The 197,511-nt window shown below is 35.5% G+C and carries 153 protein-coding genes, 3 tRNA genes and 2 riboswitches; of the genes, 111 read left to right on the top strand and 45 right to left on the bottom strand.

Annotated elements, in window-relative coordinates:
• Positions 1–1,365: 1,365 nt before the first annotated feature.
• From BW936_RS15245 to BW936_RS15235, 3 genes are all read right to left on the bottom strand, one after another.
• Positions 1,366–2,832: a glutamate synthase subunit beta gene (locus BW936_RS15245; RefSeq protein WP_076549715.1), complete on the bottom strand. Its 1,467-nt coding sequence runs from the start codon at positions 2,830–2,832 to the stop codon at positions 1,366–1,368.
• 9 nt (positions 2,833–2,841) lie between these two features.
• A complete protein-coding gene (gene gltB / locus BW936_RS15240; RefSeq protein WP_076549714.1) occupies positions 2,842–7,350 on the bottom strand; it encodes a glutamate synthase large subunit in 4,509 nt (1,502 codons plus the stop codon).
• A gap of 314 nt (positions 7,351–7,664) precedes the next feature.
• Positions 7,665–8,810, bottom strand: coding sequence for an acyl-CoA dehydrogenase (locus tag BW936_RS15235; protein WP_076549712.1), 1,146 nt, complete (start codon positions 8,808–8,810; stop codon positions 7,665–7,667).
• Between the two features lie 336 nt (positions 8,811–9,146).
• On the opposite strand from BW936_RS15235, the gene nhaD reads away from it, so the two are divergent.
• The 6 genes from nhaD (at position 9,147) to BW936_RS15205 (ending at position 13,937) form a co-directional block, all read left to right on the top strand.
• Entirely contained in the window at positions 9,147–10,517 is a 1,371-nt protein-coding gene (gene nhaD / locus BW936_RS15230) for a sodium:proton antiporter NhaD (protein WP_076549710.1), read from the top strand.
• A gap of 52 nt (positions 10,518–10,569) precedes the next feature.
• Positions 10,570–11,259 (top strand): MotA/TolQ/ExbB proton channel family protein, encoded by a 690-nt coding sequence (locus BW936_RS15225; RefSeq protein WP_076549708.1) that lies wholly within the window; start codon positions 10,570–10,572, stop codon positions 11,257–11,259.
• A 9-nt stretch (positions 11,260–11,268) separates the two neighbouring features.
• A complete protein-coding gene (locus tag BW936_RS15220; protein ID WP_027068115.1) occupies positions 11,269–11,655 on the top strand; it encodes an ExbD/TolR family protein in 387 nt (128 codons plus the stop codon).
• Positions 11,656–12,594, top strand: a complete 939-nt coding sequence (locus BW936_RS15215; RefSeq protein ID WP_076549706.1) for an energy transducer TonB — start codon at positions 11,656–11,658, stop codon at positions 12,592–12,594. It abuts the gene before it with no gap.
• On the top strand, positions 12,591–13,802 hold the full coding sequence (locus tag BW936_RS15210; protein WP_076549704.1) for a bifunctional folylpolyglutamate synthase/dihydrofolate synthase: 1,212 nt from the start codon (positions 12,591–12,593) through the stop codon (positions 13,800–13,802). Before BW936_RS15215 ends, BW936_RS15210 begins: the two co-directional genes overlap by 4 nt.
• A gap of 60 nt (positions 13,803–13,862) precedes the next feature.
• Positions 13,863–13,937 (top strand) — tRNA-Val (locus tag BW936_RS15205).
• A gap of 1,651 nt (positions 13,938–15,588) precedes the next feature.
• Here the strand turns inward: BW936_RS15205 and BW936_RS15200 are convergent.
• From BW936_RS15200 to BW936_RS15185, 4 genes are read right to left on the bottom strand one after another with little or no spacing between them, the layout of a single operon-like run.
• The gene (locus BW936_RS15200) at positions 15,589–16,347 is read right to left on the bottom strand and encodes a DUF4998 domain-containing protein (RefSeq protein WP_076549702.1); all 759 of its coding nucleotides are present in this window, start codon (positions 16,345–16,347) and stop codon (positions 15,589–15,591) included.
• A 13-nt stretch (positions 16,348–16,360) separates the two neighbouring features.
• Complete coding sequence (locus BW936_RS15195) at positions 16,361–17,587, bottom strand: DUF5000 domain-containing lipoprotein (RefSeq protein ID WP_076549700.1); 1,227 nt, start codon at positions 17,585–17,587, stop codon at positions 16,361–16,363.
• A 30-nt stretch (positions 17,588–17,617) separates the two neighbouring features.
• Positions 17,618–19,501: a RagB/SusD family nutrient uptake outer membrane protein gene (locus BW936_RS15190; protein WP_076549698.1), complete on the bottom strand. Its 1,884-nt coding sequence runs from the start codon at positions 19,499–19,501 to the stop codon at positions 17,618–17,620.
• 16 nt (positions 19,502–19,517) lie between these two features.
• Positions 19,518–22,979 (bottom strand): SusC/RagA family TonB-linked outer membrane protein, encoded by a 3,462-nt coding sequence (locus tag BW936_RS15185; RefSeq protein WP_159439031.1) that lies wholly within the window; start codon positions 22,977–22,979, stop codon positions 19,518–19,520.
• Between the two features lie 1,396 nt (positions 22,980–24,375).
• Between BW936_RS15185 and BW936_RS15180 the strand changes: the two genes are divergently transcribed.
• The 3 genes from BW936_RS15180 to BW936_RS15170 all read left to right on the top strand — a co-directional run bounded on the left by BW936_RS15180 (position 24,376) and on the right by BW936_RS15170 (position 28,732).
• Entirely contained in the window at positions 24,376–25,464 is a 1,089-nt protein-coding gene (locus BW936_RS15180; protein WP_208611132.1) for a DUF6807 domain-containing protein, read from the top strand.
• A gap of 17 nt (positions 25,465–25,481) precedes the next feature.
• Positions 25,482–26,858, top strand: coding sequence for a Gfo/Idh/MocA family protein (locus BW936_RS15175; RefSeq protein WP_076549694.1), 1,377 nt, complete (start codon positions 25,482–25,484; stop codon positions 26,856–26,858).
• A 1,211-nt stretch (positions 26,859–28,069) separates the two neighbouring features.
• Complete coding sequence (locus BW936_RS15170; RefSeq protein ID WP_076549692.1) at positions 28,070–28,732, top strand: NUDIX hydrolase; 663 nt, start codon at positions 28,070–28,072, stop codon at positions 28,730–28,732.
• A 173-nt stretch (positions 28,733–28,905) separates the two neighbouring features.
• Here BW936_RS15170 and BW936_RS15165 read toward each other — a convergent pair whose 3' ends face one another.
• A complete protein-coding gene (locus BW936_RS15165; protein WP_244156241.1) occupies positions 28,906–31,569 on the bottom strand; it encodes a glycosyl hydrolase in 2,664 nt (887 codons plus the stop codon).
• Positions 31,570–32,174: 605 nt separating this feature from the next.
• Positions 32,175–32,720 carry an RNA polymerase sigma factor gene (locus tag BW936_RS15160; protein ID WP_076549688.1) on the bottom strand — a complete coding sequence of 182 codons (546 nt, stop codon included), beginning with the start codon at positions 32,718–32,720 and terminating at the stop codon, positions 32,175–32,177.
• A gap of 165 nt (positions 32,721–32,885) precedes the next feature.
• Here BW936_RS15160 and BW936_RS15155 point away from each other — a divergent pair, with 165 nt between their 5' ends.
• From BW936_RS15155 to BW936_RS15075, 17 genes are all read left to right on the top strand, one after another.
• Positions 32,886–34,043: a FecR family protein gene (locus tag BW936_RS15155; RefSeq protein WP_076549686.1), complete on the top strand. Its 1,158-nt coding sequence runs from the start codon at positions 32,886–32,888 to the stop codon at positions 34,041–34,043.
• Between the two features lie 124 nt (positions 34,044–34,167).
• Complete coding sequence (locus BW936_RS15150; protein WP_084182103.1) at positions 34,168–37,686, top strand: TonB-dependent receptor; 3,519 nt, start codon at positions 34,168–34,170, stop codon at positions 37,684–37,686.
• 16 nt (positions 37,687–37,702) lie between these two features.
• Positions 37,703–39,502, top strand: coding sequence for a RagB/SusD family nutrient uptake outer membrane protein (locus BW936_RS15145; protein WP_084182102.1), 1,800 nt, complete (start codon positions 37,703–37,705; stop codon positions 39,500–39,502).
• A gap of 328 nt (positions 39,503–39,830) precedes the next feature.
• Entirely contained in the window at positions 39,831–41,900 is a 2,070-nt protein-coding gene (locus BW936_RS15140; RefSeq protein ID WP_076549682.1) for an alpha-galactosidase, read from the top strand.
• 12 nt (positions 41,901–41,912) lie between these two features.
• Positions 41,913–44,000, top strand: coding sequence for a glycoside hydrolase family 172 protein (locus BW936_RS15135; RefSeq protein WP_084182101.1), 2,088 nt, complete (start codon positions 41,913–41,915; stop codon positions 43,998–44,000).
• A gap of 234 nt (positions 44,001–44,234) precedes the next feature.
• Complete coding sequence (locus BW936_RS15130; protein WP_076549678.1) at positions 44,235–45,614, top strand: DUF4838 domain-containing protein; 1,380 nt, start codon at positions 44,235–44,237, stop codon at positions 45,612–45,614.
• 328 nt (positions 45,615–45,942) lie between these two features.
• On the top strand, positions 45,943–47,541 hold the full coding sequence (locus BW936_RS15125) for a beta-N-acetylhexosaminidase (RefSeq protein WP_244156240.1): 1,599 nt from the start codon (positions 45,943–45,945) through the stop codon (positions 47,539–47,541).
• Positions 47,542–48,388: 847 nt separating this feature from the next.
• Positions 48,389–50,710 (top strand): glycoside hydrolase family 95 protein, encoded by a 2,322-nt coding sequence (locus tag BW936_RS15120; protein WP_159439030.1) that lies wholly within the window; start codon positions 48,389–48,391, stop codon positions 50,708–50,710.
• Between the two features lie 1,348 nt (positions 50,711–52,058).
• A complete protein-coding gene (locus BW936_RS15115; RefSeq protein WP_076549675.1) occupies positions 52,059–55,163 on the top strand; it encodes a SusC/RagA family TonB-linked outer membrane protein in 3,105 nt (1,034 codons plus the stop codon).
• Positions 55,164–55,180: 17 nt separating this feature from the next.
• Positions 55,181–56,623 carry a RagB/SusD family nutrient uptake outer membrane protein gene (locus BW936_RS15110; RefSeq protein ID WP_076549673.1) on the top strand — a complete coding sequence of 481 codons (1,443 nt, stop codon included), beginning with the start codon at positions 55,181–55,183 and terminating at the stop codon, positions 56,621–56,623.
• A 19-nt stretch (positions 56,624–56,642) separates the two neighbouring features.
• Positions 56,643–57,464 (top strand): PKD domain-containing protein, encoded by an 822-nt coding sequence (locus BW936_RS15105; RefSeq protein WP_076549671.1) that lies wholly within the window; start codon positions 56,643–56,645, stop codon positions 57,462–57,464.
• A 162-nt stretch (positions 57,465–57,626) separates the two neighbouring features.
• On the top strand, positions 57,627–59,069 hold the full coding sequence (locus tag BW936_RS15100) for a hypothetical protein (protein ID WP_143744176.1): 1,443 nt from the start codon (positions 57,627–57,629) through the stop codon (positions 59,067–59,069).
• 3 nt (positions 59,070–59,072) lie between these two features.
• A complete protein-coding gene (locus tag BW936_RS15095; RefSeq protein WP_076549667.1) occupies positions 59,073–59,984 on the top strand; it encodes a polysaccharide lyase family 7 protein in 912 nt (303 codons plus the stop codon).
• Positions 59,985–60,054: 70 nt separating this feature from the next.
• Entirely contained in the window at positions 60,055–60,972 is a 918-nt protein-coding gene (locus BW936_RS15090; protein ID WP_076549665.1) for a polysaccharide lyase family 7 protein, read from the top strand.
• A gap of 224 nt (positions 60,973–61,196) precedes the next feature.
• Positions 61,197–61,904: a FadR/GntR family transcriptional regulator gene (locus tag BW936_RS15085; protein ID WP_076549742.1), complete on the top strand. Its 708-nt coding sequence runs from the start codon at positions 61,197–61,199 to the stop codon at positions 61,902–61,904.
• 56 nt (positions 61,905–61,960) lie between these two features.
• Positions 61,961–63,232 carry an Nramp family divalent metal transporter gene (locus tag BW936_RS15080; protein ID WP_076549663.1) on the top strand — a complete coding sequence of 424 codons (1,272 nt, stop codon included), beginning with the start codon at positions 61,961–61,963 and terminating at the stop codon, positions 63,230–63,232.
• A 64-nt stretch (positions 63,233–63,296) separates the two neighbouring features.
• Positions 63,297–63,371, top strand: a tRNA-Val gene (locus BW936_RS15075).
• 2 nt (positions 63,372–63,373) lie between these two features.
• Here BW936_RS15075 and BW936_RS15070 read toward each other — a convergent pair.
• Together BW936_RS15070 and gldJ are read right to left on the bottom strand one after the other, a co-directional pair.
• Positions 63,374–64,651: a UDP-N-acetylmuramoyl-tripeptide--D-alanyl-D-alanine ligase gene (locus tag BW936_RS15070; RefSeq protein WP_076549661.1), complete on the bottom strand. Its 1,278-nt coding sequence runs from the start codon at positions 64,649–64,651 to the stop codon at positions 63,374–63,376.
• 62 nt (positions 64,652–64,713) lie between these two features.
• Positions 64,714–66,381 carry a gliding motility lipoprotein GldJ gene (gene gldJ, locus BW936_RS15065; protein ID WP_076549659.1) on the bottom strand — a complete coding sequence of 556 codons (1,668 nt, stop codon included), beginning with the start codon at positions 66,379–66,381 and terminating at the stop codon, positions 64,714–64,716.
• Positions 66,382–66,822: 441 nt separating this feature from the next.
• Between gldJ and porV the strand changes: the two genes are divergently transcribed.
• The 9 genes from porV (at position 66,823) to BW936_RS15020 (ending at position 76,383) form a co-directional block, all read left to right on the top strand.
• Complete coding sequence (porV, locus tag BW936_RS15060) at positions 66,823–67,971, top strand: type IX secretion system outer membrane channel protein PorV (RefSeq protein WP_076549657.1); 1,149 nt, start codon at positions 66,823–66,825, stop codon at positions 67,969–67,971.
• 121 nt (positions 67,972–68,092) lie between these two features.
• Entirely contained in the window at positions 68,093–68,584 is a 492-nt protein-coding gene (cdd, locus tag BW936_RS15055) for a cytidine deaminase (RefSeq protein WP_076549655.1), read from the top strand.
• Between the two features lie 185 nt (positions 68,585–68,769).
• The gene (gene pdhA, locus BW936_RS15050) at positions 68,770–69,768 is read left to right on the top strand and encodes a pyruvate dehydrogenase (acetyl-transferring) E1 component subunit alpha (RefSeq protein WP_076549653.1); all 999 of its coding nucleotides are present in this window, start codon (positions 68,770–68,772) and stop codon (positions 69,766–69,768) included.
• A gap of 4 nt (positions 69,769–69,772) precedes the next feature.
• Positions 69,773–71,410 carry a pyruvate dehydrogenase complex dihydrolipoamide acetyltransferase gene (locus BW936_RS15045; protein WP_076549651.1) on the top strand — a complete coding sequence of 546 codons (1,638 nt, stop codon included), beginning with the start codon at positions 69,773–69,775 and terminating at the stop codon, positions 71,408–71,410.
• Positions 71,411–71,495: 85 nt separating this feature from the next.
• Positions 71,496–72,545 (top strand): M28 family metallopeptidase, encoded by a 1,050-nt coding sequence (locus BW936_RS15040; protein ID WP_076549649.1) that lies wholly within the window; start codon positions 71,496–71,498, stop codon positions 72,543–72,545.
• Positions 72,545–73,225 carry an SDR family NAD(P)-dependent oxidoreductase gene (locus BW936_RS15035; RefSeq protein ID WP_076549647.1) on the top strand — a complete coding sequence of 227 codons (681 nt, stop codon included), beginning with the start codon at positions 72,545–72,547 and terminating at the stop codon, positions 73,223–73,225. The genes BW936_RS15040 and BW936_RS15035 overlap by 1 nt, the downstream gene beginning before the upstream one ends.
• A gap of 2 nt (positions 73,226–73,227) precedes the next feature.
• A complete protein-coding gene (locus BW936_RS15030; RefSeq protein WP_076549645.1) occupies positions 73,228–73,830 on the top strand; it encodes a SprT-like domain-containing protein in 603 nt (200 codons plus the stop codon).
• Between the two features lies 1 nt (position 73,831).
• Entirely contained in the window at positions 73,832–74,911 is a 1,080-nt protein-coding gene (locus BW936_RS15025) for a mannose-1-phosphate guanylyltransferase (RefSeq protein ID WP_076549642.1), read from the top strand.
• 2 nt (positions 74,912–74,913) lie between these two features.
• Positions 74,914–76,383 carry a DUF389 domain-containing protein gene (locus BW936_RS15020; protein ID WP_076549639.1) on the top strand — a complete coding sequence of 490 codons (1,470 nt, stop codon included), beginning with the start codon at positions 74,914–74,916 and terminating at the stop codon, positions 76,381–76,383.
• Here the strand turns inward: BW936_RS15020 and BW936_RS15015 are convergent.
• Both BW936_RS15015 and BW936_RS15010 read right to left on the bottom strand, forming a co-directional pair.
• Positions 76,380–77,147: an ABC transporter ATP-binding protein gene (locus tag BW936_RS15015; protein WP_076549636.1), complete on the bottom strand. Its 768-nt coding sequence runs from the start codon at positions 77,145–77,147 to the stop codon at positions 76,380–76,382. The two genes, BW936_RS15020 and BW936_RS15015, sit on opposite strands and share 4 nt — an antisense overlap.
• Positions 77,147–77,884 carry an MlaE family ABC transporter permease gene (locus BW936_RS15010; RefSeq protein WP_076549633.1) on the bottom strand — a complete coding sequence of 246 codons (738 nt, stop codon included), beginning with the start codon at positions 77,882–77,884 and terminating at the stop codon, positions 77,147–77,149. Before BW936_RS15010 ends, BW936_RS15015 begins: the two co-directional genes overlap by 1 nt.
• A 118-nt stretch (positions 77,885–78,002) precedes the next feature.
• Here BW936_RS15010 and pafA point away from each other — a divergent pair, with 118 nt between their 5' ends.
• Together pafA and murI are read left to right on the top strand one after the other, a co-directional pair.
• A complete protein-coding gene (pafA, locus tag BW936_RS15005; RefSeq protein WP_076549631.1) occupies positions 78,003–79,670 on the top strand; it encodes an alkaline phosphatase PafA in 1,668 nt (555 codons plus the stop codon).
• 1 nt (position 79,671) lies between these two features.
• Positions 79,672–80,460: a glutamate racemase gene (murI, locus tag BW936_RS15000; protein WP_076549628.1), complete on the top strand. Its 789-nt coding sequence runs from the start codon at positions 79,672–79,674 to the stop codon at positions 80,458–80,460.
• On the opposite strand, the gene BW936_RS14995 is transcribed toward murI, so the two are convergent.
• Both BW936_RS14995 and BW936_RS14990 read right to left on the bottom strand, forming a co-directional pair.
• A complete protein-coding gene (locus BW936_RS14995) occupies positions 80,447–80,947 on the bottom strand; it encodes a dihydrofolate reductase (protein ID WP_076549625.1) in 501 nt (166 codons plus the stop codon). The two genes, murI and BW936_RS14995, sit on opposite strands and share 14 nt — an antisense overlap.
• 11 nt (positions 80,948–80,958) lie before the next feature.
• Positions 80,959–81,360 carry a 2TM domain-containing protein gene (locus tag BW936_RS14990; RefSeq protein WP_076549622.1) on the bottom strand — a complete coding sequence of 134 codons (402 nt, stop codon included), beginning with the start codon at positions 81,358–81,360 and terminating at the stop codon, positions 80,959–80,961.
• A gap of 54 nt (positions 81,361–81,414) precedes the next feature.
• Between BW936_RS14990 and BW936_RS14985 the strand changes: the two genes are divergently transcribed.
• Both BW936_RS14985 and BW936_RS14980 read left to right on the top strand, forming a co-directional pair.
• Positions 81,415–82,500: an aminotransferase class V-fold PLP-dependent enzyme gene (locus BW936_RS14985; protein ID WP_076549619.1), complete on the top strand. Its 1,086-nt coding sequence runs from the start codon at positions 81,415–81,417 to the stop codon at positions 82,498–82,500.
• 148 nt (positions 82,501–82,648) lie between these two features.
• Positions 82,649–82,945: an isoamylase early set domain-containing protein gene (locus BW936_RS14980; protein ID WP_076549616.1), complete on the top strand. Its 297-nt coding sequence runs from the start codon at positions 82,649–82,651 to the stop codon at positions 82,943–82,945.
• A 72-nt stretch (positions 82,946–83,017) separates the two neighbouring features.
• Here BW936_RS14980 and egtD read toward each other — a convergent pair whose 3' ends face one another.
• The 7 genes from egtD to BW936_RS14945 all read right to left on the bottom strand — a co-directional run bounded on the left by egtD (position 83,018) and on the right by BW936_RS14945 (position 90,166).
• Entirely contained in the window at positions 83,018–83,986 is a 969-nt protein-coding gene (egtD, locus tag BW936_RS14975) for an L-histidine N(alpha)-methyltransferase (protein ID WP_076549613.1), read from the bottom strand.
• Positions 83,987–84,002: 16 nt separating this feature from the next.
• The gene (gene egtB, locus BW936_RS14970) at positions 84,003–85,163 is read right to left on the bottom strand and encodes an ergothioneine biosynthesis protein EgtB (protein ID WP_076549610.1); all 1,161 of its coding nucleotides are present in this window, start codon (positions 85,161–85,163) and stop codon (positions 84,003–84,005) included.
• Between the two features lie 71 nt (positions 85,164–85,234).
• The gene (locus BW936_RS14965; RefSeq protein ID WP_076549607.1) at positions 85,235–86,059 is read right to left on the bottom strand and encodes a thymidylate synthase; all 825 of its coding nucleotides are present in this window, start codon (positions 86,057–86,059) and stop codon (positions 85,235–85,237) included.
• Between the two features lie 166 nt (positions 86,060–86,225).
• Positions 86,226–87,548 carry a NupC/NupG family nucleoside CNT transporter gene (locus BW936_RS14960; RefSeq protein WP_244156243.1) on the bottom strand — a complete coding sequence of 441 codons (1,323 nt, stop codon included), beginning with the start codon at positions 87,546–87,548 and terminating at the stop codon, positions 86,226–86,228.
• 156 nt (positions 87,549–87,704) lie between these two features.
• Positions 87,705–88,334, bottom strand: a complete 630-nt coding sequence (locus BW936_RS14955) for a bifunctional nuclease family protein (protein ID WP_076549602.1) — start codon at positions 88,332–88,334, stop codon at positions 87,705–87,707.
• Between the two features lie 85 nt (positions 88,335–88,419).
• Positions 88,420–89,388, bottom strand: coding sequence for an electron transfer flavoprotein subunit alpha/FixB family protein (locus tag BW936_RS14950; protein WP_076549599.1), 969 nt, complete (start codon positions 89,386–89,388; stop codon positions 88,420–88,422).
• A 37-nt stretch (positions 89,389–89,425) separates the two neighbouring features.
• Positions 89,426–90,166 carry an electron transfer flavoprotein subunit beta/FixA family protein gene (locus BW936_RS14945; RefSeq protein ID WP_076549596.1) on the bottom strand — a complete coding sequence of 247 codons (741 nt, stop codon included), beginning with the start codon at positions 90,164–90,166 and terminating at the stop codon, positions 89,426–89,428.
• Positions 90,167–90,340: 174 nt separating this feature from the next.
• Here BW936_RS14945 and BW936_RS14940 point away from each other — a divergent pair, with 174 nt between their 5' ends.
• The 4 genes from BW936_RS14940 (at position 90,341) to BW936_RS14925 (ending at position 97,068) form a co-directional block, all read left to right on the top strand.
• Complete coding sequence (locus tag BW936_RS14940) at positions 90,341–91,318, top strand: pyruvate dehydrogenase complex E1 component subunit beta (protein WP_076549594.1); 978 nt, start codon at positions 90,341–90,343, stop codon at positions 91,316–91,318.
• 106 nt (positions 91,319–91,424) lie between these two features.
• Entirely contained in the window at positions 91,425–93,926 is a 2,502-nt protein-coding gene (locus tag BW936_RS14935; protein WP_076549592.1) for a DUF5686 family protein, read from the top strand.
• Positions 93,927–93,998: 72 nt separating this feature from the next.
• On the top strand, positions 93,999–94,526 hold the full coding sequence (locus BW936_RS14930; protein ID WP_076549590.1) for an inorganic diphosphatase: 528 nt from the start codon (positions 93,999–94,001) through the stop codon (positions 94,524–94,526).
• Between the two features lie 115 nt (positions 94,527–94,641).
• Entirely contained in the window at positions 94,642–97,068 is a 2,427-nt protein-coding gene (locus BW936_RS14925; protein ID WP_076549588.1) for a sodium-translocating pyrophosphatase, read from the top strand.
• A gap of 57 nt (positions 97,069–97,125) precedes the next feature.
• Here BW936_RS14925 and BW936_RS14920 read toward each other — a convergent pair whose 3' ends face one another.
• Complete coding sequence (locus BW936_RS14920) at positions 97,126–97,830, bottom strand: energy transducer TonB (RefSeq protein ID WP_076549585.1); 705 nt, start codon at positions 97,828–97,830, stop codon at positions 97,126–97,128.
• Positions 97,831–98,042: 212 nt separating this feature from the next.
• On the opposite strand from BW936_RS14920, the gene BW936_RS14915 reads away from it, so the two are divergent.
• Entirely contained in the window at positions 98,043–99,068 is a 1,026-nt protein-coding gene (locus tag BW936_RS14915) for an App1 family protein (protein WP_317042898.1), read from the top strand.
• Between the two features lie 3 nt (positions 99,069–99,071).
• Here BW936_RS14915 and BW936_RS14910 read toward each other — a convergent pair whose 3' ends face one another.
• Genes BW936_RS14910 through BW936_RS14900 form a run of 3 tightly spaced genes read right to left on the bottom strand, consistent with a single transcriptional unit; the run spans position 99,072 to position 101,273 of the window.
• On the bottom strand, positions 99,072–99,674 hold the full coding sequence (locus BW936_RS14910) for an aminotransferase class IV (protein WP_076549575.1): 603 nt from the start codon (positions 99,672–99,674) through the stop codon (positions 99,072–99,074).
• Positions 99,658–100,632 (bottom strand): aminodeoxychorismate synthase component I, encoded by a 975-nt coding sequence (locus BW936_RS14905; protein ID WP_076549574.1) that lies wholly within the window; start codon positions 100,630–100,632, stop codon positions 99,658–99,660. Before BW936_RS14905 ends, BW936_RS14910 begins: the two co-directional genes overlap by 17 nt.
• Before the next feature lie 26 nt (positions 100,633–100,658).
• The gene (locus BW936_RS14900; protein ID WP_076549572.1) at positions 100,659–101,273 is read right to left on the bottom strand and encodes a deoxynucleoside kinase; all 615 of its coding nucleotides are present in this window, start codon (positions 101,271–101,273) and stop codon (positions 100,659–100,661) included.
• 193 nt (positions 101,274–101,466) lie between these two features.
• Here BW936_RS14900 and BW936_RS14895 point away from each other — a divergent pair, with 193 nt between their 5' ends.
• The 33 genes from BW936_RS14895 to BW936_RS14730 all read left to right on the top strand — a co-directional run bounded on the left by BW936_RS14895 (position 101,467) and on the right by BW936_RS14730 (position 145,178).
• The gene (locus BW936_RS14895) at positions 101,467–102,321 is read left to right on the top strand and encodes a GLPGLI family protein (RefSeq protein WP_076549570.1); all 855 of its coding nucleotides are present in this window, start codon (positions 101,467–101,469) and stop codon (positions 102,319–102,321) included.
• A 41-nt stretch (positions 102,322–102,362) separates the two neighbouring features.
• On the top strand, positions 102,363–105,041 hold the full coding sequence (locus BW936_RS14890) for a TonB-dependent receptor (protein ID WP_076549569.1): 2,679 nt from the start codon (positions 102,363–102,365) through the stop codon (positions 105,039–105,041).
• Between the two features lie 257 nt (positions 105,042–105,298).
• Positions 105,299–106,555 (top strand): methionine adenosyltransferase, encoded by a 1,257-nt coding sequence (metK, locus tag BW936_RS14885; protein ID WP_076549567.1) that lies wholly within the window; start codon positions 105,299–105,301, stop codon positions 106,553–106,555.
• 537 nt (positions 106,556–107,092) lie between these two features.
• The gene (locus tag BW936_RS14880; protein WP_076549566.1) at positions 107,093–107,290 is read left to right on the top strand and encodes a hypothetical protein; all 198 of its coding nucleotides are present in this window, start codon (positions 107,093–107,095) and stop codon (positions 107,288–107,290) included.
• Positions 107,291–107,630: 340 nt separating this feature from the next.
• A complete protein-coding gene (locus BW936_RS14875; protein WP_208611131.1) occupies positions 107,631–109,574 on the top strand; it encodes a CocE/NonD family hydrolase in 1,944 nt (647 codons plus the stop codon).
• A 72-nt stretch (positions 109,575–109,646) separates the two neighbouring features.
• Positions 109,647–109,970: a DoxX-like family protein gene (locus BW936_RS14870; RefSeq protein ID WP_262494004.1), complete on the top strand. Its 324-nt coding sequence runs from the start codon at positions 109,647–109,649 to the stop codon at positions 109,968–109,970.
• A 14-nt stretch (positions 109,971–109,984) separates the two neighbouring features.
• Positions 109,985–110,719, top strand: coding sequence for a DUF2071 domain-containing protein (locus BW936_RS14865; protein WP_076549562.1), 735 nt, complete (start codon positions 109,985–109,987; stop codon positions 110,717–110,719).
• Entirely contained in the window at positions 110,710–111,465 is a 756-nt protein-coding gene (locus tag BW936_RS14860) for a methyltransferase domain-containing protein (RefSeq protein WP_076549561.1), read from the top strand. Before BW936_RS14865 ends, BW936_RS14860 begins: the two co-directional genes overlap by 10 nt.
• Before the next feature lie 463 nt (positions 111,466–111,928).
• On the top strand, positions 111,929–113,551 hold the full coding sequence (locus BW936_RS14850) for a sulfatase family protein (protein WP_076549557.1): 1,623 nt from the start codon (positions 111,929–111,931) through the stop codon (positions 113,549–113,551).
• A 479-nt stretch (positions 113,552–114,030) separates the two neighbouring features.
• Positions 114,031–114,134: riboswitch (SAM riboswitch) on the top strand.
• Between the two features lie 122 nt (positions 114,135–114,256).
• The gene (locus tag BW936_RS14845) at positions 114,257–115,531 is read left to right on the top strand and encodes an O-acetylhomoserine aminocarboxypropyltransferase/cysteine synthase family protein (protein ID WP_076549738.1); all 1,275 of its coding nucleotides are present in this window, start codon (positions 114,257–114,259) and stop codon (positions 115,529–115,531) included.
• 127 nt (positions 115,532–115,658) lie between these two features.
• A complete protein-coding gene (thrA, locus tag BW936_RS14840) occupies positions 115,659–119,045 on the top strand; it encodes a bifunctional aspartate kinase/homoserine dehydrogenase I (RefSeq protein ID WP_076549555.1) in 3,387 nt (1,128 codons plus the stop codon).
• 90 nt (positions 119,046–119,135) lie between these two features.
• Positions 119,136–119,447, top strand: a complete 312-nt coding sequence (locus BW936_RS14835) for a GIY-YIG nuclease family protein (RefSeq protein ID WP_076549736.1) — start codon at positions 119,136–119,138, stop codon at positions 119,445–119,447.
• A 164-nt stretch (positions 119,448–119,611) separates the two neighbouring features.
• Positions 119,612–120,787: a trans-sulfuration enzyme family protein gene (locus tag BW936_RS14830; protein WP_076549553.1), complete on the top strand. Its 1,176-nt coding sequence runs from the start codon at positions 119,612–119,614 to the stop codon at positions 120,785–120,787.
• Between the two features lie 653 nt (positions 120,788–121,440).
• Entirely contained in the window at positions 121,441–121,851 is a 411-nt protein-coding gene (locus tag BW936_RS14825; protein ID WP_076549551.1) for an RrF2 family transcriptional regulator, read from the top strand.
• 200 nt (positions 121,852–122,051) lie between these two features.
• Entirely contained in the window at positions 122,052–122,315 is a 264-nt protein-coding gene (locus BW936_RS14820) for a DUF2061 domain-containing protein (RefSeq protein WP_076549549.1), read from the top strand.
• Positions 122,316–122,329: 14 nt separating this feature from the next.
• Positions 122,330–122,953: a phosphoadenosine phosphosulfate reductase domain-containing protein gene (locus tag BW936_RS14815; protein WP_076549547.1), complete on the top strand. Its 624-nt coding sequence runs from the start codon at positions 122,330–122,332 to the stop codon at positions 122,951–122,953.
• A gap of 47 nt (positions 122,954–123,000) precedes the next feature.
• The gene (gene cysD, locus BW936_RS14810) at positions 123,001–123,951 is read left to right on the top strand and encodes a sulfate adenylyltransferase subunit CysD (RefSeq protein ID WP_076549545.1); all 951 of its coding nucleotides are present in this window, start codon (positions 123,001–123,003) and stop codon (positions 123,949–123,951) included.
• 102 nt (positions 123,952–124,053) lie between these two features.
• A complete protein-coding gene (locus BW936_RS14805) occupies positions 124,054–125,301 on the top strand; it encodes a sulfate adenylyltransferase subunit 1 (RefSeq protein WP_076549543.1) in 1,248 nt (415 codons plus the stop codon).
• 145 nt (positions 125,302–125,446) lie between these two features.
• Positions 125,447–127,537, top strand: a complete 2,091-nt coding sequence (locus BW936_RS14800) for a HEPN domain-containing protein (protein ID WP_076549541.1) — start codon at positions 125,447–125,449, stop codon at positions 127,535–127,537.
• Between the two features lies 1 nt (position 127,538).
• The gene (gene cobA, locus BW936_RS14795; protein WP_084182100.1) at positions 127,539–128,387 is read left to right on the top strand and encodes a uroporphyrinogen-III C-methyltransferase; all 849 of its coding nucleotides are present in this window, start codon (positions 127,539–127,541) and stop codon (positions 128,385–128,387) included.
• A 123-nt stretch (positions 128,388–128,510) separates the two neighbouring features.
• The gene (locus tag BW936_RS14790) at positions 128,511–129,572 is read left to right on the top strand and encodes an NAD(P)/FAD-dependent oxidoreductase (protein WP_076549539.1); all 1,062 of its coding nucleotides are present in this window, start codon (positions 128,511–128,513) and stop codon (positions 129,570–129,572) included.
• 156 nt (positions 129,573–129,728) lie between these two features.
• A riboswitch (SAM riboswitch) is annotated at positions 129,729–129,843 on the top strand.
• Between the two features lie 114 nt (positions 129,844–129,957).
• The gene (locus BW936_RS14785) at positions 129,958–130,947 is read left to right on the top strand and encodes a homocysteine S-methyltransferase family protein (RefSeq protein ID WP_076549537.1); all 990 of its coding nucleotides are present in this window, start codon (positions 129,958–129,960) and stop codon (positions 130,945–130,947) included.
• A gap of 46 nt (positions 130,948–130,993) precedes the next feature.
• A complete protein-coding gene (locus BW936_RS14780) occupies positions 130,994–131,347 on the top strand; it encodes a four helix bundle protein (RefSeq protein WP_076549535.1) in 354 nt (117 codons plus the stop codon).
• A gap of 10 nt (positions 131,348–131,357) precedes the next feature.
• On the top strand, positions 131,358–134,129 hold the full coding sequence (gene metH / locus BW936_RS14775) for a methionine synthase (protein WP_076549532.1): 2,772 nt from the start codon (positions 131,358–131,360) through the stop codon (positions 134,127–134,129).
• Positions 134,130–134,302: 173 nt separating this feature from the next.
• Complete coding sequence (metF, locus tag BW936_RS14770; protein ID WP_076549530.1) at positions 134,303–135,256, top strand: methylenetetrahydrofolate reductase [NAD(P)H]; 954 nt, start codon at positions 134,303–134,305, stop codon at positions 135,254–135,256.
• A gap of 227 nt (positions 135,257–135,483) precedes the next feature.
• Entirely contained in the window at positions 135,484–136,581 is a 1,098-nt protein-coding gene (locus BW936_RS14765) for an acyloxyacyl hydrolase (RefSeq protein ID WP_076549529.1), read from the top strand.
• A gap of 52 nt (positions 136,582–136,633) precedes the next feature.
• A complete protein-coding gene (locus BW936_RS14760; protein WP_076549732.1) occupies positions 136,634–137,401 on the top strand; it encodes a head GIN domain-containing protein in 768 nt (255 codons plus the stop codon).
• On the top strand, positions 137,398–138,516 hold the full coding sequence (locus BW936_RS14755; protein ID WP_076549527.1) for a serine hydrolase domain-containing protein: 1,119 nt from the start codon (positions 137,398–137,400) through the stop codon (positions 138,514–138,516). Before BW936_RS14760 ends, BW936_RS14755 begins: the two co-directional genes overlap by 4 nt.
• Before the next feature lie 416 nt (positions 138,517–138,932).
• Positions 138,933–139,760 (top strand): prephenate dehydratase, encoded by an 828-nt coding sequence (locus BW936_RS14750; protein ID WP_076549525.1) that lies wholly within the window; start codon positions 138,933–138,935, stop codon positions 139,758–139,760.
• Positions 139,757–140,905 carry a pyridoxal phosphate-dependent aminotransferase gene (locus BW936_RS14745; protein ID WP_076549522.1) on the top strand — a complete coding sequence of 383 codons (1,149 nt, stop codon included), beginning with the start codon at positions 139,757–139,759 and terminating at the stop codon, positions 140,903–140,905. The genes BW936_RS14750 and BW936_RS14745 overlap by 4 nt, the downstream gene beginning before the upstream one ends.
• Positions 140,906–140,976: 71 nt before the next feature.
• Positions 140,977–141,843 carry a prephenate dehydrogenase gene (locus BW936_RS14740; RefSeq protein ID WP_076549520.1) on the top strand — a complete coding sequence of 289 codons (867 nt, stop codon included), beginning with the start codon at positions 140,977–140,979 and terminating at the stop codon, positions 141,841–141,843.
• Between the two features lie 6 nt (positions 141,844–141,849).
• Entirely contained in the window at positions 141,850–142,932 is a 1,083-nt protein-coding gene (locus tag BW936_RS14735) for a bifunctional 3-deoxy-7-phosphoheptulonate synthase/chorismate mutase type II (RefSeq protein WP_076549518.1), read from the top strand.
• A 155-nt stretch (positions 142,933–143,087) separates the two neighbouring features.
• Positions 143,088–145,178: a DUF5723 family protein gene (locus BW936_RS14730; protein ID WP_076549516.1), complete on the top strand. Its 2,091-nt coding sequence runs from the start codon at positions 143,088–143,090 to the stop codon at positions 145,176–145,178.
• A gap of 61 nt (positions 145,179–145,239) precedes the next feature.
• Here the strand turns inward: BW936_RS14730 and BW936_RS14725 are convergent, their stop codons facing one another.
• Together BW936_RS14725 and BW936_RS14720 are read right to left on the bottom strand one after the other, a co-directional pair.
• Positions 145,240–145,680, bottom strand: a complete 441-nt coding sequence (locus BW936_RS14725; RefSeq protein WP_076549514.1) for a hypothetical protein — start codon at positions 145,678–145,680, stop codon at positions 145,240–145,242.
• A 181-nt stretch (positions 145,681–145,861) separates the two neighbouring features.
• Positions 145,862–146,674, bottom strand: coding sequence for a hypothetical protein (locus BW936_RS14720; RefSeq protein WP_076549512.1), 813 nt, complete (start codon positions 146,672–146,674; stop codon positions 145,862–145,864).
• Positions 146,675–146,782: 108 nt separating this feature from the next.
• Between BW936_RS14720 and rsgA the strand changes: the two genes are divergently transcribed.
• The 10 genes from rsgA to BW936_RS14670 all read left to right on the top strand — a co-directional run bounded on the left by rsgA (position 146,783) and on the right by BW936_RS14670 (position 156,005).
• Positions 146,783–147,736, top strand: a complete 954-nt coding sequence (gene rsgA / locus BW936_RS14715; RefSeq protein ID WP_076549510.1) for a ribosome small subunit-dependent GTPase A — start codon at positions 146,783–146,785, stop codon at positions 147,734–147,736.
• Complete coding sequence (dtd, locus tag BW936_RS14710; RefSeq protein WP_076549508.1) at positions 147,733–148,185, top strand: D-aminoacyl-tRNA deacylase; 453 nt, start codon at positions 147,733–147,735, stop codon at positions 148,183–148,185. Before rsgA ends, dtd begins: the two co-directional genes overlap by 4 nt.
• A complete protein-coding gene (locus BW936_RS14705) occupies positions 148,185–148,511 on the top strand; it encodes a nucleotide pyrophosphohydrolase (RefSeq protein ID WP_076549505.1) in 327 nt (108 codons plus the stop codon). The genes dtd and BW936_RS14705 overlap by 1 nt, the downstream gene beginning before the upstream one ends.
• Positions 148,512–148,548: 37 nt before the next feature.
• Positions 148,549–149,778 carry a 3-phosphoshikimate 1-carboxyvinyltransferase gene (locus BW936_RS14700; RefSeq protein WP_076549503.1) on the top strand — a complete coding sequence of 410 codons (1,230 nt, stop codon included), beginning with the start codon at positions 148,549–148,551 and terminating at the stop codon, positions 149,776–149,778.
• Between the two features lie 79 nt (positions 149,779–149,857).
• Positions 149,858–150,907 carry a tRNA preQ1(34) S-adenosylmethionine ribosyltransferase-isomerase QueA gene (gene queA, locus BW936_RS14695; RefSeq protein WP_076549500.1) on the top strand — a complete coding sequence of 350 codons (1,050 nt, stop codon included), beginning with the start codon at positions 149,858–149,860 and terminating at the stop codon, positions 150,905–150,907.
• 103 nt (positions 150,908–151,010) lie between these two features.
• Positions 151,011–152,054, top strand: coding sequence for a dual-specificity RNA methyltransferase RlmN (rlmN, locus tag BW936_RS14690; protein WP_076549730.1), 1,044 nt, complete (start codon positions 151,011–151,013; stop codon positions 152,052–152,054).
• A gap of 364 nt (positions 152,055–152,418) precedes the next feature.
• Positions 152,419–153,396 carry a polyprenyl synthetase family protein gene (locus BW936_RS14685; RefSeq protein ID WP_076549495.1) on the top strand — a complete coding sequence of 326 codons (978 nt, stop codon included), beginning with the start codon at positions 152,419–152,421 and terminating at the stop codon, positions 153,394–153,396.
• A 137-nt stretch (positions 153,397–153,533) separates the two neighbouring features.
• A complete protein-coding gene (locus tag BW936_RS14680) occupies positions 153,534–154,097 on the top strand; it encodes an RNA polymerase sigma factor (protein WP_076549728.1) in 564 nt (187 codons plus the stop codon).
• The gene (locus BW936_RS14675) at positions 154,084–154,833 is read left to right on the top strand and encodes a hypothetical protein (protein WP_076549489.1); all 750 of its coding nucleotides are present in this window, start codon (positions 154,084–154,086) and stop codon (positions 154,831–154,833) included. Before BW936_RS14680 ends, BW936_RS14675 begins: the two co-directional genes overlap by 14 nt.
• Before the next feature lie 89 nt (positions 154,834–154,922).
• Positions 154,923–156,005 (top strand): hypothetical protein, encoded by a 1,083-nt coding sequence (locus BW936_RS14670; protein WP_076549486.1) that lies wholly within the window; start codon positions 154,923–154,925, stop codon positions 156,003–156,005.
• A 59-nt stretch (positions 156,006–156,064) separates the two neighbouring features.
• Here BW936_RS14670 and BW936_RS14665 read toward each other — a convergent pair whose 3' ends face one another.
• Positions 156,065–156,316 (bottom strand): zinc-ribbon domain-containing protein, encoded by a 252-nt coding sequence (locus BW936_RS14665; protein ID WP_076549483.1) that lies wholly within the window; start codon positions 156,314–156,316, stop codon positions 156,065–156,067.
• A gap of 374 nt (positions 156,317–156,690) precedes the next feature.
• Between BW936_RS14665 and dnaG the strand changes: the two genes are divergently transcribed.
• Entirely contained in the window at positions 156,691–158,676 is a 1,986-nt protein-coding gene (gene dnaG / locus BW936_RS14660) for a DNA primase (RefSeq protein ID WP_076549479.1), read from the top strand.
• A 69-nt stretch (positions 158,677–158,745) separates the two neighbouring features.
• On the opposite strand, the gene BW936_RS14655 is transcribed toward dnaG, so the two are convergent.
• Entirely contained in the window at positions 158,746–159,375 is a 630-nt protein-coding gene (locus BW936_RS14655; RefSeq protein WP_076549726.1) for a response regulator, read from the bottom strand.
• A 153-nt stretch (positions 159,376–159,528) separates the two neighbouring features.
• Positions 159,529–160,329, bottom strand: a complete 801-nt coding sequence (gene nadE / locus BW936_RS14650; RefSeq protein ID WP_076549476.1) for an NAD(+) synthase — start codon at positions 160,327–160,329, stop codon at positions 159,529–159,531.
• Between the two features lie 70 nt (positions 160,330–160,399).
• Between nadE and gldB the strand changes: the two genes are divergently transcribed.
• Positions 160,400–161,377, top strand: a complete 978-nt coding sequence (gene gldB, locus BW936_RS14645) for a gliding motility lipoprotein GldB (protein ID WP_076549472.1) — start codon at positions 160,400–160,402, stop codon at positions 161,375–161,377.
• A complete protein-coding gene (gene gldC, locus BW936_RS14640; protein WP_076549469.1) occupies positions 161,378–161,725 on the top strand; it encodes a gliding motility protein GldC in 348 nt (115 codons plus the stop codon).
• A 419-nt stretch (positions 161,726–162,144) separates the two neighbouring features.
• Here gldC and BW936_RS14635 read toward each other — a convergent pair whose 3' ends face one another.
• From BW936_RS14635 to BW936_RS14610, 6 genes are all read right to left on the bottom strand, one after another.
• Positions 162,145–162,732, bottom strand: a complete 588-nt coding sequence (locus BW936_RS14635; RefSeq protein WP_143744172.1) for a hypothetical protein — start codon at positions 162,730–162,732, stop codon at positions 162,145–162,147.
• 86 nt (positions 162,733–162,818) lie between these two features.
• A complete protein-coding gene (locus BW936_RS20235) occupies positions 162,819–163,454 on the bottom strand; it encodes a transglutaminase-like domain-containing protein (RefSeq protein WP_076549465.1) in 636 nt (211 codons plus the stop codon).
• A gap of 438 nt (positions 163,455–163,892) precedes the next feature.
• Complete coding sequence (locus BW936_RS14625) at positions 163,893–164,294, bottom strand: group III truncated hemoglobin (RefSeq protein WP_076549463.1); 402 nt, start codon at positions 164,292–164,294, stop codon at positions 163,893–163,895.
• Positions 164,295–164,303: 9 nt separating this feature from the next.
• The gene (locus BW936_RS14620; protein ID WP_076549724.1) at positions 164,304–164,648 is read right to left on the bottom strand and encodes a cupin domain-containing protein; all 345 of its coding nucleotides are present in this window, start codon (positions 164,646–164,648) and stop codon (positions 164,304–164,306) included.
• 222 nt (positions 164,649–164,870) lie between these two features.
• Entirely contained in the window at positions 164,871–165,692 is an 822-nt protein-coding gene (locus BW936_RS14615; protein WP_084182099.1) for a zinc-dependent peptidase, read from the bottom strand.
• Positions 165,673–166,161, bottom strand: a complete 489-nt coding sequence (locus tag BW936_RS14610) for a P-loop nucleotide/nucleoside kinase family protein (protein ID WP_076549459.1) — start codon at positions 166,159–166,161, stop codon at positions 165,673–165,675. Before BW936_RS14610 ends, BW936_RS14615 begins: the two co-directional genes overlap by 20 nt.
• A gap of 200 nt (positions 166,162–166,361) precedes the next feature.
• On the opposite strand from BW936_RS14610, the gene BW936_RS14605 reads away from it, so the two are divergent.
• Positions 166,362–168,452 (top strand): lipocalin family protein, encoded by a 2,091-nt coding sequence (locus tag BW936_RS14605; RefSeq protein ID WP_076549456.1) that lies wholly within the window; start codon positions 166,362–166,364, stop codon positions 168,450–168,452.
• A gap of 135 nt (positions 168,453–168,587) precedes the next feature.
• Here the strand turns inward: BW936_RS14605 and BW936_RS14600 are convergent, their stop codons facing one another.
• Entirely contained in the window at positions 168,588–169,760 is a 1,173-nt protein-coding gene (locus tag BW936_RS14600) for a metallophosphoesterase (RefSeq protein WP_076549454.1), read from the bottom strand.
• Between the two features lie 223 nt (positions 169,761–169,983).
• Between BW936_RS14600 and BW936_RS14595 the strand changes: the two genes are divergently transcribed.
• Entirely contained in the window at positions 169,984–170,802 is an 819-nt protein-coding gene (locus BW936_RS14595; protein WP_076549452.1) for a sensor histidine kinase, read from the top strand.
• The gene (locus BW936_RS14590; protein WP_076549449.1) at positions 170,799–171,500 is read left to right on the top strand and encodes a LytR/AlgR family response regulator transcription factor; all 702 of its coding nucleotides are present in this window, start codon (positions 170,799–170,801) and stop codon (positions 171,498–171,500) included. The genes BW936_RS14595 and BW936_RS14590 overlap by 4 nt, the downstream gene beginning before the upstream one ends.
• 51 nt (positions 171,501–171,551) lie before the next feature.
• On the opposite strand, the gene BW936_RS14585 is transcribed toward BW936_RS14590, so the two are convergent.
• From BW936_RS14585 to BW936_RS14565, 5 genes are all read right to left on the bottom strand, one after another.
• Complete coding sequence (locus tag BW936_RS14585; protein WP_076549447.1) at positions 171,552–172,010, bottom strand: DUF2750 domain-containing protein; 459 nt, start codon at positions 172,008–172,010, stop codon at positions 171,552–171,554.
• Between the two features lie 32 nt (positions 172,011–172,042).
• Positions 172,043–173,092, bottom strand: a complete 1,050-nt coding sequence (locus BW936_RS14580) for a nuclease-related domain-containing protein (RefSeq protein WP_076549445.1) — start codon at positions 173,090–173,092, stop codon at positions 172,043–172,045.
• A 170-nt stretch (positions 173,093–173,262) separates the two neighbouring features.
• Positions 173,263–174,318, bottom strand: coding sequence for a YbjQ family protein (locus tag BW936_RS14575; protein WP_076549443.1), 1,056 nt, complete (start codon positions 174,316–174,318; stop codon positions 173,263–173,265).
• A 257-nt stretch (positions 174,319–174,575) separates the two neighbouring features.
• Positions 174,576–175,352, bottom strand: coding sequence for a hypothetical protein (locus tag BW936_RS14570; RefSeq protein ID WP_076549441.1), 777 nt, complete (start codon positions 175,350–175,352; stop codon positions 174,576–174,578).
• Positions 175,353–175,604: 252 nt separating this feature from the next.
• Positions 175,605–176,003 (bottom strand): hypothetical protein, encoded by a 399-nt coding sequence (locus tag BW936_RS14565; RefSeq protein ID WP_076549439.1) that lies wholly within the window; start codon positions 176,001–176,003, stop codon positions 175,605–175,607.
• Between the two features lie 209 nt (positions 176,004–176,212).
• Between BW936_RS14565 and BW936_RS14560 the strand changes: the two genes are divergently transcribed.
• From BW936_RS14560 to BW936_RS14550, 3 genes are all read left to right on the top strand, one after another.
• Positions 176,213–176,602, top strand: a complete 390-nt coding sequence (locus tag BW936_RS14560; protein ID WP_076549437.1) for a hypothetical protein — start codon at positions 176,213–176,215, stop codon at positions 176,600–176,602.
• Between the two features lie 236 nt (positions 176,603–176,838).
• The gene (locus BW936_RS14555; protein ID WP_076549435.1) at positions 176,839–177,078 is read left to right on the top strand and encodes a ribbon-helix-helix domain-containing protein; all 240 of its coding nucleotides are present in this window, start codon (positions 176,839–176,841) and stop codon (positions 177,076–177,078) included.
• Positions 177,071–177,358, top strand: a complete 288-nt coding sequence (locus BW936_RS14550) for a type II toxin-antitoxin system RelE/ParE family toxin (RefSeq protein WP_076549433.1) — start codon at positions 177,071–177,073, stop codon at positions 177,356–177,358. Before BW936_RS14555 ends, BW936_RS14550 begins: the two co-directional genes overlap by 8 nt.
• Before the next feature lie 678 nt (positions 177,359–178,036).
• Here the strand turns inward: BW936_RS14550 and yihA are convergent.
• Complete coding sequence (gene yihA, locus BW936_RS14545) at positions 178,037–178,651, bottom strand: ribosome biogenesis GTP-binding protein YihA/YsxC (RefSeq protein ID WP_076549431.1); 615 nt, start codon at positions 178,649–178,651, stop codon at positions 178,037–178,039.
• A gap of 11 nt (positions 178,652–178,662) precedes the next feature.
• A complete protein-coding gene (locus tag BW936_RS14540) occupies positions 178,663–179,427 on the bottom strand; it encodes an alpha/beta fold hydrolase (RefSeq protein ID WP_076549428.1) in 765 nt (254 codons plus the stop codon).
• Positions 179,428–179,690: 263 nt separating this feature from the next.
• Between BW936_RS14540 and BW936_RS14535 the strand changes: the two genes are divergently transcribed.
• From BW936_RS14535 to BW936_RS14465, 15 genes are all read left to right on the top strand, one after another.
• Positions 179,691–180,164, top strand: coding sequence for a division/cell wall cluster transcriptional repressor MraZ (locus BW936_RS14535; RefSeq protein WP_076549425.1), 474 nt, complete (start codon positions 179,691–179,693; stop codon positions 180,162–180,164).
• Positions 180,154–181,056 carry a 16S rRNA (cytosine(1402)-N(4))-methyltransferase RsmH gene (gene rsmH / locus BW936_RS14530; RefSeq protein ID WP_076549423.1) on the top strand — a complete coding sequence of 301 codons (903 nt, stop codon included), beginning with the start codon at positions 180,154–180,156 and terminating at the stop codon, positions 181,054–181,056. Before BW936_RS14535 ends, rsmH begins: the two co-directional genes overlap by 11 nt.
• 1 nt (position 181,057) lies before the next feature.
• Entirely contained in the window at positions 181,058–181,384 is a 327-nt protein-coding gene (locus BW936_RS14525; protein ID WP_076549722.1) for an FtsL-like putative cell division protein, read from the top strand.
• Entirely contained in the window at positions 181,384–183,390 is a 2,007-nt protein-coding gene (locus BW936_RS14520; protein ID WP_076549421.1) for a penicillin-binding protein, read from the top strand. Before BW936_RS14525 ends, BW936_RS14520 begins: the two co-directional genes overlap by 1 nt.
• Positions 183,387–184,850, top strand: coding sequence for a UDP-N-acetylmuramoyl-L-alanyl-D-glutamate--2,6-diaminopimelate ligase (locus BW936_RS14515; protein WP_076549419.1), 1,464 nt, complete (start codon positions 183,387–183,389; stop codon positions 184,848–184,850). The genes BW936_RS14520 and BW936_RS14515 overlap by 4 nt, the downstream gene beginning before the upstream one ends.
• A gap of 30 nt (positions 184,851–184,880) precedes the next feature.
• Positions 184,881–186,101 (top strand): phospho-N-acetylmuramoyl-pentapeptide-transferase, encoded by a 1,221-nt coding sequence (mraY, locus tag BW936_RS14510; protein ID WP_076549416.1) that lies wholly within the window; start codon positions 184,881–184,883, stop codon positions 186,099–186,101.
• A gap of 44 nt (positions 186,102–186,145) precedes the next feature.
• The gene (gene murD, locus BW936_RS14505) at positions 186,146–187,546 is read left to right on the top strand and encodes a UDP-N-acetylmuramoyl-L-alanine--D-glutamate ligase (RefSeq protein ID WP_244156238.1); all 1,401 of its coding nucleotides are present in this window, start codon (positions 186,146–186,148) and stop codon (positions 187,544–187,546) included.
• Position 187,547: 1 nt separating this feature from the next.
• Complete coding sequence (locus BW936_RS14500; RefSeq protein WP_076549414.1) at positions 187,548–188,756, top strand: FtsW/RodA/SpoVE family cell cycle protein; 1,209 nt, start codon at positions 187,548–187,550, stop codon at positions 188,754–188,756.
• The gene (murG, locus tag BW936_RS14495) at positions 188,743–189,831 is read left to right on the top strand and encodes an undecaprenyldiphospho-muramoylpentapeptide beta-N-acetylglucosaminyltransferase (protein WP_076549412.1); all 1,089 of its coding nucleotides are present in this window, start codon (positions 188,743–188,745) and stop codon (positions 189,829–189,831) included. Before BW936_RS14500 ends, murG begins: the two co-directional genes overlap by 14 nt.
• Positions 189,832–191,187, top strand: a complete 1,356-nt coding sequence (murC, locus tag BW936_RS14490; protein ID WP_076549410.1) for a UDP-N-acetylmuramate--L-alanine ligase — start codon at positions 189,832–189,834, stop codon at positions 191,185–191,187.
• Entirely contained in the window at positions 191,177–191,896 is a 720-nt protein-coding gene (locus tag BW936_RS14485; protein WP_076549408.1) for a cell division protein FtsQ/DivIB, read from the top strand. Before murC ends, BW936_RS14485 begins: the two co-directional genes overlap by 11 nt.
• A gap of 4 nt (positions 191,897–191,900) precedes the next feature.
• Positions 191,901–193,244 (top strand): cell division protein FtsA, encoded by a 1,344-nt coding sequence (gene ftsA / locus BW936_RS14480; RefSeq protein ID WP_076549407.1) that lies wholly within the window; start codon positions 191,901–191,903, stop codon positions 193,242–193,244.
• A 44-nt stretch (positions 193,245–193,288) separates the two neighbouring features.
• A complete protein-coding gene (ftsZ, locus tag BW936_RS14475) occupies positions 193,289–195,202 on the top strand; it encodes a cell division protein FtsZ (protein WP_076549405.1) in 1,914 nt (637 codons plus the stop codon).
• Between the two features lie 89 nt (positions 195,203–195,291).
• Positions 195,292–195,735 (top strand): GatB/YqeY domain-containing protein, encoded by a 444-nt coding sequence (locus tag BW936_RS14470; protein ID WP_076549403.1) that lies wholly within the window; start codon positions 195,292–195,294, stop codon positions 195,733–195,735.
• A 59-nt stretch (positions 195,736–195,794) separates the two neighbouring features.
• Positions 195,795–195,868, top strand: a tRNA-Arg gene (locus BW936_RS14465).
• Positions 195,869–197,511 lie beyond the last annotated feature (1,643 nt).

The raw sequence follows: 197,511 nt of genomic DNA, 5'->3' as shown, positions 1-197,511 counted from the left end.
CGTTTGCGCCGATGGTACTGCTATACCAAGTGGGAGAGTAGGTAGCCGCCTTTTTCGAAAGCCCTTTACTTAATTGTAAAGGGCTTTTTTTATACCTAATAGTTTGCTGTGCGTCGCATTTGTAAAAATGCCGTGACCGCTTAGAAAACAATACTACTACTACTACTACTACTACTACTACTTGTGTGGAATCATTGCAGAAGTTTTTAAACCGTTAGCCCTGAAATGCTATCGTTTTACTTATAGTTTATAATGGTTGGCCGTATACAGCCCTGTAACGGTGTTTTGTCAAGGGGTGAAGAACGACATCAATTAGGAGTATAATGTTGTTAGTCTAAACAAGAAAAGTTTAACATCTTTTTCGCTTCTAAACATCACGCTGAATTCTTTTGAGGCTAGTTTTTGTACATGAAATCTATCTCTTACGCTCTCTGTTTCAGTAAAAATCTTTTACCGGTCAAATTTATATTTCTAGCCATATCCACAGTAACCTCTATATCAAGATTTCTATTTTCCGAGGAAGTTTTATTACGTATACGCAAGACATTATTTGTTGTGGATCTAGAATAGTGACCATTATGCCGTCTTTCCTTTTTGTTAGTGCCTTTATAGATTATACCCCTTGTAGATTTCACTGTTGAAAAATGAGTTTTCATTTAAGCTTAAATAGTAGTTCAAATTCTTTTCAGAAAGTTATAGGTCCTGTGAATATTACTTTTAGAACCAATATTTTAATTCACTTAGATGCTTTTTTTTTAGAGGTAGTCTAGGTTTTCGCCATAAATTGTATCATAACTGCTTTTTCACCGTATTAGTTGTTACCTGGTAAAAAAGAAGCAACCTTGTAGGTTGGGAGAGTGGTATTAGTTATTTGATCTTATTCTCTTTTATGATTTTAACGGTGTTTATAAGGGCTCAGTGCCAGTACTGCATTAGGAATAATACGGGTATATCTCAATTTTATTTCGGGAAAGAAAGCTAGGGATTTAGCTATTTCCGGTTGGTTTTCATCTGGGAGTGCATTCTGTTATTCTAAGTAAAATTGAACGGTTGATAATTTTGGGCTTATACGTTACAAGTAATCGAACATGCCATCTAGGCACTAATACCGTACTAATTCTAAATGTAATTTGATTTTGTCAAAAGTGAACTTTTATCCCAAGTTTAAGTTTTGATCAACGTTTAGAGTTAAGAATATTCAATAGTAAAGTGTTACGTTTAGGATAAAAGATAATACTAAGATAGTAGATAAACTAAATTATGCTGGTAAGAAAAAGGGAGTTTAAACTACTATGCGATTTCCCATAAAAATTAGAAAGCCCCTACTAAGTATTAGTGGGACTTTCTAATATGGTTATAACAATGTTATACACGAGGTAAATCACCTTCGCCTTTAAGAGGTAGAGCAGTTTCACCCATAAGATATTTATCTACATGATGGGCAGCTTGCCTACCTTCAGATATAGCCCAGACAATAAGAGATTGACCTCTTCTTTGGTCACCAGCAGCAAATACACCTGGAACATTTGTTTTATAATCATTTTCAGATGCTTTAATGTTAGTTCTGGCATCCATTTCTAGACCCAACTGATTAGAAACGGTATTTTCAGAACCTGTGAAACCTAAAGCTAACAATGCTAGTTCACATTTCCATTCTTTTTCCGTTCCAGGAACTTCTTTAAGTTGTGGACGTTGTCCTGGAGTTTTAATCCATTCTACTTCTGAAGTTATTAATCCTTTTAAATTTCCGTCAGCATCACCTATAAATTTCTTTGTAGATATACTAAAGAAACGTTCAGCTCCTTCTTTATGAGAAGAACTAGTTCTTAATCTCATTGGCCAAAAGGGCCAAGGTTGACCTTCTGGTCTTTCGGTGGTGGCCATAGGCATAATTTCAAAATTTGAAACGGAAGTAGCACCATGACGAAAGGAAGTTCCTATGCAATCAGATCCTGTATCTCCACCACCAATAACAACAACGTCTTTGCCTGTAGCTTTAATTTCTTCACCTAAGTCTGTAATACCGTCTACGCGTCTATTATTTTGTCCAAGGAAGTCCATTGCTTGAACAACACCCTTTAGGTCAGAGCCCTCTATGGGTAGGTTTCTTCTGATAGTTGCGCCTCCAGTTAATATGATAGCGTCATATTCTTCTTTAAGGGCGTCAGCTTTAATATCGATACCTATATGTACTCCACATTTGAAGGTAATTCCTTCTTCTTTTAGAATTTCTAAACGTCTATCAATAATGTTTTTTTCCATTTTAAAATCAGGGATGCCATAACGTAATAATCCGCCTGGTTTTTCATCTCTTTCAAATACGGTAACATCATGTCCAGCTCTGTTCAATTGTTGAGCAGTGGCAAGACCTGCAGGGCCAGAACCTACTACAGCAACTTTTTTTCCCGTTTTATTTAAAGGTGGTTTTGCGGTAATCCATCCCTTTTTAAAAGCAGTTTCTACAATATTTTTTTCAATATTTTCAATAGTAACCGGGTCTTCATTGATACCAAGAACACATGCTTCTTCGCAAGGAGCTGGACACAATCTTCCTGTAAATTCAGGAAAATTGTTCGTGGAGTGTAAAATTTCACTTGCTTTTTCCCATTTAGCACGGTATACTGCATCATTGAAATCAGGGATTAAATTCCCTAAAGGGCAACCACTATGACAAAATGGAATACCACAGTCCATACAACGAGCACCTTGTTCTTTTAATTCCTTTTCAGGAAGTGGTATGGTAAATTCCTTGTAATCTTTTAAACGTTCCTCAACCGGTTCGTATGCCTCAATTTTTCTATCGAATTCCAAAAATCCTGTTATCTTTCCCATATTCCGATCTTAAATAGTTTGTAAGTTTTCTTCCTCTAGTCTAATTAAAGCCTGTCTATATTCTTCTGGTAATACCTTGATAAATTTAGGTAAATATGACTCCCAGTTTTCTAAAATACGTTGGGCTAATGGACTAGATGTAGAGTTATAGTGGCTTTCAATCAAATCTTTTAATTGTTTGATATCATTAGTGTCTGTAACCTTTAAAAGGTTAAGCCCTTCTGTACTACATCTACTATTAAAAGTATTGTTATTATCTAATACATATGCGATACCACCACTCATACCTGCCCCAAAATTTCTACCTACTTCACCGAGAATAACGGCAACTCCGCCGGTCATATATTCACAACCATGATCTCCAATTCCTTCAACAACAGCTTTGGCTCCAGAGTTACGTACACAAAAACGTTCTCCTGCTTTTCCGTTAATATATGCTCTACCTGCAGTAGCTCCATATAATGTTACGTTTCCGGTAATTACATTGTCTTCAGGTATTATCGTAGATTTCTCAGGTACTTTGATTACTAGTTTTGCTCCTGAAAGTCCTTTTCCTAAATAATCATTAGTATTTCCATTTACTACCATGGTAAGTCCTCTGGTTGCAAAAGCACCAAAACTTTGCCCAGCAGAACCTGTGAAATTAAGTCGTAGGGTATTTATAGGTAATCCTTCAGCTCCGTAAGTTTTTGAAATTTCATTACTGATGATTGCGCCAACGGCACGATCTGTATTGCAAATAGGATAATCTAAAGTTAGCTTCTCTTTTCTAAATAAAGAAGGATTAGCTTTCGCTATAATATCAAATTCTATAGACTTGGTAATATCGTGTTTTTGCTTTTCCGTATTATAAAATTTGGTCCCTTTAGATACGTCGACCTGATGTAAAATAGGGGTTAAATCTATGCCTGCAGCTTTATAATGATCAATGGCTTTTTTGCGATCTAGTTTTTGAACCTGACCTACCATTTCATTAATGGTCTTAAAGCCTAATTGTGCCATAATTTCACGTAACTCTTGTGCTACAAAGTACATATAGTTAACTACGTGCTCAGGTTTTCCTTTAAATTTCTTTCTTAATTCAGGGTTTTGGGTTGCAATCCCTACGGGACAAGTGTTTAAATGACAAACACGCATCATAATACAACCAGATGCTACCAAGGGAGCAGTTGCAAATCCAAATTCTTCGGCGCCTAATAGACAAGCTACGGCGACATCTCTACCTGTTTTCAATTGACCGTCACACTCAAGAACTATTCTGTTTCTTAAGTCGTTTAAAACAAGTGTTTGTTGAGCTTCGGCAATACCAAGCTCCCAGGGTAAACCACAATGTTTTAGAGATGTTAAAGGAGAAGCTCCCGTACCACCATCAAAACCAGAAACCAAAACAACGTCTGCTTTTGCTTTTGCAACACCGGCCGCAACAGTACCTACACCAACTTCTGAAACTAGTTTAACATTTATTCTAGCTTTTCTATTTGCAGATTTTAAGTCATAAATAAGTTGAGATAAATCTTCAATAGAATAAATATCATGATGTGGAGGAGGAGAAATTAAACCTACATAGGGCGTAGAATTTCTTGTTTTTGCAATTTCTGGATTTACTTTAGGACCAGGTAATTGACCACCTTCACCTGGCTTGGCACCCTGTGCCATTTTAATTTGAATTTCTTTAGCATTGGTCAAGTAATTAGAGGTGACACCAAATCTACCGGAGGCAACTTGTTTTATTGCACTGTTTCTCCAATCGCCAGTAGAATTTTTGTAAAATCTATTTTGATCTTCACCCCCTTCACCAGAGTTGCTCTTTCCACCAATACGGTTCATGGCAATTGCTAAATTCTCATGAGCTTCTTGACTAATAGAACCGTAAGACATTGCGCCGGTTTTAAACCTTTTTACAATTTCTGTCCAAGGTTCAACATCATCCAAAGGAATAGGATCATAATTAGAGAATTCAAATAGACCTCTAATAGTCATAAGGTTTTTTGATTGCTCATTAACCATATTTGAATATTCCTTGTAAGTGTCTGGTTCGTTATTGCGAACAGATTTTTGAAGTTTAGCTATAGATAACGGATTAAACATGTGTTTTTCACCATCTCTTCTCCATCTATATTCACCACCAATTTCTAAATCTAAATTAGCATCTATGTGTTGTTTGCTAAAAGTCTTATGGTGACGTAAAGCAATTTCTTTTTCAATTTGATAAAGACCAATACCTTGAATACGTGTTGGAGTATTTGGGAAATATTTTTCAACAACCTTTGTATTAATTCCGATACATTCAAAAAGTTGAGATCCACGGTAAGAGTTAAGTGTTGAAATACCAATTTTATTCATCACTTTTAATATTCCTTTCCCAACAGCCTTATTGTAATTTTTAATAGCGTCATCAAATGATATTTCTGTTATATCATGCTCTTCTATTTGCTCAGCAATAATTTCATTAACAAGGTATGGGTTAATAGCACTTGCTCCAAAGCCGAATAACAAAGCAAAATGATGTACTTCACGAGGCTCTGCAGACTCTATGATTACACTTAACTTAGAACGTTTGCCAAGTTTCTGTAATCCGCTATTTACAAATGAACAAGCTAATAATGCAGGAATTGGTGCCATCTCTTTCGTTACATTTCTATCAGAAAGAATGATAATGTTTGCACCTTCATCTACTGCATTGGATGCTTGGTTTAATAGCGATTGTAAGGCATCTTCTAGACCATTGTGTCCCTGTTTAATGGAATATAACATTGATATTGAAACCACCTTATAATCAGGACTTACATCATAATTTTTAATTTTATCCAAATCTTCTTTGGAAATCACAGGATTTTGGATTTTAAGTTTTCTACAGTGCAATTCAGAAAACTCAAATATATTATGGTCGCTACCTAAGGTTAAGCTGATATCTGTAATCAGTTCTTCACGAATACCATCTAAAGGAGGGTTCGTTACTTGTGCAAATAATTGTTTGAAGTAATTATAAATTAACTGAGGACGTTGAGATAAAATAGCAATAGGTGTATCTGAACCCATTGAGCCAATTGGTTCTTTACCTGCTTTCGCCATTGGAAGTACAATGGTATTTATATCTTCTATGGTATAGCCGAAAACAGATTTTCTATTCTCTAAGGTTTCCTCTCCTAAAAATAATGGACAATCATTATAGGGTATATCTTTTAAATGAACTAAGTTATCATTTAGCCATTTCTTGTAAGGGAATTTTTGAGCGATGTTCTCTTTAATTTCTTCATCGTTAACAATTCTACCTTCTTCCATGTTCACCAAAAACATTTTTCCTGGCTGTAACCTTCCGTGGAATTCTACATTGTCTGGAGTAATATCAACAACACCGGTTTCAGAAGACATAACTACGTAATCATCTTTGGTAACCGTGTATCTAGATGGCCTTAATCCGTTTCTATCTAATACCGCACCAATAAAGTTTCCGTCTGTAAAAGGAATAGAAGCTGGTCCGTCCCAAGGTTCCATCATACAGGAGTGATACTCATAAAATGACCTTTTAGCTTCAGACATTTCGGTATTTTTCTCCCATGCTTCAGGAACTAATATCATCATTACTTCTGGTAAAGATCTACCTGTCATCAATAAAAGTTCAACAACCATATCCATGGTAGCAGAATCAGACTTTCCAGGTAAAATGATGGGAAGAACATTCTTTATTTCATCTCCGAACATATCACTTTTCAGCAATTCTTCTCTGGAGAACATGCGTGTGACATTACCTCTTAAGGTATTTATTTCGCCATTATGGCACATGTATCTAAATGGCTGTGCCAAATCCCATGTAGGGAAAGTATTTGTTGAGAAACGTTGATGTACCAGTGCTAGTCTAGTAACTACTCTAGAATCCATCAAGTCTGAGTAATATAAACTAATATCTAAAGGCATCAATAGACCTTTAAATATAATAATCTTGGTTGACAAGCTTGGCACATAAAAAAACTTGCTCTCAGATAATTTAGACTTTATAATGGTGTGTTCTGTTACTTTTCTTGCAATAAAAAGCTTTAAGTTAAAATCAAAATAGTCTTGATCTTCGTTTTCTTTTGCTATGAATATTTGTTTTACAAAAGGTTCGGTTTCGGTAGCAATTCTACCAGGTATAGATCTATTGACGGGAACATCTCTCCACCCTAATAGTTTTAAACCTTGTTTCTTAATATTTTCTTCAAAAACCGAGATACAGAAATTTCGTTGATTTTCTTTACGTGGAAAGAAAATATTACCAACAGCATATTCACCGGCCTTAGGTAGGTCAAAGTTGCAAACTGCCTGAAAAAAATCATGAGGTACATCAATTAAGATACCCGCTCCATCTCCTGTTTTACCGTCGGCACTTACTGCCCCTCTGTGTTCTAAACGTTCAAGTATCTCTAACGCTTTATGAATAATGTCGTTAGATTTTTTTCCTTTAAGACTGCATATAAACCCAGCCCCACAGTTATCATGTTCAAATTCCGGTAGATATAATCCTTGCTTCTTCAGTGTCATTCTTTGTGGTATTTCTTCAAAAATATCAATTTAATTAAATTATATTCAATGATTGTTGCTAATTTGATTAAAAAATTCAACGAAATAAATAAAAGCTTTTAAAAACTATAATTATTGATTTTTGAAACCTTCAATTTATCAGATTGATAAATTTAAGCCAATTTTGTGGAAAATGATTAGTGAAGTAGGGGGTAAAGTCTATATAAGGAGTCTTTGTAACATATAGACCTAACTTTATTGGGTAGTTAACAAAGTTTTGCTTGTGTTTGCTGTAAGACACCCCTTTTAATGTTAGGGGTAACTTACAACTTGTATTAATTTTTCTTTAAAATACTTCTTGAAATGACGATTTTTTGTATTTCAGAAGTGCCTTCATATATCTGTGTAATTTTGGCATCTCTCATTAGTCGTTCAACATGATAATCTTTTACAAACCCGTTTCCACCGTGAATTTGTACGGCTTCAACCGTAGTATCCATTGCAACTTTAGATGCGTATAGTTTGGCCATTGCGCCAGAGAGGTCATAATTTCTATCTGTATCCTTATCAATGGCAGCTTGGTAAACTAGTAACCGAGCGGCCTGTATTTCAGTATGCATATCGGCAAGTTTAAAGGCTATAGCTTGGTGATTGCAAATTTCCGTACCAAAAGCCTTACGTTCTTTTGCGTATTTTAGGGCTAATTCATAGGCACCGGAAGCAATGCCCAGTGCTTGGGCGGCAATGCCAATACGGCCTCCTGCCAAAGTTTTCATGGCAAACTTAAAACCGAATCCATTTTCACCTATTCTATTTTCTTTTGGCACTTTTACGTCATTAAATATTAATGAGTGAGTATCACTACCTCTAATGCCTAATTTGTTTTCCTTTGGTCCTATCTCAAATCCGGGAGTACCTTTTTCAATGATTAAGGCGTTTATACCTTTATGTTTTTTGTCTTTATCGGTTTGGGCAATTACAATATAGGTACTTGCAGTTCCGCCATTTGTAATCCAGTTTTTTGTTCCATTTACAATATAATGGTCGCCCATGTCTATTGCTGTTGTTTTTTGGGAAGTAGCGTCACTGCCTGCTTCTGGTTCAGATAAACAGAAAGCACCTATGTGTTCTCCTGTAGATAGTTTGGTAAGGTATTTTTCTTTTTGAGCTTCAGTACCGAATTTTTCCAGTCCCCAACAGACCAAAGAATTATTTACGGACATGACCACCGAGATTGAAGCGTCAATTTTAGAAATTTCTTCCATGGCAATAACATAAGAAAGTGTGTCTAGTCCGCTTCCGCCATATTTGGGGTCTACCATCATTCCTAAAAACCCCAGTTCTCCTAGTTTTTTAATCTCTTCTTTAGGAAATCTTTGTGCGTCATCACGTTCAATTACTTCTGGTAATAATTCAGTTTGAGCAAAATCTCGTGCCGCTTCTTGTATAAGTTTTTGTTCTTCATTCAATGAAAAATTCATCTAAATATATATAAAGGTTAACTTCTCAAAGATAGAGATATAGCTGCAAAATATATTGCTTAAACATCTCTATTTGAGTGATTTTGTAAGAAATGTGATTAAGTGGTGACAGGTTATTTCATATTTAACATTTTTTTATGCGTTAAAATATGACCGCTAAGAACTTGTTAAAACTAAAATAGCGGTATTTTAAGTATTTGGGTGTCAGATATCTTGGGTATTATTGTAAATTCATTAGGATTTCACAGACAATTTTAAATATATTTGGAAGATTTATTTTCTAGAAATAGAGTCTATATTTACAGCTTATACTTTTTTACTTAAAAACCAACGAAAATGGAAACCATAATTGTTATTGTTTTTTTGGCAGGATATCTTGCCATTACCTTAGAGCACAACCTTAAAATAGATAAACTGATTCCGGCATTGGCCATGATGGCTATACTGTGGGCGCTGATTGCTCTTGGGATAGATGGTTATGAAAATTGGTTTGATTCTGCTCAACAAAGTCTTGTGAATGGTTTTGGTGGATTAGGGCATTTAGATAGAATGCACCTTATGGAGGAATCTCTTTTGCACCATTTGGGCAAAACCGCTGAAATTCTTTTCTTTCTGTTAGGGGCAATGACCATTGTGGAGATAATTGATTATTTCGATGGTTTTGCAACAATAAAAGGCTTTATTAAAACAAAGGAAAAAGGAAAGTTACTTTGGTTATTTTCAATATTAGCATTCGTTTTGTCTGCAATAATCGATAATCTAACAGCAACAATAGTTTTAATTACCATACTTCAAAAAGTAATTAAGGATAGAGAGACCAAATTATGGTTTGCGGGTATGATTGTTATTACTGCAAATGCCGGTGGTGCTTGGTCTCCAATTGGTGATGTTACTACGACAATGTTATGGATTGCGAATAGGGTAAGTGCTGGACAGTTGGTGCTTCATGTGTTATTGCCTTCTTTGGTTTGTATGATTGTCCCAGTAGTTATAGCAAGTAGGTTTAAGGTTTTTAAAGGTTTGATCGATGGTGAATTAGATGAGGAGAAGTCTAAATCAAAGTATAGTGGAATTATGTTGTATTTAGGTCTTGGGGCTATATTATTCGTCCCTATCTTTAAGACTGTTACTCATTTGCCTCCTTATGTAGGTATGATGTTGTCATTGGCCGTAGTAGCAACTTTTGCAGAAATATATAGTAATAAGAAGTTCAGTATTTCTTCTGTGGATCAGGAAGGACAAGATAACGAAGGTCATCATAGTCCTGTTCATCATTCCTTATCTAAAATTGAATTGCCAAGTATCTTGTTCTTTTTGGGCATATTGCTAGCAGTTGCTGCAATGGAGTCTTTGGGAATACTTTTTAACGCTGCAGGAGCTCTTAATGAAGCTATACCAAACACTGATATTGTGGTGTTGTTATTTGGAATTGGGTCCGCCGTGATCGACAATGTGCCTTTGGTTGCAGCAAGTATGGGTATGTTTAGTGAGCCTATAGATAATCCTCTATGGCACTTTATAGCATACTCTGCAGGTACTGGAGGTAGTATGTTGGTAATAGGTTCTGCAGCTGGGGTTGTGGCAATGGGTATGGAAAAAATTGATTTTTTCTGGTATCTTAAAAAAATTGCGTGGTTGGCATTCGTTGGTTTTATTAGCGGAGCGGTCGTTTTTATCTTGTTGAGAGATTTTGTGCTCAACGCATAATTTAATTCGCAATTCATCGTTATAAAGGCAAATTCAATACTTAAAGAATACTATGTTATTATTTCAGGATTTGGCTCAAGATAAGAGCGAAGAATTATTGTCTGAAGAGAAAACTCTTTCGGTAATAGATTTAATTTTCAATGGAGGCACGGGTAGTGTCATCATAATATCTGTTTTGTTCATAATGTTGGGCGTGGCTCTATATATTTATTTTGAGCGCTTATTAGCAGTAAATGCAGCCTCAAAAATAGATAAGAATTTTATGAATCAAATTCGTGATTATGTTACAACGGGAAAGTTGGATGCGGCAAAAATATTGTGTGCGCAAACAGATTCACCGGTAGCAAGATTGACTGAAAAAGGGGTATCACGGATTGGTAAGCCATTAGATGATATTAACACTGCAATAGAAAATGCCGGTACTCTTGAAGTGTATAAGTTAGAAAAGAATGTGAGTGTTTTAGCTACAGTGGCCGGTGCGGCTCCAATGATTGGCTTTTTGGGGACAGTTATTGGTATGATACTTGCATTTCATGAGATGGCCAGTAGTGGCGGTCAAGCAGAAATGGGTTCGTTGGCGTCTGGTATTTATACGGCAATGACAACGACAGTTGCGGGTCTAATCGTAGGTATAATTGCTTATGTTGGGTATAATCATTTAGTGAACAGAACTGATAAAGTGGTTCATAAAATGGAAGCCAATGCTGTAGAATTCTTAGATCTATTAAACGAACCTCTTTAATTTTATATTATGAAATTAAAAGGAAGAAATAAAGTCAGTCCAGACTTTAGTATGTCTTCAATGACAGATATTGTATTCTTGTTATTGGTGTTTTTCATGCTAACCGCAAATTCTCCTAACGCCTTAGATTTGTTATTGCCAAAGGCAAAGGGAAAATCAACAAATACGCAAAATGTATCTGTAAGTATAGATAAAAATCTACAGTACTTTGTTAATGATGAACGTATTAATGGCGAGTATATAGAAATTGAGTTGAAAAAAGCTTTAGCAGGTCAAGATAGTCCAACTATTATACTTAGAGCAGAAGAAAGTGTAGCGATAAAGGAAGCAGTGAATGTTATGGATATCGCAAATAGGAATAATTATAAAGTTATTTTGGCGGTACGCCCCAACTAAATGGCATTTTTAGATACGAAACATAAAAAGAAATCATTGACACTTACCACATTGTTGTTAAGTGCGTTGTTGTTGGTTTTATTTTACATCGGTCTAAATTACATGGATCCACCAGAAGAAAATGGAATCTCGGTTAATTTTGGAACCATGGAATTCGGCAGCGGAAAAGTGCAGCCAAAAGAAAAGATACAATCAGAACCTTTAGACACTCCGCCTATTGAACCTACAGAACAAGAAGTTGCAGAATCAATTGAGGAACCTGTGGAAGAAGTTGAGGAAGCTGTAGCCGAGAAAGAGGCGCCAGCGGAAAAGGTCTTAACGCAAGATAATGAGGAATCTGTAAAGATTGAACAGGCCAAAGAAGCGAAACGAAAAGCAGATAAAGCCGCTGCTGATGCAAAGAGAAAGGCAGAAGCTGCAGAGAATAAGAAAAAAGCGGAGGCTGCGAGAATAGCTAAGCAAAAGAAAGATGCCGAAGAAAAAGCTCTTCAAGAGCAAGAAGCAAAGAAGAAAGCCTTAGATGCTATGATGGGCGGTCTTAATAAATCTGACGGTACGGCATCGGGTAGTGAAGGAGATGATAATAAAGCAGGGGATAAGGGCCAACCAGACGGCGATCCATATGCTACTAGCTACTATGGTAGTCCAGGTAGCGGAAGTGGAACCGGTGGTTATGGCCTAAATGGACGCTCTCTGGTTAACAAAGGCAAAGTACAGCAAGAGTGTAATGAGTCTGGTAGGGTAGTGGTCAAGATTATTGTAGACCGCAATGGTAAAGTGATAAGTGCTGAACCAGGAGTGAAGGGTACAACCAATAATAATCCATGCTTACTTGAACCTGCGAAGAAAACTGCTTTTATGCACAAATGGAATTTAGATGGTAACGCCCCAAGCAAACAAGTTGGTTTCGTAGTAGTAAATTTCAAGTTAGGAGAGTGACCTATAAAGAAACATTAGATTGGATGTTTGCCCAGCTTCCAATGTATCAGAACAAAGGTAAGAGTGCCTTTAATTCAAAGCTAGATGGCATTACATCCTTTGCCCAACATCTAGGCGATCCCCATACTAAATTTAAGAGCATACATGTTGCTGGTACCAATGGAAAAGGATCCAGTAGTCATCTGTTGGCTTCAGTGCTTCAAGAAGCGGGATATACGGTTGGTTTATATACCTCGCCACACTTAAAAGATTTCAGGGAGCGTATTCGTATTAATGGAAAAAAGATAGAGAAGAACTGGGTAGTTGATTTTATAGCCGAGAACAAGTCATTCTTCACCGTTAATAAGCTTTCTTTTTTTGAAATGACGGTAGGTATGGCATTCTCTTATTTTGCCGATGAAGAGGTGGATATAGCTATTATAGAAGTGGGCTTGGGTGGGCGTTTAGATTCTACCAATATAATTACGCCAGAGGTTAGTTTAATAACAAATATTGGCTTGGACCATACTGATATGCTCGGTGATACTCTTGCTAAGATTGCAGGAGAGAAAGCAGGAATAATTAAAAATGAAGTGCCGGTAGTTATTAGTGAGTTTAATGAAGAAACGGCTCCTGTTTTTAAATCCGTAGCAAAAGAAAACAACTCTAAAATAATATTTGCTGAAGAATCTGAATATCCAGATTATGAGATTGGGTTATTAGGGTCTTATCAAAAGAAGAACATTAAAGGTGTTCTTGCCACTTTACATACTTTGTCAGGCTTTAAGGTAGTAGAAAGTAATGTAATAATAGGTTTAAGACAAGTAGTTGAAAATACACAATTAATGGGGCGTTGGCAGCAAATTGGTTCAAATCCAACTATTATTTGTGATACGGCACATAACAAAGAAGGCATTTCACTTGTACTGGAACAAGTCAAAAAACAAAAATTTGAAGAATTACATATTGTAATCGGCTTTGTAAAGGATAAAGAGATTAGTAATATTTCATCTCTTTTTCCAAAAAATGCAACATATTATTTCTGTAAGCCAAAAAATTTTAGAGGTCTCGGTGAAAAAGATTTAGAATCAGCTTTTTCAAAAGAAGGGTTAATGGGTAATGTATATGATTCTGTAAATAAGGCATTTATGGCTGCAAAAAAATGCGCTAAAAAGAATGATTTTATTTATATAGGCGGGAGCAATTTTGTGGTGGCAGAAGTTCTTTGATTTTTTTTTTGATTTTTCTTTTGTAGAATGTAAAAGTATTATATATTTGCACCCCCATTGGGGCTCTTAGCTCAGTTGGTTCAGAGCACCTGCCTTACAAGCAGGGGGTCACTGGTTCGAATCCAGTAGGGCCCACAGGATAAAAGGCTTTCATGAAAATGAAAGCCTTTTTTATTTTACCCTTCACTATTACCAAGGTTAGGAAGAATTGGGGATCAAGAAATATTCTTGGGGATTGACATATATTGGGTTTATAATTTTGTTAGTCTAATCAAGAAAAACTTAACATCTCTTTTGCCTTTTAAACATCGCTCTAAACTCTTTAATTTTTGCATTAAAGGATTCTAACGATGATTGGTGCTCCTATTGTTAAAGTAGTTCAAAATTGGTTGTGATGCATTTGCTTAGACCTTAAAATGGTGTTGAGCGACTTAAATTTGAGCTTTATACTTTCTATTGCCACCGTATTGATTTTAATCTTGCTGCATTCTTATTCGTATTGGTTTCATAAGAATAGCTGAATGCTTTACATTATTTATAGGCTTTTTCAATGGTAAGTTAAAGTGTAACAGTTTTGCGGTTATTCTGCTTGTTTTGTAATTCAATAGGTGCATATGGTAAATATCCACTCCTGGGTAGAAGCTGTCTATAGGTATCTCCTTTTAGCAAGAAGTACCGGTCTATTTCTTTTCTGTTTTCCGAGATGCTTCACAGGAATTGTTTTCTTTTTGTATTTAATTGGTGACATTCTTCTTGGACTGTTTCCTAGGTTCATTTTTGAACATTAAACTTATACGTCACAATCTTTACTCTTAGAAATCATTTTATAGTAATCCAGTTGATATTTTCAGGCATATGGATTAGGGCTTCTTGGACTATATTCTGTCTTTCCACAGGGATTTTATCAAGGACTTTTATTCCTTTGATAATGTTCTCTGCTTTTATCAATTATTTCAATAATCAATCTATGCTGTATAATATGAAGAAAAAACTTCATGTCTGGTTTAGGTAAATGTTGAGCTATAGCTTCTAGAAAGAAGCTTTTAGATAGTAGGTTGATATATCTTTAGATTTGGCGAAGTAAATGGCTTAGGGACGAGCTTGTGTGGCGTAGTAGAGAAATCATAATTAGTGTTTGAATGCAAGCGTTAGTGTATCTTAATCTTGTGTTATTATTGAAAAATAATGCTTGAAAGTACTTTGATAAGAAAAAAGCAGCAGCAAATTGTGTGTTGAAGGACATAAAATATTTAAGTCTAGAATTCCTCTCTTTCTTTTGTTATGCAATTTTTGTGTTGAGCCTCAGTCTATTTTTTCTCAGGAAATTGTTTAAACCTAAATTTCTCGTTCGGCTATACTTTTGGGATTGATACTCTAAAATGGTTTAGTGAAGAGATGTAATGGAAATTATAGTGTTTAAGGTATTTGAAATTGCCTATTCAAGGATATGGAAATATGTAAAGAACAAGCATAAATTTGGATGAAGAATTCTAACTTACATGATCTTGAAGATACTTTAGGTATAATGCCGCTCGTTAAATATGTAGAAAATAATTCTATTGGGGCTAGCCCCAATAGAATTAAAAATAACAACTTTAACGAAATCTAGAAAATTAAACCGCTCTGTTATTAGGTCGCTTATAACTTGATGTTCATTATAAGCTTTAGAAAAGGTGTTCATACGAGCGTTTCAAGTAATAAATACTTAAGTTCTGATCCTAAACCCGGCTATTTAGGGTTTTCCCAAGTAGCTTTAAAGGATGGTTTAGGTGTATATTTTTTATAATTATTTATTCAATACATTTTCAAATTCGTCAGGTAGTGTAAGTTCTTTCCAAGGGGAAGGGAAACTATCTATGGCTGTTTTATTTCCTTCGAAATCGTCTGCCGTAGGAACATAATAGGTTCTATACGTTAGTGCACTGTTTACATCGATACTATCTAAAGATATGGTATCTTCTTCTTCGCTGATAGTTTTAGAAACCTCTTCACCACTGGTATTGTAGTAGACAATATTTGTATGTCGAGTTAGCCTAGAATCATCTTGGCTTTTAAATGTTAAAACAACGAGGTCTTCGGTTTTAATTTCAATGCTTATAACATCTCTGGGGATTAAATTCTCCGCATAAATACTTCCATAAATCCTTTCAACAATAGTAGTTTTTAAAGAAGTATTGTTTTTTCCATCCATGGTAAACACCTGAAGCGTATATACGTTTTCTCCTAAATTGTCGACAATCAGGTTTAAGGTATCAATTTCTTCTTCACTGCGTACGTATTCATATGTTTGCTTTTCCTCTTCTAAAGCGCCCCAAGTAACGACTACCTTTTTAACATTAAAGGCGTTTTTTAGAGTGCCAACAATTTTAACTCTATTGTTACCGGTCAACGATTTAAGATTGTTGACTTTGGTAGGATATATAATCTCTCCATTTTCAATATATTCCAAATGCTGTTCGTATGAATCTTCGCAAGCAATAGATATCATACCTAATATCATTAAGCTACATATTCCTAGGATAATTTTCTTTCTATTATCTTTCATGTTTTACTGATTTTTAATTATATCTACCCCAAAAACTGATTTCTGAAAAACTCAAACTGGATGTTCCGCCCCAATTGTCCAGGAATAATATCTTCATGTATCTCAATTCTGGAGCATTGTCAAATTCAAACTCATCACCTTCAAGAACGTGTTGCTCATCTGCAGGAGTAAAAGCTCCGGACCCTGATGGTTTGATTGCCTCAAACCTGCCCAAATATGTCCAACCATCCAAACTACCATCGGTATTGGGAATTGTTGATGCTCCATATACCTCCATGGTACGAGGATTGTTATGTCCGTAAGAGCTGGAAAGGCTACCATAGTCATTTTTCCAAATTTTAAATCTACTAAGGATGACATCTGCACCTAAATCAATGGTCAGCTTAAAAGGGAAGGCATTATCTTCTGTATGGGTTACGTTGGAGGCATTGCTGCCAAGAACTCCGTCAAGAGCGTTTAAAAAGCTGGTACCCCACTGTGACCAGTTATTGTCATTTGGCTGTTTTGCTTCGGTAATCTTATCCTTATCCAAAAGTATTTCCTCCCATGGAATCAATTGCCCATTGGGAGTACTTGGATAGATGGTATCTGAGGTATTTCCATAAATATCTTTGACCAATGCGGCAAAGGTTGTAGGCACGGGGTCATAACCGCGTAAGACTGCAGTTATGGTATCTAGCTTTGTATATAAAGTTTTCAGTGCTTTGAATTTTCCATAACTTCTATTTCCAGTCTCTTCATTGATTTCTATTTCATTGGCGATTAGATCAATAATTAGTTCATCTTTCTCTGAATTAATAACCTGGTAGTTTAAACCTCCCCAACCTTCGGTCATGGTTATGGTTTTTGCTACTTTATTAACAACAGGCTCTAAGGGAACTCCTGTAACGGTAACAAATTCCGATCTGTTTTGAGAACGGTCTATTGTTTGTAGTTTTATTGTTTTTTCCTCTGTATCACCATAGCCAACAATTTCAACAGACTTTTTATAGGCAGAGCTCACCACAGTAGATTCCTCTCCTTTAGAATTGGTATAATATGCTTTCACATACAGTAAATCTTCATCTTTAGGTAAATTGTAAGTGATATTAAACCCACCGTTCAATGGTTCAACTTCTATATCGGTTATCACTTGGGGAGATACTCCGTCTTCACTTAAAGGAGTATGCTCCTCTTCGGTACATCCAAAAAGCATTAATGCTGCAAGTAGCATATTAATTAAATATATTGATTCTTTCATCTTTTTCTGTTTTTAAAAGTTATTAAGATCCTACCACCCTGGATTCTGAACCAAATCAGGGTTATTAATAATCTCCTGCTCCCTTATAGGCCATAAATAGTCTTTTTCAAAAAATAATGGAACAAAAAGAGAGGTCACGGTATAATAGTCGCTAGCAGATTCTCCTGCGGTATTCCAACCTCTTATTGGACGGTTTAAATACTCTTTGGATAATTTCCAACGTCGTAAATCCCAAAACCTAGCTCCTTCAAAAGCCAATTCTATCATTCTTTCCTGTTGAATAATTTGTCTCATCCCTTCTTGTGTAGTTATCTTTCCTGGATTGGTAGAATGATTGGTCCAACTATTTACCACCCCATCAAGTTTGGCTCGGTTTCTAATCCTATCAATGTATTCATAAACCTGCTGATCGGGAACCGCCTTCGTTTCATTTAATGTCTCGGCATAATACAGATATAGATCAGCCAGTCTAATAATGGGAAAAGCGTACTCTCTTGTAACGTAATTGGCGCCATTATTGACCAATGCGGAATTTTCTTTTACCAATTTCTTAGGGAAATAGCCGGTGGCGCTATAGTTGTTTCCACTTTTTCTCCCTGAAGTTTCAAAACTTCTAGCATTAATAATGAAAGGGTCGTTATCATCATCACCTTTTCCATTTCCGGACCAAATACTCCTGTCAAACCCCAAGTCGGCATAGAACCGTATTTCTCTATCAAAATTTAAGTATGCAGTCTCTTGACCATCCTGAATTTTATAGGATTCTTCCTCGCTTGCATTTTTTGTCTTATACCTGTTCTCAAAATCAAAACTCGGATCTTCGTCAATAGGCACGCCATTGTTGGTGTAGTACATTTCTGCGATACGTAGTGTTGGAGAGAGCCTAGAACCTATAATATTTGAGCCTAAGGTACCTGGGAGTTGTGGCGTAGCATTGAATTGAATATTATGCGTACCATCGTATCTTCCCCATAAGATTTCTTTGTTCCATTCATCCGTGAGCCTACTTCTCAAGGTCATTTTATCTATGGTTGTCTGAGAAGCATTTACGAATAAATTTTTGTACTCCGTTTCGTTATATAATTGGTAGCCATTGCTCTCTGCCATTTCAATAGCTTCTTTACATGCGTCTCTGGCTACTTCCCATTTTTTTGGGTCAAATGAAGTAGAAAACAATTCTTCTCCTTTTTTGTTGACAAAACCGCTGTAAAATATATTCCCATTGAACAAAGGGCTTGCCGCTGTGACCAAAACTCTGGCTTTAATGGCTGCGGCCACAGTTCCTGATATTCTTCCCAGCTCCGTAGATCGATTTATTAAGCCATCTGGAAGATCTACCATAGCCTCGTCTAAGGTTGTTACGATATAATCTACGACTTCATCTATAGGTCTTTGAGATAGGTCTTGTGATTCTGTGCTCTGTGAAACAGGAACCAAGTCGTCCGAAATAGTAATAGGGCCATATTGCCGCATTAAAATAAAATGGTAGTAAGCTTTAAGAGCTTTGGCTTCTGCTTTCCATATCTTCTTCTCGAACTCAGTCATGTCAGGAACATTGTCAATGTTTGCCAATAGTACATTGCAGTTTCTAATATGGCGGTACGTTACTTGCCATTTATCTAGCAGCGGAGTTGTGACAGATTGCAATCCTTGTGCAATTTGAATTCCAGAAAACTCATCTCCTGTTCCCGATACCCATACCTCATCTCCTGCCATTTTATCTGCACTATTAAAGATATCAGCAGGCTTCTCTATTCCAGAATAAATGGTGAATAAGAATGTTTCTGCACTGGTTCTATTAATAAATGCATCGTTTATGGTAGGGATATCGTTTGGTACAATATCCAGATAGTCTTGACAGGCCGAAAATAAAAATACGGCCAACAGTGGTAAAATTTTAATCTTCTTAGTCATAATTAAATTATTGGTTTTATAACGATATATTAATCCCTGCACTAATTACGCGTTGGTTGGGATAATTGAGTCCATTGCCCGCTAATTCTGGATCCCATAACTTGAATTTGCTCCATACGTATAGATTAGTTCCTGAAGCATAAAGTCGAACTTTCTTTAGGTTGATTTTATCTATTAGTTCAATAGGTAAACTATAACCAATCTCTAAACTTTTTAATCTTAAAAAAGAACCATTTCTCATGAACCAAGTACTAGTTTGGGTATTATTATCCACTACAAAATTGGATAGCCTTGGCCATTTAGCGTATACATCTCTATTTGTTTCCGACCAATGACTATCTGCCCAGGCTTTAAGAAGGGTTTGTCCATTGGCAAAAGGAGCTACATTTCTGGGGTTGATCCAAAAAGAAGAGTTACCGGCTCCTTGAAAAAATGTTGATAGATCAAAATTTTTATAATTTAAGGAGAAACCTATTCCATATACAATTTCAGGAACGGTTGGGTTTCCTATTGGTACTTGGTCTGCGTTCGTTATTCTGCCATCACCGTTAATGTCCCTATACTTAATATCGCCTCCAGAATATTGACCAAAAGTTTGTAAGGGGGAGTTTTCAACTTCCTCATCGTCTACAAAAAGTCTTTCTGCAATTAGCCCCCAAGTTTGCCCGATCGGATGGCCAATTCTAGAACTCCAAGGGGTTTCGGCAGCCTCATAATTGGGTTCTTCCATTTTGGTAATCTCACTTGTAGCATATGTTAAATTACCATTTACTTGTAGCCATAAGTCATTATCAAAACTTTTTGTGTAGGTTAGAGTGCCATCAATTCCTCCACTTTTTGCTTCCCCAAAATTAGCACGTACGGGGGCAGCTAGACCCAAATTATCAGGAACAATTCTGTTGACTAAAATATTCTCCCTCTTTTCAGAGAAGTAATTTCCAACGAACTTGAAGTCGTTCCAAAGATCTAATTCCATACCCAGATTAAACTTTTTGGCAATTTCCCAAGTAATATTATCATTGGCGTAACGGCTAAATGAAACCCCGTTATTTCTAACCTGTCCAATGTCTCCTGTTCTAAAAGCATACGCCCCATCGTTCAAATTAACCTCAGAGAGGTAAAAAAAGCGATCGTTAGCACTCCCGATCTGGTCATTACCTACAAGCCCATATGTAGCTCTGATTTTAAACTTCGTTATTGTTTTTGAAAATTTCTTAAAAAAAGTTTCGTCAGAAATTGACCAACCCAAACCTCCTGATGGGAAAAAACCGAACCTATTCTTAGCGGCAAACCTTTCTGAACCGTTATACCCAAAATCGAACTCAGCAAAGTACTTACTCTTAAAACCATAAGAAAATCTGCCGGAGAGTCCCACATTTCTAAAAGCTAAGGATTCTTGCAAGGTATTAGCGCTTGAAAACTGGCGGTTGTTCAAAGTCCCTACTAATAACCCGGTAACTCTATTGTCATCATCAACATCCTTTATGTAGTTTAGTCTAGTTTCTAGATATGTAGAATTAACGATATTCCTATCTCCTGGTTCATATTCTAAATATGCTCTTCCGGATTCAGGATTTAAACCTCTTAATTCTATTTGATTGTTTAATGGGTTTTTAAAAGCGCTATAATAAAAAGGAATAGTGGTTCTCCTTAAAGAATAAAAGGACTCTCTAGTATCGTTTATAATTACCTTAGCCTCCAATCCCTCAGTTAGAAAGTTAAGTTTTTGGTCGATTTCCAGTTGAGAAATCAATTTGGTAGTAGCATCTTCCTTGAACCCTTTTGCTAATTCTGCAAATGGATTATTCATGAGTTGACTATTTATAGGGTCTCTATAATTGCCAAATAAAACATGATCTATAAATTGGGTGCTTTCAGTTTTTTCATAGAAAGGTCTAAAAAGAACAGGATTACTTCTAACTACATTGTTGTAAACACCTGAGCCACCTTCTAGAGGTCCACGATAGCTGTCTACGGCCAAGTTAAAGTTTAATCTTAGTTTTGTGGAATTGGTTAAATTCACGCTTATGTTGGAGCGTAAATAATAATTCTTAAACTTCACATTTGAATTGAAGTCGTTAATGTCAGGGACGTTAAGTATTCCGTTGTCATTATTGACAACTGCTGAAAGGTAATATTGAGCTACTTCTCCCCCTCCATTTAGGTTGAAATTTAAGCTTTTATTCAATGAGTTTTCCTTAAAAAGGGCGTTATACCAGTCTACAGTTGGGTATAGAATTGGATCATCTCCTGAAATTGTATTGTTTATTCGTTCTAGATTGTATGGTGAAAAACCTAATGGGTCTCTAGTCAAGATAGATCTATTGGCAAGTTTCATGTATGTAATGGGATCTGCCAGTTCAATATTCTTTGTAGGTGACGAGGATCTAATTTCTGACCGTATTGAAATACGTACCTTACCCTTTACTCCTTTCTTTGTTTTTACCAAAACTATCCCATTTGCACCTCTAGCTCCGTAAATTGAGGTAGCAGTTGCATCTTTTAATATGGAAAATGAGTCAATATCATCCGGGTGTAAGCGCCTTAAGTCATCAATTCCTAACTGCACACCATCTATAAGGATAAGAGGATTTGCAGATGCCCCTTGAGCGAAGGTGGTAATACCTCTAACAAAAAAATTAGCATTATCCCTTCCTGGTTCGCCTCCCCTTTGAAAGGCGATTAAACCTGCAGCTCGGCCTGCCAAGGCCGTTGTTAGGTTACTTGATGGAATTTTTAAATCCTTGGTTTTTATGGAAGTAACCGAAGATATTAATTCTTTTTCTGTTTGAGATCCAAAGCCTACCACGACCACTTCATCCAAACCGGCAGCATCTTCCTTTAGGTTTATGGTGATGTTGGACCGGCCATTTAATGATATGTTTTGAGAAGCAAAACCAAGGTATGATACAATTAAAACGACATTCTCATCCGTTACATTAATTGTAAATTTCCCATCAAAATCTGCAATTACACCATTATCTGTTCCTTTTTCAATAATGGTGGCCCCTGCCAATGGATTTCCATCAATATCCTGAACCGTTCCTTCTATTGATAATTGCGAGGTAAGAGTAACTTTTTGCGCTTTTTCAAAATTAGTTAAGGCATTCGGTTTTTTTAATAAATAGATTCTTAAATCATTTTTGTTAAAAGTAGTAGTGGTGCTATCGAAGATAGAATTAAGGATATCGCTGATGTTAACATTGTTCATTTGAATAGAAACAGTACGCTCTAAATCCACATCTTCTATTCTAAAGAAAAATTGGTAATCTGTGGTTTTTTCAATCTCGTCAATGAGTTGTTTTACAGAGACATTTTGAAGGTTTATGGTGATTTTGTTTTGATGTGTATAGCCCTCATTAGCTTTAAGGGAAAAGAAGGTGAGCATTAATAACAGGACTCTAATATAATATGCAATATTTAGGTCGGGTTTAAATACACGGTTTCGCCTTCTTGTTAGATTAAGAAGTTTTTTCATACTTTTAATGTGTTTTTGGGTGGTTAATTTTTTAAATCGATCACTTTTCAATGTCGGGAAATGTTCGAGCATTTTCCGATATTGTATTTTTTGGCTTAGGTGATAAAATGATTACTAGTTTACTTAATCCATAGGTTTTGTTTTTAGAGTTAGCTTATTTGTTGATTCTTGTTGTATGTGTTTTTGAATAAATGAATAATCGGTATCATTTATGACAATATGATTTTTTAAGATTTGCTTTAATTAATTATTCTTAACAATACTCTTAATATTTTTATAAATTACTATCCTGTACTGTCATGCCTCTTGTATTATATATTTAACCCTTTCTCTCTAGTAATTACTATTATACCTTATATCTGAGTTAAACTGTTCAGCAAAAATTGTATGGTAAATCTATTCTTATAACGGCAGGGATAATATATTTTTAAATTAGAGAAACTATCTTAATTGTGTTATAGGTACACAAAATATTACAAGTGAAAGTTTGAAGTCAATCATCTAATTCAAAATTGGTTTTAATTTATAGAGATTACATTTCTACTTCAGAATACTCGTTACAACAATAGACGGTTTCATTATTGATAAAAAAGGACAAGCCATATATATATATGTTAGAAAAAGCAATTACCTGAGCAGATGTCATTCACTTTAAAAGTGCCTGTATTTACTAGTGAAAACTGCACTTATTACTACTTTATATTAAAAGCTTATTGGAGCTATTTATTAAAATTTTCTTATTTCATCTATTACTGCAACTTCATTTTGTATGCTATTATATAAGCCGTAGTATGTTAAGGTTATCATATTTGAGTATTAAAATCTAGAAAATGTTAAATGCAAGTTAAATTATTTGAAATGAATGTTTATAATCTATTTTTGTTTTTCGTGTAGAAATGACGCACTAAAAAAAGAAGGTGATACTGTGTTTTAATTAGCTACAATAATTAGTTGAAGTCAACTAGTTTAATTTAATAATAGAAGAATATTGAAAATTATCATTTAGGCATTATTAAATAAAAAGCAAAGTTGGAAACTTGAACAAATTTTTTGTTAATAGAATAATTTGCCTCAAATGAAATATCAAAAAGCAATTATTCCAATAGAAATTAAATAGCAGTTTATTTTTAAGATGATATAAGTAATGCATCAAAACCTTTTATGGGTATATATTTTACTCTGGATACTACTTTTAAGGGTATTCATAGATGCTTTAAATGCACTATAACTATGATTTTCAAAAATGGATAACTGTTAAACTAGTGAGGTCATGTTAGAAGATAAAATTCTGAAAATATAAGTTACGTCTATAGCTATTACGTGAGGTATGTTCTAAAGAAAAGTATAATTAGAAGTGAATACTATAATGATAACAACAACTAAAATTCATAGTACTATGTCAAGACTGATCCAACCGAATTTATTTATGGCGATGATAGCCTCAGGTTTCTTCCTGATATCATGCAAAAACGAGAATTCAAAAAAATACTTAAATGAAGCTCAGGATGTTCCAAAGCAAGAAAACATTCAAATAATAGATAACGGTAAAGAACAAAGGGTAGATATTCTTATAAAGGGTAAGTTGTTCACTTCATACCGGTATCCTAAAAATATAAAAAAGCCTGTTTTATATCCCTTGGTGACACCTCAAGGAACCAAAATCACAAGGAGATTTCCAATGGAACAATCTTCTGGAGAACGCGTTGATCATCCTCACCATGTAGGAGTATGGTTCAATTATGGTGATGTTAATGGCTTAGATTTTTGGAATAATTCAGACTCAATTGCCACTGATAAGAAGGAATTGTATGGTACTATAGTGCATAAGAAAATCAATAAAATTGTTGAAAATAAGAATACAGCCTTGTTAGAGGTAACTATGGAGTGGCTATCCCCTGAACAAAAAACTTTAATGGTAGAAAACACCACATTTATTGTAGAGAACAAAGGGGACATATATACACTGGATAGAATTACCAAACTAACGGCCAAAGAGGATGTTTTATTTAAGGACAATAAAGAAGGGCTTTTAGGCGTCCGGGTAAGGCGTGAACTAGAGCATCCCTCAAATAAACCAACCATTTTTACCGATGTAAACGGTATACCAACTGGTGTACCCGTTTTAAATAATGAAAAGGTTAAGGGCAAGTACGTAAATAGTGAAGGAGTAGAAGGGGAAGACACTTGGGGTAAAAGAGCGCGTTGGGTGAACTTAACATCTAACATTAATGGAGAGCATATATCATTGGCCATTGTAGATCATTCAGAGAACATAGGTTACCCAACTTATTGGCATACCAGAGGGTATGGCTTATTCGCGGCTAACCCATTAGGTCAATCAGTGTTTAGTAAAGGAAAGAACGTTCTTAATTTTAAACTGAACAAAGGAGAAAGTAAAACATTTAAGCATAGAATTGTTGTAGCTAGCAAATTACTGGACGAGGTAAGACTGAATAAAGAATTTAACGAGTTTTCAAATAAATAATCAAATACTATTTAATTATGAAGGATAGACGAAGTTTCATTAAAAAAACAACCTTGGGCGCAACAGGTGTTGCTTTGGGCTCATTTGCATTTCCAGCAAAATCTTACAGTAATATTTTAGGAGCAAATGACAGGGTAATTCTTGGTTCTGTTGGGATCCGAGGCCGAGGTAAGGGGCTTTTGGACAGTTTTACCAAAATGCATGACAAAGGGGTATTTGTAAAAACACTATGTGATGTAGATTCTTCTTTATTTAATGAGCGTGTTCAATTGGCGACCAACAATCAAGGAGGAAAAGCTCCAAAGACGGAAACTGATATGCGTAATGTTTTCGATGATAAAGATATAGATGCGGTAGTAATAGCTGCCCCAAACCATTGGCATGCCCTTTCTACAATTTGGGCAACCCAGGCCGGCAAACACGTTTATGTGGAAAAGCCCAGTTCACATAATGTTTGGGAAGGTAGAAAAATGGTAGAGGCGGCCAGAAAATATAATAGGGTAGTGCAAGTTGGCTTTCAGAACCGTTCTATAAGTAATGTGATGCAGGCAATGGATTTTTTACATAACGGCGGTATTGGTGAAGTATTTATGGCCAGAGGTACCTGTTTTAAGCCACGTAATTCTTTTGGAAGAGTTGCTGATAGTACCCCTCCTTCCTCTTTGGACTATGATAAGTGGCTAGGACCTGCCAATTATAGACCATATAATGAAAAAAAGGGACACTATAACTGGCACTGGCACTGGGATACAGGTAACGGAGATACCGGTAATCAAGGTCCACACCAATTTGATGTAGCACGTTGGGGATTGAACAAAAATGTTCACCCTGTTAAAGTACAATCCATGGGCGGCATTTTTGGAATAACCAAAGAAGAGTGTTCTCAAGAAACACCGAATACGCAAATCTCTACTTTTGAATATGAGGACGGTAAAATACTTGAATTTGAAACGCGTGGTAGATATACGAACGGAGAATCTAATGGCAATATTAAAATTGGAAATATGTTTTATGGTACTGAAGGTTGGTTAGAGATTAATGGTAGTACTTGGAAAGCATATAAAGGTTCTGAAAAAGAGCCATTTGCCGGATCGGGAATGGCTGATGGTGCAGCTGTTGGTGGTGATACTTCCTTTAGGACTGCTCCGGACAGTGATGGGCATTTTGCCAATTTTATTACGGGAGTGAAATCTGGAAACCGATTGGATATAAATTGTGATGTTGAAGTAGGTCATATGTCTACAGTGTTACCTTTAATTGCGAACATAGCCTACAAAACAGGTGAAACTTTAAGATTCAATGGAGAGTTTGAAAATTTTATTGATAATGAAGCGGCAGATTTAATGCTTACTAGAAGATATCGATACCCGTATATTGTTCCTGAAAATGTATAATTCAATAAAATCCTGCAAATAGGATAATATTGCCTGAATTATAGGGTTGTTATTAATGAATAAGAATCCTAATCATTTGAAGGTAAAGTAACGTAATATTTAAATTACTTGCCTCTGTTGTAATAGGATTGTTGATAAAGGGTTGACCTCTATAATGGGCTCAACCCTTTTTTGCATAAAATATGTATGGCATAGCACTTTAGAGAAAGCCCGAGGAGTATACCAAGAACTTCCTTGCTTTTAAGTAAGAAGTGATAGTATACTACTAACAACTATTCACGATGGAAAATTAAATTACTGCTAAAAAATTAAAATATAGAGTAATAAGAAGCACTTTAGCATTAATTTATGAATTAATTTTTTGATCCATTCTGGAACTATTACGGGATTAAAAAGCATGATTCATTTACTTTTTTTAAAGGGTATAAACATCATTGATCATCACTTTTTAAAAAATGGAATAGATGGATAAAGGTTATGAATGAAAACTAATTATGGATATTTTGTAGGCACCTTTTTAAATATAAAGATGGAGTAGTTAAGAACTAATTAAACTTAATTTGGTGTCACTATAGTATACTGTAAATTGTTCTTAAGGTATTTTTGTATAGATTTTTTAGTTGCCTTGAATTCTTGCATATTTTGGTGATATTTCAATTATCTAGTTCTTTGAGTTTTAACAATATATTAGATTATTTTAAGTCTTATATATTTTAATTTTAGGGGGTACGTAACACCTAGAGTGATGTTTACTGCTGTTCCGTTGTTTATCCTTGAGCTAATTTTTAACACCTTTCTAGCTTTCTTCAAAGCGTGAAATTACCATATGGAATACTTCTCATAACAACTCTTTTATTTATTGATCAACATTTAAATGCTCTTGTCCTTATGTCGAAATCTAAATTTCAATTAATTACTTTGTAGGATTGCCCTGAAGTTCTAAGCGTATTAACAAGTTATCATGTAGTCAATAAAGTTTAAAACCTGTTTAATAATAGGTTCTCCGCTGAAATATTTATTTTTGTTGGTATCGAATATTTTTGTGAGCATTAAAGGTTTAAGAATGCCAGATGTTTTATGCAAAATAAAATGTTTGTCGAAAACTAGAGATATTAAATTTTAGAATTGAATTTTATGTTTACATAGGAATAATATTTTAAGCGTTTAAAAAGAATTACATGTAAACTGAACAATGAATCATATTATACTAAATGACAGTTAGACCTATTTCTCCTACAATAAAAGAGTCTTCATACGAATGTTCAATGACGGTTGATTGTGCTGTGTTTGGATTTCATGAAAATCAGCTAAAAATTCTCTTGGTTAAAAGGTCCATTCAACCGTTTAAGAATAGATGGCTTCTTCCTGGAGGTATCATGGAAGAAGGGCAGACCTTGGTTGAATCTGTAGATTTTGTATTGCATCAATTAACAGGGATCACCAATCTTCATAAACAACAGGTTAAAACTTATAGTGATGTAAATAGACATCCAACAAAAAGAGTTGTGACCGTTTGTTATTACGCATTGGTAAAACCTGAAAACCATCCGGTAATACCAAAAAATCATATTTCAGAAGTAAAATGGCATGCAATAAACGAATCATTGCCGAAATTAGCTTTTGACCATTCCACTTTACTTAATGACGCACTTGATGCTCTGAAGTCAAATTTGAGAGACAAACTTATTTTTGGTGAGTTACTTCCAGAAATGTTTACCTTAAAAGAGCTGCAAGATCTGTATGAGAACATTTTGGGCGAAGAGTTGGACAGAAGGAATTTTAGAAGAAAAATACACCAAATGAACTTATTAGAGTTAACCGGAAACAAAAAAATTGGTGTACAAGGTGGACCAAGCTTATATAGGCTGAAATAGATTATCTATACCTAAAATCAATCTGAAAGTAGTTTTTTTTTCTCTCATATGAATAAAAATATCTTGTAAAATTAAATGTTAAGATTTAAGCATTGAAACATTAACGGTAGGGTCGCTGCTAACTGTCTACCGTAATATTTCATAATAAATAAAGGAAAATTTAATTCAGTGTTTTAATGTTTAAATGTGGTTTTATTGATTTTTATAGGAGTTAATGTTACAGGACCTAATAGACCAGAGGGCATAGGCTGCCACTTGGTAGCATCGAATTTTTTATAGTTCATGTTTACCATGTTTATTTCATAAAAAACTTTCCATTCCTCTCCCATTAATTCCTTTTTCCGTATTCTGTTGGCGGGGAGATTGGTTACCTCTAAGGTAATTGTGTTCTTCCCTCTCTTTAGTGGACCAACAGATATAGCAAATGGGTTGGCCCAGAGCGCTCCAACGTAGATGTCATTGATCCAGACTTTTGCACTTTCTCTGACATCGCCCAAATTCAACAACCAATGTTCTACCTCTAAATCCGGATTATCAAATGCTATTTCGTACTTGGCAGAACCAGAAAAACTTTCGGCCTTCTTACTTAATTCTGTCCAAGAACCAAGAACCGAAATTTTATTGTTCTGTGGTAATGTTGGGCCGCCTTTTAGAAAGGTTAGGTTCCAGTCTCCAAAAATTTCATATGGCTGCCCTATAACTTTGTAATATTCCCAATCTCTATTGGATACTCCTTTTTTAGTACTTAAAACGAGAGATTCACCAGGTTTCATTTGTACTTTTACCCATGTTAAGGATTTTTCCTTTTTTATCTTGGCTCTTCCATTAACTAAGGTATTGGGATCTATAATGTATACTTCTTGATAGCGACCATTAATAGGTACGAACTTATTTACTTCTGTTGACGTATGGTTAATTAAGTAATAGGTCTTATCACCGTCAATATCTCTTCTTATGTATTTAAGTCCGGTATTCATCAATTTTTCTGGAAATACGTTTGCTTTACTTAGATTAAGTTCTAATTTTTCTATAGGATTAATAAGGGCTTTATTCACTTCCATTAGTTGAGAAAAGCGGGCATTTTGGGTTTTATAATCGTTAAAACCGGGTACTGAAGTTGGTAGGTTTTTAAAAATTATAGAGGCACCTTCTTTTTTAAGCGCTATCAATTTCTCTAAAGTAACTAATGGCATATACTGACAGTCTGGGATGATGAGACTTTTGTAGCTCCCTCCGGGTAATACAATGGCGCCATTTTCAAATTTAGCTTCCTTTATAAAAGCGTCCGAAATAAAATCCAGTCCATATCCACTCTCCATCAAACTTTTTGCGCTCTTATAAAATGAGGTGTCATAAAGCCATTCTTTTAAAGAGTGTATCTTAAAGGGATAAGAGAGGCTTGCGCCTAAATGGCTATTCCATACATCATAAACGGGCCAATATAAAAGTATATCGTTGTCGGGCCGTCCAGCCTGTAAAAAGGATTGGCAGTTGGTTATATAAGATAATAATTCTTTATGGTCTCCTGTAGGTGCCAAGTTAGAGTTGAAATTTACCGAGGCATAAAATTTCCATCCAGGCCATTGAGCTCGCTGAGGAGAATAAGTAGTGCCGTGTAAAAATACGTGATTAACTCCGTTGATGAATAGGTCTTCTACTTCTGGTTTGCATTGAGATACTGCAGTTTTAAAGTGATCTCTTAACCAAGTAAAGGTTTCAGAAGAAGTTAAGGGCTTCCCAGAAATATGGGCAGCAGAAGAAGAGAATTTAATCATCACCGGATCGGCATCTCCCGGTCTACTATCCTCTTTTTCTCTGCGCAATCCGGGTATATCATAAGGCATGGCTCCGAAAGTTTCAGATTCTGGAATATCTGCTGAAGCATAGAGGTCTATTAAGTTACCGGGCGATCCATGTGCTTGCAAGCGTGATTTGTAACCTTTATCATGTGCCCAGGTGGTCCATGGTCTGTTAAAGTCAAATAATAGTAAATCTGAAATGGTTTCTCGGTAATCACTTTTTACTCTATTACTTATTTCATTGTATTCTTTACTTAGTAATAGTGGTAAATACATTTTTAGATCATAGCCTCTGTATTTCATGAAATTATCGAAAAAATCAGGGGTAAAATTACTTCCGTATACTTCAAAGCTATCATTAAAAACAGCTCGTATTTTCCCTTCGTATCCATTTAAAGCATTAGTAAATGGTTTTAGGTAAGTGTTTAATGCGTCTTTTGAAAAATGATCTAAGGTAAATCCATCTCCTCCAGGAGCTGCCCGTTTTACTTTTTGCCCGGTCTTACCTATAAAAATAGCATATATAGTAAAGTCTTCCCTTTTTGCTTTCCAGTTAATATAATTGTCTTTAAGTAAATGTGTTAAGTTAAGGTAAGTGCCTTTGTTGCCATATGCTAAAAGATATTTTAATTGCTCGGTACTGTTTTCTTCCCCTTCTTTAAGAAGTATATGTTTAGCTAAGGATTGCCCTTCGTTTATAGTATAAGTTTTTGTTTTTAGGGAGGTAGCGGCAAACTCAGTAGTTACCTGTGGACCTCCATAGGGCCAACCGGTTCCTAAGGTTAAATCTACCTGCATATTTAGACTATCTGCAATAAAAATGGTGTAATCCAACATTCGCAACCATTTTGGAGAAAGAAAATCAATAAAATTTTGCTCCTCTCCTTTAACTCCGTAAATAGGTGCGATTTCTACTCCTCCAAAACCTACTTTCTTTAAATCGATCAAATTTCGTTTTAGGTTTATAGAGTCTACGGCACTACCCATCCACCACCAGCGTGTCCAAGGTTGCGTTACATTATTTTTTTTAGACTTCAAATTATTGTCTTGCTGTGTGTATAAAAAATCTGTGGATAAAGAAAAAAGAAATATTGTAAGTGTAAATTTTATTATAGATCGATAAAGCATTTTGTTTCGTTTTTTGGGTAGACGGTTAGAGCATTGTTTTTCTTTGGTTAGTATATGGCGCGCAAGACTTACATACTATAAAAAAGGAAACTCTAAAAGAGTAAACAACCGCAGTTTTTGTATCAAAAATTATAGCTAAAAGTATAACTTGAAAACTGTATTTCTATCCTGTACCATCCTGTATTTTATTGATATAATTAAAATAACTGACACTCTTGGGTCAACAGTATTATAGGTTTAATGCCTGTAGTATATTTCGTCATTGAATTGTTCAGGCGTAGAATATTATTTAGAACAAAACATAGTAAATATTGCTAGGGTAAGCGCATATTTGTTTTAGATGTATTAAAAAAAGAGATCGCTATTTTATTAAAGAACTACTTTATGTTTTTTCCGTTCAACGTTTTTTAGATGATTCAATTATAGATATTATTTCTAGCTGTGGTAAAGAACCTATTATTGATATAAATTAAATTTTACGAGACAATTCTAGTTTTATATAGTGGGTATTAATATTAACCAAGATTAGTGGAAATTTTTCTAATAATAACGTAGAAAAGCTTTTGGTCTTTTTTAAATTCTTGTCTAATTTTTTTAAAGGCTATTCTCATTTGGCTTTCTACCGTTTTTTCAGAAATATTTAGTTTAAGTGCAATTTCTTTATATTTTAATCCGTTTTTTTTATTGAGCAGTAATATCTCTTTGCATTTTGGTGGTAATTGGTTGATCACCATATTTAATTTTTTAATTCTAGGTTCTATATAGTTTACGTCGTCATTTAGGCTCTCTTTCGCTGTTTTGTATTTAAGCTCATCAAAGATTTTATGGTTTCGTTTATCTTTTCGGTATAAATCAATAAAGTTGTTATAAGCTGTGGTATAAAGGAAATTCTTGACAGATTTATTTTCTACAAGATCAGGATGTTTTTGCCAGAGTTTAATAAAACAATTTTGAACTATATCCTTAGCTTGATCATGGTTATTGGTAAGAGTTTTAGTGTAAGCAAGCAATGGACCGTAAAGTTGCTTGAAAATTTGTTCGAAATCTTCTTCCTTCTGCATATTGATTCTAAAAGCCTTCTTCTATTATAAGGTAATTGTGAAAAATAGGTTTGATTTATGCAAATATGTACTTTTTTTTAATTTTTTTTAAGGGTTTTGTATTTTCTATTCGTTTACAGTTTGAATACTGTAATCTATGGTGTTGTTAATTGCTAAAATGTAAGGGTGAAAAAAGTAATAGATAAATATTTAAGTGATTCCATTAATGAACTGGAAATTGAACAATTAAAGGTTTGGTTGCAAAAAGAAAAAAACCGCTTAAAGTTTGAAGATATCGTAAAAAGCCACTATCAAATAAACTTAGGCTTGCAAGAGGTAGATTTGGATAAGGAATATTTAACATTGTTGAAAGCACTTGAAAATAGAACATATGCTAAAAAAAGAGTGTACAATACATGGTACAAAAGAGCAGCAATTTTTGTGGGACTTATAGGTTTAAGTTCTTTAATGTTTTTTATTTCCAGTAGGTTTAATGGAGTGGACATTGATGAGAATACTATCACCATAAGGCAGGATAATGGAGATATTCAAGTTATTGATGAACATAGTACAATTGATATTTTAGATGATAAAGGCAATGTAATAGGTCAGCAAAAAGGTGCTCAATTAAACTATACAGGGGTTGTTAGCGAAAGTGCTTACGCAGCTACGGATAAAAAACTTAAATACAATGAATTGATAGTTCCTTATGGCAAAAAAATGAAACTAGTTTTGTCAGATAGTACTGTAGTCCATATGAATTCAGGAACAACGTTTAAGTACCCGGTTAAATTCTTAAAAGATGGGGTAAGAAAGGTTTATTTGACGGGAGAGGCCTTTTTTGAAGTGAGTGAAAGTAAGAGTAACTCATTTATAGTGAGTACAAGCGAAATTGACATTCGTGTGCTAGGTACTAAATTTGATGTGAGTTCGTATACAGATGATAAAGCGGTAAGTGCGGTATTAGTTGAGGGTTCCGTTGAATTATATAAGTCCGGCTCCCAAAAAAAGGAAGTAGAAAATTATGTGCTGGAACCAGGGCAAATGGCCTCATGGAACAAATCTATAGCTAATATGAATATTACCGAGGTAGATATACATGAATATACGTCTTGGGTCAATGGTAAAATTATATTTCAGGTAAGGCCTTTTAAGGAAATTATAAAAGTACTGGAAAGGCATTATGATGTTGCTATTACTAACAACTATAAAGCTTTAGATAATCAACAGTTTTTTGCAAAGTTCGATACAGAAACTATAGAGCAGGTAATGACGTATTTTCAGAGTAGTATCCCGTTTTCTTATACTAGAAAAGGCGATGAAATTATAATTAACCAACCCTAAAACCAGATGCCTATGAGTATAATAATCTCTTAACCTCACCTCAAAAAAAAATCGGAATATGCTCCAACATATCCCGATAGTAAAAGGTGATTAATTAAATAACCACAAAAACGTATACAAAAGTATGAATAAAAATATTATTCGTTTGGGAATGATATGTTCAGTATTATTTCCCAATATCAGTTTAAAAATGAAGTTGACCACTCTTTTTTTAATATTAGTCCTTTTTAGAATTCAGGCTAATACTTATTCTCAAAATACCAAAATCACTTTGGATTTAGAATCGGTAGGGGTAATGAAGGTATTTAAGGAAATTGAAGCCAAAAGTGAATTTAAGTTTTTGGGGAACCAGGATGTCATAGATAAAGAAAGGCTAGTTTCTATACATGTCAAAAACCAGAGAATTGAAAAAATCTTGACCAATTTGTTCCAAGGTACCCATATCACTTTCAAAACTATTGATAGACAGATTATTCTAAAAAAAGAAAAACCAAAAATAGAATTAAAAGACCCTCCCATACATAATTCTGCTAAGCAAAAACAGCAGCATACTATTAGTGGAACCGTTGTAGATATTGATGGTACGCCTTTGCCAGGAGCCAATATTTTGGAAAAGGGCACTACCAATGGTACCCAAGCAGATTTTGATGGTAATTTTTCTTTAGCGGTTTCTAATGAAGAAGCCATTTTAACCATTTCCTATATTGGTTTTGCAGCTAAAGAAGTTGCAATAAAGAATCAAAAGAACCTTAACGTGGTTTTGCAAGAAAGCGCTGATGGGTTAGATGAGGTTGTAGTTGTAGGCTATGGCACGGAGATAAAAAGGAACTTAACAAGCGCTGTTGCTTCGGTAAGCACAGAAGAATTACAAGATATACCGGCAACATCGTTAAGTAATGCAATTGCAGGTAGATTGGCAGGTGTTTCCATTTCTAGTGCAGGGGGTAGACCCGGTACAACGGCGGGAATTAGTATTAGAGGGGCTACAACTGGTCCTCTACAGGGGTCGTCTGCGCCATTATACGTAATTGATAATGTGATAGCAACGAAAGAATTGTTTGATTTGTTAGGTGTTAACGAAGTAGAAAGTGTTTCTGTTTTAAAAGATGCCGCAGCATCAGCGGTCTATGGAGCCAGGGCGTCTAACGGTGTAATATTGGTTACTACTAAGCGTGGCCAACCAGGTAAGCCAGTATTGACCTTTAATACATCTATAGGTACATCTAAGGTCAGCCGTGATGTTCAGCATACCACTGCTTATGAACATTCATTACTAATTAACCAAGCGGTTAGAGCAGGGTCAGACCCATTAATACCTAACTCGCAACATGGTACAGTGCCCATTTCAGATGTAGAGCTTGAGTATTTAAAAAATAATCCATTTCCAAATTTTCTCAACGACGTAGAAATTGACCCGTTAGTGAAAAATTATACTGCCAATATTAGCGGAGCTAGCGATGTTGTAGATTATTTTATTGCAGGGTCTTATATCGATGAATCTGGATCACTTAAAAAATTAAATTACAATAAATCTAATTTAAGAGCGAATATAGGTGTTAAGCTGTCCGAGAATTTGAAAATTTCTTTGACTTCTTCGTTGGCTACAGATAATGATTATCAATATTATTGGCCATTTGACTCGAATAACGATAATTTATTCGATGGGTATAGACAGGCCGGTAGAAGAGGAAACTGGGCACCTACATATATTAATGGTCTACCAGTGGCCAACTTTAATGCATTTCATATAGGTGATTATATGGATCAAGCTGGCGCTGGGGATAGAACAAGAAAAACGAATCTTCTCAACTATACCGTAGATATAGATTATAAGGTGCCGTTTTTAAAAGGGCTTTCTGCCGGAATTACGTATAATAATCGTAAAAATATCAACACGAACACTACTTTTAGAAAGCCACATACATCATATTTCTTTGCTGCAGACCCTAATAATCAATTTCTGTTAACAGATGAAATTACCGGTACTAGAACTAGGCTAGAAGGTGGTTCTGACGGAAATTCTATTTATAAGGATAATAATACAGTTATATCATATCAGTTAAATGCACGTCTTAACTATGATTATACGGTTGGGGACCATAATATTAAAGCAGGGTTTATTTATGAACAGTGGGAGGCCGATAGCGATTTCTTTTGGGTAAGAAGACGAAACTTACTTACTACAGAAATTCAGCAACTTTTTGCTACATCAAATGACGCAGAAGATAGAAATGGTAACGGTTCTGAATTTGAAGAAGGCAGATTATCCTATATAGGTACACTAGGTTATACATTTAAAAATAAATACTTTATAAATGGATCCTTTAGATATGATGGGTCTGTAAGATTCGAAGAAGAAAATCGCTATGGTTTTTTTCCTTCGGTTTCTACAGCTTGGATAGTAAGTGAAGAAAGTTTTTTTAATGATAATTTAGATTTCATAGACTTTTTTAAGATAAGGGCGTCTTTAGGTCTAACAGGTAGTGATGCTGTAACTAGTACGTTTTCTTATCTTGAAGGATTTCAGGCCAGCGGTAGTACCGTGTTTGGAAATGGAAACAATTTAAATACAACTATTGTAAGTCGTGGTATAGCGTCTACTGGTTTAACTTGGGATAAAACAAAAAGTTTCAATATTGGGGCAGACTTTGAGTTTCTTCAGAATAGACTAAGTACCACGGTTGAAGTATTTAAGAATAAAAGATCAAATCTATTTGGACCAAGGCAATCTACCGTGCCCGTATTGATCGGTACAGGTTTGCCCCCGGAAAATTATGGAGCAGTAGATGTAGAAGGGTTTGAGGTCTTAACCAATTATAAAAATAAAATTGGTAATGTTTCCTATAATATAGGTGCCAATATCGGCTATTCAAAAAACAGAGTGACCACTTTTGATGAAAGTGATGCTTTAAGAGACTATGAGCGTCAGTTAGGTACTAATACCGGCAGAATTTTTGGATACAGAAATATAGGTATGGTCAGGACCCAATCTCAATTAGATGAGTTAATTGCAACGGGGTACACTTTTGAGAACCAAACACCATATATAGGTAGTTTAATTTATGAGGATATTAGAGGTAATTCTACAGAAGATCCCCAAGGAAATACACCAGATGGCGTCATAGATAGGAATGATAGAGATGTAATTGGACAGTATAGTTCTCCTCCAATTAATTATGGTATTACCTTAGGTTTTACGTATAAGGATTTTAGTTTTAACGCTTTCGTTCAAGGGTTTGAAGGGCATGAGAGAGTAGTTCCTGATAATGGTAGGTTTTATTTTGATGTAATAAGTGAAGGTGGTTGGGCGCATTGGAACGATGCTTTCGATCCTGTAGATAATCCAGATGGAAAATTCCCAAGATTTACTAGATGGGGAACTAATGGTAATCCCAACTTTCAAACTTCCAGTTTTTGGTTGCAAAAGGCAGGTTTTGCAAGGTTAAAGAATTTGAATATATCCTATAACCTACCGCAAACCGCATTGCAGACCGTTGGAGTAAAACAAGCTAAGCTCTATTTTAATGGGACCAATTTATTCTTTCTTTATAGTACTATTAAAGAATACGATCCTGAAATTTCTTCAGGTGCAGGCATTCCAATTAATAAAACGTATAGTTTGGGTCTACAAATAACTTTATAACGTAATAAAAGCTAAGATGAAAATATATATAAAGACATTAATTTTTACTTTGTTGGTTTTAGGGTCTCTTCTTTTTGTTCAATGTACAGAGGTTCTGGATAAGACAGATTTAGGGAACATTACAGAAGATTTAGTATGGAACGATCCGGTATTGGCAACTTTGAATGTGAATAGATTATACCAAACCGCAAATCCTGGTTGGTCTGCTGGTGCGTCAGCATTATCAGATGATGCTGCTGGTAGAAATAATACCATGTATGGTAGGCTAACAGAGAACTCCAATAGCAGTTATGTAGGTAGATATTCTAACATTAGAGATGCAAATATTATTTTGAATGGTCTTGATTCTGGAACAATTGATGAAGATGATAAAAAACCGCTTAAAGGGCAGGCATTATTTTTTAGGGCTCTTGCATATTGGCGTTTAGTTACCACTTACGGCGGGGTGCCTTTAGTATTGGATAATTTAGGGTTGAATGATGAACTAGAGCTTCCAAGAAGTTCTACTACAGAAACAGTGGCTCAAATTATTGCCGATCTAGATAATGCCGCTGATTTGTTGCCCGATTTTTATGCTAATGAAGATTATGGGCGAATTACAAAAGGTGCCGCTATGGCAATGAAAGGTAGGGTATTATTGCATTTTGCTAGTGAGCATTTTGATCCTGATCAATCAAAAGGTAGGTGGCAGGCCGCCTATGACGCGCTTATTGCGGCAAAAGCTAATTTAGATGCTAATGGAAAAGGACTGAATTCTAGTTATGCGGATTTATGGTTCGATGACAGTAATGGAAACCCAGAGGCCATCTGGACAAGGTTATATAATGGTGACGCTCAGCATTCAAGAGACAAACAGGTTAGGCCTTTTCAACCAGGTATAGGAGGAGGGCGTTCAGATAACGCTACGGTTAGTTTGTTAGATTCATACCCAATGCTAGACGGAAAGAAGATTTCAGATAATACATCGGCATATTCTTATGACCCGGTATTACTTTGGAAAAATAGAGATCCTAGGTTTAGCGCTACGCAAACATGGAACGGGGATCATTACCCCTTAGTGGTAGAATCTCCTTTTCAAACCAACGGGTTTATATGGATGTTCCAAAATGGTATAACTAATACCGAAGCAGATGCAGAAATAACCCTTACTGGTTTTTATAATAGAAAAGCAGTAGATCCAACCATACCTTATAATGAAAATAGTACTACGCAATGGATAGAAATGCGCTATGCGGAACTATTGTTGAATATAGCTGAAGCGGCCAATGAAATTGGTCAAGGTGGAGAAGCTTTAACAATTCTATATGCTATTCGTGACAGAGCAGGTATTGAAAACCTTGATGGACGTTTTGGACTAGATGTAGGCTTGGAAGGAAATACCGATGAAATGAGGGAAGCTATTTTATTGGAAAGACGTATAGAACTTGCTTTTGAAGGTAACCGTTCTAACGATTTAAGAAGACGAAGACTATATGGTACCCTTAATGGAACAGAAAGAATGGGGTATTATATTACAAAAACGAATGCTTTCGATTCATTAACTGGTGGGTCTATTTTAGAAAACCGTAAGTTTTTAGAAACTCAGACAATCACAGGAGATATTGATTTAAACGAACCTGATGTTTATGAAAACTATTTTACTACAGAGGTTTACAGTATTGAAGAAAACTCAGATGTACCTGGGCAAGATGGAACAGATATAAACTATAAAGAAAATTATTACTTTTTTGATATACCGGAAAGTATCCTTAATAGAAATCCAAATTTAGAGCAAACAAAAGGATGGCCTGGGGGAACTTTTGATCCTTTGAAATAAAAAATAATAATAGTAGCGTAGTTAGTTTTAAAAGAGGCTATGTAAAAGTAGCCTCTTTTTACCAATAAATTTATTTCCGTTTATCTGTGTGAAAACAATAATAATGTCATTTAAAATTTAGCTAACAATTGGTGTAATAGTATAGTATAATAGAAGAGTTTATAAAACAATAACTGAATAATATAGAGATACTTATGTTTTAGAATCTAGGGAATCAAATAGATTTAGCAGATTAGTGATATAGATTTATTTGCTGCAAGTAAGAAGATGAAGGTAGCCTAATGTTGCCTTCAAAATATCAATTTTATTTTTGAAACTTATCATAATTATGAACAAACATTTTTCTTTTACCGTAGGCCTCTTGATGATGGTTATCTCTACGGCCTTTTCAAATTCAACGAACTATACCATTGAGAATAATTTTATTAGTAGAAGTATTTCAACTGATGGAAATTTTAGGACAGTAGAAATTGCCAATAAATTAGCAGGAAAAGTTTTGAAACCTAATAATTCTATAGAATTTAAATTACGTATTTCTAAAGGCACTCATATAGAAGGCTCTGATGTAATACTGACGTCAAAAGATTTTTCTTTTAAAAAGGTCATAACTAACTCCTCTAATAAAATGGGTTTTTTATTGAATAATAAAACCCATGGCTTGTGGGTAGAAGTTTTTTATGAATTAGAGAAAGATGACTTTTATATAAAAAAATATCTGGTAATCAAATCAGATAAAGCCGTTACCATTGAAAGAATTGATTTGGAAGTTGTAGGGTTAGAAGATATTTACCAACCTTATAAGATGAAGCAGATTACATCTCAAGGACCTGCTAAATGGCGTCCTGGACTGGGGCAACCTTTATACACTACCAAATCTGCTACCTTTTGGGGTATTGAGTTTCCGGCAGCTTATAATTATGTAATTGAAGGAGAAGGGTATTGTGGTTACCAATGGGGTAAGGAATTAAAAAATGGAGATGCCTATACTACTTACAAAGCCGTTCTAGGTGTAGGTGATAATTCAGAATTTATTCAAGATTCGTTTTTTAATTATATAGATAGAATTAGAATTAGACCTTTAAGACTTCAGGTCCAGTACAATAGTTGGTTTGATTTTGGACAAGGGGTTACCAAGGAAAATTTTGGAAAAAGCGTAGCCAAAATCAATGATGAGTTAGTTGTTAAAAGGAAAGTTGATCCATTAAAGGCATATGTAATTGATGATGGTTGGCAAGATGTACATGCAGACTGGAAGGATAAAACTTGGAAAGTCAACAAGAAATTCAACCCAACGTTTTCTACTAGCATTTCAAATGTTACGGCTGCTAATTCCTCTTTAGGTCTATGGTTAAGTCCGGGATGTTTGTTTGGAGCGCAACCAGCAGCTAAAAATTACAAAGAACAAGGGTTAGAAACATTGGGTAACTGGATGTCAATGGCGGGTCCACAATACATGCAATTGTTAGAGGATAGAATGGTTGAATTTACAAAAGAGGGAATAACTTATTTTAAGCTAGACGGAATATTTGGACATTTAAATACCCGAGAATTTGAATTAAATGGCCAGCAGTATGGAATTCCTTATATGAGCCAATTAGATACAGAAGGATTTACCGCGAACGACATAAGACTGAACGATCCAATATATGATGAACTAAAGAGTTATTATTTAGTGGCAGGCACCGAGCGTTTGATGGAAATTTTTAAAAAACAACATGAAATAAATCCAGAGGTATATGTAGTAATTTCCAATGGTGCTTATTTAAGTCCTTGGTGGTTACAATATATAGATGCCATTTGGATGATTAATGCGGGAGATGCCGCGGGAGGCAGTAACAGAACCGAAGAATTGGTATACAGAGATGGTGTTTATTATGATACGTGGATCACTGAAAAAACGCAATTCCCTATAAATTCGGTATTTAATCATGAACCTAAAAAGACTTCTACAGGAGAAAGTAAAGAGGCTTTTAGCCAATATTTATGGATGAATTTATCTAGAGGGACCGGGTTTATAGAATTATATGTGAAAACAGAAAAATTATCTGATGATGATTGGGATGTATTGGCAGAAGGATTGAAATGGTCACAAGATGTTTTTCCTTATTTTAAAAAATCTCGCATGCATGGTGGTAACCCAAAATCAAATGAAGTATATGGTTATACGGGTTGGAATAAAAATGGAGGCTATATTTCATTTCATAATCCTTCTGAAAAAGTAAAAACATATCAAGTAAAATTGGATAGGACATTGGGTGTTACGTCAAACAAGAGGTATATCATATCTTCTCCGTTGAAGAATGCCAATGAGTGGGTGGAAAAGAAAATAGGTAAAGAAGATATATTGACTGTTGATCTAAAACCCGGTGAAGTTAAAGTTTTGAATTTTAAAAATTAAATAAGCTTAAGAATGAGATTAATATGTAAGTGTTTATGCACAGTGCTATTTTTTGTGATAGGTTGCACACCTGCTGTGGAAGATGAAGAAATATCTATAGGAAGCTTGTTAACAGAAATGGTGGACAGGGATAAGATTACTCAATTTCCGGATCCTTATTACCAATCTTTACAGGCAAGTAGTTATAATAGAACATCGGTCTCTAAAGATGCTCCTGGCTGGTTTGCAGATAGTGATGGTGAATATTTTATTCGTACAGAAGAAATCAATGGTAAAAAAGAATGGGTACTTATGGAAGATGAGGGACCTGGAGTTATTACCAAGATTTGGGCGGTTTGTTTTTATTATGGCTTGGACAATACGCTTGGTGCTAATATAAATATCTATTTAGATGGAAATACAACGCCCGTGATTTCAACAAATTTTTTTGATCTGGTAAAAGGTGAAGATTTTGTGAAAGCTCCTTTTGCAGATTATTCAACCAGGGCAGGTAACCTTTATTTACCCATCCCTTATGCTAAAAGTTGCAAAATTACCATGGATCAGAAAGCTTTCTATAATATTATCAATTATAGAAAATATGCGGAAGGAACCAAGGTAAAAACTTTTACCAAGGAAGATTTTGAACAGGCGAAGCCCATAAGAAAAAAAGTCGCAGAAGCCCTAAGCACTTACAAAGAGCTTAACGGTTTAAGAGATAAAAAAGAAGCTATCTTAAAAACGGGAACAGCTTTAGATTTCAACCTGCCCAAAGGCAATAACGCTATTAAAGAGGTTAGAATTAAGTTCCTGGACACTACCAATATTGCTCAAAAATTAAGGTCTACTATAATTGAAGCAAGTTTTGATGGAGAAAAAACAGTATGGGCCCCTATTGGAGATTTTTTTAATAATGTAGGTAAAATTCAAAGTTATAAGATGTGGGAACGTACTGTAGAAGAAGATGGCACCATGATTTGTCGTTGGGTAATGCCTTATGAAAATAAAGGGAAAATTGGAATAAAAAATTTAGGTAGTGAAGATGTGGCCATAGAAATGGCGTTAATAACAGATCAGCAAGCTTGGACTTCTAATTCTATGCACTTTTATGCTACTTGGCAAATGGATGAACCTACGCCTACTTTTCCATTGTTTGATTTTAATTTTTTGAGTGCTTCGGGAAAAGGAGTGATAGTTGGTGATGAGTGGACCGTGTTAAACCCTATTGAAGGCTGGTGGGGAGAAGGCGATGAAAAAATTTATATAGATGACGATATAGACAAAAAATTTCCATCGCACTTTGGTACCGGAACTGAAGATTATTATGGCTGGGCAGGCGGAAAAGTGCCTACACCGGCAGATGAATTTTCAAAACCTTTTTTAGGTAATATTATCGTGGGCGAGAAATCTAAGGGGTACAATGTTTGTACACGTACACGAGTTTTAGATGCCATACCATTTAAAGAAAGAATACAGTTTGATGTTGAATCATCTTGCGGTAGACGTAGTAAGTCTCACTTTTTGCAATATTCTCAAACTACTTTTTGGTATGCTGTACCCGGAGCAAAACACAATAAACCTCCTTTGCCAGAATATGCATCGTTAAAATTACCTACCGTTGCTGACATTGAAAAAGTGATATCAAAAGCTAAAGAATCTCAGTATAGTGTAGATGGTGCTCTAGAGGCAGAATTATTGCCGATCATCAAAAAGGGCAAAGGTGTTGTATCGGATTTTGCAAAAATTCCTATGTGGGGAGAAATCAGCGCAGGGGAATTAAATAATATTTGGTTTGAGCATACGGGTGATTTTGTAGAGTTAAAAATAACGGAGCAGTTTGAAAAAGCGTCTATCAAACTATGCAGCGCCATTGGCCCCTCCAGCGGTATTTTTGATATTTATATAAACGACATAAAAATAAAAGAACAAGATTTTTATAGCAAACATGAAGGAATTATAAATCCGTATTTGGATTTAGGGGAGTCAAACCCGGTGAACAATGCCTTTGTGATACGTTTTGTATTTAAAGGTACTAATGCTAAAGCAAGACATACCCAGAATAAATACGCTCTTGGATTAGATTTCTTTTTGATAGAGAATAATTTTTTAAATAGAGAATAGAACTAATTTATCGTTTAATATGAAAGATTAGTAGTTCTTGTTTTACTAATGACATCTTTTGGGGTAGTAACGCTAGAATAAGGCGCTAGTCTTTCTACAATAGATTTTTCGAAAATGAAACAATCTATATAGGAAGCAACCAGGAATATCTCTATGACAGGTTAGGATTTTGGATATAGGTGAGCTAAACTTCTTGAAAATATTTTAAACTAAATTTCAAACAATATTCATATAATGATGAAGGCTAAATGGATAATTTATAAAATAGCAGTTATTGTTATGGTACTAGGTTGGGTTCAAGCCTGGGGTCAGGAATATAAAAGTTTAGCAGGGACACATCATATTGTGATAAGCTCTCCCATTAATCAAATTAGTGTTGGAGAAACGATAACTATGAATGCCATATCCAATAAAAAATATACCGACTTTGTTTGGTCTTCGGAATATCCTGGAATTGCTTCAGTTGTAAATGGAAAAGTTATTGGTTTGGACAAAGGAAAGGTTTTAATTACAGCAAAGGCAAAAGGTGACTCTTTTGAAGCTGCTTACCTATTGACCATTACAGGACCGGAAGATCATGAATCATTACCTCTAACAACAGAAGAGTTGTATTACAACAATCCTCAATTTAACAGAGGGGAAAAATATACCAACAAAGGCATTCTTTTATTTCCGGCAGATGTCAATGAAGTACCTAATTGGCCGTCCATAGCCGCTAAATCTGGGTTAAATACCATTGGTATACACCCTGGAGGGGGACATCTTGAAGGGATAATGGAGGGAACCATAAATTGGCTTAAAAGTGATTATGGACAACTTTTTCTTAAAAATTGCAGGCGTTATGGAATAGAGGTCGAATATGAAATCCATGCAATTAAAGAGTTGCTGCCGCGTGAGATGTTCAATAAATACCCAACTATGTTTAGAATGGATAAAAATGGTTTACGACAGCAAGAAGATAACTTCTGTATCCATTCCAAGCAGGCGTTAGAACTTCTTGCCAAAAACGTAGTTGCCTTTGCTAAAATTGCAACTCCTACAACGGGAAGGTATTATTTTTGGATCGATGATGGGAGGCATATGTGCCATCCAGATATAGGCGATATCTATAGTGATAGCGATCAAGCCCTTATGATGGAGAATTACTTATTAAGGGAATTGAGGAAGTTCGATCCCAGGGCGACAATAGCACATTTGACCTATGCAAATACTAGTACTCCGCCTAAAAAAATTAAACCAGATAACGGGGTATTTCTTGAGTTTGTTCCCATTACGCGATCTTATGATATGAGTTATAGAAATCAGTCAGGGGATCGATCAACCCAAGATAATTCTGGCTGGGTATATCTGAAACAAAATTTGGAGATATTTCCGGCCAATACGGCTCAAATACTAGAGTATTGGACTGATGTTTCATTGTTTTCAAATTGGAAAAGACCCTTTAAGGAATTGCCCTGGAAGAAGATAAATAAGGTGTTAGAAGATGATGTTACGTTTTATAGGGAGTTTGGTATTCCAAATTTTACAAGTTTTGGCAATGGTCATGACGAAAATTACCTTAAAAATTATGGATTTAAACATATAGAGGAATACTCCAAAGCTTTACAAGATTAGTTTTTAAATTATTTCTAGACGTCAATTTAAAATCGCCTTTGAAATATTGCATTCAAATTGTTTGGTGATTTTTTGGTATAGAAGATATAAAAGAAGAAAACTATGGTATGGAACAATTGAAGGCGGAAGAAACGCCTAACACACCTTTTTTAGTTTTAAAGAAAAATATAAAGGCTAGTGATTTTCAATTCATTATAAAATTAAAAATAAGTTATGTTTGCAGAAGACACAATTTTATAATGTGAGCCAAATACAATAGAATTTTAATAGTTCAAAATTTTAGATCATGCGTATTCAGATGAAAAATTTAATGTTAAGTTTATTTTTAATGCTCCCTTTAATATTTATTGGGCAGTCTAGTAATGTTCAGGTGATACCACAGCCTAATAACGTGGTAATCAAGAAGGGACAGTATGAGATTGGAACAGATAATTTTACTATATCTGGTGCTTCAGAAGTACAGCCTATTATAGATTATGCCACGGTTGTACTAAAGGAGGATTTTGGCTTTAATGTGAAAAAGGCTGAAAAAGTAAGGAATGGAATTGATGTGGTATTCATCCTCAATAGAAAAAAGTATAATTTAGACGGTAGCTATAGCCTCAATGTGGACAAAAAAGGTGCAAGAATCTTTGCGGGGAGTGAACAAGGATTGTTTTATGGTTTGCAAACACTTAGGCAATCCATCAAAAAGATAGAAGGAAAATGGGTGTTGGACTATATGGAAATAGAAGATGCGCCTCGTTTTGGTTGGCGTGCCTATATGCTAGATGAAGGAAGATATTTTCAAGGAAAAAAGCAAGTCCTAAAACTGTTGGATGAAATGGCTAGATTGAAGATGAATATTTTTCATTGGCACTTGGTTGATGATCAAGGTTGGCGAATTGAAATTAAAAAATATCCTTTGTTAACAAGTATTGGGTCTAAAAGATTATCCACGCAAGTAGGACCCAGAAAATGGCAAAGCCCTATACAATCAGGTGTGCCTCATGAAGGTTACTACACTCATGAAGATATTAGGGAAATTGTTTCCTATGCAGAGGCACGCTTTATAACAGTGGTGCCAGAGATAGAGATGCCTGGTCATGCTTCCGCTGCCATTGCAGCATACCCTTGGTTGGGTTCCACTGGTGAACAAATATCGGTACCTATAAATTTTGGAGTAAGCGAAGACATCTTTAACGTGGCAAACCCAAAAGTTTTTAACTTTCTAACCGATGTTTTGGATGAGGTTATGTCATTGTTCCTTTCTAAAATTATTCACATTGGTGGTGATGAGGCTAAATATGATCATTGGGAAACCTCTGAGGATATTAAAAGATATATGAAAGAAAATGAGTTAAAAACTTTTGCGGATGTTCAAGTGGACTTCACCAATAAAATTTCAAGATATATTGAAGGTAAAGGAAGAAAAATGATGGGTTGGAATGAAATTTTGGGTCAAAATGTGCATGATTATCAATCAGAGAAGGATAATGGGGCTGAAGAGCAATTATCCAAGACTTCCGTTGTCCATTTTTGGAAAGGTGATATTAAACTTATGGAGCAAGCTGCGGCTGAGGGCTATGAAATTGTAAACTCCTTACATACCGAAACTTATTTGGACTATGCTTACAGGGATATTTCATTAAAAAGAGCGTATGATTTCGATCCAATACCAAAAAGCCTTGATAAACAATATCATAACCAAATTATAGGGTTGGGCTGTCAAATGTGGGGAGAATGGATTCCTACCAGTGGTTATATGGATTTTATGACTTTTCCAAGAATTGCCGCCTATGCAGAAGTAGGTTGGACAAATGTGAACCGAAGAGATTTTGAAGGCTTTTTAGCATCGTTATCTCCCTTGTATGATATCTGGAAGGAAAAAGGAATATACAGTGCGCCTATTAATGAAGCTTTACCTGATAGTTTTAAGAAAAAGTGATAATATACCAATGGTGTTACACAAGGTTTAAACCTTTTATGGTGTCTTAAACGAGTAGTTGTTTGATAATAAATAAACTGCCATTGGCTAAGTTCTTCCATAAAATTGCATCGGCTTGGTGATGATTACCAAGTAATTAGTCACTTACCTAAGTTGGTTTTCCTGTGAATTTAGTAATCTTAATAGAACAGAAGGAATAAGGTGTTATATTAAGAAGACGAATGTATGCAATGCATTAACTGTTGGTGCTCTTTTAGAAAATCAGATGTACCTAAGAAAAATGTAGCAGAAATAAACTAAGTTGAGATTATGAAGCCTAGTGGAGACAAAATTAGGGGTGAGATGTACAGAAAAGCTATGGTGGTACAATACTTTAGTACAAAGAAGAAACAAAACAAATGGTCCTAGAAAGGATTTCTCATTAGAAAAAGAACAGAGCGATCTTCAACGCAGATGTTATTCACTTGAAAAGACCAATGGGAAGTGAGTAGGATGGAATAAGGCATCCAATTTTATGGGATATGAAATCTTAACCACTGACAATTGCAGTTAAACCTATGAAATATCATTGACAACCACTTTTAGAATGATGTTTTCTGGCATTAGAATTAAGAAAAACTACTTACTTATTTAAAGAAATAAATGAAGCAAATTAAGTATTGAAAAATGTAAATAGGCTTGTAGGTTAAAAAGTTTGATGTTCTTAATTTGCTAATCCAATAACAAGTACTAATAGGGATAAATAGTTATCCCTTAATTTCTTTCTATGAATAAAAGATTTAGAGTTTTCTGTCAGATATGTTTAGCAGTTTTATTTATGAACTGTAAGTCTAATAAATCTTTATTAATGAATTCGAGTATTGCAAGCGAGAATGCCGATCTAAAACTATGGTATGATAAGGAAGCCAAATCATGGATGCGGGAGGCACTTCCTATTGGCAATGCTTTTATGGGCGCCATGGTATTTGGAGGAGTAGAAAGAGAACATATTCAGTTAAATGAGGAGTCTTTATGGGCAGGAGGTCCAGGGGAATGGGATCAGTATAATGGAGGAAATAGAGAAGGAGCTTATAAACATCTTAATGAGGTAAGAAACCTTTTATCAAAAAGAGAATTTGATAAAGCCCATGCGCTCGCTAGTAAAGAATTATCGGGAAAGATTAAAGGAAGTAAAAATCAGGACCTTTGGGAGGGTTTTGGAGCCTATCAAACTTTTGGTGATCTTTATATAGATGTAGAACACGCTGAAAAAATTAGTGAGTATCGTAGAGAATTGAACATATCAAAAGCCCTTGCGGGTGTGTCATATAAATCAGGTACGGTGAGTCATAAGCGTACTTATTTTGCAAGTTATCCACATAATGCCCTTGTGTTTCAATTTAAGAACAATTCAGAAGAAGGAATTGATTATACCATTAATTTTAAAAGTTTACATGAAAATGTGACCTATAGTAGAGACGGTAATGTTTTGGTTGTAGATGGCGCTGTAGAAAATAATGGTATGGGTTTTGGTGCTAAAATGCTTATAGAAAGTAAGAATGGAAATATAAGTTTTAATGGAAGCACCATCAATATTAAAAAGAGCAATAGCGTGGTGTTGAAATTGGTAATGGGTACTAGTTATTCATCATCCTATCCAGAATATACCGGTAATAATTACAAAGAAAAGAACACGTCTAAATTAGAAGCTATAAAAAATATTTCTTTTGAAAGTTTGAAAAAAGGACACATGGCAGATTATGCCAATCTTTTCAAAAGGGTACGTCTAAACCTTGATGGTGAAGATAAAAACTATTTGCCTACAGATAAAAGATTAAGGCTGTATGCAAGTGGTGAGCGTGATCCAAAGTTAGAATCATTATACTTTCAATATGGTCGTTATTTGTTGATAAGTAGCTCTAGACCAGGAAGTTTACCGGCGAACCTTCAAGGGAAATGGAATGATAAAAACGCGCCGCCTTGGGCTTCGGATTATCATATGAACATTAATTTAGAAATGATTTATTGGCCCGCAGAGGTAACAAATTTAAGTGACTGTCATGAACCGCTGATTAAATATGTAGAAACCTTGATAGCGCCAGGAAAAAAATCTGCATTAGATTTTTTTAATGCTGATGGTTGGGTAGTGAATACTATGAATAACCCTTTTGGCTACACCGCTCCGGGTTGGGGGTTTCCTTGGGGCTTTTTCCCTGGTGGTGCAGGTTGGCTTAGTCAACATGTATGGGCGCATTATGATTTTAATAAAGATGAACGTTACTTAAAAGAGCAAGGGTTTCCCATAATGAAAGAATCAGCGTTGTTCTGGCTCGATTATTTGGTGGAGGATGAAATGGGATATTTGGTTTCTTCGCCTTCCTATTCCCCTGAACATGGAGGAATTTCATCTGGGGCTTCAATGGACCTTCAGATTGTTTGGGATCTATTTACAAACTGCCTAAGAGCGTGTGAAATATTGGATATAAAAGACAATTTTTACAATGAAGTAAAAGAGGCTCGTAGCAAATTGCTACTACCTAAAATAGGAAAATGGGGGCAGCTTCAAGAATGGAAAGAAGATGTGGATGATCCTGAAAGTAAGCATAGGCATATTTCTCATTTATTTGCATTGTATCCTGGACACCAGATATCCTTAGAGAAAACACCGAATTTGGCCAAAGCGGCAAAAGTTTCTTTGGAGGCTAGAGGAGATGAAGGAACGGGATGGTCATTAGGTTGGAAAATTAATTTTTGGGCTAGATTGCACGATGGCAATAGAGCACATAAAATTTTGAAAAGACTGTTAAAACCTACTACTGACGAAGGTTTTGAAATGGTAGTTGGAGGAGGAACTTATGACAATTTGTTATGTGCACATCCACCTTTTCAACTTGATGGAAACATGGGTGGAACCGCCGGTATTGCAGAAATGCTATTGCAGTCTCAATCTGGCGAAATAAATATACTTCCTGCTCTTCCAGATGCATGGCCAACAGGAACGGTAAAAGGTCTGAAAGCTCGTGGAGGTTTTGAGGTCGATATAAACTGGACCCAAGGAAAACTAGAGAAGATCTTATTAAAATCACCCTTTAGCCAATCTGTCAAAATAAGATATAATAATAAAGTAATAGAGTTAGATATGGTGGCAGGTCAAGCTATACGTCTTAATGATAAGCTTGTTAAAAAGTAAGGAAGCTTTGATGCTTTTTAGATTTTGGAATCAGTGTTTTTAACACTTCTACTATATACAGATGTATCAACGATATTTATGCAAAAAATACAATAAAGTAGCGCTATAGTAGATTAGTGTTAGCCGTTTGTTTTGTAAGAATTATGATTTAATTTACCAAAAGAGTATAGGTTGGTTATTCTTAGCAATTAACTTGTAATTACTCAGTGCTTAGTTTTATACCGATCATTAATTGTGATTAAAAATTCTATGTAAATTAGAGAAGACACATAACCTGCATAACCATGCTTAGAAGTTAGTAAAAGGTTAACTATATGCACGTAATTAGTTCATAAAACAATTGGCAGTTAAGTGTTTGTTTACCAGGTATTAAAAAGAATAAAAGATACGTTCCCAATAAGGTTATAGGGTATTAGTATTCTTGGTTTATTGTATGTGTGATAGTTGGTTGTTTAAGATGGTGTTGACATACTGGTTAAAAGCATAATTCACTAACTCTAGTGATTGGGATATACTAAAAATACCATATTGTTTTTTACCAATGCATTTATTTTCTTCTAACTAAGTAGTTGATCATGATTGAAGTTCATTTTCGGCCATTAATAAAATTAGGAATTACCATCATAATTTTAAGAAATTCAGCATATTAAGTAGGACTGAAATAGCACTTATAAAATGATATAACACCTGTTGTTGCAGTAAATCTGCGAGCTAAACGTAAATGTTTTGAATTAATTTATGTTAAAAATTATAGGCTTGTACAAATTAGAGTTTAACATTATCTGCATTCATTGAATAACAAAAACTAAGTGCTCCCGACAGGTTAAAGCATAGTAATCATTACGGTTCTAAAGAGAATAAGGTTTTTTAAAACTTCAGATTAGGAGACTGTCAAATATGTAATTTTTAAGGAGTTAAATATATTTAATCGTAAAAAAGCACATTGCAAATGCACAATGTTATTTTTTTTAACAATATAATAACATATATTTGGTAAACCAGTTTGACGAACCAATTTGGTAAACCAGTTAGGATTTTAAAAAAAAGAACCTTTATAAATGATTAAAAAATGACGTGAAACCTTAAAAAAAATTGCTTAAAAAAAAGGACGGGTGCTCGCCCATCCTTTTATTAAAAAATTACTTCATTTCGAAGGGAAGTAATACACAAACATGTAAATATTACTATAAACACATTTCCTTGTAAAAATAGGAATTTTCATTGATTTAAAATGAAGATCTGTGTTTAAGTAATTTGAAGATTATAATGCGAGATATGTTATCGCATTTTAAGTAGATCAAAAAGATGGCAAAGGCCAATTCAATAGAACTAACTTAATATAACACAGATGAATTTTAAATTGAAATTTTTTATGATTGCAATGTTGCTGGTCAACATTCAATTATTTGCACAAGACACCTATGATCTATCAGGTACGGTAGTAGATGCAAACAATGTGCCAATACCTGGCGCAAATATCGTTGTAGCAAATACAACGAGAGGAACCCAAAGTGATTTTGACGGAAATTTTACCATTCAAGTAACCAGTGGTGACATTTTGCGTTTTTCTTATATAGGATATACTACTGAAACAGTGGCTATTGTTTCTCAGAAAATAGTTAGTGTTACCTTAATTGAAGATGCTAGTCAACTAGATGAGGTTGTGGTTGTAGGTTATGGTACTCAGAAAAAATCTACCATTACCGGTTCCATTTCTAAAGTAACTAATGAGACCTTAGATCAAATTGCAGTATCTAGAGTTGATGATGCATTAATTGGTCAGGTTTCAGGGGTTAACATTCAGGCTACCAATGCTGAGGCTGGTGGTGCACCCACGATTACTATTAGAGGTATTGGGTCTGTAACAGCGGATTCTGGTCCGGCATTAGTGATAGACGGGGTTGTGGTGAGTTCAGAGTTTCTTGGTAACCTTGATATGAATGATGTAGCATCTTTTGAAGTTTTAAAAGATGCTGCTTCTGCCGCTATATATGGTAGTGAAGGTTCTAACGGTGTAATTTTAATTACTACAAAAAGTGGTAAGGCGGGGAAAACTAAATTTAGCTACCAAACGTACACCGGTATAAAAAGTGCCCATGGTAGTGATGATTATAGAAAAAGTGTATCTGAGTGGGCTAAAATAGAACAAGCTGCAACGGGTATTCTTTCAAATGAAACCCAATATGCGCAATTGTTAGTGCAAGCTACGGGTGTTGATAGAGATTGGCAAGACGTTTTCTTTGATGGTGGTGCCATAACTAGCCATTCCCTGTCTGCAAGAGGCGGTTCTGAAGATACTAAGTTCAGTACATCTTTAAGATATCTTCATGATGAAGGCGTTGTTATTACAGATGATTATAAGTTGTTTTCAGCGAACATGAAAGTTGATTCAAAAATTGGAGAAAGGGCAAGATTTGGTATTAGGGCAACACCGTCTTATACAAAGCAAAGAAGACTACCGACTTCTATTCATAATCCTACACGTCAATCTCCTTGGTTACCTATTTATCACACAGAAGAATCACTTCAGTTCATAAATAGAGATAATTATCCAAATGTTGGAGTAGGGGATTATTTTTTTGAAAACCATTTAGTGGAATTAGATATTAACGGAGACGGTAGTGATAGTAGACCTCGTACATCTGGTGATTCTAACCCATACGCTCAGTATGTTGAAAGAGAGCATTTTGAGTATAACACCAAATTATTTGGGTCTACATACTTAAGCTATGAGCTTTTAGATGGCCTAACAGCTAAAACGCAATTAGGTGTTACTCTAGAGCAAAGAAAGAGAACTAGATATGACGGTACAAAACATCATGCAAGTGGAAATTCAAGAGCATCATATTATTTAGGGAATAGATTTAGAACTAGAATTATTTCTGATAATACTTTAAACTATACAAAAACATTTGGTGATGATCATGATTTAAACTTGTTATTAGGAGCAACTATTCAGAAAAGAAAATCAGAAGAAAGTATTACTACAGGTAGTGGGTTTTCTAATGATTTACTTAAAAACTTTCAAGGGGCAACGCTGGTTGATCTTCCAACGGAGACGAACACAGAACTTAAAAAGTTAGGTTACTTTGCAAGGGTCAACTACGCATATAAAGGAAAATACCTAGTAAATGCTTCTTTTAGGCGTGATGGTAGTTCTGTATTTGGTATAGATTCAAAGTGGGGTAACTTCCCTGCGGTATCATTAGGTTGGAACGTTGCTAAAGAAAATTTCTTGCTGAATAGCGATGTGGTTAATACCTTGAAATTTAGAGCTAGTTATGGCCTTACGGGTGCTGAGAACTTTAATGTAGGCGATGCTATTGTAAATGCTTGGCCTTATCTGGCATTGTTACAAAATTCCAATTCTATTGATGAGGGTAGTATTGCAGCGGGTGTATCTCCATTAAACATAGCTAATACATTGTTACAATGGGAAGCTTCTAAAGAGTTTACGGTTGGTTTAGACTACGGTTTTTTCAATAATAGAATTTCTGGTTCTATTGATTACTATGAAAGAACAAGTGATGAATTATTATTGAACAACCCTGTTTCTTACATTTCAGGCTTTAATAGCGGTATCGTGAATTTAGGTGAAGTTCAAAATAAAGGTGTTGAACTTGAATTAAGAACGAGAAACGTATCTAATGAAAACTTTTCTTGGAATTCTACTTTAATTGCATCTACCAATAAAAATGAATTGTTAAGTTTTGGTGATTCTAACAACGCGCTTATTGAAGATACCTATGGAAGAAACTCTCAATGGATCAACAGAATTGGAGAGCCAATATCATCTTTTTGGGGTTATGTTGTTGATGAAGAAGCTTTTGATGAAACTTCGTTTAGAACAACATATGTTGATAGTCCTTGGAACAGAATTAATGGTCAGTCTGATGATACTATTGTTAAAGATTTAAATGGCGATGGTTTAATTACAGAAGAGGATAAAACGATCTTGGGTAGTCCTTATCCAGATTTGGTTTACAGTTTTACCAACGAATTTAAATTTGGGAATGTTGATTTTTCATTTATGGTTCAAGGTAGCCTAGGTGCACAGGTCAATAATATTGGTGATCAATACTTCTACAATTGGTTTGGTAATAGAACTAGAAGTGGAGGTGAGTTAGAGGCCGTTGCTAATGGTCTTGTGTCTGATGTCTCTTTTATTCAAGAAAAGGTATTAACAAGTGATGTTATTGCCAGCGCAGATTATTTCTCTTTACGTAATATTAATCTTGGTTATAATTTTTCTAATGACGTTACAGAGCGTATTGGTATAAGTGGTTTAAGGGTTTATGCTACTGCCCAAAACTTGTTGTATATCACAGCAGATGATTACCATGGTTTTAACCCAGAACATATAGATGGTAGCAACCCAAGAGCCTATGGTTCTCAAAGGGCAGGTACGCCTATATTTAGAACAGTGACAATTGGTCTTAACGTTGACTTTTAATCTAAAAAAAATAAACGATGAAACATATAAAATATTTAATTTTTGCTGTAACGATGTCTGTTATTGTTTCCTGTGATACAGAGGAGTTTTTAAATCCATTACCAGATACGGCAGTTGCTGTAGACGGCTTCTTTCAATCTGATGCAGATGTATTGTCAGGAATATATGGAATTTACGATGCTTTACAAGGTGTAAATAGCAATACACAATCCAATATTGGTAATTTCAATAGAGGTGTTCAGTTTGAGCATTTATTGACAGAGCACCGTACGGATAATACACGAAATGCAACACTTGAAGGTTCTAAGGCTGATTTTCATAGATACGTAGTAAATGCTAATAATGTAGAATCTGAGGATTATTATGCTTCAATGTATGAAGTAATTTTTAGAGCTAACAATATCTTGGATTTTATTGATATAGCAGATGAAGGTAATCAAGCTAAGTATACTGCTGAAGCTAAATTTTTAAGAGCTTATGCTTATTTTAAGTTAGTAAGAATGTTCGGTGCAGTGCCTTTAGTTACTGCAACCGTAGGTCCTACTGAGAATGAAGCATTATTTACAAGAATTCCAGAAGCTCAGGTCTATGATCAAATTATAGCAGATTTACAGGAAGCTGCAAGTATGTTGGATAATTCTTCTAAATCTAGAGCATCCAAGGCTGCGGCACAGGGAGTTTTGGCTAAAGTTTACTTGTCCCTTGCTTCTCCAGATTACGCTGCCGCACAGCAGTTATGCGAGTCTATCGTCAATAGTGGAGATTTCGGATTAGAAAGTGATTTTCATGATGTCTTTTATAATGAATTGAATAACGAGATCATTTTTGCCATTCAATACGAAACGGGTAATAGTGCAGAGAGTCAGAGTTTTTCGTCAGAATTTACTTCCTCAACACGTGCAGGTTCAGAAGATGGTCAAAATATTGTAAATGAAAATTTGGTATTAGATTTTGCCGCATATGGAGGAAACAGAACAGCAGAATCATATGTCACTTTTGGTACATCAAACGAAGTAATTAAATTTTTACCTGAGGGTTCAGATATTACAACTACACCACCTTCTTATGGTCCTAGTGCGCGTGATGCAGGGAACGATTACATCGCCTTGCGTTATGCCGATGTTCTTTTAATGCATGTTGAGGCTATAATGGCAGGTTCTGCTTCTACATCCAATGCTGCGGCACTTGCTTCTTTTCAAGCGGTTAGGGATAGAGCTGGTTTGCCGGCAACTGTTTCTACAATCACTAAAGAAAATCTCTTGGTAGAAAGAAGAGTAGAATTGGCTTTTGAGAATCAACGGTGGTTCGATCTACTCAGATTCGGTGTAGCCGAAGCTGTCTTAAGTTCACATTCAGCAGAAATGGGTTACGTATTTGATGCTAGAAAATTATTGTTGCCTATTCCAGCAAGAGAAATAAATATAAGCGACGGACTTTTAACACAAAACCCAGGCTATTAAATTTTAAAACTTTTAAACTATGAAAATTAAACAAAATATTTTCCGAAAAACAACCTGGTTGCTCTTTAGTGTAATGATTGTAAGTCCTTTTGTTGGTTGTGTTGGTTCAGATACTTTTAGAGATGAATTGCCAGACGCTAATTCTAAGGCAGACACTGTTTTTCCAGTTGCTAATTTTGACTATACCGCAGATCAAGATGATTTTACTATTATAAATTTTACGGATCTTTCAACAGAAGCATCTTCCTATTTGTGGGATTTTGGTGGCGGGGAAACATCTACAGATCGTGATCCTACATTTCAATTTACAGGAGAAGGTACATTTCCCGTTACTTTAGTTTCAAGTGATGGTAACGGCGTTACTTCTACGGTTACGTTAGATGTGGTAGTTGTAGATGAATTAGTTGCAGCTTTTCAATGTCCAGATTTCTTATGTAGTCCTAGAACGCCTTGGGCCGGGGTAGATAGAGGAACTACAAGTTCTTACTCTGCAAGTTCTTCGCCGACCCCGCCAGAAGGTAACGGTGCAGCAAAGTTAAGTAGTAGTTCTAACTTTCTTGATCAAAGTATTCGTGTAGTTGCTGGTGCAACATATGAGGTAACTTTTTGGTATGTAAGTAAAACAACAGGTAGTTCCGCTGGTACGCTCTTAATTGAAGATGCAGATACAGGAGATGATTTTCTTAATCAAGAAATACCATTAACGGATCAAGCTTCGTCATACGTTCAAACATCATTTTCGTTTACAACAGGTGATGAAACCGAGAACATGAGATTTAATATTGAATATGCAGGTACAGAGTGTAGATTTTCTAAAATCAGTATCGATAGATTGAATTAATGAAAACTCTTGAAAAAGTAATTTAAAAATATTGTTACAGTTTATGGTAGCTTCATTTTTAGATTGCCCCTTAAGAATATCATGTATTTTCTTAAACAAAAGAGCTGAATTCCTCAGGTGTTTAAGGAGCATCTAACAAAAAAAAATAAAAAATATAATATTATGAGTTTAATAAAAAAAGGAATAAGTGCCCTTTTGATAACTGGTCTGATCATATCATGTGATGATGATGGTTATGAGCCAATTGAGCCAGCGGATTCTTCCGGAGGTTCAATAGGAAGCGTATTTTCAAGTTTTGATATATCAACTAGTGGCGATGGAACTATTGTTACCGTAAAACCATTAACGGTTGGTGTAGATTCATACGTAATTGATTTTGGCGATGGTAGTACTCCGTTAACGGCATTGCAAGGAGAATCTGTTACATATGACTATTCTAATATAGAAGCCTCGGCAGATTATACCATAATCGTAACTACTAAAGCATCTGGGCAAAGTGATTTAACTAAAACTGAAGATCTTACGGTAGAGCATACTGTGCAATCCATAGACAATGCACCTGCGTCGCCAGAGGTAAAAAGATATAATTTATTAAATATTTATACAGATGCAAGTGCTGTAGGTGCAGCTGGTACAGGCGGTAAGGCTATTCTTTTAGATTCAGGAAACAATCTATTGGAATTTTCTAGAATACACAGTGATGTAGGTGAATTTGCTTTAAGTGATGAAGTGGTTGCGGCAGATGCATTCTATAGAGGTGTAGGCTCTAATGATATTCATTTTGATGTGTATTCTGAGTTTGCAACTGGTATAGATAAGTTAAAAATAACGTTGGTAGATAGCACAAATGGTACTAGTCATGTAATTGATGATTTAGATTTAAAAGATGGTGAATGGACTGGGTTTGATTTTGATTTGGCTACAGATTTTTCATCACCAGTAACACAATTTGAAACTATACTTTTTGAATTAGGCACTACCGGTACGGCAAATGATCATGCAACAATTACCGTTGACAATATGTATATGTCAAGAATGACCGGTGCAACCATATTGAACGGTGACTTTGAAGATGGTCAAGATTTCTGGAAATGGACTACGTTTACAGATGGGAACACTAATCCTTTTGGATCAAGTTCCGATGGGTCAAATACAGATTATGATGGTGAAAATACAGGTAGTAAGACTAGAGGAGCAAAATGGTCTTCAAGTCAATCTGGTGGAGATTTAAGAACTTCTAGTTCTAGGTATGCTTATCAAGAACTTAATTTGGTTCCTGGTGCAAATTATATTTTAGAATATCAATATGCTATAAAAGATGATAACGGTATAGATCCAATAGGAGGTAGAAAGGTTGTAGGTTTAATTCTTGATGGTCAGTATGATGACGGCGCAGATGCTGTTGATAGTATTGGTGATAATTTAGGATTTAATGAAGGGTTTGTAGCAGAAGGTAAATTTTCGGATACCACAGATGGAGCTGGTACTTTGGTGCAAATTCCATTTACGGCAAATGATAGTGGTGAAGTAGCTATAATGTTTTATGCCGTTACTCCTAAAGATGCTTACATAGATAATGTGAAGGTTTTACCACTAATTCCATAATTTATGATAAGTAACCGAAAAGGAATATTAATAGGTATAGTATTACTGTTCTTATCTGTAAACGCTACTTCTCAGGAAAAGAAAAGTAGCGTTTCAGAATCGGGTTTAAAAACTAATAAATCCAAGAAAAGAAAAAAGAAAGTAAAGCTTCCGGAAATTGATTTAAGTAATTGGAAAGTAACTATACCAGCAGGAAGTGGGAAAGGAGGGGCAATTAGTGTAGCGCTGCCAGAAATTTTGGATTACGCTACAAATGAAACTTTAAAGCCTTATATGTACAATGATTCAACAAAAGGAGCTATTTCATTTTATGCATATCCTACCGCCGCAACTACTGCTAATACAAAATATTCTAGGTCAGAATTAAGGGAACAAATGGTTCCGGGAAATGACAATGTTAATTGGACATTTAAACAGGGGGGAACATTAAAAGCAAAACTTTCAGTTGATGAGGTTTCTAGAGATAAGAAGGGTAAGTATCATAAAGTAATCATTCTACAGATTCATGGCAGATTGACTAATGATCAAAAAGATTTAATACAACAAAAAGACAATAATGCACCGCCGGTATTAAAAATATATTGGCAGAATGGTAAAATTAGAGTCAAAACAAAAAAACTAAAATATGCTAATGTAAGTGCAATAGGTATATTACATGAAGAGGCTTGGACAGATGACGATGGATTCAATTTTGAACAAGAAGTAGGCTTCGGTAAGTTTCAAATTGAAATAAAGGTTACTGATGGCAAAATGGTGGTCTCGTTAAATAAAACAGAGTTTGCCGTTTACGATGATTTTAATATGAAAAGGTGGGGTGTTTATGAAAATTACTTTAAGGCGGGCAACTATTTTCAAAGTAGAGATGAAGGTTCATTTGCTAAAGTCAGTTTTTATGAACTTCAAGTGAAGCATTAATAAGAATTTTATGATTTTAAATAATAGTTCAAGATATAGTAAGCTAACAATTGCAAGACACTGTTTAATAATGATAGGGGTATTTATTTTTTTAAGCTGTAGTGATGATGTGACAGTAGTTGAAGAAGAGATGGTTCTGGAAGTGGAAATTGTTGAGGAAGAGATAGAAGAAACAACCGAGCCAGAAGAGGAAGTGGTTGTTGAAGAAGAACAAATAGAAGGAGTAGATTTCTTTTTGCCGAATATAGATTTAAGCAATTGGAAGGTTACATTGCCAATTGGTAGTCCAGATGAAGTAGAGCCGCCAGAGATTTTAGATTATGCAATAAATGAAAGGTTGATACCTTATATGTATAATGATTCTACAGATGGTTCTTTGGTATTTTATACAACCCCAGGTTCGTCTACAGCCAATTCTTCCTATTCAAGAACAGAGCTAAGAGAGCAAATGGTTCCTGGTAGTAACAATACAAATTGGACATTTGCGGAAGGGGGGCGTATGATGGGGACATTGTCCGTACCGGAAATTTCAACAGATGCTAGTGGAAATTTTCATAGAACTTTGGTCATGCAAATTCATGGTAGGTTAACAAATGATCAAAGAGATTTAATTGGAGAGGATGATAACAATGCTCCTCCTATGTTGAAAATATACTGGCAGAAAGGAAAAGTAAGGGTACTTACCAAAAAACTTAAAGACCTTAATGCTACAGACGAAGAAATTTTACATACAGATGCCTGGGAAGATAATGAAGGGCATACGTTTTCTGAAGATATAGGAATACACACATTTAACCTAGAGATTATAGCCTCAGACGGAAGGTTGGAAATTATCTTAAACGAAAATGAGTCTGTGGTTTATGAAGATATCCATATGCAAAAGTGGAGTGTGTTTGAAAATTATTTTAAAGCGGGCAACTATTTACAAACCTTAGATGCGGGTGCGTCTGCTAAAGTTAAATATTACGATTTAGAAGTCACTCATTAGTGATACATGATTAATATATCTAGTATAAATAAGAAAGTTGTTTGAGTAAGGTTTGTTGAAATGAGTTTACCGGTCTTTTTTAAGACTGGTAAATTTCATTAACCAGAATTGTTTTACAGAACGTCATTATTGTTGGTTGTAAAACTTCTTATTTTTACAAGTTGTTAAAAACAGTTTTAGGTTGGCGAATTTGGAAATCAATTTTCCTTTAAAGCAAGATGTATATGAAATTAGAAATCCTCACAAGGACAGAAAATCAAAAAGCACAGAATGAAATTATAGAACAGTTAAGGGATTTAATGAATAATAAAAATCTTGAACCTGGAGATAAATTGCCGTCAGAAAGAACGCTATCAGATAAATTTGGAGTAAGTCGGAGCAATGTTAGAGAGGCAATACAAAAATTAGAATTTTATGGAATTTTAATCTCAAAGCCTCAAAGTGGAACATTTGTAGCGGATATTGGTCAAGTAGCCATGAACGGAATGGTGAACGATATTCTAAGATTAGATGATCCAGATTTTAAGTCTTTAGTAGAAACAAGAATTTTGTTAGAACTTAAAACTGTAAGGCTTGCAGCCAGAAGAAGAACAGATGATGATTTAAAATTAATGAAAAGTGCATTAGACGCCTATCGTGAAAAGGTGGAGAATGGTAAAGATGCGGTACAAGAAGATTTGCTGTTTCATCTGGCAATTGCCAGAGCCAGCGGTAATAGCACAATGAATACATTTATGTTGATCATTACGCCAGAAATACTTACAAATTTTGAGAAGTACCACATATGTGACAAAAATATGGCATTTAGAGGTATAGAAGAGCATCAGGATATTTTTGAGGCTATCAAGAAGCAGGATCCGCAATTGGCAAAAGCAAAAATGAAAGTACATTTTAAAAATCTATATCAGTATTGCTATAATATTTTAATATAGAGCTGTAATAAAGTAGGATATAATTTTAAATCCTCCCCTAGTAAAAATTAAACTAAATGAATAATACGCCTAAATTATCGATCTGGAAAAAAATATTGGCTTTAGTATTGGCATTTGGACCTGGTATTTTTGCTATAGGATATACAATAGGTACAGGTAGTGTTACCTCAATGATTGTAGCAGGTAGCACATATGGTATGCAACTGCTATGGGTACTTTTGTTAAGTTGTATTTTTTCAGGCTTATTAATGTATGCTTACGGGAACTTTGCTTTAGTGACCGGAGAAACCGCTTTATATGCATTTAAAAAACATTTAAAATGGGGTAAGCTCATTGCTATTCTTATAATTGTTGGTATTTCTTTTGGTCAATGGAATTCTTTAATGGGTATTCTTGGAATTTCCGCAAATATCATTTATGAAATATTTTTGATATATTTTCCTAGTTTGGTAGATGCCAAATATGAGTCTGTTTTAACAATAGCAATTGCTGTAATTGTTATATTCTATGGGTTACTACTTGTAGGCAAGTATTCTTTCTTTGAAAAGATATTGGTCATATTTGTTACCATAATGGGGCTTTCGTTTATCATCTCACTTTTTATGGTGTATCCTTTGCCTATAGATGTGGTAAATGGGTTGGTGCCAACGATACCAAAGATCGAAGGCGGACAAATGATGGTTGCGGCGTTCGTGGGTACCACCATGGCAGCAGCTACCTTTCTTTCTAGACCGCTTTTTGTCAAAGGAAAAGGATGGACAATTAAAAATCGTGGACAGCAGAAAAAAGATGCCATTATTGCGGCAACCCTCGTATTTTTTATTAGTGCATCAATCATGGCTGTTGCATGTGGTGCTCTTTTTTATCAAGGGCAGCCTGTAACAAAAGTTTTAGATATGGTAAATACTTTAGAACCGGTGGCAGGTAAATTTGCACTTACACTTTTCTTTTTTGGTACTTTAAGTGCAGGCTTATCATCAATATTTCCTTGCCTATTGATTGCTCCAATATTATTGGCAGATTACCAATCTGGAGAATTGGATACAAATTCAAAACAATTTAGAATAATAACGGCAATAGCTGCTTTGTTCGCATTGATTGTTCCAATATATGGAGCTAATCCAATTCACATGCAAATACTATCACAGGTTTTTAATGTTTTTGTTCTTCCGTTGGTGATATTGGGCATCTTACTTTTAATCAATAATAAAAAATTGATGACCACGTACAAGGCAGGTATTTTGCTTAATTCAGGTCTAATTACAGCATTTTTCTTTGCATGCGTTATTTCTTATAATGGTGTGGTAGCCTTGTTGGATTATTTTTAATTATTCAATTGATCTGTTCATTTTAAAATAAGATATGTAGTATATTTGTCCCCTCAAAAAAAAGGGGATATTAGCTCAGTTGGTTTAGAGCGCTGCCTTGACAGGGCAGAGGTCACCGGTTCGAATCCAGTATATCCCACATTAAATCAATTTTAATACACGTTCTAAAGCCATACCTCTAGAACCTTTGATAAGTATAGATGATTTTGGTTGTAAGTTGTTTACTTCCAAATAGACTTTTAAATCAGCAAAGTCTCTAAGCTTAATAGACTTTGTAGTAGTTGCATTAAAATTCTCTCCAACTAATATTACCTGTTTAAAATTTAGATTTATGGCTAAATCTGCAATGTCTTGATGTTCTTTCTTTGCAGCATCTCCTAATTCGAACATATCACCTAGAATTAAAATTTTTTGCTCTCTTTTTAATGAATCAAAGTTCTCTAAGGCAACCTTCATACTAGATGGGTTGGCGTTATATGCGTCTAGAATGATATAATGTCCATTCTTGTTTACAATTTGTGACCTGTTATTTTCTGGAATATAGTTTTCAATAGCGTGTTTAATTTTGCTTAATTCTACATTGAAATGTTTGCCAATGATTATTGCGGCGCAAGCATTACTAAAATTATATGTACCTGTAAGTTTAGATTTGATAACAGTGTTTTCTACTGCTATTGCTACAAATGGCTGAGCATCTAATAGTTTAATGTTGTAGTATTTTGAATTATCAGAACTAAATCCGTATTTTTTGGGATATGTTGAAAGTTTTTTTAACTGAGTAACATCATCAGCGTTAAGGAATATGGACTTTTTGTTGGCAATTAAATAATTGTATAATTCACTTTTCCCTTTTACAACACCTTCAATACCACCAAAACCTTCTAAATGTGCCTTGCCAAAATTAGTAATGTAACCAAAATCTGGTTGGGCAATATTACATAGAAATTCTATTTCTTTTAAGTGGTTCGCGCCCATTTCAACAATGGCGAACTCTGTATCTAATTGTATAGTAAGCAAAGTTAGCGGAACCCCAATATGATTGTTCAGGTTGCCTTTTGTGGCAATAGTTTTGTAAGTGCTACTTAAAACTGTATTGATTAATTCCTTCGTGGTGGTCTTGCCGTTGCTACCGGTAAGGCTAATGACTTGTGCTTTGCAAAATTTTCTATGGTAATGAGCTAAGTCCTGTAAAGTAGATAATGCGTCATCTACAAGAATTGTTTTATTATTGATATAAAACTCTTTCTCGTCTATAATAACCAAGTGTGCTCCGTGATCCAATGCTTGTTGTGCGTAAGCATTGCCATTGAAGTTGTCTCCTTTTAAAGCGAAAAAAATGTCATCTTCTTTAATTTTTCGGGTGTCAGTACTAACCGATGGGTTTGCTAAAAAAGCAGTATGTAAATCTTTAATTTTCATAAAATCGAAGATAAAAAAAAGCCCTTTAAGAAAAGGGCTTTTTAACTTCGTAAGGAGAAAATTTATTTTGCTTTTTTTCCTCTAACCGTTTTGTTCTTTGTTTTAGATTTAGAACCAACTCTAGACATTGCACATCTAAAGCCAATATAATCTGTTGCCATATATTGTGGTAAATATCTTCTTTGAGCAGGATCTAGCCAGTAAGCTCTATCTCTCCAAGAGCCACCTTTGTAAACTCTTACTTCATCATTAATAAGTGTGGTTCTATTGTTTGAGGCATCATAACCTTTAATTAGATTACCTAAAGAATCTCTTTCTACCGAATGTTTAGGAGAGTTGTACATTTTCTTGTTTGAATCAGCTTCTTCATCATCACTAAACCTATCATAAAATCTAGAAGAACCTGCATCTCCATCTCTATATCCTCGGTTGTCACTAGAAGAAAAGTTTGTTCTTAGGTACGTTTCTTCTTCATCAACAGGAACCATTTTAATTTCACCTGGTAAATTTACTGCAACTACTTTTCCGTTAGGTAGGGTATCGTAAACTATAGAATCTCTAAGGATATTTACTTTACCGTCTTCACCGATAGCAGTTTTCATATAAATATTACCTCTATAATAATTGAAATCACTTACTTCGTCATCAACAATTGGTCGGTAAACATCGGCTACCCATTCAGCTACGTTACCAGCCATATCATAAAGACCAAGATCGTTGGGCTTGTAGGACATTACTTGTGCGGTAATATCTGCACCATCATCAGACCATCCGGCAATTCCGCCGTAATCACCTTTGCCTTGTTTGAAGTTGGCTAATTGGTCACCTCTTCCTACTCGCTGTCCATTACGTGTATAGTCACCTTCCCAAGGATATTTTTTTCTACCTCTGTAGTTATTGTATTCTCTTTGGCCAACTTGTGCCTGAGCGGCGTACTCCCATTCAGTTTCCGTAGGTAATCTATATTCAGGCATAATTATACCGCTACTTCTTTTTGCAAAAGCAGCTGTACTATCTTTTTTCATTTTACCTTGTAATGAATCAATTTGTCCGTTGTAAACAGATTCAGGTCTGTTTAAATAGGCCTCTGTGCTAAAAGTGCCCTGAACTTCACCTGTGGTGGCTTGATATTTAGCGTCTTCAGATAAATAGCCTTCTCTTTCTAGCATAACCTCGTTTACACGATCGGTTCTCCATTCTGCAAATTGCGTAGCTTGAATCCAGTTAACGCCAACTACAGGATATTCTGCGTATGCAGGATGTCTTAGATAATTGTTGGTCATGGTTTCATTAAAGCCTAATCTGTTTCTCCAAACCAATGTATCAGGTAAAGCACCAACGTATATGTTTGTATACTTTGGGTTTTCTGGCGGATAAACACTTTTTAGATAATCAAGGTATTCCAGATACATTACATTGGTTACCTCGGTTTCATCCATGTAAAAAGACTGTACATGTTGCGAAGTTGGGGTATTGTTCCAATCATGCATTACATCATCTTGTACTTTACCTTTTGTAAATGTACCGCCTTCAACAAATACCAACCCTGGAGCGGTCTCTTGCTCTTTAAAATCGGTGTTATATTGAAAACCGCCTTCCTTGGCATTTATCTTCCAGCCTGTAGCTCTAGACGTATTTTTAGAAGAGGAAGATTTAGAACAGCTGTTCATTGATAAACCTCCTACTATAACCGTGCATGAGAGTACAACTTTTATTAAATGTTTTTTCATAATTAGGACTTGAGTTCAATTGTAATATTCAATAGTAGTTTGGTTACTATATAAATGTGATACTATAATTTCTTTTTAATTTGTTTGTCACTTTCGCTCAATAGAACGATGTTTTTATAAGATTATTTTACAATTAAAAATAATTTTAAAAATCTCAAAACGAACTGTTAATAAATTTAGACTCGCTTAAATAGGTAAACGCTTGAATCATTTAATTAGTATGGTTTTTAATAATTCTTTTAGAAAGTTATAAAAGTTGTAAAAAAATGAGGCTGATCTAAGAACAGGTTGGGTAAGAATTATACTTCAAAAATAAAATCTTATAAAAAACTTAACAATCATGCAAGATAACGGGAAAATGTGCGTTTACATGTAAAATATTAGAATGGGAAATATCTATATCGTTATATTTCGACTTTTAAATTTAAAGAACAATCTAAGATGAGAAAAATTGCATTAATTTTCTTTGTATTGATGATCGGTAAGGTATTTGCGCAAGACGATCAACGTGTAATTACCACTGCGGTACCTTTTTTAACCATTGCAGCAGATGCAAGATCAGCGGGTATGGGAGATATGGGTGTAGCAACGTCTACAGATGCTTTTTCTCAACAATGGAACCCAGCGAAATTCGCTTTTGCAGAACGGAAAATGGGTATAGGGGTAAGTTATACTCCTTATTTAGAGAGTATAATCACTGATATCTCTTTGTTAAACGCCAGTTTTTATAATAAATTAAATGAACAAAGCGCTTTTGCGGCTAGTTTACGGTATTTTACATTGGGCGAAATTGAATTACGCCAATTTGCAAATGACCCGGGAACCATAGCAAAACCAAACGAATTGGCTTTAGATGGTTCATATTCATTAAAGTTGAGCCCAACTTTCTCTATGGCAGTTGGGGGTAGATATATTAGGTCTAATTTAAAATTGCCACAGAACGGATCAGAAGATTCTCAAGCGGCAAGTTCATTCGCGGTAGATGTTGCCGGTTATTATAGGTCTAGAGAAATAGCGTATAATAATTTTGACGGTAGATGGAGGGGTGGTTTTAATTTTTCTAATATTGGCGGTAAAATTCAATATGATGAAGGAGGTCAAGAGAATTTTTTGCCCAGTAAATTGAGTGTAGGTGGTGGTTTTGATTTTATTTTAGATCAAGACAATGTAATAGGCATAACAACAGAATTCACTAAGTTATTAGTACCAACACCTCAAGATTTTAATGGTGATGGTGAGATTGATGCTGCGGATAATGATATCTATCAGAATGAAAGCGGTTTTAGTGGTATTTTTAATTCGTTTTCAGATGCTCCAGATGGTTTTAGTGAAGAGTTAAAAGAATTTACATGGGCTTTAGGTGCAGAGTATGTGTATCAAGACGTTTTTATGGTCAGAACCGGTTATTTTAATGAAAGCGAAGAAAAAGGATCTAGAAAGTTCTTTACTTTGGGTGCAGGATTTAAATTTAAGGCTGCCCAAGTAGATTTATCTTATTTATTCTCAACCTCACAAGTAAGAAACCCATTAGAAAATACACTTCGTTTTTCTCTAACTTTTAATTTGGGAGAAGAATTTTATAACGATTAAAGTGTAAAATTTATAAATAAAAAAAACCTGCTTCAAGCAGGTTTTTTTATGCACTAATCTTTAATATTCAATTATTATTGATGTCAGGTATATATTTGTAGATTGAAAAACAAAAATAAATATGGTTAGCCAAAAGAAAATTAGCTTTGATATTAAGGTGTATGACACATTCAATGAACTAATAAAAGAAGACCAAAATCTAATGTTAGCAGCTGTAAATGCTAGAAAGAGAGCATATGCTCCCTATTCGAGTTTTAATGTTGGAGCTTCGGTTTTGTTGGAGAGCGGAGAAATTATTGAGGGAAACAATCAAGAAAATGCTTCTTATCCTTCAGGTCTTTGTGCAGAAAGGGTAGCGGTCTTTTATGCAGGTGCTAAATATCCCGGAATTAAAATAAAGGCAATTGCAATTACTGCAGCCTCCTTAAATCATGAAGTTAGTGAGCCTGCAGCTCCCTGTGGTAATTGTAGACAAGCAATTTCAGAGTATGAGTTTAGGCAGCAAGAACCTATTAAAATACTGTTAATGGGTGAAACAGGTAGGGTTATAGAATGCAATTCTCTTGCAGATTTATTGCCGCTAGGCTTTAATAGTAGCTATCTTAACTCATAAAACCTGTGAAAAGTATTGTAAATAAGCATGTTATGTGCTTTATTTGTTACGCATATAATTTCTGAATGGATTTGCTTCTATTATTTTTATCGATTCATTTATATGTGTATTTTTGCTCTTCTTGGATACTTAGGTCATATGACCTCTGTTATCAATAAAGAATTTTAAACCTTTAGTTAAAATTGATGAAAAAAATCACCAAGGAAACGTATTTGAAATGGTATGCAGACATGCTGTTTTGGAGAAAATTTGAGGATAAATTGGCTGCTGTGTACATTCAGCAAAAGGTAAGAGGATTTTTACATTTGTATAATGGGCAAGAAGCTGTTTTGGCTGGTGCTCTACATGCAATGGATCTAACCAAAGACCGTATGATAACTGCCTATAGAAATCATGTTCAGCCAATTGGTATGGGTGTTGACCCTAAAATGGTTATGGCAGAACTTTATGGTAAGGTAACCGGTACTTCTAAAGGTATGGGAGGGTCTATGCATATCTTTTCAAAGGAGCACCGCTTTCATGGTGGTCACGGTATCGTTGGAGGGCAAATTCCTTTAGGTGCAGGTATGGCTTTTGGTGATAAGTATGCAGGTAGAGATAATGTTACCTTATGTTATATGGGTGATGGTGCCGTGAGGCAAGGATCTTTACATGAGACTTTCAATTTAGCTATGTTATGGCAGTTACCGGTAGTTTTCATTTGTGAGAATAATGGTTATGCTATGGGAACTTCAGTAGAAAGAACATCTTTTTCTACAGAAATTTGGAAGCTAGGTTTAGGTTATGAAATGCCTTGTGGTCCTGTTGACGGTATGAACCCGGTTACGGTGGCTCAAGAAATGAGTAAGGCTATTGAGAGAGCACGTAGTGGTGGCGGACCAACTTTCCTTGAAATGAAAACCTATAGGTATAGAGGCCATTCAATGTCAGATGCGCAGCATTACAGAACTAAAGATGAAGTTGAGGAATACAAAAAGATTGATCCAATAACTCAGGTTTTGGATATAATCAAAGAAAATAATTATGCAACTGACGATGAAATCAAAGATATTGACAAGAATGTCAAGTCTATGGTTAAAGAATGTGAGAAGTTTGCAGAAGAATCGGATTATCCACCAGTAAACCAATTATACGATATGGTTTACGAGCAAGAGGATTTTCCATTTGTTCAACATAAAATATAATTAGATGGCTATAGTAGTAAATATGCCCCGTTTAAGCGATACCATGGAAGAGGGTACCGTAGCTAAATGGTTAAAAAGCGTTGGAGATAAAATAGAAGAAGGAGATATATTGGCTGAAATTGAAACCGATAAGGCAACAATGGAATTCGAATCCTTCAATGAAGGTACTTTGTTACATATTGGAATACCGGAAGGTGACACAGCTCCTGTTGATAGTTTATTGGCTATTATTGGTGATGATGGTGAAGATATTTCTGCATTAATCAATGGAGGTGACGCATCTGGGTCAGAAGAGGAGCCGGTAAACGAGGAGGCTGCTTCTGAAAAGACTTCAGAAAATGAAGGACAAGGTGCAGGTGAAATTCCAGAGGGGGTTGAAATCGTTAAAATGCCTCGTTTAAGTGACACCATGGAAGAAGGTACCGTGGCTAGTTGGTTAAAGAAAGTTGGTGATGACGTTGAAGAAGGAGATATTCTTGCGGAGATAGAAACAGATAAGGCTACAATGGAATTTGAGTCTTTCTACACCGGTAAATTGTTATATATAGGTATTCAAGAAGGTGAATCTTCTCCTGTAGATGCTGTTTTGGCCGTGATAGGTCCAGAGGGTACAGATGTTGATGCTGTGTTAAGTAGCGGATCTAGTGCCGGTAAAAAGAGTGCTCCATCAGATGCTAAAAAAGAAGAAAAAACTACCGATGCTGCCGAGAAGAAAGAAGTTTCTACATCCGTTACAGATGGGGAAAGAATTTTTGCTTCCCCATTAGCTAAAAAGATTGCTGCTGATAAGGGTATAGATTTGGCGAAAGTTTCCGGTTCTGGTGATAACGGGAGAATTATAAAGAAAGATGTAGAGAGTTATACACCTAGTGCTGCTGCGGCGTCTACGGCTTCGGCAAGTGTGAAGACTGAGAACGCAACTGCTTCTCAACCTGTCTCTATGGCATTACCATCAGGAGAGGAAGGTACAGAAGAAGTTAAGAACTCTAATATGCGTAAGGCAATTGCCAAAGCATTGGGCAATTCTAAATTTAACGCACCGCATTTCTACCTTACGATTGAGGTTGATATGGATAACGCTAAGGCATCACGTGCTCAAATAAATAGTTTGCCAGATACTAAAGTTTCATTTAATGACATGGTATTGAAGGCTTGTGCTATGGCGCTTAGAAAACACCCTCAAGTAAATACTTCTTGGAACGGAGATACTACAAAACATCATAAACATATTCATATGGGTGTGGCTGTTGCTGTAGATGAAGGTTTAGTGGTACCAGTTGTAAAACATGCAGACTTATTAGGGTTAACTCAAATAGGTAGTGCTGTAAAAGATTTGGCAGGAAAAGCAAGAAATAAAAAAATTGCTCCGTCAGAAATGGAAGGTAGTACATTTACGGTTTCTAACTTAGGCATGTTCGGTATACTTGAATTTACAAGTATAATCAATCAGCCAAATTCTGCTATTCTTTCCGTTGGTGCAATTGTTGAAAAACCAGTTGTTAAAAATGGAGAAATAGTTGTAGGTAATACAATGAAACTAACACTAGCTTGTGATCACAGAACTGTTGATGGCGCTGTAGGAGCACAATTCCTTCAGACATTAAGATATTTTGTGGAAAATCCGGTTACTATGTTAGCATAGAAAATTGATTTAAAAATAGAATTAGAAAAGCATCCTTTCATCGGGATGCTTTTTTTTATCTTTATATTCTAAATATGATGATATTATGAAATATATATACGTAGTTCTCCTTTGTTGTTTAATGGTTGGTTGTGGTAGTAATAAAGTTGACCAATCAACTGTCTTGAATCCCACAAATCCAAAAGGAGTAAAAGGTTCAGTTTTGTCAGAAGCGAAAGATATTCAGACGGAAAATAGTTTAGAAGGAGTGCGGTCAAAAGTAGCTTCCAACACATCATCTAAAGCTATTGAAGCAACCATGACTTTCTTGACGTCAGATGAATTGCAAGGAAGGGATACTGGTAGTGAAGGAATTTCAAAAGCGGCAGATTATATCGAGAATGTATTCGAGAATAGTAGCATAGAACCTTATTTTACAACATATAGAGATACTTTAGAAAATTATAGTGATGATGTGGCGTATAACGTAGTAGGTTTTCTGCCCGGCACTGATAAGGACTTAAAGAATGAGTTTGTGATAATTGGTGCACATTATGATCATATTGGCATAATTAGCGGAAACGTAGATGATAAAATAGCCAACGGGGCCAACGATAATGCATCTGGTACAACCACTGTCTTAGAATTTGCTAAGTATTTTGGTAAACATAAAAACAACAAACGAAGTATAATTTTTGCCTTTTTTACGGCAGAGGAAAAAGGATTGGTAGGATCTAAATATTTAGCTAAAAAGTTAAAAAATGAAAACATTGATCTGTATGTTATGCTGAATTTTGAAATGGTTGGTGTACCAATGGTTGGTAAAGATCATAGTCTTTATTTAACAGGTTTTGAGTTGTCGAATTTAGCCGACATAGGTAATGGTTACGCCAATAAAAAATTAGCAGGATTTCTTCCAAAGGCAAAAGAATTTAATTTGTTCAGAAGATCGGATAATGCCCCTTTCCATGATGAGTTTAATGTACCCTCGCAAACTTATAGTTCTTTTGATTTTACCAATTTTGGTGAATATCATAAGGTAGGTGATGAAGCCTCGTTAATGGATTATGAATTTATGGCTACAGTAGTAAATGAAACGTTGCCGATGTTAGAAGGTGTAATTAATGCACCGGTAAAAGAAGTAAAGTATAACTAATGAAGTATATTATTGTAACGGGTACTAGTAGGGGAATAGGATTTGAGCTAAGTAAATTATTTGCTGAAGCTGGTTATAAAGTTTTAGCCCTTTCTAGGAATGAAAAACCGATTAAAACTCTTGGTCACTATAATATTGAAGCATTTTCTTTTGATGTTTCCTCTGCAAAAGATAGGGATACGTTGTCCAATTATTTGAAAGATAAAAATGCTAGTGTTGTAGCTCTGATCAATAATGCAGGCAAACTAATAAATAAGCCATTTCTAGAATTATCTGAAGATGAGTTTAAGGCGGTATATGAAGTTAATGTCTTTGGTGTGGCGGCCATGACAAGGCTTATTATTCCGTTCATGGATAAAAGTGGGCACGTTTTAACTATAAGTTCTATGGGAGGTATTCAAGGTAGTGCTAAATTTCCAGGGCTATCGGCTTACAGTTCAAGTAAAGGAGCAGTACTTACCTTAACAGAATTATTGGCAGAAGAATTTAAAGAAACTGGTCCATCATTTAATGCATTAGCCTTGGGAGCAGTACAAACAGAAATGTTAGAAGAGGCTTTCCCCGGTTATAAAGCCCCTGTAAGTGCAAAAGAAATGGCAGAATATATATTGGATTTTGCATTGAAAGGACACAAAATGTATAACGGTAAAATTTTGCAGGTTAGTAGTAGTACGCCATAGTAATGCAGCAAACATTAGCCAAATACCTGCCAGAGTTAGCGGTTAGTCCTTGTTTTGAACTAATTAAGGATAGTCAGGTTCATTTGAAAATTGTAAATGAGCGGGTAACCAGGCATGGAGATTACAGAAAAAGAAAAGATGGTAATCATCAGATTACCGTTAATGCTTCTTTAAATAAGTATAGCTTTTTAATTACGCTTATTCATGAAATAGCGCATTTAATAGCCTTTGAAAAATATGGGCGCAACATTAAACCCCATGGCGTGGAGTGGAAAAAAACGTTTCAATATTTAATGCTTCCGTTTATAAGACCAGAGATTTTTCCATCGCAATTATTACCGTTATTGGCAAGACATTTTAAAAACCCAAAAGCAAGTAGTAGTACTGATGCTCAGTTGTCTATAGCATTAAAACAGTTTGATGAACAACAATCAGAAAAATCTTACGTTTACGAGTTACCAATGGGTTGTGTATTTCGTATTTACAATGGTAAACTTTTTAAAAGAGGCAATAAACGAACCAAAAGGTATGAGTGTATAGAAATATCTACAGGAAGAATGTTTTTATTTCAACCCAATGCTGAGGTAGAATTAATAAAAAGCTAAGATGAATAAAAATTATTATGCCGTATTAATGGCAGGAGGAGTAGGATCAAGATTTTGGCCAATAAGTACAAGTGAAAATCCAAAACAATTTCATGATATGTTGGGTACAGGTGATACCCTAATTCAGAAAACGTTTCAAAGGTTAAATAAGTTTGTACCTACCGCAAATATTTTGATTCTTACCAATGAGCGTTACAATGATTTAGTTTTAGAGCAATTACCAATGGTGAAGCAAGAACAAGTAGTTCTTGAGCCCGCCATGAGAAATACAGCACCATGTATTTTGTATGCTGCAATGAAAATTCAGAAAATGAATGAAGATGCAGTGATGATCGTGGCACCAAGTGATCATTGGATCGAAGATGAAGATGCCTTTGCAAAAGATGTAACGGCATGTTTTAAAAAGTGCGAAACCGAAGATGTTTTATGTACGTTAGGTATAAAACCTTCATTTCCTAATACAGGATTTGGGTATATAGAGTATAATAAGGAAGATATTTCAGCATTAAAAAAGGTGAACCAGTTTAGGGAGAAGCCTGATTATGAAACTGCAAAGGAATTTTTGGCACAAGGAAACTTTTTGTGGAATGCCGGAATTTTTATGTGGAGTGCAAAAACTATTGTTAATGCTTTTCAACAATTCCAGCCAAAGCAATATGCATTGTTTAGGGATGGGTTGGTATGCTATAATACGGATGATGAAAAGAAATTTATTTCTGAGAATTATCCCAAGGCTGAAAATATTTCTATAGATTATGCTATTTTAGAAAATTCTGAAGCTATTTACGTAAAAGAAGCTACATTTGATTGGAATGATTTAGGTACGTGGGGGTCTTTATATGATAAATTGGAAAAAGACGTAAATAAAAATGCAGTAGTCAACTCTAAGGTGATGGTGGAAGATGCTAGCGGAAATATGATCAGGTCTAAAGCTGGTAAAGTTGTAGTTGTAGATGGACTTAATGATTATATCATTGTAGATAAAGATGAAGTTCTTTTGATTTATCCTAAGACAAAAGAACAAGATATTAAACAAGTATTAAATAAGGTAAAAGAAGCCTTTGGTGATGAATTCGCTTAAATATGGAGAACAATCTTAATCAAGATAATATAACCCCTACCAGTGATGAAGGTAATGGTGGTGAGGAAGTGAAAAAAGATTTTCAGGGTCTTTTAGGTAGCATTAAAAGGTTTCTTTCTGAGCTATTGGATATTAGGACAAATACCGATCAGCAAGCAACTAAAGAAGCTATTATTGCCGATATTCCTTTTAAAGGGCATACTTCGTGGATTTTGATTTGTTCCATATTTATAGCATCCATTGGTTTAAATGCCAATTCTACTGCAGTTGTAATCGGAGCCATGTTAATTTCACCCTTAATGGGACCTATATTGGGTATAGGTATGTCTGTAGCCATTAATGACATTGACACTTTAAAAAGGTCTTTAAAGAACTTTGCTGTAATGGTAGTTTTAAGTGTAATTACCGCATATTTATTCTACCGCTTCTTTCCGCTTAGAGATGAATCTTCAGAACTTTTAGCTAGGACCGAACCTGATATTAGAGATGTTTTGATAGCATTTTTTGGTGGTTTAGCTTTGGTGATTGCACGTGCTAAGAAAGGTACCATAGCTAGTGTTATTTTTGGTGTGGCCATTGCAACAGCATTAATGCCGCCTTTATGTACGGTAGGGTTTGGTTTGGCTATTGGAAATTGGGAGTATGCTAGTGGCGCAATGTATTTGTTCATAATCAATACTATTTTTATTGCATTAGCAACTTTCTTGGTTATAAAGCTCTTGAAATTTCCGATGGTTCGTTACGTAAATTCCCAACGACGAAAATTAATTGCTAGATTGGCCTCCTTATTAGCTATACTGGTAATGATACCTGCGGGCTTTACTTTTTACAATGTATTTAAAAAATCATTATTCAATAGGGATGCAGAAGCTTTTATTACAGAAAAAATAGAACCATATCAATTTACTGGAGAAGGTAAATTTTTGAGTGATTTTAGCGAGGTGGCTTATGATGATGAAGGTAATTCTAAAATTGAACTGTTCTTTATGGGGAATGAGGGTATACCTGAAAACGTTATTGCCACTTGGCGTACGCAAATGGCAGAATACAAGCAGTTAAAAGGCACTGAGTTAGCTGTAGTGCAAGGTTCTAGGAGTGAAGAAGCGAATGAACTTAAGTATGTAAATGAACTGTATGAGTCCCAGAAGAGTATTTTGACCAGTAAAGATGAGAAAATACAGGTTCTAGAGACAGAATTGATGCGCTTAAATCAAATTTCTTCAAATCAGATTCCATTTAAGGAGATTAGTCTTGAGGCAAAAACCAATTACGAAAATTTAGATAGATTAGGATATGCCTATTTAATTTCTACAGATTTTACAAAGACAGATAGTATTCCGTTATTTGAGGTAACCTGGAAAAAGGAAGCTAACAGAGCAGAAACCGTTAAGGACATGGGTAAACTCCAAGAATGGTTGAAACTTAGGTTGAATAATAAAAATATCCAGCTAAAGGAAATGCCTAAAGATTAGTTTTGTTCTTGAATGTACATTTGGCGTACTTTCTTAAAAAGATCAGAAGAATACACAAAATTAGTTACGGCTTCATTGTCGGTTTTAAAGATTTCGTTCTTAGTACCTTCCCATTCTAAAAGTCCGTCTTTAAGAAAAATTATTTTTTCTCCAATTTGCATAACAGAGTTCATGTCATGAGTGTTTATGACTGTAGTAATGTCATATTCTTCAGTAATTTCTTTAATTAGATCATCAATTAGAATTGCCGTTTTAGGATCTAAGCCAGAGTTTGGCTCATCACAAAAAAGGTATTTCGGATTCATAACTATAGCCCTTGCTATGGCTACCCGTTTCTGCATTCCACCTGAAATCTCCGAAGGAAATTTATGATGAGCGTCAATTAGGTTTACTCTTTTAAGAACAGCATCTACGCGTTCTTTCATTTCAGATTTAGACTGTTTGGTAAACATTTCTAACGGAAACATTACATTGCCTTCAACCGTCATACTATCGAAAAGGGCGCTACCCTGAAATACCATACCCATTTCTTGTCTTAAGTCACGCTTCTCATCATCAGTATGTTCAGAATATAGTTTGCCATCATAGGCAATACTTCCTTCTTCAGGTTCAAAAAGACCTAGAAGACATTTAAGGAAAACGGTTTTACCAGATCCACTTTGTCCAATAATCAGATTAGTTTTTCCCTTCTCAAAAGTGGTAGAAATACCTTTAAGGATATGAGCCTCGCCAAAAGATTTGTGTATGTCTTGTACGTCTATCATTATCCTAGTAAAAGTTGGGTTAAAATATAATTAAGTATGATAATAACAACACTGGTCCAAACAAATGAAGTGGTACTGGCTTTACCTACCTCTAATGCTCCACCTTTCATATAAAAACCATGAAAGGAAGGAATTGTTGCTATGACAAAAGCAAAAATCAATGTTTTTACAAATGCATATGTAATGTGAAAGGGAACAAAGTCTGATTGTAACCCGGTGACAAAATCTTCACTAGTTAAAAATCCGCCGAAAACGCCGGCCATCCATCCACCAAATATTCCAACATACATAGAAATAGCAATTGCAAAGGGATAAAAAAGCATTGCAATTATCTTGGGAAATACTAAATAGTTTAAGGAGTTCACTCCCATTACCTCTAGCGCGTCTATTTGCTCCGTTACACGCATTGTGCCAATACTTGATGTAATGTATGACCCTACTTTACCTGCCATTATAATAGAGACGAAAGTTGGTGCAAACTCTAAAATGACAGATTGTCTAGTAGCAAAACCAATTAGGTTTCTTGGAATTAAAGGATTGGTAAGGTTAAGTGCTGTTTGTATAGCTACAACGGCACCAATAAAAAAGGAAATAAAAATGATGATGCCCAATGAGCTAAAAATCAACTCGTCTATTTCCTTGTATATAAGTGACTTCATTATTCTCCATTTTGTCGGTTTTTTAAAAACCTCACGGATCATAATTGCATAGCTTCCAACAGATGCTAAATAGTTCATTTATTAAAAATAAAAATCTTACCGTAAAAATAACAATAAAGGGCTTCATTTAACCCTCGTTTAATCTTTAAAGGTGTAAATTATTTACATTTGTGTTTTAATCTTATTATATATAAAAATGAAAAAATGGTTTATTTCTACGTTGTTTGCGGGAACATTGCTGATATTTAGTGGTTTAACTGCACAAAAGAAAAATAAGGATAATTGGAGTATTGATCAATTAAGGGCAAAGCCAAAATTGGTTGTAGGTATTGTTGTAGATCAAATGCGTTATGATTATCTGACCAGGTTTTATGAGCAATTTGGCGAAGACGGATTTAAAAGATTGATCGAAAAAGGTTTTAATTGTAAGAATAATCATTTTAATTATGCCCCTACAAGTACGGGTCCTGGGCATGCTTCGGTTTATACGGGTACATCTCCTTCTGTACATGGTATAATAGGGAATAACTGGTACGATAAAGAAATTGATGCAAGTGTATATTGTGCAGGTGACGACAGCTATATTTCTGTGGGTACCACTGCAAATACAGGTAAAATGTCTCCACATCGTATGGGTGTAACGAGTATAACAGATGAATTACGATTGCATACACAAATGCAAGGAAAAACCATAGCAGTGGCTTTAAAAGATAGGGGAGCTATATTGCCAGGCGGTCATACGGCCAATGCAGCTTATTGGTTTCATGGTGCAGATGAGGGTAAATGGATCACAAGTTCATATTACATGGAGCAATTGCCTAATTGGGTAAATGATTTTAATTCATCTGGTGCGGCCCAATCTTATAAAAAAGTATGGAATACTTTAAAAAATATTGAGACGTATAAAGAGAGTGGAATTGATGACAATTTATTTGAAGGTAAATTCAAAGGAGAAACAACGACCTCATTCCCTCATTCCCCGGCAGAACTTTTAGACCAGAACAAAAGTTTTGATATTATTAAAGCTACACCTTATGGAAACTCTCTAACAGCTGATTTTGCTATAGAGGCGTTACAACAAGAAGGATTGGGGCAAGATAATATAACAGACTTCCTTGCGGTAAGTTTTTCTAGTACTGACTATGTTGGGCATATGTACGGGGTAAACTCTAAAGAGGTTCAAGACACCTATTTGAGGTTAGATAAAGATTTAGAGAGATTTTTCAAAGCATTGGATAAACAAGTAGGTGAAGGGGAGTACACGTTGTTCTTAACTGCTGATCATGGGGCCGTAGAGGTGCCCACTTATTTAAAAAGTGAGAAGATACCATCTGGTTATGTGGACAAGGCTGCAAATAAGAAAAGATTGACTGAATTTTTGCAGTATAAGTATGGAACGGAGGATATCATAAAAAACTATTCTAATGATCAAATATTCCTAGATCATAAAATTATAAAAAACCTTGACCTTAGTTTGGCAGAGGTTCAAATTGAAATAGCGCAAGAGTTTTTAGCTTATGATGCTGTAGATAGAGTTTATACCGCAAACCAAATGTGGAGTAACAACTATACGTCTGGTGTGCCTTATATCTTACAGAATGGCTACAACCAAAAAAGGTCTGGAGACGTATTGGTGGTTTTAAAGCCCGGGTATGTTTCTTATAGTACAACGGGGTCTACGCACGGATCACCTCAAATCTATGATACACATGCGCCATTATTGTTCTATGGTAAGGGGGTTAAGCAGGGATCCACAAGCAATAGAACAGAGATTCCTGATATTGCACCAACTATTTCTGCTTTGCTGGGCATATCTTTTCCTAACGGAACAACGGGTAAACCTATAACCGAGGTGATAAAATAATATGGATGATAGGCATATAGGCATTTTTGATTCCGGTATTGGAGGGACATCTATTTGGGGAGAAATTCAAGAACTTTTACCCTATGAAAAATGCATCTATTTGGCAGATAGTATAAATGCACCTTATGGAGACAAACCTGAAGAAAAAATTCTAGCGCTCAGTATAAAGAATACAGAATTCTTGTTGGGTCAAGGTTGTAAATTAATAGTCGTTGCCTGTAATACGGCAACGACAAATGCAATAGATTATTTAAGAAAGAACTATAATGTACCTTTAATAGGTATAGAACCGGCAATAAAACCAGCAGCAATAAACTCAAAGTCTAAGATTGTAGGGGTGTTGGCTACCAAAGGAACCTTGTCGAGTAGTTTGTTTCATAGTACCTCTAAAAATCATGCAGCAGGTATTACCATATTGGAACAGCGAGGTACAGGTTTGGTAGAAATGATTGAAAATGGTAATCTTGGAAGTGAAGAAATGTACCATCTTTTAAAAAGTTACATTATACCCATGCTTGAAAAAGGAATGGATTATCTTGTGTTGGGTTGTACGCATTACCCGTATCTTATTCCGTTATTGAAAAGAATATTGCCAGAAAATGTTACCATAATTGATTCTGGTCAGGCAGTGGCAAGGCAGACTAAATCAGTATTAGAGCATAATGACTTATTAACCAGTTCCACAGTGATCGGAACGCATCAATTTTTTACTAATGGAGATGAGAAGGTACTTGCTTCAATCTTAAGTTCGGCAAAAGCCAAACATTCTGTTTTTTTTAAAGACTTTTAAGGGTGTCTTCTTTTTTTACATAAGTTAAGTAGGTAAATGATAACTTATGTTTTTCATCTGTAGGATGAAACTCTTGTTTTGTCAGCATCCAATAATTCTCATCTATTTCGGGGAAGTAAGTATCGGCATCTTCAAAAGTACCATGCACTCTGGTTAGCTCAATTTTATCAGATGCTTTTTCGCCTTGCTTGTATATTTCTCCTCCGCCAATAATAAATGCAATTTCATTTTCAACTAAATCTATAGCTTCTTCAAGAGAATGAACAACTAAGCATTCATCATAATTTACAGTGTAGTTTTTGTCTCTAGTAATGATGATGTGGGTTCTGTTGGGTAAAGGCTTAGGGAAACTTTCATAAGTTTTTCTACCCATTATAATTTTATGCCCAGATGTTAATTTTTTAAATCTTTTAAAATCATCCGGCAAATGCCAAAGTAAATCGTTGTCTTTACCTAGAGCATTATTCTCTGCAGCGGCAGCTATCATTATTAATGTTTTCAAAGCAGTTTTTTTTTAGGTTCAGGTTCAATTGTGGTGGGTAGTATTATTTCCTGTTCAATTTCTTTCTCCATTTCTGCAATTCGTTTTTTTTGCTTTTCTACAAGTTTTTCTCGTTGAGTCCGTTCCCAGTCATTACCCATAAATTTATTAGTAATGAAAACGTTGAAAATATGTAGAACAAACAAAAAGCCCCAAAAAGTAATTGCCCAAACGAACCAATTATATTCTTGACCGTATTTTAATATTTTATTGATTAGTACTAAGAAAACACTGCCCACTAAAAAGACTACAAAATGCGTGTAAAGACGCTTCTTTTGTTTCACCCTTTTTTGAGCGTTCTCTAACAGCTCATGCTGTTCTAAATCTAATTTGGAGGTATTTTTATTTCTAGAAAACATACTCTTCCTATCTTTGGTATAAAGATACAGCAATTGTAGTATACCCTATAACCAATGGAAAAAATTAGAAAAGAATTCCCTGTTTTACGAAAAGGTATTTATGCCAACACCGCAGTATATGGTTTGCTATACGATTCGTTATTGGAATGGCGACAAGAGCACGACTTAGACTTTTTAATAGATGGTAGCGATATGCGCGAACAATCTTTAAAAATAATCTCAGAAACTCGTTCTGCCGTTGGTAAATTCTTTAATTGTAAACGGGATAATGTGGCGCTGGTCAGTAATTTTTCATCAGGACTCAATATTCTGCTAGAAGGGTTGGGTGCGAAAAAAAAGGTGTTGCTTGTGGAGAATGATTATCCTTCTCTTAATTGGAGTTTTGAGAATAGAGATTTTGAGGTAGCCTATATTTCAATGACTGCAGACCTAGAACAACGTATACAAGAAGCAGTGGCCAGTGATAATGTAGATGTTCTTGCATTGAGTTTGGTGCAGTGGTTAAACGGATTAGCAATTGATCTTGATTTTTTAAAGGAATTGAAAAAGCAGCATCCTAGTTTAATTATCATGGTAGATGGTACTCAGTTTAGTGGTAGTACTAAGTTTGATTTTGATAATTCTGGGATAGATGTTTTAGGGGCTAGTGCCTACAAATGGCTACTGGCTGGGTATGGTAACGGATTTATGTTGTTTTCTGACCAAGTTAAAAATGAGTTTACTGTAAATACTATAGGGTTCAATGCTGCTGATGGAGATTTTGATAAAAAGAATAATATAAGGTTTGCCAAGAAGTTTGAGCCTGGTCATCTATCATCGTTGATTTTTGGAAGTTTAAAATATTCGATAGATTTTTTCGAAAGAATAGGGATGGATAACATAACGGCACAGAACCGTAAATTATCAGAAAAAGCAAAAGCGGAATTTCAAAAGTTGGGATTGTTATCTGATGAAATAGTGCAGCGAAAAAATCATAGTACCATTTTTAATATTAAAGCAGATGATGCAACTTTTCACAAATTAAAGGAAAACGATGTCTTCTGTGCGCAACGAGGAGAAGGTGTGCGGTTAAGTTTTCATTTCTATAATACGGAAGCAGAGATAGATAGCATCGTTAAAATCTTGAAAACAAGTAGGTAACTTTTCATAATAAGACAATTTTGTAGGGTTAAATTTTGTGGTACATCTATAAATAGGATAAATATTAAGGATTTGATAAAAATTTCTTAAGTATTGGAAATGAGTATTTTATTATACTAGTTTTGTCTTAAATATTAAACTTAATATCATGGCAATTGCGAAAAAATATTTAAAAACTAAGCCAGTATGTAAGGTTACTTTTACGGTGCCTACAGACGATGCAAAAAAAGTAGCTGTAGTAGGTGATTTTAACAATTGGAACGCTAAAAAAAGCGCACTTAAGAAGCAGAAGAACGGTTCTTTTAAAGGAACATTTGATCTTCCAAAAGAGACTACTTTTGAGTTCAAATATATTGTTGACGGAGAATATGTAAATGAAGGAGAAGCTGATCGTTACCAGTGGAATGATTTTGCTGGTTCTGAAAATGCAGTTTTAGAGTTGTAAAAAATAACTTTTAGATATACTAAAAGGGCCTGCAATTTTTCAATGCAGGCTTTCCTTTTTTAGGTTTACGTATTAGGCTTTTTTAAAAACACAGTTTTTATAGCCATATTCTTGAGATTTGTATTCGGTCATCATTTTTAACCCAGATTGTTCGGCTAACCAAGTAATAATTTTGTCATCGTATTTCTGAGAAATTTCAGTGTGTATGGTTTCCCATTGATTGAAATTAACCGTTAGGTCAAGTCTGTCAACTCTTACCGTTTGTTCAATTTTTGATACCAAGTAGCTCTTTGCAGATCCTGTTTCTGGATTGTATACTTCCCAATGTAAAAATTGATCTAAGTCAAAATTTGCATTAAGTTCTGTATTTATTCTTGCGAGTACGTTTTTGTTGAATGCTGCCGTGACACCTTCTTGATCATTATATGCATCCAATATGGTTTGCGGGTTTTTCTTCTGATCAAATCCCATAAAAAGCAAGTCGTTCGGTTGCATTAATTTTTGAATGTTAGTCATAAAATCAACAGCTTGGTCGTGTTCTAAATTGCCAATATTGGACCCTAAGAACAAAATTATTTTTCTGTTCTTACGGTTGTTTATTTTTTTTAACGCGTTAAAGTAAGTGCCTTGAACGGGTTGAATATTAATTTTTGGTAGTTCTTTTTCAATAGAGTTGTGAAGTTGGTTTAGCGCATTGTCGCTAATGTCAATTGGGACATATGTAAAATCAATCTTCTTGTCACTGAATTCTTTTAGCAAGATTTTGGTCTTTTTGCCATCTCCTGCACCAAGTTCTATTAAATCAAAAGAGCCAAAACCTGTAAATAATTCGGTAATTTCCTTTTTATTGGTTTCAAGAATTTCATACTCACAATCAGTAAGATAATAGGTTGGCATTGCCATAATGTCTTGAAAGAGCTTATCGCCTTTTTTATCGTAGAAATATTTAGAAGATAGATGTTTAGGAAAGTCGGTTAAACCGGAATAAACTTCTTTTTCAAATTCAGTTGAAACAACTGGTGCTGTTTTAGTGTCTTGCATAATCAGTATGTCGTTGTTATTTAGCTAATCTTATTCCTGTAAATTGCCATTTTAAATCTGTTGGAAAAAAATTACGATAGGTGTGCCTGGCATGATTAATAGGTGTAGCTACGGAACTTCCTCTAAGTACTTTCTGGTTGACCATGAACTTGCCGTTGTATTCGCCTAATGCACCATCCGCTTTTTTATAGTTTGGGTAGGGCAAATAGGCACTTTCTGTCCATTCCCAGCGTTGGCCCCAATTAAATAGGTTTTGCGCAGCTTCCCATTCAAATTCAGTGGGTAGACGGCATTCTTTATATTGGGCAAAGGCGAATGCTTCAAAATAAGAAATATGGGTAACAGGAGCTTGTAGGTCAACTTCGGATAACCCATTAAGGTTATAGTAATGCCAAATTCCATCAATTTCATGCCAATATAATGGCGCGTTTACATTATTTTGCTGCACCCAATCCCAACCTGCGGCATGCCAAAGATCAAAACGTTTGTAACCCTCTGCTTTTATAAACTCAATATATTCGGCATTGGTAATAAGTTTGTTTGATATTTGATATTTATGAAGGTATACTTTGTGTTTTCCTAATTCATTGTCAAAACAAAAGTCTGCAGAATCATGGCCTATTTCATATATGCCTTCACTCATACCAATCCATTGTTGGGCATCTTTCTCAATGGTAAATTCTTCAAAAGTGTCTGAGTATTTAGGTAATAGCGGGTTGTTGCCAAGAATATATTTAATATCTGTTAGTAATAATTCTTGATGTTGTTTCTCGTGATGAATTCCTATTTCAAGAACTTCTAATAGAGTTTGTTCATTGTTGGATTCTAGCAATTTGTTCATTGCTTGGGTCACGTAATTACGGTATTCATATACCTTTTTTACCGATGGTCTTGATAGATTACCACGATCGGAACGTACAACACGTTTGCCAACGGTTTCATAGTAACTATTGAACACAAAAGAGAAATCTTCGTCAAAAATTTGATAGGACTTATCATATGTTTTTAGAATAAATTCTTCAAAAAACCAAGTAGTATGGCCTAAGTGCCATTTAGGAGGAGAGACGTCAATGATAGGTTGTACCACATAATCTTCAATTTCTAGAGGACTGCAAATAGCCTCGGTATGCTCTCTGGTTTCTAAAAAGAAATCTATGAGCGTATCAGTACTAACCATGAAAACAATTTTATTGTAAGATAAATAAAATTGAGCAATAGCATTTAATTCAATAAATTAAGAAATTGATACTATACGGCTACTTTCCCTTTTATATGAGGATGCGGATTATAATCTTCCAGCGAAAAATCTTCGAATTTAAAATCAAAAATATCTTTCACGTCAGGATTTATTTTCATTTTTGGCAGTGCTCTAGGTTCTCTGCTTAACTGTAGTTCAACCTGCTCCAAATGATTGTTGTAAATATGTGCATCACCGAAAGTATGAATAAAATCACCAACTTTATAACCACAAACTTGAGCCATCATCATGGTAAACAAAGCGTAAGATGCAATATTAAATGGTACGCCTAGAAAGATATCTGCGCTACGTTGGTATAGCTGGCAAGATAGTTTACCGTCTGCAACATAAAATTGAAAGAATGCATGGCAGGGTGGTAAAGCCGCTTTACCGTTAGCTACATTCTCAGAGAAAGACATTGAAGTATCTGGCAAAACGCTAGGGTTCCATGCGGAAACTAACATTCGTCTACTGTTAGGATTTGTTTTTAAAGAATGAATAACCTCCTTGATCTGGTCAATTTCATCATTGTTCCAGTTACGCCATTGATGACCATAAACCGGGCCAAGATCTCCATTTTCATCTGCCCATTCATTCCAAATACGAACACCGTTCTCCTGTAAATACTTAATATTGGTATCCCCTTTTAAAAACCAAAGTAGTTCATGAACTATAGATTTTAAATGTAATTTTTTGGTGGTTACCATGGGGAAACCTTCACTGAGGTCAAAACGCATTTGATAACCAAAAACACTTTTGGTTCCTGTTCCTGTACGGTCACCTTTTTGGTTTCCTTCAGCTAATACGTGATGAAGTAAGTCGTGGTATTGTTTCATATGAATAGAGTTCCCTGAGTCCTTTGCGTAGTGCTCTTACGGAGTAATTATTTATGTTAGAACAAAAATAAAGAAAGATGCTGTTTTAAACAGCAGAATAACTTCTCAGTTATCAATAATTATTAACGTAGTACCTAGAATTCTCCCTTAGGAGACTAGGGGGCGTTTACCCTAAAATCATACCGGCAATAGTAGCCGAAAGTAATGAGGCTAATGACCCGCCTAATACCGCTTTCATTCCAAATTCAGATAAGGTTTTTCTTTGACCTGGGGCAAGTGATCCAATACCACCAATTTGAATACCTATAGATGCAAAGTTTGCAAAACCGCATAACATATAAGTTGCCATAATTACCGACTTGTTAAACTTTAGATGTGGTAATGTACTTAGGTCTTTGAGTTCTGCTAGCTGTATGTAGCCAACAAATTCACTAGCAACCAGCTTAATGCCTAGTAATTGTCCCATGAGCATAATGTCATCATTTGCTACGCCAATTAACCACATTAAAGGAGCGAAAATTGTTCCTAAAATTGCTTCTAGTGAGAATTTGGAGTAAGAGGTGTTTTCGGCTATCCAATTATTTAAGTGAGTTAAATCTCCTGCCCATTCTAAAATACCGTTAACCATGGCAATAATGGCAACAAATACCAAAAGCATGGCGCCAACATTAACGGCAAGTTTTAAACCTTCTGTGGTACCGTTTGATATAGCGTCCAATACATTAGCTCCAATTTTTTCGGAAGAAACGTGAACGTCGCTATTTACTTCTTCGGTTTGTGGATATAATATTTTAGAGATAACAATTGCGCCGGGAGCAGCCATGACAGATGCCGCTAAAAGATGTTTTGCAAATACCAATTGTAACAATTCGTCCTCACCTCCTAAGAATCCTATATAGGCAGCCAGCACGGCACCGGCAACTGTTGCCATACCACCGATCATGACCAAAAGGATTTCTGACTTGGTCATTTTTTCTAAGTATGCTTTAATTAACAGGGGGGCTTCTGTTTGTCCAAGAAAGATGTTCCCGGCAACAGAAAGGCTTTCTGGTCCTGAAATTCCTAATGTTTTAGAAAGCGCCCAAGCTAACCATTTTACTACTTTTTGAATTAACCCTAAATAAAACAATAAAGAGGTTAGGGCAGAGAAGAATATAATGGTTGGTAGCACTTGAAAGGCAAAAATATAACCAAAAGTACTTGTGTCGACCACTAGACCTTCAAAAAGGAATTTACTGCCTGCACGTGTAAACTCTAAAATACTGACAAATATTTTTCCTATTTGCTCAAAAACCAATTGTACAAAAGGAACTTTAAGTACACCGATGGCAATTACTAATTGAAGAGCGAGACCTATGCCCACTGTTTTCCAGTTAATGGCTCTTCTGTTAGAACTGAATAGAAATGCTAAAAAAAGTAAGACTGCCATACCTAGAATACCTCTCCCAAGACTATTGAAAGAAAAACCTTCGTTAGCTTCCATCCCCATAACACTAGCAGTTGCGGCAGCATCGACTAAAGTGGTGTCAACTGTATTTTCTAAAGGTTGAGATACGTCTACGTTTTGAGCAAAAGTAAATGAGGTAAGAATTAGTGCAAAAAATAGCAACCATTTGCCCTTTTTCATAAACTGTAAATTTAATGTTTAGTTGCGTTTAGAGATTTCATCTCTCAGTTTTGCCGCTTTTTCGTAGTCCTCGTTGCTGACTGCTTTTTTTAATTCTGCTTCTAGTTCGCTTAAAGTGAGTTCTTTATATCCGTCTGTAGCGCCTGAATCTATTTCTATGGTTTCACCTTCTTGTAATATTTCATCGACCATAATACTGTCATCACTGTCCTTTTGGTCTTTCTCTTTAGATGAAAACTTTAAAAAAATACCAGCTTTGTCCAGTATGGTTTTATACGTAAAAATAGGAGCGTTGAAACGCAGGGCCAAGGCAATGGCATCACTAGTTCTTGCGTCTATGATCTCTTCAATTCCATCTCTCTCGCAAATGATACTAGAATAGAAAACACCATCTACCAATTTGTGTATAATCACCTGTTTGATAACAATATCAAACCTATCGGCAAAGTTTTTAAAGAGGTCATGTGTAAGTGGTCTTGGCGGTTTAATCTCTTTCTCTAAGGCAATAGCAATAGATTGAGCTTCAAAAGCGCCAATTACAATAGGTAACTTTCTATCGCCTTCAACTTCGTTCAAAATAAGTGCATATGCACCATTCTGGGTTTGGCTGTAAGAGATACCTTTTATTTTTAATCGTACTAGACTCATAGATTTTCAACTAAAAAAAGGCTGTTCGAATACTTGGGCTACAACTATCCGAACAGCCCTTTAAGGGGCACAAAATAACAAAAATTTAACCGTTTTGTGCCTTAAAAGCCTTTAATTTTTCAATCAATTGAGGAACTACTTCAAAGGCGTCTCCAACAATTCCGTAATCTGCTGCCTTAAAAAATGGTGCTTCTGGGTCATTATTAATAACAACTTTGGTTTTTGACGCACTCACACCTGCTAAATGTTGAATGGCACCAGAAATGCCTATTGCAATGTAAAGATTGCTTGCTACAGGTTTACCTGTTTGTCCTACGTGCTCACCATGAGGTCTCCACCCTAGGTCGGATACCGGTTTGGAACAAGCAGTTGCAGCACCTAATACATCGGCTAACTCTTCAATCATTCCCCAGTTTTCTGGACCTTTCATTCCTCTACCTGCGGAAACAACGATATCGGCATCTGCAATAGTAGCCTTGCCAACAACTTTATCTATTTCAAGAGATTTGGTGTCGTTGGTCGTAGCGTCTGTCGTGGCGTCTATTTCATCAACAGAAATAGCTGTTTTGTTTTCATGAGCACCAAAAGCATTATTGGATACTCCTACTATTTTAATATCGGTATCTATTTGGGTGTGTGCAAAACCTTTGTTACTGAAAACGGTTCTTTTTACCGTAAACGGCGAAGTGCTATCTGGAGCCTGCACTACGTTAGGTGCGTAACCTGCAGATAATTTTGCAGATAATAATGGTGCTAAATACTTCGTATCCGTGCTAGAGCTTAAAATAATCACTTTTGCTTCTGTGCTCTTAACGGCTTCGGCAATGGAAGAGGCATATGATCCAGCATTAAAAGTTGCTAGGGCATCATCTTTTACGTTGATTACTTTTGAAACTCCGTATTCACCAAGCGATTCGTTTTCAGTACTATTGAAAGCAATAGCGGTAACTGTGGTACCCATCATTTGGGCAACTGCAGAAGCGTAAGAGGCAACCTCGTACGCATTCTTTTTAAATTTTCCTTGTTCTGATTCTGTATATACTAAAACTGACATTTTTTTTGTTTTTAATGATTACCTATTATTTAGGTTATTAAATGACTTTGGCTTCATTATGCAATAGATCAACCAATTGGTCTACACTGTCGGCAAGTTTAACTTGACCTTTTGGAGCCGGTTTGTCGAATTTCTTGTCTTCGGTAGCTTTTATAGCGTCTATAGGTTCAACAACTGTTAGCGCTTTCTTTCTCGCCATCATAATACCTCGCATATTGGGAATACGAAGATCACTTTCTTCTACAAGACCTTTTTGACCGCCTACTACTAAGGGTAGGGCGCTGCTCAATTTTTCTTTTCCGCCATCAATTTCTCTGACCGCAGTAACATTATTTCCGTCAATTTCAAGATTAATACAAGAATTGATAAAATTCATATTTGTCAAAGAAGCTAAGATTCCTGGTACCATTCCGCCGTTGTAATCAATAGATTCTCTACCGCCAATAACTAAATCGTAACTACCGTTTTTAACAACTTCTGCCAATTGTTTGGCAACGGAAAATCCGTCTGTAGGTTCCGTATTAATTCTAAAAGCTTCATCAGCGCCAATGGCAAGTGCTTTACGCATTGTAGGTTCAACACTTGGGCCGCCAACAGTAGCAATATGTACTATGGCACCTTGTTTTTCTTTAAACCACATAGCTCTTGTTAATCCAAATTCGTCGTTCGGGTTAATTACAAACTGTACACCATTGGTGTCAAATTTGGTGTCGCCATCCGTAAAGTTTATTTTGGATGTGGTATCTGGAACATTACTTATACAAACTAATATCTTCATGAGTAAAAAACTTTATATCAATGGTTACGAAGATAGCTAATAAAATTCAAATTTACTATGCATGCATAGTAAATTTTATAACTTTTTTTAAATAGGGCATTCTATTTTTTGACATTATATTTCCTATTTTTGCTTGCTTTCTAGCATATAACAAAGAATAATATTTACCATAACATGAAAACACTACAATTTAGGCAAGCAATAGCCGAGGCCATGTCCGAAGAAATGAGGAAGGATGAATCTATCTATTTGATGGGTGAAGAGGTAGCGGAATACAATGGCGCATATAAGGCTTCTAAAGGGATGTTGGACGAGTTTGGTCCTAAGAGAGTTATTGACACTCCAATATCAGAACTTGGTTTTGCAGGAATTGGTGTTGGTTCAACTATGACCGGTAATAGACCTATTATAGAATTTATGACCTTCAACTTTGCATTGGTAGGTATAGATCAAATTATAAATAATGCAGCGAAGATCAGACAGATGTCTGGTGGGCAATTTCCTTGTCCTATTGTATTTAGAGGTCCTACCGCATCAGCAGGTCAATTGGCGGCAACGCACTCACAAGCTTTTGAGAGTTGGTATGCTAACTGTCCGGGATTAAAAGTGGTTGTACCATCTAACCCGGCAGATGCAAAAGGATTGTTAAAAGCGGCTATACGTGATAATGACCCTGTAATTTTCATGGAGTCTGAACAAATGTATGGTGACAAAGGAGAAGTGCCAGAGGGTGACTACACCATTCCGCTAGGTGTTGCAGATATTCGTAGAGAAGGTAAAGATGTTACCATCGTTTCTTTTGGTAAGATTATTAAAGAAGCGGATAAAGCTGCAGATGAATTAGAGAAAGAAGGAATTAGTTGTGAGGTCATTGATTTGCGTACGGTAAAGCCTTTGGACTATGAGGCTATATTAAAATCTGTAAAGAAGACAAACCGTTTAGTAGTTTTAGAAGAAGCTTGGCCGTTTGGTAACGTAGCAACTGAAATTACCTATCATATACAAGCCCATGCGTTTGATTATTTAGATGCTCCTGTTGTTAAGATAAACACTGCAGATACGCCAGCTCCCTATTCTCCTGTGTTATTAGAAGAGTGGTTGCCAAATCATAAAGATGTGATTGATGCTGTTAAAAAGGTTTTATACAAATAAGAATATACTTTTGTAAAGTACCTTAGCTTCTCCGACCAAGTCTGGAGAAGCTTTTTTTATTGGTATGTTATTTGCAAGTAGAATTTTTATTGAACGATGATTGTTAATGAAAGGGATAATTTTCACATTCTTAAGTCTATGTTTTTTCATAGCTCAAGGTCAGACCAAAATAGGTGGTATTGTCGTTGACGAGCAAGGTGAGCCTGTATCCTTTGCCAATGTATTCTTTAAAAGTTCTACTGAAGGTACCATTACCAATGATGATGGTAGGTTCTATTTAGAATCTGAAAATGACTACGCCACTGTTATTATTTCATTTATTGGCTATACGGACTATGAACTTCAGTTAGATGCTAAAGTTGTTTATAATTTAAAGATAACCATGGTAGAGGCTGCAGAGCAGTTGAATGAGGTGGTATTGATAGCGGGTAAACAATCTAAAAAGAACAATCCGGCAGTAGATATTCTACGAAAAATTTGGGCAAAGAAACGTCAGAACGGCGTTAGGCAGTTTAATCAGTATGCTTTTGATAAATATGAAAAAGTAGAATTTGATTTAAATACCATTGATAGTGCTCTGATAAAAAGTAAAATTTTTAAAGGATTGGAGTTTGTTTTTCAAGATTTGGATACGTCTCGTATAACAGGTAAGACTTATTTGCCAATTTTCTTGAACGAGACTTTTTCTAAAGTTTATGGTGATAATAAGCTTAAGGAAGAGAAAGAGGAAGTTTTAGGAAATAAGAATTCAGGCTTTGAAAATAACCAGGCTATTATTGCCTTTGTAAAAGACTTGTACCAAGAGTACGATGTCTATAATAATTACCTGAAATTCTTTGATAAAAGTTTTACTAGCCCGCTATCTAAAACAGGGGTAGATGTTTATAACTACGCACTTAGGGACAGTGCTTTTATAGACAATAAATGGTGCTACAATATTGTCTACTATCCACGCCGTAAAAATGAACTCACCTTTAAAGGAGATTTTTGGGTGAATGATTCTACTTGGGCGGTAAAAAATATTAATCTACAAGTTACCAAAAGCGCCAATATTAACTGGGTAAAAGAAATTTATATTGAGCAAGATTTCGATGTAATGAACGATTCCGTGTTTCTTTTAAAACGCGATTATATGTTGAGTGACTTCAGTTTCAATAAAAAGGAGGAATCTCGCGGGCTATATGGTAAGCGAACAACGGTATATGATAATTACGAGTTTAATAAAGTAAAACCAAGAGAGGTTTATAAAAAAGACAGAAACCCATTAGATGTCACTCAGATTATTAAAGATGATGCCTTTTGGGAAAAGAATAGATTAGAAAGCTTAAATAAGGATGAACAGGGAATATATACCTTACTGGATACCCTTAAAACTGTACCCAAATTTAAAACCTATTACAATTTTGTCAGCATATTGGGTTCTGGATATGTAGAGGTAGATAAATGGAATTTAGATTTAGGTTCTGTTTATGATTTCTTTGGATATAACACTGCAGAAGGTGCAAGAGTTCGGCTCGGGGCAAGAACATACTATGATCAAAATGACCTATGGCGCATAGAGGGTTATACCGCTTACGGGTTCAAAGACCACAAATTCAAACACGGTTTAGCCGGTAAGATGTTGTTAGATAAGAACAGTAGGTTAATAGTGTCTGGTGGTAACCGTAGAGACATAGAGCAGCTTGGTGTTAGTTTAACGGCAACTAATGACGTTTTGGGGCGTAGTATAGCTTCCTCATCATTATTAACGGTAGGAGCGAACAATAGGTTAACGAATATAAATTTAAGTGCCCTCAATTTTGAAATAGAACCATTGACCAATTTAAAACTATCGGTAGGAGGCACTTTTAGAACATTAAGTTCTGCCTTGCCTAATGATTTTAGTTTAGACTATGTAGATCCAGAATCTCCAACAGGGGTGTCTTCAGAAATACGTCAGTTCGATTTTAATGCATTGATGCTGTATACTCCTGGTAAAAAAACAATTGGATTTGGTGTAGAACGCAGAGATGTGAATGATACCTACAGTACTATATTATTGAATTATACCAAGGGAACGAAGGGAGTAATGAATAGTGATTTCGATTACAGTAAACTCCAATTTTCTTATAGCCAACCATGGCAATTAGGTGGTTTTGGTAGATTGTTAAGTACGGTAGAACTCGGTAAAACATTTGGAGAGGTACCTTTGGGATTGTTGAGCGTAGTGCCCGGAAACCAGACATTTTTCTCTAACTATGGTACATTTCCAAATTTAGATTTCTATGAGTTTGTGACCGATACTTATGCGGCAGTTCATTTACAGCATAATTTCAATGGTCGCTTTTTCTCTAGAATCCCGTTTTTAAGAAAATATAATTTAAGGGAAATTGTCGCTATACGTGGTGTATGGGGAGATTTGTCTGATGAAAATATAGCTTTAAGTGCACCGGCAACACTGAATACACCGTTACGTGCACCTTCAGAAAAAATATACTATGAATACTCCTTTGGAATAGGAAACATCTTTAAAATATTTAGATTAGATTTCAATTTTAGAGGAAATTATTTAGAAAATCCCGATGCACGAAAATTCGGTGTAACCGGTACGTTTGGATTTGTCTTTTAATTCGATTAAATTTTACAATTATAACAACTAAGTTACATTTCATAACAAACTATAAATTAAACAACTTTTAATATGGCTGCAGCAAAAGGATTGACCTTTGATGTTTTAATAGAAATTCCGAAAGGAAGCAGGAATAAATACGAATATGATTTCGATTTACATAAAATTCGTTTTGATCGTATGTTATTTTCTTCAATGATGTATCCCGGTGATTATGGATTTATACCTGAAACTTTAGCGTTAGACAAAGATCCGTTAGATGTTTTGGTAATGGGGACTGAACCTACATACCCTATGACGGTAATGGAGGTGAAACCTATTGGCGTATTTCATATGACAGATGAAAAAGGACCAGATGAAAAAATTATTTGTGTACCGGTTTCTGATCCTATTTGGAGTAATAATAATGATATCAGTGATCTAAATCCGCATAGGCTAAAAGAAATAGAACATTTCTTTCAAGTGTATAAAGATTTAGAAGAGAAAAAAGTAGATACAGGTGGGTGGAGCGATGCTGCTAAAGCGGTAGAAATCTACCATGAATGTGTTAAGAGATATGATGATAGCGAGCATAAAGCAAAGAACACTTTTAAGATATAAATAATTTTTACCTTTATTTAAGCCACTTTTTTTTAATAAAAAGTGGCTTTTTTTATTCTATTCTAATTTACTACTTTAGTCGGGCTAATTTAATAACTAACAAACAACTGATTAAATGGAGTCAATGATGATTTACATGCCAATTCTTATGGCATTATTAGGCCTAATTTATATGGGCATTAAAAGATCTTGGGTAATGAAACAACATGCCGGAGATGGAAAAATGAAAGAAATATCAGATTATATTTATGAGGGCGCCTTAGCCTTTTTAAGTGCAGAGTATAAGCTTTTGGCTGTATTCGTGGTCATCGTAAGTGTTTTGCTTGCTATCGTTTCTTTTATAGTGCCTACAACACATATGTTAATAGTTGTGGCTTTTGTTTTTGGAGCTATTTTTTCTGCTTTTGCAGGAAACATAGGAATGAAAATAGCCACAAAAACAAATGTAAGAACAACGCAAGCTGCACGTACCAGTTTACCTAATGCCTTAAAAATATCTTTTGGTGGGGGTACTGTAATGGGGTTAGGCGTTGCTGGTTTGGCAGTATTGGGGCTCACCATCTTTTTTATCATATTTTTTCAATTTTTCATGGGCGGTATTTGGACATCGACTATGGATATGACTATAGTTCTAGAGACACTTGCAGGATTCTCTTTAGGAGCTGAATCAATTGCACTTTTTGCACGTGTAGGTGGCGGTATCTATACAAAAGCGGCAGATGTAGGTGCAGATTTGGTGGGTAAGGTAGAGGCTGGTATTCCAGAGGATGATCCTAGAAATCCAGCTACAATTGCTGATAACGTAGGTGATAATGTAGGTGATGTTGCAGGTATGGGAGCAGATTTATTTGGTTCTTATGTAGCCACCGTTCTAGCGGCAATGGTTCTGGGTAACTATGTTATAAAGGATATGGGAGGTAGTATAACCGATGCCTTTGGAGGTATTGGACCTATTTTATTGCCTATGGCAATTGCAGGTGCTGGTATTATCATATCTATTATAGGTACCATGTTGGTAAAAATCAAAAGTAACGATGCAAAAGAAGCTCAGGTTATGGGCGCTTTAAATATAGGCAACTGGACATCTATTGTTTTGGTTGCTATTTCATGTTTTGCTTTGGTAACTTGGATGTTGCCTGAAACCATGAAAATGGAATTCTTTGGAGAGGGGCTTTTGGAAATATCTTCAATGCGTGTTTTCTATGCCACTTTGGTTGGTTTAGTAGTAGGCGCCGTAATTTCTTCGGTGACGGAATATTATACAGGTTTAGGGAAATCTCCTATTTTAAAAATAGTACAACAATCTAGTACAGGGGCCGGTACAAATATTATTGCAGGCTTGGCTACAGGTATGATTTCTACATTCCCGTCTGTATTATTATTTGCAGGTGCTATTTGGGCATCTTATGCATTTGCAGGTTTTTACGGCGTAGCTTTGGCTGCATCGGCAATGATGGCAACGACTGCTATGCAATTGGCTATTGATGCGTTTGGGCCAATTTCTGATAATGCAGGTGGTATTGCAGAGATGAGTGAGCAAGAGCCTATAGTAAGAGAACGTACAGATATTTTAGATTCAGTAGGTAATACCACTGCGGCAACAGGTAAAGGTTTTGCTATTGCTTCTGCAGCATTAACTTCTTTGGCTTTATTTGCAGCTTATGTAACATTTACGGGAATTGATGGAATCAACATTTTCAAAGCTCCGGTATTGGCAATGTTATTTGTTGGTGGTATGGTGCCGGTTGTATTCTCAGCCTTGGCAATGAATGCTGTTGGTAAAGCTGCAATGGAAATGGTACAGGAGGTTAGACGTCAGTTTAAAGAGATTCCCGGTATTATGGAGGGCACAGGTAAACCGGAGTATGATAAATGTGTGGCAATATCTACCCAAGCTTCCTTAAAAGAAATGATGTTGCCGGGGTTATTGACTATCGGTTTTCCGTTGGTAATTGCTTTCGTTCCAATGTTATTCGGAATGAACAAATTAGCTATTGCAGAAATGCTAGGTGGTTATATGGCAGGTGTAACGGTATCTGGAGTATTATGGGCAATTTTTCAAAACAATGCTGGAGGTGCTTGGGATAATGCTAAGAAATCATTTGAGGCAGGAGTTGAAATTAATGGTGAGATGACTTATAAAGGTTCTGAAGCACATAAGGCAGCTGTAACCGGTGATACCGTGGGTGATCCGTTTAAAGATACCTCTGGACCTTCAATGAACATCTTAATTAAATTAACGTGTTTGATCGGTTTGGTAATTGCACCAATATTAGGTGGTCATGTTGAAGAAGGTGTTGCTATGCTGAATGATCAGCAGAAAGTTTCTATTGAAATGAACGTGGAAAATGTAGATTTAGCGGAGGCTATTGTGACCTATTCTACTACCGTTAATGGTGAATCTGTTGTTGAGCAAGTAGTTTATACTGGTAAAAAGGCAGAAGTGGAAGCTCAATTAACAGCATTTGAAAACGCTACTAATGTAAAGAAAGGGACTGCTACCGAAATAACGATAGAAAAAGTGGAAATCAATAAACAGTAATTGCTCTTTTAATATATGGAAACCATCAGCTTTGCTGATGGTTTTTTTGTTTTATAACTATTGTAGTTTGAATGTGATTGGAATAGCGAAAGAGACTTTTACGGCAGATCCTCTTTGTTTTCCGGGAGTCATTTTTGGTAGTTTAGATAAGATTCTTGCCGCTTCTTTTTCTAGTACATCATGCGGACCTCTTTTTTTTATAGTACCGATGGTGCCATCGTTGTTAATCATGAATGTTGTATTCACTCTACCTTGAATGTTCATTTCTTGAGCTATTTCCGGGTAACGAAAGTTTTTGCGAATATGTTTTTGCATCATGTCATTAAAACAAGCCCTTTTATCTTTTTCATTTTCACAGCCTGGGAATACCGGCACTTCTTCAATAGTAATCCAATTTACTTTTACCTCTTCGGGCTCTTCTATGACCTCAAAATCTGTTGGGTCTACAACTTCGGTGTCTGGTGTTACTTCAATGGCGATAATTTCAGTTTCTTCAAAAGGGTCATCATCTTCAATAATTTCTATTTCAGTTGGTAGAACTGGTGGTTTTGGAGGAGGGGTAACTTCTAATTGAAAAATAGGGGCTTCTTCTTCAATTGAAGGATCAATATCGTTCATGGCTACATCTATATTGTAAATAGGGTCGAATGTTTTCCATTCTAAGGCGGTGTATACCATGCCTAATACTAATAGTAGTCCAATTACGAAGAACATTCCGCTCTTTTTGTTCAGGTCTTTTTGTGGATTCTTTTTTGGTCTCATAATGTTTAAATTTTAAACTTGCGTAAACAAGTAGGGTTCGTATTCATTTCTGTTTGTCTAAAACTATGGTAATACTATAGGTTGTAAAATAGGTGATGAGTTAACGCTGCTTTTGGGTGAGCGAAAGTGATTTTTATTTAAAACAACGGCAGAGAATGGATGGTTATGAAGGGTTAATTGGATAATTCTTGAAATAAAAATTTTAAAGGTTGTTGAAAGAGCGTAATTTTAACGCCATGGGTATTTTTAAGAAAGATAAACTTCAGATTATCAATTTTCAGTCTTACGGTAGTGCTACTCGCTTATATGTAAGAGGTAGAGCTATTGAAGATGAAAATATCGATTTGGATCAGAAGGGTATATTTAATCTAATGAAGAATTCCTGGAAACGCTTTGAAACCGATGAAATCAAACAAGCCCCTTTAAAAATTACTTTTTCTAACGGTGAAACCGTTGAAGGAGTTACGGATAATGATGGTTATTATCTCATTGATGAAAATATAGCCGGACTTCAAAAGCTAGCCAATGAAGAAGGTTGGGTTAATTTTGAACTATCATTTAACGACGCTAATTTAAAAAGGGAGATACTTCTGAAGAATCGATTCCCGGGAGAGATGTTGATACCAAGCGAGCACGCCAAATTTGGTGTCATAAGTGATATAGATGATACCATCTTGCATACAGGCGTGGTGTCTTCCTTAAAATGGAAAGTGATTTTGAATACCATGTTCAAAAGAGCAACAAAGCGTTTACAGTTAGAAGGTGCGTCTGATTTTTATACGAAACTTCATCAAGGAAAAACAGGGGAAGAGGCAAATCCTATTTTCTACGTTAGTCATAGCCCGTGGAACTTGTACAGATACCTTGAACTATTTTTAAAGACTAATAATTTCCCAAAAGGTCCTGTTTTGCTACGTAGCATGGCAAGTTTTAAAATGAGGAAGAAAAGTGATGAAAAGCCACAAAAACAAAAAGAGATCAGTAATTTGTTAAAATCATATCCAGATTTACCATTTATATTAATAGGTGATAGTGGGGAGAAAGATGGCGATATTTACCAAGAAATTTCTACACTTTTTCCGGGTAGAATAAAAGCTATTTACCTACGTAGTGTCAATCACTCTAAACGTATGGCGCGTATTGAACAGTTATTTTCAGATTTTAAAGATATTCCTTTCTTAATGGTCAATAAGACAGAGGAAGCTATAGCACACGCTAAGGAAAACGGATTTATTTAAGAATTATTCCCGTTGTATGTTTGAAACTGGTACCCATCTATTGGCATCAAAATCATTGAGGGCATTGATCAATTGAAAGCTTTCAAAGTTTGACAAGTCTGCCGCTGCAATTCTTTTTTCCGTCACCTTGTTTTCGTCTAATAATCGTGCTCTGCAAGTACCTTCAAGTAAAGGGGTAGAGGGAGTAACAATTTGCCTTCCATCACTAAATAAAATATTAGAATAAGAAGCATCGGTAATTAATCCGTTTTTAACGATCAAGACGTCATGGAGATTTCCGCGTTGTTTAAAAAGTTGGTTTAATTTTTTGCGGTTGTTCCTTTTTACGGGGTATGATATGGTGTCATCACTGAGTAGTTGAAGTGATGTGGGTATGTTATTTTCGTATTCAGAAAAGGAGAATCGCGTACCGTTTTGTTTGTAGCCAATGCGCAATTTATATTTTAGGTCGTGCTCTAAATTTGTCAAGAGTATACCATCGAATAAAGAATAGGTAGGATGGGTTTTATATTGTCGCATATAAGATCTCCTAAATCTAGCTTCGTGATAGTCAGCATTTTTAATTTGACTATTTTCAATACAAACAGATTCAAATAATGGGTACATATATTTTTTCTAAAAGTTCTTGGTATTCTTCTTCCATCTCGCTTAGGTGGGTAATTCCGCCGCCACTTTTGTAAACAAGTTTATCGTTTATTTTTTCTATGAAACGGATGCTTACTGCGCTATCAATTTGTTGTCCGTCAAATACGCCAAAGATCCCGGTATAGAATCCTCTTGGTGAAATTTCCGCATTAGAAATAATTTCTAGTGTTTTCTTTTTTGGTGCCCCGCTAATAGATCCGGCAGGTAATGTTTTAAGCAATAAAGAGGCAAATTTATCTTTCCAGTTTTTAGGTAATTCTCCCTGTATTTCAGTGCTGGTCTGTAGTAGTTCTTGATTTCCTTTTTTAATTTTATCTACAAATCTAAATTTATTGACCCTTACTTTTTTAGCGATCATGGAAAGATCGTTGCGTATAAGGTCTACAATGGTATTATGCTCATACAGTTCCTTTTTGTTAGAGAGTAATAATTCTTCCGCATGGGGAATGTGGCTATTGATCGTACCTTTCATGGGATAAGAAAAAATGCTTTCGTCCTTGATTTTTAGATAACATTCTGGAGAAAAAACAACAAATTTATCTTTATATAAAAGTTTGTATGGGGCATGTGCTTTTTTGTAAATCTCCTCTAAACCTACTGTTGTGTCAAGTACTGTAGGAAAGGTCAGGTTTAATAAAAAACTATTACCGTTGTTTAGTTCTTGTTTTACGGTATTGAACGCTTTGTTATAAACTTCTTTAGAAACAAGTGTTGGTTTTAAATCAAGACTTGGACTTTTAAGCGTTGTTGATGTAAGGTGTTCATCGTTGCCCTTGCCTCTAATGTTAAAATAGATGTTTTGGTTGGCAGCTTCGTCAAAAGTAAAAACCTGTTGTACCGATTTATCAAAATCGATAACGAATAAAAACGGAATTTCATCTTGAAGAAAGCGTGTTACTTTATTTTCAAAATCTTCCAATGGTTTCGTGCGTTGTAAAAATGAACCTAAAATAAACCGTTAATTTGAGCGTCAATTTTATTGAGTATACTTCCTAAATCCTCAGGATTGTCCACGAAATCTAAATCGTCAACATCGATGACCAATAAGTTTCCTTTTTCATACCCATGAATCCAAGCTTCATAACGTTCGTTCAACCGGCTTAGATAGTCAATTGAAATGGTGTTTTCATATTCCCTACCTCTTTTGTGTATTTGCTTTACCAAATTAGGAATAGAGCTGCGTAGGTATATTAATAGATCTGGTGGGTCAACCAAAGTCTCCATCAGCTCGAACAAACTAGAATAATTTTGAAAATCTCTATTGGTCATAAGACCCATAGCATGTAAGTTGGGTGCAAAAATATGCGCATCCTCATAAATTGTTCTATCCTGTATAATTTCTTTACCGCTTTCTTTTATAGATAGAATTTGGCGGTACCTACTGTTTAAAAAGTAAATCTGAAGATTAAAGCTCCAGCGTTCCATTTGATTGTAAAAATCATCTAAATAGGGGTTTTCAACTACATCTTCAAAATGAGCTTCCCATTTATAATGTTTTGCAAGTAATCTGGTAAGGGTTGTTTTTCCTGCACCGATATTTCCGGCAACTGCTATGTGCATAGAATTAAATTAATTAATGGTGTGTTCCTATTCTCAAATAATATTAGACGGTACAAGATACAAGATAACTATAGGAAGTAAAAACAAATTTGCTATATGGCGTGAAAATAATGGTCTTAAAACATTTATTAACAGAAATTGATTAAACCAAACGTAATGGAGAATGTCATACTATGGAATTTAATTGGTAGAGATGATAAGATTTAAGTGGTTTATAGTATTGGTTGCTATTTTATTATGTATTTGTGCACAGGCTCAAGATTTTCAAGGTAAGGCAGTTTACCAGAGTAAAACTCAGGTAAACTTTGATTTTGGTAATAGAAATATACCAGAAGATAGAAAGAAAGCTATAATGAAGCGTATAAAAGAAGCAAATGAAAAAACATTTGTGCTCAATTTTGATAAAACAGCTTCTATGTATAAAGAAGAAAAAAAGCTTGGGATCCCAGATGGGAGAGGAGGTGGTCGTGGTCCGCGCTTTGGAGCTATGACCGGTACTGATGGAGATTTGTATAAGAATATTAAAGATCAGCGGTATTTGATAAAAAATGAATTATTGGGTAAAATATTTTTGATTGATGATGAATTAGAAACCTTAGAGTGGAAAATGGGTAGCGAATCTAAGAAAATTGGCAACTACACTGCCTTTAAGGCAACAGCAACAAAGACTATTAAAAGACCAAATATGAGTGCAATCTTCAGAAGACCGGGTAGGGGAGATGAAAATAAAGATGAGGAGAAAAAAGAAGAGGAATTCAGTATTAAAAAAGTGGAAATTGTAGCATGGTATACTCCAGAAATTCCAATAAATCAAGGTCCTGGCCTGTACTGGGGGCTTCCGGGTTTAATTTTAGCGGTAAATGATGATATTACTACAATTGTTTGTTCAGAAATTACTCTGAACCCTTCTGAGAAAATGGAAATAAAAGCCCCTAATAAAGGTAAAAAGGTTACTCAGGCCAAGTACGATGAAATTTCCCAAGAGAAAATGAAAGAAATGCGAGAAAATTTTAGAAATCGTGGTGGTCGTGGAGGTAGACGAAACTAAAATTAATACTTCATAATCCATTTTTTTTATATAGCCATCACATGAAAAATAAAGTGCTTTTTATCCTTATGCTATTGTTAGCTACCATTGGATCAGCTCAAGAAATGTCATTGTCAGGTACCGTTAAAGATAGCTTGGGCGTTGGTGTAGATATGGCAAATGTAATTGCTATAAATACTGCTACGCAAGGATTGGAATCTTACGGAATAACCAACCATGCCGGGCTCTTTAAATTGAAATTGAAAACAGGGGAACAGTATACGGTAAAAGTGAGTTACCTAGGTTTTAAACCAGAATCGTTCACATTTACTGCTGGTACGCAAGATGCCGTAAAAGATATTGTCATGCAAGAGCAGGCGGCACAATTAGATGAGGTAGACGTTACTTATGAAATGCCGGTTTCGGTAAAGGGAGATACTATAGTGTATGATACAGATGCCTTTGTATCCGGTACGGAAAAGAAGTTGAAAGATGTGTTGGAAAACCTTCCGGGAATTGAAATCAACGATGACGGTCAAATAGAGGTAGAAGGTAAAACTGTGAGCAAGGTGATGGTAGAGGGTAAAGATTTTTTTGATGGAGATACCAAATTGGCGGTAGAGAACATTCCTGCAAATGCCTTAAATAAAGTGGAGGTGTTGCGAAATTTCAATGAAGTTTCCCAAATGAAAGGGCTTACCAATGATGATGATAACGTTGCGTTGAATATAAAGCTTAAAGAAGGAAAAAAGAACTTTTGGTTTGGGGAATTAACGGCAGGTTATGGTCCTGATGACAGGTATTTGGCGCATCCAAAATTGTTTTATTACAGTCCTAAATACAGCATAAACATCATCACGGACTTAAATAATATTGGGGAGGTTCCTTTTGGAAGAAGCGATTATAGAAACTTTACGGGCGGTTTTAGAAATATAAATTCAAGAGGAGGCAGCTCCATTTCTACAGGGGCTGATGGTTTAGGGCTTTCTTCGGCACAGAATAATAGGGCAAACGAAATTGACACCAAATTTGCTGCGGCTAATTTTAGTTATGCACCAATAGAAGGGTTGGATCTAAGCGGGTTTGGAATATATTCCTACACCGGTACGCTTATGAAATCTGAGAGGACCACTTCATATATAATCAGTGATGAAGTAGAAAGCACCACCTCTAATACAGATCAGACCGTACATTTAGGTTTGGCGAAATTTAGTGTTAAATACAAACCTAATGAAGATTTTCAGCTAGATTATGATGCGCTTTTAAAACAGTCAGACGATAATGAGGAAATAGATGTACTTTCTATTTCGTCTATTACCGATCAGATTGTTGAAGAGAAAAAACAGAAGCCGCTATCTGTAAATCAGAATTTAAATATTTACTATACTTCAAATGAGAACAACATTTTTGCGGTAGAAGCACAGTACCTATATCAAGATGAAGATCCTTTTTATGAATCGATACGAAACGAGTTTGCTTTTTTAGATATTTTTCCGGTAGATGAGGATCAAGATGTATATAATTTCAATCAGGCAAAATCCGTAGTAACCAATAAGGTGGATGCCAAAGTAGATTATTATAGGGTGTTAGGTAGTAAAAGTAATATCAATCTAACTTTAGGTACTACGCAAAGCAATCAAAATTTTAATTCGAACATATTTCAGATTTTAGATAATGAAGATATTTTAAATATGGACGAAAATGAGTTCAATAATGAAGTTGCCTTTCATGTTTCTGATATCTACGCAGGCATACATTATAAGGTTATTTCTGGAATTTTCACTTTTAATCCCGGAGTAACTTTACATCAGTTCAATTTAAAAAATGAGCAGCTAGGTACTGTGGTAGAAGATAATTTAACGTCATTGCTTCCAGATGTTTATATTAATGCACAACTGAAAAAATCAGAAAATCTGCGTTTTAATTATCGGGTAACTAGATCGTTTACAGATGTCAGTAATTTTGCTCAAGGGTATGTACTTAATAACTATAACTCGCTCTACAGCGGTAATCGTGATTTAGAAAGTGCGCTGAACCATAATGTATCGCTTAATTTTTTCAGCTTTAATATGTTCAATTTTACCAATATTTTCGCAAATGTGGCATATACCAAGAGAATAGATGCTTTAAAAAGTGGAGTGAATATCAATGGTATTAATAGGGTAAGTAGTATAATCAATTCTAATTTTGATGATGAATCATTGTCGGCAAGTGGAAAATACGAACGTACCTTAGGGAAGATAAAAGCATCTGTACAAGGTAGTTTGGGGTGGTCTACAACCAATAATTTGGTAGACAATGCCCAACGAACTTCAAATTCATTAACGCAAAACTATAGAGGGGCGTTATCTACTAATTTTAAAAATGCCCCTAATTTAGAGCTGGGGTACAGGTATACGGTAAACAATTATGAAAATGGCAATTTAGAAACCACGTTTTATACCAGCAGGCCCTATGCCCGTTTTGATGCCAGTTTCTTAAAGAATTTCATTTTTACGGTAGACTATGATTATTATAATTATACAGATGATGCAGATACGATATCTAATACCTATAGTTTTTTGGAATCTTATTTAACGTATCAGAAAAAAGATAGTCATTGGGAATATGGAGTAAAAGGCACTAATTTATTGAATACGACTACATTAAATAGAGATAGTACCAATGAATTATATTTTAGCACGCAAGCTTATTTTGTACAACCTAGATACGTGTTATTGTCGGTGAAATATGATCTTTAATCTAGAAAATACATATGGCTAATTATAAAATCTTTTATTTGCGTTAATAAATAACCGGTATTAAGATATGGAACAGAACATTTTTCATATTTTTGTGGTTATATTAAATAAAGAGGAGGGATTTGACTGATTGCAACCTCTGTTTAAACTAAGAGTTGAAAACAAAAAAATGCTAAAGCAGTTGATGTTGGTATCCCATCGCATCATACTTCTTTTCGGCATTCGTTCAAATCCTTTTAAGAATAAAAAAGAGTGTTATGCCATATTTATTTACATCAGAATCTGTTAGTGAAGGACATCCGGATAAAGTTGCGGATCAGATAAGTGATGCGTTGTTAGATAATTTTCTTGCTTTTGATCAAGAGAGTAAGGTTGCTTGTGAAACTTTGGTAACTACCGGTCAAGTGGTATTAGCGGGAGAGGTAAAAAGCAATACTTATTTAGATGTACAGAACATTGCCCGTGAAGTCATTAATAAAATTGGATATACAAAAGGAGAATACCAATTTAGTGGAGATTCTTGTGGAGTTATATCATTGATACACGAGCAATCCCAAGACATTAGCCAAGGTGTGGACCGGGGTTCAAAAGAAGAGCAAGGAGCCGGTGATCAAGGTATGATGTTTGGTTACGCAACTAGTGAGACTGAAAATTATATGCCTTTAGCTTTAGATATCTCGCACAAAATTCTGCATACATTGGCAGGACTGCGCAGAGAGAATAAAGAGATTTCTTATTTAAGACCAGATGCTAAGGCACAGGTAACTATAGAATATTCAGATGCAAATGAACCAATACGTATAGATACTATTGTAATCTCTACACAGCACGATGCTTTTGATGCCGATGATGAAAAAATGCTGGAAAAAATTAAGTCGGACATTATTTCAATTTTAATTCCAAAAGTAAAGGCTCAATTACCTGTAGAAACTCAGAAGTTGTTTGACGATCAAATTAAGTATCATATTAACCCAACAGGTAAGTTTGTAATTGGTGGTCCCCATGGAGATACCGGTTTAACAGGACGTAAGATTATTGTTGATACGTATGGTGGCAAGGGTGCTCATGGTGGTGGTGCTTTTAGCGGTAAAGACCCCAGTAAGGTAGATCGTAGTGCGGCATATGCAGCGCGGCATGCAGCAAAGAATTTAGTGGCAGCAGGTGTAGCAGCTGAGATTTTAGTGCAAGTAAGTTATGCTATTGGTGTGGTAGAACCTACTTCTATTTTTGTGGATACTTATGGTACCTCTAAAGTAGGATTAAGTGATGGCGATATTGCAAAAAAAGTTGCTCAGTTGTTTGATATGAGACCTTTTGCAATTGAAGATAGATTAAAGTTAAGAAACCCAATTTATTTGGAAACTGCGGCATACGGCCACATGGGTAAACAACCAACTACAATTACCAAGGTTTTTGAATCGCCCTATAACGGTCGTATCGAAAAAGAAGTGGAATTGTTCACTTGGGAAAAGTTAGATAAAGTGGCAGAGATAAAAGCGGCGTTTAGCCTGTAACGTCATTATGGGCAAAACAAAGTAAACTGTACGTTAATAGCATAATTATGCCTTTATGGTAATAATATGAATGGGTCTTGTAGCGGCATAGTTTACTTATAAGAGTATCTCAATTAGAATTTAGAATTAAGTATAAAAATGCTCCGTGTTTTACGGAGCATTTTTTTTGTTTTGTATTTAGCGTCTTAGGAAATAAGGTTATTGTCAGTTAGCAATAAAGAAGCAACTTACCTCTCTTAAATACACCTAACAATATTCTTCATGAGCCAATTAACACCCCTTCACAACAAATTAGTGCGCGTTGACCACAAAAAATAAATTTGTAGGAAAAAGATTACATATATTTGAAGTGTAATAATTAGAGAATCCCAAATCTCGCCACCTACAAAAGATGAAATATATAGTACTAGTGCAAACGAAAAACGGACAGCGTTCAATGCAGGTTAAAGCCCCAAAAGTTAGCTTGTTTTTAATGCTGAATAAAGGTATCGCATCTTTTAAAAACCTATTTAAATAATAACTTAACCTACGTATGTCATGTCTATACCCCAAAGAATAATCTTAGCCATTTTGGCTTGTGTTGCAATGCAATCTTGTTCAAAAGATACAGATATAATTTCTGAATTTGTTGTTTTAGATGCAGCAAAAACCGAATATCGTTCTGTAAAAGTAAGTTCAGATTTTGAAATTGAAAAATCTGAAAAAACAGTTGCATTAATTCCATTTTCTGATTAATTTCCAACCCGTAAAACATTTATGTAATGAAAAATCAATTACACCAAGAGCCTACTGTTCAAGAATACAAAAGCGATTTTTTCTCTGGCATACTTATGCTAATGAGAAAGTTGTTCATGATATAATTTTTTATAGAATAGCAATTCCTATAACCATTGGGAGTAGTAGTTTTCTATTTTAGTTTTAAAATCAACAGGTTACTTCCCCCCATTAGTTATCGGTAGAAGCTATCTATGTACCGGCATACTGAAAAGTTTAAATTTTTCGGTCATCTCATCAGTATTACTTTGGCAATAATCGGCTAAACTTTCTTAGCTTTAAGAATTTAAATTCTTAAGACATGCCAAAGAGTACCATCAAACACCTTTTTACCCTTATTTTATTAACTACAGTGTTTATTTCCTGTAGAAAAACAGCCCCTAAAGTAGCTAATGCTGAGGTGTCTGAAACCTATGTAGAAGATAACTACACCAAAAAAGAAGTAGATATTACCATGCGAGATGGTATTAAACTTCACACTACCATTTATTCGCCTAAGGATAATTCAAAAAAATATCCTATTATCATGCAACGAACGCCGTATAGTTCGCAACCCTACGGAGAAGGTAATTTTAAAACGAAGATCGCCCCTAATATTCACATGATGCAAGATGGCTATATAGTCGTATATCAAGATGTTCGTGGCCGTTGGTTAAGCGAAGGTCATTTTGAGAACATGCGTGCTTTTAATCCAAATAAAAAAACGGAGAAAGATATCGATGAAAGTTCAGATACCTATGACACTATAGATTGGCTGGTTAACAATGTAGAAAACAATAATGGTAATGTGGGTATATGGGGTATTTCATACCCTGGTTATTACTCTACCTATGCGGTTGTAGATGCACACCCTGCGTTAAAGGCAGCATCGCCGCAGGCAAGTATTGCCGATTTCTTTTTTGATGATTTTCACCATAACGGAGCGTATTTACTGAGTTATTTTAGAGCAACTTCTTTATTTGGTACGCCAAGACCAGATGGTGATAAGCCTATAGACACGGCATGGTATACGCTGCCAGAATTACCGACAGAAGATCAGTACCAGTTCTTTTTAGATGAAGGTCCCCTAAAGAACTTAGATCGCTTCTTTGAGTATGAAACTACAGATACACCACGCATGGCAAAAGAAGGGGTTACCGATGATTATTTCTGGAACGAATTAAAAGAGCACCCAAATTATGATGAAATGTGGCAGAGTAAGGGCCTGATTCAGCATTTGAAAAATGTAAAACCAACCGTGGCAACCATGGTAGTGGCAGGCGAGTTTGATGCCGAAGATTTATACGGACCGTTAGAAACCTACAAGAATATAGAAAAGTACAATGCCGATAATTACAACACCTTGGTTTTTGGACCATGGGATCATGGCGGATGGGCACGAAGAAAAGGTCAAAATACGGTAGGTAACTACTATTTTGGTGACGGAATTTCAGAATTTTATCAGGAAAATATTGAAACTAAATTCTTCGACCATTTCTTAAAAGGAAACGGAGATAAAAATAGTGGACTGCCGGAAGCCTATGTTTTTGATACCGGACGTAAAGAATGGAAAACCTATGATACTTGGCCACCAGCAGGAGTAGTGAAAAAAGACATGTACTTATCTTCAGACCAAGAATTAACTGTTGACCCAAAAGAAGTAGAAGAGGTAAAGTTTATCAGCGATATTAAAAAACCGGTGCCTTATTCAGAAGATATTAAAACGGTGTTTACACCAAGGAAATACATGACAGACGATCAGCGTTTTGCAGCACGTCGTGGTGATGTGTTGGTATTTGAAACTGAAGTGATGGAAAATGATATGACCTTGGCAGGCGATATTCTAGCAAAACTAAAAGTAGCCACTACCGGAACTGCGGCAGATTGGATCGTTAAAATCATTGACGTACACCCAGCGGATGAACCGGCATATGAAGGCATGCAAGACCATTTGAAAATGAGCAATTATCATTTAATGGTACGTAGTGAGGTGTTGAGGGGTCGATTTAGAAATAGCTTTGCCAACCCAGAGCCATTTGTAGCGAACCAAAAGACTAACGTTACAATTAAGTTGCAAGATGTGTTCCATACCATTAAAAAAGGGCATAAGCTGCAAGTGCAAGTACAAAGTACCTGGTTCCCGCTAATAGATTTAAATCCGCAGACCTATGTAGATAACATCTTTAAGGCAGATGAGTCCGATTTTAAAACCCAAACACATACGGTATTTACAGATTCTAGTATTGAATTTTCTTTGTTGGAGTAAAACGCGCTAAAAAAAAATACCATTAAAAAAAGATTACACTTAGTTTTAAGTTTTTTATTAGCATTAGTTTGGTTGTTAAATGGATTAGTTTGTAAAGTGCTTAATTTGGTTCCGAGGCATCAAGAAATCGTAGGCAGTATTTTAGGTGAAAATTATGCTAGACCAATTACAGTTTTAATAGGGGGCTCAGAAATTATAATGGCCGTTTGGGTTGTATCCAAATCTAATTCTAGAATTAATGCTTTGCTGCAAATTAGTGTTGTGTCGGTCATGAATATGCTAGAGTATTTTTTAGTTCCAGACCTATTGTTATGGGGTAAAATGAATAGTGTTTTTGCTTTGTTGTTTGTTGGTGTAGTTTATTACAATGAATTTATCTTGAAGCAACAATTGTAATTTGAAATTTTGATATGAGCTTTTTAAAAAATCACCCTTTTGCCGTAGAGGCATTTTTTGACAGCTCAATTGTATTGACATTTGCAGTGCCAAAGGAAGAATTAAAATCAATTATTCCAGACAAATTAGAATTAGATACCTTTGAAGATAAATGGGCATTTATAGCTGTTGCAATGGTACAAACATCAGCACTTCGTCCAAAAGGTTTTCCTAAATTTATGGGGAATAATTTCTTCTTAACCGGTTATCGAATTTTTGTTCGCTACAGAAATAAGGCAGGAAAAACTCTGCGCGGACTTTATATTATTAAGTCGGAGACTGATAAGGTAAAAATGGAACTGCTAGGTAATATCTTCACACATTATAAGTACACAACCACAGATATTAAAAATGACCTAAAAGACGATGTTAGAACTATATATTCTAAAAAATCTGAATTTAAGGTCGTCATTAAAAATACTAAAGATGAAGTTTTAATTCCAATGAATTCATCTTTTAAAAATTGGGAAGATGCTCGAAAATTTGCTGGACCCTTACCGCATACTTTTGTGTATGATAAGAGAAAAAAATCCATGTTAATTATTCAAGGTGTTCGTCAGAACTGGAAGCCAAAGCCAATTATAATAGCCGATTATAATTTTGAGTTTTTGAGAAAATTTCAGTTTTCAAAAGTGGTTTTGGCCAGTGCTTTTGAAATTACTAATATTCCATATTATTGGAAAAAAGGCAAGGTTGAAGCATGGAACTAAAAAGAGCACCCTTTCAAGGGGTGATAAATATTATTCGCTTCAATTGGCATTTTTATGTCATAGCTGTACTGCTTTTGCTTTTTGCACTTGGTTTGCAAATTATAGCCCCTTTTTATCTGCAGAGAATTTTGTTTTGGTCAACTTTATTAGGAACTATAACTATAATAATTTCATTATTGGTTTCTTATTATATCTATGATTATTCTTCATTATATCAATTAAGTTGGTTGCCTAATTTAAATGACAAAAAAGTATTAAATATAAATGCAGGTTTTGATGAAACAAGTGAAATTATTAGAGGTGACTTTACAAATATTGAATTAACAAAATGTGATTTTTATGATAGTAAAAAGCATACAGAAGTATCTATTGAAAGAGCTAGATTACTATATCCGCCAAGTAGGGATACGATAAAGGTTAATACACACAAATTACCATTTAAGGATAATACTTTTTCGGTAGTGATAGTAATGTTTTCTGCTCACGAAATAAGAAATACAGAGGAAAGAGAACTTTTTTTTAAAGAGCTTGTAAGGGTTATGAAAGAAGATGGTCAAATTTTTGTTACGGAGCATCTTAGAGATTCATTTAACTTTATGGCATATACCATTGGTTTTTTTCATTTTTATTCTAAATCTAGTTGGTTGCAAACCTTTAAAAATGCTGGTTTAAGCCTTATAAAGGAGAAGAAAAATACGCCTTTTGTTTCAACTTTTATATTGCAAGAAAATGGAGATACAAATTAAGATAATAGGAGGAGTATTAATTCTCTTAGCATTATTTCATATAATATTTCCCAAATACTTTAATTGGAAAGAAGAGTTAAATAAATTAAGTCTTATTAATAAACAAATAATGTCGGTTCATACCATTTTCATAGCATTGACAGTGTTATTGATGGGTTTATTATGCGTTACTTCTTCCAGAGAATTAATAGAAACTAATTTGGGTAGTACCATTTCATTCGGGTTTGCAATTTTTTGGACGATACGCTTATTTATTCAATTTTTTGGGTATTCTACTTCCTTGTGGAAAGGGAAAACCTTTGAAACAATTATACATGTTATATTTTCTATTCTGTGGTTGTATTTGAGTACTGTTTTTTGGTTGATTTATTTTAATTGAATTCATTCGCTTTTAATTTGATGTCCTTCTATAGTCTATCGTTAAATTTTACCTATTTTTAATAACTATCAAACAACAACCAAAATGAAAAATTTAATCCTAGTCGTAGCAGGTATACTCTTCCTAGTACCTACTAACTCCGAAGCACAAAAAAACAAAAAGAAAAAGCCCAATATCATTTTCATCATGTCAGATGATCATGCCTACCAAGCCATTAGTGCGTATGATGATAAATTGCTGAATACGCCCAATATTGATCGTTTGGCAAAAGAAGGCATGTTGTTTACAAATGCAAGTGTTACCAACTCTATCTGTGCACCATCAAGGGCAACCATATTGACGGGTAAGCATACACATATTAATGGAAAAGTAGATAATTACTTTCCGTTCGATACTACGCAAGTCACCTTTCCGCAGATATTTAAAGAGAACGGCTATAAGACCGCCATGTTCGGAAAACTCCACTTTGGTAATAACCCTAAGGGGGTAGATGAGTTTATGATCCTTCCAGGTCAGGGGCATTATATTAATCCCGATTTTATCGTAACCAATGGCGATACCATTAATAAACAAGGGTATGTAACCGATATTATTACAGAAGTGTCTTTAGATTGGTTAAAAGAAGAAGCGGCAGATGACGAGCCTTTTATGATGATGTATTTGCATAAAGCACCGCATAGACCATGGTGGCCAAGACCGGACAAATTCAAGGAATTTACAAAGAAAACATTCCCAGAGCCAGAAACTCTTTTTGATGATTATAAGAATAGAGGCTCTGCTGCTAAAACGGCAGAAATGAATTTGCTAACGCACTTGATGTATAGTCATGATAGTAAAATACGCCCAGAAACCATGGTAAAAATGAAGGGTAAAGTTTTTCCTGTAGTAAAAGAATTTCCAAATAGTTTCTATGCTTCATATAACCGTGCTACGGCAGCGCAAAAAGCATTGTATGATCCTGTGTTAGATTCCATCAATGACTTCTTCTATAATAACTGGCCAAAGATGAACGATACCGAAAAAATGAAATGGAAATACCAAAGATATATGCAGGACTATTTGGGTAGTATTTCTTCGGTTGATGATAATGTAGGTAGATTATTGGACTACTTGGACGAAAGCGGATTGGCAGAAAATACCATCGTAATTTATACCTCTGATCAAGGGTTTTATTTAGGAGAACACGGTTGGTTCGATAAGCGATTTATTTATGATGAGTCGTTCAAAACTCCGTTATTGGTACGTTGGCCAAATGTGGTAAAGCCGGGTTCTGTAGAGAATGAAATGGTTCAAAATTTAGATTTTGCACAGACCATGTTAGAAGCGGTAGGCATTACTCCGCCAAGTGATATGCAAGGGGAGAGTTTGATCCCGTTATTAAAAGGCGAAAAAGATAAATGGACACGCGATGCCGTGTATTATCAGTATTATGAATATCCATCGGTACATATGGTAAAACGCCATTACGGAATTGTAAACAAAGAATTTAAATTAGTGCACTTCTATTATGACGTAGACGAATGGGAGTTGTATGATAGGTTGAATGACCCAAACGAAATGAACAATGTGTATAATGATCCAGCATACGCAGCTACCGTAAAAAAACTGAAGAAAGATTTAGTGGAGATGAGAAAGTACTATAAAGACTCCCCAGAGCAAGATCAGAAGTACATTGATAAATATAAGAGTGCTGGGATGATTAAGTAGATTCGCTAATCGTTGACGGTTGTCGGTTGTTGGAAAAAATGAAAGTTCATGTGCTTTTGATCTAATTTTTAATTAGGACAAAAATGTATCGAGAACCTTTAAGGTAAGCATGATTATGAATTTTCTTTGTTCAAAAAATAACCTATAGCAACCAAGTTCCTAAATACTTGTCCGGCCTGAAGGCGGGCAATTTTTCCTCCTAAAAAGGTCGTAAAAATCACTAGAAGCTACATTCTTAGTTGGTTCAACAAAGGTTTAAAATTCAAAAAAACCGTATGGTCAGTTCTAGTATTTTAGAGTGTAGTGCAACGGAGACTCAAAAATGTATTGGAAACCTTGTGGTTGATGAGGTTTCCAGTTGTTTTGAAGCCCATAGAAAAATAACAACAAGCACTTGAATTATATTTTTTTCGTAAAATACTAGGTTATTCAAAACTTCTGTCCAATATTTGTAACTCAAAGTTCAAACACTTATTGAATAGTTATCAAGAAAGGTGGAGGGATTAGACCCTTTGAAACCTTAGCAACCCTTTGTTCCATACAAAGAAGGTGCTACATTCTACCCTTAGGGGATGGATAACAGTAATCGAATTTTTTTCGATATTACTTTCTTATAACTTTTTAATTTTTCCCTACCCTACGTTATGTGTAGGTCAAAGGATGGGCTTTTTAATTTATCAAATAAAAATTAAAAACAACAAAATCATGAGTAATCACAAATTAGCAACAAACGCATTACACGCAGGTCACGACACAACTACAAACGGGGGAACACGTGCAGTACCCATTTATCAAACATCCTCGTATGTTTTTAATGATACGGACCATGCGGCAAACTTATTTTCACTTGGTGAATTAGGTTTTATATATACAAGATTGAACAACCCTACCAATCAAATTCTACAGGACAGATTAGCTGCGGTAGAAGGTGGTATAGGAGCAGTAGTTTTTGCATCTGGTACAGCAGCGATCTCTACTGGCTTATTAACACTATTGAAAGCAGGCGATCATATTGTAGCATCTAGTAGTTTATATGGTGGTACGTTTAATTTGTTGAATGTTACTCTACCAAGATTAGGTATAACAACAACATTCGTTGATGCCTCTGATCCAGAGAATTTTGGCAAAGCGGTACAAGATAATACAAGGGCATTTTTTGTAGAATCTTTAGGGAATCCAAAGTTAGATGTGTTGGACTTGAAAGGAATTTCAAAAGAATCTAAAGCAGCGGGTGTTCCGTTTATAGTAGATAACACCGTGGCTACGCCATCATTGCTAAACCCAATTGAGCACGGAGCAAATTTGGTAATTCATTCATTGACAAAATATATTGGCGGACAAGGAACGTCATTAGGTGGAGCAATCATTGATGCCGGTACATTTGATTGGACCAACGGAAAATTCCCTGAATTCACGGAGCCATCTGCCGGATACCATGGTTTGGTGTATAGTGAAGCATTAGGTGCTGCTGCTTTTACCTTTAAATTAATATTGGAAGGCTTACGTGATTTTGGTGGAGCATTGAGCCCGTTCAACGCCTTCCAAATCATTCAAGGTTTAGAAACATTACCGGTACGTATTAAACAGCATAGTGCAAATGCATTAGAATTAGCAACTTGGTTAGAAGGTAGAGCAGAAGTGGAATGGGTAAACTATCCAGGACTTAAAAGTAATAAGTACAATGAATTAGCAAAAGAATACTTGCCAAAAGGACAAAGTGGTTTAGTTACCTTTGGAGTTAAAGGTGGATTTGAAGCTGCTAAAAAAGTTACAGATGCTACCAAATTATTCTCGTTGTTGGCGAATATTGGAGATACAAAATCATTGATCATTCACCCGGCAAGTACAACGCACCAACAATTAACTGCAGAACAACAAGATAGCGCAGGTGTAGGTCAGGATTTAATTCGTTTGTCCGTTGGTCTAGAAGATATTGAAGATTTAAAAGCAGATTTAGAGCAGGCATTTGCAAGTCTTTAGAAAGATAGCAGAGCAAAGTTGAAACAATTGGGAACTGGGCATAGTCAAAGTCGCCTATTGTTCAAAAACATAATAGTTACATGTGGTGGCTGAGCCTAGCCGAAACCATAAATTGATTTTGAAATAGATGTTACATCAATTACAGATTAAAAAATACAAAACCCTAAGCGGAACCGAACAGGACATTCAATTGTCATATCAGGTATTTGGGAAAGAATTGCATACAGCACCCATAATTTTAGTAAACCATGCCCTAACCGGAAACTCTAATGTTACCGGTGAAGACGGTTGGTGGTCTGCACTTATAGGTGATGAGAAATGTATAGATACCCAGAAGTATACCATTTTGGCATTCAATATTCCGGGGAACGGTCATGATAAATTCGTGATTGAAAACTATAAAGATTTTGTAGCCGGAGATGTAGCTAGAATGTTCTTGTTAGGATTGCAGCAATTGAAAGTAGACCGTTTGTTTGCTCTGATCGGTGGATCCTTAGGTGGTGGTATTGCTTGGGAAATGGCAGCATTGCAACCAGAATTGACAGAACATTTAATACCGGTGGCATCTGATTGGAAATCTACCGATTGGTTAATTGCCAATTGCCAGATTCAAGAACAATTTTTGGTGAATTCAAAACAGCCAGTACATGATGCGCGTATGCATGCCATGCTATGTTATAGAACTCCCGCTTCCTTTAAAGAACGTTTTAAAAGAAGTACTAATGAAGAGCTAAAGGTTTTTAATGTAGAAAGCTGGTTAATGCATCATGGCGATAAGCTACAAGAGCGTTTTCAATTATCGGCTTACAAGCTCATGAACCAGTTATTGAAGACCATTGATGTTACTAGAGGTGGAGATGAAAATTTCATCAAACTACAAAATAGTGATACCAACATACATATTATAGGGGTAGATTCTGATATGTTCTTTACCGCACAGGAAAACAAGGATACGTTTAAGCAATTGGCACAGGCTAAAAGCAACGTAACCTATGGTGAGGTGCAATCATTACACGGACATGATGCCTTTTTGATAGAGTTTGATCAAATGGAGAAATTGCTAACGGGCATTTTTAATACCAATGGCAATATCAAGAAAATTAAAATCTTGAAGTTTGGTGGTAAGTCGCTAAGTAATGGCGAAGGGCTGGAGCGCGTATTGGATATTGTTGCCAATAGGGTGAAGCATGATGAGAACATTGCCATTGTTTTATCCGCTAGGGAAAAGGCTACAGATCAGTTAGAGGAAATGTTGGAGAAAGCAGCAAAGGGAAAAGACTATAAGTCGGACTTTGAGGCTCTAGAGAAATATCAGAGGCATACGTATAAAAATATCAGCTTGTCCGCAGAATTTAAAGGCTTGGCAAAGTTGTATGAAGGTGTTTCTTTATTGGGAGATTACAGTGCAAAAATTAAAGATGAGGTACTTGCGTATGGCGAGTTGATTTCTGCGAAATTGGTCACTAAATTATTGATAGGTAAAGGTATTAAAGCAAAATTGGTAGACACCCGCGATGTAATTAGAACCGATAATTCCTTTGGTGATGCCAAGGTGTTAGAGGCGGAATCCAAAGAGCAGGTGCTATTGAAGTTTGCTGAAATCCCTAAAGATACCGTAGCGGTAGTAACCGGTTTTATTTCATCTACCTTAGATGGAGAAACCACTACTTTGGGTAGAAACGGCAGTAATTATTCCGCAGCATTATTAGCCAATTTTTTAGATGCTGAAGAATTACAGAATTATACCCATGTTGATGGAATATATACCGCAAATCCTGACTATGTGCCCGAGGCTAAAAAGCTGGAAAATCTGTCTTATGAAGAGGCAAACGAGTTGGCAAATTTTGGGGCAACCATATTACATGCAAAAACGATAATTCCGCTAATTGAAAAGAACATTCCGCTGCGTATTTTAAATACGTACAATGATGATAATGAAGGAACGTTGATCAGTGCAAAATCTAGTAAAGAAGGTATTAAATCGCTTTCTGTGATAGAAGATGTTGCCATGATCAATATTGAAGGTCGCGGATTATTGGGTAAAGTAGGTGTAGATGCAAGAATATTTAAGGCCTTACAGTCAAGTAATATTAGTGTAAGTATTATATCTCAAGGTTCATCGGAAAGAGGTATCGGGTTGGTAGTGAAGAAAGACAAGGCTAAAAGAGCAAAATTGGCTTTGGAGAATGAATTCAGTAATGATTTTGAATCTAAAGATGTAAATATGATTACGGTGATAGATGATGTATCTATCATCTCTATTGTAGGTCAAGATTTAAGTACGTTCCACAATCCTTTTAATGCGTTGATCAAGAACCAGATTGTGCCTTTGCTGTTCAATAACACGGTATCTGGTAAGAACGTGAGTTTGGTGGTTAAGAAAGCAGATTTGCATAAGGCGGTAAACGTCATGCACGGACAAGTATTCGGTATTAGCAAAAAGATAAATATTCTTGTTTTTGGGCATGGAAATGTTGGTGGAACGTTGATCGATCAAATTCTTAAATCAGCAAAAACAATTAAGGATCGTAAAAAATTAGATTTGCGCGTATTTGGTATCGCCAATTCTAAAAAGATTTTGTTGAATGAGAAGGGAATTACCCAGACTTGGAAAACGAATCTAAAGCAAAAAGGAAAGCCTTATAAGATTGAAGATGTTTTTGACTTTGCCAAACGTCATCATTTAGAAAACCTGATTGTAATTGATAATACGGCAAGTAAAGATTTTGTAGCGAATTATTTTGAATTTGTAGAACGCGGGTTTGATATTGTTTCATCGAACAAAATTGCCAATACCTTACGATACGATTTTTATCAACTGCTACGCGAAGAGCTGCAGAAAAACCAAAAGCAGTATTTGTACGAAACCAATGTGGGAGCAGGTTTACCGTTGATAGATACCATTAAGTTATTGCATTTATCCGGAGAAAATATTACCAGAATAAAAGGAGTATTCTCAGGATCATTAAGTTATATATTCAATACCTTCTCTGAGGCAGATGTGCCGTTTTCGTCCATTTTAAAAGATGCAATGCAGCAAGGATTTACAGAGCCAGATCCTCGTGAAGATTTATCAGGAAATGATGTAGGGCGTAAGTTGTTGATTTTAGCAAGAGAATTAGATCTGCATAATGAGTTTACGGATATCAATATAGATAACCTTATACCAGAGCAATTACAAGATGGAGAGGTAGCTTACTTTTTAGAGCATTTAGATGTATTGGATGCCAAGTTTGATGAAATAAAAAAGAATCAAAAGCCAAACCACGTATTGCGTTATGTGGGCGATTTACATGGAAATCTTCAAAGAGAAAAAGGAATATTAGATGTAAAATTAATTTCCGTACCAAAAGAAAGTGCATTGGGTCAGGTAAAAGGTTCGGATTCTATCATAGAAATATATACGGAGTCTTACGGAGAAAATCCGCTAGTAATACAAGGCGCAGGAGCAGGAGCAGCAGTTACGGCAAGAGGTGTGTTTGGAGATATATTAAGGATTGCGGAGAAAGGATGACTTTGGCTCCGCTCAGTCACCGCGTTCAAATGATTTGTTAGTTAAAAGGCTGGTGGCGGAGCGTAGCCGATGCCGATAAATGATGATTGTATGTCAGAATTCATGTATATTTTGGAATGTTCAGACGGAAGTTATTATACGGGTAGTACAAAATACCTAGATAAAAGAATAGTAGAACACCAAGAATGTAAAGTAGCTAATCATACAAGAAAAAGATTACCTGTGAAGTTGGTTTATGTAGAAGAGTATTTAAGAATTAATTCTGCATTTTACAGAGAGAAGCAAATAAAAGGTAGGAGAAGAGAAAAGAAAGAAGCCTTAATAAATAGCAAATTAGAGAAGTTACCTAGTTTAGGAGAATGTTTAAACGAAACACATTATAGCTATTTTAAAGAAAAGTAAGATGTCAATTCGACTAAATTTATCTATCTCCATGAAAAATGTAGTAAGTTTAAAATAGATGGTAGTGCGTAGCCGAAATAAGGTATTTGAGCGTAGCCGAAGCCAAAAGGTTAAATAAATTGAAATTAGGTGGCTGAGCATATCCGAAGTCAAAAAGTAAAGAAATGAAAAAGCACAACAATAAATTTGAAACGAACGCTATACGCACACAACTGAAGCGAAGTGAGAACTTGGAGCATTCTGTTCCCTTGTATTTGACTTCTAGTTTTGTATTTGAAGATGCGGAAGATATGCGTGCGTCCTTTGCAGAGGAGAAAGAACGTAATATCTATTCTAGATATTCTAATCCTAATTCTTCTGAGTTTATAGAGAAAGTTTGTCAAATGGAAGGTGCGGAAAGCGGTTTTGCATTTGCATCGGGTATGGCGGCAGTTTTTTCTACATTGGCGGCATTATTGGATAGTGGTGATCATGTATTATCGGCAAGAAGCATTTTTGGATCTACGCATTCATTGTTCACGAACTTCTTTCCTAAGTGGAATATTGATCACACGTATTTTAAGATAGATGAATTAGAGGAAATAGAGCAATTAATTACTCCGAAAACAAAGATTTTATATGCAGAAACTCCCACGAATCCTGGTGTAGATGTCCTGGATTTAGAAGAGTTGGGTAAGATTGCGAAAAAGAATAATTTGATTTTGGTCATTGATAACTGCTTTGCATCACCCTATTTACAACAGCCTATTAAGTTTGGTGCAGATTTAGTGATTCATTCCGGTACAAAATTGATGGATGGTCAGGGAAGGGTATTGGCAGGTATTACCGTGGGTAGCGCAGCACTAATGGATAAGGTATATCGGTTTTCACGCATTACGGGACCGGCTTTATCACCATTTAATGCATGGGTGCTTTCTAAGAGTTTGGAGACATTGGCAATACGCGTAGATAGGCATTGTGAAAATGCTCTGAAACTGGCGGAGTATTTAGAAGCTCATGACAATATAAATTGGGTGAAATACCCGTTCTTAAAATCGCACCCAAAGTATGAGATTGCCAAAAAACAAATGAAAGCAGGGGGTTGTGTGGTAGCCTTTGAAGTAAAAGGTGGTCTTAATGCTGGAAGAGCGTTTTTTGACGCTATCAAGTTGTTGTCACTTTCAGCCAATTTGGGAGATTCAAGAACCATAGTAACGCACCCGGCATCTACAACGCATAGTAAGTTAAGTGTTGAAGAGCGTGCTGATGTTGGTATATCTGATGGTACGGTCCGCATTTCAGTAGGTCTAGAACATATAGATGATATTGTAGCGGATATTGCTCAGGCTTTGGGTAATTAAAATAATAAATATAAAAATACCTAGTGTGCTTTTGTATTTAAAGTAATGTAAGTTGTAGTTACCTACCTAAGGGAGGTTATAAGTGACGCGAGTGCTTGTAGTTGTACAAAATAAATCGGCTTTTTCCTTAGCACAATATCAATACCACATTTTTGAATCTATAATTCGATTATAGTGAAGCTGTCTTCGTTTGTAATCCATATAAATGATAGGTTTCTAATCCTTAAACATCATTTTCTATAAATTCCGCAGCAGCTTCTTCTGTCCTAACTATTTTTTCTTTTAAGGATTGTGGTTCAACCATGGTATAAGAATCTTGGTAGGTAAGTATATAAACCCTTGGAGAAAGCTAATAATAACGAATTTTTTTTCCACTGCTTTCAAGCTCGTAACAATCAGGTTTTGGGCAACAGTAGTTTTTGGTTCACCATTGTAAGTGTTTAGCGATAGAATTTCATAAACCGATAATTTCTAAAACACTAGCTTTAGTTAGGGTATATTGTTCAATGGAGTTTGGGACAATAAAAAGCTGTTGAAAAAATAACGCTTAAAGAAGATTTAGTGTGGTGAACTTCATAGCTAGAGAAGACTAACCTTTAAATTGTTTGATCAAGTATTTAATTCATATTTTAATATTTGGCTATCTTAGCATCATGCTCTCGAAAAAGACAAAATACGGTTTAAAAGCACTTGCCTATTTGGCAGGACAACCAGATAAGCAACCTGTTCAAATTTCAGAAATAGCCGAGAAGGAAAACATCTCTCAGAAATTTTTAGAAAGTATACTCCTAAGTTTAAGAAAAACAGGTTTTTTGGGTTCTAAAAAAGGTAAGGGTGGTGGATATTATTTAATAAAGTCACCAGAAGATATTTCAATGACCGATGTCATGCGGGTGCTAGAAGGACCAATAGCCATGGTGCCTTGTGTGAGTTTAAATTTTTATGAAACCTGTAATGATTGTCCGGATGAAAATACCTGTTCCGTTCATAAATTGATGCTTCAAGTTCGTGATAGCGCTTTAGATGTATATCGAAACAATACACTAAAGGATATCATCTCATAAATTCCATCATTTCATTTATTTTATAATTTGCGGTATATCAATACATTGCGAATTATTAATTTTTAACACCTATTTGCTGATAATCTACTAAATCTATAGGGTAAAAGAAATTTATTTAAAATAAGGGCGACTACTTAAAAAAATAATACTATTTTTGAAAACTCTATTAATTTAGTAGGGTAATAAAAATTGAGTAAAAGATGATTGCGGATCAACTTATTTTAAATAAAAAAGAGTCAAAAACGACCTATAAAAAGGATAAGACGTCAGAGAAACCCTTACGTAGTATAGCAAAAGCTTTTAGCTGGAGAATTATTGGTACGTTAGACACTTTGGTTATTTCATATTTACTTACGGGTAAGATGTCTCTTGCAGCTTCAATAGCATCTATAGATTTTGTAACAAAAATGATTTTGTATTTTTTTCACGAACGTTTTTGGAATTTAATTAAGTGGGGTAAATAATAAAGAAAAGGATTATGGCATTGACAGAAGAACAAGTTCAGAAATTGAACATTCAGTTTAAAGGTATTCCTCCAGAAGAAATTATTTCTTGGGCAGTAAAACATGCACAGATTCCGGTGGTAACTACAAATTTCAGACCTTATGAAGTGGCCATTCTACATGCTGTTTCTGGAGTGCGAAAAGATATTCCTGTAGTGTGGTGTGATACTGGGTATAACACACCAAAGACCTATAAACATGCAGAAGAGTTGACTGATAGATTGAGTTTGAACATTAAGTTATATGTTCCAAAACAAACTACTGCACATAGAGATGCCATAATGGGTATACCTCAAATAGATGATCCTAGGCATGCTAAGTTTACGGAACAAGTAAAATTGGAACCTTTTAAAAGAGCCATGGCAGATTTTAAGCCAGATGTTTGGTTTACGAATTTGAGAAAAGGACAAACAGCTTTAAGAGATAGTTTGGATATCTTAAGCTTAAGCAAAGATGGTGTGTTAAAAGTGAGTCCGTTTTACCACTGGAACGATACACAGCTAGATGCCTATTTAAAAAAATATAATCTACCGAACGAGCATAACTATTTTGATCCTACAAAAGTGTTGGAGAACAGAGAATGCGGTTTGCATAGTTGATCTGTGGTCGAAGAAAAGAATAAGATAATTTATCTAAGAAATATAGAATGAGTAATACAAGTACGGAATTGGAAGTAACACTTTCTCAAGAACTTTTAAAAGATACCGCCCATATAAATGCCCTTGAAAACGAGGCTATCTATATCATAAGGGAAGTTGCTGCTCAGTTTGAGAAGCCGGTACTTTTGTTTTCAGGAGGAAAAGATTCAATTACATTGGTTCGGTTGGCTCAAAAAGCATTTTGGCCTTCTAAAATTCCTTTTCCTTTAATGCATATAGATACAGGTCATAACTTTCCTGAAACGATCGAATTTAGAGATAGATTGGTAGAAGAGTTAGGGTTGGAACTCATTGTTCGTAATGTGCAAGATTCAATTGATCAAGGTAAAGTAAAAGAGGAATCAGGTAGATATTCCAGTAGAAATAGCCTTCAGACAACAACATTATTAGATGCCATCGAAGAATTTAAGTTCGATGCTTGTATCGGTGGTGCACGTAGAGATGAAGAAAAGGCACGTGCTAAAGAACGTATTTTTTCTGTTCGTGATGATTTCGGTCAATGGGATGAGCGTAACCAGCGCCCAGAGTTGTTCGATATGTTGAACGGGCAAATAGAATTGGGTCAGAATGTAAGAGTCTTCCCAATATCCAATTGGACAGAATTAGACGTGTGGTCTTATATCAAAGAAGAGCAAATTGAAATTCCGTCGATTTACTTTGCGCACAAGCGTAAGACGTTCTTAAGAGATGGTATGATATGGTCTGCGGAAGACGGTATCGTATTTAGGGAAGAAGATGAGGTAGTAGAAGAAAGATTGGTCCGTTTTCGTACAGTGGGCGATATGTCCTGTACGGCAGCAGTACTTTCAGATGCGGAATCCATTGACAAAGTAGTAGAAGAAATTAGGGATTCATCCATTTCAGAGCGTGGCGCACGTATAGATGACAAGCGTTCAGAAGCAGCAATGGAGAAAAGAAAACAACAAGGGTACTTCTAGAAAACAGTATTCGGTCGCAGTAGGCAGTTAAATGATTAGCCGCTAGCAATAACAATAATATTAAAAGCCAATAGCATATAGCGAAGGGCTAATAGCTTTAAAATGGAAGTACTAAAAATAGCAACAGCGGGTAGTGTAGATGATGGTAAAAGTACCTTGATAGGAAGAATGCTTTACGATACAAAATCTTTGACCAGTGATAAGTTAGAAGCAATAGAAAAGACCAGTAAGCAAAAGGGATACGATTATTTAGATTTTTCTTTGGCAACAGATGGTTTGGTAGCAGAGCGTGAGCAAGGTATTACCATAGATGTGGCTCATATCTATTTTTCTACGGCAAAGAAAAGTTACATTATAGCAGATACCCCGGGTCACGTAGAATATACCCGTAACATGGTTACAGGTGCATCTACATCTCAAGCGGCAATTATATTGATAGATGCACGTAAAGGTGTAATCGAGCAAACAAACAGACACTTTTTTATTAATAATCTATTGCGCATCAAAGATGTGGTAGTGGCTATTAATAAGATGGACTTGGTAGATTATTCCGAGGAAAAATACAATGCTATAAAAGCTGATTTTGAAGCATTGATGGCAAAAAGGGATTATCAAGATCAGAAAATAACTTTTATTCCGGTTAGTGCCTTAAAAGGGGATAACGTAGTAAATTTATCTGAAAAGACACCTTGGTATAAAGGACAATCTTTGCTAGAGCATTTTGAGGCTTTGGATAGAAAAGATATTTTCAATGCAGGTACGCCACGTTTTCCGGTGCAATATGTTATCCGCCCAAAGACAGATGAGCATCATGATTTTAGAGGATTTGCTGGTAAAGTGTACGGCGGTGAGTTAAGTGTAGGTGATGAGGTAGTAGCGCTTCCATCGCAGACGCGTTCAAAAATAAAGGATATTTATTTCCACGATAAAAAATACAAAACAGCATCAAGACGTTCTTCGGTTACGATTACGTTAGACGATGAAATTAATTTAAGTCGTGGTGACATGTTAGTGAAGGCTAATGATTTACCAACGGTTGATAAGCAATTTACTGCTACAATCTCTTGGATGGATTCATTGCCGTTAGCTGCAGGGAATAAATATATCGTACAACACGGAGTCAACAAGGTATTGGCAAAGGTAGAACAAGTACATCATAAGATAGCTCCAGATTATTCAGGTATTGATTCAGAAACAGATGCATTGGGTATGAATGATATTGCCCAGGTTAGTTTCCGTTTAAATAAACCAATTTTCTTTGATCAGTTTAAAAATCATAGAACAAACGGTTCTTTTATATTGATCGATACGAAATCAAATAGTACCGTAGGGGCTGGTTTTATACAGTAAATAAATCCCCAACATCCTAAAAAGAGGGAGGTTGGGGATTAAGTGTTGCTTTTAAATCTATATATCCTATAGGGTAGATAGAATAATGTTAATTAAAAATGACCTTTAAAAAGCTCCTCCCTTTAGTGGAGGTCGGGTGGGGATTATGCAAAGTTTTAGAACAGAAATAGAGAATCAAGTAGTTGCTAAAGATATTTTAGAACTGGAACGTAAGATTCATGAGTTCCATGGCGGCAAATTAGATGAGGAGAAATTTAGAAGTCTTCGTTTGGCTCGTGGTGTATACGGTCAGCGTCAAGAAGGCGTTCAAATGATCCGTATTAAATTGCCTTATGGTAAGGTGACTTCTCAGCAATTGCTGCGTATTTGCGATGTGTCCGATGAGTATTCTACAGGTAGATTGCATATTACTACACGTCAAGATATTCAGATCCATTATGTGGATTTGAATAGGACTCCCCAGTTATGGTCAGAATTAGAAAAAGATGATATTACGTTAAGGGAAGCTTGTGGTAACACAGTACGAAATGTAACGGCAAGTGAAACTGCCGGTATAGATGTAGAAGAACCTTTTGATGTTTCGCCTTATGCCCATGCATTGTTTCAATACTTTTTAAGAAACCCTGTGTCTCAAGAAATGGGTCGTAAGTTTAAAGTTTCTTTCTCGGCGAGTGATGCGGATACCGGTTTATCATACATGCACGATTTGGGTTTTATCGCTAAAATCGAAAATGGAGAAGTAGGTTTTAAAGTGATGTTAGGTGGCGGATTAGGTTCTCAGCCAAGACATGCAGATGAATTATATAGTTTCTTGCCTGCAGATCAAATTATTCCGTTAATGGAAACCGTAATACGTGTTTTTGATCGCTACGGTGAACGTAAGAGTAGAGCAAAGGCAAGAATGAAATTCTTGTTAAAAGATTTAGGTTTGGACGGATTCAAAGAATTATTGGCTGCTGAGAAAACGGCTGTGCCTTTTGATACGTTTCCTATTGATCCAGAAGACTATCCAAAAACAAAAGTATCGGATTTAAAAGTTCCTGCAGTTGATATAGCAGATTCAATAGAATTTGAGCAGTGGAAATCTACAAATGTAGTTCCGCAGAAACAACCAGGCTATGTGGCTTTGGGTATTAAAGTGTTGCTGGGGGATTTCTATACGGATAAAGCACGTTTGTTAGCGAATTTGGTACAGAAATATGCAGCGGGTGAATTAAGATTATCATTGCGTCAAAACATATTAATTCCGTTTGTAAAAGAAGAAAACGTTGCCTTTTTCTATACGGAATTAAAGAAATTAGGTTTTGCGGAAGCAGGTTACAACAAAGCGCTAGATATTACAGCTTGCCCAGGTACAGATACCTGTAACTTGGGTATTGCAAGTAGTACAGGTATAGCGGAGGAATTAGAAAGAGTAATAAAAACAGAATATCCTGATTATATCAATAATGAAGATGTTGTAATAAAAATCAGTGGTTGTATGAACGCATGTGGACAGCACAATATGGCAAATATTGGTTTCCAGGGAATGTCGGTTCGTACAAAAGATAAATTAGTTGCGCCGGCATTACAGGTATTGCTAGGTGGTAGCACAGATGGTAACGGTCAAGGTCGTTTTGCGGATAAAGTAGTAAAAGTGCCCAGTAAAAGAGGTCCAGAAGCATTGCGTTTGATCTTAAATGATTTTGATGCGAATGGTGGCGATTTATCATTTCCGGATTACTACGCTGAAAAAGGGCAAATGTATTTCTACGATTTTCTAACACCACTTTCATCTGTAGATGATTTAACACCAGAAGATTTCATTGACTGGGGAAATACGGAACGTTATGAGAAAGCAATTGGTGTAGGTGAGTGTGCGGGTGTGGTTATCGATTTGATTGCAACCCTTCTTTTTGAGAGTGAAGAGAAAATACAGAACGCACAAGACATGTTCCATGCAGAGAAATGGTCTGCAAGTATCTATCACGCATATGCTTCCATGGTAAATTCTGCGAAAGCAATGTTGACCTCAGAGAACACTAAGGTGAATACCCATGCCAGTATTATTAAGGATTTTGATGAGAAATTTGTAACAGGCGGAAGAATACAAGTTGCAGGCGGATTCGAAAAACTGGTACTACAATTAAATCAGAACGAACCAACAAAAGAATTTGCCCAGTCATATATCAAAGATGCCAAAGTATTCTTAGAGACAGTTGCAAAGTTTAGAGAACAAGAATTAGCAGAAGCATAACATGCATACTAATAATCTATCCAATCAAAAAACAATCAATTCAATAGTTGATACTCCCACGCAAAGTCAAGGGAGGTTGACTGTTGTGGGAGCGGGACCTGGTGATATAGATCTCATCACTTTAAAAGCAATCAAAACGCTAGAAAATGCAGATGTTGTTTTATATGATGCTTTGGTTAACGAAGAGTTGCTAAAGTACGCTGATAATGCTGAATTGATTTTTGTAGGTAAGCGTAAAGGATGCTATGCATATCAACAAGAGCAAATAAATGAGCTAATTGTTAGTAAAGCAAAATCTGACGGGCACGTGGTACGATTAAAAGGCGGTGATCCGTTTGTATTTGGTCGTGGTTCAGAAGAAATGGAATACGCAGCGTCACATGGTTTAGAAGTGGCAATGGTACCAGGTATTTCTTCAAGTTTAAGTGTGCCGGCATATCAAAACATACCCGTAACCAAAAGAGGTTCATCAGAAAGTTTTTGGGTAATTACAGGAACTACAAAAGAGCATAAATTATCTACCGATGTTGCTTTAGCTGCAAAAAGTAGTGCAACAGTGGTCATATTGATGGGGATGTCTAAACTGCCACAAATTGTAGCGTTATTCAAGACTGAAGGTAAATCGCATATGCCAATCGCTATAATTCAAAACGGGACCCGTAAGAATGAAAAAGTAGGCATTGCGACTATCGATACAATAGTAGATGTAGTGGAGAAAGAAAATCTTGCTAATCCTGCAATCATTATCATTGGCGAAGTAGTAAAGCATCGCGAAGCATTAGAAGCAGCTAAAAATCAGTATTCACAAGAGAATGCTCGGTTTAGCGAAGTAGAAATAAGTTTAGGGTAAATAGTACAAAGTACTAAGTAAAGAGTAGATAGATTAAGAGAAATTAAAGAAGTTAAAAAGTGATGTATAGTACAATGGTAACTTTGTGTTTAGTACTTATTACTTTTTAGTAAAAAGAAAATTATGATTAAAACAGATATGCTCATCATAGGAGCGGGACCAACCGGATTATTTACGGTGTTTGAAGCAGGATTATTAAAGTTAAAAACGCATTTAATAGACGCATTGCCACAACCAGGCGGTCAATGTTCAGAGATATATCCTAAAAAACCTATTTACGATATCCCTGCATTTCCAGAAATTTTGGCAGGTACTTTGGTAGATAATTTAATGGAGCAAATTAAGCCTTTCGAACCAGGCTTCACTTTGGGAGAAAGAGCTGAAACTTTAGATAAATTAGAAGATGGTTCATTTGTTGTAACGACAAATAAAGGAACACAACATAATGCTCCTGTAGTGGTAATTGCAGGAGGTCTGGGTTCGTTTGAACCACGAAAACCACCTATATCAAATATTGTAAATTTTGAAGATACCGGTGTTTCTTATATGATTAAAGACCCAGAAGTATATCGTGACAAAAAAGTGGTGATTGCCGGTGGTGGAGATTCAGCTTTAGACTGGGCTATATTCTTAACCGACGTAGCTTCAGAAGTAACTTTGGTACACAGAAGAGATGAGTTTAGGGGAGCTTTAGATTCTGTTGAGAAAGCATCTGAGCTGGCGAAATTGGGTAAAATCAAGCTGATTACCAAAGCTGAGGTAAAAGAGCTACACGGTGAAAATGAACTTAAAGCAGTGGTTATTAAGCACACCGACAAAGAAAAAGAAGACACCTATTTAGAAGTAGATAATTTTATTCCGTTATTCGGTCTTTCACCAAAATTAGGACCTATAGGTGATTGGGGCTTAGAGATTCAGAAGAATGCCATTAAGGTAAATAACGCAAAAGATTACCAGACCAACATACCGGGCGTATACGCTATTGGTGATGTTAATACCTATGAGGGCAAGTTGAAATTAATACTTTCAGGTTTCCATGAAGCAGCGGTAATGTGTCAATATGCATACCAACAAATCAACCCGGGTAAGCGTTATGTTATGAAATACACCACTGTAGGGGGAGTAGAAGGGTTTGATGGTTCTAAGAAAGAAGCCAAAAAAGAAGTAGTACAAAGTATCGCATAAAGTTATAATTTGGTCCGTAAAACCTCTAGGTTGTTTATGATTCTAGAGGTTTTTTATTACAATTTTCTAAAACTATGTTGGGTAAAAAACCTATTAAAGTTTTGGATTAGAGTATATTGTGCCGTTACTTTGCAAATAGTTCATAAATAGATTGAAACGTTATCAAGAAAGGTGGAGGGACTAGACCCATTGAAACCTTGGCAACCCTTTCCGTTATGGAAAAGAAGGTGCTACATTCTATCTTTGTTCTGCGTACTTGTGCAGAAAGTGCTTTTCTATATAGCATTTTAAAGACAGATAACTTAAGAAAAGGCATCTAGCCGAACTTTCCTTACTTGATTTCGTATTAGTTTTTTATTGAACGTATAAAATTTTGCTACGTAAAATGAAGGATATAAAGGAAATATTAAAAGAGCGAATTCTCATATTAGATGGTGCTATGGGTACCATGCTACAACGCTATAAATTTACTGAGGAAGATTTTAGGGGAGAACGTTTTAAAGATTGGGAGCACCCATTACAGGGTAATAATGATTTATTATCATTAACACAACCAGAAGCAATTGCTGAGGTACACCGTAAATATTTTGAGGCGGGGGCAGATATCGTAGAAACCAATACATTTTCTGGTACCACGATAGCTATGGCAGATTATTACATGGAAGATTTAGTGTATGAGTTGAATTATGAATCTGCGCGTATTGCTAAAATGGTAGCTGATGAATTCACCAAGAAAGAGCCAAGCAAACCAAGGTTTGTTGCGGGTAGTATAGGGCCTACAAACAAAACGGCGAGTATGTCGCCAGATGTAAACGACCCCGGTTTTCGTGCTATTTCTTTTGATGAACTACGTATTGCGTACAAGCAACAAGTAGAAGCTTTGTTAGATGGTGGGTCTGATATTTTATTGGTAGAAACCATTTTTGATACCTTGAATGCAAAAGCGGCATTGTTTGCAATAGAAGAAGTAAAAGAAGAACGTAGTATAGATGTGCCGATCATGGTGAGCGGTACCATTACAGATGCTTCGGGTAGAACATTGTCCGGACAAACCGCAGAAGCATTTCTAATATCCATTTCTCATATTCCTATTTTATCGGTTGGGTTTAATTGCGCATTAGGGGCAGATCAGTTAGTACCTCATTTAGAGGTCTTGTCGGTCAAAAGTGAGCATGCGGTGTCTGCACACCCCAATGCAGGTTTGCCAAACGCCTTTGGAGAATATGACGAGACTCCGGCGCAAATGGCGGAACAAATAAAAGAATATGCAGAGAAAAGACTAGTAAATATAGTAGGTGGCTGTTGTGGAACCACTCCTGAACATATTACGGCGATAGCTGAGGTAGTGGAAAATTTCGCTCCGCGTCAATTTTAGTTGTCGGTTGTCGGTTGTTAGTTGTTGGATAAAAAATAGTAATACTATGAAAGTCTATACAGAATTGGATGTTTGGAGGGAGTCAAGAATTCTTGTGAAGGATATTTATACTATGACCAAGTCGTTTCCAAAAGAAGAGACTTATGGACTTACTAATCAACTTAGACGATGTGCTGTATCTATTCCTTCTAACATAGCAGAAGGATGCGGAAGAAGGACAGCTGCTGACACGATACAGTTTTTACATATTTCAAGAGGTTCGTTGTATGAGTTGGAAACTCAAATTTATATAGCCCTTGATTTGAATTATATTGAGAATGATGATTTTGAAGCTATTAATAAGAGAATTATTAGCTGTAAGAAATTGATAAATGGATTTATCAATTATTTTAAAAAGTGATATAGATTAGATGAACAATAGGTCTGAAATACCAATAACCAACAACCGACAACCAACAACCAGATATCTACGGTTGAGCGGCTTAGAACCCCTAATCGTAACCCCCGAAACCAACTTCATAAACGTTGGTGAACGTACAAACGTAGCTGGTTCTAAAAAGTTTCTACGTCTTGTAAAAGAAGAGAAGTTTGAAGAGGCATTGGCGGTTGCTAGAGAGCAGGTAGAGAATGGGGCCCAGGTCATTGATATTAACATGGATGATGGTTTGATCGATGGTAAGGAAGCCATGGTCAAATTTTTGAATCTTGTTATCTCTGAGCCAGATATTTCTCGTGTGCCCATCATGATCGATAGTTCTAAATGGGAAATCATAGAGGCAGGCCTACAGGTTGTTCAAGGTAAATGTGTGGTAAATTCCATCAGTTTAAAAGAAGGTGAAGAGCAATTTTTACATCATGCAAAGTTGATAAAACGTTATGGAGCAGCCGTAATTGTTATGGCGTTCGATGAGGTAGGGCAGGCAGATAATTATGAACGCCGTATAGAAATCGCCAAACGTTCTTATGACGTTTTGGTAAACAAAGTAAATTTTGCTCCGGAAGATATTATTTTCGATTTAAATATTTTTCCGGTCGCTACAGGTATGGATGAGCATAAGCTTAATGCCATAGATTTTATAGAAGCAACAAGGTGGGTGCGTAAAAATCTACCACATGCAAGTGTTAGTGGTGGTGTAAGTAATGTGTCATTTTCGTTTAGGGGAAATAATCCTGTGCGTGAAGCAATGCATTCCGTATTCTTGTACCATGCTATAAAAGCAGGTATGAATATGGGAATCGTGAACCCAAGCATGCTAGAAGTTTATGATGATATTCCAAAAGATTTACTGGAGCGTGTAGAAGATGTTATTCTGAATAGAAGAGATGATGCTACAGAGCGTTTGCTTGACTTTGCAGATTCTGTTGTTGGAAAAACAAAGGAAAGTAAGATTGATTTGTCTTGGCGAGAAGAGCCGTTGCAGGATAGAATTACGCGTGCCTTGGTCAAAGGAATTGACCAATATATACTTGAAGATGTAGAAGAAGCCAGGTTGGCTTCAGATAAGCCTATTGAAGTCATTGAAGAGAACTTAATGACCGGTATGAATGTGGTTGGAGATTTATTCGGAAGTGGAAAAATGTTTTTACCACAAGTTGTAAAATCTGCCCGAGTAATGAAAAAGGCGGTAGCTTACTTATTACCATTTATAGAAGAAGAAAAACTATTGAACCCGCAGGACAATGATGAAAAGGGTGTTGGTAAAATATTAATGGCAACGGTAAAAGGAGACGTTCATGATATTGGTAAAAATATTGTGAGTGTAGTACTGGCTTGCAACAATTATGAGATAGTTGATTTAGGGGTTATGGTAGCGCCAGAAAAAATCATAGCATCCGCTATTGAGCATAATGTGGATATTATAGGACTTAGCGGATTGATTACGCCATCATTAGATGAGATGGTGCATTTGGCAAAGGAAATGGAACGTAAAGATTTTAAGATTCCTTTGTTGATAGGTGGTGCTACAACTAGTAAGGCGCATACGGCGGTTAAGATAGACCCACAGTACAAAGAAGCTGTTGTGCATGTAAATGATGCCTCTAGAGCAGTTACCGTTGTGGGAGATTTATTGCAGAAGGAAACCGCTGTTGGCTACAAGAAAAGCATTAAAGATGATTACGATGTTTTTCGTGGAAAGTTTTTAAATCGCTCTTCAAGCAAAACATACAAATCTATTGCAGCGGCACGGAGGAATAAGTTTAAGATCGATTGGAATGCATCTGAAATTGTAAAACCAAACAAATTGGGTGTTCAAGTTATTGAAGATTTAGATTTAAATCTACTGATACCGTACATTGACTGGACACCGTTTTTTAGAAGTTGGGAATTGCATGGTAAGTATCCGGCAATTTTGACCGATGATGTTGTTGGTGAACAAGCCACAGATCTTTTTGTTGATGCCCAGGAAATGCTAAATAAGATCATTTCTGAGAAGAAATTAAAAGCAAAAGGTATTTTCGGTTTATTCCCGGCAAACGCTGTTAATGATGATGATATTTTAGTTCATACAAGCTTAAATTTAGATGAGAATACCGGGTCGCTTAGCGGAGCCGATGCGAAGAAAAATTATACTTTTAGAACCCTACGTCAACAATTAGAACGTAGAGAAGGCGTTGCCGATTATGCTTTGTCAGATTTTATAGCACCCAAAGAGTCCGGGAAACAAGATTATATAGGTTGTTTCTGTGTGTCTACAGGTTTTGGGACTGCGGAATTAGCGGCAAAATATGAAGCCGATTTAGATGATTATAATTCCATTATGGTAAAAGCTTTGGCAGATAGGTTGGCAGAAGCTTTTGCGGAATATTTGCATAAGGAAGTCCGTATGAAACATTGGGGTTATGCTGCAAATGAAGATTTGAGCAATGAAGATTTAATTAAAGAATCATACAAAGGTATTCGCCCAGCACCGGGTTACCCTGCGTGTCCGGATCATTTGGAGAAATTGACCATTTGGGAAATTTTAAAAGTGAAGGAGACTATTGGTGTAGAACTGACGGATAGTTTGGCTATGTGGCCGGCAGCATCGGTTAGCGGGTATTATTTTGGGAATCCCGAAGCGCGCTATTTTGGATTGGGTAAAATTAAAGATGACCAGGTGAAAGATTTTGCTGATCGGAAGGATATTTCTTTTGAACTGGCTGAAAAATGGTTAGCGCCCAATATTGTAGAAGCTTCCTAACCCCCAAAGGGGGAATTATGTTCTGGAGGAAAACTATTCGAGAATATTGAAAAGCATAAAATGAAACTAAGAAGTTGAAAAAATATTAATTTGGGTTGCTCAAATTGTTAAATGATTTATAGATAATTAAAAATACCCGAGAAAAAGTTCCCCCTTGGGGGGCTAGGGGGCTTATGAAAGTAACAGACCATATAACCAACGCAAAAGGAAAAACGCTTTTTTCATTTGAAATAGTTCCACCTGTCAAGGGACGCAACATTCAGGAATTGTACAATAATATTGATCCGTTGATGGAATTTAATCCTCCGTTTATTGATGTAACCACATCTCGAGAAGAGACCATTTATATAAAGAAAGAAGGCTTGTTAGACAAAAAGACGACACGTATGCGACCTGGTACTGTTGGTATTTGTGCTTCTATTCAGCATAAGTACAATGTGGATACGGTGCCACATGTTATTTGTGGCGGATTCACCCGTGAAGAAACGGAATACATGTTGGTAGATTGCCATTATCTAGGTATACAAAATGTAATGGCCTTACGTGGCGATGCCCGTAGTGAGCAGAAGTATTTTGAAGCTACGGATGGCGGACATCCTTTTGCAATTGATTTGGTAAAACAAATTCAGAAGCTAAACTGTGGTAAGTATTTGCATGAAACCATAGAAAGTGAACACTGCAGTGATTTCTGTATAGGTGTGGCGGGTTATCCTGAGAAGCACTTAGAATCTCCATCTCTACAATCAGATTTAAAACGATTGAAAGAAAAAGTAGATGCCGGTGCGGATTATGTGGTCACACAAATGTTTTTTGACAATCAGAAGTATTTTGAGTTTGTAGAAGCTGCTAAAAATATTGGAATTACGGTACCAATTATTCCGGGGATAAAACCTATTGCAGTTAAGAGACACATGCAGTTATTACCGCAAGTATTTAGAATAGACTTACCACAAGAATTAATTGAAGCTGTAGATGGTTGTGCTACCAACAAAGATGTGCGTAAAGTAGGTATAGAATGGGCAATTCAACAATCTAAGGAACTGAAAGCCGCCGGGGTACCTGTGTTACATTACTATTCTATGGGTAAATCTGATAATATTAAGGCTATTGCGCAAGCGTTGTTCTAGAATTGGGAAGCTAAATTGTCAGTTCAAGTGTTTTATATCGAAGAGTAACGGAGATGTGAAAATGTACCGAGAATCTTTGGAACATGATAGTTTCTCGATAAAAATTTCTTCGTGCCTCCTAAATTCACTCGATGTGACATCGTTGCCTTAGTAATTAAAGTAATTTGTAAGAAAGAACTTGGTACTTTGTATATGGTACTTCGTACTTATAACTATTTTTGCCCTCAATGAATTTTAAGTTTCTAACCATTGTAATGCTATCGGTAAGTTTCTGTTTTGCGCAAGAAGCTTCTGAGAAAAAAAAGTATACGTTTGATGTTAACCAGTTTTATGGTTCCATCATGTTGCATAATCCAGATATATCACATTTGATTACCTCGCATCCGGGTGGCGTAATTTTAAGCTACAATCGTAAAACGTACGGATCTGAAGCCTGGGAAGAATTATATAACTATCCGGATTTAGGCTATTCTTTTGTTTATCAGAATTCTAATAATAGTACGTTAGGGGATAATTACGGATTATACGCCCACTATAACTTCTATCTATTTAATAGAAATGTACAGCTGCGTGTTGGGCAAGGAGTCTCGTATGCTACCAATCCGTATGACAAGGTAACCAACTTTAGAAATAACGCCTATGGTTCTGATGTGTTGAGTTCTACCTATTTAATGTTCAATTACCACAAGGAGAATATTATAAAAGGATTGGGTTTCAAGGCAGGTATTTCTTTATTACATTATTCAAATGCCAACTTTAGGGCACCAAATACATCTACTAATACGCTAGCTTTTAATGCAGGTGTTATCTATGATCTAGACGGAGGTAAAGAAATAGAATATATACATAGAGATAAGGAAAAAGTGACCGAGCCTTTGCGTTACAACTTTGCTTTAAGAGCAGGTTTGAACGAAAGTGATGTCATTGATTCTGGGCAATATGGCTTTGTCGTTCTTTCTGCATATGCAGATAAAAGGATAGGAAGAAAAAGTGCACTTCAATTAGGGGCAGATGCATATTTTTCTAATTTCTTAAAAGAGTTGATTAGGTACCAAAGTATTGCTTTTCCAGAGAAAGATATTGATTTAGACGATGATCATAAAAGAGTAGGTGTTTTTCTTGGGCATGAGTTGTTCATTAATAAAGTATCCATGATTTCTCAATTTGGATATTATGTGTATTACCCTTTTGATTTTGAAGGGCGCACGTATTTGCGCGTGGGGCTAAAACGTTATTTTGGTGACAAGATGTTTGGGGCAGTTACTTTAAAATCCCATGGAGCAAAAGCAGAAGCGGTAGAATTTGGAATAGGAATAAGGTTGTAGCAATAGGATGTTAGAAAATAAAAAACAGAGGATAAATTTTAAAGCAAAGGAAATGGGTCAAGGACTTTTAACCTTGTCTGCTATGTTTGTATTATTGCTACTATGTATTTCTTGCGATTCAGAAAATGCTTCCGATTGTTTTCAGAGTACAGGTGATTTGATACGAGAAGAAGTTATGGTAGAAGAATTTACCGCCATTACTGTATTTGAAAATATCACTTTAGTGGTGAAGCAAGGAGATACACAAAAAGTGGAAATTGAAACCGGTGAGAATCTTCGTAATGAAGTGGCAGCAGTTGTTGAAAATGGACGCTTATTACTTACCGATACGAACGATTGTAATTATGTTCGAGATTATGCTACAACTACCATCTATGTTACAACACCAAATTTAACCAGTATTCGTAGTAGTACCGGGTTTCCGATCCAGAGTGACGGTGTGTTGGCTTTTAATAGTTTAAGCTTGTTTTCAGAAAGTTTTACCAATCCAGAAGCAGAAACCACAGATGGGGAGTTCAATTTAGAGTTAAACGTATCTAGTGTAAGCATTACCAGTAATGGAATTTCATATTTCCGATTAAAAGGAAATGCAGAGACGTTCAATATTAGTATTGCAGCAGGAGATGCTAGAATTGAAGCTCAAAACCTAATTGCGCAACGTGTAAATGTAAATCATAGGGGGTCTAATGATGTTTTAGTGAATCCGCAAGAAAGTTTAACCGGTGTGTTAAGAGGTACTGGAGACTTACAAAGCTTTAATAGACCTACTATAGTAGAAGTAGAAAAATTGTATAATGGACGACTGATTTTTGTGGAATGAATCCCATTTTAAAATATCTGAAAAATGTGTTCGCTGCTAAACGAGTGTTGCGAGATGCCCCCGCTTTGACCGGATTGGTAAAAGCCGATGCACTATTAAAAGGTATGTTTGCCGCAGACAAATTCCCAGGATTGGCAATTACCGTTCTAAAAAGCGGAAAAACTATTTTTCAAAAAGGATACGGGTATACCGATATTGATAAAAAACATTATGTAGACCCAAGAAAATCGATATTTAGAATTGCAAGTGTATCAAAACCTTTGGCAGCTACGGCATTGGCGCATATGGTTCAAGAAGGGCTCATTGATCTAGATGAATCTTTCGTTACCTACCTACCAGATTATCCTAAAAAAGAATGGGGTTTTACCATTCGCCAATTAGCTAGTCACACCGCAGGTTTACGAGTTTACAAAGGCAAAGAATTTGCTTTGAACGAGCCATTAAGTATTAGGGATAGCTTATCCCTATTCAAGTATGATCCATTGGTTTTTGAGCCGGGAACGGAATATTTATACAATAGTTTTGGCTGGGTTATGATTTCTGCGGCAATGCAGGAAGCAAGCGGAATTCCCTTTGAAGAATATGTACAGGAGAATGTATTGAATCCCCTAGGTATGAAAAACACATGCATTCCAAATTGTTATCCAGATGATAATTATAAGAAATCAGGTATAGATGTTAACACTATTGCATCATCCGAAGAACAAAACCATGTAGCTACATTTTACACGAAGGGAATTAAAGGGTTTAGAAAGGCAGTACCTGTTGATAATTTTTACAAACTAGCAGGTGGTGGGTATTTATCTACCTCAGAAAATATAGCAAAATTTGGACTAGCATTTTTAGATAAGAAAGTTGAAGTCAAAGAAGAAATTTTGAATCAATTTTTAACCGCACAACAAGTAAATGGTAATTCTACGTACTATGGATTAGGTTGGCAGGTTAGTGAAGATGCAAAAGGTAGAAAGTTCTACGGTCATGTGGGTAGTGGGGTAGGCGGTTATTCTAATTTCTTTATATATCCAGAACAACAATTGGTGTTCTCTATACTGATCAATAGTACCGATCCTAAAATACAAGGGGAGTTAGATGCGGTCATCGATTGTTTTTTCTGATGAGGTTAATTTTTTAGTTTTTGTACATCCATTTTAGAGGGGTGTTTTGGATTATGTATATGAGTATGTTCAATTTTTAACACAAAACCTTAGCTTTTTGAGATAGAAATTGATTTTTTGAAAAAAATAAATTCCAAAACTGTCATTTTTAAATATAATTACTACTTTAGCCAAAGTTTACAAGCACAATGACAAAACAATATTTCTGGAACGGTTTTTATTTTTACTTCTTTTTTAAGAGAGGTACGGGACTGTTGTAGTATATTTTAAAAATAAAATAGAATCTAAGTTCCGATATATGTCGGAACTTTTTTTTTGGTTGAAATCCAGATTATAATAGTGATAACGAAATGTAATTTGAAAGTTAAGATCAACCTGGGCGTAGTCGGTCGGGTTTGCGGAAAGAATTAGTAATTATGAGTTTAAAAATAGCCATTCAAGGAATAAAAGGAAGTAACCATCACCAGGTTGCAAAAGATTATTATGGTGATGATATTCAGTTAGTAGAATGTCTTTCTTTTGATGCTTTGGTAGATAAATTGTTGTCTAAAGAAGCAGATCAGGGTATTATGGCTATTGAAAATTCTATCGCCGGTTCCATAATTCCTAATTACGCTTTGGTAAATCATAATAACTTACACATTATTGGTGAATACTATTTAAATATTCATCATCATCTTATGGTGTTGAAGGGTCAAAAAATTGAAGATATAAAAGAGGTTAGTTCTCACCCTATGGCATTGTTGCAGTGTAAGGAGTATTTTAGGCAATATCCACATGTTAAATTGGTAGAGGATGTAGATACTGCAGAGACTGCCAAGCGCATTCAAGAACAGAAATTAAAGCACGTAGCGGCGATAGCTCCCAAAGTTGCATCAGAATTATATGAGTTGGACATCGTAGCGAGCGACATACAAACGATCAAAAATAATGCTACTCGTTTTATCATTGTAAAGACAAAAAATAATGTGTTGCCAAAGGCTGATATTACCAAAGCTTCGTTACGGTTCATTACCGACCATAAAAGGGGTAGTTTGGCGGCTGTACTTAATGTTATGAGCGATTGCCGATTGAATTTGACAAAAATACAGTCGTTGCCAGTAATAGAAACACCATGGAAATATGCATTTTTTGTAGATGTCACATTTACCGAATATGCAGATTTCACTAAGGCTAAAAGTCTATTGGACATCATGGCAGAAGACTTTAAGATTTTGGGCGAATATAAAAATGTAAGACAATGATACGTACTGCCAACAGGTTAAATACCATACAGGAATACTACTTCTCAAAAAAGTTGAGAGAGGTACGCGGGTTAATGGCCCAGGGTAAGCCTATCATAAATATGGGGATTGGTAGTCCAGATCTGGCTCCATCTCAAGAGGTGTTGAATGCCATGCACCAAGCGGTATTGGAAAGCGGTGCACATCAATATCAAAGTTACCAAGGTTTACCTCAGTTAAGAGCCGCGATAGCCAATTTTTATACCAATAGATTTCATGTAGTTGCTGATCCAAATACTGAAATTTTGCCGTTAATGGGTTCTAAGGAGGGTATCATGCATATTAGCCTTGCGTTTTTAAATGAAGGAGATGAAGTGTTAATTCCTAATCCTGGGTACCCCACATATACGTCGGTAACGAATTTGGTAGGGGCAGTACCTAAATATTATGACCTTACTGCAGATACTGGCTGGTTTCCTGATTTAGAAGAATTGGAGAAACAAGATTTATCTAAAGTAAAGATCATGTGGTTGAGTTACCCACATATGCCAACAGGTGCTTCGGCAACTAAAGAGCAGTTTGTGAAAATGGTAGCATTTGCCAAGAAACTTGATATTCTATTGGTAAACGACAATCCGTATAGTTTTGTATTAAATCCAGAACCTGCAAGTATTTTAAGCATTCCTAATGCAAAAGAGGTGTGTTTAGAACTGAATTCATTGAGCAAAACGTTTAATATGGCCGGTTGGCGTGTAGGTTTTGTATTAGGTAGTGATGAGCATATCAATGCTATTTTAAAAGTGAAGAGCAATATGGATTCTGGTATGTTCTACGGAATACAGAAAGGAGCTATAGCGGCTTTGGAAAGCACTGAAGAATGGTTCAAAAATTTGAATGCAGTATACCGTGAGCGTAGAGAACTTATTTTTCAATTGGCAGATACGCTTGGGTGCAGCTATGATAGAGAAGCTGTAGGTATGTTCGTTTGGGCAAAATTGCCAAAGGGTAGTGTATCATCAGAAGAATTTATAGACAATATATTATATACAAAAGATTTGTTCATTACTCCGGGTACCATATTTGGCAGTAATGGTGAAGGCTATATTCGCTTTTCACTTTGTATAACAAGAGATAAAATTAAAGAAGCAATTAAAAGGTTTGAATAATTAAAATCAACACGAACAATAAAAAGTAGTTAAAAATTATTTCTCTCTATTAGAGGGGTTAGTGAAACATTATGAATGTATTTGTAATAGGTATCGGTTTAATTGGAGGTTCTTTGGCGAGAGATATAAAATCTGCCATAGACAACGTCACTATTTATGGCGTAGATTCTAATGATGCACATTTGACTGAAGCACAGTCATTGAGCATAATTGATAAGAAAGCGACCTATCAAGACTTACAAATAGCAGACATGGTCATTGTAAGTATACCTGTAGATGTCATGGTAACTGAGCTTCCAAAAATATTAGATGCAGTCAATGAAGATTGCGTAGTTTTTGATGTAGGTTCAACGAAATCCATGATTTGTAAGGTGTTAGAAAATCATCCTAAGAGAAGAAACTTTTTAGCATGTCATCCTATTGCAGGAACTGAATTTTCTGGTCCGTCCGCAGCTATTCATAATTTGTTCAAAGACAAAACGAATATCATTTGCGAGGTAGAGCTTACCGCTTTTAAACTTCAAGAGATGGCATTAAAGGTTTTTCAAGCTATTGGTATGAGAATACGCTATATGAACCCTATTGCCCATGATAAACACATAGCTTACGTATCGCATTTATCGCATATAAGTTCATTTATGTTGGGTAAGACAGTGATCGAGAAAGAGAAGAACGAACGCGATATTTTTGATATGGCGGGTAGTGGATTTGAAAGCACGGTACGTTTGGCAAAAAGTTCGCCAGCCATGTGGACCCCAATTTTCAAGCAGAATAAAGAGAATGTAGTCGAAACATTAGAAGAATACATTCAAAATCTTACGGCATTTAAAGAATTGCTGCAGAAAGATGATTACGAGGGCATATATAATGAAATGAATAATACGAATAAGATTAAAGGAATATTAAAAAGAAATACCGTTAAACAAGAAATAGAATAAGTAAAAATGGAAAATTCAAAACAAATGAGAACATGGTTGGATGATTTAAACCTTGACCATCCACTAGTAATAGCAGGGCCATGTAGTGCGGAAACCGAGGAACAAGTGTTAGGTATAGCACACTCCCTAAAAGATACCGATGTAAACTATTACAGAGCCGGTATATGGAAACCTCGTACTCGCCCAGGAAATTTTGAAGGTGTAGGTGCATTAGGTCTTAAGTGGCTACAGAAAGTTAAGGCTGAAACAGGCTTGAAAACAGCAACGGAAGTTGCTAACCGTGCACACGTAGAATTGGCTTTAGAGCATGATATTGATTTATTGTGGATAGGAGCTAGATCAACTGTGAGTCCGTTTATCATGCAAGAATTGGCAGACGCTTTACAGGGAACAGACAAGATTGTATTGGTTAAGAATCCTGTAAATCCAGATTTGGCTTTATGGTTAGGCGGTATAGAGAGACTGCATACTGCAGGTATTAAAAAGCTTGGAGCAATACACAGAGGTTTTTCTACGTACGAAAAAACAAAGTATAGAAACATACCAGAATGGCAAGTAGCGATTGAATTTCAGAACAAGTTTCCTGATCTTCCATTAATCAACGACCCTTCGCATATTACCGGTAAGCGTGATATGATTTTTGATGTATCACAAACTGCTTTAGATTTAAATTTTGACGGACTGATGATCGAAACTCACCACGATCCAGATAATGCTTGGAGTGATGCTGCACAGCAGGTTACACCAGAAAAATTGGTTCAGATAATGAGAGATCTTAGAATCAGAAAAGAAAGTGATCCAGAAGCAGAATACAATTCAGAATTAAGTAACCTAAGAGCTCAAATTGATATTATTGATAATCAATTGATAGAAACTTTAGGAAAAAGAATGAAGATTTCTGATGGTATTGGAGCACTTAAAAAGCAAAAAAATGTTGCGGTTCTTCAGTCTAACAGATGGAATCAAATTCTAGGGGCAATGATTTTAGAAGGGGAAAGTAAAGGACTAAGTGAAGAGTTTGTTCTTCGTATGTTCAAGGCTATTCACCAAGAATCTATCAACCACCAAGAGAAGATCGTAAACGCTTAGCGTTAACTTAACTTAATAAAAACAAAACATCCGTATCATGCGGATGTTTTTTTATGTCCAAAACCTAGTCCAGTAAGAAAATTAGCACATTTTAACAATATCCCTAATTATGAACCGTTAGGGGTCTAAAGAACCATATTAACCAATCAAAAAGTATGAAGAAAGTAGTATTAGTCGCCATCATAATGATTGCTTCGTTGACAGCAAAAGCACAATCTTATGTAGGCTTTTTAACCGATAATTACAGTGGTGTAAACGGTGTAATTTCTAACCCTGCAAATATTGCAGATTCCCGTTTTAAAACAGATATTAATTTAGTTGGGGCAAGTGCTTTTCTTGCCAATGACTATGTGGGTGTAGGGTATTCAGATTTAGTTTCAAGTGATTTTGATTATGATACAGATGCTATTCTAACGCTATCGGATAATAATAACTTTTCAGGAAATGTTGATGTCCTAGGTCCGTCATTCATGTTCAATGTAGGTAAAAAATCTTCTATAGCCATTTTTACCAGGGCAAGAACATTTGTAACCGGAAATGAGTTTAATGGTGAAAGTATTGATGACCTTGATGAAAGCATTGATGAAAGTCAAGATTTTATTGTAAACGAAGGAGATTTCTATGCTTCTGGCCATGGCTGGGCAGAAGTAGGTCTTACGTATGCACAGGAGCTGATGAATAATGAAGAACATTTTTTAAAAGGAGGACTTTCGTTCAAATACCTTAAGGGTTTTGGTAATGCCTATGTAACCGGTAGAAATGTAACTATTGATTATGATGCGGATGGGGCTACCTTACCAAATAATTCAACAATAGGTACATTAACATCTACGGGAGATTTAATCTATGGCCGTGCAGATCGGTATGATGGTGATGACTATGATTATGAGGTGCCAGATGCAAACGGTTTTGGTTTTGATCTAGGTTTCGTGTATGAGTGGAGACCAGATTATGAAGACTACGTGGTAACAGGTGCTGACGGTGAAAAAACCGTGATGAAAGATAAGAATAAGTACAAGCTTAAATTTGGATTGTCACTTACAGATATTGGATCGGTAACCTATAAAGGTAGTTTGGTGGATAGTTACAATATCAATAATACCATTACTCAAGATGACTATGACAACATTGAAGATTCTGAGGACCTTAGAAATTTATATACTTTTACGCAAACTGCAGATGACTTAAAGGCAGGCTTGCCAACGGCGCTACATTTTAATGCAGATTGGAGTATAAACAATAGTTTCTATTTAAATTTTAATACTGATTTATCCATGCGTTCTGCCGGGGAAAACAACCTAAGAACAGCAAATGTATTTTCATTGACACCTCGTTTTGAAAGTAAATGGTTTAGCTTTTATTTACCGGTGAGTAGCTATCAGTATAGTGGCTTACAAGTAGGTGCAGGTTTACGTGCAGGACCACTTTATATTGGTTCAGGTTCGTTGATATCAACTTTTACAAAGAATGAAATTCAAGGTGCAGATGTTTACGCAGGTTTAAAAGTACCTGTTTACTACGGTCAGCCTAAGGATTCTGACGGAGATGGTATACCAAACAAGGAAGATGGTTGCCCTAAAAAAGCGGGTCCAATAGAAAACAATGGTTGTCCTTGGGGAGATGCTGATGGCGATTCTGTTCTGGATAATAAAGATCAATGTCCAGATGAAGCAGGACCGGTTGAAAATAACGGATGTCCATGGATTGATAGTGATGGTGATACCTTATTGGATAATGAAGATCAATGTCCAGATGTAGCAGGACCTTTAGAGAATAACGGATGTCCTTGGGCAGATTCTGATGGCGATTCAGTATTTGATAAAGATGATGAGTGTCCAAATGAAATGGGCACAGTAGCTAATAATGGTTGTCCAGAACCTGAGGTTACCGCTGAGGTACAGAAATCGTTGAACGAATATGCAAAAACAATTTTGTTTACAACGGGGAAATCTACGCTTAAAGATGAGTCAACACCTGTTTTGGTAGATATTATTCGTATTTTGAATGAATATCCAAACGCTAATTTCACTATCGAAGGTCATACGGATAGTATAGGTTCTGTAGCTACTAATCAGAAATTGTCAGAATCTAGGGCTCAGGCAGTATTGCAGTTTTTAATAGATGGTGGTATTTTACCTTCTAGGCTAACAGCTATAGGTTATGGGGAAAGTAAGCCAATTGCAACGAATATGTATAAAGATGGGAGACAAAAGAATAGACGTGTAGAAATTAATTTGGCGCAATAGTCTTAATTTAATAAAAATAGAAAGCCCGGTATGTACCGGGCTTTTTTTATTCTTGCTGGTTTTATCTTTTAAAAATATATCGGGTAATGAAAATACCTTGCCCGTCTTTATCTCCGGCATCTGCCTCAACACCACTGGTAACGAAAACTAGCTCCCATCCATTTTGCGCCATATCACTTAGTTTAGAAGAGATAAGTGCATCATTGGCAGCAATGTTCTGAAAACGGATTCCCGCAATATTATAAAAGTTAAGCAATTTGGTTTCTTCAAAATCCTTAACTCTAATATCCTTACGTTTAGATTTGTTTCTGGTATTGTCGTTTTCTGTTTGTTCAGAAGTAAACTCCTTAAAATCCCTGTCTCCGTTGGCATCTATAATTCGTGATCTACCTAGGCCACTAGGTACAATAGATTCTACGCTGGTAATAACTTTGTATTCTTGGGCTGTTAATACTGTGGTTGCTGAGAGGATCAAGAAGCTTAATAAAATGATTTTTTTCATACTGGGGTTTAAAGTTATAAAAGTTAAAAATGTGATTTTAATGATGAAAATAGAGGTGGATAAAAATTAATTTTAAAGTAATTGGGAATTATTTAATCATTGAAGAAGTTAGAAAACAGGTTAAAAATTAGACCCGATGTTTTTTGACATCGGGTCTAATTAAAACAAATAAAATAGGGTTCTATTGAATAGAGAAATCAAAGACTGACTGGTTTTCTCTACCTTGAGGTACTTGCCCTTGGTAGATAAAGCAATATTCGCCTGGCTCTAAAGTATCAGGGGTAACTTTAAATTTGTTACCTTCAATTTCCTCTATAGCAAAATTAAGCGCGTATTTAGGGTCAATACCACTACTGCTCGTGATCCAGCTACTTTTACCGGTAACGACTTCTCTAAGGTTTTTTCTTTCTTTTACAGTGAGCTTTACCAAAACAAACTCATTAGGGTTACTTGCCATTCTAAACCACCAGTTAAAGATACCGGTATCTCCACCTTGGTTATTTTGCATATTATCTACTTGAGTTACACTTGGGTCAAAGATAAATGTAAATTCAGGTTGACTCTGGCGAATAACATTGTTAGATTGTGTTTTAGGTAATTGTGCTTTTTTCTTGGAGTTAATTAAGCCAGAAACTAATTTCTGTGCCACTTGGTTAGAATTAGAGCCGGAGAAAACACTTGGTTGAACCAATTTATCTTCACCACTGGCATCTGTATAGTAAATACCGGTTTTGGACATGGTGTTCTGTTTAGACTTGTCCATAATTAAAGACAGTATTTCAGAAGAAACACCTGCATTTTTCATTTGCCCTAATGCAGAGATAGAAGCATCGAACTTAACATCTGAGGTATTGATTTTATCAATTATCATGTAATCATCAAAACCAAGTTCAACCATTTGCACCACAGATTCGTTGGTAATAGTTTCTTGGGCAGCCCCAAAAGTAAATGCTGATAATGCTAGTAAAAGCAATGATTTTTGAAAGAATTTCATTTTTTAAATTTTGGTTGTTAATTATTGTTCTAATTCTAATTTTCAAATTTATATTAATTTTTACATTTAAAGCAGTTACTTTGTATAAATGGAAGGATTTTTGGGTAAATGGTAGGAATTGTTTATAAATCTACGGGAAGTTGGTATACTGTTAAGGCAGGGAATGGTGAATTCTATGAGTGTAGAATAAAAGGAAAGTTTAGGATAAAGGGTATAAAGAGTACGAATCCCGTTGCTGTTGGTGATAACGTTCGCTTTGAGGTTGAGACCATTGGGGATGATACCATCGGTATTATTAATGAAATTGAAACCCGTAAAAATTACATTATACGTAAGTCGGTAAATCTGTCTAAACAGACGCATATAATTGCTGCCAATTTAGATCAGGTGTTTTTATTGGTCACATTGAACAATCCGCCTACTTATCCTGTGTTTATAGACCGTTTTTTAATAACTGCCCAAGCATACGAAATTCCTGTGGTGTTGCTTTTTAATAAAGTAGATACCTATGCTCCAGAAGAATTAGATGAAATTAAATTCTTGGCAGCCTTGTATCGAAACATAGGGTATACCTGTCTTGGTATATCTGCCGCTACAGGCAAGAATGTTGATAAAGTCAAGGAAATGATGAAAGGTAAAACCTCTATGTTTTCAGGTCATTCGGGCGTTGGTAAATCTACATTGGTAAATGCCATAGCCCCTGATTTAGATATTAAGACCAAACAAATTTCTCAGCAACATGCACAAGGTCAGCATACCACCACCTTTGCAGAAATGTTCGACCTTAGTTTTAATGCTCGAATTATTGATACTCCCGGTATTAAAGGATTTGGAATTGTAGATATGGAAAAAGAGGAAATAGGAAACTATTTTCCTGAGTTCTTTGAATTGAAGCAAGACTGTAAGTTCAATAACTGCATTCATATAGATGAGCCAAAATGCGCCGTAAAAGATGCTTTGGATGCTGGCGATATTGCATGGAGTAGGTATAATAGTTACTTACAGATGATCAAAGGCGAAGATGAGAATTACAGGATAGATATACACGACAATAAAAAATGAGAGCAGTACTACAAAGAGTTTCCAAAGCTAGTGTAACGGTTGAAGGAAAAAAAATCAGTGCCATTAAAGCGGGAATTCTTATACTTATCGGCATTGAAAATGAAGATACACAAATTGACATTGATTGGCTAACGAATAAGATAGCGAACCTTCGTATTTTTAATGATGATGAAGGCGTAATGAACAACTCTTTACTTTCTATAAATGGAGACGCTATTGTAGTCAGTCAATTTACATTGCACGCCAGCACAAAAAAAGGGAATCGCCCGTCATATATAAAAGCGGCAAGACCAGAAGTTGCCATACCATTGTACGAAGCTTTCATTTCTACGTTAGAATCAAAATTGGGTAAGAAAGTAGGTACAGGTATATTTGGTGCAGATATGAAGGTGGAGTTATTGAACGATGGTCCGGTGACTATAATGATAGATACAAAAAATAAAGATTAATGAACATCAAAAACGCACAACTAGAAGTAGATAAGTGGATAAAAGAACATGGCGTTCGTTACTTTAACGAGCTTACCAATATGGCACAGCTTACAGAGGAAGTAGGGGAAGTTGCCAGAATTATTGCCAGACGCTATGGTGAGCAAAGCGAAAAAGAATCTGACAAGAATAAAGATTTAGGCGAAGAACTGGCAGATGTTATGTTTGTGATACTGTGTATGGCCAATCAAACAGGTATTGATTTGCAACAAGCTTTTGATAAAAAGTTAGATTTAAAAACAAAGCGTGATCATGACCGTCATCACAACAATAAAAAGTTGAAATAGGCGTATATTTGGCGTTCCATTTTTAAAATTATACGCATTGAAACTTCACTTGACTGGTCCATCCAATACAAAACTTAATGACACAATTACTATAACAGGTTCTAAAAGTGAATCTAACCGTAGTTTGTTATTGGCAGCCTTATTTCCAAATATAACAATTGAAAATATTTCAAATTCAGATGATGCCCAATTAATGGCTAAAGGGTTGAAAATATCTGAGGGTACCGTAGATATTCATCATGCTGGTACGGCAATGCGTTTTTTAACAGGATATTTTTCATCTCAAGAAGGTAAAGATGTGGTTCTTACCGGGTCTAAAAGAATGACTGAGAGGCCTATTGAAATTCTAGTGGATGCTTTAAGGACTTTGGGGGCGGAAATCTCTTATGTTCAAGATGAAGGTTATCCTCCTATAAAAATAAAAGGGCAACATATTGTAAAAGATAAAGTAAGTCTGCCTGCAAACGTAAGTAGTCAGTATATTTCATCTTTATTATTGATAGCCCCTAACCTTAAAAACGGATTAGAGTTAGAGTTAGTAGGTAAGATAACCTCGGTGCCGTATATTAAAATGACTTTGGGATTATTGGAAGAAATTGGTGTAGAAACCTCTTTTGAAGGTAGTTTGATTAAAGTTTTCCCTAAAGCAAAAGTTTTACCAACGACATTGGTGGTAGAATCTGATTGGAGTTCTGCATCATATTTTTATGGTATTTGTGCTCTAGCCGAGCCGGGTACGGAAATTACCTTATCTGCCTATAAAAAGGAAAGTCTTCAAGGAGATAGTGTGCTTGCGGATATTTACACCATATTTGGTGTAGAAACTATTTTCGGCGAAAATAAAGTAACATTAAAAAAGACCGATAAAAAAGTTCTGGCCCAGAATGAATTGGATTTAGTTAACGCCCCGGATATAGCGCAAACTATTGCTGTTACCTGTTTTGGGTTAGGGGTAGGCTGTCATTTAATTGGTCTACATACCCTAAAAATTAAAGAAACTGATCGTTTAGAAGCTTTAGATGTAGAGCTTTCCAAATTGGGAGCTAACATTTCTGTGACCAATAAATCATTAACTATTTTGCCTACTACTGAAATAAATGCAGATGTAGCTATAGACACCTATAACGATCATAGAATGGCAATGGCTTTTGCTCCATTGGCAATGAAAACTACCCTTATTGTAAATGATGCAGAGGTGGTTTCCAAATCGTATCCAGATTTTTGGAACGACCTAAAACAACTAGATTTCAGCATAAAAGAATTATAATTAACGTTTTACTTGACAAGGCCTATCTGCAGATTGTATATTTGCAGCCGCAATTTGCTACATTAAATATAATAGCTACATGAAATTATCAAATTTTAATTTTGAGCTTCCTGACGAATTATTGGCGGAGCATCCATCTGAAAATAGAGATGAGTCTAAATTAATGGTTATCCATAGAGATACCGGAAAAATTGAGCATAGAATGTTCAAAGACATGATCGACTATTTTGATGAAGGTGATGTTATGGTTTTGAACAACACTAAAGTTTTTCCTGCCCGTTTATACGGTAATAAGGAGAAGACTGGAGCTCGTATTGAGGTTTTTCTTTTACGTGAGTTGAACGAAGAGCAACGTCTTTGGGATGTTCTTGTAGATCCAGCACGTAAAATACGTATTGGTAACAAGCTTTATTTTGGTGATGATGAAACATTGGTTGCTGAAGTTATTGACAATACTACTTCTAGAGGTAGGACACTACGTTTTCTATATGACGGTGCCTATGTAGATTTTAGAAGAAAATTGAGAGAGTTGGGAGAAACTCCGTTACCAAAATATATTAAAAGAGACGTAGAGCCAGAAGATGAAGGGCGTTACCAAACAATCTATGCAAAGCATGAGGGTGCAGTGGCAGCTCCAACAGCTGGTCTTCATTTCTCTAAACATTTATTAAAGCGTTTAGAAATTAAAGGTGTTGATTTTGCTGAATTGACGTTACATGTTGGTTTAGGTACTTTTAACCCAGTTGAAGTGGAAGATCTTTCTAAGCATAAAATGGATAGCGAAGAGTTATTTATTGATGAAAAAGCTACTGATATTGTAAACAACGCTAAATTGAACAAGCGTCGCATCTGCGCGGTGGGTACAACTGCCATGAGAGGACTGGAAAGTGCAGTATCATCTAAACATACATTAAATACATATGAAGGGTGGACAAATAAATTTATTTTCCCTCCTTATGATTTCAGTATCGCAAATGCAATGATCACTAATTTCCACTTGCCAAAATCTACATTGTTGATGATGGTATCTGCATTCATTGGTCATGATTTAATGAACAAAGCATATAAAGAAGCAATATTGGAAAGCTATAAGTTCTATTCTTATGGTGATGCCATGTTGATTATATAAGTTAAAAATATATCCTTTCTATAAAGGACGAATAAAAAAATCCCGCTTTATCTACATGGAGAAAGCGGGATTTTTATCACCAGTAATACCTACCTTTAAAAAGATGGAAGAAATAAAGAAAAAAGATATTCGGGCACTAACGCGAGAGCAGCTTAGAGAGTTCTTTGTTTCTAACGGTGATAAAGCTTTCCGTGGAAACCAGGTGTATGAATGGTTATGGCAGAAAGCAGCATATTCTTTTGATGTGATGACGAATCTATCAAAAGAAACTAGAGAAATGCTAGAGGCAAATTTTGTGATCAACCACATTAAGGTAGATCAAATGCAGCGCAGTAGTGACGGTACCATAAAAAATGCCGTTCGCTTACATGACGATCTAATTGTAGAGTCGGTATTAATTCCTACAAAATCAAGAACCACTGCTTGTGTATCTAGTCAGGTGGGTTGTAGTTTAGATTGTAGGTTCTGTGCAACATCTCGTTTAAAACGAATGCGTAACTTGAATCCCGATGAAATTTATGATCAAGTAGTTGCTATAGACAATGAAAGCCGATTGTATTTTGAGAGACCATTGAGTAATATTGTTTTTATGGGTATGGGAGAGCCTTTAATGAATTACAATAATGTGTTGAAGGCTATAGACAAGATCACCTCTCCTGACGGATTAGGGATGTCGCCAAAGAGAATTACGGTTTCCACTTCCGGAGTACCAAAACTGATTCGGAAAATGGCAGATGATGAGGTAAAATTTAAATTGGCAGTTTCTCTACATTCTGCTGTAGATGAAATCCGTACTTCAATTATGCCCTTTAATGCTAAGTTTACCTTGAGCGATTTGCGAGAGTCTTTGCAGTATTGGTATGAGAAAACTAGAAGTCGTATTACTTATGAGTACGTAGTGTGGGACGGAATTAACGATACCCAAAAAGATGTAGATGCCTTAGTAGAATTTTGCCGTTTTGCACCATCTAAGGTGAATCTTATTGAATACAACCCCATTGATGATGGCGAGTTCAAGCAAGCTTCAAACGCAGCTATTGACCGCTATGTAAATTCATTGGAGAAGAATAATATAGTAGTAACCGTTCGTCGTTCTAGAGGAAAGGATATTGATGCCGCATGTGGGCAGTTGGCGAATAAAAGTTAGAAGTACATTGTTTTAAGTGCGAGGTACAAAGTACAAGGAGTAAAATCTGCAGTTAGAAGAGTGAAAATAGACTTGTTACGAAGTCTAAAATTAGTAATACTAGATTGCAAAAGAGAAAATAGCGTATTTAGTAAAACCGATTACAAGAACACTAACTAACGTAATATCTTAGTACTTTAATACTAAAAAACGCGAAGCGTTAATGCTAAAAGCCAAAAGCCATTTTGAGCCTGAGTTTGTTTTTTGCATTTGTATTTGAATTTATTTTTTCCTTAACTCCTAACTCCAATAATACCATTATCTCCTCTCCGAGTACTGTTAATTCCTCGCTTTTGACTAATTTTGGCGTTCTAAAACAGAGCAGCTGAAAATAGTAGCACAAATAAAGGAACCTGTCTATCAGGAAATGGAGTTGTTTGAATCGAAGTTTAGAGATTCAATGACCTCTAAGGTTGCGCTACTCAATAGAATCACCCATTACATTGTAAATCGAAAGGGAAAGCAAATGCGCCCTATGTTCGTATTTCTAACGGCAAAAATGCTGAATAACGGTAAGGTGAACGAGCGTACCTATCGTGGTGCATCGGTTATAGAATTAATACATACCGCAACATTGGTGCATGATGATGTGGTCGATGAAAGCAATAAACGTCGTGGATTTTTCTCAATAAATGCCCTTTGGAAAAATAAGATTGCCGTTCTTGTAGGTGATTATTTGCTGTCTAAAGGTCTGTTACTATCTATAGATAATGAAGATTTCGATTTGCTTAAAATTATCTCTGTTGCCGTGCGTGAAATGAGTGAGGGTGAATTGTTACAGATAGAAAAAGCAAGACGCTTAGATATTACCGAAGATGTGTATTATGACATCATTAGGCAAAAGACGGCAACGCTAATAGCGGCCTGTTGTTCTTTGGGTGCTTGTTCGGTAAAGCCAGAAAGTGCGGATGTAGAAACTTTTAGGAAATTTGGTGAACTCTGTGGTATGGCATTTCAGATCAAAGACGATCTTTTTGATTATGGCGCTCAGCAAATAGGAAAGCCAACAGGTATAGATATCAAAGAGCAAAAAATGACATTGCCATTAATTTATGCGCTAAATCACTGTACCAAGAAAGAGAAAAGTTGGGCAATCAATTCGATCAAAAACCACAATAAAGATAAAAAGCGCGTTAAAGAAGTTATTGCCTTTGTAAAAGATAAAGGCGGCTTGGATTACGCGGTAACTAAAATGTTACAGTATAGAGATCAGGCGTTAGAATTATTGAGTACATATCCAGAGTCTGATTACAAAAGTGCTTTAGAGTTGATGGTGAATTACGTGGTGGATCGTAAAAAGTAAATAATACTTCAAAAAAATATACACATTTAAATAACTGATTAACAGTTATTTGAAAATTAATTTTAAATTTTATTTATCATCAGGCAACTATATGTTCTTCTTCTGCGTCTATGCTAATAGAAGACCAAACCAATATTTTGAAAATTATACCTTTTTATAAAAACGAGAAGCAGCTCATTAAAAAAGCAACATCGGGTAACCGAGATGCACAAGAGCGTTTATATAAAAAACATGCTCCAAAAATGCTGAGTGTCTGCCGTCAATACATAAAAGATATTCATTTTGCCGAGGATGTAATGGTGCAAGGTTTTCTAAAAATGTTCAATAAGTTAGAAACGTTCAAGTTCCAAGGAAGTTTTGAAGGATGGTTGCGGCGGATTATGATAAGGGAAAGCATCTCTTATTTACGAAAGCAGCAGTTTGTGGTGTATGATGATGAGGTTTACGAGAAAAATCAATCCGAAGAAACTTCACAAAGTTCCGATTTAGATACCGAACATATTCAACAATTGATAGATGCTTTACCGCAAGGGTATAAAATGGTATTTGTATTGTATACAGTAGAAGGGTATAAGCATAAAGAAATTGCAGAAATGCTGTCGATTACCGAGAGTACTTCAAAAACACAATTATTAAAAGCCCGAAAATTGCTTCAAGATCAATTAAGACAACAAAATATTATAGGGTATGGAAACCGATAAATTCGAAAAACATATAAAAGACAAGTTTCAGGAACGGGAGATTCAACCGTCAGAAAATGCTTGGTCCAAAATAGCATCAGAATTAAATGATGATGCACCTAAAAAGAAACCTGTGTATTTATGGATGGGTGTTGCCGCAAGTGTGGTTGTGTTGCTGGGTGTTGCTCTCTTTTATTTTAATGAAAACCAAGCAGTAAATGATATTCCGGCAGAAATTGTTGAGATTGAAAAAGAAGAGAATTTAGAAGAAGTAATTACTAAAGATCTAGAGCTTTTTGAAGAAAAAGTACAAGTTGTTGCAGAGACAGATACAAAGGCAGAAAGTGGCACTGTTGCAAATGAAGAGTACAGAATGCCAGAAGTACAAGAAAATAATATTTTAAATGATGCCATTGACGTAGCGGTTCTAGAACCTGTGATTACAGATAATTCTAATAATAAGCTAATAGTGTCAGACGAAATTATAAATTCTAAAGTGGTAGATATAGTGGCTCGGGTAGATGTTTTAGAGCAATACAATGATGTAACAGACGCCGAAGTAGACTCATTATTAAAACGCGCACAAGATGAAATTTTAAGAGAACGAATATTTAATACAGATAATACTGTTGATGCTATGGCTTTATTGACAGAGGTTGAAGAAGAACTTGATCAATCTTTCCGAGACCAAATTTTTAATTCTTTAAAAGCCGGTTTTATTAAAGTACGAACTGCGGTGGCAGATCGCAATAATTAATTAATCACAAATCATTTAATCCTAGATCTCTATAAAATACTATAGGGACGGGGAGCGGAGTTTATTCATCAAAAAAAATCAAAATCGAAATGAGAACAATTACAATGTATTTAATCTTGGCACTGACACTTCTTGTAGTGCAAAATTCAGTAGCGCAAGAAGATTATCAAAAAACAATAGATATTCTAAACGAGCAAAAACTTAGTATTACCAGGCAAGAGAAAGAAGCCCTTAAATTTGAAATAGCAGCAATTTCTAAAAAGTTAGATAATGATGAAATAACAAAAGAAGAGGCAGATGCTTTGAAAATGAAAGCAGCAGAAAAGCACGCGCTGAACATTGAAGATAGAATAGCCATTATCAATAATAAAATTTCTTTATTGGAAAGGAACAATGGTGAAGTGAAAGAATTGGATACCTTGAATTATAAGTTTGCTTTTCAAATAGGGTTTGGTGATGATGATAAGGATGGAGGGAAACTGCTGGGTTTTAGATTAAATGAAAACCCGAATAGAAAAGAGCCTATTTACGATAGAAGAACCTACTCAGATTTGGTAATTGCGGTAGGTCTTAATAATGCTATAGTTGAAGGGCAGTCTTTAAACGATTCACCATACAAAATAGGAGGTAGCAGATTTTTTGAAATAGGATGGCAGTGGCGTACCCGAGTATTTAAAAATACTAATTTTTTAAGATTTAATTACGGGTTCTCATTTCAGTTTAACGGATTAAAACCGAAGGATAATCAGTATTTGGTTTCTTTAGATAATGGACAGTCCGAACTTCAAGAGTTCGATTATGAGTTAGATAAATCGAAATTTAGAATGGATAACCTGGTTTTTCCTATGCATTTCGAGTTTGGACCATCAAAACAGAGTACAAGCGAAAAAAAGATGAGGTACTCTTTAAAGGATCAATTTAGAATAGGATTAGGGGGCTATGGCGGATTTAATATAGGTACACGTCAAAAATTAAAATACAACCTTGACGGTGATAATGTAAAAGACAAGCTGAAGCGTAGTTATAATACCAATGATTTAATTTATGGCTTAAGTGCTTATGCAGGTGTTGATGGTTTTCTGTTGTATGTAAAATATGATTTGAATCCTATATTTAAAGATGCCGCTGTAGAGCAAAGAAACATTTCATTAGGTCTTCGTTTCGACCTTTAAATAAGAAATTCATCAATCAAATTAGCTGTGGTGCCGTGTGTAAAAACCGGTTACTACAGCTAATTATTTGTATTAGATAATTCGCGATTCATCTCTTCGGTAAATTCATTTTCAAAATAACCTCGTTTACAATGGCTGCATTCTACCATAGTTGTGCTAGATATATTAAATAGCTTGATCCAGAAAATATGAAAATAGTTCTTTTGGGTAACAGCGATTAAAGTCCCGCGTTGTTGGCAATACGGACATGTGCTATTAAAAAGTTTTTTAGTTTCGGGCTTTCCAGGTCTTGTGCCAAAGAATAGAATCATAAGATATTATTAGTATTTTTCGGAGAACTACTTAATATGGTTTTAATAAATGAATGTCACTTCGAGTGAATTTTGAGACCTTTTTAGGAACAAAATTAGTATTGAGAACTTTTCTTGTTCTAAAGGTTTTCGATTCACCTTATTTTTCCAATGATATTATTGTTGAATAAAGCATTGGAATAAACGTGCTAATTATTTTCTGTCTAACTGTAAAACGATTATATACGCTAATGTAATAAAATAGATAACTTTTTTTATAATTTAAAAAAGCACATTCATTTTTGATTGCATATGTCAACCGTTTAAATTTTAATACTTTTATAAATTATTTAAAAAACAAAGTTTCCCTCCTTTGGAGGGCCTAAGGGAGGAATATGATTTCAAAGATTACCATAGATAAAGTGTATGAAACCGCTCGTTTAGAAGAGGTGATTGGTGATTTTGTGCAGTTAAAGAAATCAGGTACTAACTTTAAAGGCCTTAGTCCGTTTACAGATGAACGTTCCCCCAGTTTTATGGTATCTCCCGTAAAGCAGATTTGGAAAGATTTCAGTAGTGGAAAAGGAGGTAATGTCGTTGCTTTTTTAATGGAGCACGAGCATTTTACCTATCCTGAGGCTATAAAATATTTAGCGAAGAAATATAATATTGAAGTAGAGGAGACCGAGCAATCTAACGAACAAAAAGAGCAGGCCAGTGAACGCGAAAGCATGTATCTGGTCTCTGAATTCGCCCAAACACATTTTAAAGAAATGTTGTGGGAATCTGAGCTGGGTAAAGCAATCGGTTTAAGCTATTTCAAGGAGCGTGGTTTTACAGATGAAACTATCAAGAAATTTGAGTTAGGGTATTGCTTGGATCAATGGGACGGTTTTACAACTGCAGCGCTAGATAAAGGGTATAGGCTAGAATACCTTGCAAAAACAGGTTTGACCATTGTCAAGGAAGATTCTAACAACCCGAACGGAGCTAGAAAATTTGACCGTTTTAAAGGTCGGGTGATGTTTCCTATTCATTCTTTAAGTGGTCGTGTGCTAGGTTTTGGAGGCCGTATATTAAAGAACGATAAAAAAGCGGCCAAATACCTGAATTCTCCCGAAAGTGATATCTACCATAAGAGTAAAGTGTTGTACGGTATTTATCATGCCAAACAATCTATTGCTAAAGAAGATAATTGCTATTTGGTAGAAGGATATACCGATGTAATTCAATTTGCGCAGCGTGGCATAGATAACGTGGTATCTTCTAGTGGTACGGCATTGACGCCAGAACAGATTAGGCTGATTAACAGGTTGACCAAAAACATTACCGTATTGTTTGATGGTGATGCGGCTGGTTTGCGTGCATCGCTACGGGGTATAGATTTAATATTGGAGCAAGGTATGAACGTACGCGTATGTACATTTCCAGAAGGGGAGGATCCAGATAGTTTTGCCAAGAATAATGAGCTAGAAGATGTCATGATGTATCTGAATGACAATTCTAAAGACTTTATTCAGTTTAAAGCATCGCTTCTTGTTAAAGAGGCAAATAACGACCCAATTAAAAGGGCAGATACCGTTAGGGATATTGTAAATAGTATTTCTAAGATTCCCGATCGCATTCAGAAAGAGGTGTATATACAAGAGTGTGCCCAAATCATGAATATATCTGAGGCTGTTTTGTTCAATACACTTGCGCAGATAGGGAAAAAAGAAGATAAAAATGTACAAGCACAACAAAAAGAGGAGCAAAAGGCTTTTGATGTTGTTCGCAATACGCCTGAGGAAAAAGAAGAAAAAGTTGATGTGCAGTATCTATTAGAGCGAAAAATTATAGAATCGCTTATGTTGTACGGTAATTATAAAGAAGAATTTGAAGATCTGGTCTTGAAAGAAAATAGTGCCGGTGATTTAGTGCTGGAACCAGAAATATCAGAAATTAAGGTATACGAAAAAATTTATTTGGATCTGCAAGAAGATGAAATAGAATTGGCCAATGAAGAATTTCGTAAAATGTATACTAGGTTAATTGAAGCCTTAAATGAAAAAGAAGATTTTTCTATAACTTCTTTCGTTAATGGGCTCGATCAAGAAATGGCCAATCAAATTTCTTCTATTTTGATGGAAGAGGAGCGTTATACGCTGCATGACTGGGAGCGTAAAGAAATTTTTCCAAAGAGTAAGGAAATAGGAGTGGCACAGTTGGTAAGTGAAACGATACTAACGCTCCGTTGCTTTTTGATTAAAAAGAGAATGAGCACTTTGCAACATGCTACTGAAGATTCAACGAAAGATAATAGAGAGGTGTTAGAAGAAATTATGAACTACATTCAGTTGAATAAGTTATTGAATAAGAAATTAAATAGGGTGCTATCTTGATCTACACCTTATTGCAAATAAAAAGACCTGCTAAATGCAGGTCTTTTTTATGTCATTCAATAGTAAGAATTAGTACAATTCCAAGGCTTTTGCCTGCTGCAATAAATCTACCATGTTGTCTACATTTAATTTTTTCATTAAACGAGCTTTATAGGTACTAACTGTTTTTTCGTTTAGGTTTAATCCTAAAGCAACTTCTTTGTTGCGTTTACCACTAGCTAAAAGTTTTAATACTTCTATTTCTCTTGTGGATAATTTTCTAAAGAATCTTCTTGGTTTCTTAGTTCCTTCATCAAAAGCAAGACGTTGTGCAAGTTCGTTGGTAATGAACATACTACCCTCACTTACCTTGGTTACTGCAGCGGTAATGTATTCTGTACCAGATGATTTGGATAAATAGCCAAAAGCACCGGCTCTTATGGCGCTAAGGGCATAAACATCTTCAGACTGGCCGCTGTACATAAGAACTTTTACGTCTGCGTAATCTTTTTTAATTTTGCGTAATGCCGCTATTCCATTAATTTCCGGAATATCCATTTCTAGCATGACCACATCGGGGGTTGTGTCTTTGAGTTTTTTAAAAAGTTCTTCGGTAGTAGCTACCTCATCGATCAATTCAAATCCCTCAGCGGATTCTAGAACCTTCCTAACTCCCATTCTTATGATAGGGTGGTTGTCCGCTATTAAAACTTTGATCATTAATTGTTTTTTTATATAGATTTTGAAACCTATGTTGTCTAAAAAGACTACATGCAATGTAAGGCTTAAAATTCTAAATTAGAAGTCAAAGTTGCATTATTTTGTTATTAACGTATAATTTAGGGGTTTATTTTCGATTTAATACCTTGATTATTAGTTGAGTTGTTGTTTTAATCGTTCTGGAATCTCACAAACAGGTATAGGTATCATCTTATGTTGGTTCATTGTATTCAACCGTGTAAAGATTGCATAAACCTCTTTTTGTCTTCCTTCAAAATCATCAGCTATTTTACCTTCGTCTTTCATGGTCATTGCCCATTCTAGCTCAGGGTAAGAGGCACCTATTTGGTCTTCATCGGTTCTGTCATCTCCCCATAATCCATCAGTTGGTGCGGCACCAATGATCTCTTGGTTTATGTCTAAAACCTTTGCAATGTCATATACCTCGGTTTTCATTAGATCGGCAATTGGGCTCAAGTCTACTCCACCATCCCCGTATTTAGTATAAAATCCAACACCGAAATCTTCAACTTTATTCCCTGTGCCTGCTACCAGATAACGTTCAAGTGCAGCAAAATAGTACAAGCTGGTCATGCGTAAACGTGCTCTGGTATTTGCTAAAGACATAAACCTGTCTTCCTCATTATCCACAGTTGGTAATGCAGCCACAAGACTATCGAATACCGGGGTTAGATTTACCGGTTGTCTTTTTACATTCGGAAAATTGGCTATTAACCAATCTATATGCCTAGAGGCACGATCACTTTGGTTCTCTGCTTGGTGAATGGGCATTTCTAAACAAAGTAGCTCTAAACCGGTTTTGGCACAAAGGGTTGAGGTTACGGCAGAGTCGATTCCACCAGATATACCTATAACAAAACCTTTCTGTTTTGCAGTTGTAGCATAATCTATTAACCATTTAACAATGTACTCGATTACCTTTTCCGTTTGCATACCGCTCTAATTATTTAGTAAAATCAATTAACTTTGCCTTAAAAATAAGTTGAACACTGTAAATAATAAAATGTATTGTAAGATACTTGCCAAGGTCAAACCTATTTTTGTGCTATTATCAGTTTTTTTTATTCTTTTTAGCTGTAATGATAGTGATAAGGAGGCCAAAGAGATTGCAGCCATACCCATGGATCTAAAAATTTCACGCTTTGATCGTGAGTTTGCGGCTTCTGGAGAGAAAGGTCTGCCTGGTTTGCGTAAAATGTATCCATACTTATTTCCAGCGCCGGATAGTGTTTGGATCGCTAAAATGAAAGACTCCCTTCAAATAGAGTTGTTTCAAGAGGTAGGCAATGCTTTCCATAGTTTTAAAGATGAGGAAGAAGGTTTGGTGCAGTTGTTTAAGCATATTAAGTATTATTTCCCTGATTATAAAGTGCCAAAGGTCATAACGGTGACCAATGATGTGGACTACAATAACAGAATTATTTTGACCGATAGTCTTTTGTTCATCAGTCTTGATAATTATCTGGGTTCTGAGCATAAGTATTATGGCGGATTCCAACGGTACATTGCGCAGTCATTAGATCGTAATTTTATGATAAGCGATGTAGCAAGTTCTTTTGCAAAGCAAGTTGTACCTAGGCCAAGAGATCGAACTTATCTGGCGCGGATGATTTATTTTGGTAAAGAATTATATCTTAAGGATAAATTGATGCCAAATGCAGAAGATCGCAGAAAAATAGGGTACTCCCAAGAAGATGTAGAATGGGCGATTGCCAACGAAGAGCCTATTTGGAGAAACTTCATAGAGAACGAATACTTGTATAGTACCGACAATAAATTAAATCAGCGATTTTTGGAACCTGCCCCTTTTTCAAAATTTGGGTTGGAGCTGGATAATGAATCGCCGGGGAGGTTAGGCCGTTACATAGGATGGCAAATTGTACGTGCCTTTATGGAAAATAATAAAGTAAGCATGATGCAATTAATGCCAATGCCTGCGGATGAAATATTTAAGAAATCAAATTACAAACCTAGAAATTAGATGGCAGATTTACATACTTCAGAAATAAAATTGCGCGTAGGATTAGACGAAAATAGAATTCCGGAAACATTAAATTGGTCTGCAGAAGACGGTGGTATAGAAAATGAAGCCGCAAAGGCAATGCTATTATCCGTTTGGGACAGTAAAAACCAAGAGTCGTTAAAAATAGACTTATGGACTAAAGATATGCCAGTTGATGAGATGAAAACATTCTTTCACCAAACATTGGTTTCTTTGTCAGATACCTTCTTAAAGGCAACACAAGACGAGAAAATGACCGCTACCATGAAAGATTTTTGTGATTACTTCGCAGAGAACTTAAACTTAAAAGATAAAGGCACAAAGTAATAAGTGTTAGGCAGGAAGTATTAGGTACAAAGTATTAAGTAAATCAAGATGTCATGGCGAGGAGCTTAGTGCGACTTCGAGATTAAAATTATCAATGTCAGTTCGAGTGGTTTTATGGTGTAGCATAGCGGAAACATAAAATTGTATCGAGAACAGATTTGGAACACACTCGGGTTCTCGATACAAATTTTCTCATACTTCGAAAATTCACTAGAACTGACAGGACGTTTTCATAAGTAGAAGGTTAGAAGTACAAAGTAATAAGTAAATCAAGAGATCATAGAGAGGAGCTTAGTGCGAATCGCTTAATACTTAATACAAAAACGCGCAGCGTTTAAACAACCATCAACGAACAACCATCAACGAACAACCATCAACGAACAACCATCAACGAACAACCATCAACGAACAACCATCAACTACTTCCTATTCTTTTTCGGCTTACAGGTCATGCAAAAATCAGAAAGAGCATTGATTTCATCGATAACTTTGTTGTGCTCTTTTTGTAGCATCTCTGAATTTTTCCCAAAATCTGTGGCTTTAAATACTTGTGCGCTAACAGTATTCATTTCTTCTTGTAGCGCGTTGAAAATAGGTTGAAATAAGCTAGAGTTACTAAAAGCACCTTTTTCTTCGTAGATTTTCTTGCGTATTTTTCTAGAGTAAAGCTCTACCAAATCAAAATCATAACGTCCAAATTGTAATAACTGATTTGCGGTCAGGGAGTCTGGTGCGACTAAAACTGCTAGGTTCTTTTGAAAAATAGCTTTTACCTTGTCATTGAAATTTTTGGTGAACATAAAGGACACCGAGTTCATATTAAAACTGAAATCGATTTTTGAACCCGAATAAATGGAATAGGTTGTAAGCGTGGGATTGATCTCTGATTCTAGAGACTGATAATCGTTTAGCTGTAATTCGTAATCAGGATTCCATAAAATAGGCTCCTGTGCAAAAAAAGGCAATGATGAAAATGTTATGAAAAGTAATAAAAGCGTGTTTTTCAAAGGATGTAATTTTGAAATGAAAGTACTATAAAAACTTAATGGGAAAGAAGTTTGAAATCTAATTATGTATTAAAATTTGTTAAAACCTACAACTGAAACTCAGTTTGGTTGGTGCCGGTATCAAAAATGTTGGGATAGTGTTCGCGTACATTTTGTTCCATAAATTCTATGGGTACATCTTCAAAATGCCCATAGTCTTCTAGGTACTCCATAAATTGGGTGCCCGCTTGGTTGAACTCTTGTAGCACTGCATCGTTTTCACCATCAAAATCCAAAGGTGCTACATGTAGCATTTGACATAACGATGTATTAAAAGTAGGGGAGAGCTTTAGCCATTTGTTATTGATATAGGCATCTACCATGCCATGGGGCGTGAGTTCGTTAGAACCAAATTTTTCCACTAACCGATCTACTGCAATATGATTTTTAACTTTCGCTAAATGAATTCTAGCTGGTATGCCAAGCGCTCTAAGTCCGGCAATTAAAATGATAGACTTATCAATACAGTGACCCTTTGGGCGTTTTGCAATTTCACTGGCACGATATTTCTCTCTATTGAAACTTAAGGAGTACGGGTCATATCTCCATGTGTCGCGCACCTTGTTGAATAATGCAATAGAAACTTCCTTTTTAGAAAATGCGGTATTTTTAAATTCATTTACTAACTCTTGTATCTCATCACTTTCATAATCAAAAAAATAGGTAGGGGATAGGTAGCTCATAGAGTTAAGTATTTGTAATATATATTGTTTTTTATGCCAAATACTAAGGTAATAAATTTTTAAGCGTTAAGGGTAATACGCAAATTGCCAAAAGCGAGTATTAAGTAATAAGTAATAAATAAAAAGTACAGAGTATGAAGTAACTATTATAAAGTGGAATGTGGAATAGAGAAAATGGAGGATAGAGAATAGACTAATTTTTATGGGTATTTGGCAAAGCTAAATTGTTTAAGTAGCCAGTAGCCAAGCTAAAAGCTAGTATTAAGTAATAGGTACAAAGTATGAAGTAACTATTGTAAAGTGGAATAGAGAAAATAGAGTGTAAAGAATAGACTTGTTTTTAATTCGTATTTGGCAAAGCTACATTGTTTAAGTAGCCAGTAGCAACTATATACTAATTCACCATCAAACTATCAACTGAACACTGACCACTGAATCCTAGTTCCTAAATTCTTCCGGTCTATTCTGCCAAATATGAATATACTGCCCAGTAGACATTCTACGCGCCATTTCTTTTGCCCTAGTGGCTAGTTCTCCTTCATAAAGTTCATCAATAGTTTTGAACCACAATTGAAGCCATTGTGCAAAGTGATCTTGAGAAATGGTATGGTGTAGATTTTTATCGACCTTGATATGTGCTTTAGACGGACTCCCTCTAAATGTACGTACGCCAAAAAGGTTGGATTCCCAGAAATCGGTAAGTTTACTTAGGTGTGCAGGCCACTCCTCGTCTGTAATGTGTCCGTTGAAAATAGGACCCAATAATTGGTTTTGCCTTATTTTATCGTAGAAAGTATGTACCAATACCCTAACATCTTCTTTATTGGTAATTTCGCTCATGATTTGTTTTTAAGAATCGGCAATAACTTTTTCAACCCTATTTGCAGCGTCTTGTTTAGAAAGCGTAAGACGAACAATACTATCGGATTTCGCTAAAAGGTCATGCGGAACATTAGCGGCTAAGGTAATCATATCTCCTTGTTTTAACGTATGAAGTGTACCTTCAACCCCAAAATCAATTACTCCTGCTACAATATGTACTATAATGGGAAAAGGAGCCTTATGTTCTTTCATAAGTTGCCCGTTCTTCAATAGAATTCTAATTTCTTTTGAAAAAGAAGTTTCTAAAAGAACTTTAGTAACTATTTTATTATCGTTGAAATCTACATTTTCAGTGAAGGATATCTTTTGCATTGCAGTGTTTTTTACAATAATATAAAACATCTATAGGCTAAACTATGACACATGTCAGGTAATTATTCCTATAGGGGTTTTATGATGAAATTTTGCAACGGTATAAAGTGTTTTCTACATTATATTGCTCAATAATAGAGATTTAATTGTTCTGGCAGTTGTGGTGAAATATTAATAATATTCTCAATGCAATGCCTCAGAGGTTTTCCCCAAGATTACTTGTTATTTTGGGTTTTTGCCGTTCCTGGGGTCTTGTTTTAACACTTTGGCGGTAGTTCGATAGAAGGTAGGTGCATAGGAATAAAACTCATGAGGTTGCTCAAAAAAGATAGCTAGTGTTGCGGCAAATAGCTCTGTTAAATCAGTGCCTTCATAATTTTTGAAAATGGTGTATTTTCCCTCATGAATAAGCGGCATTTTTTTAGAAGCCAATTCTTTCCAGGCATTGAGGTCCATGTCATTAAATGCTTTAGAGAAATAGGAGCTTTTAGCATGTTCAATAATCAGGCAATGGCTGAACTCTTGTAGGGCAAAATTAAATCCAGCATCAGAAAAAGTAAAGCTATTTTTTACAGCGGGCCAGGGCAGGTTTATATGCTTTGTCAGTGTGTTTTCGTCACCATTGAACAAAACTCTTTTGCTGGTACTTGTATTTGAAGGCGGAGAAACTAATACTGTTTTAAAGAGACTTAGGACAGGTTGTTTTAGTCCAAAAGTAATTTCAATAAAAGCACTAGAAATGACTAGTTTCATTTCTGTAGTAAGTTCAAGACCTTCTGTAGCGCTAAAATGTGTGGTCTTTAAAAATAACAGAGTTCTTTTCACAAAAGCCTTTTGGTGCTTTTCTGATAATGCAGCGTAATAGGAGTTCCATTTGTTAAGTACCTCATGGCATTCTAGCTTGCTGCTAGACTTAATAAAAAAGTTGACGAAAGTATGTTTTACGTTCAAGTGGTAGTGTTGGTTGAAAGTGCGGTTCAGTAAATAGTAATTGCAAAAAAAAAATTGGAGCGCAAAATTAATGTTATTCAGTGATAACAACACTACCTTTTAGTTCATTTTCGGTAGGTTTTTCAAACCAAGTTTCCATAAAATTAAAATCCTCTTGGCTGACTTCAAACTCAAAGGTGGCTCCTTTTTCCGTGTTGCGCCGCTGCACGCGTTCCCATCTGGTTGTCTTAGAAATATTTAAAAAGTGAAGTGTAATTTCATACCCATGAGATGCTGCAAAGGTTCTAAACTTTTCTCGGTGTTCAAATTTAGATAGGCCCAGGTCTAAAATGGCATCGGTATCAGATTCTTCTAATTGCGCTACCACATTTAAAATCATCTGTTCGGCCCGCTCAATACGTTCTAAAAACCATTCTAATCCGTCTGTTTCTGTTTTGTCTGGTAGAAACAGGGTGTTGTTCCAAGTGTCTATAGAGAAAATGACACCTTTGGTTTTACGCTTAAGGGCATTGGCGTAGGTAGTTTTTCCAGATCCAGTATTTCCAACGATGAGGTGTAGCATTACGGTTGTGAAATTTAATATATAAAACCTGTAATAGTGATTAGCTAATAAATTTAATTTATAAATATGACCTTTCGAAATTTATATATAGTTTGGTGGCGGATAGTATAATTACTACTGTTTTTTGTCGAAAACTAAGCTAGATATCAAACAATATTTTTCTTAATAGGTTATTACTTAAAATTCTTTAAACTTAAATGATGTTCAAAAGATATAGATATTTTATTTTTTGCCTCCTTATTTTCTTTTCTTGTAGTAAAGAAGAGAACAATTCTACAGCAGAAGAAGGCATTGACAAACCTCAAGTAGATACAAATGTAACAAATGAAGATATTGAAGGAGCTTGGTATGTGCATGCAGGGGAATATATGGGAGATATTATTCAAGTAGCACCTAGATTTGCAGCATGTGGTTACGATTATTTAGTATTTGAAGAGAAAGGTGTTTACAAAGAAGTTTTATATAATAACAATGATTGTATTTCTGAAAAAGAATTTGCTAATTGGGTGTTGAAAGACGGATTAATTACAATTTCGAATGCACAAGGCGAAAAAGAGGAACTTCCGGTAATTGAATTTCAACCTTCAGAATTGGTTGTGAATTTTAAATTTGATATTGATAATGATGGAAGTGAAGATAGTTTAAAAGCTTATTTAAGGCCATATGATCCCGTATCTAATAATCATATAGCTAATTCATTTGTTAGGCTTTCAGAAGAAACCGGATTGTTGAAATTTAACTGGAAGGAAGAAACTGATATTGAATCTTTTAATGCTTATGAGGTTTATCGGTCACAAGATGGTGAATGTTCAAAAGAGGGGGCGATACTATTGGCTGAAATAAAAGATAGTGGTACCACTACTTTTGTCGATTATGATCCGCCAGCTACTCAAAATAATTTATGCTACTTTTTAAGGGTGTATACTAAAGAGGGAATGGTAGGAGAAAGTGAATTAGTAAATGTGAATCCTAAAGAACTAACTATGGATGGTGCCTTTTACTTAAATAGTGCCAACTTAGAAGGTGAAAATGTTCTTCTTAATTGGAGTGAATATAACAATCCATACTTTTCACATTACGAAATAGTTTATGCGAATTCTGACGGAAGTAACTTACTTTTTCATGAAGAAGATAGCATAATATCAATTGATGCTTATACAGAAACTAGTTTTCTAGATACAGACCCTCCATATATAGAAAATCCTTTTTTTGCCATTTACGCTTATAATATATTTGGAGCTAGTGTAGTTAGTAATTATGAACAGATAACCTTTAGAAGAAAAGAATTAACAGGTCCAATTTGGTTAAGCCATATTGAAATAGATGTTTATGAGGCATCAGTTTATTTACACGGGGTAAGTAGTATACCTGATTGGAGTGATTATGGTGTAAATGCAGTTTTGAGAATTGACTATAATGAGGGTTTACTTAAGTCAACAACTAGTGATGAGGTATATGTAGCCGGTGAGTTTCCATTTAGAAAACCATTTAATTTTCCAGAGGGCAAAGAGTTGGTAACAAATGGACAATCAAATTTACATTTCCTACACCCAATAACGCTAACTGAAAATTTTTCATTTGGTTCGTTCTACTTATATGAGGAATTCGGTTTAAGTGGTATCATTGATTATACTTACACGGATAACGGATTTTTAGTTATTATAAACGCTAGTGATATATTTGTTTTTCAACGAATGGGAGAAGAGTTAATTCTTCTAGATAAACAAATTCATTATGAAAATCACCAAGGAGATAATTTAGAAAGATTGCTTCAAGTAAATGAGAATGAAATCATTATTGGTCATAAAAATGAGCCGAATAGTATGCTATTTAAAGTTGATGAAAATGGTTTGTTACAAAACAAAAGAGTTATATCAATACCATTAAGTTCTAATTATAGTGCTAAGTATAAAAATGCTTCTTTTTATAGTGAGTCAAATAACTCGCTTATAAATTATGGTGATAGAACATTGTATTCTACACTTACTTTTCAGGATGAAGCGCAAATGCCAGATGAACTATTTGCCCTTGGATTAGGTCAAAATTCAAATTATATTTTTGCAAGTACAAATGATCCTGATTGGTATGGAAGTGATATAAAAACACAGTTTTTAAAGCGCGAAGTATTAATGTTTGATATTGAAACAGGGCAAGTTACAGCTATTAAAACAAAAGGATATCCAATTTGGGTATTTGAAAATAATTCAGGTGAAATTTTCTCTATTTCTATTCCGGAAAATCAAATAATTACCGAATTTGATGTTTTTGTAGAGAAAATTGAAATGCCTTGACCCTGTTCGTTACATATCAATTTATGTAGTAATTTTTGCAATTTGCACTGGGTTTAAGGTCATTTTGAATGAGTATATTGCCCTAAATAAGAAAAACGCTATTATTTTACCGAAATCCATTAGTTAAATAGAATTTTATAATTCCAATTGCTTACCGTCGTGTTTTAGTCTATAGAATTTCTCTGGTGTAATAAGCAGGCCTTCTGAGTTTTTGTTGGGCCAGTTTTTATTATAGTCTTTAGGGTGTTTCACATCAATAGCATATACTTTTCCATTATATAACTTCTTTACGGACCATTGCAGGGTGTGACCCACAATAATATCGGTTGCATTAAATTTATCAATTCCTATAGCAACATCTTCTTGTGATAGGTCATCTTTAAAATAACCTCTGTACCAACAGATTCCTTTTTTATTAGAAGTAACCAATTGTTCAATAGTCTCTTCAGGTTTTGGAAAATAGGAGAGGTGATAATTGTCTCTGTTTATTTGGTTGACCTGGTCTAATGTAATGTCATATTTGGCTATACCTGGGTGAATGCCTCCGTGAGCAAATAAATGTCCGTTAATACGCTCTATAGTATTTTTAAAAGCCATCCACCGTCCTAGAAAAGCGTTGTTGTTATAGAGATCATGATGTTGCTTTTCTAAAATAGACGCAACACCGTAATACTTGTAAGAAGCCGACTTAAATTTGCCTTGCATGTTGTACAGCTCATGATTGCCAATAATAAAATGTACATGTCCGCCTTTATTTTTAGCATCTTGTTCCAGTTTGTAAATGAACCAAAGTACTTGGGTAGTAGAAAAACCTCTATCCACAAAATCACCAACAAGGACAAGGTGGCCTTTCTCAAAGATCCAATTTAAGTTGGTGTCTATTACTTTGTGCGTAATTAAAAAATCGCGAAAAGTTTTGTAACCACTTTCAATATCAGAAATGGCTAAAATAGGTTGGTCGTCGGTATAGGAGGTTGCCGGTATTTCAAATTCAGACCTGATTGTAAAACTAAAATTAGAGTCATCTAAAGGAAATTTACTTATAGCAGCAATGTGTTCTTTACTATTGTGCGTTGTTTTGTCCACATAAAAACCATCAGTTTTATTCCCTCTAATATACTGTACGTTAATGGTGCTGTCATTTTCATAAAATACATACGGACCTTCCTTATCTAAATTCAGGCTCAGTGGATCGGTACCGTAGGCCACACTTCCGTTGAGCGAGACAACGACGATAATGCCAATGATGAATAAAACCAGTATAGTGCCGAGTACATTTTTAAAATAGCGAATAATTCTTTCTTTCATGTTACTTGATTTGATGTTCGTTTTTTGATTGATGATGGCACAAACATATGGGCAAAAGAATAGACCTAAAATTTTATGTGATATACTTAAATAATTTGGTGGTTATACTTGCCATTGGGGATGGTGAACTGTTTTTGACCTAGTCTAAAAGTTGTTTGTAACCGAAATAGGTGTGTTCATCACTATTAATTATTTGCGATAGTATTTCTTCTATTTTTGTGGCATGATGCAATTTATAAATAAAAATAATTGGCTGGTAGTCAAAGTAGTAGTGCTTATCACTTTACTGATCCCTTTGTTAATTACCACGTACGAGTTTATCGTTTTAGGTAATGAATCTGTGGTTTTTCTAGCAGATTATCCATCGGTAGTAGGTATAATCGTGGTGGTTTATTATTCCCTCTTATTAGTGATAGGGTTGCTATGGCTCATAAAACAATTGATCGCTATTTTAAATTTAAAGAAGGAGACCAAAAAAAGTGAGTTGTTGCATTTGCAAAGTCAAGTAAACCCGCATTTCTTTTTTAACATGCTAAACAATGTATACGGTATGGTAGATAAAGATACCGATGGTGCTAAAGACCTTATTTTAAAGTTGTCAGATTTAATGCGGTATAGTATTTATGAAGGGGAAAAGGAAACTGTACCGTTGGCAGAAGAGATTTTGTATGTACAAAATTATATAGCGTTACATAAAATGAGGTATCATAAAGAAATTGATATTGAGTTTACCATAGATGTCGCAGATGACACCATAAAAATAAGACCGTTGATATTGATTATTCTATTAGAGAATGCCTTTAAACATGGTGTAGAGAATTTGCGCGAAAAAGCATATGTTGCCATACATTTAAAAACCAATAAAGAAAGATTACTTTTTGAGATAGAAAATAATTTTGATCAAAATGGAATTACGGAAACAAAAGGTATAGGTCTCAAAAACTTAAAACGGAGATTGGTACTGGCATATCCTAAAAAGCATCAATTTAGGGTTGAAAAGAACAATACGGTATTTAAAGCACAATTAGAACTGCACATATGATTACATATTTAATTATAGATGATGAACCAATAGCTCATGAAATTGTAAAAGGCTATGCTGATTTGTTGCCAAATATGAAATTAGCTAAGCATTGTTATGACGCTATTGAAGCTTTGGCTTATTTGCAGGGTAATCCAGTAGATTTAATCTTTTTAGATTTAAATATGCCCAAATTAAAGGGATTTGATTTTTTAAGAACACTACAGAATCCTCCAAAAGTAATAGTCACTACCGCCTATAAGGAATATGCGTTAGAAGGGTATGAGCTAAATGTTATAGATTATTTATTAAAGCCATTTAGTTTTGAACGGTTTTTAAAAGCCATCAATAAAACCATACAACAGAAAGGCTATCCACCACAATCAGAAGCTATAAAAAATGAAGAAGAACCGTTCATTTTTCTATACAGCGATAAAAAGCATATTCAAGTAAAATTGAATGATATACTACTTGTTGAAGCAGCCGGAAACTATTGTAAGGTTATTTTAAAAGAAGGTCAGCAGATTCTAATTCGAGAAAAAATATCAGATGCATTAGAAATGCTTGCAACAGATAAATTCATTCAAGTACATAAATCGTTTATAGTGGCAAAAAAACATATTGAAACCGTAGAGGGGAATAGCATACAAATAAAAGAGTATCAAATTCCTATAGGTAAAGTGTATAAAACAAAGGTTCTTGATTTTCTGAAATTATAAGGGCACTTTTATTAACCGGTCAAATGGGTATTCATTCAACGGTATTCATTTTTACCCATTAGCAATTGTCGCCTGTTCTTCTAAATCAGCAATATTTTCAAATTTTTGAAGCGGTAGTTCTTTGTTGGTCGCTTTTATTTCAGCGACTAAGGCAAGAATTAAATCTAGGGGTTTGGCTTCATAGCCAAACATGTTTTGGTCAAACTCAATACCGGCAAGTATACCGTCATTTTCCATACCTACGCCCCAATTTTCTATAAAATCTACTAAGGCTATTTCAGTAATTTGGTAGTTGCTCCAATGGTTTATGGCGCAAGATTTTGCTCTGCCATTTTCAGCCCAAAAACATAGTATATCTACAGGTTTACCACGTTCGTTTTCATAATGCGCAGAGGCTGAGGTGGCAAACCCATCTTGGTTTTGCAGCGCATAAACAACGTCTGTTTCACAAACCGTTTTTATAAATTTTTGGTATCTGTTTTCAATAATATCGGAGCCTTGTTGTTCCATGTTTTGTGATTATATAAAGTTCGCGAATTTAACTAAACTAAATGGGAAGTAATTTCATTAACCTGCTCTTCGGTTAAGATAGGTTCAAAGTATTTGATATAGTCATTAAGTTCTTTTAATAATTTTACACTTACAAATTTAAACTCAGTATTAGGTTTATTGTTAATCATGACTATAAGGTTTCGAATTGGAATTTTTTGTTCTCCCCAATGATGATTATGTAAAGTTATATTTTCCGAAATGTAGATGTATAGAGCAAAATTTGATCTTCTAATTTGTTCTATTGGGGATCTCAGACTAATAGAATTAACAGAATTCTTACTCCAATTTTTTGTTTCTATTATAAAAATTCCTGCCTTTGAGATTAAAAGGTGGTCTATTTGTATAGAATAAATTCTCTCGTTTTGTTGTTTGTGAAAAATAGGTGGGGAAAAATCTAACTTAAAATCATTGATCAAAATAAAATCGTCAGAAAGTTTTTTGATTTCTTTTACAACTAAGTTTTCACCTATTGCTCCAGAAATCAGGTTTTTGCATTCTTCTAAAACAGCACGGGTGAATTCTAATTCTTCAATTTTACTTTTCGCTCTTCTTTCAATCAGAATTTGCTTATTAGATTCGTATTTATTTATAAATACCTGGTCGATTTTAATTTTTTGAGCTAATGGTTGAACAACTTTACTGAGTATTTTAGATTTCCTGCCTTTAAAATCATTGCATCGTCTTTTTAAATAATAAAGCTTTATGCTCGATAGTATTTTATATAAAAAACTAAGACTGTTCTTTTTATGAATGATATCAATTTTGGATTGTAAATCTGCAATTTTCCTATCTATTTTTTCTGTCGCTAAGTTGCTTATTTCAACTTTTTGTTGGGTATTTTCTTCAAGGCGAATACAGGTGTTATGATATTCTTGTTCTAAATCGTTTTTTGTGTCGTTTAGAACTGTTGATTTTCTAGAATCAAAATCCTTTAAAAAATCTTTAATCTCTCTTACAGATTTAAATCTAGAAACACCTTTGTTTTCTAGCTCATATTTAAGCGATTTTAATGATTCTATAGTTCTGTATATTCTTGCCATTAAGGATAAAACTTAAATAAGCGATAACGTAATTGATTAATTGTCTAGTAAATAAACTGAATATACTTGAAATATTTAAGCTCAAGAATCTGTTTTTTGAATTTATGAGCCTAGAATACTATTGTCTAAGATTAAAGAAGAATTTATTTATTTTTTACCTCCATTCTTTGTTATGCAAAGTTTTTTTCTAATATTTCTAATCTGTGTTTTAAATTTTCTTTTATTTCCTTTAGATTAATATTTGAGTTTTTAAGACCATGAATGTCTTTATTACAACCTCTGCAAATTTCTCGTTCCAGACTATTTTCTTTTCCACATTCGCATTTCCAAACCTCAATGTCTTTTCTTGTCAACTTGTCTAATGTTTGGTAAAACTCAGCTTTAATAGGAAACTTACTTTCCAGTTTATCAATAGTTTCTTTGATTGCTTTTATGTCCGATTTGAAATAGGTATTTTTATGAACTCCAGATATTAAAGCTCCAACGTTATTAAGATTTTGATTGTCACTTGATAGTAAGGAAAGGTTTTTGTCAAAGTCAACTAAATTTAATTCTTTTACAATGCTGACAACTGGTTTTAAATCATTCTCTTCATTACTTTCTATAAATGTAAAGATTTCTGTTATTGCTAGTTCTCTGTCTATATTATCAAAAAAAGCCTTTAAGTTTTCTCTGAAATCCGTTGAGTTTTGGCTTTTGATCACTTTGTTTAAAAGAAATGGGCTTAATTCCGAAATCTGATTTTCTATAATTAAATTCCAATTATTTTCGTTCAAATTGAGATTATTGCTTTCTGCTTTTTTTAGAAGTTTGGTTTTTAGTTCAAGCTGTTCAAAAGCTTCTAAATCTATAGAAGTTGAATTATTTATTACTTCTTTACTTTTTCCAGCAACGCGAACAGCTGTTCCCATTGCTGTAACCATTAACATTGATTTTCCTTGAGCAGAAATTTCGTCGTTTTCGATTGTCAGTCCAATAACGTAGTTTGCTTTTAAATAATGAGCACGCTTTTTTAATTCATAAATAGCTTGTTGATTTATTTTTTCTAATGACTTAGTGTAAGTGTTTGACTTCCCGCCAAAAATATCTCGAAAACCAGATAAAAAGTCTTTAAAAAAGTTCATTCCAATGACAATACTTACTGAAATCGGTTCAATATATTCCTCAATTTCTACATTTTGAAGTGAAGAAGTTGTTGTTACTTTTATGTGTTTAAAATGTTCCATTCAAATTTTCCTAACGGTTTGGCTAAACGTAGTACGGAGGCAAGGAAACTTTTCGTTTCCGTCTTCCGACGTAGCTAAAGCTTATTGTTTTGCTTTTTCTTTTTTGTTCTAAAGCTAAATCCATAAGATTTAGCGACTTTATAAATATACACTGACCTTTCGGTTTTGCCCATAAGTCCGCATTACGTTTAGGCTTTGTTATCTTTAGTTGTTTTCGCAAGAGTTACAACTTTTATATAAATCCATTATCTTACAGGTCATTGCTTTAAGCATTTTAATTTGTCCATAAACACCTCTTTATAAACTATGTCCTCTATATCGTTATAATAAGAAGTCCCTTGAAGTCTTATTTTGTCTATGGGCGATTTTAAAAGTCTATTATATTCTCCACTTGTTAATCTACCTTGTAGGCGGAAAGAGCCACAGTCTGTCTCTCCAAAATGATAAAATTTGACTATATCTCCATTTTCGAGTTTAACTTGTACGAACGATTTGTCATGTGAGTATGAACTTGCACATCCAAGGTCTTCTGCACTATCAAAAACTATTGAATAATTACCTCCGAAATTTCTTAGCTGAATACTTAAATAACTCAAAATGTCCCCAACTTGATAAAAGTCCGTGTACTTTCTAAGTTTTCCATTAAAATCGTCTATTTCGTTGGTTTCATATTGGCAATTTTTCTTATACTCTATTTTTGCAATGCTGTCCTGTATAATTTTTTCTTTTTTATAAGCTACAATTTTATTTGCGACTTGAGTTTTGATAAATTCTTCATTTTGAACACTTTTATCTTCAATATATCCCTTACAATTCCCTTGCTTTATTAAATACCTTGAGTATTTTTTACCAGTTGCATAAATTGGAATTGAGTCTTTTATTTTACAATATGAATCAAAGCCCGCACTATATTTATAAACTTTAGTTCCTGTTTCTACAATGACTTGTATCTCAGTTCCAAATTCTTGTAATTGCTGAGCTTTTAAATTTAGATTGCAGATTATTAATAGTATTAATGGAAAATATGTTTTCATTAGTTTTGGTTTTTTACAATTAAAGATAACTACTGTATATGTGTACAATTACACATATTCCGAAATAATCAGAAATATGCATAATCGCACTTCTAATACACCACTAAAGAATAAACCTACAATTTCCATTTCACACTCCATTACGGGAAACCATAATTGACTTAAAAATCAGATATTTTTTTAATATTTACAGGTTTTAAAGGACTTAAAACTAGATAAGCCGATATTTAAAATATCGACTTATTCCAATTGCTATTCAATATTAATTGTTGCTGTTTTAACATCTCCTCTTTCTACGGTAATAGCTTTGTAAGCATCTCCTTCTTCGGAAAATACTGCGAAATAAAGTGTTGTTTGGTTATCAACTGTATTTAAATTTATAACATCTTGTAATTTGAAAATAGCTACTCCATTCTCATTTGTTGCTACAGTTTTTGCTGCATGAAATGCTGTAAAAAAGGCAGTTGAAGGACCTGTTTGAACAGTAAACATTCTTACGGGATAATTTGCTTGTAAATTTCCGTTGTACTCAACTGTTATTTCTACAGTTGCTCCTAATTTGGTAGGTTCTTCATCATCTTTTGAGCAAGACGTAAATAATATTTGCAACAAGGTTAATAATGATAATCCAAGTAATTTAATTTTATTCATTTGATTTGGGTTTATTTTTAAGGGTTAAGTATATTAATTCTCTATAATTTCATAATGGGAGGTTAACCCAGCATTAACCTGTTGGTATAGTTTTTCTTCATTTTTTTTTCAAGCAATAAACTTACAATAAGCCTATAATACTTTGTTACGGGAAACCATAATCAGTCATATATTATGTATGGTTTAGCTACTTTTACGACCAAATGGTCATGTCAAAGAAAATTTTATTTATCTATAATGCCAATAGCGATACGGGCAGTAAAATGTTAGACTTCGCCCATAAAATTGTGAGTCCCGCAACCTATAACTGTAATCTCTGCAGTTTGACCTTTGGCAATTTTACTGAGAACAAACAATGGAAAACCTTTAGAGAGAGCTTGCTAACGAAAGGCTACGAACTAGAATTCTTTCATAAAGATGAATTCCAAGAAAACTATAAAAGCAAATTTGGGCATGCATTTACCTATCCTATTATAGTAGTAGAAACGACACATGATTTAGAGGTGTTGGTGTCTGCTGAAAAGTTGAATTCTTTTGAGGGAGTGGAGGAGTTAATCGCTGCGCTTGGTTCTTTAGTTGGCAGTTCCAGTTTTCAGTAGGCAGGTTCAGTTTTCAGTTGTCTTTAGTGAGATGTTATCCCTACTGTCAGTTCGAGTGAATTTGGAGGTACGAGAAATTAGTATCGAGAACAGGTTTGGAACACGCGAGGGTTCTCGATACAAATTAGTAAGCAGTTTCAGTATTCAGTTGTCTTTAGTGAAGTGTTGGCAACAATATTACAAAAATTTGGGTTTGGTTCGTTTTTGGTGTAAATTGACATCAAAATATATTTCCCATGGCTAGACAGAGCATATCTTTAACACCACCTAATGATGAGTGGTTAAAGGCGCAAGTTGACAATCAAGAATATTCAAGTAAGAGTGAACTTGTTAATGACTTAATTCGTCAGGCAAGAAATCAACAAGTCGAAATTGACTGGATTAAAACTAAATTAGAAAAGTCTGAAAATAGTGGATTTACTACTGATAGCAAAGAAGAAATCTTAGCACAATCCAAGTCTAAGCTTAATGAATAAATATAGGCTAAGTAACGACGCTAAAGATGACCTCATACGTATTCACCGCTACGGAACAAAAAAATATGGAACTCAACAAGCGGACAAATATTTTGAAAGGTTTTTTGAATATTTTGACATTATTGCGAAAAGTCCTTACTCATTTGAATCTATAGAATACATAGGGAAAGGGTATCGGAGATGTGTTTGCGGTTCGGACAGTATTTACTACAAAGTCAATAATGATATTGTTGACATAATGGCGATTGTCGGAAAACAGGATTTGAAAAATATACTTTAAACTGTGTGCAAAATACTGTTGCCAACACAACCTATGAACAATACGGGCTTAGGTATTAAAATGCTAAGGTTTGCGTATACCTGCCTGCCGGCAGGTTTATAATGTCGCGAAATCTTTCGGATTTCGCTTTGGACAAGAAAAAAGAAAAAACAAAACCAAAAGATTTCGCTATATGCTTGGCGGAAAGCAAACGCTAGTTTGTCTTCATGCTGATCATAGCTAAAACGTTATCCCTACTGTCAGTTCGAGAGAATTTGGAGGTACTAGAAATTAGTATCGAGAACAGGTTTGGTACATTCGAGGGTTCTCGATACAAATTTTTTCCTTCCGCTCTGCTACCGTAAAATATCCACTCGAACTGACATTTCGTTTTTGGGAGAGTATTAAGTACTAAGCATTACGTAAAAAGTATTAAGTCGTAAGTAATAAGTAAAGAGTATTAAGTAGTACGTTTAAACTCGAGTATATTAAATAGGAAGTATGAATCAAACCGCTCTGAGTACGAAGAACTAACACAAACAGCTTAGTACTTAGTACTTAATAAAAAAAACGCGTAGCGTTAAGAAAACTGCCAACTGCTACTGCTAACTGATATTGCCAACTGAATACTAGAACAAGTACTTAATACAAAAAACGCAGCGTTAAAAAAACGAACAATCAACAACGAACAACCAACAACTACTTCGTTGCCTCAAAAAACTTCTCGTTGATATCATCTATATAGGCAAGCACTTCATCACGGCCGCTACGGTGGCTAGAGCTGGTAACAAAATGTGGTGGTGCTTCTTCCCACATGTCAGCCATAAGCTTGTCCAGGTATTGTTTTACTTGGCGCTCAACGGCTTTTGGTTTTAACTTATCCGCCTTGGTGAAGATTATGGCAAAGGGTACTCCGTTTTCACCCATCCACTGCATGAACTCCATATCTATAGGTTGTGGATCATGCCTAATATCTACAAGAACAAAAGAACATACTAGCTGCTCTCGTTGTAAAAAGTAATTAGTGATGTATTTTTGAAAGGTATTTTTATCACGTTTAGAAACACGGGCGTAACCGTAACCGGGTAAATCTACCAGAAACCAATTTTCATTGATTTTAAAATGGTTGATCAATTGGGTCTTACCAGGTCTACCAGATGTTTTTGCCAAGCTTTTACGCTCGGTCAACATATTGATCAAAGAAGACTTACCAACGTTAGAACGACCAATAAAGGCGTATTCCGGTAAAGGCTCTTTAGGGCATTTGGCAACATCAGAGTTGCTCATTACAAAGTCGGCCGACTTTATTTTCATCCGTAGGGTATTTAGAAATTGTTTTTCGTCAACCACCCATCAAGAATGGTGTTGAATTGGTCTGGGTGCTCCATCATAGGTGCATGTCCACATTTATCTATCCAGAATAAATCTGAATTTGGTAAAAGCTCATCAAACAGTTCTGCAACGTCTGGTGGGGTAACCGTATCGTTTTTTCCCCAAATAATACATGTAGGGGTTTTCATGCTTGGCAAGTCTTGTGCCATATTGTGCCTAATAGCACTTTTTGCGATCGCTAAAGTTTTAACCAATTTTACACGATCGTTAACCGTAGCAAAAACTTCATCTACGATCTCTTTCGTAGCCACTTTGGGGTCATAGAAAACATCTTGAGCTTTCTTTTTAATAAACTCATAATCACCACGTTTGGGGTATCCGTCACCCATTGCGCTTTCATAAAGACCGGAACTACCGGTGATTACCAAAGCTTTTATTTTGTTGGGGAACAATTTGGTGTGTAAAAGACCAATATGACCACCTAATGAATTACCTAAAAGTATCACATCATCAAGCTCTTTGTAGTCAATGAATTTTTTTAGGTATTTGGCAAAGTTCTTTACCGTTGTTTTTAACATCGGCATAGCGTATAAGGGGAGTTCGGGAATAAGCACTTTGTAACCTTTAGGAGGAAAAAAAGTATTTACTCCCTCAAAATTACTAAGTCCGCCCATTAGTCCGTGAAGGATAATTATGGGCTTCCCTTCACCTTTTTCTATGTACTTAAAGCCTCCGTCGTTAATTAAATCGTTTTTCATGCGCACTACTCATCAGTAATTGTCCAAATATAGGTAATTACAGAGAATAGCGAACAACTCTTTTCGATAAGGTGAATACAAGAAATTTTGAAATTTAGCTTTTTCATGTTTTATGGGCTGAGTGGTAAAATGAAGCCATAAAAATGGATGAAGGGTAAAAAGATGTTCAAAAGTGGGGTAATTTATTAACAAAGTGGTTTTTAGTGGTAAAATGTGGTAATAATATTTATATATTTGAGTTATATAAATAAAACACATCCAATTTGGACATCTTTTTCTTTGGGACTTTTAACTGCAAGGCTGATGCCAAGGGGCGAATTATGCTCCCTGTTGCGCTGCGCAATCAAGTAGCTCCGATACTAAAAGATGGTTTTTTTATTAAGAAATCATATTTGAGCGAATGTTTGGAATTGTATCCGGCATATGAGTGGCACAGGGTGATGGCAGAATTAAATGAAAAGAGCAGGTTTGATGAAGAGAACCTGCAATTTATAAGAATGTATACGGCGGGTTTACGACAAGTAGAGGTAGATGCGACCGGCAGATTATTGATCCCTAAGGACATTATTTCATTGGGCGGTATTACCAAAGAGGTGGTTATTGCGCCAATAGGTAAACGATTAGAGATTTGGGACAAGAAGGCGTATGATGAATCTATAAACGCAACAAAAGAAGAGAAGGTGAAGTTGGCAAAGCGTGTAATGTTAGGTGAAAAATCAAGTGAAGATGTATCATAGCCCTGTAATGCTGAAAGAATCGGTAGACGGATTGAACATCAAAGAAGATGGTGTTTACGTGGATGTGACATTTGGCGGTGGCGGTCACTCTAAGGAAATATTGAAAAGATTGGGGAAAGAAGGTAGGTTATATGCTTTTGATCAAGACGAAGATGCGCAGGCAAATGCCTTGGGAGATCCAAGATTTACCCTGATAGCGGAAAATTTTAGATACATCACCCAGTTTTTGAAGTTCTATGGCATAAAGAAGGTAGATGGTATACTTGCGGATTACGGGGTTTCATCGCATCAGTTCGATCAAGCGGAAAGAGGGTTTTCTACCCGTTTCGATGCAGATTTAGATATGCGAATGAGCAAGCGTAATACGTTATCGGCTTTTGATGTGGTAAATACCTATTCATATGATGACTTGCGTAAAGTGTTGTTCGAGTACGGTGATATTAGAAATGCGAATGCTATGGCAAAAGTAATTGTTGCTAGCAGGGAGGAAGAAAAAATACAGACTACCGATGCGCTGAAAACAGTGTTGAAGCAGTTTTTGCCAGAACATAGGCAGCATAAAATTTTGGCGCAGATATATCAGGCAATTCGCATAGAGGTGAATCAAGAGATAGAAGTGATCAAAGAGTTTTTGGAGCAAGCTCCAGGTTTATTGAGTGAAAAAGGGAGGTTAAGTATAATTAGCTACCACTCTTTAGAAGATAGGCTTGTAAAAAGATTTATTAGGGCAGGCAGGTTTGAAGGGGAGCCAGAGAAAGATTTTTACGGCAATATTGATGTGCCGTTAAAAAAAGTTGGTGGCTTAATAGTGCCAACACGAGAAGAGATAAAATTGAATAACAGGGCACGTAGTGCAAAATTGAGAATAGCGGAGCGTAATGGCGAAAAATAAAATGAAAACGGGTGTTTTGGACCTATTGAAGGGCAAATTTTTGGTGAGCGGTGACGCCCCTAAGAATTGGCTGTTCCTTATTTTCATTTCTTTTTTGGCAACGGTAATGATCAGTAGTTCTCATAGTGCGGATCAAAAAGTACACCGTATTGCCTTGTTGAATGAAGAGGTAAAAGAATTGCGTAACGAGTTTGTGGATATGCGATCAGATGTGCAGCAGCTAAAATTAGAATCGAACATTACCGGTAAAATATCGGAAAAAGGACTTTTTCCTTCAGAGAATCCCCCACAGAAAATTAAGGTGAAATCTTTAAAAGGGGAGGAATAATGGCGACTACGGATAAAAGTATATTAAAAAGGCTCTATATAGTGGCAGGGTTCATGGTGCTCTTTGCCGGGGCGGTATTGTTTAAGCTGGTCTCTATACAAATAGTAGAGGGTGAAAAATACCAGGCATTGGCAGATACACGTACAGAACGTATGTTTACCATTGAGCCTAATAGAGGAAACCTGTATTCTGATGATGGTAGTCTTTTGGCAACTTCAGTATCAAAATACACCATACGTTTTGATGCGGTAACGGTTGGTGATGTAGATTTTAAAGAAAATGTAAAGCCGTTGGCAGATGCCTTGGCAAAACAATTTGGCAAAACCTCCTCTCATTACCAGCAATTATTAAGAAAGGCTAGGGAGAACAAAAATAGGTACGCGCTGATCGTCAGAAATCTAGATTATTCTGAATATATGGCGGTAAAGCAATTTCCGCTATTCAATAAGGGAGCTTTCAAGGGCGGATTGATCATTGAGCAGAAAACAAAGAGAGAGCATCCGTTGGGTAAAATTGCCGAGCGCAGTGTAGGGTACGAACGTGTTGATGAAAACGGTTACTATACCCGTGTGGGTATGGAAGGTGCTTTTGGGGAATACCTAAGGGGAGTTTCCGGTAAGCGTTTAAAACAAAAAATAGCTAAAGGACAGTGGAAGCCTATTGGTAACGATAACATTATTGAGCCAGAGGATGGTTATGATGTGTATTCTACTATTGATATTAATATACAGGATATAGCCCACCATGCATTATTGGGTCAGTTAGAGAAATATCAAGCAGACCATGGTACGGTTATAGTAATGGAAGTGAAAACCGGTGAGGTTAAGGCAATTTCTAATTTAGGTCAGACTTCTGAAGGTAAATATTACGAACGCTTAAATTATGCAATTGGAGAATCTCACGAGCCAGGTTCTACCTTTAAGTTGGTGAATTTAGTGGCTGCCTTAGAAGATAAGGTGATTGATACCAGTACGGTAATAGATACGGAAAAAGGTTCTTGGAGATTGTACGATCATAGAATTAAGGATTCTAAATATGGGGGTTACGGAAAGATATCCATGGCTAAGGCTTTTGAGGTATCGTCTAATGTAGCATTCGCTAAAATGATACATGAAGGGTATAAAAGTGATCCAGAAAGATATGTAAACCGATTAATGAGTATGGGTATCCATAAAGAATTAGGTCTCCCTGTACTTGGTGAGGGTAAACCGGTGTTGCGCTATCCGGGTGATAAAGGATGGTCAGGTCTTTCGTTGGCGCAAATGGCTTATGGTTATGAAGTTTCTATGACTCCGCTACAAACGTTGGCTTTCTATAATGCTATTGCAAATGATGGTGAAATGGTTAAACCACGTTTGTTGAAAGAAGTAAAGGAGTGGAACAAGACCATAGAGAAGTTTGATAAAAAGGTTTTGAACCCTGCTATTTGCTCGCAATCTACGGTAAAGAAAGTACAACGAATATTAAAGAATGCTGTTGAGAAGCGGCATAGTACGGGTCACCGTATGTATTCCAAGAATTTTTCTATGGCAGGTAAGACAGGTACTACGCAAACCAATTATGTGTCTAAGGATAGATCAAAGTACGAATATGTTTCATCGTTCGCAGGCTATTTTCCGGCAGATGACCCAAAGTATTCTTGTATTGTGGTTATTCATAAGCCAGATAAGAGTGTTGGGTATTATGGAGCAGATGTTTCTGGTCCGGTATTTAAATCTGTGGCCCAAAAAGTATATGCAACATCGCCATTGACCAGTGAAGTAGATTTAAAAGATGTGTTGATCGCAAAAAACGAAGATTCTCATCAAGGGTACTTTAAGGCTGCCCAAGCAAAATATTCGGCAATGCCAAATGTAAAAGGTATGTGCGGTATGGATGCTGTTGCCATACTTGAGAATTTAGGAATAGAAGTAGAGGTAAAAGGAAACGGAAAGGTGAAAAACCAATCTATCACCAAAGGAACTGATTTAAAATCAGTAAAGAAAATAGTGTTAGAATTAATATGAAGCATTTAAAGGATATATTATATGGAGTGCGTATTACTGCTGTTAGCGGTACTACCTCTTGTGGTATAGCGTCTGTTTGTTTTGATTCTCGCGAAGTTCAAAAAGGTGATGCCTTTGTAGCTATAAAAGGAACCTTAACAGATGGGCATAATTATATTGCTGCAGTAGTGAAAGCTGGGGCAAGAGCAATAGTTTGTGAACAATTGCCTGCTGAAATGGTAGATAATGTTACTTATGTACAAGTAGAAAGTGGAAATCAGGCTTTGGCATTGATGGCTTCTAACTATTACGGTACGCCATCAAAGAATTTAAAACTAGTAGGTGTAACGGGTACCAATGGTAAAACCACGGTATCTAGTTTATTATATCAGTTATTTAAAAAAGCTGGATATAAAGTGGGCTTGTTGTCGACCATTAAAATTATGGTAGATGATACTGCTTTTCCAACAAAACATACCACTCCAGATGCATTGGTGATCAATAAGCATTTAAAGTTAATGAACGATGCCGGCGTAGAATATTGCTTTATGGAAGTAAGTTCTCATGGTATTCACCAGAAAAGAACGGAAGGATTGGTTTTTGAAGGGGCAATTTTCACCAATCTGTCTCACGATCACTTAGACTACCATAAAACATTTGCAGAGTACCGCGATACCAAAAAGACTTTGTTTGATCAATTGCCCAAAACGGCATTTGCGTTGACCAATGTTGATGATAAGAACGGTTTGGTAATGTTGCAAAACACCAAGGCTAGAAAAGCAAGCTACGCCTTAAAAAATTATGCAGATTATAGAGCGCAGATTTTAGAAAATCAGTTTGACGGTCAGTTGTTGAAAATTAATGACCATGAGCTTTGGACAAAATTAATAGGTCATTTCAATGCCTATAATATGTTGGCAATTTATGCTACCGCGGATCTGTTGGGATTGGAGCAATTAGAAACCCTTCGCTTATTGAGCGAGTTGGAAAATGTGGACGGCAGGTTTCAATACTATATATCAAAGAAAAGAATTACGGCTATAGTTGATTATGCCCATACGCCGGACGCCCTTAAAAATGTGCTTGAGACAATCAACACGTTGAGAACTGGAAATGAAAACGTCATCACCGTTGTGGGGTGTGGTGGCGATAGAGACAGATCAAAGCGTCCGGTAATGGGCAATATCGCATCAGAAATGAGTAATAAAGTTATTCTCACTTCTGATAATCCTAGAACTGAATCCGCTACTGAAATTATTTCAGAAATGGAAGCAGGCGTAGAGCCTCAGAATATAAGAAAGATTTTATCCATTGAAAATAGAGAGCAAGCTATTAAAACAGCTTGTCAACTAGCAGATGATAACGATATCATATTAGTAGCCGGTAAAGGCCATGAGACCTACCAAGAAACCAATGGTGTACGTGTAGATTTCGACGATTTTAAAATAGTAAAAGAGCTTTTAGCGAGCTTAAAAAAATAACCAAGGCTTAGTAGCAAGAATACAGATTATATGTTAACCTACCTGTTCGAATATTTAGAAAAACAATACCAGTTGCCGGGAGCTTCGCTGTTTCAGTTCAGCACATTCCGTGCGGCAATGGCTATCCTGTTTTCATTGATAATTGCCACGGTTTACGGTAAGCGTGTTATTCTGTTTCTTCAAAAGCAACAAGTAGGGGAAACTATTCGTGACCTAGGTTTAGACGGTCAAAAGCAAAAGGCGGGTACGCCAACTATGGGTGGGGTAATTATTATCATGTCCACATTGATTCCGGTATTGCTTTTCGCAAGGTTAGAGAACATATATATTATACTATTGGTATTCACTATGTTGTGGATGGGGGCGATTGGCTTTTTAGATGATTATATCAAAGTATTTAAAAAGAATAAAGAAGGTTTAAAAGGAAGATTCAAAGTGTTGGGTCAAGTAGTATTAGGACTTATAGTAGGTGCAGTGCTTTATTTTCACCCAGAAGTGACCATGCGTGATCATGATGAAACAATTATTACACGGGCATATACGGTTGAGCAGGTAAAGGGAGCGGAAATAAAATCTACCATGACAACGGTACCTTTCTTTAAAAATAATGAGTTTGATTATGAAAGTTTAATATCATGGGCCGGCGATGGTGCAAAAGAATATGCATGGTTACTCTTTATTCCTATTATTATTTTAATAGTAACAGCAGTTTCTAATGGTGCAAATTTAACCGATGGTATAGATGGCTTGGCAGCAGGTACATCGGCAATAATAGTATTTACGCTGGGTATTTTTGCCTTGGTATCCGGTAACATCATATTCTCTGATTATTTAGATATCATGTACATACCACGAGTAGGAGAGTTGCTGGTATTCATTACCGCTTTTGCAGGAGCTTTGATCGGCTTCTTATGGTACAATGCATTTCCTGCACAAGTGTTTATGGGCGATACAGGTAGTTTAACTATTGGCGGGGTAATAGCCGTAATTGCAATTATTGTGCGTAAAGAATTATTGATACCCGTGTTGTGCGGAATCTTCTTTGCAGAGTCGCTTTCAGTGATGTTACAAGTAGGGTATTTCAAATACACTAAGAAAAAGTTTGGTGAGGGCAGACGTATATTTTTAATGTCCCCATTACATCACCACTATCAGAAGAAGGGATATCATGAAAGTAAGATCGTAACCCGTTTTTGGATTGTAGGTATACTATTGGCAATTGTAACTGTGGTGACCTTAAAAATTAGATAAATCCCATCGCTGACCCTTCCCAAAGGGAAGGAAAAAAGAGTAGAATGAGTAAAGAAATGGGAAATGAAAAAGAGCAACAAACAAAGCTTCCTTCCCTTGGAGGGATTGAGGGAGGATTTTTAGTAGTTCTAGGAGGAGGAGAAAGTGGAGTAGGAACAGCCATTTTAGGATTAAAAAAAGGATACGATGTATTTGTATCCGATAAAGGAAAAATAAAAGAGAAGTATAAAAACGTTCTTGAACATTTTGGAATTGATTGGGAAGAAGAACAGCATTCTGAAGACCGCATACTAAAAGCCGATTTGGTAATGAAGAGTCCGGGTATTCCGGATAAAGCACCCTTGGTAAAACAGTTGGTTAAGAAAGGCGTTCCGGTTATATCAGAGATAGAATTTGCATCTAAATACACCGATGCAAAAATCATTGGTATAACAGGAAGCAACGGAAAAACAACAACGACTATGCTAACCAACCATATTCTGGCTGCTGCCAAATTACAAGTAGGTATGGCAGGAAACATTGGTGATAGTTATGCAAAAATGGTTGCGGAGAATGATTTTGAGTATTACGTACTTGAGATCAGCAGTTTTCAATTAGATGGCATAGTGGATTTTAAACCACACATTGCCGTGATAACGAATATTACACCAGATCATTTAGATCGGTATGAGTATGAGTTTGAAAACTACATCGCATCTAAATTCAGAATAGCCGAAAACCAAGACGAAGACGATTATTTGATTTATGATGCAGATGATACGGTTTTGGTAGCATGGCTGAACAAGCACCCGGTTAAATCAAAATTAATGCCTTTTTCATTGAATAAAGTATTTGAACAAGGTGCATTTATAGAACAAAACAAGATAGTAATAAAAACAACAACAGACACTATTAACATGACGAAGAACACTTTGGCCTTAGAAGGTCAACACAATGTAAAGAACACCATGGCAGCGGCAACAATTGCAAAATTAGTTGGTATCCGTAAGGAGACGATAAGAGCCTGTGTTTCTAATTTTCAAGGGGCTCCCCACCGTTTGGAGAAGGTGTTGAAAATACATCATGTAGAATATATCAATGACTCAAAAGCAACGAATGTAAACGCTGCTTATTACGCATTGGATAGCATGAAAACACCCACGGTATGGATTGTAGGTGGTGTAGATAAGGGTAATGAGTACATGGAGTTAATGCCATTGGTACGAGAAAAAGTAAAAGCGATTATTTGCTTGGGCGAGAATAATGACAAAATCAAACATGTTTTTGGTAAAGCAGTTGATTTGTTGGTAGAAACCTATGCTATGGAAGAAGCCGTGAAAGTGGCGTATAAAATTGCAGAGCGTGGCGATACGGTTTTGTTATCACCGGCATGTGCAAGTTTCGATTTGTTTAAGAGTTATGAGGATCGTGGAGATCAGTTTAAGAATTGTGTAAAGAACCTATAAGGTGTTGAATATATTTCAAAAAATAAAAGGAGATAAAGCTATTTGGGCCATTGCGGCACTCTTGGCCTTATTTTCATTTCTACCTGTCTATAGTGCCAGCAGTAATTTGGTATATGTAGTTGGTAGCGGTACGCCGGTTGGGCACTTGGTTAAACACGCCATACTGTTGTTTTTAGGTTTTGGAATTATTTACGGGGTACATAAGATACCAACACACTTTTTTAAAGGGCTTTCTATGATAGCCTTACCAATAGTGTTGGTGTTGCTCATATTCGTCTTGGCACAAGGCACTTCAAGTGGAGGTACAAATGATAGTCGTTGGATCCGTTTGCCCTTGGTAGGTTTCGGTTTTCAGCCCTCTAACCTAGCGGCAGTTGTGTTAATGATATATGTAGCACGCTATTTCTCTAAGGTTAGAGATATAAAAATAACATTTAAAGAAAGCATATTGCCTTTATGGTTGCCAGTTTTCTTGGTAGTGGCGCTTATTCTGCCGGCTAACTTTTCAACAGCGGCAATTGTTTTTTCAATGGTAATGGTATTGTGTTTTTTAGGCGGATATCCTATGAAATACTTATTGGGTATTGTAGGGACAGGCGTGTTGTTTTTGTCCATTTTTATACTAACGGCTAAAGCTTTTCCAGATTTGTTCCCAAATAGGGTAGATACTTGGATGAGTAGAATTGAAAGTTTTTCAAACCCTGATGATTCAGAAGGAACCTATCAAATAGAAAGAGCAAAAATTGCAATTGCTACAGGTGGTGTCATAGGTAAAGGAGCAGGTAAAAGTGTACAGAAGAATTTTTTGCCACAGAGCTCATCAGATTTTATTTATGCCATAATAGTGGAGGAATATGGTTTACTAGGAGGGTTTGTACTCATGTTGTTTTACTTGTTTCTGTTGTTTAGAATAGTAGTGGTTGCCAATGGCTGTGACTCTGTCTTTAGCAAATTGTTAGTGTTAGGTGTAGGATTGCCAATTGTGTTTCAAGCGTTGATTAATATGGCCGTAGCGGTAGAATTATTTCCGGTAACGGGGCAGAACCTACCATTGATCAGTAGTGGTGGTACCTCTAGCTGGATGACCTGCTTGGCAATAGGTATCATATTAAGTGCAAGTAATAAAAGTATAGCTCAGGAGGGAACTCCTGAAAATGATGAGGATATGGATGAAACGAACCCTTTAGAGATTTTAAGTGGGCAGTTATAAGTTCATATTATCAGGAGGAGGTACTGGCGGACATATTTATCCGGCCATTGCCATAGCGAACGAATTGCAGAGGAGATATCCTGATGCGGAGATTTTGTTCGTAGGTGCAAAAGATAGAATGGAGATGGAGAAGGTGCCGCAAGCAGGATATAAAATAGAAGGATTGTGGATTACGGGAATTCAGCGCAAACTGACCTTAAAAAATCTACTATTTCCAATAAAATTGATAAGTAGTTTAATGAGAGCAAATAGCATCGTATCGAAGTTTAAACCACATGCCGTAATTGGTACGGGCGGTTTTGCTAGTGGTCCGTTGTTAAAAATGGCAACCGTAAAAGGGATACCATGTGTGCTGCAGGAACAAAATTCATTTGCAGGTATTACCAATAAACTATTAAAAGATAAAGTGAAGAAAATCTGCGTGGCATATGATGGCATGGAGAAGTTTTTTCCGAAAGATAAAATTGTAAAAACAGGTAACCCTGTCCGTTCAGATTTAGTGGGATTAAAAGCCGCTAAAAGTGAAGCTTTGAGCTATTTTGAATTGAGTGCCAATAAGAAAGTATTATTGGTATTGGGAGGCAGTTTAGGAGCTAGACGCATTAACCAATTGATAGCTGATCATTTAGCATATTTTGAAGGATTAGGATTGCAAATAATATGGCAATGTGGAAAAGGGTATTACGAAACCTATAAAGCACATCAGTCAGAAAATAGTAAAGTGCATGCTTTTTTGAATGCTATGGATAAAGCTTATGTAGCGGCAGATTTCATTATTTCAAGAGCAGGTGCAGGTGCGGTATCAGAATTATGTTTGGTTGGGAAACCAACATTCTTTATTCCGTCACCAGTGGTAGCAGAGGATCATCAGACTATGAATGCATTGTCATTGGTTGAGCATGATGCTGCAATTATGATAAGGGAAAAAGAGCTGGATAGTAAGTTTAAGACGGAGTTTGAGTCGGTATTTGCATCCACTGAAAAGCAAGAAGAATTATCAAAAAATATTAAAGCGTTAGCATTACCGAATGCAACGTCGGATATTTGTGATGAAATAGAAAAATTGATACAATAAATGAACATAACGCAAATACATAGGGTGTATTTTATTGGCATAGGAGGCATTGGTATGTCTGCTTTGGCGCGTTATTTTGCGTTTATAAATAAAGCGGTTGCCGGGTATGACAAAACCGAGAGTCCGCTTACAAAAGAAATGGTAAGATCTGGTATTGATATTCATTATTCAGATGATATTAATAGTATTGCAGATGAGTATAAGAATGACACAGCGCATACCTTAGTGGTGTATACGCCGGCGGTGTCTTCTAGTCATACGGAGTATCAGTATTTTTTAAATAATGGTTTTACCATTAAGAAACGCTCAGAAGTACTGGGTTTAATAACCAAAGACTCTTTTTGTTTGGCAGTAGCAGGTACGCACGGTAAAACTACGACCTCTAGTATTTTGGCTCATTTGCTAAAAGAAACTGGAGTAAAGATGACTGCGTTCTTAGGAGGAATTTCAGAAGATTTTAACAGCAATTTCCTTTTAGAAGGAACAGCCTACTCGGTAGTAGAGGCAGATGAATTTGATCGTTCATTTATGCAATTGACACCAAATGTAGCCTGCGTTACGTCTATGGATGCTGATCACTTGGATATTTATGGTGATGCGCAAGAATTAGAAAGAACATTTATTGATTTTACCAAACGTTTAAAACCGGGCGGTAAATTATTTGTTAGAAACGGTTTGCCTTTAGAGGGCTTAACCTATGGTATAGAAGACGATTCGGATTATTGTATCCGGAACATAAAAATAGAACATGGTACCTACATATTCGATTTGGAGACCCCCGACCTCAAATTAGAAGGGGTTGAATTTAACAAACCAGGAAGGCATAATTTGCTCAATGGTTTAGTAGCTTTTGCAATGGCGATGCAAGCAGGTCCCCCCCCGCATCGCCTTGCTAAGGCACTTGCAACTTTCAAAGGGGTACAAAGGCGTTTTTCGTATAAAATAAAAACTGATGATTTCATTTTTATAGATGATTACGCTCATCATCCTACGGAAATTAATGCAGTTTTTGAAGCAGTTTCAGAAATGCATCCAAATAAAAAGGTATTGGTAATTTTTCAACCACATTTATTTTCAAGAACACGTGATTTTGCAGATGAGTTCGCAAAAAGTCTATCGCAGTTCGAAAATATGTTGTTGTTAGATATCTATCCGGCTAGAGAAGAGCCCATTGCGGGAATAACCTCTAAGTGGTTGTTAGGAAAAATAACGAGTAGTTATAAAGAAATTATTTCAAAAGAACAAATCATATCTGAGATAAAAAAACACAATCCAGCAGTTTTACTAACAATGGGGGCTGGAGATATAGGTTTAGAAGTGGAAAAAATTAAAAAGGAAATGTCTTATGCAGGGTAGTTGGAATTTTATAAAGTTAGCCGCTTTAGTTCTAGTGATCATTGGGATGTATGCTTTTTCGAATGAGCGTAATACCTCTAAGAATGTGACAGGAATAAAAGTAGAATTCATTGGGGATCAAAACTTGTACCTCACTGAAGGAGCGGTTAATAAATTGTTAATACAAAATTACGGTAGTCTAAAAAATGTGGCTAAAGAAAATATAGTTTTGAATACTGTAGAAAAGGCTCTTGAGGCCAATGAAATGGTAAAAAGTGCACAAGTCTATCTAACAATAGACGGCGAACTTACATCGAAAATAGTTCAACGGAAACCTATTGGGCGCATAGAAGGGGATACAAAATATTATTTGGACGATGAAGGAAAGAGAATGCCGTTATCCAATAACCATTCGGCAAGAGTTCCTATAATATCTGGAAATATCGATGATAAAAGCCTTCAGGATGTTTATGTGATCTTGGAAAAAGTAAAATTAGATGATTTTTTTCGTAAATCCGTAATAGGTATTCATATCAAAAATGAAAAGGAATATCAGTTACGATTACGACTTAACAATTTTGTTGTGAACATTGGTGATATTGAAGATTTAGAGGCCAAGTTTAGCAATTTTAAGGCATTTTATGCCAAAGCGAACAAGGATGAAACCTTGGAGGAGTATGCAGTAGTAAGTTTAGAATTCAATAACCAGGTGGTGTGCACTAAAATATAATAAAATGGAACAAACTAAATATTCAGTCGGTTTAGACATAGGAACAACGAAAATCGTTGCCATAATCGGAAAGCAAAACGAATATGGTAAAATTGAGATTTTAGGTATCGGTAAGTCCAAAAGTTTAGGTGTACACAGAGGGGTTGTCAATAATATTACACAAACTATAAAATCTATTCAACAGGCGGTTGAGGAGGCAGAATCAAATTCTGGCCTTAAAATAGGATCTGTTGTTGTGGGTATAGCTGGTCAGCATATAAGAAGTTTACAGCACAGCGATTATATTACCAGAAAAGATTCTGAGGAAGTAATAGGAGAAGAAGATGTAGACTTATTATGTAATCAAGTGCACAAATTGATTATGCTACCCGGTGAAGAAATTATTCATGTTTTACCACAAGAATATAAAGTGGACGGCCAGGCTGAAATTCGTGAGCCTGTGGGTATGTATGGTGGTAGGCTAGAGGCTAATTTTCATGTAGTAGTTGGTCAGGTAGTTTCCATTAAAAATGTAGGTCGTTGTATTAAAAGTGCAGGATTGGACCTTGGGAATATAACTCTTGAACCTTTGGCATCGTCTGACGCAGTTTTAAGTCAAGAAGAAAAAGAAGCAGGTGTGGCATTGATTGATATAGGCGGTGGTACAACTGATCTGGCCATTTTTAAAGATGGTATCATTAGACATACTGCGGTTATTCCTTTTGGTGGCGGTGTCATTACTGAAGATATCAAAGAAGGCTGTTCAATCATTGAAAAGCAAGCCGAATTGTTAAAAACAAGATTTGGTTCAGCTTGGCCGGGTGAGAATAGAGATAATGAAATTGTATCTATACCAGGTTTACGTGGTAGAGAACCAAAAGAAATCTCATTGAAAAATCTTTCTAAGATTATTCACGCTCGTGTAGTGGAGATTGTTGAGCAAGTGTATGTAGAAATAAAGAACTATGGTCACGAAGAGCAAAAGAAAAAATTAATTGCAGGTATCGTGTTAACGGGTGGTGGTAGCCAACTAAAACATTTAAAGCAGTTAGTAGAATATATAACGGGTATGGATACTCGTATAGGGTACCCTAATGAGCATCTAGCAGGTGATTCTGACGAGGAAGTTGCTAGTCCATTGTACGCAACAGCTGTAGGGCTTTTAATGAATGCCATTAAAAATCAGGACAAGTTGAAACTTACGCAAGAAGAAATTTTACAAGAACAGGAACAAGAGCAAGAAGAAGAGTTGGTGTACGCAGACCAGGAAGCGGAAGCTGTGGCACGACCAAACTTGCAGAAAGAAAGAAAATCCGTTTTTGACAAATGGTCTGAAAAATTGAAAGAATTTTTGGATAACGCAGAGTAATAAGTATAGCAAAAGAGAATACATTAACCAGTAATAATAAGAATATGAGTAAGAACAGCGAATTTGATAATATCTCCTTTGATCTACCAAAGAATCAAAGTAACGTTATAAAAGTCATTGGTGTAGGTGGTGGTGGTAGTAATGCCATTAATCACATGTTCCAAGCAGGAATTAACGGAGTTGATTTTGTAATCTGTAATACAGATTCTCAAGCTTTGGATAATAGTACTGTACCAAACAAAATACAATTAGGTGTCTCATTAACAGAGGGTTTGGGTGCTGGTGCCAATCCTGAAGTAGGTGAACAGGCTGCCATGGAAAGCATGGAAGAGATTAAAGGAATGTTGGATACAACAACCAAAATGATCTTTATTACTGCTGGTATGGGTGGGGGAACAGGAACTGGTGCTGCTCCCGTCATAGCCAAGTTTGCAAAAGAAATGGATGTTCTTACAGTAGGTATTGTTACAATGCCGTTTCAATTCGAAGGTAAAATGCGAGTTGAACAAGCGCAACGAGGGATTGAAAAATTACGCAAAAATGTTGATTCGCTGATCGTCATTAATAATAATAAATTAAGAGAAGTATACGGAAACCTTGGTTTCAAAGCTGGTTTTTCTAAAGCTGATGAAGTGTTGGCAACTGCTGCTAGAGGTATTGCAGAAGTTATTACACATCACTACACACAAAACATAGATTTACGTGATGCCAAAACAGTATTGTCAAATAGTGGCACTGCTATTATGGGGTCTGCTATTTCATCTGGTTCTGCAAGAGCTAATGAAGCAATCATGAAAGCGTTGGATTCTCCCTTGTTGAACGATAATAAAATTCAGGGAGCTAAAAATGTATTATTATTGATAGTATCTGGTGCACAAGAAATCACTATTGACGAAATTGGTGAAATCAATGATCATATTCAGATCGAAGCAGGGTACGGAGCAAATATTATCATGGGTGTTGGTGAAGATGAAAGTTTAGGCGAAGCAATTGCAGTAACAGTAATTGCTACCGGATTTAATATTGAACAGCAAGATGATATTGTAAATACGGAATCAAAGAAGATTATCCATACGTTAGAAGAAGGGCAACGTGCAGAAGCAATGTTGCTGTCTAACAAAAAAACCGTCCATACTTTAGAAATGGATGAAGAGGAAGAGGAGGTTAAACAAGTTAAACCCGTAAAAAAGTATGAGTTCGTTGAGGAAGAAGATTTTGACTTGATACCTACAACGAACTATATTAAAAATTTCAATGTTTTTTATGAGGAAGTATTAGCTGAGAATGTATCGGAAGAAGATTTTGTTATTGTTGATACGCCTACTTCACTAAGAGATATTGAGGTTGTTGAGCCTCAAGTTTTGAAGACAAAAGAAGATAATGATAGGTTTGCTTTAAATTTTGAATCGTCTTCAGAAGACGAAGAAAAAAGAGAAAATGTGATAATGTTCGATCTTCATGATGAAGTAAAGGATATTGATGTTAATGATAGTATTGAAATCGTTCCAGTTTTAGAGTATAATAAAAAAGGAGAAAAGCGATATAGTTTAGATGATTATATGCAACTAGAAGGCAAACTTACGGGTGCTAAATCTAAAGCAGAGGAATTTGATCCTAAATTAATTGAAGATGAATTGGTTTTTGAGAAAAAAACTGTAGAGCCTAAAAGAGAAATAAATCCAAACGAACAATTAGATCCAATGGAAACACCCATTGAAGAGTTGTTGAGGGATAGAGCAGATGAGCGTAGGAGAAAACTAAAAGATTTCAATTATAAATTTAAAAATAACGCACCATCAAGTTATGATGAGAAGAAACCTGCTTATCAAAGGCAAGGTGTTAATCTTAACGATAATCCTAGAGAAAAAAAGATCTCTAGAACTTCCTTAAGTGGTGATAGTAATGAGGATATACAATTGCGATCAAACAATTCATTTTTGCATGATAATGTAGACTAAAGGTTATCTTACAAAAAATTTTAAAACCCGAAAACTAATATAGTTTTCGGGTTTTATTTTTTATCTTCGCAGACCAAAATATACGAGCAATGGGTTTACAGCAAAGGGTAATGGAGCAGTTGAAATTAGCTATGAAAGCAAAAGATTCAGTAGCACTAGAATCGCTTAGGGCTATAAAATCTGCTTTATTGGTAGCAAGTACTAGCGGCGGAGGTGAGATTACTGAAGATGATGAAATCCAGATAGTTCAAAAATTGGTAAAACAAAGAAAAGATAGTGCAGCTATTTTTATAGCGCAAGGAAGGCAAGATCTTGCTGATCCAGAATTGGCTCAGATTGCTGTAATTGAGCAGTTTTTACCAGAACAGCTTACAGAAGAAGAAGTAGAAAAAGTTGTGGTGCAGACAATAGATGCTATAGGTGCTTCAGGAATGAAGGATATGGGTAAAGTAATGGGCATTGTTTCTAAAGAATTAGCTGGTCAGGCAGATGGTAAGCTGATTTCTACAATAGTAAAGAAAAGATTGGCATAACATAAGTTAGTAGTAGTATATCTTTAAATTTGCTAATTGAATACTACTTACAGAATAACGGCCTCGTGGCGCAACTGAATAGCGCATCAGATTTCGGCTCTGAGGGTTGGGGGTTTGAATCCCTTCGAGGTCACAAGTTTAAAAAAGGTTTTGCATTTGCAAAACCTTTTTTTTTGTTTTAGGTTGTATTGAACTTATTTATTTCAAGTGCTAAGCTTGGTGTTTGTAAGAGTAACAAATAGTCATCATAAATGAATTCAACAGTTCAATTGGGAAAAGAACAAATCTACAAAAGGTATCTTATCCTTTTATTTTAAGGAATACTGGAAAATTAGAAACCAGCATAGAAAAGAACCTTAGGGAGCAGTACTTAAAGTTTAGTTTAAGTTGTACATAATTCATAGAAAACAAAATCATATCATAAATAGTTAAGAATTACCTGCCAGTAAATCGTTCTTGGGTTTTTGGGTATATTAATGAGCAGATACAGTTTAGGGGTTGATTTTATTTAAGGTTATAAGTTTAAATAAAGGTTTTGCTTTTGCAGGATCTTTATTGCTATAAATTACGTAGGTATATTTATGTATGAATTAGTGATGTAATAAGCTATAGTATAAAGAATAATTCATGGTCAATAAATAATACATATGAGACATTGCTTTAGCAAATAACCTTGAGGCAAGCCCGCCAGACCAGGAATAGATAACTTGATTGATATCTTTAAAGCAAAGCTTCCTGACTGCCAGGTAAACATCGGAGCATTTACATCTAATAATCGAGTAATATGGGAAACTACTAAATGTTTCTTGATTTAAATTTCCATTTGCAAAGAAGAATTACAAGTAGGAGCGGTAATAAGGTATGATGAGTAGTATTTTATATTAGGTAAAAGTCAAGAATACTTAAGTATCTGGTATTGTATTTAGAATCCGTCAATTAGGAATTATGTAAACTTTCGGTTCATAGGTTTGTGTATCGGTAGCTATGGTCTTAGGTTCTATTTCTTTTATGGATGCTAGTATACTTTAATATATCGTGTTTATTAAAATAAAATAGTTTTAAAAAGTAATCTTCCTGCAGTATATCGCTCTGGAATTATAATTATAAAAAAGAAATTCTAGGAAGAAAATAGAAATGGAATGTAGGTTTAATCTATAATATGATTATTAATGTGAATTATTAGATAGTGGAGGTAAACTTGAAATAATTAAATAGAGACGAATAAGACGGTTTTAGCATAAACAGTGAACAGTTTTTGTAATGTAATTCCAAAGAAATGGATATACTATTAATGAGTAATGATTGATGACAATTGTTTATTACCTATATATGTATTTATTTTTGAAGTGAAAACTTATGAATAACACCGCAATGTTATGTTGATGGTATCCTATATTATGATGAAATTGTAGGTAATATTTAATTTTTAGCACTTCTTTTTCTGTTTGACAATAGGTAGAACAAGCTATTGTTATAGTGGGTAGAGCGGTTATGTATAGTGCTCATTACAATTCTTCCATTTTTACCACATTTTATTTCAAGTGTAACCATCGGTAAACCATGCAGTTAGTCCGGGGTTAAAAAATCTTTCGTTATTTTCTTCAAAAAAGGCTTGTGGTATTAAGAATAGTGTGTACATTTGCACCCCGCAAACGAGGAAAACGAAATTGGAATCGGGCGACGGAAAAAGGTTCATATATATGTTGATTTAAGCTGAGAAAAAGAAAAAAATTTTTTTTCAAAAAAAAGTTGTCAGGTTAAAAAACAGTTGTATAT

It is taken from the genome of Maribacter ulvicola (assembly GCF_900155985.1).
GTDB lineage: Bacteria > Bacteroidota > Bacteroidia > Flavobacteriales > Flavobacteriaceae > Maribacter > Maribacter ulvicola.
This window is presented reverse-complemented; position numbering and strand designations above follow the sequence as displayed.

What these genes read in the sequence shown, in the direction of transcription:
- BW936_RS15245 (WP_076549715.1), bottom strand. Translation starts at nt 2,832, where the DNA reads ATGGGAAAGATAACAGGATTTTTGGAATTCGATAGAAAAATTGAGGCA.
- gltB (WP_076549714.1), bottom strand. Translation starts at nt 7,350, where the DNA reads ATGACACTGAAGAAGCAAGGATTATATCTACCGGAATTTGAACATGAT.
- BW936_RS15235 (WP_076549712.1), bottom strand. Translation starts at nt 8,810, where the DNA reads ATGAATTTTTCATTGAATGAAGAACAAAAACTTATACAAGAAGCGGCA.
- nhaD (WP_076549710.1), top strand. Translation starts at nt 9,147, where the DNA reads ATGGAAACCATAATTGTTATTGTTTTTTTGGCAGGATATCTTGCCATT.
- BW936_RS15225 (WP_076549708.1), top strand. Translation starts at nt 10,570, where the DNA reads ATGTTATTATTTCAGGATTTGGCTCAAGATAAGAGCGAAGAATTATTG.
- BW936_RS15220 (WP_027068115.1), top strand. Translation starts at nt 11,269, where the DNA reads ATGAAATTAAAAGGAAGAAATAAAGTCAGTCCAGACTTTAGTATGTCT.
- BW936_RS15215 (WP_076549706.1), top strand. Translation starts at nt 11,656, where the DNA reads ATGGCATTTTTAGATACGAAACATAAAAAGAAATCATTGACACTTACC.
- BW936_RS15200 (WP_076549702.1), bottom strand. Translation starts at nt 16,347, where the DNA reads ATGAAAGATAATAGAAAGAAAATTATCCTAGGAATATGTAGCTTAATG.
- BW936_RS15195 (WP_076549700.1), bottom strand. Translation starts at nt 17,587, where the DNA reads ATGAAAGAATCAATATATTTAATTAATATGCTACTTGCAGCATTAATG.
- BW936_RS15190 (WP_076549698.1), bottom strand. Translation starts at nt 19,501, where the DNA reads ATGACTAAGAAGATTAAAATTTTACCACTGTTGGCCGTATTTTTATTT.
- BW936_RS15185 (WP_159439031.1), bottom strand. Translation starts at nt 22,979, where the DNA reads ATGAAAAAACTTCTTAATCTAACAAGAAGGCGAAACCGTGTATTTAAA.
- BW936_RS15180 (WP_208611132.1), top strand. Translation starts at nt 24,376, where the DNA reads ATGTCAAGACTGATCCAACCGAATTTATTTATGGCGATGATAGCCTCA.
- BW936_RS15175 (WP_076549694.1), top strand. Translation starts at nt 25,482, where the DNA reads ATGAAGGATAGACGAAGTTTCATTAAAAAAACAACCTTGGGCGCAACA.
- BW936_RS15170 (WP_076549692.1), top strand. Translation starts at nt 28,070, where the DNA reads ATGACAGTTAGACCTATTTCTCCTACAATAAAAGAGTCTTCATACGAA.
- BW936_RS15160 (WP_076549688.1), bottom strand. Translation starts at nt 32,720, where the DNA reads ATGCAGAAGGAAGAAGATTTCGAACAAATTTTCAAGCAACTTTACGGT.
- BW936_RS15150 (WP_084182103.1), top strand. Translation starts at nt 34,168, where the DNA reads ATGAATAAAAATATTATTCGTTTGGGAATGATATGTTCAGTATTATTT.
- BW936_RS15145 (WP_084182102.1), top strand. Translation starts at nt 37,703, where the DNA reads ATGAAAATATATATAAAGACATTAATTTTTACTTTGTTGGTTTTAGGG.
- BW936_RS15140 (WP_076549682.1), top strand. Translation starts at nt 39,831, where the DNA reads ATGAACAAACATTTTTCTTTTACCGTAGGCCTCTTGATGATGGTTATC.
- BW936_RS15135 (WP_084182101.1), top strand. Translation starts at nt 41,913, where the DNA reads ATGAGATTAATATGTAAGTGTTTATGCACAGTGCTATTTTTTGTGATA.
- BW936_RS15130 (WP_076549678.1), top strand. Translation starts at nt 44,235, where the DNA reads ATGATGAAGGCTAAATGGATAATTTATAAAATAGCAGTTATTGTTATG.
- BW936_RS15125 (WP_244156240.1), top strand. Translation starts at nt 45,943, where the DNA reads ATGCTCCCTTTAATATTTATTGGGCAGTCTAGTAATGTTCAGGTGATA.
- BW936_RS15120 (WP_159439030.1), top strand. Translation starts at nt 48,389, where the DNA reads ATGAATTCGAGTATTGCAAGCGAGAATGCCGATCTAAAACTATGGTAT.
- BW936_RS15115 (WP_076549675.1), top strand. Translation starts at nt 52,059, where the DNA reads ATGAATTTTAAATTGAAATTTTTTATGATTGCAATGTTGCTGGTCAAC.
- BW936_RS15110 (WP_076549673.1), top strand. Translation starts at nt 55,181, where the DNA reads ATGAAACATATAAAATATTTAATTTTTGCTGTAACGATGTCTGTTATT.
- BW936_RS15105 (WP_076549671.1), top strand. Translation starts at nt 56,643, where the DNA reads ATGAAAATTAAACAAAATATTTTCCGAAAAACAACCTGGTTGCTCTTT.
- BW936_RS15100 (WP_143744176.1), top strand. Translation starts at nt 57,627, where the DNA reads ATGAGTTTAATAAAAAAAGGAATAAGTGCCCTTTTGATAACTGGTCTG.
- BW936_RS15095 (WP_076549667.1), top strand. Translation starts at nt 59,073, where the DNA reads ATGATAAGTAACCGAAAAGGAATATTAATAGGTATAGTATTACTGTTC.
- BW936_RS15090 (WP_076549665.1), top strand. Translation starts at nt 60,055, where the DNA reads ATGATAGGGGTATTTATTTTTTTAAGCTGTAGTGATGATGTGACAGTA.
- BW936_RS15085 (WP_076549742.1), top strand. Translation starts at nt 61,197, where the DNA reads ATGAAATTAGAAATCCTCACAAGGACAGAAAATCAAAAAGCACAGAAT.
- BW936_RS15080 (WP_076549663.1), top strand. Translation starts at nt 61,961, where the DNA reads ATGAATAATACGCCTAAATTATCGATCTGGAAAAAAATATTGGCTTTA.
- BW936_RS15070 (WP_076549661.1), bottom strand. Translation starts at nt 64,651, where the DNA reads ATGAAAATTAAAGATTTACATACTGCTTTTTTAGCAAACCCATCGGTT.
- gldJ (WP_076549659.1), bottom strand. Translation starts at nt 66,381, where the DNA reads ATGAAAAAACATTTAATAAAAGTTGTACTCTCATGCACGGTTATAGTA.
- porV (WP_076549657.1), top strand. Translation starts at nt 66,823, where the DNA reads ATGAGAAAAATTGCATTAATTTTCTTTGTATTGATGATCGGTAAGGTA.
- cdd (WP_076549655.1), top strand. Translation starts at nt 68,093, where the DNA reads ATGGTTAGCCAAAAGAAAATTAGCTTTGATATTAAGGTGTATGACACA.
- pdhA (WP_076549653.1), top strand. Translation starts at nt 68,770, where the DNA reads ATGAAAAAAATCACCAAGGAAACGTATTTGAAATGGTATGCAGACATG.
- BW936_RS15045 (WP_076549651.1), top strand. Translation starts at nt 69,773, where the DNA reads ATGGCTATAGTAGTAAATATGCCCCGTTTAAGCGATACCATGGAAGAG.
- BW936_RS15040 (WP_076549649.1), top strand. Translation starts at nt 71,496, where the DNA reads ATGAAATATATATACGTAGTTCTCCTTTGTTGTTTAATGGTTGGTTGT.
- BW936_RS15035 (WP_076549647.1), top strand. Translation starts at nt 72,545, where the DNA reads ATGAAGTATATTATTGTAACGGGTACTAGTAGGGGAATAGGATTTGAG.
- BW936_RS15030 (WP_076549645.1), top strand. Translation starts at nt 73,228, where the DNA reads ATGCAGCAAACATTAGCCAAATACCTGCCAGAGTTAGCGGTTAGTCCT.
- BW936_RS15025 (WP_076549642.1), top strand. Translation starts at nt 73,832, where the DNA reads ATGAATAAAAATTATTATGCCGTATTAATGGCAGGAGGAGTAGGATCA.
- BW936_RS15020 (WP_076549639.1), top strand. Translation starts at nt 74,914, where the DNA reads ATGGAGAACAATCTTAATCAAGATAATATAACCCCTACCAGTGATGAA.
- BW936_RS15015 (WP_076549636.1), bottom strand. Translation starts at nt 77,147, where the DNA reads ATGATAGACGTACAAGACATACACAAATCTTTTGGCGAGGCTCATATC.
- BW936_RS15010 (WP_076549633.1), bottom strand. Translation starts at nt 77,884, where the DNA reads ATGAACTATTTAGCATCTGTTGGAAGCTATGCAATTATGATCCGTGAG.
- pafA (WP_076549631.1), top strand. Translation starts at nt 78,003, where the DNA reads ATGAAAAAATGGTTTATTTCTACGTTGTTTGCGGGAACATTGCTGATA.
- murI (WP_076549628.1), top strand. Translation starts at nt 79,672, where the DNA reads ATGGATGATAGGCATATAGGCATTTTTGATTCCGGTATTGGAGGGACA.
- BW936_RS14995 (WP_076549625.1), bottom strand. Translation starts at nt 80,947, where the DNA reads ATGATAGCTGCCGCTGCAGAGAATAATGCTCTAGGTAAAGACAACGAT.
- BW936_RS14990 (WP_076549622.1), bottom strand. Translation starts at nt 81,360, where the DNA reads ATGTTTTCTAGAAATAAAAATACCTCCAAATTAGATTTAGAACAGCAT.
- BW936_RS14985 (WP_076549619.1), top strand. Translation starts at nt 81,415, where the DNA reads ATGGAAAAAATTAGAAAAGAATTCCCTGTTTTACGAAAAGGTATTTAT.
- BW936_RS14980 (WP_076549616.1), top strand. Translation starts at nt 82,649, where the DNA reads ATGGCAATTGCGAAAAAATATTTAAAAACTAAGCCAGTATGTAAGGTT.
- egtD (WP_076549613.1), bottom strand. Translation starts at nt 83,986, where the DNA reads ATGCAAGACACTAAAACAGCACCAGTTGTTTCAACTGAATTTGAAAAA.
- egtB (WP_076549610.1), bottom strand. Translation starts at nt 85,163, where the DNA reads ATGGTTAGTACTGATACGCTCATAGATTTCTTTTTAGAAACCAGAGAG.
- BW936_RS14965 (WP_076549607.1), bottom strand. Translation starts at nt 86,059, where the DNA reads ATGAAACAATACCACGACTTACTTCATCACGTATTAGCTGAAGGAAAC.
- BW936_RS14960 (WP_244156243.1), bottom strand. Translation starts at nt 87,548, where the DNA reads ATGGGGATGGAAGCTAACGAAGGTTTTTCTTTCAATAGTCTTGGGAGA.
- BW936_RS14955 (WP_076549602.1), bottom strand. Translation starts at nt 88,334, where the DNA reads ATGAGTCTAGTACGATTAAAAATAAAAGGTATCTCTTACAGCCAAACC.
- BW936_RS14950 (WP_076549599.1), bottom strand. Translation starts at nt 89,388, where the DNA reads ATGTCAGTTTTAGTATATACAGAATCAGAACAAGGAAAATTTAAAAAG.
- BW936_RS14945 (WP_076549596.1), bottom strand. Translation starts at nt 90,166, where the DNA reads ATGAAGATATTAGTTTGTATAAGTAATGTTCCAGATACCACATCCAAA.
- BW936_RS14940 (WP_076549594.1), top strand. Translation starts at nt 90,341, where the DNA reads ATGAAAACACTACAATTTAGGCAAGCAATAGCCGAGGCCATGTCCGAA.
- BW936_RS14935 (WP_076549592.1), top strand. Translation starts at nt 91,425, where the DNA reads ATGAAAGGGATAATTTTCACATTCTTAAGTCTATGTTTTTTCATAGCT.
- BW936_RS14930 (WP_076549590.1), top strand. Translation starts at nt 93,999, where the DNA reads ATGGCTGCAGCAAAAGGATTGACCTTTGATGTTTTAATAGAAATTCCG.
- BW936_RS14925 (WP_076549588.1), top strand. Translation starts at nt 94,642, where the DNA reads ATGGAGTCAATGATGATTTACATGCCAATTCTTATGGCATTATTAGGC.
- BW936_RS14920 (WP_076549585.1), bottom strand. Translation starts at nt 97,830, where the DNA reads ATGAGACCAAAAAAGAATCCACAAAAAGACCTGAACAAAAAGAGCGGA.
- BW936_RS14910 (WP_076549575.1), bottom strand. Translation starts at nt 99,674, where the DNA reads ATGTACCCATTATTTGAATCTGTTTGTATTGAAAATAGTCAAATTAAA.
- BW936_RS14900 (WP_076549572.1), bottom strand. Translation starts at nt 101,273, where the DNA reads ATGCACATAGCAGTTGCCGGAAATATCGGTGCAGGAAAAACAACCCTT.
- BW936_RS14895 (WP_076549570.1), top strand. Translation starts at nt 101,467, where the DNA reads ATGATAAGATTTAAGTGGTTTATAGTATTGGTTGCTATTTTATTATGT.
- BW936_RS14890 (WP_076549569.1), top strand. Translation starts at nt 102,363, where the DNA reads ATGAAAAATAAAGTGCTTTTTATCCTTATGCTATTGTTAGCTACCATT.
- metK (WP_076549567.1), top strand. Translation starts at nt 105,299, where the DNA reads ATGCCATATTTATTTACATCAGAATCTGTTAGTGAAGGACATCCGGAT.
- BW936_RS14880 (WP_076549566.1), top strand. Translation starts at nt 107,093, where the DNA reads ATGTCTATACCCCAAAGAATAATCTTAGCCATTTTGGCTTGTGTTGCA.
- BW936_RS14875 (WP_208611131.1), top strand. Translation starts at nt 107,631, where the DNA reads ATGCCAAAGAGTACCATCAAACACCTTTTTACCCTTATTTTATTAACT.
- BW936_RS14865 (WP_076549562.1), top strand. Translation starts at nt 109,985, where the DNA reads ATGAGCTTTTTAAAAAATCACCCTTTTGCCGTAGAGGCATTTTTTGAC.
- BW936_RS14860 (WP_076549561.1), top strand. Translation starts at nt 110,710, where the DNA reads ATGGAACTAAAAAGAGCACCCTTTCAAGGGGTGATAAATATTATTCGC.
- BW936_RS14850 (WP_076549557.1), top strand. Translation starts at nt 111,929, where the DNA reads ATGAAAAATTTAATCCTAGTCGTAGCAGGTATACTCTTCCTAGTACCT.
- BW936_RS14845 (WP_076549738.1), top strand. Translation starts at nt 114,257, where the DNA reads ATGAGTAATCACAAATTAGCAACAAACGCATTACACGCAGGTCACGAC.
- thrA (WP_076549555.1), top strand. Translation starts at nt 115,659, where the DNA reads ATGTTACATCAATTACAGATTAAAAAATACAAAACCCTAAGCGGAACC.
- BW936_RS14835 (WP_076549736.1), top strand. Translation starts at nt 119,136, where the DNA reads ATGTCAGAATTCATGTATATTTTGGAATGTTCAGACGGAAGTTATTAT.
- BW936_RS14830 (WP_076549553.1), top strand. Translation starts at nt 119,612, where the DNA reads ATGAAAAAGCACAACAATAAATTTGAAACGAACGCTATACGCACACAA.
- BW936_RS14825 (WP_076549551.1), top strand. Translation starts at nt 121,441, where the DNA reads ATGCTCTCGAAAAAGACAAAATACGGTTTAAAAGCACTTGCCTATTTG.
- BW936_RS14820 (WP_076549549.1), top strand. Translation starts at nt 122,052, where the DNA reads ATGATTGCGGATCAACTTATTTTAAATAAAAAAGAGTCAAAAACGACC.
- BW936_RS14815 (WP_076549547.1), top strand. Translation starts at nt 122,330, where the DNA reads ATGGCATTGACAGAAGAACAAGTTCAGAAATTGAACATTCAGTTTAAA.
- cysD (WP_076549545.1), top strand. Translation starts at nt 123,001, where the DNA reads ATGAGTAATACAAGTACGGAATTGGAAGTAACACTTTCTCAAGAACTT.
- BW936_RS14805 (WP_076549543.1), top strand. Translation starts at nt 124,054, where the DNA reads ATGGAAGTACTAAAAATAGCAACAGCGGGTAGTGTAGATGATGGTAAA.
- BW936_RS14800 (WP_076549541.1), top strand. Translation starts at nt 125,447, where the DNA reads ATGCAAAGTTTTAGAACAGAAATAGAGAATCAAGTAGTTGCTAAAGAT.
- cobA (WP_084182100.1), top strand. Translation starts at nt 127,539, where the DNA reads ATGCATACTAATAATCTATCCAATCAAAAAACAATCAATTCAATAGTT.
- BW936_RS14790 (WP_076549539.1), top strand. Translation starts at nt 128,511, where the DNA reads ATGATTAAAACAGATATGCTCATCATAGGAGCGGGACCAACCGGATTA.
- BW936_RS14785 (WP_076549537.1), top strand. Translation starts at nt 129,958, where the DNA reads ATGAAGGATATAAAGGAAATATTAAAAGAGCGAATTCTCATATTAGAT.
- BW936_RS14780 (WP_076549535.1), top strand. Translation starts at nt 130,994, where the DNA reads ATGAAAGTCTATACAGAATTGGATGTTTGGAGGGAGTCAAGAATTCTT.
- metH (WP_076549532.1), top strand. Translation starts at nt 131,358, where the DNA reads ATGAACAATAGGTCTGAAATACCAATAACCAACAACCGACAACCAACA.
- metF (WP_076549530.1), top strand. Translation starts at nt 134,303, where the DNA reads ATGAAAGTAACAGACCATATAACCAACGCAAAAGGAAAAACGCTTTTT.
- BW936_RS14765 (WP_076549529.1), top strand. Translation starts at nt 135,484, where the DNA reads ATGAATTTTAAGTTTCTAACCATTGTAATGCTATCGGTAAGTTTCTGT.
- BW936_RS14760 (WP_076549732.1), top strand. Translation starts at nt 136,634, where the DNA reads ATGGGTCAAGGACTTTTAACCTTGTCTGCTATGTTTGTATTATTGCTA.
- BW936_RS14755 (WP_076549527.1), top strand. Translation starts at nt 137,398, where the DNA reads ATGAATCCCATTTTAAAATATCTGAAAAATGTGTTCGCTGCTAAACGA.
- BW936_RS14750 (WP_076549525.1), top strand. Translation starts at nt 138,933, where the DNA reads ATGAGTTTAAAAATAGCCATTCAAGGAATAAAAGGAAGTAACCATCAC.
- BW936_RS14745 (WP_076549522.1), top strand. Translation starts at nt 139,757, where the DNA reads ATGATACGTACTGCCAACAGGTTAAATACCATACAGGAATACTACTTC.
- BW936_RS14740 (WP_076549520.1), top strand. Translation starts at nt 140,977, where the DNA reads ATGAATGTATTTGTAATAGGTATCGGTTTAATTGGAGGTTCTTTGGCG.
- BW936_RS14735 (WP_076549518.1), top strand. Translation starts at nt 141,850, where the DNA reads ATGGAAAATTCAAAACAAATGAGAACATGGTTGGATGATTTAAACCTT.
- BW936_RS14730 (WP_076549516.1), top strand. Translation starts at nt 143,088, where the DNA reads ATGAAGAAAGTAGTATTAGTCGCCATCATAATGATTGCTTCGTTGACA.
- BW936_RS14725 (WP_076549514.1), bottom strand. Translation starts at nt 145,680, where the DNA reads ATGAAAAAAATCATTTTATTAAGCTTCTTGATCCTCTCAGCAACCACA.
- BW936_RS14720 (WP_076549512.1), bottom strand. Translation starts at nt 146,674, where the DNA reads ATGAAATTCTTTCAAAAATCATTGCTTTTACTAGCATTATCAGCATTT.
- rsgA (WP_076549510.1), top strand. Translation starts at nt 146,783, where the DNA reads ATGGTAGGAATTGTTTATAAATCTACGGGAAGTTGGTATACTGTTAAG.
- dtd (WP_076549508.1), top strand. Translation starts at nt 147,733, where the DNA reads ATGAGAGCAGTACTACAAAGAGTTTCCAAAGCTAGTGTAACGGTTGAA.
- BW936_RS14705 (WP_076549505.1), top strand. Translation starts at nt 148,185, where the DNA reads ATGAACATCAAAAACGCACAACTAGAAGTAGATAAGTGGATAAAAGAA.
- queA (WP_076549500.1), top strand. Translation starts at nt 149,858, where the DNA reads ATGAAATTATCAAATTTTAATTTTGAGCTTCCTGACGAATTATTGGCG.
- rlmN (WP_076549730.1), top strand. Translation starts at nt 151,011, where the DNA reads ATGGAAGAAATAAAGAAAAAAGATATTCGGGCACTAACGCGAGAGCAG.
- BW936_RS14675 (WP_076549489.1), top strand. Translation starts at nt 154,084, where the DNA reads ATGGAAACCGATAAATTCGAAAAACATATAAAAGACAAGTTTCAGGAA.
- BW936_RS14670 (WP_076549486.1), top strand. Translation starts at nt 154,923, where the DNA reads ATGAGAACAATTACAATGTATTTAATCTTGGCACTGACACTTCTTGTA.
- BW936_RS14665 (WP_076549483.1), bottom strand. Translation starts at nt 156,316, where the DNA reads ATGATTCTATTCTTTGGCACAAGACCTGGAAAGCCCGAAACTAAAAAA.
- dnaG (WP_076549479.1), top strand. Translation starts at nt 156,691, where the DNA reads ATGATTTCAAAGATTACCATAGATAAAGTGTATGAAACCGCTCGTTTA.
- BW936_RS14655 (WP_076549726.1), bottom strand. Translation starts at nt 159,375, where the DNA reads ATGATCAAAGTTTTAATAGCGGACAACCACCCTATCATAAGAATGGGA.
- nadE (WP_076549476.1), bottom strand. Translation starts at nt 160,329, where the DNA reads ATGCAAACGGAAAAGGTAATCGAGTACATTGTTAAATGGTTAATAGAT.
- gldB (WP_076549472.1), top strand. Translation starts at nt 160,400, where the DNA reads ATGTATTGTAAGATACTTGCCAAGGTCAAACCTATTTTTGTGCTATTA.
- gldC (WP_076549469.1), top strand. Translation starts at nt 161,378, where the DNA reads ATGGCAGATTTACATACTTCAGAAATAAAATTGCGCGTAGGATTAGAC.
- BW936_RS20235 (WP_076549465.1), bottom strand. Translation starts at nt 163,454, where the DNA reads ATGAGCTACCTATCCCCTACCTATTTTTTTGATTATGAAAGTGATGAG.
- BW936_RS14625 (WP_076549463.1), bottom strand. Translation starts at nt 164,294, where the DNA reads ATGAGCGAAATTACCAATAAAGAAGATGTTAGGGTATTGGTACATACT.
- BW936_RS14620 (WP_076549724.1), bottom strand. Translation starts at nt 164,648, where the DNA reads ATGCAAAAGATATCCTTCACTGAAAATGTAGATTTCAACGATAATAAA.
- BW936_RS14610 (WP_076549459.1), bottom strand. Translation starts at nt 166,161, where the DNA reads ATGCTACACCTCATCGTTGGAAATACTGGATCTGGAAAAACTACCTAC.
- BW936_RS14605 (WP_076549456.1), top strand. Translation starts at nt 166,362, where the DNA reads ATGTTCAAAAGATATAGATATTTTATTTTTTGCCTCCTTATTTTCTTT.
- BW936_RS14600 (WP_076549454.1), bottom strand. Translation starts at nt 169,760, where the DNA reads ATGAAAGAAAGAATTATTCGCTATTTTAAAAATGTACTCGGCACTATA.
- BW936_RS14595 (WP_076549452.1), top strand. Translation starts at nt 169,984, where the DNA reads ATGATGCAATTTATAAATAAAAATAATTGGCTGGTAGTCAAAGTAGTA.
- BW936_RS14590 (WP_076549449.1), top strand. Translation starts at nt 170,799, where the DNA reads ATGATTACATATTTAATTATAGATGATGAACCAATAGCTCATGAAATT.
- BW936_RS14585 (WP_076549447.1), bottom strand. Translation starts at nt 172,010, where the DNA reads ATGGAACAACAAGGCTCCGATATTATTGAAAACAGATACCAAAAATTT.
- BW936_RS14580 (WP_076549445.1), bottom strand. Translation starts at nt 173,092, where the DNA reads ATGGCAAGAATATACAGAACTATAGAATCATTAAAATCGCTTAAATAT.
- BW936_RS14575 (WP_076549443.1), bottom strand. Translation starts at nt 174,318, where the DNA reads ATGGAACATTTTAAACACATAAAAGTAACAACAACTTCTTCACTTCAA.
- BW936_RS14570 (WP_076549441.1), bottom strand. Translation starts at nt 175,352, where the DNA reads ATGAAAACATATTTTCCATTAATACTATTAATAATCTGCAATCTAAAT.
- BW936_RS14565 (WP_076549439.1), bottom strand. Translation starts at nt 176,003, where the DNA reads ATGAATAAAATTAAATTACTTGGATTATCATTATTAACCTTGTTGCAA.
- BW936_RS14560 (WP_076549437.1), top strand. Translation starts at nt 176,213, where the DNA reads ATGTCAAAGAAAATTTTATTTATCTATAATGCCAATAGCGATACGGGC.
- BW936_RS14555 (WP_076549435.1), top strand. Translation starts at nt 176,839, where the DNA reads ATGGCTAGACAGAGCATATCTTTAACACCACCTAATGATGAGTGGTTA.
- BW936_RS14550 (WP_076549433.1), top strand. Translation starts at nt 177,071, where the DNA reads ATGAATAAATATAGGCTAAGTAACGACGCTAAAGATGACCTCATACGT.
- yihA (WP_076549431.1), bottom strand. Translation starts at nt 178,651, where the DNA reads ATGAAAATAAAGTCGGCCGACTTTGTAATGAGCAACTCTGATGTTGCC.
- BW936_RS14540 (WP_076549428.1), bottom strand. Translation starts at nt 179,427, where the DNA reads ATGAAAAACGATTTAATTAACGACGGAGGCTTTAAGTACATAGAAAAA.
- rsmH (WP_076549423.1), top strand. Translation starts at nt 180,154, where the DNA reads ATGTATCATAGCCCTGTAATGCTGAAAGAATCGGTAGACGGATTGAAC.
- BW936_RS14525 (WP_076549722.1), top strand. Translation starts at nt 181,058, where the DNA reads ATGAAAACGGGTGTTTTGGACCTATTGAAGGGCAAATTTTTGGTGAGC.
- BW936_RS14520 (WP_076549421.1), top strand. Translation starts at nt 181,384, where the DNA reads ATGGCGACTACGGATAAAAGTATATTAAAAAGGCTCTATATAGTGGCA.
- BW936_RS14515 (WP_076549419.1), top strand. Translation starts at nt 183,387, where the DNA reads ATGAAGCATTTAAAGGATATATTATATGGAGTGCGTATTACTGCTGTT.
- mraY (WP_076549416.1), top strand. Translation starts at nt 184,881, where the DNA reads ATGTTAACCTACCTGTTCGAATATTTAGAAAAACAATACCAGTTGCCG.
- murD (WP_244156238.1), top strand. Translation starts at nt 186,146, where the DNA reads ATGAGTAAAGAAATGGGAAATGAAAAAGAGCAACAAACAAAGCTTCCT.
- murC (WP_076549410.1), top strand. Translation starts at nt 189,832, where the DNA reads ATGAACATAACGCAAATACATAGGGTGTATTTTATTGGCATAGGAGGC.
- BW936_RS14485 (WP_076549408.1), top strand. Translation starts at nt 191,177, where the DNA reads ATGCAGGGTAGTTGGAATTTTATAAAGTTAGCCGCTTTAGTTCTAGTG.
- ftsA (WP_076549407.1), top strand. Translation starts at nt 191,901, where the DNA reads ATGGAACAAACTAAATATTCAGTCGGTTTAGACATAGGAACAACGAAA.
- ftsZ (WP_076549405.1), top strand. Translation starts at nt 193,289, where the DNA reads ATGAGTAAGAACAGCGAATTTGATAATATCTCCTTTGATCTACCAAAG.
- BW936_RS14470 (WP_076549403.1), top strand. Translation starts at nt 195,292, where the DNA reads ATGGGTTTACAGCAAAGGGTAATGGAGCAGTTGAAATTAGCTATGAAA.